Source organism: Kibdelosporangium banguiense (assembly GCF_017876405.1).
Taxonomy (GTDB): Bacteria; Actinomycetota; Actinomycetes; order Mycobacteriales; family Pseudonocardiaceae; genus Kibdelosporangium; species Kibdelosporangium banguiense.
Genome location: NZ_JAGINW010000001.1, coordinates 1 through 228,840, shown reverse-complemented (window position 1 = coordinate 228,840; position 228,840 = coordinate 1). Strand labels below are relative to the sequence as shown.

Below are 228,840 nucleotides of genomic sequence, written 5' to 3'. Positions count from 1 at the left end.
GCGCGGCTTGGTGCGGAGTTGGCGCTGGGGCGGCACGTTGAGACTGTTGATGAGCTTGCTCGTCTTGTTGAGGAGTATCCGCTTCGGGAGAAGTTGCGGTGCCACTTGATGCTGGCGATGTACCGGTGTGGCCGGCGGGCTGAGGCGTTGGATGTTTACCGCAACGGGCGGGCTGTGCTGGTGGCCGAGCTCGGGATGGAGCCTGGCCCGGAGCTGAGTGAGCTTGAGCGGGCGATTCTTGCCGACGACCGGACGCTGGCCGGTGGCGGCGTCGCTGTGCGGGTCACTCCGGCGCAGGTACCGGCCGGCGTCGCGGGTTTCACCGGGCGGCATGGGTTTCTGCGTCAGCTTGATGGGTTGCCGCCGGCCGTCGGGATCGTTGTGGTGGCCGGGACTCCTGGTGTCGGCAAGACCGCGCTCGCTGTGCATTGGGCGCATCGCGTGCGGGATCGGTTCAGCGACGGGCAGCTTTACGTGAATCTGCGTGGTTACGCTTCAGGCCCGCCGGTTGAACCGATCGACGCGCTGGCAAGGTTTCTGCACGCGCTCGGGGTGGCGGCTGAGCAGGTGCCGACAGATGTTGACGAGGCTGCTGCGTTGTATCGCAGCCTGTTGGCTGATCGGCGCATGCTTGTCCTGTTGGACAACGCGCATCACCCGGATCAGGTAAGGCCGCTGCTGCCGGGTGCGCCTGGCTGCATGGTGGTGGTGACCAGCCGCGACGCGTTGACTGGGCTCATTGCGAGAGACGGCGCACGCGGGCTCAGGCTTGACGTGCTGACCGTGGGCGAGGCGAAGACATTGCTTGCCTACCTGCTGGGGGAGCAGCGGGTGCACGCGGAAGCCTTGGCGGTGAGCGAGTTGGCCGAGTTGTGTGCGTATCTGCCGCTGGCGCTTCGCATCACGGCGGCCAACCTTGGAGCGCACACCGTCACCGAGTACTGCGAGCTGTTGCGCGCTGGCAATCGGTTGGCCAACCTCGAAGTCGAGGGTGACGAGCAGACGGCGGTACGAGCGGCGTTCGACTTGTCGTATGCCGTATTGCCTGAAGACGCGCGTCGGCTGTTCCGGCTGCTCGGCCTCGTGCCGGGTGCCGATGTGACGGTTGACGCGGCTGCCGCGCTCGCCGGTATCACCACGGATGCGGCGGCTCTGCTGTTGTCACGGCTCCATGCGGCACACTTGGTTGATCAGCACGCCGCCGATCGCTACGGCTGTCACGACTTGTTGCGCCTGTACGCGAGTGAGCGTGGAGAGCTGGAAGACTTGCCAGCAGCACGCCAAAATGCAGTGAATCGGTTGTACGACTGGTATCTGTACACCGTCGACGCCGCGGCAACACTGCTATATCCGCAAATGCGCCGACTTACGTTGCCGCCTGTCGATACCGAGCAGCTGTCAGGGACGTTCGCCGACAACACACAAGCGTTGGCGTGGCTGGACGCTGAGCGGCACAACCTCGTGGCAGCGATCCGCCACCAGTCGTTGCCGGTGATCGGACTGCTCGCTGACGCACTGCGTGGGTATTTCTGGCTGCGTATCTACATTGTGGACTGGCTCACCGTCGCGAGTGCGGGTCTCGCTGCGGCGGAGGCCTGTGACGATCTGACCGGGCAGACCGGTGCGTTGCTCAGCCTTGCCGACGTCAACTTCCGGCAGGGACAGTACCAACAGGCGATCGACTTCTCCGCTCGTGCGCTGACCACTGCCAAACGGGCGGGCTGGGCTGAGGGAGAGGCGGCTGCGCTCAACAATCTCGGCAATCTGCACAACATGTCGGGACGTCTGCGTGACGCCGTCGGCTTCTATCAGATCGCGCTGGCGCTCAACCAGCGATTGCAGCGGTTGCCCAACCAGGTCAACAACCTCACCAACCTTGGCATAGCCGCGCATCGTCTGGGCGACCTGCGCACAGCCCTGGCCAGGTACACCGATGCGCTGGAGATCAGCCGGAAGATCGGGTCCAGCCATGCCGAGGCCGTCAATCTCAGCAATTTCGGTGTGGCGCTGCGTGATCTCGGCCAGTACGACGAGGCACTCGACCATTTGCGGAACGCACGGGCCAAGCACCAGGAAGTCGGTGATCGCGGTTCGGAGGTCGAAACCGGCAACGAACTGGCCGCGTTGTTCCGTGACACAGGCGAATACAGTGCCGCGCTTGAGCACGCGCAGGCCGCGCTCACCATCGCCCGCGACGTCGTCTACCGGCATGGCGAGGTCGATGTGCTGAACACGTTGGGCTCCATTCATCTTCGCCTTGGACACCAGGCGATCGCGGTCGACCACCACAGGCAGGCGCTGGCTTTGGCTCGCGACACCGCACATCGGTACGGCGAAACCAGTGCGCTGATCGGGCTTGCGGTCACACAGCGAGATGCTGCACCGGCGCAGGAGGCCATCGAGCTGGCGAACACTGTTGGCTACCGGGTACTGGAGGGTCAGGCTCGTGTCGCGCTCGCGAGGATCCGTCTGGCCGAGGGCGTCGCGGATACCGATCTTGCTGAGCAAGCGCTTGCTTGTCATCGTGAGACCGGTTATCGATTGGGTGAGGCCGAGGCATTGCGTGTGCTTGGCGCGATCGCGGATCACGCTGGGAATGCTGATTTGGCCCGGGCCCTGCGGCGCGATGCGGGCGCGCTGTTGTCCGCTATCGGCGCCGCAGACCCGGACACCGCGTTCTCGTCAGGCCTAGGGGTGCCGTCGGCGAGTACCGCGTCGGTGTCACGTCATGGGGAGTAGTAGGCCAACGAGAACCAGTTGTCGGCCGGCGTGCCGTTTGCGTCGAAGCAGGTGATGTCGATCAGTCCGGCCGGTTGTGAACCCGGTTTCAGGGTCCAGCCGACGATGTTGCAGAACGCGCTCGTGTTGCCGTTCACCGTGAGGTGAACCGTGTTCGGTGCCTTCAGCGGACCGTAGATCTCCACCTGGTAGACGCCAGGGCCGGATCGGGTAATCCGGTGCAGGAGCCCGTTCGGAGCACGGTTGCGATCCGGATTCGGGGTGTAGGACGGCGATGTGGGCTGGTTTGCCTGCAGGTAGCCGAAGAAACCGTTCCGGTCGCCGACGATCGACCGCTCGTGCATGTACACGAGCGTCCATTGTGGAGGTCCAGCGGCCGCGGAGAGCGGATCGCAGCGCACCTGCGCGTCGGCACCCAACTCGTGCGGATACCACTGGAAGATCGCGCAGCGCGCCGGCGTCGGCCCGGCCGAGGACACCTGCACGCTGCCGGCGATGTTGATGAAGGCCTGGCCGAAGAACCGTGCGGTCCAGATACCCGCGGCCGGGTTGTAGTAGATCTCCACGTTCCCGCCGGTCGAGTTGTAGCGCAGCGGCGGATTCACGTAGGTCGTCAGCTTGGGCTCGTTGTTGTACACGTAGCCGTAGGCGCCGGGCGCCCCGCTGTCCGGCGGGGCCGAGTAGAAGAACGACAGTGTGAACTTGCTGTCCCTGGGCTGCATCCCGCTGTAGCAGTTGACCAGGACGTCTTCGGCAGTGCCGTTCTGGCCGAATCGAGTCAGCTGGCAGTGCACGCCGCTGCCGCCGACCGCGGTCACAATCGGCACACCAGGCGAGCCCGCGCCGGTGATGTTCACCCTGTAGGCGCCAGTGCTCGTCCTGGTCACGCTGGACCGGATGTCAGGCCTGCTGGCGGCCTGGTTGGCCGGCTGATAGGACGCTGTGGCCAGCCGGTCGGCATACAGGAAGGCCCACACCTGCGCCTCGACCGCCTTGGCGGGTAGGGCCGACATCAACGCCGTGGTCACGACCGTGATCACCATGACGACCAGAACTTGTGCCTTCACGTCCTCGCTCCCTTTGTCGCCTCCATGGCGCACCACTGTGGCGACACCCGCTGAGTTGGCGCTGAGTTGGCGGCGGCTCAACTGCGACTCAGAGATGACTCAGCGCCCGCACGGACGATGGGCACACCCGGACCAATCTCCACAGGGGGACAGCGCGCCGCCGCCTGGGGCGCAGCCGGCGGCGGCGCGCTGTTCGGCTACGGGTGGTTCAGCGTAATCGCGTGCTGACAGACAGGTGCGTCGAGCGCGATAACGAAGTTTCCTTTGCTGTGTATACCTGGCGTTCACTAACAGTTCATCAACCGATGCCCTGCCCGCTGCGTCAATTAAGTTGAACGAACTGCATGATCCAGGTGGGACATTCAGTGAGGGGAGGCGACCGCGCGTGAAGCGGCGGTTGTCGATCGTACTGGCGGCAGTGCTGCTCGTGGCGGTCGTCGTAGTGATCGTTCTTGACCGGCAAGGGGAGGACACGCCTGCGGGAAACGCCTTGGTGGTCCGTGGCGTGATCGGTTCGGAGAAGCTGGCGTTCTTCCATGACCAGCGCGTGGCCGACGCATTCGCCAAGCACGGTTTACGGGTCGAGGTCGACTCCGCGGGCTCGCGGCAGATCGCCACCACTGTCGATCTGAACAAATACGAGTTCGTTTTCCCGTCCAGTTCTCCGGCAGCGCAACGCGTCCAGCGTGATCGCAAGATCACGACCGGATACACGCCATTCCAGTCGCCGATGGCGGTGGCGACTTTCGACCCGATCGTGCAACTGCTGACCGTCAACGGGCTGGTACGCAAAGGGCCGGGCGGCGAGCCCGTCCTGGATGTCGGCAAATACCTCGAATCTGCCAAGGCCGGCACGCGCTGGGACCAGTTGCCCGGCAACACCGCTTTCCCGGCCCGCAAGAACATGCTGATCACCACGACCGATCCGCGGGATTCCAACTCCGCGTCGATGTACCTGGCGATCATGTCGTTCGTGGCCAACGGCAACGCGGTGGTGACCACCGAGGAGGCCGAGAACCGGCTGTTGCCGCAGTTGACGAAGCTGTTCCTGGATCAGGGATACACCCAGAACAGCACCGAGGGGCCGTTCGAGGACTACCTCGCCGCGGGGATGGGCAAGACACCGCTGGCGCTGATCTACGAATCGCAGTACCTCGACCGGCAGCTGCGCGGCGACGGCGGAATCCGCCCGGAAATGCGGATGCTCTACACCGCGCCGACCATTTTCTCCAAACACACCCTGGTCCCGTTGTCACCCAACGGAGATCGAGTCGGTCAGCTGCTGACCACCGATCCGGAACTGGGGCGGCTGGCGGCGACGTTCGGCTTCCGCACCAACGACGCCCGTTATTTCACCCAGGTCGTGACCGAGCACAAACTCGCTGTGCCAACCGACTTGGTCGACATCGTCGAACCACCGTCCTTCGAGACGCTGGAACGGCTGCTGGACGCGATAGGCAGGCAATACCGGTGACAGATGATCTGGTGCTGACTCCGCCCGACCCGGTCGAACCGATCCCGCCCGCGCGGGCCGCGGGGCTGATCACACTCGGCGAAGAGGTGATCGCGGATGTGAGTGGCCGCGCCGAGGAATTCACCGAACGGCTCACGGCTCTGGACCCGCGTTCTCCCGATTTCGGCAAAGTCCTGGACGAGCTGATGACCGTCGGTTCCGCTGACATGCGTGTCGCGGCAGGTATTGCCGGCGCGTTGCTGGACCGTTCGGCCAAGGCGCTGGCCGGGGCACGTGGCGAGAAAGCGTCGACACAGCAGGAGATCGCGTTGAGCCTGGCCGAATTACGCCGGACTGTGCGTGAACTCGATCCGACGAAGCTGCCGTTGACCGGACGCAAGATCCTGCGCCTGATCCCGGTGGCCAACGAGGCGAAGAAACTCTGGTCGCGTTACCAGGCTGCCAACGAACCGGTGAACGCGTTGGTAGTGCACCTCCGGATGCGTCAGGACCTGTTGCACCGCGACAACTCCGCCATCAAGGGCGAGCGCGAACGGTTGTGGCAGAACATGACCAAGCTGTCCGAGGCGGCGGCGTTCGCGGCTGCTGTCGACGAGGCGATCGACCGGCAGGCGAGCGTGCTGGATCTCGCCGATCCTGGCCTCGCCACAGCGTTACGCAGCGACGTGCTGCATCCGATTCGCCAGCGTCACCAGGACATCCTGACGCAGCTCGCGGTTTGCGCCCAGGGATATCTGGCGTTGGACCTGTTGCGGCGCAACAATGACGAGTTGATCAGGGGAGTGGAACGAGCCGTTTCCACGACTGTTTCCGCGTTGCGGATCGCCCTGGTGATCAGCGGCGCGCTGGCGCACCAACGGGACGTGCTCGAAGAGATCGACGCCTTGCAGTCCACAACAGAGGGCCTGATCAGGTCCAACGCGTCGTTGCTGATGTTGCAGTCCGAGGACATCCGCCGTGCCAGCAGCGATCCAGCGGTCGGTGTGCAGACCATCCAGGCTTCGTTCGACCAGATCTTCCAGGCGATCGACGCGATCGACGAGTTCAAGGCGGGGGCGGTGCACAACATGGCGTTGACCGTGAACGCGCTGTCCACCGAGCTGCACCGCGCGGAGGACTACCTCCGGCGTTCGCACACCGCGGAGAGGGCCGGATGAGAAAGCTCGTTGCTCTGGGGCTGGTTCTGGCGCTGGCGGGTTGCGACTCCAGCACCACTCCCGACCCGGCCCAGCCGCTCGGCCCGCCGAAACCAGGCACGTTACGCATCCTGGCGGGCAGCGAGCTGGCCGACATGAAACCGATCCTCGACCAGGCTGCCCAGGCGACCGGCGTGACGGCCACCTTCACCTTCAGCGGCACGCTCGAGGGTGCCGAACAGCTGGCCCGGGGTGACGCGGCCGGCAAGTTCGACGCGGTGTGGTTCTCCTCCAACCGGTATCTGCAGTCGTTGCCCGAGGCCAACAAGCGGCTGGGCAACCAAGTCAAGATCATGAACTCGCCGGTGCTGCTGGGCCTGTCGAGCACCGCGGTCCGTCGGCTCGGCTGGGAGAACAAGCGGGTCAGCTGGAGTGAGATCGCCGAAGCCGCAGGCAACAAGGCTTTCACATACGGCATGACAGACCCGTCTGCATCCAACTCCGGCTTCTCCGCGCTGGTCGGCGTCGCTTCGGCGTTGGCAGGCACCGGAAGCGCGGTCACGCCTGACCAGATCGCCAGTGTGTCCCCCGCTTTGACGAAGTTCTTCGCCGGCCAGGCGCTGTCCGCGGGCTCCTCGGGGTGGCTGTCGGAGGCGTACCAACGCCGTGCGACCGGCGCGGACGCCGGGCAGAAGGTCGACGGCCTGATCAACTACGAGTCGGTGCTGCTGTCGATGAACGCGGACGGCAAGCTGCCCGAACCGTTGTCGCTGGTCTATCCCAGCGACGGTGTCGTCAGTGCCGACTATCCGCTCACGCTGCTGTCCGACGCCAACAACGACGCCCGTGACGCACACCAGCGGCTATCGGACTATCTGCGCACTCCTGACGTGCAGCGCAAGATCATGGACACCACCCGGCGGCGCCCGGCGATCCCGGGAATTGGCGACTTCTCGCCGAAGGACCTTGTCGAACTGCCCTTCCCCGCGGGCAACGACGCGATCGACGCGCTGCTTTCGGCGTATTTCAACAAGATCAGGCGGCCGTCACGGACGCTGTACGTGCTGGACGTGTCCGGTTCGATGCAGGGTGAGCGGATCGAGTCGCTACGGTCGGCGCTGATCGCGTTGACCGGCGCGGACGGCTCACTCATAGGCAAATACCGGGGCTTCCGCGGCCGGGAGGAAGTCACGCTGCTGCCGTTCGCCAGCACTCCCGGCGCGCCGGAGACGTTCACTGTGCCGGAATCCGCGCCCCAGGCCGAGCTGGACAGAATCAAAGCCACGGCGAGCAATCTGAAGGCCAGCGGCGGCACGGCGATCTACGACAGCCTGCTGCGCGGCTACCAGCTGCTGGGGCAGCCCAGCCCGGACCGGTTCACCTCGATCGTGCTGATGACCGACGGCGAGAACCAGAATGGCTCCCCGCTCGGCGCCTTCGAGGCGGCTCAACCGCGGCTGGCGAAGATCCCTGTGTTCACCGTGCTGTTCGGCGAGGGCAGTCCGGACGAGATGAACCGGGTCGCGGCACTGACCGGCGGGCAGGTGTTCGACGCCCGCAACACCCCGCTGGCCAAGGTGTTCCAGGAAGTCCGTGGCTACCAATGATGAAGTACCTCGGGTCCACCAAGAACCTGGCCGGTTCGGCTTTGGGGCTGGTGGGCGTCCTGCTCTACGTGTTCGGCGGCGTCGGCGCGTACTGGCCTGTTGTGGTGATCGGCCTTTACGGCGTCGGCGCGTTGCTTGCGCCTGGTGAGCGGGTGCGGTTGATCGCGGCGAGCACGAGCACCGAGACCGAGCAGCTCCGCGCCGATCTGGCCGTCCTGGTCGAGCGGGCGGGCCAAGGGCGTTTGCCCGAGGGTGCGGGGGAGTTCGTGCACCGGATTCACCAGGTCCTCAGCGAGATGCTGGCGCGGCCCGCGGCGTTCAGCGCCGACCCGGACCTGCTTCACCGCGTGATCCGGGTGGCCAGAGTGGACCTGCCCACCTCGATCGAGGCGTACCTGAACATGCCGAAATGGCTGGCCCGCCGCGACGAGCTGCTCACCCAGCTCGACCTGATCGAGTTCGAGGCCCACCAGATCGCCGAACGCTTCTACGCCGACGACATCAACAGGCAGTCCGACCACACTCGCTACCTGCGTGAACGGGCGGGCCGTCCAGAGCACTGACACGGCCCGCACCAGCTCACCCCCGGGGTTTCTCGCCGGACTTTTCGGCGACTCCATATGTGAACACGTCGATGGATTTCTGGTTGTCGACGAAACGCCTGTACGCGATCAGCGAGCCGTCCTTGGGGTCGATGACGATGTCCTGCTGCGCGCCCCCGTTTGCTTTGGCGGGTAAGCCGACCGCGATCCCTGTGCGGCCGTCGATCGTGACCGACTCCTGTGTCACGGTGACGCCCGGCAGGTACTTCGTGGCGCGCAAGAGCGTGGCCCGCATGTCGGCAGGCAGCATAAAACCTCGGCTCACGAACAGGAGGAAGTTACCCAGTGAGGGGTTCGCCCGGGGGACGCTCGCGCTGAGCTTCCGGTACATGGCTTCCGGGTCGCGGGGCAGGCCGGCGGCGTGCTTCGGCTCGAGGATCTCCCACGCGGGTGGCGGGTTTGGGCGGGCCGTGGCGAACGCCCCGTGTTCGGCTGCCCGATCGGTTGTCCGGAAGTCGCACTTGACTTCGTCCCCGACCTTGCCACTGACCTGTCGTACTCCACTGAGTTGAAACCACTCGGCCGCCGGGTCGCGAGGGATCCAGGTCTGTTCGGCGTACATCGGCAAACTATCGCATTGCTTGGAAGAGGGCGGCGGCCTTTCGGAAGAGGGCGGCATTTCGTAATAGAGCGGCGGAGGGGAGGTGGACTCGAGACTCACGTAGCGAAACTGATTCTGCATGAGGTCCGGGTCCCGGACCAAGCTCGCCGCTCTGTCGAGAACCGATGCAGCGCTGGCGGTTTCCGCCAGTTCGGTGTCACTGGACGGAATGAACAGTGCCGTCGTCGCCACCAACGCGACACCTGCCGCCACGGAAGCGATTCTCAGCCACTGCCGGGGCTTGCGGCGTTGGGCGAGAACGCGTTCACGACCTGCCGCAAAACTTTCTTCGGTCATCCGCGGGGTGTCGGCGAGGACAGCCCGGACGATGCTGTCAACACCGTCAACCTCGGGATCGTCGACGTCAGGCATGGTTGTCCTCCTTCACGGTCAATGCCGTACGCAGTCGCGTACGGGCGCGATGCAGGCGTGAGCGCACCGTGGACACCGGCACATCGAGTACTGCTGAGATCTCGCTCGGGCTCAGGCCGGCCCACGCGACGAGCAGTAACGCGTCCCGTTCCTCGCTTCTGAGCTCGGCCAGGACAGCGGCTGCCTGTCCGGCGAGGATGCCCGCGTCGGCTGATTCGGCGACCCGTGCGCCGAAGTCGTCGACCGGCATGGCCCGGCCGCTTTCCCTGGCCCACGCGCGTAATCGCCGGTGTTCGCGCCGGACATGGTTACGCAGCAACGTTGTCGCGACGCCGTAGAGCCAGGCTTTCGGGCTCGCCCTGGCCGGGTCGTATCGGTCGCGGTGCTCCCATACGGCCAGGAACGCGTCCGCGACGAGGTCGTCCGCCGTCTGCGGGCCGACTCGCCTCGCGAGGTAGTAGTGCAGGTCGCGTGCGTGCGTGTCGTACAGCTCAGCGAGGTCGAGTGCGCTCACGGAACCTGTTTGGTCGCTAGAGCCAGCTGCGTCCCCCATGACGGATTCGATCGTAACCCCATCGCTTCTCTGAAGCGCTTCAGTTACCATCGGCGGGGAGACTCAGAGGGAGGTCACGTGCGTGCTGGAATAGCCGCTGTCCTGGGCGTTTTCGCCCTCAACGGCATTGTCTTCGGGTCATGGGCGCCGCGTGTGCCCGCGCTGGCTGCCCAGATCGGCGCGGCGGAAGGCACACTGGGGCTGTCCCTGCTCGGCGCCAGCACCGGCATGATCGCGGCCGCTCTGCTCAGCGGATCGCTGTGCGCGCGATATGGCGCCCGGATCATGGTCCTGATCACAGCGATCGCAGGATGCGCTGTCCTCCCTGTGCTGGGGATGACGCAATCGCCTCTGCAGCTTGGCTTGGTCCTCGTGGTGCTGGGAGTCGCGGTCGGTGGTCTGGACGTCGCGATGAACGTCGCCGCGGTGACGGCCATCCGGCAGTCCGGGCGCGCGATGATGCCCGTGTTCCACGCCGGTTTCAGTATCGGTGGTCTGCTTGGGGCGCTCGGTGCGGCCACAGCGGTGGCGTTCGAGCTGAGCCCGCTACGGCATTTGTCCATTGTGGCGGTTGCCGGTGCGGTGATCACGGTCTCGTTCTCCCGGTGGATTCCCGTTGAACAGCTGCGGCCTGAGGCGGAGAACATCGGTCCGAAGCGGTCGCTCGTCAAACGGCCGGTGCTGTGGTTACTCGGGTTCATCGCGTTGTGCTCGTCGGTCGCCGAGGGTGCGAGTGTCGACTGGTCGGCGTTCTTCGGCGTGCACCAGCGGGGGATAGGCGAAGCCGCGGCGGCGCTGGTCTACGCGGGGTTCTCCATCTCCATGGCCGTCGCGCGTTTGCTCGGCGAACGCATCGAGAGGCGTTGGGGCGCACAACGGATGCTCATCGGTGGCGCGACTCTTGGTGCGGCCGGTCTTTTCATCGCAGTGCTTGTGCCTGTGCCCGCGTTCACCTACATCGGTTTCGCGTTGGCAGGTATGGGGCTGGCTTACGGGTTCCCGGTCGCGCTGGAGTTGGCGGGTGCGGTCGGACGGCGTGAAGACGGCGGCGGCGGCGAACGCGAACTCGGATTTGTGACCACGATCGCGTACAGCGGATTCCTGCTTGGGCCGCCGCTGGTCGGTGGCATCGCGTCGGTCACGAATCTGGCCGTGGCGCTGGGCATCACCGGTGTGATCGCGTTGGCGATAGCGCCGCTGGCCCTGCTGGCGGCCCGCGCGCGGCGCCGTGAACAGCAAACCAGTCAACAGGCCGTCCAAGCGCTGCACACGAGGTGACTACTCTCAGGCCGTGACCTCCACAGAATCGCCCGCACAGCCGACCGGAACGGGGCGGGTCCGCGCTCGCATCGGCCCGCTGTTAGTGGTGGGCGGTGTGCTCGCGGTCGTCGTGGCCGCCGGGCTGTTCGGACTGCTCAGCGATCGGTACATCGAGGGCATTCCCAACCCAGGGGCGTTCACCGCGTACGGGATGATCACGCTGCGCGTGCTTGCCGAGGTGAGCAGCGTGCTGGTGATCGGTTCGCTGTTGTTCGCCGCGTTCATGACGCCGCCGCAGAAGTCCGGTGTGCTCGCGGCGGACGGTTACGCCGCTGTCCGTACGGCCGGCTGGGCTGCCATCGTCTGGTGCGTCTGTGCGCTTCTGTCCATTCCGTTCACTACGGCGGACACGTTCGGACGGCCTGTTGGCCAGCTGTTCGACATCCAGACACTCGTCGACCTGGCACCGAATTCGGAGCCCACGAACACCTGGCTGTTGACGGCAACGATCGCGTTCCTCGTCGCTGTCGGCACGCGGCTCGTACTGACGTGGGGCTGGACGACAGCACTGTTCTTTCTCGCGGTCGGTGGCCTGCTTCCGCTGGGTGTCAGCGGTCACTCGTCCAGCGGCGGACAGCACGATCTGGCGACCAACAGCCTGCTGCTGCACCTGATCGCGGCCGCGTTGTGGGTCGGTGGACTGGTCGCGCTGCTGGCGCACGGCCGTCGTAAAGGCGCTCACCTTGGGCTTGCCGCGAGCCGGTTCTCCAAAGTCGCGCTGGCCTGCTGGATCGTGATGGCGGCGTCCGGTGTGATCAACGCGCTGGTCCGGCTGCCGGTGGCGGACCTGTTCAGCACCAACTACGGGCTGCTGGCCCTCGCCAAGGTCGTCGCGCTGCTCACGCTCGGCGTTTTCGGGTACTTCCAGCGGGAACGCGGCGTCAAGACGGTGGTGGCGACCGGATCGGGCCGGGCTCTGGTGAAACTGGCCGGGCTCGAAGTGCTGATCATGATGATCACCATCGGCATCGCGGCCGCGCTGGCCCGGACGCCTCCGCCGCAGCAGTCGGTGACCGAGCCCGACAACGTCGAAGTGCGCATCGGCTATGCGCTCGACGGTGCGCCGACGTTCCTGAAGATGTTGGTGGACTGGCGGTTCGACCTGATCTACGGCACGTTGGCGATCGCGCTCGCCGTGCTGTATCTGCTTGGTGTGCGGCGGCTGCGGGCTCGTGGTGACGCGTGGCCGGTCGGCCGGACGATCGCATGGCTGTCGGGGTGCGCGGTCATCCTGCTCGCCACGTCGTCGGGAATCGGCCGGTACTCACCCGCGATGTTCAGCATTCACATGATCAGCCACATGATGCTGAATATGCTCGCGCCGATCTTGCTGGTGCTGGGCGGTGCCGTGACGCTGGCGCTGCGGGCGCTGCCCGCAGCAAGCAAGGACAACCCGCCTGGGCCACGGGAATGGCTCGTGGCATTCGTACATTCGCCGGTCGCGCGAGTGCTGACGCACCCGGTCGTCGCGCTGTTGCTGTTCGTCGGCTCCTACTACGTCCTGTACTTCTCGGGGCTGTTCGACAACGCGCTCGACCTGCACTGGGCGCACCTGGCGATGAACGCGCACTTCCTGCTGGCCGGATACGTCTTCTACTGGCCGGTGATCGGCATCGACCCGGCCCCGCGGCGGCTGCCGCCGGTCGGCAAGCTGGCGATGGTGTTCGCGTCCATGCCTTTCCACGCGTTCTTCGGCGTGGTGCTGATGGGCATGCAACAGATCATCGGCGACCGCTTCTACAGGTCGCTCTCGCTGCCGTGGGTCTCTGACGCCCTGTACGACCAGCGGCTCGGCGGCGGCATCGCGTGGGCGGCGGGAGAGGTCCCGTTGCTGGTCGTGGTGGTCGCCTTGCTCGTGCAATGGGCCAGGCAGGACGAGAAGGAAGCCCGCCGCCGGGACCGCCGTGCGGACTCCGACGGCGAGGCCGAACTGGCTGCCTACAACGCGATGCTGGGCCAGATGAACGGCAAGACGAACGCGGGACCTGAATCCACTCGCAAGCCCGACTAGCACACCCCACCGACACTTCCGAGCCGGGACAACCCCGTTTCAGCCGGGTTGTCCACATCCGGCGGTTGTCCACAGCCGAGCCCGTCCGCCCCTGCCGGACCCGCCCCGCCCGGCGGCAAGCTGGCAGCACGAACGCAACCGGCGTGGAGAACGAGGAGTGATCGTCATGGCGTGGAACGAGACCAGGATGACCCTGGTCGGCCGCATCTGCACCGACATCAGCACCCGCCTGACCAGTGACGGGCAGGCCATGGCCCTGTTCAGCGTGGCGGTCAACGAGCGCAAGTTCGACCGGGAGTTGGGCACGTGGGTCGCGGGCAACAGCCTCTTCATGAGGGTCACGTGCTTCAGCAAGCTGGCCGAGCAGGTGGCGGTCACATTCCGCAAAGGCGACCCGGTGATGGCGGCCGGGAAGATACATACCCACCGCTACGAGAAGGACGGCCAGCCCCGCTCCGAGATCGAGCTGACCGCCAACGCGATCGGCCCGGACCTCGCGCTATGCAGCATCGAGATGAACCGCGACGAGCTCGCCGACCGGCCGGTCGAGGCGGTCGCGGCATGACACGCATCGTCACACGTGCCCCATTCCCGGCAGTCGCGGTAATCGGCGTGTACCGGCCGCTCTACGATCGCGGGCATGGCGGAGTTCATCTACACCATGAAGAAGGTGCGCAAGGCGCACGGGGACAAGGTCATCCTGGACGACGCGACCATCCAGTTCTACCCAGGGGCCAAGATCGGCGTCGTCGGTCCGAACGGGGCCGGCAAGTCGACCGTCCTGCGGATCATGGCGGGGCTGGACCAGCCGAACAACGGCGAGGCGTTCCTGACGCCGGGCTACTCGGTGGGCATCCTGCAGCAGGAGCCCCCGCTCAACGAGGACAAGACCGTTCTCGGCAACGTCGAGGAGGGCCTCGGCGAGGTCAAGGTGCAGCTGGATCGCTTCAACCAGATCGCCGAGCAACTCGCCACGGACTACTCCGACGAGCTGATGGAGGAGATGGGCAAGCTGCAGGAGGCGCTGGACCACGCCGACGCGTGGGACCTCGACTCCCAGCTGGAGCAGGCGATGGACGCGCTGCGCTGCCCGCCGCCGGACGCGGACGTGAAGGTGCTGTCCGGTGGCGAGCGTCGCCGGGTCGCGCTCTGCAAGCTGCTGCTGTCCAAGCCCGACCTGCTGCTGCTCGACGAGCCCACCAACCACCTGGACGCCGAGAGCGTGCTCTGGCTCGAGCAGCACCTGTCCAGCTACGCGGGCGCTGTCCTGGCCGTGACCCACGACCGGTACTTCCTGGACAACGTGGCGCAGTGGATCCTCGAGCTGGACCGCGGCCGTACCCACCCCTATGAGGGCAACTACTCCACGTACCTGGAGAAGAAGGCCGAGCGCCTCGCGGTGCAGGGCAAGAAGGACCAGAAGCTGCAGAAGCGCCTGCGCGAGGAACTGGCGTGGGTCCGGTCCAACGCCAAGGCGCGGCAGACCAAGTCCAAGTCCAGGCTGGAACGCTACGAGCAGATGGCCGCCGAGGCCGAGAAGACCCGCAAGCTCGACTTCGAGGAGATCCAGATCCCGCCGGGCCCGCGTCTGGGCAACGTCGTGGTCCAGGTCGACAACCTGAAGAAGGGCTTCGGCGACCGTGTGCTGATCGACGGGCTCTCGTTCGACCTGCCGCGCAACGGCATCGTCGGCGTGATCGGCCCGAACGGCGTCGGCAAGACCACCCTGTTCAAGACCATCGTGGGCCTGGAGCAGGCCGACAGCGGTACCGTCAAGATCGGCGAGACCGTGAAACTGTCCTACGTGGACCAGAACCGCGCCGGTATCGACCCCAAGAAGAACGTCTGGGAGGTCGTTTCGGAGGGCCTGGACTACATCCACGTCGGCCAGGTGGAAATGCCGTCGCGCGCGTACGTCAGCGCCTTCGGGTTCAAGGGGGCAGACCAGCAGAAACCGGCCGGTGTGCTGTCCGGTGGCGAGCGCAACCGGCTCAACCTCGCCATGACCCTCAAGCAGGGTGGCAACCTGATCCTGCTCGACGAGCCGACGAACGACCTGGACGTGGAAACGCTGGGATCGCTGGAGAACGCGCTGGAGCAGTTCCCGGGCTGCGCCGTGGTCATCTCCCACGACCGGTGGTTCCTAGACCGCGTGGCCACCCACATCCTGGCGTGGGAGGGCACCGGCGACCAGCCCGCCAAGTGGTTCTGGTTCGAGGGCAACTTCGAGGGCTACGAGAAGAACAAGATCGACAGGCTGGGCGCCGAGGCGGCCCGGCCGCACCGGGTCACCTACCGCAAGCTGACCCGGGACTAGCCGCCGGTGACGGCGGGCACGAGGGGAACTTGGGCGGGCGGCGGTGAATCCGACGGCGAGCTACTCGTCGCGACCGCCGACCGGTTGAGATGGCGCGCTCCGGAGCTTGCCCTGGTATTCGCGCGGCACGCGGCAACGCGTGCCGACGCGGCCGGGGACCGGATGCTTGCGTTGCGCGCCAACGCCCTCGTGGTCGCCTCGTTGGTGCGGCTCGGCAAACACGCCGACGCCGTCGAACCGGCGGTGCTCACCTTGCGGGAGGCCGAATCGTCCGGCGAGCGCGAGCTCGCCGGGTCGGTCCGGGTCGACCTGGCCGCGAGCACACGTGCGATCGGCTTGGCCGGCAGTGCTTTTGTCCTGGTCCGCCCGATGCTGGAAGGCAGTGATGCGCGCCCCTCGGTGCGAGCGGGTGCCTTGGCGGAGATCGTGGCCGGCTTGGCCCAGGCCGGGCGGCGTGAGGTCATCGACGAGGTGCTCTCGGAAGCCGACCGGCTGTACGCCGCGGATGAGAGCCTTGCCGCAGATGTCCGGCGTGTGTTGCGGGCGCTGCTGTGTGCGCGGATCGCATCGTTCCGGCGGCGGTGGGGCAATCCCACTGGCGCGGTCGCGGCAGCCACAGAGGGCATGACCCTGCTCGACGGGCTCACCGAACCAGCGACGGACTCCGGGCAGGCCCGGGCCGAACTGGGTCTGGAGATGGTCAGCGCCCTGCTCGACGCAGGCGAGGACGCTGCGGCTCTCGGCCAGGCCGATCAGACGCTGACCCATCCGGTGCGCGCCACTTCGGCAGCGGCCATCGGCCGGCTGATGCTCATCCTGGCGACCCGGGTGCACATGCCTGCGGGCCGCGCCAAGCAGGCGCACACCATGCTGGCCGAGATCGTGCGAGTGGCCCGACGGCACGAGCTGGACGGCCTGCTGGCCGACGTCCTGACATCGCTGGCACACGCCCAGGAAACCGACGGCGATCTGACCGACGCACTGAACTCGCTGCGGTCCGCGCGGGCAGCCGAGCAACGCAGGCTGCGCGCCGACACCTTGGCGCGACTGATCGTGCTGGAGGAGTTGGGCGCAGGAACGAGGCTTCCCGACGACACCGAAGCATTGCTGCGGCGCGTTGTCCGGACTCCTGCCCGATCTCTTCCGGATACGTCAAGCCGAGAGAGCAATGGCCGTGAGGCGGCCAGCCGGGAGATGTCCGGCCGTGAACTCGGCGGGGAGGACATCGGCAGCCAGGACATCCTGGCCCGCGAGCTGACCGGCTGGGAGATGGTCGCCCGGGAACGCGCGGCGATGGAGGCAGGCACGAGCCGGGCTCTGTCCGAGCTGATCGAAGCCGACCACGCCGCTGTGGACTGGCCCTCGTCTGACCAGGTGGCATCGGCCTGGCCAAGTCACGACCGTGCCGAGGCGGCTGAGACCTCCTCGGACTGGTCCGCGGACACCGGTGTTGCCGCAGCCGCTTCGTCCGGTGGCGGGCGCCGCCGCGCACCTGTCGAGTGGTCCGCCGCCGACCGGGTGGCTGCCGACCGAGCCGTGTCCGAGCTGGCCTCTGCCAATACAGACAGCACAGCCGACGAGCCAGCCGTGTCGGCTGTGTCTGCGGACAGCTCGCAACCGCAATGGCCCGATCCGGGCGCGGCCGAGGAACGCGACGAGGAAACCGGCCTGCTCAACAGGCAGGGCCTGCGCCGCAGGCTGGCCGCAGCCCGTCGCCAAGCACGGCCGACCGCGCTCACTCTCGTCCGGCTCGAACAGAACGAGCCCGATCCACAACCAGAGCCGCGCAGAATCGAGTCCCGTGGCACCGACCCGGACAGCACCGACCGGTTCAGCGCCGCGTTGATCAAGGCCATCGACCGTGCCGGTCGCATGCCCGAGTTCGACCCGGACGTGCTCAACTCCCTGGCCGACCATGTCCGCGACATGGCCCCGGACGACGCCGAGCTGGTCCGTCCCGAGGAGGGTGAGCTGGCCGTGCTGCTGCCCGACACCACCCGCGACGAAGCCGAACAGTTCGCCGCCAGCCTGCGCGAAACAATGTCCACTTCAGACTGGGACCCCGCCGACCCGGCCAGGGGAGTCAGCGTGAGCACAGGCGTTGCCCAGTACCAGGAAGGCACCAGCGAGGACGCCCTGCTGACCGCCGCCCGTGAGGCCCTCACCGCCACCGAACAGGACAGCCACGACGAACAGCCGGACTGGCAGTCCATCGAGCCCGTCTACGACCTGCCCCCCGAGGACAGCGGCTACACCTACATGCAGGAGTACGCCCAGACCTCCCACGACGGCCCCGAACCGGCCGACCCCGAGATGGCCGAGTACCTGGCGGGATTCCCGTTACCCGAATACACCCAGTGGGCCCCCATCGAAGAGTCGCAGTGGCCGCCCACCGAAGAACCCGACATGCCACCGCACCACGACGCGGCCCCCGCATCCACCGACACATTGGCTGCCGTGTCGACCGACGCACCGACTGGCATGCCGGCTCCTGCGCCGACCGCATCGATGACAGACACCGCCGACACCGGCCGCTCAGTCCTGGACCGCCTGGACATAACCCGCGGCAGCGGCGGCCGCCGTCGCGCCCCGGATTCGTTCGCCCCAGATCAATCCACCGACTACACCCAACCCGGCCCAGCCACCCCGGACTCGCCCTACAACACGACATCAAGCGCGGGCTATGGCGAGCCTTCCAGGGGCGAGTCCGCGAGCTCGAAATACGCGAGCACAAGTGACGAAATCCTGGCCGCGGCCGAAGAGGCGTTGGCCCACCCGATCCCGCGCGCCTCGATCCCGCACATCCCGGACCCAGAAGAAATCCCAGTCCCCCCAGACACTCCCGACATCCCCCCGGTCCCCAACCCGGACACAGACCCCCAGCCGGGCCGCCGCCCAGACCCAGATCCGGACCCAGCCCCCAAACCGAGCCGCCGCGGCACCCCCGCACACCCGGACATCGACCCGCCGCCCAGCCACCCCGCATTCCCGACCAGCCCAGATCCGCAACGCGAGCCAGCCCGGCGTGATGTCCCAACGCACCCAGACATCGATCCGCCAGCCGGCTTTCTCGCCTTCCCAGCCGGCCCAGACCCAGACCGCGAGCCCAGCTTCCCCACGGACCTGGATCGTGATTTGGGTCGGCGGGATGTCTCGGCGTATTCGGATGTTGATCTGTCGGCCGGTTTTCCGGCCGGCCCGGATCGAGGCCATGAGCCTGTAGTCGCGGACGTCGGGCCGAGCGATCATGTCGACTTCGACAGCGATGCCGGCATTGAGTGGCCTGCGGCCCAGCCGGCTGCTGAGCCTGAGGCGAATCAGCGGCCGGGCCGTCGCCGGGCACTGGCGGATGATGATCTCGAGCCCTCGTCGGGTCCTGGCCGCGTCCCTGTTGAGCCGGTGAACGAGGCTGGGGAACGTGCCTGGCCTGCGGCTGAGGTGCCACAGGCTCCGGATTCCGCGCCTCCGACGGGACGTCGTCGCATGCCGGAGAACTTCGACGCCCCGGCTGCTGTCGACGGACAGCGACCCGGTCGCCGCCGCATGCCTGACCAGGATGAGCAGCCCGACGACTCCCAGCTCCCCACCGGCCGGCGCCGGATGCCGGAGCCCGAAGACTCGTCGGGCCGCCTGGAAGCTGAGCCGGTCCGCCGCGGTCCAGGGCGTCCGGATGTACCGGGTGAATCTTGGTCGGGGTGGGGCCGGGTGCTGCAGCCCGAAGGCCAGTCGGCCGGCTCGGACTCCGAAGGCGGCCGCCGCCGGATGCCGGAGCCGCCGGATGCACCGGCTGAATTTCCATCGAGGGCCAGCCGGGTACTGGAGCCTGAGCAGCCCAGCCCCGCGCCTGAACGGCGGCCGAGTCCCAGGCCGAGGCCCCAGCCCGAGTCACAGGCACAGCCCCAGCCCCAGCCTCAGCAACAGCAACAGCCCCAGCCGGAACCGAAGCCACAGGATCCGCAGGAGGCGCGGCGGCGGCGCTGGGCTTCGGTTCTTGATGGGCAGGAGCGGGCCGGGCTTCCGCCGGAGCCCGCTGAGCCGCGGGATCCGCCTGCCGGGCCGGAGAGTTCACCTGAAAGTGCGGGGCGGCCCAGCCGGATGCGGCGGCGGGAGAAGACCGACGTCAAGCTGGCCGATCTGCTCGCCGAGGCGCTTGTGGCTTACCAAGCGTCAACGTCGGAGCATCCGGATGAAGACGTTCTGTCGGCATACGACGACGCGGCCGGCCGGGTCGCCGACGAGAACCCCCGCCGTGAGGCGTGAGACAGGCTATTAAAGCCCCCTAAATGATTCTCAAGTCCCGCCGGTGGCTACTTGGCTGCTCCGTCCGCCCAACTAGGGTTAGGCCGCAGCTGGCACAGCAAACAGGCACAACGACGTGCCGTACAGGGTGCCGACGAGCGTGGAGCCTGGAGAACATGACCTCGACTGGAGTCCAGTCCCATCCGGAAGCGACCGCGGCGAAGGCCTCTGCGGCCACCCCTGAGCAACTCAGGGACGAGCTGGTGGCCACCGCCGCGGGATCGGCCCCGGAGATTGCCGACCTGATCCGCCTCTACTACCGGTATGTCCCGCCGGAGGAGGTCATCGATTTCGCGCCCGCCGATCTGGTCGGCGCCGTGCGCACGCACCTTGACCTGGCCGGGCAACGGGTGCCGGGCCGGCCCGTGGTGCGGCCGGTGAACCCGACTGCGGAGGTCGACGGTTGGACGACCTCGGCGACAGTCGTGCAGGTCGTGACCGATGACATGCCTTACCTGGTCGAATCGGTATCCGCCGAACTTGTCCGCAGCGGCGTTCAGGTCCAACGTGTGGTGCACCCCATCGTTGTGGTGCGCAGGGATGTGGCTGGTGCGCTCCGGGAGGTCCTGCCGACCGCCGATCCGGGCGACCCACCCGCGGACGCACTGGTGGAGTCCTGGATGTACATCGAGATCGACCTGATCACCGACCCGGACCGGGGCCGGGAGATCTCCACGGGTCTGTACTCGGTACTCAACGACGTCCGCGAGGTCGTCGAGGACGCGGCCAAGATGTGCAGCCAGGCCAACGCCCTGGCCGATGCGCTGGAAGCCACACCGCCTCCGCTGCCGGACACTGAGGTCGAGGACGGCGCCGCGCTGTTGCGCTGGCTTGCCGACGGGCACTTCACGTTCCTCGGATACCGGCAGTACGAACTGGTCGGCCAGAACGGCGACGACCCCGCGTTGAAGGCCGTGCTCGCGAGCGGCCTGGGTGTCCTGCGGCAGGACAGTCTCGCCGCGCGCAGCCTCACTGCCGGGCCGGACTCGGTAGTCGCGTCGGCGTTGGCGCCGAAGCTCCTTGTACTCACCGAAGCGAGCGCACCGTCCACTGTGCACCGTTCGGTGTACCCGTACTACGTCGGCGTGAAGACGTTCGACCAGGACGGCAACGTCACCGGCGAGCACAGGTTCCTCGGCGTGTTCACCACGACTGCGTTGCACGAGAACGTGCTGGACATCCCCGTCGTGGAACGCCGGGTGCGTGAGGTCATCCACGAGGCAGGATTCCCGCTGGAGTCGTACTCCGGCCAGCGGATGCTCGAGGTGATCCAGAACTGGCCGCGGGCCGAGCTGTTCTCGTCCACCGCGGAGTCGTTGTACGCCACCGCGACCGGCGTGATCGCGCTCGCCGACAGGCGCAGGCTGCGGCTGTTCCTTCGCCGCGACCCGTACGGCCGCTTCTACTCGTGCTTCGTGTTCCTGCCGCGTGACCGGTACACCACGACCACGCGCCTGGCGATGCAGGAAGTGCTGATCGACGAGCTGGGCGGCTCGAACCTGGAGTACAACGCCCGGATCGGCGAGTTCTCCCTGGCCCAGGTGTATTTCACCGTGCACACCGATCCGGCACAGCAGATCGAGCCGGACGTCGCCCGCATCCAGGAGCGGCTCGCCGCGGCCATCCGCAGCTGGGAAGACCGGATGGCCGAGGCCGTCGACGCCGAGCAGCGTGAGAAGGCCGCGGGCGGCGCGAGCATCGGTACCGAGTCCGCGACGCAGCAGGGCCAGCGCCTGGCCTACGTCTTCCCGGAGGCCTACAAGGAGGACTTCTCGGCTGTCGTGGCGTTGCAGGATCTGCGCCGCCTGCAGGCCCTGGGCAACGTCGGCGACATGGACATCCAGTTCTATGTCCCGGCCGACGCCGCGCCGGGGGAGCGCCGGTTCAAGCTGTTCCTGTGCGGCGACGGCATCACGCTTTCGCAGGTGCTACCGGTGCTGTCGCACATGGGCGTCGAGGTGATCGACGAGCGCCCGTACCAACTGCGCAACGAAGGTGGCGCCGACTGGTGGATCTACGACTTCGGCCTGCGGATCGACGCGAAGGTCCTCGAGCAGCGCTCGGACGAGGAACTGGCCCTGGTCCGCACCCAGTTCCAGGACGCGTTCACCGCCGCCTGGCGCGGTGACGCCGAGGTCGACCGGTTCAACGCCCTTGTCCTGCGCGCGGGCATCAGCTGGCGGCAGGCCACCATCCTGCGCGCGTACTCCCGGTACCTGCGTCAGGCGAGTACGCCGTTCAGTCAGGAGTACATCGAGGACACCGTGCTGCGGCACACCGTCGTGGCCACGGCGCTGGTGAAGCTGTTCGAGACGCGGTTCGACGTCAACAGCGACCAGGACACCCGGGAAGCTGCGATCAAGGCCCAGGTCGACGAGATCACGTTGATGATCGACGAGGTCACCAGCCTCGACCAGGACCGGATCCTGCGCAGCCTGCTCACGTTGATCAACGCGACGCTGCGCACGAACTACCGGGTCCGTGACGAGAACGGCAACCCGCGTCCGTACCTGGCGTTGAAGCTCAACCCGCAGGCGATCCCGGATCTGCCGCAGCCCCGGCCGCGGTTCGAGATCTTCGTGTACTCGCCGCGTGTGGAAGGCGTGCACTTGCGGTTCGGCTCGGTCGCACGTGGCGGGTTGCGCTGGTCCGACCGCCGCGAGGACTTCCGCACCGAGGTGCTCGGCCTGGTCAAGGCACAGGCGGTGAAGAACGCCGTGATCGTGCCGGTCGGCGCGAAGGGCGGCTTCGTGGTCAAGCGGCCCCCGGCGGTGACCGGTGACCCCGGCCTGGACCGTCAGGCGCAGATGAACGAGGGCATCGCCTGCTACCGCATGTTCATCTCGGGGTTGCTGGATGTGACCGACAACCTCGAAGCGGGCAAGACGATCCCGGCGCCGGACGTCGTGCGCTACGACGGTGACGACAGCTACCTCGTGGTCGCCGCGGACAAGGGCACCGCGACGTTCTCCGACATCGCCAACGAAGTCGCCAAGGGCTACGGCTTCTGGCTCGGTGACGCGTTCGCGTCGGGTGGCTCGGTCGGCTACGACCACAAGGCCATGGGCATCACCGCGAAGGGCGCGTGGGAGAGCGTCAAGCGCAACTTCCGCGAGCTCGGCGTGGACACCCAGACCCAGGACTTCACGGTCGTCGGCGTCGGTGACATGTCCGGTGACGTCTTCGGCAACGGAATGCTCCTCTCGGAGCACATCCGGCTGGTCGCCGCGTTCGACCACCGGCACATCTTCATCGATCCCAACCCGGACGCGGCGTCGTCGTTCGCCGAGCGCAGGCGGATGTTCGACCTGCCGCGGTCCTCGTGGGACGACTACGACCGCTCGCTGATCAGTGCGGGTGGCGGTGTCTGGCCGCGTTCGGCCAAGGCGATTCCGCTGAGCCCGGAGACCGTCGAGGTGCTGCGGCTGCCCGAGGGCACGGTGAAGCTGTCGCCATTCGAGCTGATGAAGGCGATCCTGCTGGCACCGGTCGACCTGCTGTGGAACGGCGGTATCGGCACGTACGTCAAGGCGTCCACCGAGTCGCACGCCGAAGTCGGTGACAAGGCCAACGACGCGATCCGTGTCAACGGCGAGGACCTGCGGGTCAAGGTGGTCGGCGAGGGCGGCAACCTCGGCCTGACCCAGCGCGGCCGGATGGAGTTCGCCCGGACCGGCGGCAAGGTGAACACCGACGCGCTGGACAACTCCGCGGGTGTGGACTGCTCCGACCACGAGGTCAACATCAAGATCCTGCTCGACCACCTGGTGGCCGCGGGCGATCTGACCGGGCAGCAGCGCAACGAGCTGCTGGCGGAGATGACCGACGAGGTCGGCGACCTGGTGCTGATGGACAACTACCGGCAGAACGCCGTGATGGGTGTCAGCCGGGCGCACGCCGGGCCGATGCTGTCGGTGCACGCGCGTCTCGTCACCGAGCTCGAGCAGAACAGCGGCCTCAACCGTGAGCTCGAGGCGTTGCCGTCGGTGCAGAAGTTCAAGGAGATGGAGAAGGCCGGCCAGGGCCTGACCTCGCCGGAGCTGGCGTCGCTGCTGGCGCACGTGAAGCTGGGCCTCAAGGAGGACCTGCTCGCCAGCGACCTGCCCAGCGCGAGCGTGTTCGCCGCCCGGCTGCCGGAGTACTTCCCCAGCCAGCTGCGGGACCGTTTCCCGGACGCCATCTCCGCGCACCCGCTCAGCCGCGAGATCACCACCACGTTGCTGGCCAACGAGGTGATCGACGGCGCCGGGATCACGTACCCGTTCCGGCTGGCCGAGGAGATCAACGCCTCGGCCACCGACTCGGTGCGTGCCTTCGCGATCGTGACCAGGGTGTACGACCTGCCGGAGATCTGGCGGCAGATCGACGAGCTGGACAACAAGGTGCCCACCGAGATCGCCGACAAGATGGTGCTGGAGACCCGGCGTCTGCTGGACCGGGCCTCGCGCTGGCTGCTGTCCAACCGGCCCCAGCCGCTGGCGGTCGGTGCGGAGATCAACCGGTTCTCCAAGGTGGTCAAGCAGATCGCGCCGACGGTCTCGGACCTGCTGCACGGCGAGGCCAAGCAAGCCGTCGTCCGCGACACGCAGGAACTGGTGTCCAACGGCGTGCCGGAGCAGCTGGCCACCCGGGTCAGCGGCCTGCTGGACGCCTATGGCCTGCTGGACGTGATCGAGGTGGCCGAGCTCGCCGATCGCGAGAACGGCGGCATGGACATGGAGCGCAGCCCGGTCGAGACCGCGGAGCTGTACTACGCCCTGGCCGACCACCTGAACGTCGACCAGGTGCTGACGTTCATCAGCGGGCTGGAGCGCGGCAACCGCTGGCACGCGCTGGCCCGGCTGGCGTTGCGGGACGACGTCTATTCGTCGCTGCGGTCGATCACGCTGGATGCCCTGCAGCACAGCGATCCGGGCCAGACGGCCAAGCAGAAGATCGAGAACTGGGAGAAGGCGAACGCGTCCCGGCTCGGCCGCGCGCGGGCGGCACTCGACGAGCTGGCCGGTGCGGCCAGCCGGATGGACCTCGCGATGCTGTCGGTCGCGGCACGCCAGATTCGCAGCATGATCCGCTGACATACGGAGGTACGCGTTGGGTGTCTACTACGCCTCGGTCTGGCCCCGCTGGTCCGATATGGACGCATACCGGCACGTCAACCACGCGCAAACGGTGACGCTGCTGGAGGAAGCCCGGTTGCAACTGATCTACGGCGAAGGCGCGCGGCACGGCGCCGGCATGGTCGACGGTGGCCTCGTCGTGGCAAAGCTGGAAGTGGTCTACAACGCGCCACTGTTCGTCAACGGCGAGCCGTTCCGGGTGGGTCTGACCATCACCCGGATGCGGGTCGCGGATTTCACCATCCACCAAGAGGTCCACTGTGGACCTTCAGAGAACGACAAGATCGGCGTGGTCGCGGATGTCACGCTGGCGCCCTACGATCTGGTGAACGAGCGGCCGCGCCGGCTGACCGAGGCGGAGCGCGACTTCCTGGCCGGGTGGCGCTCGGGGAGCGAAGAGAGTGTCTGAACTGACCTTTGCCGACCCGCACGAGCGGGACGACCTGGGCGCGTTCGTCGCCCGGGCCGTCCGGCTGGAGGGCGACTCTGTCGTCCGTCTGCGGGCCCGTCGTGGTTTGAACAACGACAGCACTGACCTGATCGACGCCTGGGTGGCCACGCCGTTCGACGTGCTGGCCACCCGGACCGTCCGTGGCTCTATGCGCCCGGACGACGTGACGGTCTCCGGCAACGAGCTGCTCGCCGCGCTCGCGATCGTGCGCGGCGAGACGGTCGATCCCGGTCTGCCACGGGATCTGATGTGGCGTTCCGCGTTGCCGCCGGGGCAGGGCTGGCAGGTGATCGACCAGCTGCCGGCCGAGGTCGTGTCGTCGCTGGCCGACAAGGGCCTGTCGGTGGCGCGGGAGAACGTCGGCCCGCACGGCACGCCGCCCGCGTCGTTGCTGGATCAGACCGTGCTGACGGTCAGCAGCGAGGGCATGGAGATCAAAGTGCCGTTGCGCTGCTTGTTCGCCATGTCGGGCATGGGGTTCATCGGCAACGAAGGCCCGGACGAGCGTGTGCGGGTGACAGCAACCGACTCGTGGCTACGCATCGACGCCCGGTTCGGCGCGGTCGTAAGGCGTAGGCACGCGCTGCTTCCTCTGCTCGTTTGACTCTTGTAGAGGTCATGAGGGCACCGGAGGGTGCATTGTGGGGGCATGAGCGACACACCTGCCAAGCCGGAGGAAGATCCGGCCAAGGACTGGCTCGCTGAGACGTTCCCCGAGCCTGAGCCATGGCCGGAGCCGCGCCCGCCCGCTCCTCAGCCGCAAGAGGTGCAGCAGCTGCGCCACACCCGTCTCGGTGACGGTCTGCGCGGCGCCGCCGCACTCGCTGCGGGCCTGTACGTCTATGACGCCGTCACAGATGACTCAGACACGGTCGACACCGGCGGGATGGACATGGGCTCAGGAAGCTCCTAGGCCGACGGCAGGTGCACGTCCAGGCGCAGACCTCCGTCCTCGCCAGGTTTCGCCGAGATCGCGCCCTGGTGGGCCGCGACGATGGACCGGACGATCGACAGGCCGAGCCCGGCGCCGTCGCGGTGGTTCGTGCGTTCCGCGGTCAGCCGCCGGAACGGCTCGAACAGCGAGGAGACCGCTTCGGCGGGCACGGCCTGGCCGCTGTTGTGCACCGAGATCGCCGGCTGCCCGGCCACCACGACCTCGATCCAGCCGCCGGGGTCGTTGTACTTGATCGCGTTGTGCAGCAGGTTGCTGATCATCCGTTCCAGGAGCACCGGATCGCCCTGCACGGTGCGTTCGACCATGCCCCGGCGAACGGTCAGCCCGCGTTCCGCGGCCAGTTCGCTGTAGGAGTCGAGCACCTCGCTCGCGAGCTGGTCGAGCCGGACGGGCACGGTCCCCGGCAGCCCTCGATCGCTTTCCGCGAGCACGAGCAGGCCTTCGATCAGGCGCTCGTTGCGTTCGTTGACCAGCAGCAGTTGCGCGCCGAGCCGGTTGATCTCCTGGTCGTCGCCACCGGTCACCATCGCCACCTCGACCAGTGTGCGCTGCACCGCCAGCGGCGTACGCAGCTCGTGGGAGGCGTTGGACGCGAACCGTCGCTGCCCCTCGAAACCGACGACCACCCGGTCGAGCATCTCGTCGACCGAATCGGAGAGGACACGCAACTCGTCGTTCGCGCCGCCCCGCCGGATCCGCTGGCCCAGGTTCTGCGGGCCCAGTTGCCGCACAGTGCTCGTCATCGTGTGCAGCGGACGCAGCGACCGGCTCGCGCAGAACCGCAGGAACCAGACGATCAGCGCGATCACTACGACAAAAGCGACGATCACCCACGTCCTGGCGGTCCCGTCATAGGGAATAGGGCATGGGTCCCAGTACTCCGGCGCCGAGCACTGACGCGTGAACGAGATCATCAGAGTGCGCAGGACAGTGAACCCGGGATGAGCCAGGACGCACCCGAGTACGAACGCGACGGCACACGCGATGGCGACGCGGCCACGCAACGAGATCGGGCCCCCGGTCAGGAACCGAAGCGGTATCCGGCGCTCTGCACGGTGTGGATCACCGGTGGCTCGCCGAGCTTGCGGCGCAGCGTCATGATGGTCACCCGCACCGTGTTCGTGAACGGATCCGCGTTCTCGTCCCATGCCTTCTCCAGGAGCTCTTCCGGGCTGACAACCGTTCCGTCGGCGGCACGCATGAGTACGTCGAGCACGGCGAATTCCTTGGGGGACAGCGACAACGGCCGGCCGTCGCGGGAGGCGTACCGGCGAGCCGGATCAAGCTGGACACCGGAGTGCTCCAGCACGGGCGGCAACGCGCGTTGGGTCCGCCGGCTCAGCGCCTGCACACGCGCGACGAGTTCGGCGAACGCGAACGGTTTGGTGAGGTAGTCGTCGGCGCCGAGCCCCAAACCGTCGACACGGTCACGAATGCTCGCCGCGGCGGTCAGCATCAGCACACGGGTCTCGCCACCAGTCGACACGATCTGCCGGCAGATCTCGTCACCGTGCACCTTCGGCAGATCGCGGTCGAGAACGACCACGTCGTAACGGTGCATGACGACGCGTTCCATGGCCGCGTCACCGTCGTAACAGACGTCGACGGCCATGTGCATGTGCCGGAGACCTGCGGCGATGGCGTCGGCGAGTATCTCCTCGTCCTCGACGACAAGCACCCGCATGGACGGGTCCCCCTTTCCCCATGCGACCAGTATGTACAGGCGGTGCGATAAATTCCACATAAAGGTCCCGCTTATCGCCGTGCTATCGTCGACCCGGTAGATATGGTCCATGCGAGTTCTCACGGCCGTGGCCGTCTTGTGCTGCGTGGCCTGGTTCGTGCTGGTGGCCGACATCTACCGGCTGGACCTGGACGTCTACCGAATCGGTATGCAGACGTGGCTGGCCGGCGGTGACCTGTACGGAGAACTCCCGGACACCGCGATCGGTGTTTCCCTGCCGTTCATTTATCCGCCGATAGCGGCGGTAATGATGACGCCTTTGGCAGTGGTTTCCTTTCCGGTGGCCAGTATCGCGCTGACAGTGCTGACAGTCGCACTGGTGGTGGTGACGCTCTCGATCGTGCTCGATTCCCTCGGGCTGTCCCGCCGCTGGCTCGCGCTCGTCCCGCTGGCGTTTGTGGCCGAGCCGGTGTGGTCCACCCTGGACTACGGCCAGATCAATGTCATTCTGATGGCATTGGTCGTCGCCGATTGCCTGGTTCCCAAGCCCCGCTGGCCCAGGGGTGTGCTGGTCGGACTGGCCGCGGCGGTGAAACTGACCCCGGCCGCCTTCGTGCTGTTCTTCCTGCTCAGGCGTGACAATCGAGCGGCGTTGACCGCCGCGGGGGCATTCCTGGCCGCCACGGTGCTCGGTTTTCTCGTGGCCCCCAAGGAGTCGATCGGCTTCTGGACGAACGAGGTGTTGCACACGGGGGAGAAAGTCGGCGTCGATTTCGTGGCGAATCAGTCGATCATGGGTGTGCTCACCCGAATGGACGGCGCTCAGTTATGGCCGCTGTTCGCGGCGATGGTCGTGGTGCTGGCGGTAATCGGAATGCGAGGTGAACCGGCGTTGGCGCTGGCGGTCAACTCCCTCGCAATGCTGTTGGTCTCGCCGATCTCATGGTCGCACCACTGGGTCTGGTGCGTACTGATCGTGCCGGCATTCGCCATGAACGGCATGCGCCTGCTCGCGGTGACCGGCGCTGCGCTGTTCGTGATCGCGCCCCACTGGTGGGCCTGGGAAGAAGCCTGGACGGTCAATGCATACGCCGTATATGCAGTGATCGCCTTGGCCGCCACCGCCGTGAAAAACCTCCGCACCACGTCACTCGACCCAGCCCCGGGGCGATACGCGTTGCGTCGCGCCTAGACGAGCCAGACGGCCGCGTCCGGTGGCAGCTGGCCGTCCACCAGCGGGTGGCTCGTGAGCAGGACCTCACCCGGCGGGATCGGAACCGGTGCCGCCGACGTGTTCAGCGCGCAGATCAGGCCACCGCCCTTGCGGCGGAAGGCGAAGCATCCGGCAGGCGCGCCGTACCACTCGACCTCGGTGCCGGAGAAAGCCGCGTGTGTCTTTCGCAGTTCGAGGGCGTGCCGGTAGAGCGAGAGCATCGAGTCCTCGTCCTCCAGCTGGGCCTCCACCGTGAAGCGCGCCCATTCCAGTGGCATCGGCAGCCATGTGCTCGATGTCCCGGAGAAGCCGTACGACGGCTCGTCGCCTTCCCAGGGAACAGGAATCCGGCTGCCGTCGCGGCCGCGCTCGGTGTGCCCTGAGCGTTCCCATATCGGGTCCTGCAGGGCCCATTCGGGCAGTTCGACCGTGGGCAGGCCTAACTCCTCGCCGTTGTACAGGTAGACCGTGCCCGGCAGGGCCAGCTCCACCAACGTCATCGCCCGCGCGCGTCGCTCGCCTAGTTCGCCGTCGCCGTAACGGGTCACGTGCCGGACCACGTCGTGGTTGGACAGCGTCCAAGTGGGCGTCCCGCCTGCCATGTTGACCGCGTGCAGGGAGCTGTCGATCGCCGTGCGTACCGCGTCGGCGTCGAAATCCGCCGCCACGAGCCGGAAGTTGAAGCCGAGGTGCAGCTCGTCGGGCCGGATGTACCGGGCGAACCGCTCGTCGTCCTTCACCCAGATCTCGCCGACCGCCATGGTCTCCGGGTAGGCGTCCAGGACCTTGCGGATCATCCGGTGGACTTCGTGGACCTCGTCGTTGTCGAAACGCGGGTCGATGGCGTTGTCGTGCAGGATGCCCGCGCCCTCGGGGACCGAAATGTCCATATCCGGCAAGGATTCGGGCTTGGCCATGCCGTGCGCCACGTCGATGCGGAACCCGTCCACACCGCGGTCGAGCCAGAACCGCAGGGTCCGTTCCAGATCCGCGACCACGTCCGGGTTCGCCCAGTTCAGATCCGGCTGCTCGGGCGCGAACAGGTGCAGATACCAGTCGCCGTCGGGCAGCTGGCTCCACGCGGAGCCGCCGAAGACGCTGGTCCAGTTGTTGGGCGGGTAGGCACCCGGACGGAAGAAGTACCGGTCGCGCTCCGGCGAGCCCGGCCCGGCCTCGATCGCGGCGGTGAACCACGGGTGCTGGTCGCTGGTGTGGTTGGGCACCAGGTCGATCGTCACCCGGATCCCGCGCTCGTGCGCCTCGGCCACGAGTTGGTCGAATGTGGCCAGATCGCCGAAAACCGGGTCCACGTCCCGCGGATCGGCCACGTCGTAGCCGTGGTCGGCCATCGGGGAGGTGAAGAACGGGGTCAGCCAGAGCGCGTCGATGCCGAGCAGTTCCAGATAGCCCAGCCGGGAACGGATTCCGTCGAGGTCACCGACACCGTCGGCATCCGAGTCGGCGAACGATCTGACGTAGACCTGATAGAAAACGGCGTGCTGCCACCATTTCCCGTCGGCATTTCTTTGCACGGTGGGACATCCTGCCATCGCGGAGGGCCGGTTTGGTGCTGGACGAGAAGAGAGTTCAGACCCAGCTGTTGACCAGGCTGTTGGCTGCCATCTCCAAGTAGTTCCACAGTTGCGCACGGTGCTCTTCGGACAGTCCCGCCTCGTCCACCGCGACGCGCATGCACCGCAGCCACGCGTCGCGCTGGATCGGGCCGACCTGGAACGGCGCGTGCCGCATCCGCAGCCGGGGGTGGCCGCGGTTGTCGGAGTAGGTGTGCGGCCCGCCCCAGTACTGGATCAGAAACAGCCGCAGCCGTTCCTCGGCGGGACCGAGGTCCTGTTCCGGGTACATCGGCCGGAGGATCTCGTCGGCCGCCACTTCGGCGTAGAACCGCGCGACGATCCGGCGGAAGGTCTCCTCGCCACCTACGGCCTGGTAGAAGCTCTGCGCCTGCGTCACGTCACCATTGTCCTACTTCTGGCCGTAGAGACGGCCTAGGGGCGGCTCGATACCGGCTTCCTCGAGCGCCGGGATGATCCGTGCGCGCAGGGCCCGCTGTACTGCCCACTGCCTGCCCGCACGGACTTTCACAGTCAGCCGGACGGTGATGCTCTCCGGTGTGACTTTGTCCACACCGAGGACCTCGGGTGGCTCCAGCACGTCCTCGGACACCGGCTCGGTACCGGTCTCGTCGGTCACGATCCGCTTGATGACCTCGGTCGCGGCCTCGATGTCGGCGCTGTAGCCCAGCGGGACGTCCACTACGGCCACGGCGAAGCCCTGGCTGGAGTTGCCCACACGCAGGATCTCGCCGTTGCGGACGTACCAGACCGTGCCGTTGACGTCACGCAGCGTGGTGACGCGTAAACCGACGGATTCGATCGTGCCGGTCGCCGGGCCGACGTCGACGATGTCACCGACGCCGTACTGGTCCTCAAGCATCATGAACACACCGGACAGGAAGTCCTTGACCAGGTTCTGCGCACCGAAACCCAGCGCCACACCCACGATGCCGGCCGAGGCGATGATCGGCCCCAGGTTGATCCCGATCTCGCCGAGGATCAGCATGAACGCCAGTCCCCACACCAGAAACGAGACCAGCGACTTCATCACCGAGCCGATGGTCTGGGCGCGCTGCTGACGGCGCTCGGAGACCAGCGCGCCGATCGTCTGCGGGGCCCGCTCCTTGAGCGGCCGCAGGATGCGCGGGGTCTTGCCGTTGCTCGCGCCACGGGCCAGCCGGTCGATCGTGCGGCGTACGACGAATCGCACCACGAACGCCACGACCAGGATGATCAGGATTCGTAACGGGGCGTTGGCCAGCCAGCCGACCGCTCCGGACAGCCAGGCGTTCCCGGTCATCTCGAACACCGTACGGCAGAGCGTGCCGATGTCGTTCACGCAGGTGGGAGGCTCAGACAGGAGGGGGTTCATCGATCCGATCTTCGGGCGGGGGACCAGGGCACCAGCCAGGCTAGGCCTGGGCGGTCAATCCGGCGTTCACCGGGGTTTCGTCAACCGGAGACGTGACACGTATGTCAACACACGTGCGCGAGAGGTGTGTTGTGTGGTCGACTATGCCTTGCACCCCGGTGGAGGTGGTCGCGTGCTCGACCGAAAACCGACTCCGATCAGCGGCGCGAAACTCGGTGCAACCGGCACCGGGAACGCGGCGCTGGCGGCGCTGTCTCCGCAACCGCCAATTGCGGACCAACGCCCGGCGTCGACTGGCCTGTCCGTGGTCCCTTGGGGCCGCCGCAGGGTCCTGTTACTCAACGCCACGTTCGAGCCGCTGACGGCGCTGCCGTTGCGGCGAGCTGTCGTTCTGGTGGTCTGCGGCAAGGCCGAGGTCGTGCACGGAGATCCGACTGGGATGGTCATGCATTCGGCCACGTCCAGTGTGGAGATTCCGTCGGTGATCAGGCTCAGCAGCTACGTACGCGTGCCGTACCGCGGCCGCGTGCCGTTGACGCGTGCTGGCTTGATGCACCGCGACCGCTACAGATGCGCTTACTGCGGCGGTCGTGCGGAGACTATCGATCATGTCGTGCCGCGCAGTCGTGGGGGTCCCCACACATGGCAGAACTGCGTCGCCAGCTGCGCGAGATGCAATCACAAGAAGGCGGACAAGCTGCTGTCCGAGCTGGGCTGGCGGCTGCGGGTGGTTCCCGCGGCGCCACGTGGCCCGCACTGGCGACTGCTCGCCGGTGTGGCCGACGCCGATCCGCTCTGGCTGCCTTACCTGGGCGAACCCGCGGCGTAGCTATCAGGTGACTCGGGTGCCCGCGGTGACACGCGTCCCGCGGGTGACTCGCGTACCGCGGGTGACTCGCGTACCGCGAGTGACGCGAGTGCCTGCCGTGACGCGGGTGCCTTCGCGAGTGACGCGAGTTCCACGGGTCACACGGGTGCCTGCCGTGACGCGAGTGCCCTCACGGGTCACACGAGTGCCCCGGGTCACGCGAGTGCCGGCAGTGACCCGAGTACCTTCACTGCATGCCGTGACGCGGGTACCCCGCGTGACACGAGTGCCGCGAGTGACTCGCGTGCCTGCGGTAACCCTGGTTCCCTCGGCTTGCCCATCACACAGAGCAGCTACTAGGGCCGTGAAGGTCGCCTGATCGGCGGTCGGCATCGTGGTCATGTCGGGGCCTCCTCGTGACTCAAACGTGAGAAGAGTGGTGTGAGCGGGTTTCGCAAGGTCCGTACAGGTGAATTGTGAAGAGGGTTGCGGGTAAGTCGCAAGCCGTCAAGTCGGTCCAACCGCCCGGTTGCCGGCCGATGGGGCCGTTCGCCACCTGGCGATGCGCCGCGCGCGGGACAACTGCGGCCAGCACATGGCGCATATGGGTTACCAAGACCGCAGGACATGCGACTGTCCGGGGTCGGAGCGCTCCCAGTGACTGGGACGACCGGAGGCTGGATGGGGTCAGCGCTCCGATGTGGAGTGGTGTCGGCTACCTTTAGCGGGTGAGCTTGGTCGAGACAGTTCTCGTCTTCGTGGTGATTCCGGGGGCCATCTATGGCCTTGTGGCGCTGCTGACGCTGCGCGAACGCGCGTCCAAGACGCCCCGCTACCGCCCGGGTCAGGACTGGGACTACCCGCCTGTCTGGTGGACCGCGAACCCGGCCGGCACGCAGCAGCCGGCTCCGGTGCAGGAAGGTTCCGCGCAGCATGCGCGGACCGCATGGGGAGGTGCCCGTGGCAGCTGGTGAGGTCGTCAAAGCCGGACCTGTGATCGACGAGTCGCAGTTGCCGGAAGGCACAGTCGTCACGTCGACCGGCCGCCTGTCGGTCGCCCGTCCCTACGAGCTGGCAACGCCCGCGCTGCCGTTCACCCCGGTGCAGCTGTCCCGGTTGGACGAAGCCCTGACGCTGGCGAGCCGGTCCGCGGGACTGTCCTTCAGCATCTATCTCGGCGAGCTCGGTTCGGACACCCACGGTGAAGCCCAGCAGCTGCACGCGGGTTCCGGCGGCGACGTGAGCCATTCCGTGCTGATCGCTGTCTCACCCGCACAGCGCGTGGTCGAGATCGTCACGGGCGAGGAGGCGGCGCGCCGTCTGCCCGACCGCGGCCTCAAGCTGGCCGTGATGAGCATGGTCGCGTCCTTCAAGGAGGGCGACCTGATCGGCGGCCTGGTGAGCGGTCTGCGCATGCTGTGCGACCAGGCAGGCACGCCGGCTCACTGACAGTACTGAAAAGAGACCCCGTGGGGAGTGGATCGCCACTCCCCACGGGGTTTTCTCATGCCTGCTGGTCGAATTCGCGTGCGGCCAAGGCACGCACGATCCCGGCACGGCCTTCGAGCACCAGACGCCGCAACGCCGGCGGACGCTCCTCGGCCAGCCACGTGTCCGACGCCTCGACGGTGCTGTGGTCCACACGCCACGCCGGGAACAGTCCGAACACGACGGACTGGGCGCGCTCGCTGGACCGCCGCTCCCACACCCCGGCGACGTCCTCGAAGTAGCGCTCCGCATAGGACGCGATCAGCTGCTTCTGGCCCGGGTGCGAGAAACCGGCGATGATCGACTCGTTGATGGCGTTCGGCAGATCGTCGTCGTGCACTGCCCGCTGCCACGCCTCGGCCTTGGCCTCCGCGGTCGGCCGCAGCGCCAGGGCCCGCTCCGCGTGCCGCTTGCCGGTCGCCGTCGAGTCGCGCTCAAGCTCCGCGGCGATCTCGTCCGCACCGGCCGCGCCGTGGGCGACCAAAGTGGTCAGCAGCCGCCACCGCTGGTCGGTGTCCACGACCAGGCCGGGCAACGGCGCCGAGCCGTCGAACCAGCCACGGACCAGCGCGACCTTGTCCTCGTCCAGCACCGACGATGCCAGTGAGGACACGAACGCGAGCTGGTGGTCCGAGCCGGGCTCGGCAGCCAGCACGAGCTCGACCAAGCGCTCGGTCAGCGTCCGCCAGCCCTCCGGCGCCCACGCCGGGTCCGCATAGGACGACAACGCGGTCTGCGCCTGCAGCAGAAGCCGCTGCACCACACCGAGTTCGGTCTCCGCCGCGACGCCGCTGATGACCAGTGCGACGAAGTCCCGCGCCTTCAGCTCGGCCTCACGCGTCATCTCCCACGCGGCCGACCAGCACAGCGTGCGTGGCAGCGGCTCGGCGATGTCGGCGATCCGGTCGATCAGGGTCTCCAGTGAGGTGGCGTCCAGCCGCATCGTGCAGTAGCTCAGGTCGTCGTCGTTGACCAGCACGAGCTTGCCGCGCGGGACACCGGCAAGCTCAGGGATCTCGGTGCGCTGACCGTCTACATCGACCTCGACCCGGTGCGTGCGGACGATCTTTCCGTCCACATCGTCGTACACACCGACCGCGACACGGTGGGTCCGCAGCTCGCCCGCGCCGGGCTTCGCACCGCCCTGCGTGACGGCGAACTCGGTGAACTTGCCGTCCGCACCGACCTTGAACGACGGGCTGAGCGAGTTCAGGCCGGTCGTCTCCAGCCACTGCGCGCTCCACCAGGACAGGTCCCGGCCGGACGCCTCCTCCAGCGCGCCGAGCAGATCGGCCAGCGTGGCGTTGCCCCAGGCGTGCTTGGCGAAGTAGACCCGCAGGCCGGAGAGGAAGTTGTCCTTGCCGACGTAGGCCACGAGCTGCTTGAGCACGCTCGCGCCCTTGGCGTACGTGATGCCGTCGAAGTTGACCTCGACCGCCTGCAGGTCGTCGATGTCGGCGGCGACCGGGTGGGTCGACGGCAGCTGGTCCTGGCGGTAGGCCCAGGACTTCTCGATGTTGGCGAAGCTGGTCCACGCGTGCTTGTACTCGGTCGCGTCGGCCTGCGCGAGCACGCTGGCGAACGTGGCGAACGACTCGTTCAGCCACAGGTCGTCCCACCAGCGCATGGTCACGAGGTCGCCGAACCACATGTGCGCCATCTCGTGCAGCAGCGTCTCGTTGCGACGCTCGTAGAGGTAGCGCGTGACACGGCTGCGGAAGACGTAGTCCTCAAGGAATGTGACGGCGCCCGCGTTCTCCATGGCACCGGCGTTGAACTCCGGCACGAACAGCTGGTCGTACTTGCCGAAGGGGTAGTGCACGCCGAAGTTCTTGTGGTAGAAGGCGAAACCCTGCTTGGTCTCGGTGAACAGGCGCTCGTGGTCGAGGTGCTCACCCAGTGACGCGCGGCAGTAGATGCCCAGCGGGATGTCGTCCTCGCCCGGTGCGCTGTAGGTGTCCTTCCACTCCGCGTACGGGCCCGCGATGAGCGCCACCAGGTAGGTCGACATCCGCTTGGTGGTCTCGAACACGTGCGTGACAGCGCCCTGGTCACCGGTGCTGCTGGATTCGATCGCCGAGTTGGAGACGACCTTCCAGCTCTGCGGCGCGGTCACTGTGAGCGTGTAGACGGCTTTGAGGTCGGGCTGGTCGAAGCACGTGAACACGCGCTTGGCGTCGGCGGTCTCGAACTGCGTGTAGAGGTACACGCTGTCGTCGACCGGGTCGACGAACCGGTGCAGGCCCTCGCCGGTGTTCATGTACCGGCACTGCGCCTCGACGACGAGTTCGTTGACGTCGGCCAGGCCGGTCAGCGTGATGCCGTCGTCCTCGCGGTAGTCCGACACGTCGAGCTCGACGCCGTTGAGCGTGGCCCGCTCGACCGACGCGGCGACGATGTCGATCCACGAGTCCGCGCCCGTCTCGTGGCTGCGGAACTTGACGGTCGTGCGGGAGGCGAACGTGCCCTCTCCTGGCCGGCCGGCACCGTCGGTCAGGTCCACGACTATGTCGTACGACTCGACTTCGAGCAGCTCGGCGCGCTGCTGGGCTTGGGCACGGGTCAGGTTGGGGGCGGCCACTGATCACCTCAGGTTCAGCTGGAAGTTGACAACGGTATCCAATCACGCCGGTCGGGAAGATGTTGACGGCCGATCCGGTTGTGCCTGGCATGAGCGCACCTGACAAGACAACAGTCGACTTCTATTTCGACCCCGCGTGCCCGTTCGCGTGGATCTCGTCCAGATGGATCCTCGAGGTGGAGAAGCATCGCGACATCGAACTGCGGTTCCGGGTGATGAGCCTCGCAGTTCTCAACGAAGGCCGGGACCTCCCGCCGGAGTACCGCGAGCTGCTCGACAAGGCCTGGGGGCCGGTCCGTGTGGCGATCGCCGCCGCGCAGGCCAAGGGCGAGGAAGTGCTGCGCGACCTGTACACCGCGTTGGGTACGAAGATCCACAACGAGGGTCGTAAGGACTACGACCAGGTCATTCTCGACGCGCTCGCCGAGGTCGGCCTGCCTGCCGAGCTCGCGGCGGCCGCGAACAGCACCGAGTACGACGAGGCGCTGCGCAAGAGCCACCACGAAGGCATGGACCCGGTTGGCATGGACGTGGGCACGCCCACCATCCACATCAACGGTGTGGCCTTCTTCGGCCCGGTGCTCACCAGCATCCCGCGTGGCCAGGACGCGCTCGACATCTTCGACGGCTCGCGCCTGCTGGCCGGGTACAAGGACTTCTTCGAGCTCAAGCGCACCCGCACAGGTGAGCTCAACTTCACCTGAGCCTGATCGGTCCAGTCGCTCTATCGTCGAGGGGTGGAGGTGCTCCCAGAGTGGCGTCGGACGCTCCCGACGCCACTCTGGGAGCCAATAGTCGAGCGTTGAGGGAGTACCAATGGCGGCCCCTGTCACTTCTCGTACCGGCCATGTGATCGACGGCCAGCAGATCGAGGGCGGGGGCGAGACCATTGACGTCGTCAACCCGGCCACGGACACGGTGATAGCCGCTGTCCCGGCCGGTACGGCGGCCGATGTCGAGGTGGCCGTGCGCGCGGCGAACAAGGCGTTCGTCTCGTGGTCGCAGACGTCAGTGGACGAGCGCGTCGCCGTGATCCGGCGGATCTCCGCCGAACTGGCGGCCCGGCGCGACGAGATGGCCGCGACGATCACCGCCGAGATGGGCTCGCCGATCTCGTTCTCGCTCAACGTTCAGGCGTCGCTGCCGGTCGCCGTCGCCAACGGCGTCGCCGACCTGCTGGAAGGCGAGTTCTCGTTCAGCGAGGAGATCGGCAACTCGCTCGTGCTGCGGGAGCCGATCGGTGTCGTCGGCTGCATCACGCCGTGGAACTACCCGCTGCACCAGATCGTGGCGAAGGTAGTGCCCGCGCTGGCCGCCGGTAACACCGTTGTGCTCAAGCCGAGCGAGATCAGCCCGTTGACGGCCGGGTTGTTCATGGCCGTGATCGAGGCAGCGGGTGTGCCCGCGGGTGTGGTGAACCTGGTACACGGCACGGGCCCGGTTGTCGGCGAGGCGTTGTCGGCGCATCCGGGCGTCGACATGGTCTCGTTCACGGGTTCGACGCGTGCGGGCAAGCTCGTGACCGCGTCCGCCGCGAACACCGTCAAGCGCGTCGCGTTGGAACTGGGCGGTAAGTCCGCCAACGTCATACTCGACGACGCCGACTTCACCGCAGCGGTGAAGAAGGGCGTCGCGAACACATACATCAACGGCGGCCAGACGTGCACCGCGTGGACACGCATGATCGTGCCCGCCGACAAGCACGACGAGATTGTCGAGATGGCAGCCGCAGCCGCTGCCAAGTACACGGTCGGCGACCCGACCGATGAGGCGACACGGATCGGTCCTATGTCCTCGTCGGCGCAACGCAACCGCGTCCTCGGCTACATCAACAAGGGCATCGACGAGGGCGCCACAGTCGCGTATGGCGGCGCCGACACCGCGGGGCTGCCCACGCCGGGCGCCTACGTGCAGCCGACAGTTTTCGCGAACGTCCGGCCGGAGATGACCATCGCCCAGGAGGAGATCTTCGGGCCGGTGCTGTCGATCTTGCCGTACCAGAACGAGGACGAGGCCGTGGAGATCGCCAACGCGACCATCTACGGCCTGTCCGGCTCGGTGTTCTCCGGCGACCCGGACCGCGGATTGGCTGTGGCCAAGCGGATGCGCACCGGTCAGGTCAGCATCAACGGCGGCTCGTTCAACCCGCTCGCGCCGTTCGGCGGCTACAAGCAGTCCGGCAACGGCCGTGAACTGGGCAAGTTCGGCATCGAGGAGTTCACCGAGGTGAAGTCCATCCAGCGATGAGGATCTCCCGTTGCGCGGCAACGAAATCCTTGTCCACCGGGGAGCCGTGACCGGGGACGACGACACGTGGATCCAGGGCCAGCAGCGCCTGCAGCGCGGCCGGCCACTGGGTCACGTCGCCGTCCCCGAACGACTCCGCGATGAACCCGGGCTCTTCGACAAGGTCCCCGGCGAATACCACCCGTGCATCCGGCACGTGCACAACCGTGTCGCTGAACGAGTGTGCCGGCCCGAAGTGTTGCAGCACAACGGTTCTCCTGCCGACTGAGAGCTCTTTTGTCTTGTCGAAGGTGTTCGTGGGCGCGACCAGTGCGGTGTCGCGGATGGCCTCGGCGATCTCCGGCTTGCCGTCCTCGCGGTATTTGGCCACCCACTTGGCTTGCTCATCGGCGTCGAAGCGGAACGCTTGGTGCGCCCATACATCGCACGGCATGAACGCGCTTGTGCCGTAGTAATGGTCGAAATGCGCGTGCGTGTAGACGACTTGCCACGGGTTGGACGTGATCTCCCGGATTGCCTTGGCGAGCGCGGAACCTTGGACATGGTCGCCCGCCGTATCGACCACCAGGCAGCTGTCTTCGCCCACGATGAGGCCGGTCGTGAGATCCAGTTCCTCGTGCCGGATGGCGTAGACGCCTGCGGCGACCTCGATCACCTTCACTGGAACACGCCGTCGGTCAGCAGCGGTGCGGCCTTGCTCACGTTCACCTGGCCCGCGATCGCGATGTCCTCCGACAGGCCTTTCGACCCCAGCTCGAGCCCCGACCCGCAACCGCCAAGCAGTTCGGCCAGATAGGGCTCAGCGGTGCGATACGAGGTGGCAGCCAGCGCGGCCTCGGGCGACGCCGGGCTGTACCCCTCAGCCAGCAGCGCCGAGATGATCGCGCCCGCGCCCAGGTAGTCCTCGATGGCGGGACGCAACCGGCCGGGCGTGCCCCGCTCGTTCAGGTTGACGCCCCATTGCTCACCTGCCGCGATGACGCCGATCGGCCCACGGTCGGCCACATCGATGGCCTTGTCCGCGACCGCGTTGGCGTTGCGCAGGCACCCGGCCATCACTCGGGTGACCTTGGCGGCCTGCCGAGCCAGTTCACCGCCGTTCGGCGAGCTCATCGCGATGTCCGTGCCTGCTTGGACGGACTTCAGCGCACTTGGACGTCGCGGTCCGTACTGCTCACCGGTCCACGGGTCCAGCTTGACGCGCGCACCCTGGCCGACGATCAGGTCGACCGAGGTGGAGAAGCTCAACACGTCGACAATGATCACCGCTGTGCAGTGCGGGGAGAGGGCGTCCAGGCCGTCCTTGCCCCACTCGAGCCGTACGCCGAAGCTGTCCTGAGTGAACATGCCTCCAGCCTGCCAGCCCCGTCCATGGCACACTTCGGCGCGTGCGTGTGTATCTGGGAAGTGACCATGCTGGTTACGAGCTGAAGAACGACCTCGCCGAGCACCTCAAGGGCGCCGGCCACGAAGTCATCGACGTGGGGCCGCACGTCTACGACGCGCTGGACGACTACCCGCCGTTCTGCATCGAGGCCGCGTCGCTCGTGGTCGCCAACGAGGGCAGCCGCGGTGTGGTCATCGGCGGCTCCGGCAACGGCGAGCAGATCTCCGCCAACAAGGTGCCTGGCTGCCGCGCCGCGCTCGCCTACAACGTCGAGACGGCCCAGCTGGCTCGTAAGCACAACAACGCCCAGGTCGTCGCCATCGGTGCGCGCATGCACACCTCCAAGGAGGCGGCCGAGATCGTGGACGCGTTCCTGGTGACGGAGTTCGAGGGCGGCCGGCACCAGCGGCGGATCGACCTGGTCTCCGAGTACGAGAAGACCGGGACACCGCCGCCACTGCCGGAGTAGACTGAACGGCAAATGCCTGAAGGTCACACGCTGCACCGGCATGCCCGGATGCACCACCGTCGTTACGCCGGTCACCCGGTCGCGGTCTCCAGCCCGCAAGGGCGGTTCGCCGCCCAAGCGTCCCTTTTGGACGGCCGGAAGCTGGCGCGTGCCGAAGCCCATGGAAAGCATCTCTTCCATGTCTACGGCCCGGACGCGATCGTGCACATCCACCTGGGCCTGGCCGGGATCTTCGACGAGCGCAAGCTGCCCCTGCTGGCCCCGGTCGGCCAGGTCCGGATGCGGGTGGCCGGTCGTACACATTGGACGGACCTGAGAGGTCCGAACGCCTGTGAGCTCTGGACCTCGGACGACGTGGCCAGGCTGCAGGCCCGCCTCGGTCCAGACCCGCTGCGCAAGGACGCCGACCCCGAAAAGGCCTGGACACGCATCTCCAAGTCCCGCGTGTCCCTGGCGGCTCTGCTGATGGACCAGGCAGTGTTGGCCGGGGTCGGCAACGTCTACCGGGCCGAGATCCTGTTCCGGCACGGCGTCGCGCCGATGACCACGGGCCGTGAGCTGGACCAGATCGTCTTCAAGGAGATGTGGGACGACCTGGTCGAGCTGATGAACTACGGCGTGAAAGCCGGTCAGATAGATACGGTCCGCCCGGAACACATGCCCGAGGTCATGGGCCGGGAACCCCGCAAGGACGCCCACGGCGGCGAGGTCTACGTCTACCGGCGCCACGGCCTGCCCTGCTACATCTGCGGAACAGAAGTGGCGAAGGCAGAACTGGCCGGCCGCAACCTCTTCTGGTGCCCAACCTGCCAACCGGAGTAACAAACTTGGGCTGATCAGCCTCGTTCGCCCGGTGTCGAACCGGGGTACCTGCTTTCCATGATCCGAGTGATCCTGGTCGCTCTCTTCCTGTTATCGGGCTGCGCGGGCTTCCCCGGAGGCTCAGGCCCAACCACAAGCCGCGCAGTGCCCGCGGTCGACCACGTCCCCACAGGAACCCCGGACGCGGCGACAGCCCGCACGAAGCTGGCGGCCCTCGTGGTCGCCGCCCCCGTCAAAGCCGACGGCTACGTCCGCGACTGCGACAAGGGCGCAGCCTGCGTCTTCGGCCAGCCATGGGCAGACGTCGACGGCGACGGCTGCGACCAACGCAGCCAAGTCCTGGCCCGGGACCTAACCGACGTGGTCAGAAAGAAAGGCCGCTGTGCGATCCAATCCGGCCGGCTCCAGGACCCCTACACCGGCGAAACGATCACCAACGTCTCCAAAATCCAGATAGACCACGTAGTCCCCCTCGCGGAGATGTGGCGATCCGGAGCCTCGACCTGGACCCTCGAACGCCGAACCCAGGCAGCCAACGACCTACGAAACCTGGTAGCCGTCAAAGGAACAGTAAACCAATCCAAAAGCGACAAAACCCCAGACGAATGGATGCCCCCCAACGCGGCCTACACATGCCCATACGCCCGCATCTACACAGGAATCAAAGCCGACTACGCCCTCACAGTAACCCCCGCCGAACAAGCAGCCCTGCAAAAAGCCCTCACCACTTGCGGATGACCACCAACCCAACGCCAACCCACCCGTGCGCAATCTGCCCAGCTGTGAGGGGGCCATCCCGGCTGTGACCAAACCCCCGGCCGCGAACAACCCGCCCCCAGCCCTGACCAGCCCCAATCAGTGCGAACGGCCCACTCACAAATCCAGTTGTCCACACCCCGCCGAAAACCCCCTTCCACCCCACTGACCTCGATAAACTGGACCAGGGACGCCCCCCCCGGAGGTGGGCGGGGCTGTCTTGTCCGGGAAGGAAGGGCGCCAGGAAGTCGGGGTGGCAGAGGTCGGGGCTTCTGGGGTGTTCGAACGCAAAACGGGTGGCCCGGAAACCGGACCACCCGCTGATGGGTGACGGGTCAGAAGTCGCCGAAGTCGCCGCCGCCGAAGTCGCCCCAGCCGCCGCCGTCTCCGCCCATGTCTCCGCCGAAGTCGCCGCCGGTGTCACCGCCTGCGTCGCCACCAGCATCGGCGTCGGCCATGGCGTCGGCTTGGCCGGCGTCGTAGCCGGATTCCCAGGCGGCTGCGTCCGGAATTCCGGCCATGCCGGAGAACATGGCGTCGAACAACAGGAATGTGCCGACGCCCCAGGCGCCTGCGACGAGTGCGGGCTTCCACCATGGTTCGCTGTACCAGCCCTGGGGGACTGGCCGGCCTGCGACGCGGCCGCCGGGATAGTAGTGCGGTGTGTTCGCGCCGGGGCGCGGGGATGCTTCGTAGTCGTGGCCCTCGACGCTGACGCGGCGGTCGTCGGTTACGCGGCCGGCTTCGCGCTGGTCGCGGTCCTCGGGCAGGTCGGGCCCGGGGTCCATGCCCATCGCCGAGCGGGCCGCACGGATGTAGTACAGCCCTTCGAGCGCCGTTTTGGTCACGAGTCTTGCCTGTTCGGCGGTCTGTACCTGATCCATCTGCGAGCCGGCCGCGGTGTAGCGCTCGGCCGCGTCGGCCAGTGCCTGCTTGGAGGCCTCGTCGGTGCCGGTCAGGCTCATGACCTGACCGCCAAGCCGCTCGACCCAGCGGCGAGCGTCCGCCTTGGCGTTCTCCAGCTCGTTGCGCCGGGCTGTGGCCCGCCTGTTGGCGGCGGCGAAGAACAGCCCGCCGAGCACGACAATCAGTACAACCACCACGACGAACGTGGTCACGACGCCTCCACTTGAGCGTTCGAAAGTCCTCGAATCGGACAACGTCGAACGCTACCTCCACAGTTCCCGGCGTGCGTCAGAACACTTCCGGGCAATAAGGCGCGTGATCGCCCGTAAACGCCCGCGAAGCGGGTATAAGCGCGCCTGGCGTCAGCTCGCGTACGCGCCCGGCGCCGGCGAGTTCGGTCAGCCGCGTGCCGCCGAGGAAAACCGCGCCGAGGTCGGTCGCGTCGAGTACGAGATCGGCGTCGCGGGTTGTGCGCTCGACCGTCGCAGTGCCGGACGAGTCCACGGTCAGACACCAACGTCCCTGATTCCACGGGCAGAACACGTCGGTCACTTCGAGCACGGTGTCCAGCGGCGCGGAGTACTTGCGTTGTACGAGCGCACGGTCGACGTCGACGAGCCGGATCCACAGCGCGTCGCTCTGTCGGCGCACGGCTTGGCGCGGGTCGTTGAGCATCATCGTGAGCGGAGCGTCGTGCGGTATCGGCACAACGATCTCAGCGACGTGGTCGTAGTCGAGCAGGTATCGGTACAGCGCGGCGGCACCGACAGGGCTCGTGGCTGCGAGCTCTTCGACGCTCAGTTCGGCTTCCGGCCCGCGGTCGCCCCACTTTCGCCTGGTCCGGTAAATCACGTACCCGTCCGGGTGAACCGCGAAGCGGAGCGCGGACGCGCCTTCCCGCCGGTCCGGGGTGTCCCACAGATGCAGGGTCCATGACTTCTCGCTACGGCTGAGCCAGCCGGTCCGCAGCGGCGCGAGCTGGTCATACATCGCCGTGATGATCGGCATCGCCTCGTCACGCGTCAGCTCGCGGACACGGTCTTTGCCGACAGCGACGCCAGACCGGAACGCCGTGCCCTTCGGGACGACAGCGCGGTAGTACTGCGAAGCGAGTCCATAACCGAACCGGCCGTAGATCCCGCCTTCTGACGCCCACAGCGCCGCGAACGGTTCACCACCTTGCTCGTGCAGGCCGTGCAACTGCGCGTGCATCATCCGCGTCATCGCGCCGCGCCTTCGGTGACCAGCCTTGACCGCGACGGACGTGACTCCGGCGAAGGGCACCTGTCCGGCGCCCGGCACCGTCATGTTCCTTGTCAGAATGGCCGCCGTACCGATGAGCTCGTCACCGTCGAAGACGCCGTGCATCCGTGCCGGGTCGAACTCGTTGCGGAACCAGTCGTGGTCGTGGTCGGCGATCTCGTTGAGGAACGCCGACATGAACAGGGTCAGGACGTCGGTGAACTCGTCCTCGGTCACATTGCGTACGGTCAGCTCTGACACGCGCTCTTCCTAACCGATGTCGCGGCGCGTTGCCACTGAGTTTCCTCTGGACGTATGGTGTGCCCACTTCTTCTGGCCCTGGGCGATTTGCTGGGAGGGGATCCATTGCGCGTGGACACCCTGACGCTGGTGCGCGAGGCGCACGCGGAAGACGCTGCGGCGATCGGCGAGGTGCACGCCGAGGCGTGGCGCGTGGCCTACCGCGACCTGTTCGAGTCGGCGTTCCTGTCCGGGCAACTGGGAACCCGTCGTGCGCAATGGACCGAAATGATGTCCGATTCGCAATTCCCGGGAACCGTACTGGTCGCTGAACGTGGTCACCGGATCGTGGCATTCGTGCATTTCGGCCCGGCTGAGGAAGGTGACCGGTACGGCGAGATCTTCTCCTGTTACGCCAGGCCGACCGCGTGGGGCACGGGCGTGTCGGCGACGTTGTTGCAACACGGGCTGGAGACGCTCGCGGACGCCCGGCACCGTGATGTCCGGGCGTGGACCCTGTCCGGTGCCAACCGGGCACGGCATTTCTACCGCAAGGTTGGTTTCCGTGAGTCCGGCAGGCGACGGGAATGGGACTACGGGGACGGCAGGCCGGTAGGAGAGCGTGAGTACGTCCGAAGCATCAGGCACCTGCACCGGTGGTCGTAAGGGTTTCGTTGCGGTGAGATCGCGGCGGCTGGGGTAGAATTAGTTCTCCGGTACTGGGGATTCTCTCGGGGGAGAGAGAAAGGGCCTGAAGTCCTTGGTGAGAGTCAGGACGTTCACCGATCGCCTGACGGTGTTCGACGGCGCGGATCAGATCGTCGAACTGGTGCGTGAGCTGGTGACCCGGCCGCGCTTCGGAGAGGCGCCGGATCGTAAACGGGACAAGGAGAAATGGCGTCGCGGCAGTCGTAAAGGCATCCCGATGGTGTGCCTTGTCCGCGATACACGTGAGCGGGAACTGCTGGCCGAGCTGGGAAAGCGCCTCGCACAGGCCCGGCCCCGGCCGATTCCGCACGCCCGGCATGTCTATGTCAACCGGACCGCGAGCTGGCCGGAGTCCGGCGAACGCGACCTGAAACCCGCGCACTCCAGCGATATCGAGCCGATCTGTGAGGTGCTGGCCGAACTGGCCACGGATTTGGCCAGCCGGGACAAGCACCTGCGATTCCCGCGATTCCGGCTCGTGCGGTGGCTGACGCAGCAGTCCTTGCAGGAGGCGGTGACCGACTCCGACATCGAGCTGCTCAGGCGCCTGCGCACGCGGGATCTGGCGCGGCGCCGTCGTTTCGAGACGCAGCAGGACGCGGAGGCCGATCTCAAGGACGCGGTACCGTCGTGGGCCCGCGCATTGTTGCTTTTTGTGCCGCCGCTCTGGTTTCGTGCGAGGATTTCCGGCCTGGGCGCGGAATACCGCTGGTTGTTGCGGCAGCCTTATCTGGCCCCGAGGGACCCTGGCACATTCGTCGGTTTCGCCGAGCGGCTGACTGCCGACAAACGCGACAAGGAAGATCCGGAACAGCTGCTTCGACTGCTGGTCAACGCTTTTCTGGCCGATTTGCGGCGGGAGTACCGGCGCCGGCTGTGGCGGCCCCGGGCCGCCCGGCGGACGGTGTATCCGGTCGTTCTGCTCGATGGAGTGACCCGGGCCAATGGCGGTTACCGTCTGTTGAACCTGATCAATGAGGTACGCAATGACACCGGCGCCTTCGACCCGGTGTTGTTCATCAGCGGCAGCGAGAAAGTCCCGCCATTCGCGATAAAATCAGAAGCCGGCACGACCGTGCCGGTCGCGCACAATGCCCTGGCGGCATACCGGAAATGGTCCGAAAGGTTCAATACCGCCAGTCGCGCACGTAATCCGACCGCCTGGTATTTGCCGATCAAAGTGCCGCCGGGGCCGACCGAGGAAAGCGACCGGTACGACGAGGCCCGGGAACAGCTGCTCGACACCCCGGCACTGGGAGTCGCGCCCCCGCCGCTGTGGTCGCGGCGATGGATCCTGGCTGTGGTCGCGTTCGCTCTCATCGGCGGCGTCGCGACGCTGGAGGAGGAGCAGCGGATCGGGCACTGCGGCAAGTTCTTCCTGGCCGCCGAGGCGTCCACCCTGGTCAGGGCCGGCACTGGGGAATGTATCGGTGTCACCGAGAAGGGATTTGCGTTTCAGCCTTCCGATACCGCGATGAGTGACGTTCAGGCGAAGGTCGGAGAACTCAACCAGCGGGCCGCGCAAGCCCATCGGGACAATCCGAATCGCCCGTACGTGTCACTGGTGTTCATCGCCGCGCTGACGTCGCCGAATCAGTCGCCGGTCCTGGCCTCGGAACGCGAAAGCCTGGCCGGGATCGCGGTGGTGCAGGACCGGCAATTGGCCAAGACCGGCAACAACGAACCATTGTTGCGAATTCTCATCGCCAACGCGGGTTCGGAGATGCGGTACGGCTCGCAGCTCGCGGGCCTGCTGCGGGACATGGTCGGCGCGGATCCCTCGATCGTCGGCGCGGTCGGCTTCGACCAGAGCCGCCAGCCGGCACTGGAGACGATCCTGGAGCTGTCCAAGATCGGCCTGCCGATGGTCGCGTCCACCCTGTCGGCCGACCAGATTCCCGGGAAAAGCCCGTTGTACTACCAGGTTTCGCCGCAGAACAAGCGTGAGGCGGCGGTCGCTGCGAAGTACGCCGAGTCCGTCCTCAACGGACCCCGCCGAGTACTGATCGTTTCCCCCGACGACCCCGGCGACACGTACAGCAACAACCTGCGTGAAGACGCGATCGCGACCTTCCGGGGCGTGGGATTCGAAGTCGAATCCGACGGTTATTACACATTGACGCCGGGTACGGCGAACACGCAACTGCCAGGTTCCCGTCAGCTCGGCCAGAAACGCGTCTGCGGATATCCGGGTGTGGTGTTCTTCACCGGCCGGATCGAGGACTTCGAACCGATGCTGGACGGCATAGACGGAACGTGCAAAGGGAGCGCGCCGAAGATCATCGGCGGCGACGACGTCTCCCGGTATGTGGCCGACCGCACGCTGCGCGGCCGTTATCCCTCGGTTCCGTTCGACTACCTGACCTTCGCGATAGGCGAAGGCGGCTGCGACGAGAAAAACGACCTCTACCACCGAATGCGCCGGCTTTTCCCGCAGGAATGCCAGAGCGACCGAGACATCGCACTGGACGAGTACGCCCCATTGGCCTACGACGCCACGCTCGCGTATGTCAAAGCCGTGGAACGAATCCGCGAGGAACCCGGCAACATCCCGCTGGACAGATCCTCGGTATGGCACCACCTGGCCAGAATCAGCGGCTCTGCCGTGATCGAAGGCGAAAGCGGCACCATCGATTTCGGCGGCCGCGCGGACCAGCAGGTGCCGTTGGACAAATTCATCGCCGTGATGCGTGTCGAAGGCCCAGGACCACCTCTGAAGCAGGGTTCCTGCGGCCGGCACCGGTCCCACCTGCCTAGCCCATGGTGCCCGCCAGCCGGCTGACCGGGAACGGCGTCTGCTTGGACTCCCGCATCAGCTGGATGTGGAACTCGTACAGCACGCTTGCGGCTTCGGCGTTCCGGTCGATGATCCCAGCGATCTCCGCCGGGACGTCGCCGGGCCGTTGCCCGGTCAGCCACGCACGAAGAAAGTCCTCGTGCTTTCCTTCAGCACCAATGCGATTCTGCAGGTGCCGCAAGAGATTGCTCATCGCGTGACACTGGTCGTAGCCGCGGTGGTCTGCCAGGAACCCGGATTCGGCCGGCGAAAGATCGAAGGCTGTACTCGACGCCAGCCCGAAGTCCGCGAAGAACAGCTGCTTCCCGTCGGTGAGGATGTTGTTGAAATGAGTGTCGAAGTGCACGAGCCCGCGTGCGCTCATGAACTCGGTGCCCTGCTTGAGTTGCTGCTCAACCCACCCCACGTTCGGGTGATCGCGGAGCCATCTGCCGAGTGTGCAGGGCACATACTCAAGGCAGATGACGAGGCTCGAAGTCGACCGGCCGATGGCTTCCAACCGGCGCCGCACCGCGGGTGAGCCTTCCCAATGGGCGACCGTGCCGTCGATTCCCCCGAAGTCGTCGGCGAATCCCACAGGCGGGGTGTCAGGCAGGACTCGCCAGTGGTACATCACCGGGAAGCCTCGATACTCGCCTGAACGCACCCATTTCGTGGTCATGAGGTGGGTCGCCAGTTCGCGCCACGCGCCGAACCCGGTCGAGCCCAGGCCGTACTGGTAGAACGTGGGCAGGTCGAAGAGATTCGCTGTCGAATGCGGATTGCTGAGCTCGATGTCGGTGATGGGTACTCGTTTGACGAAGACCCGCGTTCCGGCGATGTCGAGTTCGCCCTTCTTGCCCCCGATCCCGGTGCGCCGCACAGTCTCGGCGTCCACGAGGTCGCCCAATCGGCTGTCGCTCAGCTGCGAAAGGTAGGCCGAGACGCTCAACGGCTCAGCCCCGCGCGGACGTAGTCCGGGATCGGTTTCTTCTGGTGTGTGGCCGCGTCCACGAAAACATGCCGGATCTCACCCTCAGTGATGATCTCACCGTCGACCCTGAACACCGGCCGCACGATCATGCTCGTCGTACCGAGGCGGTGGATGTCCATCTCGATGTCGATCAGCTCGTCGAACCGGGCGGCCCTGAGGTAACGCAGTCGTGACTCGGCCACCATGACATCGTCGCCCTTGTCGGTCATTTCCTGGTACGAACACACCCGTGCGCGCCACAACTCAGTGATCGCGTCGTCGTAGTAGAACAGGTAATGCGCGTTGAACACGACGCCCTGTTGGTCGCACTCGCTGTATCTGACCCTGATCCGGTGGACGAACATGGCACATTGTCCCCCATGGCCGATCCGATTTCGCAGCTGCGCGCACTCTGCCTCGCCCTGCCCGAGACAACCGAACGCGTCAGCCACGGCGAACCGACCTGGTTCGTCCGCGACAAGAAGACCTTTGTTTCGTCCGCTGCCTACCATCACGACGACCGCCTCGCTTTCTGGTGCGCGGCCCCGCCCGGCGCCCAGGAGGCGTTCATCGCGGCCGATCCCGGCAAGTTCTTCCGGCCGCCCTATGTGGGGCACCGCGGCTGGCTGGGCGTGTACCTGGACGTGGAAGAGGTGGACTGGTCGGAAATCGAGGAGATCGTGATCGACGCCTACCGCATGGTCGCGCCCAAACGCCTGATCCAACTGCTGGAAGCGCAATGAGCATTCCGGACGGCTGATCGTCGAGCTGTCCCGGGCGATGGGCGCTCAGATGATCGCGTAAGCCCGTACTGGGAAGGTGGACATGCCTTCCACTTTCGGGGGAGCGGCGTGGAATCGGAAACCGTGCGGCGGCAGTTTGCCGAGCCCGGTCATGTGCTCCACCACAGGGATTCCCGCGCTCAGCAATGCGGTGTGTGCAGGCCTGGTCCCATCGGTTGTGTCGTCCACATTCATCGAGTCGATCCCGATCAGAGTGGCGCCCTGCTCGACAAGCCATTCCGCCGCGTCCTTGGTCAGGAACGGATGCTGTCCACTGATGTAGCCGTCAGTGCCCCAACGCTGGTCCCAATCCGTGTTGATGAGCACCGCCTTGCCCTGGACTTCGTATGCCAGCAACAACTTCCGGTCGATGCGGCGTTCGCCGGCCCGCACCACGACGCCGGCCAGATCCACCAGCTTGTCGAGGCCGACCTGGGAAGAGTCGTGCCCGTCCCGGAACCGGTGCCCCGGGCTGTCCACATAGGTCCCGGTATTGCCGACCGTGGAGATCTTCCCGATCTGGAACTCCGTGCCGGGCGCGTACTTCGATTCCTCGAACGACAGCCAGGTCCCGATCTCCGGGCCCGGCAGACCGGTATGCGTCGTCATCCCGTGCTTGATGACGTGACTCAGCTCGACAATCCGGCGCTGCCTTGGTCCACTCTCGACACCACGGGAGCCCTTATGGGGCTCCTCGATGAACGTCTTGTTGGCGATTCGCACCGAGCCGGCCATCAACAACCCGAGGTGCCGGACGAACAGCTCGCCGAGTTCTACGTCACCGATGTCGTCGCCCGGGATGTCCAGCCGGAACTCCTGCGCCTGCAGCGCACCCCCATTGCTGAAAGTCACCTCGGCATCGAACTGAACCCGCCACTCACTCATGGTTCATCCCTATCCTGACCCGATGACGGAGACAACAACCCGCGTCCGGTGTGTCCGAACAGGCGCCCCAGATGGCATTGCCGGGACTGCGGCGCAGTCCGTCCGTCTACCGGAACCGGCCGCCCGCGGCCTGATCTTCGCCGACTGAACAGGACAGGCACCGATGAGTACCGAGGCGATTTTCAGTTGCCGTCCGAACCTGCTGGTCGCCGACCTGCAGGCCAGCCTCCGGTTCTACGCGGAATCACTCGGCTTCCGCGTGGGCTGGCGATGGTCCGACCGGCAGAACCGTTTCCTGGCAGAGGAAGAACACCTCGACCCCGGCGAACCAGGCACAGCCCTGGTGGGACGCGACCGAGCCCAGATCATCCTCACCCAGGTCGCTGGTCCCCACTCGACCAGGCTCCACTTCGACGTCCACACGTCCATACAGGTGGACGCCCTCTTTGAGGAGTGGCGCGCCAACGGAGCGGCCATCGCCGAACCCCCGAAGCTCCGCCCATGGGGAATGTACGAAATGCGGCTGCACGACCCCGACGGGCACATGCTGCGCGTAAGCGCCCCACCGTGACCTTTTGGCGCGCGTCATCCGTACGCCCCCGCAGGAACTCTGTCGACCTGAACGGCCCACGGTCGCCCAGGCGTGGTGGGATGGCGGCCTTGTTCCGGGAACACCTTGGGGAGCGGGAATGCCAACCGAGCACTGGCCGCTGCGGCAGGATCCGGATTCGCCGGTCATCTTCGCCCGATCGTTGTTCGAGGACAGCACCAGGCTGGCCTTCGCGATGCTGGACGACGAAGACTGCTGGCTGATCAGCGACGGCTGTGAGTTCTCCGACGACATGGCTGCCGGTAACGCCATGTTCGCCTCGGTCTGCCTGCGGGACGCGCTCGGCATGGTCCCGGAGATCCAGGCACTCGCCGGCCTGCCGGCGGGAATGGCCGCGGACTGGGACCGTGAACAGCGAACCTGGCTGCTCAGCTCGCCGTCGGAGTCGGACGACGAGGAAGAGAACCAGGACATCGAAGCGGCTCGCCTCGCGGCCTGGAAACACCCCGGCTCTCCACTCGACGAAGTGGAAGTCAGCATCGAACTGGCCGAGATCTCCACCGACCCGTCGGCGCCCCGCTCCGCTGTGCGCCAAGCCGGCCGCGACGAGGGCGGAACCTGGCTGTTCGTCAGCTTCGACACACCCGAGACAGAAGAGTTCGAGACCACCGCACTGGACATGGACCACTTCATCGCCCTCTACCCAGATGTCGCACCGACTCTCACAGCAGCTCCGGGAGAAGTCTGGGATCGCGTGTCCGCCGACAGCGACTGGGAACGCATCGACGACGGCGCCTAGCCAGGAACGACAAAACCCCAGGCCTGCAGTAGAAGTACTGTGACCTGGGGTTTCGCTGGGAGAGCGGGTGACGGGAATCGAACCCGCATGACCAGCTTGGAAGGCTGGGGCTCTGCCATTGAGCTACACCCGCGTACTGCCCCGAGGGGGCGGTGCGGAATAAGAGTAGCGGGTACCGATAAGCTCATGTCCACCGGGATGTAGCGCAGCTTGGTAGCGCATCCGCTTTGGGAGCGGAGGGTCGCAGGTTCAAATCCTGTCATCCCGACTCGACTTGGGCATGCCCTGCCTGCGGAGAGCGCAGGCGGGGCGTCTCGAATCACTTTGGGGGCCGAGCCCCCAGACCCCCACGGTGCGAGCTTCCCGCCATCCAGCGCTGGGCGCGGCTCGCTTGACCAGCTTCAAAGAGCAATGTGTGGTGTCGGTCACTGGTAGGTGGTCTGGTTGGGGGTGGCTTCATCTTGGGGGTACTGACCCCGGCCCGTGGTCTGTGGGGCTGCCTCGCCTAGACTTCCCTGGTAACCCTGGTCTCTTGTTGGCCGGGTGTTCCCACATGCCATTTCGCACGAGGAGTCCTACGTTGAAGAGCACCGTCGAGCACCTGAGCCCCACGCGGGTCCGGATCAACGTCGAGGTGCCGTTCGACGAGCTCAAGCCGAACTTCGACCGCGCTTACCGCAAGCTGGCCTCGCAGGTGCGCATTCCTGGTTTCCGTCCGGGCAAGGCGCCCGCCCGGGTTCTGGAGAACCGGCTCGGTCGCGGTGTAGTGCTGGACGAGGTCGTCAACGAAGCCATCCCGGCCAAGTACATGGAGGCCGTCAACGCCGGTGAGGTCCGCACGCTGGGCCGCCCCGACATCGAGGTCACCAAGATCGAGGACGGTGACCACCTCGCTTTCACCGTCGAGGTCGATGTCCGCCCCGAGATCACTGTCCCCGCCTTCGGCGAACTGTCGGTGTCGGTCGACGACGTCGAGATCGCCGATGAGGAGGTCGACCGCCAGCTTGACGAGCTGCGCGCCCGGTTCGGCACCCTCGTGGGGGCCGGCCGTCCCGCTGAGGACGGCGACTTCGTCTCCATCGACCTGTCGGCCACCGTCGACGGCGAGGAGGTGGCTGAGGCCGCCACCACCGGGCTGTCCTACCAGGTCGGCTCCGGTGAGCTGATCGAGGGCATCGACGAGGCCATCATCGGGTCCGAAGCCGGCGAGTCGAAGACGTTCGTGTCCAAGCTGGTCGCCGGCGATTTCGCCGGCCGGGACGCCGACATCACCGTCACTGTCCAGTCGGTCAAGGTCCGGGAACTGCCCGAGCCCGACGACGACTTCGCCCAGATGGCCAGCGAGTTCGACACCATCGACGAGCTGCGCGACAGCCTGCGTGAGCGGGTCGGCATGGCCAAGAAGATGCAGCAGGGCGTCCAGGCCCGGGACAAGATCCTCGAGGCCCTCCTGGAGACCACCGAGGTCCCGCTGCCGTCGACCGTTGTCGACGCCGAGATCGAGATGCGTGCCCACGACGCGGTGCACGCGTTCGACCACGACGACGCCAAGTTCAACGAGTTTCTCGAGTCGCAGGGCCAGACCCGCGAGCAGTTCGACGCCGACGTGCGGACCGAGTCCGAGAAGGCCGTCAAGACTCAGCTTGTGCTCGACTCGATCGCCGACGCCGAGTCGGTCACGGTCTCCGACCAGGAGCTGACCGAGCGGATCATCTACCAGGCGCAGCGGTTCGGCGTCAGCCCTGACGAGTACGTCAAGCGGGCCCAGGAGTCCGGCCAGCTCGGTGCGATCTTCGCCGACGTGCGCCGCGGCAAGGCGCTGGCCTCGATTGTGCGCCAGGCCACTGTCACCGACGCCAGCGGCAACGCCATCGACTTCGACGCGCTGTTCGGGCCGGTCGCCCCGGCTGAGCAAGACGCACCGGAGGTCGTGGAGGGCGAGACGGCCGAGGTCAAGTAGTGACGCTCTGAGCGAACGTGGGCGGTGTCGGGCAGTCGGCGCCGCCCGCCTTCGTTAATGTCGTTTGCGAGAGAGTTTCTTTTCAAGAAGGCAGGCAGACGTGACGCAGCACCCCTTGCCCCAGATGCGGTCGGGGACCGCTGGGCTGACCTTGAACGACTCGGTGTACGAGCGGCTGCTCCGCGAGCGGATCGTCTTCCTCGGCTCCGAGGTGGACGACGAGATCGCCAACCGGATCACGGCGCAGCTGCTGCTGCTCGAGGCCGAGGACCCGAAGCGGGACATCGTCTTCTACATCAACTCGCCCGGTGGCTCGGTGACCGCCGGCATGGCGATCTACGACACGATGCAGCTCATCGAGCCGGACGTGCAGACCTGGGCGATGGGCCTGGCCGCCTCCATGGGCCAGTTCCTGCTGTCCTCCGGCACGCCTGGCAAGCGCTACGCGCTGCCCCACGCGCGCATCATGATGCACCAGCCGTCGGCCGGTGTCGGTGGTACGGCCTCCGACATCGCCATCCGGGCTGAGGTCTTCGGCAAGTGGAAGCGCGAGATGGCGCAGATCACCGCCGACCAGACCGGCCAGTCCGTCGAGAAGATCACTGCGGACGCCGACCGGGACCGCTGGTTCACGGCCGAGGAAGCCCGCGACTACGGCTTCGTCGACCAGGTTGCCACCCGCGGTTCGTCCGCGCGCAACTGACCGGCGACTTGAGAGAAAACCAGGAGTAGCAGTGAGTGACTTCCAGCTCCCACAGTCCCGGTATGTGTTGCCCTCCTTCGTGGAGCGCACCAGCTACGGGGTCAAGGAGTCCAACCCGTACAACAAGCTCTTCGAAGAGCGGATCATCTTCCTCGGCGTGCAGATCGACGACGCCTCGGCCAACGACGTGATGGCCCAGCTGCTGTACCTGGAGTCGGTGGACCCGGACCGGGACATCGAGATGTACATCAACTCGCCGGGTGGGTCGTTCACCTCGCTGATGGCCATCTACGACACGATGCAGTACGTGCGCCCGGACGTGCGCACCACCTGCCTCGGTCAGGCCGCCTCGGCCGCGGCCGTGCTGCTCGCCGCCGGTACGCCCGGCAAGCGGATGGCCCTGCCCAACGCACGGATCCTGATCCACCAGCCGTCGCTGGAAGGCGTCTACGGCCAGGTCTCCGACCTGGAGATCCAGGCCAACGAGATCCAGCGGCTGCGCCGCCAGATGGAGATCACGCTGGCGCACCACACCCGCAAGCAGCCCGATGACATCAAGGCCGACATCGAGCGCGACAAGATCCTGACCGCCGAGGACGCCAAGGCGTACGGGATCATCGACGAAGTTCTGCCGTACCGCAAACTTTCTGCGGTCAGTTGATACTCGGTGAATGAAGGGGATCCTGATTCGTCCATGCCGGATATCGCGACTTGTCCGACACGCGCGGGCCTTATGGCCTACGGTCGGTTGACGAGGGTTGTCAGCGGTATTCGGCAACGGACGGGTCAGGTTCTCCCGCTTTGCGGTACTTGGCACGTACAGTCGAGGGGTGTGCGGGCCCGGCCCGCCGCCCGGACACCCCGACTGGTGTTGAAGTCGAAACACCCGAACGGGCGAAACGCTCGAGACACAGCCAGGCGTACCCCCAGTACGCCGGAGGGGACAGAGGTCAGCGGTCATGGCACGTATCGGTGACGGCGGAGACCTGCTCAAGTGCTCCTTCTGCGGGAAGAGCCAGAAGCAGGTGAAGAAGCTAATCGCCGGTCCCGGCGTGTACATCTGCGACGAGTGCATCGACCTGTGCAACGAGATCATCGAAGAGGAGCTGGCCGAGGCCGGCGACGTCAAGCTCGACGAGCTGCCGAAGCCCGCCGAGATCCACGACTTCCTCGACCAGTACGTGATCGGGCAGGACGACGCGAAACGCAGCCTCGCCGTAGCGGTGTACAACCACTACAAGCGCATTCAGTCAGGTGACCGGGTCCGCGAGGGACGGGACTCCCGTGAGGAGACCGTCGAGCTGGCCAAGTCCAACATCCTGATGCTCGGCCCGACCGGTTGCGGCAAGACATACCTGGCGCAGACCCTGGCCAAGCTGCTCAACGTCCCGTTCGCCATCGCGGACGCCACGGCGTTGACCGAGGCGGGATATGTCGGCGAGGACGTCGAGAACATCCTGCTCAAGCTGATCCAGGCTGCCGACTACGACGTCAAGCGCGCCGAGACCGGCATCATCTACATCGACGAGGTGGACAAGATCGCTCGCAAGAGCGAGAACCCCTCGATCACCCGTGACGTTTCCGGTGAAGGTGTGCAGCAGGCGCTGCTGAAGATCCTGGAGGGCACTACCGCTTCGGTGCCGCCGCAGGGTGGCCGCAAGCACCCGCACCAGGAGTTCATCCAGATCGACACGACGAATGTGCTGTTCATCGTGGCCGGCGCGTTCGCCGGGCTGGAGAAGATCGTGCAGGACCGGGTCGGCCGCCGTGGCCTCGGCTTCGGTGCCGAGATCCGCACCGCCGCCGAGATCGACAAGAGCGACATCTTCGGTGACACCATGCCGGAGGACCTGATCAAGTTCGGTCTGATCCCGGAGTTCATCGGCCGGCTGCCGATCGTGGCGAGCGTGCGTAACCTGGACAAGAAGTCCCTGGTGACGATCCTGACCACGCCGCGCAACGCGCTGGTCAAGCAGTACCAGAAGCTGTTCGAGATGGACGGCGTGGAGCTGGAGTTCACCGACACCGCCCTGGAAGCCGTCGCCGACCAGGCGATTCTCCGTGGCACCGGTGCCCGTGGGCTGCGCGCGATCATGGAAGAGGTCCTGCAGCCGGTGATGTACGACATCCCCAGCCGCACCGACGTCGCCAAGGTCGTGATCACCGAGCAGACCGTGCGGGAGAACGTGAACCCGACGATCGTCGCCCGGCAGCCGACCCGCCGCGAGCGCCGCGAGAAGTCGGCCTGACGCAGTAGCCGAACCGCGGCCAACCGCGGTCGGACACACACTTGGACGCCCTTCGCTCCTGATATGGAGCGGAGGGCGTCAGGTGTTATGCGGCGCGTGCTTACCGAGAAACGCCAATACATCCGGCGCGATCCGGCGGTAGAACGAGTCGCCGTGAGTGCCCGGACCGGTGTACGCGACTTCCGGTTTGGCGAGTTTGATGAATTTCCGGGCGCCTTCGATGAAGTGGTCCTCGGTGCCGCACCAGATCCCGACCGGGACCTGGCCGAGTTTGTCCACGTTGCGCAGCGGGTCCAACGACGCCCATTCGGCGGTGTCCTTGAAGGCCTTTCGGGTGCTCATCTCACGCCAGGACGTGAGCAGTCCGGGGGAGATGGCCGCGATCGCCTGGGCTGGGTGGCCGCGTTCATTGCGGCGCCGCCCGTACAGCAGGGCCCCGAATCCGCCCATCGAGATGCCGGCGCAGGCGAACGGGACGCCGTTGGCGTCGCCCAGTCCGCGCTCCTTCATCCACCGCGGGACCTCGTCGAGCAGCATCGCCATGGAGTTGTCGCCGCGCTGGTTCTCGTGCCAGTAGTTGTCCCCGCCGTCCAGTGCGACGAACGCGAACGGCGGGAGCTGCTTGGCGCTGACGCTCTCGACAAGCGTGCGGGCCAGGCCGGTCGGCGCGCTTCGCCTGGCGTTGCCATGCAGGCCGTGCAACAACAGGCAGACGGGCAACTGCCTGATGCGGGCGCTGCTCGGCAGGATCGTGACCATGTCGACCTGGCGTTTGCGGCGCTCGGAGTAGACGCGCTCGTATCTGATGATCGTCCCGTCAGGACCGGGGGGCGGCGGTGGGGACGTGCCCAGGACGTTGCCGACCATGTCGGCCATCGGGAGGACACCGGTCGCGCTGGTGAGCACGAGGCCGGCTGTGGCCAGGCCGGCGGTGCCGGCCACGAGAACCGAGCGACGGCTCATCCGCCGCGGCTCTGTCTCCTCGCGCTCTGTTGCCACCCCATGATCCTTCCCCGACGGCGACACATGCTCTTTACCATTCAGACGCATCTGAGCGATCATGCGTTGCTTGCTGTAGCACCCATCGGGTGAAAGACGCCGGATGTTTCGCGGTAGGTAGTTACGTGGCGTACTCGACCAGTCGCTCGATTCCGGTGTAGACGTTCATCTCCTCGCCGCGCAGGAACCCGATGAGGGTCATCCCGCTCTCATCCGCCAGCTCCACGGCCAGAGACGACGGCGCGGAGACCGCAGCGAGCATCGGCACACCGGCCATGGCCGCCTTCTGGACCAGCTCGAAGGAGGCTCGTCCTGAGACCAACAACACTGTCCCGGTCAGCGGGACACGGCCTTCGAGCAAGGCCCAGCCCATGACCTTGTCGACCGCGTTGTGCCGGCCGATGTCCTCCCGGACGACGAGCATCGTGCCGTCCGCTTGGAACAGTCCGGCCGCGTGCAGGCCGCCGGTCGACTCGAATACGCGCTGCGCCTCCCGTAGCGCATCCGGCAGGGTCGTCAGGACGGTCGGAGAGACGCGGACTGGGTCGGCGGCAGGGGAGTAGCGGGTTCGCAGCCGTACGGCATCCAGAGCGGCCTTTCCGCACACGCCACACGACGATGTGGTGTAAAAGTTTCTCTCCACCCCGGTGTCGGGCGGTGGCACGCCCTCGGCGAGCGCGAGATCGAGGACGTTGTAGGTGTTGCGGCCGGTGTCGTCGACGCTGTCGCAGTAACGCGCCGTGGAAATGTCCTCTTTGTCACCGATGACGCCTTCGGTGAGCAGAAACCCATGTGCCAGTTCGACATCGTGGCCGGGCGTCCGCATGGTCACGGCCAGCGCCTTGCCGTTGACGCGAATCTCCAGCGGCTCCTCCGCCGCGAGCGCGTCCGGCCGGCGTCGTTGCCCGCTTGGCGAAAACTTGACTACCGGTCGGCGCACCGTTACCCGTCCCATGGCGACTCCTTCTTGCTGCCGTAGGTTCAGACCATTAGTTTGCCTACTCAACAACCCAGCGTACGGAGGTCAACAACGATGGCCCTCGGTTTCCTGGACCGCTCCCGTATCGTCGCGCCGGCAGGCTGGAGCCGCTGGCTGATCCCGCCTGCCGCCTTGTCGGTGCACCTGGCGATCGGGCAGGCCTATGCCTGGAGCGTGTTCAAGCCGCCGCTGGAGAAGTATCTCTCATTAAGCGGCACGCAGAGCGCTTTGCCCTTCCAGTTGGGCATTGTCATGCTCGGGTTGTCGGCGGCGCTGTTCGGTACGAGGGTCGAGCGCAACGGCCCGCGGTGGGCGATGTTCGTGTCGCTCTGCTGCTTCTGCGGTGGCTTCCTGATCGCCGCACTGGGCGTCTCGATGCAGCAGTACTGGCTCGTGGTGCTCGGGTACGGCGGTCTCGGCGGTATCGGACTCGGGATTGGCTACATCTCGCCGGTGTCGACTCTGATCAAGTGGTTCCCGGACCGGCCGGGGATGGCCACCGGCATCGCCATCATGGGTTTCGGTGGCGGCGCACTGATCGCGACGCCATGGTCCACCGCGATGCTCGACGCGTTCGGCGTCACCTACAACGCGACGGGCCAGGTGACCGCAGTCGGCGACGGTGCGATCGCGTTGGCATTCCTGGTGCACGGTCTGGCGTACGCGGTCTTCATGTCGCTGGGCGTGCTGATGATCCGTGTACCGGCCGACGACTGGAAACCCGCCGGGTATGACGCGGCGAACGACAAGGCGCACGCCTTGATCACCACGGCGAACGTCTCGGCGAAGAACGCCATCAGGACACCGCAGTTCTGGTGTCTGTGGATCGTGTTGTGCTTCAACGTGACCGCGGGTATCGGCATTCTGGAGAAGGCCGCTCCGATGATCGGCGACTTCTTCCGGCAGACGCCGATGCCGGTCACCGCGACCGCGGCGGCCGGGTTCGTGGCGTTGCTCTCGCTGTCCAACATGATCGGCCGGTTCGTCTGGTCGTCCACATCGGACATCATCGGCCGCAAGAACATCTACCGGCTCTACTTGGGACTCGGTGCGCTGCTGTACCTGACGATCGCGCTGTTCACCAACGAGTCGAAGACCCTGTTCGTGATCTGCGCGATGCTGATCCTGTCGTTCTACGGCGCCGGTTTCGCCACGATCCCGGCGTACCTGAAGGACCTGTTCGGCACCTACCAGGTCGGCGCGATCCATGGCCGGCTGCTGACCGCGTGGTCGGTCGCGGGTGTGCTGGGCCCACTGATCATCAACTGGATCGCCGACGCGCAGAAGGCCGCGGGCAAGAGCGGTCCGGCGCTGTACACGACCTCGCTGTTCATCGTGATCGGGCTGCTGGTGATCGGCTTCATCGCCAATGAGCTGGTCCGTCCGGTCAACGCGAGGTTCCACGAGCAGACCGAGCAGAAGGTGGCCTCGTCATGAACCGCAAACCGCTGCTGATTCTCATGTGGGCCTGGGTGGGCATCCCGTTCGCCTACGGCGTCTACGAGTTGTTCCTCAAGGTGACTCAGCTGTTCAAGGGCTGAGCGCCACGACGAGGGCCCTCGCCGATGTGTCCCCGGCGAGGGTCGGCTCACTCTGAATAATGTTGACATTCGGACATTGAGCGGTCAGGGTGGAGTCATGAAACCCGGATTCCACCTGGCCATACCCGTTGACGACCTCGCCAAGGCCCGCGCGTTCTACGGAGACGTGCTCAAGCTTGAAGAGGGCCGCTCCGCCGATGCCTGGGTCGACTGGAACTTCTACGGCCACCAGGTCGTCACCCACGTCGTTCCCGGCGCGCATGGTGACTCCGGTCGCAACCCGGTCGACGGTCACGACGTGCCCGTGCCGCACTTCGGTCTGATCCTGCCGATTCCGGAGTTCCACGTCCTGGCCGACCGGCTGCGGGCAGCCGGGACAGAGTTCGTGATCGAGCCCTACCTGCGGTTCGAAGGTGAGCCGGGCGAGCAGTGGACGATGTTCTTCCGGGATCCGGCCGGAAATGCCCTGGAGTTCAAGGCTTTCAAGGACGAGTCGCAGGTGTTCGCCAAGTGAGCCGTGGTGTTCTGGTCACCGGTGGCTCACGCGGGATCGGTGCGGCCATCGCCTCGGCCTTCCGTGAGCTCGGTGACAATGTGGTCGCGTTGTCCTCCTCGGATGCTGATCTCGCTGATCCGGCCGCGATCGCCTCAGCTGTCTCCTCGGCGATCGAAACCCTTGGCGCCATCGATGTCCTGGTGAACAACGCCGGGCTGGTCGAGCTGGGCTCGCTGCCGGAGAAGTCCTATGAGGACTGGCAGTCGCTCTGGCGCCGGACCTTCGAAGTCAACGTCTTCGGCGCCGCCAACATGTCCTACTGCGTTGCGCAGCACATGATGCAGCGAGGCTCCGGCCGGGTTGTCAACGTCGGCTCGCGAGGGGCGTTCCGTGGCGAGCCCGGCATGCCCGCGTACGGCGCGAGCAAGGCGGCGTTGCACTCGCTCGGCCAGTCCCTGGCTGTTTCCCTAGCGCCGTACGGAATCTCGGTGGCATCAGTGGCGCCAGGCTTTGTCGAGACCGACCGGGTCTCCGACATGGTGACCGACGAAGTCCTGGCCCAGAGCCCGTTCGGGCGGGTCGCCAAGCCAGAGGAGGTCGCGGCGGCTGTGGTCTACCTCGCCTCGCCGGCCGCGCAATGGGCCTCCGGGGCCGTACTGGATCTCAACGGCGCCTCCTATCTGCGGACCTGAGGGACTGTGCCAATACAGCGATACTGATCCACATGACGAGAGAGCCGCGCCTGGAGATCGAGTACTGCACGCAATGCCGATGGCTGCTCCGTGCCGGGTGGACCGCCCAGGAACTGCTGACCACATTCACCACCGAACTCGGTGAGGTCGCACTGATCCCGGGTACCGGCGGCGTGTTCGACATCCGGCTCGACGGTGAAACCATCTGGTCGCGCAAGCAGCAGGACGGCTTCCCGGACCTGTCGGCTCTCAAGCAGTTGGTCCGCGATCGCATCGCACCTGACCGCGACCTCGGTCACGTCGACCGCCGCCAGCGTCCCAGCTGAGCCGAACCTGCGGCAGGATCGCACAATCGCATGCGATGGTGCTGCGGGCTCTGCGCATGTTCCAGGATCATGATGTGGCGATTGCGGTGAGGATGTTGATGCGGGAGGCGCGGCGGGCGGGCCAGAGGGCGGCGAGGACGCCGACGATGAGCATGCCGATGAGGGCCGTGGCGATGACTGGGTAGGGCACGGAGATCTCCCAGAGGGACTGGCCGAACATGGCGTGTTGCATGACGGCGCCGAAGGCTATGCCGACGAGGATGCCGAGTAGGCCGCCGTAGGTGCAGATGACGACGCTTTCCAGGCGGATGGCGCGGCGGATCAAGGGTCTGCCGGCGCCGACGGCGCGCAGGACGCCGATCTCGCGGGTTCGTTCCATCACCGACAGGGCGAGGGTGTTGACCACACCGAAGGCCGCGATCACGATGGCGGCGCCGAATAAGGCGTACATCAGGGTAAGGATGAGCTGGAAGCTGGTTGTGGCCGACTCGATGACGCCCTCGCGGTCGGTCACGATGACGTCCGGCCGGTCGGCGAAGGCCGCTTCGATGCTGGAACGGACCGCAGAGGCATCAGGGCCGGTGGCGTAGACGGTGGTTACGCGAGTGTCGCGGTACTTGGCGGGAATGGCGGCCACGTCGATGTAGAACAGTGGCCTGCCCTCGGTTCCCCGGTGCAGTCCGACAACTGTTGTGGTGACTGAGGAGACGGGGTCCAGTTGCAGGGTGACCTGGTCGCCGATACCTACCCCGATCATGGCCGCCTCGTTCTCGCCCACGACAGCGCCCTGGCGCACATCCGCGGTGCCCGAGATGACTTCTGGCTTGATCACGCCGTCGGGTTCGATCGCCGAGAGGCTGGTCGACGAGGTCGAGCCGTTGTGGGTGACCTTGACGGACCCGTACCGATCGGCGGAAGCGTTGCCGACCCCCGGCAATGCCCGCACCTTGTCCAGGACGTCTGTGCCGAGCGGGGTTCCACTCGTCGGTGACTCGACTACCGTCGCCGACGCCGGAATGATGCCGCGGATTGCCGAACTGAGCATGGAGACGGTCGATTCGCCGAGTGTGGCGAACGCGCACACCAACGCGAGACCGACCATCAAGGCTGATGTTGTGGCTGCGGTACGCCGGGAGTCGCGGATGGAGTTGCGAACCCCCAGACGCATCGCAGCCCCGCCCCAGCGGCTGAGCAGCCGCCCCGCCGGGCGCAGGACGAGGTCCGCGAGTACTGGCGCGAGCAACAGAACACCGATCCAGGCAACGATGCCGCCACCCATGGCGACAAGCCGCTCCGTTGTGGACAGGTTATTGGCCAGCGTCAGGACGACCGCGAGGACGCCACCGGCCAACAATGTCAGGCCAAGGACCGTCCGTGTGACAAGAGACCGGCGTTCGAACGAAGCATCCGTGCGGAGCGCGGCCATCGGTGACACGGCAGCGGCCCGGCGCGCGGAGCTGTACGCGGCGACCATGGTGACCACCACGCCGACTGCGTACCCGACAAGAATGCTTGTGGGGGACACGGAGAACGAGGTGGGCTGGCCCTCGGGCCGCATGAGCCACAAACCGAGCAGACAGATCCCTATCCCGAGCGCGATCCCCAAGGTTGCCCCGATCAAGCCGAGCACCCCGGCCTCGATCAGCACCGCGCGGCGAACCTGGCGGCGACTGGCCCCGACGGCCCGCAGCAATGCCAGCTGCCGCGTCCGCTGCGTCACGAGCATCGAGAACGTGTTGGCGATGACGAATATCCCCGCGAGCAACGCCACGGCCACGAAGCCGAGCAGCGATTCCCGGACGGACTGGGCCGAGGCGTCGGCGCGTGTCTGTGCCTCTGCGACGAGCTGCGGCCCAGTGGCGACCTTCCGCAACGCGGGATCGACCAGGCCACGTGCTGCGGACGCGATCGCGTCGACGTTCGCCCCGGGTTTCGCGGTCAGCTCGACCCGCGTGAAGCGATCGCCGAGCACACCCGGATCGCCGAACGCCACACCCGGCGACGGCTCGTCGAACGGCCGGTACACGAACTCACCGGCCACGGTGGCCTCCAGCGATCGCCCGTCGGCGAGCAGGACCCGGGTCTTGTCGCCGACCTGGCGCCCGGCCTGCCGGGCCTGCTGCTCGCCCAGCGCCACCTCGCCCGGCACCGGCGCGCGGCCGTCCACCAGATCGAACCGGGCTGAGGAATCCCAGCCGGTGCCGGCCTGGTCGGGCCGGGACGAGATCAGCTTGCCGTCCGATCCGATCAGCCCCGCGTGGCCGAACACCACGCCGGAAGCGTTTGCCACCCCCGGGATGCGCCCCAACCGATCGAGGTCCGCCGGTGTCAGCTCGGGACCGCGGTCGGCGATCTGGACGGACACACCGACATCGTCGCGCAGGTCCGCTCCGGCCAGGCTCTTGGCGGTCGAGTCCGAGACCACCCACGTGGCCACCACGAACCCGACGCCGAGCACGATCGCGACGAGCGTCATCGCGATCCGGCCTTTGTGTGCGCGCAGATCCCGCAACATTGCGCGAAGCATCAGGCAGTCACTTTCTCGAGGTGCTTCATCTGGTCCAACACGCCGTCGGCGGTCGGCTCGGTCAGTTCGCCGACCACACGGCCATCGGCGAAGTACAACACGCGGTCGGCATACGCGGCCGCTGTCGGCTCATGCGTCACCATCACGACGGTCTGGCCTAATTCGTCGACACTGCGCCGGAGAAACCCGAGCACATCGGCAGACGACCGCGAATCCAGCGCGCCGGTCGGCTCGTCGGCGAAGACCACCTCAGGCTGGGTGATCAGCGCGCGGGCACACGCCACGCGCTGCTGCTGTCCGCCCGACAGCTGGCTGGGCCGGTGCCCGAGGCGGTGCCGCAGGCCGATGCCGTCGATGATCGCGTCGGCGAACGCCTGGTCCGGCCGCCGACCGGCCAGGTCCAGCGGCAGAACGATGTTCTCCCACGCGGTCAGCGTCGGCAGCAGGTTGAATGCCTGGAACACGAATCCGACACGGTCACGCCTTGACGCCGTCAGCTTCGCGTCGGACAACGACGACGTCTCAGTGCCGCCGAGCAGCACTGTGCCCGTGGTCGGCCGGTCGAGCCCGGCGAGGCAGTGCATGAGCGTGGACTTGCCGGAGCCGGACGGCCCCATGATCGCGGTGAACCGCTGTGGCGGGAGCTGGACAGTGACGTGGTCGAGTGCGACGACCTTGGCATCGCCCGATCCGTACACTTTGGACAGATCGGTGGCCTGGACTGCTGGCGGTGGATTCACGCGTCCAACGGTCCCGGATCCGGGGACGGAAAACGTCTGCCTGCAGACAGATCTTGCTTCTCTGTCTGCAGAGGGAGGCGGGCCGCGCGGGTCCGCCTCAGGGATGACGGAACTCAGTCACATGTGCTGCTGGCGGGCAGTTCGCTGCTCGGATCGAAGTACGCACCGCGGTTGCTCGGCGTGCTCGACGCGGCGTTCGCGCGACGCTCGCTGTACGCGGGCGCCAGGAAACCGGCGCGCAACGCCTCGCACCCCATCGAGTACGTGAATCCCTGCAGCCTGCTGGGCCAGAGTCCCTGGCTGCTCGGCGTGTACTTGCCGGTCAGCACCGAGTAGTCCACGTCCCACCGGTCGACCACGATGATGTCCATCGCGTCGGCGAGCTTGTCGGGAGAGTCGTAGTTGAACGCGTACGCGAACACGTAGTTGGTGCGTACCACCAGTTCGCCTGGCCGCGTGCCCTGCTCGACCCACATCTTGCCGTGCACCTTCGGTGCCGCGGGCAGCAATGTGAAGCCGTCGGCGAGCCGTGTGGCGTACACGTGCGCTTCGCTCGGGTCCTTGCTGAACAGCGGCCGGACGCTCTTCTGCGAGTCCTTGGCCAGCAGCGACACGTAGCGCTCGATGTCGTGCTTCTCGAGCACGTCCCGGTCCAGCCGGGAGGTGATGACCGCCTGGCGCACCTTGGTGAGCGCGTCGCCGACCTGCTGGGCGCTGAACGGGCCGATGGCCGTGGCCTGCGGGGCGACGATTCCCGTCTCGCCGTCCGGCCAGTCCGCGGCGGGTGTGCCGGTGAACGGCCGGGTGAGGTCTACTTGAACCGTCGGCGCCGCCGCAGTAACGTCGACAGTCCTTGGTTCGGCGGTACCGCGTACCTCGTTGAACGTCACGACTCCGGCCACGACCGCGACGCCCACGCCGAGCGTGGCGACCTTGGCGCGATAGCGCTTGAGGAACGAGCGTGGCGAAGTGGCTGTATCGTTCACTGGGTCCTCGGGCATGTCTCCCTCGCGCGCGTGATCGGCGAGCCCGGCAGCCCCGTGGTGTCGTTCCACACCGGACCGGCCGAGCCTAGCCTGACCACGTTGCGTAAAACCAGTGGTTACGCGTAGTGTGCCGGGTGCGCTGAGTCACAATGCGTGGTGATTGGGTGCGATGCCTTTCCGGATTACACCCGATCGTATGAGTAGGTAATGCGGGTGAAAGCGCTCCGGCGTAGTTCGTAAACTCTGTAACCGTGACAGAGACAGCCACCCCCCAGCCCACCGTTGATCTTCCGGCCGCATTCCAGCCGGAAGCGGTAGAGGGACGGCTGTACCGGCGCTGGGTAGAGGCAGGCTACTTCCAGGCCGACGCCTCCTCGGACAAGCCGCCGTTCACGATTGTGCTGCCGCCGCCGAACGTCACGGGCGACCTGCACATGGGCCATGCGCTCAACCACACCGTGATGGACGCGCTGACCAGGCGCCGCCGGATGCAGGGCTACGAGGTGCTCTGGCTGCCCGGTATGGACCACGCCGGTATCGCGACCCAGAACGTGGTGGAGCGTGCCCTGGCCGAGAAAGAAGGCCTTTCCCGGCACGACCTGGGCCGCGATGAGTTCGTCTCGCGCGTCTGGGAGTGGAAGGACGAGTACGGCGGCCGGATCCTCGGTCAGATGCGCCGCCTGGGTGACGGCGTCGACTGGAGCCGTGAGCGCTTCACCATGGACGAGGGCCTGTCCAAGGCGGTGCAGACGGTCTTCAAGAAGCTCTACGACGACGGCCTGATCTACCGCGCCGAGCGGATCATCAACTGGTGCCCGCGGTGCCGCACGGCGCTGTCGGACATCGAGGTGGAGCACTCCGAGGACGAGGGCGAGCTCGTCTCGATCTGTTATGGCGACGGCGACAGCTCGATCGTCGTGGCGACCACGCGCGCGGAGACCATGCTCGGCGACACCGCCGTGGCCGTGCACCCGGACGACGAGCGCTACAAGCACCTGGTCGGTAAGGAGATCCAGCTGCCGCTGACCGGCCGGACGATCCCGGTCGTGGCCGACGAGCACGTCGACCTGGAGTTCGGCACCGGCGCGGTCAAGGTGACGCCCGCGCACGACCCGAACGACTTCGAGATCGGCCAGCGGCACAACCTGCCGAACATCACGATGATGAACGAGCTCGCCGTGATCACGGTGAAGGGCCCGTTCGAGGGTCTCGACCGGTTCGAGGCCCGGCCCGCCGTGGTGGCCGCGCTGCGTGAGCAGGGCCGGATCGTGGCGGAGAAGCGCCCGTACCTGCACGCGGTCGGGCACTGCTCGCGTTGCGACACGGTCGTGGAGCCGCGCTTGTCGATGCAGTGGTGGGTGAAGGTCGAGCCGCTCGCACGGGCCGCGGGCGACGCCGTGCGCGACGGCCGCACCAAGATCCACCCGCCGGAGCTGGCCAAGCGCTACTTCGACTGGGTCGACAACATGCACGACTGGACCATCTCCCGCCAGCTGTGGTGGGGGCACCGGATTCCGGTCTACTACGGCCCCGACGGCGAGATCGTGTGCGTCGGCCCGGACGAGCAGCCGCCGGCCGGCGAGGGCTGGACGCAGGACCCGGACGTGCTCGACACGTGGTTCTCCTCGGGCCTGTGGCCGATCTCCACGCTGGGTTGGCCGGAGAACACCGCTGATCTGAAGAAGTTCTATCCGACCAGCGTGCTGTCCACCGGCTACGACATCCTGTTCTTCTGGGTCGCCCGGATGATGATGTTCGGCCTGTACGCGATGGACGGCGTCCAGCCGTTCGACCACGTGTACCTGCACGGCCTGATCCGGGACCAGTTCGGCAAGAAGATGTCCAAGTCCCGCGGCAACGTGATCGACCCGATCGTGTGGCTGGAGCGCTACGGCGCCGACGCGCTGCGGTTCACCCTGGCCCGTGGCGCGAACCCGGGCAACGACATGGCTTTGGCCGAGGAATGGGCCTCCGGCTCGCGTAGCTTCGTCACGAAGCTGTGGAATGCCAGCCGGTTCGCGCTGATGAACGGTGCCACGACCGCGCTGCCGGTGCCGCCGCGCGCCGAACTGACCGACGCCGACCGCTGGATCCTCGACCGCGCCGACGCACTCGTGTCCGAAGTGGACGGCCTGTTCGAGTCGTTCCAGTTCGCCAAGCTGTGCGACGCGCTGTACCACTTCACCTGGGACGAGTTCTGCGACTGGTACCTGGAGTTGGCCAAGGTGCAGATCGCCGAGGGCCGTGGGGACGCCACCCGCGCGGTGCTCGGCCATGTGCTCGACGTCGTGCTGCGCCTGCTGCACCCGGTGACGCCGTTCGTCACCGAGGAGCTGTGGAAGGCGTTGACCGGCGGTGAGTCGCTGGTGATCACCGACTGGCCGACGGCGACCGGTTCGGCCGTGGACACGGGCGCGGCGCAGCGCATCGAGGACGTGCAGAAGCTCATCACCGAGATCCGCCGGTTCCGGGACGGACAGGGCCTCAAGCCGGGCCAGAAGGTCAGCGCCCGGCTGTCCGGTGTGGACTCGGCGGGACTGTCGGCGCACTCCGGTGCGGTCGCCACCCTGGCCCGGCTGACCGAGCCGGACGAGTCGTTCTCGGCGAGTGCCTCGCTGGAGGTGTCGCTGGCCGGCTCGCACGTCATGGTCGAACTGGACCTTTCGGGCGCGGTGGACGTCGAGGCCGAGCGCAAGCGCCTGGCCAAGAACCTCGCCGCGGCGCAGAAGGAACTCGCGCAGTGCGAGGGCAAGCTCGGCAACCCGAAGTTCACCGAGAAGGCCCCGGCGGACGTGGTCGACAAGATCAAGGTCCGGCGGGACGCGGCCCTGGCGGATATCGACCGGATCAACGCCCGGATCGGCGCCTTGCCGAGTGCATGATGGATGTCACGCTGGCGGACGGCCGTCTGCTCCAGGTCAATGACACTGGTGGCGGCGGGCTGACGGTGCTCTGGCACCAAGGCTCGCCGCACACCGGGATCCTGTACACGCCGTTGGTCGAAGCAGCTCAGGAGCGCGGCATCCGGCTGGTGACGTATGCGCGGCCCAGCTATGGCGAGTCGAGCCCATATCGCGGCCGGGACGTGACCTCTGCCGCCGATGACGTCCGGCAGATCATGGACGAGCTGGGCATCGAGCAGTTCGCGACGATGGGTTATTCCGGCGGCGGACCGCACGCGCTCGCTTGTGCCGCGCTGTTGCCTGAACGTGTGACGAGCATGGTGACCTTGGCAAGCGTCGCGCCGTTCAACGACAGCTACGACTGGTACGCGGGTATGTTCGACGACAGTGGTCTTCGTGCAGCCGCTGAGGGCGTCGAGGCGCGGACACGGTTCGCCGAGACGGAAGAGTTCAAGCCCGAGAGTTTCACCGCGACCGACTGGGCTGCCTTGCAAAGTGACTGGTCCTCGGTAGGCGATGACGCGGTCCGCGCGACGCAGGCCGGGCCCGAGGGCAGCATCGACGACGACGTCGCGTTCGCCAAGCCCTGGGGCTTCGACCTCGCGCAGGTCGAAGCCCCAGTCCTGGTTGTGCAGGGCGGCGAGGACCGAGTGATCCCGCCGTCCCACGGTGACTGGCTCACCCGCCACTGCTCGATGTCAGAGCTCTGGCTGCGGCCCAGGGACGGTCACGTCTCGGTGCTCCGCGCCTGTCCGGTCGCGATGGACTGGCTGCGCGCGCTCTGATTCCGGGTTCAGCGAGATGATGAAGGTCGTCCGGCCGGGCTGACTGGACAGGTTCACCGTCCCGCCGTGCGCGGTGATGATCGAGTGCACGATCGACAGGCCCAGGCCGGTGCCGCCGATGTTGCGGCTGCGCGAGTCGTCGATCCGGTAGAACCGGTCGAAGATCCGGGCCTGGTGCTCGGGCGGGATACCCGGGCCGGTGTCGGTGACGATCATGACCGCGCCGCCCGTGACCTCCAGCTGGACGGAAGTCCCTCGCGGGGTGTGCCGGGCGATGTTGGTGAGCAGGTTGTCCAGTACCTGCCGCAACCGCATGGGATCGCCGTGCACGATGACGCGGCTGGGCGCCTCGAAGTCCAATGGGTACTGCGGATGGGCCGCGACAAACGCTTGCGCGGCCGCCGAGGCTACGTCGACCAGGTCGATCTCCTCCAGTCGCAGCGGGGTCTCCGAGTCGAGCCGGGCCAGCAGCAACAGGTCGTCGACGAGTACGCTCATCCGCTCGGTCTCCTCGCGGATCTTGGCTAGATGCGCCTCGCGTTCCGCGGGCTCGTTGGCGGCCGCGTACCGGAACAGGTCCGCGTAGCCACGGATCGACGTCAGCGGCGTACGCAACTCGTGCGACGCGTCAGCGATGAAGCGGCGTAGCCGTTGCTCGGCAGCGGTCCTGGCGGCCAGTGAGGAGTCGATATGGTCGAGCATCACGTTGAGCGCTGTGCGAAGCTCCTCGACCTCAGGTCCTCCGCCCTTGCCGTCGGCGCGGACCGGGAGGTTGCTGGAGTCGGTGAGGTCGTGCGACGCGATGTCGTGCGCTGTGTGGGCCATGTCGCTGAGTGGGCGGAGACCCCGGCGCAGCACCAGCCGGCCGGCGACCACCAGCACGACCAACGCGGCACCGAACGCCGAGATCGACACGATCAGCAGCCACCGCATCGTGCTGTTGAGATCGCCCAGCGGGGCCGCGCTGATCAGAACCACCTGCTGGTTGCCGATCTCGATCTGGCAGGCCCTTGCCTGGAACGTGCCCTCGCCGTGGATGGAGATCGTCCGGTATTCCTCCGGCTTGCCGGCCATGTCCTTGGCCAGGCGGGTGAGGTCCTCGACGCCGTCCTCTGAGGGCAGCGGGTTGCCCGGGATCGGTGAGACGGTGCCGGTCGCCGGGTCGTAGGTGATCTGTTTCCAGTCCTGCGGCGCCTTCCACTTGGACTGGTAGGCGGATATCTGCTTGTTGAGATACATCGCCTGGTCGTACTGGGTCTTGGTGATCTGCTGGTTGAGCTGGCGCTCCAGGAAGTCGCGGGTACTGGTGACCAGCACGGTCCCGACGATCCCGAACACCACCAACGACAAAACGCCCAGCGCGAGGGCCAGGCGGGTGCCGAGTGGGGTGCGCTGCCAGCGATTCATCCTTGTGGCCGCCGCACGACGTAGCCCACGCCGCGGACGGTGTGGATCAACGGTTCACGCCCGTCGTCGATCTTGCGGCGCAAATGTGACACGACCAATTCGACCACATTGGATCGGCCGCCGAAGTCGTACTCCCAGACGTGGTCCAGGATCTGTGCCTTGGTCAGCACCGCGGGGGAGCGGCGCATCAGGTAGCGCAACAGCTCGAACTCGGTCGGTGTCAGGCTGATCAGCTCGTCGGCGCGACGGACTTCGCGAGTGTCCTCGTCCATCGTCAGGTCCGAGACTTCGAGCACAGACCGTTTCCACGCGGGCCCGTTGCTGCGGCGCAGCACGGCACGCAGCCGGGCCATCAACTCCTCCACCGAGAACGGCTTGACCAGGTAGTCGTCACCGCCACGGGTCAGTCCGGCGATGCGGTCCGCGGTGCCGTCCTTCGCGGTGAGGAACACCACCGGCACCATCGCACCCGTCGCCCGCAGGCCGTCGAGCACCGTGAACCCGTCCACGTCCGGCAGCATCAGGTCCAGCACCACGATGTCCGGGCTGAAACTGCTCGCCTGGCGCAGCGCCTCCTCGCCGGTCCCGGCCGTGACCGCGTGCCAGCCTTCGTACCGGGCGACCGTCGCGACCAGGTCGGCGATGTGCGGCTCGTCGTCCACAACGAGCAGCCGCACCGGGCTTTTCTTGTTCACATCCTCATGGTGCGTCACACGCGCGCGAGGAGCGAGGCGGGCGGGCTGCCGATAGAAACTCGACAGGTTGGTGACAGGAACGGCACAGGTTCGGTCTACAGGCTCGTTGACATGACGACCCTGCAACTCACACGGCCGCGGGTACTGGCACGCGCCGGCCTGTACGTCGTACTGGGCGCCAACGTCGGCATCGTGACGGCGTTGTTCGCCGATGCCGGCCCGTCGGCGGACCCGTTGATCACGATCGCGCGGCTGATGGGGCTGTACGCGGCGCTGCTGATGGCGTTCCAGCTGTTGCTGGTCGCCCGGCTGCCCTGGCTGGACCGCAGACTCGGGATGGACCGGCTGACCAGCCTGCACCGCTGGACCGGGTTCGGTCTGCTGTGGATGTTGCTGGGGCACGTGGTGTTCGTGGTCTTCGGCTACGCCGGCCTGTCGGGCACCGGCCCGGTGGCCGAACTGGTCACGCTTGCCGAGACCACCGAGGGGATCCTGCGCGCGATCGCCGCCTTCGCGCTGATCCTGTTCGTGGGCGTGGCGTCAGCGCGGTTCGCACGGCGCCGGCTTGCTTACGAGACCTGGCACTTCATCCACCTGTACACCTATCTCGCGGTGGTCTTGGCGTTCACGCACGAGATCGCGGTCGGGGCGTCGTTCGTGGGCTCCGACTTCGCCCGCGCCTACTGGTGGACGTTGTGGGGCGTGGCGCTGGGCGCGGTGCTGCTTGGCCGTGTAATCCTGCCGCTGTGGCGTAACTTCCGGCACCAGTTGCGGGTCACCGCGGTCGTGCCCGAGTCGCCGAACGTCGTGTCGGTGTACATCACCGGCTGCAAGCTGGATCAGTTGCCCGCCAAGGCAGGGCAGTTCTTCATCTGGCGGTTTCTCACCAAGGGCCGGTGGTGGGCGGCGAACCCGTTCTCCCTGTCGGCCGCGCCGGACGGGAAGTCGTTGCGGCTCACGGCAAAAGCGCTTGGCGATGGCAGTGCTTCCTTGCGTGACATCAAGCCTGGTACGCGTGTGTTCGCCGAGGGGCCGTACGGCGCGTTCACCACGATGCACCAACGCAAGCAGAACGCGTTGTTGATCGCTGGAGGCGTCGGCATCACCCCGATCCGCGCTCTGCTTGAGGACATCCGTGGCCACGTCGTGGTGATTTACCGTGTCAACAAACAAGATGACGCTGTTCTTCTACACGAGTTGGCCGAGCTGGCACGTTCGCGTGGCGCGTTGCTGCATGTGCTGGCCGGGCCCGCGAACGCGGTGGATGAGAACGGCAGTCCGCTGCTAGGTGCGCAGAACCTGGCCGGGCTTGTCCGTGATGTGTGGGACCGGGACGTCTTCGTCTGCGGCCCGCCGCCGATGACCGACGTCGTTGTCAAAGGCCTGCGAGAACTGGGCGTTGCCCGTGATCAGATCCACGCCGAGCGTTTCAGCCTGGCGAGTTGAGAGGATTTCTTGATGCGTAAGGCGATTCCCGCCATCCTGCTGAGCGCCGCCGGTTTCGTGCTGGTGTGGCAGTACCAGCCGAGCGTCTCCTCGGAGCCGGTCGCGCTGCCCTCGCCGACCACGATCCCGAGCCTGCCCCAGACCAGTACGTCTTCCAGCGCCGGTACGACGACGGCCGAGACCAAGACCGTCGCCGGCTCCGCGGAACGAAACAGCCACGGCACCGTGCAGGTGCAGGTCACGTTCACCGGCAACCAGATCAGCAACGTGACGTTCCTGCAGCTGCCCAACACCGGTCCGTCCAAAATGGCCGGTCCGAAGCTGGTGCAGGAAACCCTGCAGGCGCAGAGCGCGACTGTGGACACGGTGTCCGGCGCGACCCAGACCAGCGAGTCCTACATCGCCTCCCTGCAGGCCGCGATCGACGCGAAGGGCGCCTGATGGCAGTCGTGCGGCAGCTGATGGGGCTGCCGATCTCGGTCGACATCCGGGACGGCGAACTCCGCCACGCCGAGCAGGTGTTCCAGTGGCTGCACGAGGTCGACCTGCGGTTCAGCCCGTTCCGGGAGGACAGCGAGGTCACCAGGCTCGGCCGCGGTGAGCTGCGTGCCAACGAGATCAGCGGCGACCTCCGGCACGTCCTCTCGCTGTGCGAGACGTACGAGCAACGGTCCGGCGGCGCGTTCAAAGCGCGGCTGCCGGGCCGTCATCTCGACCCGAACGCGATCGTGAAGGGCTGGGCCGTGCAACGAGCCTCCTCGATGCTGCGGGAGATGGGGCTGCGGCGGTTCTGCATCAACGCGGGCGGTGACGTGGTGACGGCCGGTGAACCGACTGACGGGCAACCGTGGCGGGTTGGCATCCGTCACCCCGACAACGGCACGCAGCTCACGGCTGTGCTCGGGGTCCGCGACGGCGCAGTCGCCACCTCAGCGGCGTATGAGCGTGGTCACCACATCATCGACGGCCGGACCGGTCTGCCCGCGCTCGGCCTGCTCAGCATGACCGTCTACGCGGCCGACCTGACCACGGCGGACGCGACGGCGACCGCGGCCTTCGCGATGGGCGCCGACGGACCCGAATGGGCCGCCGCCCAGCCCGGGTGCATGGTGCACGCGGTCGACTCCCGGTACCGCGTGTTCGTGTCCCCGGAGCTGCCGGTTCTCGGGTGACTAGACTCGGTTGGCGTGACCGATCCCGATGCGTTGCAGGCTCTCCGCGAAGTCGAGGCCGAGCTGGACACCCGCTGGCCGGAGACCCAGATCGCGCCGTCGCTCGATCGCATCCGGGCCCTGATGGACGTGCTGGGCAACCCCCAGAACTCCTTCCCGGTCCTGCACGTGACCGGCACGAACGGCAAGACCTCCACCACCCGCATGATCGACGCGCTGCTGACCAGGATCGGCCTGCGGGTCGGCCGGTTCACCAGCCCGCACCTGCAGCTGGTGACCGAGCGCATCGCACTGGACGGCGCGCCGATCAGCGCTGAGCGCTACGTGCAGACCTATCAGGAGATCGCGCCGTACGTGTCCATGGTGGACAACGCGAACGACATCCGGATGACCAAGTTCGAGGTGCTCGCCGGGATGGGGTACGCGGCGTTCGCCGAGGCCCCGGTCGAGGCCGCGGTGGTCGAGGTCGGCCTCGGTGGCGGCTGGGACGCCACCAACGTGGTGAACGCGGAGATCGCGGTGGTCGGCCCGGTCGCCATCGACCACGTCGACTACCTGGGTTCCGACATCACCGGGATCGCCCGGGAGAAGGCCGGGATCATCAAGCCGGAGTCGATCGCGCTGGTCGCCGAGCAGCGACCCGAGGTGATGCAGGTCATCCTCGAGCGCGTGGCCGAAGTGGACGCCATTGTGGCCCGGCAGGGCTCGGAGTTCACGGTCCTGGAGCGCAACGTCGCGGTCGGCGGCCAAGTTCTCACGCTGCAAGGGCTTGGCGGCGTGTACGACGAGATCTTCCTGCCGCTGCACGGTGCTCACCAGGCTGACAACGCCGTCCGCGCGCTGGCGGCCGTCGAGGCCTTCTTCGGCGCGGGCGCCGACCGCCAGCTCGACATCGAGGCGGTCCGGGAGGGCTTCGCCTCGGTTGTCGTACCCGGCCGGCTCGAGCGGATGCGGTCCGCGCCAAGCGTTTTCATCGACGCCGCGCACAATCCCCATGGCGCGAGCGCGTTGGCCGCCGCACTGGAGGAGGAATTCGCGTTCCGGCGCCTGATCCCGGTCGTCGGGATGATGGCCGACAAGGACGCCAAGGGCATCCTGGAGGCCCTCGAACCGGTGTCCACCGAGATCATCCTGACCCGCAACACCTCGCCACGCGCGATGGACGTGGAGGAGCTGGCGAGCATCGCGCAGGACATCTTCGGCGACGAGCGGATCGTGGTGGAGCCCCGGCTCGACTCGGCCATCGAAACCGCGGTGCGGCTCGTGGAAGAGGCAGGCGAAGCGAACGAACCCCTGGCCGGCGGCGGAATCGTGGTCACCGGGTCCGTCGTCACCGCGGGCGAGGCCCGCACACTGTTCGGGAAGGTGCCCGCATGACCGATCCGATGAAGGGCTTCCGCGGTGTGATGGCCGGGACCCTGCTGATCGAGGCGATCGTCGTCGCGCTTTCGCTGCTCGTGGTGCACAGGACCGAAGGCGGTCTGGGGTCCTGGAAAGGGCTGCTCGTCGGTGTGATCATCGTCGGCCTGATCGCCGCCTGCGGGCTGCTGCGGCACAAGTGGAGCATGTGGCTGGTGATCGCCTTGCAGGTCGCGCTGCTGGCGGGCGTGTTGGCGTTCGTCGAGCTCGGTGTGCTCGGGGCGATCTTCGGTCTGGTGTGGACGTACCTGTTCTGGCTGCGGCATGACGTGGCCAAACGCATGGCGGAAGGTCGGCTTCCCAGCCAGCAGGAGCGTTAACCCGGTCGCAAAGCTGTGTTCGTGTCGCCGGGGTAGAACGCCAGTCATGTCCCCGAACAGACGAACACTGCTGCGAGCCGGCGCGCTGGGTGCCGGTGCGCTTGTCGCAGGCGCTATGCCTGCTGGCGCCAACGTTCTGCGCCGAGACCGTCCTGTGCTCACCCACGGTGTGCAGACAGGCGACGTCACCACAGACGGCGCGCTTGTGTGGACAAGGGCCGACCGTCCATCGCGGATGCTCGTCGAGGTCTCTTCCGACCCTTCGTTCCGTCACGCGCGGCGACTCCGCGGCCCTGTGCTGACTCCCGCTACGGACGGCACCGGCAAGCTGCGTGTGTGTGGCCTGGCTCCCGATTGTGAGACCTACTACCGCGTACGCGCTGAGGACCTGGACGGTCGTACCACCAGCGAGCCGTTGACCGGCAGCTTCCGTACCGCGCCTCTTGGTTATTCGGATGTCCGGTTCGCGTGGTCCGGCGACGTGGCCGGCCAGGGCTGGGGCATCAACCCGGATATGGGCGGGATGACCGGATTCGCGGCCATCGCGGCTCGTAAACCGGACTTCTTCCTGCACAGTGGCGACACCGTGTACGCCGACGGGCCGCTTTCGGAAACCGTGACGCTGCCCGACGGGCGCATCTGGCGCAACATCGTGACCGCGGAGAAAAGCAAGGTCGCCGAGACGCTCGCGGAGTACCGCGGGCAGTTCGCGTACAACCTGCTGGACGCCAACGTCCGTTCGCTGGCCGCGTCGGTGCCTTCGATCGTGCAGTGGGACGACCACGAGGTGATCAACAACTGGTACCCGGGCGAGATCCTCGACCTGCCGCAGTACACCGAGAAGCGTGTCGACGTGCTCGCCCAGCGTGCGTTCCAGGCGTTCCACGAATGGCAGCCCGTCGACCCCGCGCGGGCCGTCGACGGCCGGGTCTACCGAAGCTTCTCCTTCGGCCGCCGGGTCGACCTGTTCGTACTCGACATGCGGACCTACAAGGACGCGAACACCTCACCCAAGGACGGCATCGGCCGGATCCTGGGCGCCAAGCAGGCGCGATGGCTGGTGGACTCCCTGGCGCGCTCGACAGCCACCTGGAAGATCATCGCCGCGGACCTGCCGATCGGCCTGATCGTGCCGGACGGCAACGACATCGAAGGCGTCGCCAACAGCCTGCCCGGCGCGCCCAGCGGCCGTGAGCACGAAATCGCGTGGGTGCTTCGCGAGCTGTCCCGGCGTCGGGTGCGCAACGTCGTATGGCTGACGGCGGACGTGCACTACACGGCTGCCCACCACTACTCACCGACCCGGGCAGCGGTGGGCGACTTCGACCCTTTCTGGGAATTCGTGTCCGGGCCACTGCACGCAGGCGCGTTCGGCCCGAACGTGCTGGACCCGACTTTCGGTCCGTCCGCGGAGTTCGTGCACGCCCCACCGGCCGCGAACACGTCACCACTGCTGGGTTTCCAGCATTTCGGTGAGGTCTCCGTGGACGGGCGTTCCGGCTCGTTGACCGTGTGGCTGCGCGACGGCCACGGCACTTCGCTGTGGTCCAAGACATTGGAGCCTGAGCGGTCCCGTTAGTCTCTTGCCGTATTTGCCATTCCCTACGAAGGAGTACGGACCGCCGTGAGCGAGCGCACTCTTGTCCTGGTCAAGCCCGACGGTGTGAGCCGCGGCCTGGTCGGCGAGGTCATCTCCCGCATCGAGCGCAAGGGCCTGTCCCTGGTCGCGTTGGAACTGAAGCACGTCTCGCGTGAGCTGGCCGAACAGCACTACGCCGAACACGCAGAGCGGCCCTTCTTCGGCTCGCTCGTCGAGTTCATCACCGGCGGTCCCGTCGTCGCCATCGTCGTCGAGGGCGTCCGCGCCATCGCTGCCTTCCGCCAGCTCGCTGGCGGCACCGACCCGGTCGAGAAGGCCGTCCCGGGCAGCATCCGCGGCGACTTCGGCACCGAGGTCCAGTACAACCTCGTGCACGGCTCGGACTCCCCCGACTCAGCCAAGCGCGAGATCGACCTCTGGTTCCCGAACCTCTGAGGTTTCCTGTTCCCCAATGTCCCGTTGGTTGCGTCACATGCAACCAACGGGACATCGGGGGAACCACCACCGCGAAAACCAGCGGCTTTTGTCGGTGGCGCCCGTTATGGTGCCGGGCGTGGCTGTTGATCCTCTGGTCCTGGCTGAAGGGCTGACCAAAAGGTTCGGGGACTTCGAGGCGGTCGGGGGCATCGATCTTGAGGTGCGCCGCGGCGAGGCCTTCGGGTTCCTGGGGCCTAATGGGGCCGGCAAGTCGTCGACGATGCGCATGATCGCGTGTGTTTCTCCGCGGTCGGGCGGCAAGCTGAGTGTCCTGGGGATGGATCCGGATGTCGATGGTCCGAAGGTCCGGGCGCGGCTTGGGGTTGTGCCGCAGCAGGACAATCTCGACAACGAGCTCACGGTTCGGCAGAACCTGCAGGTGTATGGGCGGTTCTTTGGGCTGAGCCGGGCTCATGTCCGGCAGAAGGCTGTTGAGCTGCTGGATTTCGCGCAGTTGGCGGACCGGGCTGATGACGATGTCGAGCCGCTCTCGGGCGGGATGAAGCGACGGCTCACGATCGCGCGCTCGCTGGTGAATGATCCGGAGCTGCTTCTGCTTGACGAGCCGACGACCGGGCTGGATCCGCAGGCGAGGCATCTGCTGTGGGACAGGTTGTTCCGGCTCAAGCAGCAGGGTGTCACGCTGATCATCACCACCCACTACATGGATGAGGCCGAGCAGCTTTGCGACCGGCTTGTCGTCATGGACGGCGGCAAGATCGCGGCCGAAGGGAGTCCCGCCCAGCTTATCGACCAGTACTCCACCAAGGAGGTTCTTGAGCTGCGGTTCCCGCCTGGCGAGCAGGACCCGGAGCCGGTCACGGATCTGGGCGAGCGGATCGAGGTGCTGCCGGACCGCATCCTGATCTACACCACCGATGGCGAGGCCGCGCTGGCCGCGGCGCACAACCGGGGTGTCATGCCCGTGTCGAGCCTGGTTCGCCGTTCCACCCTTGAGGACGTCTTCCTCAGGCTCACGGGCCGGACGTTGGTGGACTGATGCTCAGTCCGTTGCAGGCTCGGATGCTGGTGGTCGAGGCCAGCTGGACCTGGTATCGGCGCAACTGGCGCGCGAGTGTCGTGTCGACTGTCCTCAACCCGGTGTTCTTCCTGGTCGCGATGGGGTTCGGGCTTGGCTCCCAGATTCAGCCGGGAACAGTCACCAGCGGTCACAGTTACGCGGTCTATCTGATGCCGGCGTTGCTGGCGAGCGCCGCTGTGCAGAACGCGACGGGGGAGTCGACGTTCCCTGTTCTGTCCGGCTTCAAGTGGAGCCGCGTCTACTGGGCGATGACGGCCACGCCTATCACGCCTGGGCAGGTCGCGACCGGCCATCTGATGTGGGTGACGAGCAAGTTGACGTTCGCCGGCCTGGTGTTCACGGTCGTCGGGACCGTGTTGGGGGTGGTGACCGGTCCCGGCATCGTCCTGTCGTTGCTGTTCGCGGTGCTGACGGGGATGGCGTTCGCCGCGCCGGTCGTCGCGTTCGCGGCGACGGTGCAGGGGGAGGGCACGGCGTTCAACCCGCTGTTCCGGTTCATCCTGTTGCCGATGACGTTGCTTGCGGGCACGTTCTTCCCAGTCACCGAGCTTCCGGTCTATGTGCAGCCGTTGGCTTGGATCACGCCCTTGTGGCATGGCGTGGAGCTCACGCGCGGTGCGGCGTTCTGGAATCTCGAGTTCTGGCCCACGGTTGGGCACGTGGCGTATCTGCTGGCCATGTTCACGGTCGGCGCCTTGCTCGCGGCGAGGCATTTCCGGCGCAGGTTGGAGGTCTAGCGGTGAGTGTCGGACTGGTCTGGCGGGTTGTCCCGCCCGGGATGTACGCGCGCCGCGCACGTACGGTCGTGGAGCGCTCGTTCCTGGTGAACAGGCGCGCCTGGATGACGATTTTCTCCGGCTTCTTCGAGTCGTTCTTCTACCTGTTCGCCATGGGTGTCGGCTTCGGACGGCTCGTGGGCGAGGTGACGGGCCCAGGCGGGCAGCCGATGAGCTACGCCGCTTTCGTCGCGCCCGCGCTGCTTGCCGCGTCGGCGATGAACGGCGCGGTCTACGACGCCACGTTCAACATCTTCTTCAAGTTCAAGTACGCCAAGGTCTACGACGGCATGCTCGCCACTCCGCTCGGCCCGTTCGACGTGGCGATCGGCGAGATCTCGTGGGCGCTGATCCGGGGCGCCATCTACGCCACCGGCTTCCTGACCGTCATCTCGATTCTCGGGCTGGTCACGTCGCCGTGGACGATTCTGGCGCTGCCGGTCGTCCTGCTCGTGGCGCTGGCGTTCGCGGCCGTCGGCATGGCATGTACGACCTTCATGCGGTCCTGGCAGGACTTTGATCTCGTCCAGCTCGCGTTGATGCCGATGTTCCTGTTCTCGGCGACCTTCTACCCGCTCGAGGTGTACCCCGAGGGTCTGCAGGTCATTGTGCAGATCTCGCCGCTGTATCACGCCGTGGAGCTGATGCGCGGGCTCACGGCGGGCGTGCTGCAGTGGTCGATGCTCGGCAATCTGGCGTACTTCGTGGTCATGGCCGTGGCGGGGCTGATCGTCGCCGGTCGTCGCCTGGGCAAACTGCTGCTGAGCTAGTCTGGTTTGCTGTGAGCGTCGAGTCCGTTTTCCCCCGGTTGGAATCGCTGCTGCCCAAGGTCGCCAAGCCGGTGCAGTACGTCGGTGGCGAGCTCAACGCGACGGTGAAGGACTGGGACGCCACCACCGTGCGCTGGGCTTTGATGTACCCCGACGCGTACGAGGTCGGCCTGCCCAACCAGGGCGTCATGATCCTGTACGAGATCCTCAACGAGCAGCCCGACGTACTTGCCGAGCGCACGTACTCGGTGTGGCCGGATCTCGAGAAGCTGATGCGCGAGCACGATGTGCCGCAGTTCACAGTCGACGGTCACCGGCCGGTCGGCGCGTTCGACATGCTGGGCGTGAGCTTCGCGACCGAACTCGGCTACACGAACCTGCTCACCGCGCTGGACCTGGCCGGGATCCCGATCCACGCGGCCGACCGGACCGATGAGCACCCCGTCGTGCTCGCCGGCGGGCACTCGGCGTTCAACCCCGAGCCGATGGCGGACTTCATCGACGCCGTGGTGCTGGGGGACGGCGAGGAAGCCGTCCTGGAGATCACGGACATCATCCGCGCGTGGAAGGCCGAAGGGTCGCCGGGCGGCCGGATCGAGCTGCTGACTCGGATGGCCGAGACCGGCAACATCTACATTCCACGCTTCTACGACGTCGACTACACCGAAGACCGCGAACTCGCGTATGTGAAGCCCAACCGTGAGCGAGTGCCGGAGCGTGTGTCGAAGCGGACCACCATGGACCTCGACGCGTGGCCGTACCCCAAACAGCCGTTGGTGCCGCTCGCCGAGAGCGTGCACGAGCGGATGAGCGTGGAGATCTTCCGTGGCTGCACCCGTGGCTGCCGGTTCTGCCAGGCGGGCATGATCACCCGGCCGGTCCGGGAGCGCTCGATCGAGGGCATCGGCGATATGGTCCACAAAGGACTGGAAGCGAGCGGCTTCGAAGAGGTCGGCCTGCTGTCGTTGTCCAGCGCGGACCACTCGGAGATCGCGCAGATCACCAAGGGGCTCGCGGACCGCTACGAGGGGACCAACACCGGCCTTTCGCTGCCGAGCACGCGGGTCGACGCGTTCAACGTCGACCTCGCCAACGAGTTGTCCCGCAACGGAAGGCGCTCCGGCCTGACGTTCGCGCCGGAAGGCGGCAGTGAGCGGATCCGCCGTGTGATCAACAAGATGGTGTCCGAGGAGGACCTCATCCGCACGGTCTCCGCCGCGTTCGCCAACGGCTGGCGGCAGGTCAAGCTGTACTTCATGTGCGGCCTGCCGACCGAGACCGACGAGGACGTGCTGCAGATCGCCCACATGGCCAAGGAGGTCATCCGGGCCGGCCGGAAAGCCGCGGGCCGCAACGACATCCGTTGCACCATCTCGATCGGCGGGTTCGTTCCCAAGCCGCACACGCCGTTCCAGTGGGCCGCGCAGTGTGATCCGGACACTGTGGACAGCCGGCTGCGCAAGCTGCGTGCGGAGATCAACGCCGACCGCGGGCTGGCCAAGAACATCGGAATGCGTTACCACGACGGCAAACCGAGTCTGATCGAAGGACTTCTGTCGCGTGGTGACCGCCGTGTCGGCCGGGTCATCGAGCGGGTCTGGCGCGACGGCGGCCGGTTCGACGGCTGGGGCGAGCACTTCTCCTTCGACCGGTGGGTCAACGCCGCCGCGGCCGAGCTCGAGCCGCTGGGCGTGAGCCTGGACTGGTTCACCACGCGTGAGCGGGGCGAGCAGGAGGTCCTGCCCTGGGATCACCTGGATTCGGGCCTGGACCGGCAGTGGCTGTGGGACGACTGGCAGGACTCACTGGACGAGCAGGAGCTCGACGACTGCCGGTGGACGCCATGCTTCGACTGCGGTGTCTGCCCGACGATGGGCACCGCGATCGAGGTGGGCCCGACCGGCCGGAAACTCCTGCCGCTCAGCCCGGTCTAGTTTTCCACCGCCGCCAGGGCGTTGACCAGGCCGTGGCCGTAGAAGCCGTTGTAGGGCGCGTATCCGGAGCAATACGCGTCCTGCGTGCCGTTGCCACTGAGGTCGTAGTCGGCCGGGCACGGGACGCTCTCGGACTGGTTGTTCAGCAGACGGGTCAACGTCGCCGGTGACGCTTTCGGGTGCGTCGACGCGAGCAGCGCCAGCACGCCGGAAACATGCGGTGCGGCCATGGAAGTACCGCAGTACCGCGCGTATCCGCCTGGCACGGTGGACAAAACGCATCCGTTGTCAGGGTCGTCCTTGCCGCGCAAGCGTTCCCCGCCCGGAGCGGTCACGTCGACCACGCCGAGCCCGTACGCGCTGTACCCGGCTTTGACCTTGTCCTGCCCGACCGACGACACCGCGAGGACATCGCGTAGACCCGCCGGCAGCACACGGCAGCTCGGCTCGGGCGGATTCGCCATGTCGACGTTCTCGTTCGTAGCTGCGGCGACGTTCACGACCCCCTGCGCCGCCGCATACGCGACCGTGCGCATTAACGCCTCGCGTACGACCCGTTGGCCCGACTTCGAGCAGGTGAACAACCACGGGTCGACGAAGTAGCTGCTGTTGGTGATCGTCATGTGCTGCTGCGCGGCCCACATGAAGCCGCAGATCGCGTACTCGGGGTAGATGCGCCCCTCGTCGTCGACCACGCGCACTGACGCGAGCCGTACGCCCGGCGCGACACCCGTGATGCCCTTGCCGTCGTCAGCTGCGGCGATAGTGCCCGCGACGTGCGTCCCGTGCGGTGACGACTTCGGCGCCCAGGCTGCTGGGCTGGTGTCCGGGCTACCCGTCGTGCAGCCCGCGGAGAGTTTGGGGTCGACGGCGGCGCGCAGGTCCGGGTGGGTGGCGTCGATGCCGGAGTCCAGCACGCCGACGACCACGTCCCGGCTGCCGGTGGTGATCTCGTGGGCGGCCGGCGCGTCGATCATCGCCATGTCCCATTGCTCGGCGGTCCGGTCGGCCGCCGACACGGACCGGGTGGGGGACGCGGCCGTCTCTTCGGACTTGGACTTGCGCGGGGCGGCGGTCTGGGCGCTGAACGCGCGGTCGCGTCCTAGCCGGTCGTCGAATTTCGGATCGGCGGACGTGGCAACCGCGACGCCGGTCGGCGCGTAATAGATGGTAGTGACGCCGCAGGCCCCGGTGATCTCAGCCTGTGCCTCGGCTGGGGGCATGTTCCGGTCGAACAGCACGACGTAGCGCAACGCGGCGCCGGTCGTGACGCACGTGGCGTCGCTGGCGTCGGCTGCAGACGGCAGGGTGCACGTCGTCACGAGCACTGCCGTGAACACCGCTGCCGCCCTTGCGCGGCGGAGCAGAGGCACGGAAAGGACCTCCATCGCTGGGTCGGCCGGCTCGGGGGTACCGGCTGTCCACGTTGCGGGACGGTAGCCACGCCGCGTCGGACAGACAAGTTCATCGGGTGAATTGCGCCTCCCGGTACGGTGCCAGCCGACAGCAGGTGTGCACCAGCGGAGCCGCCGCAGTCCACCAGAAGGAGTAACGCTGAGCCGTCAAGACCAGCCCAATCCGTCGCCACCAGGGGTTCAGAAGCTCCGGCTGCGTTACGCCAAACGCGGCCGGCTGCGTTTCACATCACACCGCGACATCGCCAGGGCCTTCGAACGCGCCCTGCGCCGGGCCCACGTACCCATGGCGTTCTCCCAGGGCTTCAACCCGCACCCGAAGATCTCCTGGATCGGCGCGGCGCCCACCGGTGCGGCCAGCGAGGCCGAGTACGTGGAGATCCAGCTCATCGAGGTGGTCGACCCGGCTGGGCTGGTGGCGGAGCTGGATCGGGCCATGCCACCTGGCCTGGACCTGCTGGAAGCGGTGGCGGCCGAGTCCGGCTCGCTCGCCGACCGGATCGACGCCAGCCGCTGGCAGATCGAGGTGCCCGGAGTTGCGCCGGGTGACCTGGCCGCCGCGGTGGACGCGCTGATGGCCCTCGAAGTGGCCGAAGTGGAGCGGCTGACCAAGAACGGCATGCGGACAATCAATGTCCGACCTGCGGTTGTAGGGGCGCTGACCCGTGAAGTGTCAGCGGACGGCGAACCGTATGGGATACTTGACGTAGTTGTACGGCAGACGACACCTGCCGTACGGCCGGACGACGTGCTGAGCGCGCTCCGTGTCGTCGCCGCTCTGGAACCGCCGGTGCCCGCGAAGGCGACCCGGATGGCCCAGGGACGGCTCGACGATGGCGGTGGCATCGCCGACCCGCTGGCCCCTGACCGGGGCCCGGAGCCGCCGCGGGACGACGTCCACAGCTGACCTGTGCCACCCGCGGGTGGCGTGAGGCGAGGATTCCCGCCGTTCGCGCGGCGGACCAGCAGGACTGAATGAGACGGGCTGCGCCAGGGGAAGGCGGCGCACTCCGGGAGGACACAAACGTCCGCCGCCTCGCGCGGCGGAACCGAACACGAGAGGCCCCTGCGCGGCCGCGTCCCTCTATGGACGCGCCCGGGGGCGGAGGAGCTACATGTCGGACACGACTACGCCCGCCGGTGAGGACGCCACCGAGCGGGACCTGATCGACCTGCCGCCGAAGATCAGGGTGCACGCCCTGGCGAAGCTGCTCGGGGCGAGCAGCCGCGAGGTGCTCAACGCACTGGCGGACCTGAACCAGGAAGTGCGCAGCGCGCAGTCCAGCGTCAGCCGTGAGGTGGCGCAGCGCGTGGTCGACGCGCTGGCCCCGCAGGACGACGAGGCCGAGCTCGAGCCGGTCGGCGAACCCGAGCCGGAGGCCGAGGCAGTCGCCGAGCCTGAACCCGAGCGCCGGGCCCGGCCGCCCAAGCAGCCGCTGTTCGCCTCCGCGTCGCCGCTGTTCCTGCCCCCCGAGGCGACCAAGGCCCGGCCGGTCAAGCCGGAGCCGGTGGCCGTCGAGGAGCCGGTGACCGAGGTCACGGAGCCCGAAGACGCCGACGGAGCCGAAGACGCCGAGGCGGGCGACGAGGACGGCGCGACGCGTCGTCGTCGCCGCCGTGGTCGTCGCGGCCGTGGCCGTGGCAAGGGCGGCCAGGCTGAGGACGGCTCCGAGGACCAGGACGAAGAGGAGACCCCGGCAGCCGCCGCGGAGGAGCCCGAAGCCGCCGAGCCCGAGGGAGAGGAGCCGGAGGACGCTGCCGAGGACGGCGTGAGCCGTCGGCGCCGTCGGCGTCGTCGCCGCAAGGGCTCGGACGGCGAGGAGGCCTCGGCCAACGAGGACGACCCGCCGAACACCGTTGTGCACGTCCGGGAAGCGCGGGACGAAAAGCCTAAAGCGGATAAACCGGACCGTGACGAGGTTCGCAGCGTCCGGGGCTCGACCCGCCTGGAGGCCAAGCGCCAGCGCCGTCGTGACGGCCGTGAGGCCGGTCGCCGCCGCGCGCCGATCCTGTCCGAGGCGGAGTTCCTGACCCGGCGTGAGTCGGTCGACCGCAAGATGGTCGTGCGTGAGCAGACCGACCGCACCCAGATCGGCGTGCTCGAGGACGGCGTGCTCGTCGAGCACTTCGTCACCGCGTCCGGCTCGGGTTCGCTGGTCGGAAATGTCTACCTCGGCCGCGTGCAGAACGTGCTGCCCAGCATGGAGGCGGCGTTCGTCGACATCGGGCGTGGCCGCAACGCGGTGCTGTACGCCGGTGAGGTCGACTGGGACGCCGCCGGTCTGGAAGGCAAGGCCCGTCGTATCGAGCAGGCGCTGTCCACCGGTGACAGCGTGCTCGTGCAGGTCACCAAGGACCCGGTCGGCCACAAGGGCGCCCGGCTGACCACCCAGATCAGCCTGCCCGGCCGCTTCCTGGTCTACGTGCCCGGCGGCGGCGCCACCGGGATCAGCCGCAAGCTGCCGGAGAACGAGCGGCGCAGGCTCAAGGACATCCTCAAGCGGATCGTTCCCGAGGACGCCGGTGTGATCATCCGCACTGCCTCGGAAGGCATCGCCGAGGACGAGCTGGCTCGCGACGTACGCCGGCTGCAGGCGCAGTGGCAGGTCATCAAGGACAAGGCCGAAGGCACCGACGACGTCAAGAAGGCCACCGCGCCGACGCTGCTCTACGAGGAGCCGGACCTGCTGGTCAAGGTCGTGCGCGACCTGTTCACCGAGGACTTCTCCGCGCTGGTCGTGCAGGGCGACGACGCCTGGGACACCATCGACGCCTACGTCCGGCACGTCGCGCCCGACCTGCAGGACCGGCTGCAGCGGCACGTCGGCACGACGGACGTCTTCACCGAGTTCCGCATCGACGAGCAGCTGCTGAAGGCGCTGGACCGCAAGGTCTGGCTGCCCTCCGGCGGCTACCTGGTCATCGACCGCACCGAGGCGATGACCGTGATCGACGTGAACACCGGCAAGTTCACCGGATCGGGCGGCAACCTCGAGGAGACGGTCACCCGCAACAACCTGGAGTCGGCCGAGGAGATCGTCCGCCAGCTGCGGCTGCGCGACATCGGCGGCATCATCGTGATCGACTTCATCGACATGGTGCTGGAATCCAACCGGGATCTGGTGCTGCGCCGGCTGACGGAGTGCCTGGGCCGCGACCGCACCCGCCACCAGGTCGCCGAGGTCACCTCCCTGGGCCTCGTGCAGATGACGCGCAAGCGCGTCGGCACGGGCCTGCTGGAGGCGTTCAGCGCCACCTGTGAGCACTGCCGTGGGCGTGGCGTGATCGTGTCCACCGAGCCGGTCGTGAAGACCAACGGCTCGAACGGCGGCAACGGCCACCAGCACGCGCAGCCGGCCAAGCCCGCCAAGGTCGAGGAGAAGCAGCCGGAGCGGACGCGTGAGCGCCCGACCCGGGCGGAGCGCCGGGCCAAGGCCGAGCGCGCCCGCGCCGAGGCAGCAGAAGCCGCTGAGGCGGCTGAGGCAGTGGAGGCTGTCGAGTCTTCGGAGACGACGGCTGAAGCCGCCGAGGTCGCTGCGGAAGAGGTGCCGGAGGCTGTCGAGGCAGCTGCTGAGGCCGCGGACGTGGCTGAGGTTGCCGAGCAGGAGACTGCCGAGGTGTCTGAGCCGGCGGAGCCCGTCGCGACTGAGACTTCGGTCGCATCGCAGGAGCCTGTCGAGCAGGAGCCTGCAGCCGGGGAACCGGCTGAGCCCATCCACGAGCCGGGCAGCAACGGGCACGTGGCGGCTGTGACTGCTGCGCCTGCTGTGTCTTCGGAGGTGCCTCAGGGCGTGGACGACGACGTCGTGTTCGCCCCGCCGCGCCGTCAGCGGCGGCGTTCGGCGTCGCGGCCGGCCGGTCCGCCGGTCAACGCAGCTCAGGAGAGCTAGAGGTCCGGGCGCACCCCCTCTGGCCCTGCCGATCAGTCAGTGTTGTAACCTAGTACGTGGCCCACCGTCCAGTGGGTCACGTCGTGTGCAGCCCGGTCTGTGTGTCAAGGACAGATCAGGGCGCGCGTGGCCCCCATCACCAACGAGTAATGCAGGAGACTTCCGTGTCCGCGTACGCGATCGTCAAGACCGGCGGCAAGCAGTACAAGGTCGCCGTGGGCGACGTCGTCGAGGTCGAGAAGCTCGAGGGCGAGCCGGGCACCGAGCTCAGCTTCCCGGCAGTGCTCGTGGTCGATGGCAGCGACGTCACCACCGATGCCGACGCGCTGGCCAAGGTGTCGGTGACCGGCAAGGTCGTCGCCCAGACCAAGGGCCCCAAGATCCGCATCCACAAGTTCAAGAACAAGACCGGATACCACAAGCGCCAGGGTCACCGTCAGAAGCTGACCCGCGTCGAGGTCACCGGCATCACCAAGTAAGGACCTGACCAGCCATGGCACACAAAAAGGGCGCATCGAGCTCCCGCAACGGCCGTGACTCCAACCCGCAGTACCTGGGAGTCAAGCGGTTCGGCGGTCAGGTCGTGAAAGCCGGCGAGATCCTGATCCGCCAGCGCGGCACCAAGTTCCACCCCGGTGTGAACGTCGGCCGCGGCAAGGACGACACGCTGTTCGCACTGGCCCCGGGCGCGGTGCAGTTCGGCGCGAAGCGCGGCCGCAAGACCGTCAACATCGTTCCGGTCGAGGCCTCTGCCTGAGTAACCGGAGTTTTCTACAAGGGGCGGGCCTAGTCGGGCCCGCCCCTTCGTGCTTTCAAGAGAGGAAACCGCCGTGTCCCGATTCGTCGACCGTGTGGTGATCCATGTCGCCGCCGGTGACGGCGGCAACGGGGTTGCCTCCGTCCACCGCGAGAAGTTCAAGCCCCTCGGCGGCCCCGACGGTGGCAACGGTGGCAACGGCGGGGACGTCATCCTCGTCGTCGACCCCGGCGTGCATACCCTGCTCGACTTCCACTTCCGGCCGAACGCGACCGGGGGCAACGGCAAGCAGGGCGCGGGAGCCAACCGGGACGGCGCGAACGGTGCGCCGCTGGAGCTGAAGGTCCCGGACGGCACCGTCGTGATGACCGAGTCCGGTGAGGTGCTCGCCGACCTCGTCGGTGTCGGCACGCGCTTCGTGGCCGCTGCGGGTGGCCGTGGCGGGCTCGGCAACGCTGCCCTGGCATCAAGGGCCCGCCGGGCGCCGGGGTTCGCCCTGCTGGGCGAGCCGGGGGAGCGGCTTGACCTGGTGCTCGAGCTGCGGTCGGTCGCCGATGTCGGCCTGGTCGGGTTCCCCTCGGCTGGCAAGTCGTCGCTGATCGCCGTGCTGTCCGCGGCCCGCCCCAAGATCGCCGACTACCCGTTCACCACGCTGGTGCCGAACCTCGGTGTGATCACCAGCGGGGACCACGTCTTCACCATGGCCGACGTGCCGGGCCTCATCCCCGGTGCCAGCGAGGGCAAGGGTCTCGGCCTGGACTTCCTGCGGCACATCGAGCGGTGTGCGGTGCTCGTGCACGTCGTGGACTGCGCGACCTATGAGCCCGGCCGCGACCCGATGTCCGATGTGGACGCGCTGGAGGACGAACTGGCCCGCTACACCCCGGCGCTGGGCGGGGATCTGGCCGAGCGGCCCAGGGTCGTGGTGCTCAACAAGATCGACATCCCGGACGCACGCGACCTCGCCGAGATCGTCAAACCGGACTTCGAGGCACGCGGCTGGCCCGTCTTCGAGATCTCGACCGCGACCAGGGAAGGCCTGCGGGAGCTGACTTTCGCGCTGGCCGAAGTGGTCGAGCAGTACCGTGCGTCGCAGCCGGTGGTCGAGTCGACGCGGGTGATCCTGCGGCCGACCGCGGTGGACGACAAGGGCTTCGACATCATCCACGATCCCGAGGACGAGACCGGCTTCATCGTGACGGGTGAGCGCCCGCTGCGGTGGGTCCGGCAGACCAACTTCGACAACGACGAGGCCGTCGGCTACCTCGCCGACCGGCTGAACCGTCTCGGCGTCGAGGACAAGCTGGCATCCATGGGTGCGCAGCCCGGGTGCCCGGTCACCATCGGCGACTGGACCTTCAGCTGGGAGCCGTCCACGCCTGCCGGTATCGCCGCCGTGATGACGGGGCGTGGCACGGACATCCGGCTTGAGCAGACCGAACGCGTCGGTGCGGCGGAGCGCAAGCTGGCGCGCAAGCTGCGCCGTGGCCAGTCGATCGAGGATGAAGACGAGTGACGACGTCGCCGACCCGCAAGGCCCTGGTCGCCGCCAATCGGATCGTGGTCAAGGTCGGTTCGTCCTCGTTGACCACGGCCGAAGGCGGCCTCGACCCAGCCCGGTTGGACGCCTTGGTCGACGCTCTGGCCGCCCGGCGCGCTGCGGGCAGCCAGGTGGTGCTGGTGTCCTCGGGCGCTATTGCCGCGGGTCTTGCGCCGTTGGGTATCGCGCGTCGCCCTCGTGACCTGGCGACGCAGCAGGCCGCTGCTTCCGTTGGGCAGCTTGCGTTGGCGCACGCGTATGCGGCGTCTTTCGCGCGGTATTCGTTGACAGTCGGGCAGGTTCTGCTGACTGCCGACGATGTCGTGCGCCGCTCGCACTATCGCAACGCCCAGCGCACGTTCTCCAAGCTGCTCGCGCTGGACACTGTGCCTGTTGTGAACGAGAACGACACCGTTGCCACCGAGGAGATCCGCTTCGGTGACAACGATCGTCTCGCCGCCTTGGTCGCCCATCTCGTCGGCGCGGACGGGCTCTTCCTGCTGTCTGATGTAGACGGTCTCTACTCCGGTGATCCTCGGGTGGGCGCGGACGCCCGGCTGATCGAGGAAGTCACCGGTGATTCCGATGTGGACGGTGTCCGGGCGGGCGCCATCGGCGCCTCGGGCCTCGGCACCGGTGGGATGGCCTCGAAGCTGGCCGCCGCCAGACTTGCCTCCTCAGCGGGAATTCCCGTCCTGCTGGCCGCCGCTGCCCAAGTCCCACAAGCACTTGCTGGTGCGGACGTCGGCACAGCCTTTGCCGCCACCGGAACCCGGCTGTCGGCTCGTCGCTTCTGGCTCGGCCACGCGGCCGGTGCCACAGGCAAGCTGCGCCTCGACGACGGCGCCGTCGCGGCGGTCGTACACCGTCGCCGCTCCCTGCTCAGCGCCGGGATAACCGCGGTGGAAGGCGAATTCGACGCCGGAGACGTGGTCGAACTCGTCGATCTGGCCGGCAATGTCGTCGCGCGTGGTGTCGTGGCCTTCGACGCGGCCGAGCTTCCCGCTTTGATCGGCCGCTCGACCCACGAGTTGCCCGCCGAACAACGCCGTGAAGTCGTGCACGCCGATGATCTGGTGCCCATTCGTACCTTTTGAGCTGTCCTGCCCGGCATCCGGGACCCGGGGGTTGGCGTTCTGCGGGAGATGGCTCAAGATGTCGCGCGTGCAGAGTGCCGCCGCGTTCGGTGATGGTCGTGACGTTCCCGTAAGACGGGGCCGTGCGGCTGTGCGATCCACCGAAGACCATTCCCCGTCCAGGCCTGTCGAGGATTTGGCCATCGCCTTGACCGCGGCGCAGGGTGGCGACGAGGACGCTTTCCGGCTGCTTTACCGCTCGACCCAACCGGCGTTGCTGAGGTACTTACGGGTGCTGGTGGGCCGTGAGGAAGCCGAGGATGTGGCATCGGATGCATGGCTGCACATCGCTCGTGACCTGACGAAGTTCCGCGGCGATCTGGACGGTTTCCGTGGCTGGGCCACCACGATCGCCCGCAACCGGGCCATGGACCACCTGCGCCGCCAGCGTCGGCGACCAGTGGTGGACGCGCAGGTCGACGATCTGCCCGAGCAGCCGGCACCTGAGGACACCGCCGCGTCCGCAGTGGACGCGCTGGCCACCGACGCGGCGCTTGCGTTCATCGCGAAGCTGCCCCGGGACCAAGCCGAGGCGGTGATGCTGCGCGTGGTCATGGGCTTGGACGTGGCATCGGCCGCCCGGGTGCTCGGCAAGCGTCCCGGCGCTGTGCGAACCGCCGCCCACCGCGGTCTGCGCAAGCTCGCCGAACTCCTCGAGAACCCCGGATGACCAGCATGAACGCGGGCAGAGTGACAGAAATGAAGGCTTCGACGCTGAAGGACATGAGATGAGCGCGCACCGTTTCCGCCGGGTGAACCGGCGCACCGCCGAGCAGATGCTCGACGGTGCGCCGGATCGGGTGCGAACCGACGGATCGGACGCGCTCAACGGTCTCCTCGCGGCAGCGTCCGCCCCAGCGCGCCTGGGCGAACTCGCCGGTGAGGAAGCCGCGGTGGCCGCGTTCCGCGCCGCTCGTCTCGCCGATGCCGGTCAGCCACGGAGACAATCGATGCTCAAGGTCGCGCTAGCCAAAATGCTCACCGTGAAGATCGCTGCCACAGTCGTGGCGACCCTGGCCGTGGGCGGCGTCGCAGTTGCCGCCGTGACCGGCAGCCTGCCCAACCAGGACCCCACGCCCGCGCCCCCGGTCCCGCCGTCCACATGGACCGACACCGTGCCCGGAAACTCCTCGGGCGGTGTCCCTGGCGGCGCACCGAATGCGACCGGCAAGAACGACAAGGACAAGAACACCCAGCCTGACAAGCCGAACGGTGACCAGAACCCGGCGCCGTCGCCCTCGTTCGACGGACTGTGCAACGCGCTTACCGCGGGCAACAAGGCAGATCACGGCAAGGCACTGGAAAACCCGGCGTTCACCGAACTGATCAAGCAGGCAGGCGGCAAGGACAAGGTGCTCGCGTTCTGCGTCGATCTGAACGACAAGCAGCGTGGGAAGTCCGGCAACGCCCCTGGCAACGGTGGGGCCAATCCCGGCAACAACGGCAACGGGCCCGACAAGAACCCGAAAGAGCCCAACGGTAATCAGCCGGCTGAGCGACCCAACCGCTGACTCAGCCCCTCACACCAGTGGCGGCCGTTCATTCCCCGGAACGCTGTCGCCGCTCTAGGGCGGGTGGTGGTCTACCCCCGGGCCACCGCCCGCCCACCTAGGCTCAAGCGGAGGAAGCACGATGATCCATTCCTGCCCCTACACAGTCACCGCCGGCAGTTTCGTGCTCGGAGTCCTCAGCGCACGGGAAAGAAACCAGTTCCACCAGCACACCGAAGAGTGCCTCCACTGCCGCAGCGAGGTCCTCGAACTGGCCCCGGTGGCCGAGCTGCTGGCCCCGCTCAAGGCCGAGGCCCGGTTCCGGTTCACCGGGTAGTTATTTCAGCTGCATGCCTTTGGTCTCGGGCAGTGTCCAGATGGCGGCGAACGCGACAGCGGCGCCCGCGGCGACGTACCAGAAGAAGATGTTGGCGTTCCCGGCTTCCGACAGCGCGGTGTTCACAAGTGGCGCGGTGCCACCGAATGTCGCGACAGTCAGGTTGTACCAGGCGCCGATGCCGAGAGCGCGGACCTCGGTCGGGAACATCTCGCTCATGATCGCCGGTGCGATCGAGGTCATCGCCGTGTACAGGCCGAGGCCCACGCAGAACACCACGACCAGGTTCCACGGATTCGGTGTGATCAAAGTGGACAGCGGGACGATGAGCACGGCCGTGGCCGCCGCCCAGGCCAGCAGCTGGGGTTTTCGCCCATAACGGTCCGACAGCATGCCCATGGGGTACTGCAGGGCGATGAACAGCGCTGTGCCGATCGACAACGCCAGGAAGACGTCGTCCGCCGAAGCCTTCCGTGAGTTGATCGCGAACGGCGTCAGGGTGCTGAAGAACGTGTAGTAGCAGAGCGTGGACAGCATCGTGTAGCCGATCAGCTGGCCGACCGCCTTGGGGTGCCTGCGCAGCGTGAGCAGCAACGGGTTCTTGACGTGCCGCGCCTTGTCCTTGTTCTTCTCGAAATGCTCGGTCTCGTCGATGGTGCGGCGCAGCCACAACCCGACGATGCCCAGCACACCACCGACGATGAATGGGATCCGCCAGCCGAAACTGGCCATGTCGGCCTTGTCGAGGATCCGCACCAGGAAGTACCCGAGCAGCGACGCGATCAGCACCGCACCGCCTGTCGAGATGTAGAAGAACGCCGAATAACGGCCGCGATGCGGCGAAGGTGCGATCTCACCCAGATACGCCGACGCGTTCGACACCTCGCCACCCAGCGAGATGCCTTGCGCGATACGGGCGAGCAAAAGCAGAACCGGCGCGAGCCAGCCGACCGCGGCGAACGTCGGCAACAGGCCGTGTGATACACCCCTGAGCACCAAAGGACCCCCTCACAGGTACCACCGGTGAGGGGGTCTCATGGCAAGAACAGCCACGGCGTCCGCCGTTCCGATGCTGGACCACATGGTCACCTCCCTTGGTTCGAGGTGCACCACGCTGGCGGACGCCGAACGGGGCAATCAACAGGCAAGTGCTTGGGCTGTGGATAACCCGGGTACCTGTGGACAACCCTGCTGCGCGCACACATTCGCGACGGACTTACGGCCGGTCGTCTTTTCCTGTGCGACCATCCTTCTGAACTGACGAGGGCGCGGGTTTGTGTCGCTGCTGCTGGACCTGCTTTCGCTTCTGCGGCTTGGCCCGCCCACCGAGATCGATCTTCATCCCCAGGATTGAGATTTGCGCCTTCTCGCCTGGCTGTCTCTTGTTCAGGACGAGACGCGTGACCACGATCCAGGACACGGCTAACACGATCAGGATGATGATCAGCAGCCCAGGGTTAGGCGCCAATGCGGTGAGGAACCGCTCTATTGACTGTTGTGACACGGTGTACACACCCGTTCCGACGGCGCCGCCTCCGGGTGCGACACTGCCAGTAGGGGCCTGTACGCGGGTGGTGAGCTAGGGCTCCTCGGGTGACCGTCCCCCCGGAGGTGGACGAGTCTAAAATTTCGAAAGTCACAAAAATCAATTAATGTATTTTCGAAAACCCAGAGAGAGTTCTAGTTCAAAATTTACGTCTTTAGGTATTTACGTTTTAAGTATTTACGTCTTTAAGTCAAAAGTTTTAAATTAATCCACAAGCCGCGTATATGTCCCTATTCACCACCGCGCCCGTGAACGGCTGGGGTGAACACCAGTCCGTCGCACGCCTAGTGTCCCGAGTCGTTAATTCGTAGGCAGTAGGCTGCTAGTGTTTCGAGGATCTCGTCGGCGGTCTTGGTCCACACGAATGGTTTCGGGTCTTTGTTCCATTCGTTGATCCAGACGCGAACATCGCGTTCGAGCTCGACGACGCTGCGATGAGCGGAGCGGCGCAGCTTGCGCCTGGTCAGCTCGGCGAACCAGCGTTCCACCAAGTTCAGCCAGGACCCGCTGGTGGGGGTGAAGTGCAGTTGGAACCGTGGGTGGCGCAGCAGCCACTTCTGGACCTCAGGGGTCTTGTGGGTGCCGTAGTTGTCGCAGACCAGGTGCAGATCCAGCTCGGCCGGCACGGCTTTGTCGATCGTTTTCAGGAAGCGCAGGAACTCTTGGTGGCGATGGCGGCGGTGGTGCTCGGCGATCACCGAGCCGCTGTCCAGGTCCAGCGCGGCGAACAAGCTGGTAGTGCCGTGCCGGACATAGTCGTGGGTCATCCGCGCCGGGGTGGTGGGCATGATCGGCAGGATCGGTGCGGTGCGATCCAGCGCCTGCATCTGGGATTTCTCATCGACACAGAGCACCAGCGCGTTCGTCGGCGGGTCCAGATACAACCCGACGATATCCCGGACCTTCTCGATGAACTGCGGATCGGTGGACAGCTTCCACGTCTGCACCAGGTGCGGCTTCAAGCCGAAAGCCCGCCAGATCCGCGAGATCGCCGACTGCGACATGTCCGTGGCCGCCGCCATCGACCGCGTCGACCAATGCGTGTCATTGCGCGGTGGCTTCTGCTCCAGCGTCGCGGTGATCACCCGCTCGACCTGCTCGTCAGTGATCGTGCGCGGCGCCCCCGGCCGCGGCTCATCGGTCAACCCCTCCAACCGATCCCGCACAAACCGCGCCCGCCACTTACGGACCGTCTCCCGCGACACCCCCAGAATCTCGGCAATCTCGCTGTTCGACCGATCTTTCGCACACTCCAGCACAATCCGCGACCGCAACGCCAACGCCTGCGCGGTCATACGACGACGCGTCCAGCCCGTCAGAACCCGACGCTCCTCATCGGACAGTTCCAGCGGCACAGGCTTCGGACTCGGCATCCACCCAGTCTAGTCAACTGCCTAGAAACTTACGACTCGACACACTAGCGGGTGTCTGCCGTCAAGCATACAGGAAGCCGTCGCTGCGAAAGGCGCGCCCCTCGTGTGCCCCGCGTCTCCCCGCTCTGCTGCGGAGGGCAATCCACATGATCAGAGCGCGCCCGCATCCTTTGTGCCCGAACCGTTGGTGTGCGCACCACAAAACCGGTACTAGTCGCTGTCCTCTTTGGTACCGGCCGCATCTTGGGTGCGGGCAGGCTCGGCAGTACCACGGTCGGCAGATGGTACGGGGGTGCAGTGTCGGCACCCGGGACAACCGGAACCGGACACAGAGAACGTGCAACGAGGTAGATTAGTCACCGGTACTGCCCCCGCCGGTACCGCCGGTTCCTACGCCACAGGTACAGCCGTGTGCCCCAACGGGTCTCACGCAGTACCAAGCCCCCGATCGCGACCCACACCAGGACCGCGAACCCGCCAAGCCCCCACGTGAACCAAGGCATCACGCCACCCCCGTAGTCGGCGGTTGGTGACGCGGCGGAATGCGCATTGAGTACCGCTCGGCCGCGAACGGCTCGGCGAGGGCCGCAATCGTCGGTGGCATCGGATGCGCCCGGTTCGGCGCGTTGGGAGCGTCCGGCGAAAGCAACTCAACCGCCGAGCGGGTCACAAACCACGCCGCACCCTCTACCGACCAGAACAGCACCCCCGGGAGGAATGGGTTGCCGTGACGGCCGCACCGGACGCGGTACGCGGCGGCAATGTCCGCGTCTCGGATGATCACAACGTCGACCATCCCCGATGGCCACCGTCGAAGTCCGCCGAGGTATTCCGGCGCGGCACTGTCCGGCCAGTAGACGTACCTGAACCCTGCCGAGGGCATGGCCTTCAGCCAGTGGTCAAGGTGTCGTGTGGTGTCCACGGGAAGCCTCCAAACGGGTTACGCAGGCCAGCAGGCGAACCGGGGGAGAGGTCGACACCGCACCAGGCCGTCGGGGGCCGCCCCGGTGCAGGAAACCGGCCCGCCTGCTGGCTCTTTGAGAGTACGTCTGCGACGCAAATGGCGACGCGTCCAGTAGAGTGAATTTGCGACGCAAACAGCGACGCAGGGTGAGTAACCCGATCAGAGTCTGGCGGGGGGTGGGGCAGAATCACCGGTATGGATCACCCGGACCCCGGCCCTGTGGTGCAACGACTCATCCACGGCGCGCAAGCGCGCACCTACCGCCGAGCGGCGGGCCTGGACCTTGCCGACGCTGCCCGGGAACTCCAGATGACTAAGGACAAGCTCAGCAAGGTTGAGAACGGGCAGCTTGCGACCACGCCTAACGAGACAGAGCGCATGATCACCCGCTACGGCATCCTGGGTGAGGCGGCCGTGGAGTTCCGTAACCTCGGCAGGGACGCCCGACGCCGAGCGGCCCCGGAGCGGGTAGTTGAGCACGGACGGCAGTACGTTGCCCTTGAACGGGCCGCGACCGAATTGCGCATGGTCTACGCCGAGGTGCCCGGCGCGTTCCAAACCACCGAGTACGCCCTTGCCCAACTCAGGCGATCCCCGGTTGTCCTACCCTCGCACGCCGAGGGCATGGCAGAAGCCCGAGAAGAACGCGGGGACTACCTCAAAGCAAACCCGGACCGCCGTGTCTGGGCCATCCTCGGCGAGGAATCGCTACACCGTGAGGTGGGCGGCCGGGACGTCTTGCGGCGGCAACTCGAACGCGTCCATGCGTTCGCCGAGCTGGATCATGTGAGCGTCCGCGTGTTCCCATTCTCGGCCGGTGCGGCACCCGCGCTTTCGTGCCCGTTCACGCTGCTGTGGATCGAACCGGCAAACGCGAGAATCGCCTACGCCGAGACGCTCACCGGATCGGACTACTTCAAGACGACCGGTGCGTTTGTAGCCGCGTTCGAGCAAGCAGAAGGACGCGCGTTGTCCGAGGACGACACCCGTTCACTACTGGAAAGACGGATCAATGACCTCTAAGGAATTCACCGGCACGTGGCGTAAGCCCTCGCGGTCCGGTGGCGGCGGCGCACAGTGCGTAGAAGCGCGGTGCACCTCGGCGACCGCCCGTGAGGTCCGAGACAGCAAGGCTCCCTTGGCGGGGTCGCTAGCGTTCGGCGGCTCGGCGTGGGCCGCGTTCCTGACAGAAGTCCGACGCGGATAGCCCTCGCCAGCGAAACAGCCTCGTTCGGTACACACCGGGCGGGGCTGTTGTCTTATTCGGCCCTGATCGGCTTAGCGCTGGAGCAGATAGGCTGACTGGGTGAAGCTGTTGATATCCAGTCACGACGAGGATTTGCGCGTGATATTCGAGCCGGCGGGTACGGAGGTCATGCTTCCCGTGGGCAAGCACATCATCGTGGAGTTCACGGGCGATGACATGGGCGAGATCGGTCATGAACCCGGTTGCATGCTCATCTGGAGCGGTTTGGATGGCAATCTGCGCGCATGGTGGTCGGAGGGCCGGAAGCATCGTGGCGAGGAGATCATGACGTTCTGCTGATTCCCATCACGGCGTCCTGCTGGAGGGCGCCTGCGCTTTAGTGATGCCTTTTGCAAGCTCAAGCGTTGCCGTCCGTAGACGCGTGGGCAACGCGCCCTTGCGGATCTCGTCTGCGCTCAACCACATCAGTTCCGCTACCAAGTACGCGGTGTCCGGCGCTAAGACGGTGAGGTACCGGGCGGTTGTCGGCGCCCAAACTCCGGTCACGACCGCGATTTCCTCGGCGTTGCGTGCAAGGAGCCGGGTCGTGCCGTGTTCGCCCGGTACGGCGCTCCATATCCCTGGTGCTGCTTTGCGTGCCAACGCCCGGAAGTCGTCAGACGCGGTCTTGATGTAGTTGGCCGCCAGCCTGCTCTCATGCTCGAACACGCGTTCGAGCGTCGGCTGCTGACGAGGTGCTGGCAAGGGGGGCTACACCCGATCGAGCGCGTAGCAAAAATGTCCAGTCATACCACTTGATCGCGTTGCCAATGCTGGCCGCGACCAGCTTACGAACCGGCAACTGGTGCCCGATCACCTGTTCCGACATGCGAACGACATAACCACAGCGCGGCCCGGATTGGTAGATCTCCAACCAGATGAGAGTCCAGTCCGTGGTATGCCGGCAGCCTGTCGCTCGGCTGACTCTCTGTGACACCTCCTTCTAACTTGTTGTCGCCAAAGCGAACGGGAGTACTGAGTGTGCTCCCGCGTCGCGCAGTAGTTTGCTTGCCACAGCCATGGTCCAGCCGGTGTCGATCTGGTCGTCGACGACCAGCACGGGCCCGCCTGCCGACTGCAGCCTGCCTGTCAGCTCGGCGGGAATCTGCATGGCGTGCCACAGACCGGCCAGGCGTTGCGCGCTGTTGCCTCTGCGGTCTGTGCCGGGCCCGATCTCCACTTCGCCGAGGTACTCCAGCCGTCCGATACTCGCCAGCCGCTCGCCCAGACTGCGGATGAGCTTCGGCCGCCGGCTTGAGGAGAGCGTCACCACGGCGACTGGACGGTTCTCCCATTTCCACGTGGACAGCACTTTCACGCACGCGTCGAACACGTCGTCGGGCACGGGCTCGTCCGGTGCCGATGTGCCCAGCAGGACTCGCAAACGGTTGCCCCACCCGATGTCCGTCAACCGGCCGAGCGCTCGCCCGGGCTCGGACCGCTCGCCGGGCGCGATCTTGCCTGACAGCGGAACACCGAGCCCGGCCATGCCCGGCGGCCACTGCCTTCGCGGCATCACCTCGACACCCGGACGACGAAGGCGGTCGCGGGCCTGCGCTGCCGCCGCGTCGGACACCGAGGAATCCCACCTTTGCCCAGTGCAGTTGTCGCACCGTCCACACGCGGTCGCGTGTGGATCGTCCAGCTGACGCAGCAGGAACTCCATCCGGCACATGTCTGTGGCCTGGTAGTCGAGCATCGCCTGTTGCTCGGCCACACGTGCCTCGGCCACGTGCGCGTACCTGTCAGCGTCGTACGCCCAGCTGTCACTCACAAGCACCCAACCGCCGCGTTCCCGCCGCACAGCACCGTCCACATCGAGCACTTTGAGCACCACTTCGAGCCTCGACCGCGACAGATCCACCCGAGGTTCGAGCGCCGGCAACGACATTGGCCCGCCCGCGTCCGCCAACGCGTCGAGCACCTGCCGTACGACGGGCTCTGGCGGGAACGCCAACGACGCGAAGTACGCCCAGATGTCGCGGTCCTCCGGGCCCGGCAGCAGCAACACCTGGGCCTTGTCCACGCCACGCCCGGCACGGCCGATCTGCTGGTAGTACGCGATCGGTGACTGTGGCGCGCCCAGATGCACCACGAACCCGAGGTCCGGTTTGTCGAACCCCATACCGAGCGCGGACGTCGCCACCAACGCCTTGACCCGGTTGGCCAACAGATCTTCCTCAGCCCGCAACCGTTCGGCCTGTTCGGTCTTGCCCGAGTAGGACCGCGCCTCGAAACCACGTTCCCGCAGGTATGACGCGACTTCCTCAGCCGCGGCCACGGTCAGTGTGTAGATGATCCCGGAGCCCGGCAGTTGCGCGAGCCGCTCGGCCAGCCATGCCAGCCGCGTGGCCGCGTTGGGCATCCGCACCACCGCCAGGTGCAGACTTTCCCGGTCCAGCGCGCCACGCAGCACCAATGTGTCCATTGCGGACGGTCCCAGCCCCAGCTGCTGGGCGACGTCCCGCACCACCCGGTCGTTGGCGGTCGCAGTGGTCGCCAGCACCGGGACGCCTGCCGGCAACTCGGTGAGCAACGTGCGCAGCCGCCGGTAGTCGGGGCGGAAATCGTGACCCCAGTCGGAAATGCAGTGTGCCTCGTCCACGACGAGCATCCCTGCGGACGCCGTCAGAGATGGCAGCACTGTGTCGCGGAAATCCGGGTTGTTCAACCGTTCCGGGCTGACCAGCAGCACGTCCACCTCGCCCGCGGTGACCGCGCCCTGGACTTCCTGCCATTGCTCGAAATTGGCCGAGTTGATGGTGGCGGCGTGCACTCCTGCCCGCGCCGCTGCCTCAACCTGGTTACGCATCAACGCCAACAGCGGTGACACGATCACTGTCGGACCTGCACCCCGTGCCCGCAACAGGGCTGTCGCGACAAAGTAGACCGCCGACTTTCCCCAGCCAGTACGCTGGACCACAAGCGCACGCCGGTGCCCGGCGACCAGCGCCTCGATCGCGGTCCACTGGTCGTCCCGCAATCTGGCGCCGTCGCCGGCAAGCGCCCTCAGGTGGCATTCTGCCTCTTGGCGGAGGTCGTTCGGCGGCAGTTCGTTGTTCACACGTCCACGTCTACCGCATGCGCGTCCAGAGCACAGCAACGAGTCCGCGCGAACGGGACCGTTCGCACGGACTCGCGGAGCGTGCAGGGGACGTTTCGTCCGAATGGGACACAAAGCGCAACGGTTCGTTGACGGACTGTGATCACGTGAGTACGTTCGAAACTGTAAGCGGGCGCTTATGAACCGTGGAGGGGAGAAGTTCGGTGACCACCACACAGCAGCCGATCGACTACCCGTTCGGCGACTACGACCGGCTCAACCTGGCTGGCGAAACCGCTGGTCTCGCCGACGGGGAACCACTGGTCAGGGTGCGTCTGCCGTACGGCGGTGACGCGTGGCTGGCGCGCCGCTACGAGGACGCCAAGGTGGTACTTGCGGACCCGCGCTTCAGCCGCGAGGCGGCGTTCGGCAAGGACGTGCCCAGGCCGATGGAGTTCATCAACGACAAAAAGGGCCTGCTGGACATGGACCCGCCGGACCACACCCGGCTGCGCAGGCTGGCGGCCAAGGCGTTCACCGCCAAGCGCGTCGAACTGCTCAGGCCACGTGCCCAGGAGATCGTCGACGGACTGCTCGACGCGATGATCGCCGCCGGCCCCCCTGCCGACCTGATGGAATCGCTGTCCTGGCCGCTGCCGATCACCGTGATCTGCGAGATGCTCGGTGTTCCCTATGCCGACCGGGAGACGTTCCGCGGCTGGACCGACGCCTCGATGGCGCTCACCGCGTACGAGCCGGACGAGATCCAGCGGGCGCAGGAGAATCTGAGGGACTACATGGCCGGTCTGCTCGGCCAGCGCCGCGAGCACCCGGCCGACGACCTGCTCACCGCGTTGATACAGGCCAGGGACAACGACGACCGGCTCAACGAGGACGAGGTCGTTCAACTGGCCGTCGGCCTGCTGGTCGGCGGGCACGAGACGACCGCCAATCAGTTCGGCAACTTCGTCTACAACCTGTTCACACACCCGGATGAGCTGGCGAAACTCCGGGCCGACCACGATTTGGTCAAACCGGCGGTCGAGGAATTGATGCGGCACACTCCGCTGGGAGCCGCGACGAGCCTCGTCCGTATCGCCATGGAGGACGTCGAAGTCGGCGGCATGACGGTCCGCGCAGGTGAAGGCGTATTCATCGACGGGCATACGGCCAACCGTGACCCGCGAGTTTTCGACAACCCACACGAGTTACGCGTCGATCGTGCGGTCAGCCAGCACATCGGTTTCGGGCACGGCGTGCACCACTGCCTGGGCGCGCAACTGGCCAGGATGGAACTGCAGGTCGCCCTGGGTACGTTCATCCGGCGTCTGCCTGACATCCGGCTCGCCGTGGACGCCGCGCAGGTGCCGTGGAAACATGGCCGCCTGGTACGTGGCCTGCAGGAGTTGCCGGTCACCTGGTCGGAGGTACGCGCGTGAGCGATTCCCAGTGGCGGCTTGAGGTTGACCGGCACACATGCATCTCGTCGGGGATGTGCGCCGGCATCGCACCCGACCACTTCGAGCTCGAAGGCGACGGTTCGCACCCCCTGGCCGATGTGGTCGACCAGGACGAGAGCGTGATCGACGCCGCCGAGTCCTGCCCGGTCGAGGCGATCAAGGTGTTCGCCGTGGCCAACGGTGACCTTGTGGCTCCCAAGGACTGAGGTCAGGCCCGGACGATGACCTGGTCCAGCGATTTGCGGACCAGGTCGGGCACCATCGCGTCGGCCGCCGGGTAGCCGGTCGGGATCACGGCGAACGCCTTCTCGTTGCGAGGCCTGCCCAGCACCTCGGACAGGAACCTCATCGGGCTGGGCGTGTGCATGAGCGCGGCGAGCCCGGACAGGTGCAGGGCGGTCAGCAGCATGCCCACAGCGATTCCGACCGACTCGTCGACGTAGTAGTGCTTGTGGCTTTCACCCTGCTCATCGAGGTAGAAACGCTGCTCGAACACCACGATCAGGTAGGGCGCGTCGGTCAGGTGCGGCTTGGACGCGTCCGTGCCCAACGGCTCCAACGCCGAAAGCCACTCCTCGCCGAGCCTGCCGGTGTAGGACCGCTGCTCTTCCTGCTCGGCCGCGCACCTGATGGCGGCGCGGATCTCCGGATCGGTGACCAGTACGAAGGTCCACGGCTGCTGATGAGCGCCGGACGGCGCGGTGGCGGCCACCGCGATCGCGTCGAGCACCACCTGTTCGGGTACGGGATCTGCCGAGAACGCCCGGACTGTGCGCCGCTCGCCCATCCGTCGCCGCAGATCCGCGGCCACGGCCAGCGATGCCTTCGCCGACATTCGGCTGGGCCGGTAGGGCGTGGGCTGGTACGGCTGGCCGTGCATGGGTGTCCAAGTCCTCATGGACCTCATCCTGCCGTCTTGAGCAGCCACTATGTGGATCGGAGAAGCAAGAAGGCGAAGTTATGACCAGGCTGCGGGCGGCGTCGCCGCGTACGCTCTCGAGCTATGCCGGATCACTGTCGCATTGGGATCATGGGTGGCACCTTTGATCCCGTGCACCATGGGCACCTCGTCGCGGCCAGCGAGGTGCAGGCACGGTTCGACCTGGACGAGGTGATCTTCGTTCCGACCGGCGAGCCGTGGCAGAAAGGTGCGCGCGAGGTCAGCCCGGCAGAGGACCGGTACCTGATGACGGTCATCGCGACCGCGTCCAACCCGCGCTTCTCGGTGAGCCGGGCCGACATCGATCGCGACGGGCCGACGTACACCGTCGACACCCTGCAGGACCTGCGGGCTTCGCGGCCGGACGCGGAACTGTTCTTCATCACCGGAGCGGACGCCCTCGCCCAGATCCTGTCGTGGCGGGACGCGGAGAAACTGTTCGGCCTGGCGCACTTCATCGGCGTCACCAGGCCCGGTTACACGCTCGACGACCACCATCTGCCCGACGGCTCGGTCAGCCTCGTGGAGGTGCCCGCGCTGGCGATCTCGTCGACCGCCTGCCGCGACCGGGTCGCGCTGGGCGAGCCCGTCTGGTATCTCGTGCCCGACGGCGTTGTCCAGTACATCCAGAAGCGGAACCTGTACGCCGACCGGACGATCGGCTGCCGCTCGGAATAGGCGCGCGCCAGGGCGGCTGCTGCCGGGTACTCTCAGTACCTCATCTGCAAGGCCGTACCAAGGAGAGATGTGGCTGCTACGCCCGACGCACGCAGGTTGGCGCTGGTGGCGGCCAACGCGGCCGCCGACAAACTGGCCAGTGACGTGATCGTGCTCGACGTGTCCGCGCAACTGGTCATCACGGACTGCTTCGTGATCGCGTCGGCGCCCAACGAACGCCAGGTCGGCGCCATCGTGGACAACGTCGAAGAGAAGATGCGGGAGGCGGGCACCAAGCCGGTGCGCAGGGAGGGCGCCCGGGAGGGACGCTGGGTCCTGCTCGACTTCGTCGACGTGGTCGTGCACGTCCAGCACACCGAGGAACGCTCGTTCTACTCGCTCGAGCGGCTCTGGAAGGACTGCCCGCGGATCGAGTTCGACCCGAACGGGCCGGAGACGTGACGCTTCGCCGCCTCGTGCTGTGGCGGCACGGGGAGACGGACTACAACGCCTCCAGCCGGATGCAGGGCCATCTCGACTCGGCCCTGACCGAGGTCGGCTGGAACCAGGCACGCTTCGCCGTGCCGGCGCTCGCCCGGTTCTCCCCGGATCTGGTTGTCGCGTCCGACCTGCGCCGGGCGACCGACACCGCGACTGTGTTCGTGACTGCGACCGGGGTTCCCATGCGGATCGACAAGCGGTTGCGCGAAACGAACCTGGGCAACTGGCAGGGCATGACGGGCGCCGAGGTCGACGAGATCTCACCGGGCGCGCGTGCCGAGTGGCAGAACGACGCGACCTGGGCGCCGCCCGGTGGCGAATCACGTGTCGAGGTCGCCGCACGTGCCGCCGAGGTGGTCGCCGCGCTTGACGAAGGTGACGCGGAGACGGTCATCCTCGGCACGCACGGCGGTTTGATCACCGCGCTCACCGGGAAACTGCTTGGCCTGCCTGTGGACACGTGGCCGATGCTCGGTGGCATCGGCAACTGTCACTGGACGGTGCTCGCGCGGCGGCAGAGCACCGGTCTGGCCTGGCGTCTGATCGCGTACAACGCCGGCATCACCGGATGACAAAGCTGCTGTTCTTCGGCGATTCGCTGAGCTTTCACGGACCGGGCGGGCCGATGCCCGCCGACGACCCACGGCTGTGGCCCAACATCGCGGCGGCGCAGCTGGGCGGGCAGACCGAGCTGGTCGCCGGGTTCGGCTGGACGGCCCGGGACGCGTACTGGTCGCTGGTCGGCGACCCTCGCGTCTGGACGCTGCTGCCCAAGGCCGACGTGCTCGTGCTCGGTGTGGGCAGCATGGACACGCTTCCCTCGCCGTTGCCGACGTACCTGCGGCAAGGGCTGCGGTACCTGCGGCCGGACGGGCTTCGGCGCTGGGCTCGTACCCGGTATCTCGCTGCTCAGCCGTGGCTTGCTCGGGCGACCGGCGGGCGGCCTGTCGCTCTGCCGCCCGCGTTGACCGTGCACTATCTGGATCTGATCGTGACGTCCATCCGTGCGCTTCGTCCTACGCTGCCCGCGGTCGCCGTACTGCCACCTGTACACCGGTCTCCGCTGTACAGCAGCATGCACACAGGGCGTGTTCCTGGCGCCGCGGCGATCTCCCGGTGGGGTGCGTCGACGGGTGTTCCGCTGCTTGATCTGGCCGCCCTGGTCGGCGACCACGTGCTCGGCGGCCACGGCAACATCGACGGGATGCACTGGGGCTGGGACGGGCACAAAGTAGTCGGGCACGCATTGGCCGAGTTGATAACGTCGGCCGGCGCCGAACAGACGTAGGCTCGGCGATCATGGCGGTCGTCGTAGTCACAGACTCCACGGCGCACCTGCCGGAGGGATTCGCCGTCCGGCACTCGGTGCGCGTGGTGCCGCTGCACGTCGTCATGGACGACAAGACGGGGCTGGACGGTATCGACATCGGCCCGCTGCAGCTGGCGACCGCGCTGTCACAACGCCGGATCGTGACCACGTCCCGGCCTTCACCGCACGAGTTCGTCAAGGTCTTCCAGGCCGAACTGGACGCGGGCGCGTCCGCGGTCGTCTCGGTGCACCTGTCCCGGCATCTGTCGGGGACGTGGGACTCGGCCCGGCTCGCGGCCGAGGAAGTCGATCCTGACCGGGTCAAAGTCGTCGACTCGCGGACAACAGGCATGGGCCTCGGGTTCGCCGCACTGCGCGCCGCGGCCGCGGCTGCCGAAGGCGCGAGCGCTCTGGATGTCGAGGCCGCGGCAGTCACCGCCGCTGCTCGTACCACGACGTATTTCATGGTCGAGACGCTGGAGTACCTGCGCCGCGGCGGCCGGATCGGAGCGGCTGCCGCCCTGGTGGGGACGGCATTGGCGGTCAAGCCGGTGCTGCATGTGGCCGACGGGCGAATCGTGCCGCTGGAAAAAGTCCGGACGGCTGGCCGCGCGCTCGCCCGGCTGGTGGAACTGGGTGTCCAAGCGGCCGGCGACGGGCCGGTTTCCCTTGCGGTGCACCATCTTGCCGCGCCGGAGCGAGCCGCCGAGCTGGCCACCCGGCTGGAGGAGCGACTGCCGCGCTCATCGGGCTGCGTGGTGTCCGAACTGGGTGCGGTCATCGGCGCTCACACAGGTCCAGGCGTCCTCGGGGTCGTGGTGTTGCCGGACATGACCCGCTAGCACAACCCACCGACATTCCCGCCCGGTCCACCCACCCGCAACCCCGACTTGTCCACAGCGGCCAGTTGTCCACAACCGCCGCCCCGCAACCCGGACACCCACCCACCACCCGGCCTAACGTCGAAGACATGTTCGACTCCCTGCGGCGCCAATCCGCCGAACAACGCACTGCGAGCGCCCGGCTGAAGCAGCTCGCAGCCACCAGGCAACCCCAGGAGGAATGGATAGACGAGACCCCATCCGAACCCCAGAAGCCGGTCCGCCCACGTCTTCTCGGCCGCCGCGTGCCCGTCGTGGCGACAGCCGTCGTGGTCGTCGCTGCCATCACAGTCGTCGGACTTCTGGCTGCCCGCCCGGAGAAGGAGATGCCGCCGCCACTTCCGGCAGCGGCCGTGGCAGCCACAACATCCGCAGGAGCATCCGGCTCGATAGTGGTGAGCGTGGTCGGCAAAGTGGCCCGGCCAGGGCTCGTGACCTTACCCGAAGGCGCTCGTGTGGCCGACGCCGTCAAAGCGGCAGGCGGAGCGTCCGATGTGGACATGCTCGCCCTCAACGTCGCCCGCAGGCTGGCCGACGGCGAACAGGTCTACGTCGGCATCCCGCCCCAGGCCGACGCCGGCCCGATGGCCGCCAAACCAGCCAAACTCAACCTCAACACCGCGACCCTCGCCCAACTCGACGACCTGCCGGGCGTCGGCGCCGTCACAGCCCAGCGAATCCTCGACTACCGCGCCGAACGCGGCCACTTCACCGCCCTCGAACAACTCCGCCAGATAGACGGCATCGGCGAAACCCGCTACAGCAAACTGAAGGACCTGGTGACAATCCGATGAAAACCCTCATCCACCCTCAGCCCTGGCTCCTGTACTGGCTCCGCTCCCTGCTCGGAATCCCGCCCGTTGCGGATTCCGCTGGTTTCTGCTCCCGGTTCGGCTTCACCTGAACCGGGCCACGCCGAAGGCGTTTCTCTTTGCCCTGGCGGACTTTCATCTCCTGTGCCCGCCAGTCGGACTGATGCGTGTTCGTGGATGACTGCCAGGCTTGATCTCGTGACCGGTCTCCGCGGGTCAACCGGGACTCTGCCTTCGTCGCGGTAACCGGCTTGGGCTTGGTCGGTTCGGCTTCACGTCGGCGATTGCCGTTGGTTTCTGAGGACTGGGTGGACTTTGTGACTGTTCGCTTGCTTGATCCGACTCGCGCGCGGGATTGGCGGTTGGTGCCGGCGGCCGCGGCGGTGTGGAGTGCCGCCTTCCTCGGGTTGATGGTGACCTGGTGGTGCGCTGTCGTCGTCGGAGTGCTGGCCGGTGCTTTGGGCGTGATCGTCCTGAGGCGGCGGTTTCCCTCCTTAGACCTGGAAGGGGATACGCGTGGCCTGTGGATGCGGCGCGGTATCGGCTGGTCCTTGTTGGTGTGTGGGGCTTTCTCTGTTGCGCCGACCTCTTTTCGGTTGCGTGGCTGGGAAATCGACCCATTGAGGGTGCACGCTGCCCGAGGGGAGGAGGCAAGACTGACCGTTGTGTTGTCTGATCGGCCGAAAGCTGTTTTCTCTGCTGGGTTCGCAGGCAAGCAGGCTGGAGCGCACTCCGCGGTCGTCACTGGTGAGGTTCGGCATGCGAGGGCCGGCGGATCGCAGGTGTCGTCCACTGGTTCGGTTCTGCTTCTGGTCCCGGCCAACGGATGGGCGGATCTGTTGCCGGGTCAGGAAGTTCAGGCTGAAGGGCAGCTGGCGCCGGGAGACACCGCTGTTGCTGTGCTGCGGGTGCGTGGGCCGCCGGAGGGAGTGACGCCGGCGCCGGTGTGGCAGCAGGTGGCCGAGTCGATGCGGGCTGGTTTGCGTCGGGCTGCGGCTGACGTGCTGGGGCCGGAGTCTGCTGGACTGTTGCCGGCGTTGGTCGTCGGGGACACGAGTGCCTTGCCTCATCGTGTGGTCGAGGAGTTCCGCACGGCGGGCATGTCGCATCTGCTGGCTGTCAGTGGGGCGAACCTGGCGATTGTCGGTGTCGCGACCTTGCTTCTGTTGCGGGCCTTGCGGGTTGGGCCGAGGTGGTGCGCAGCAGGTTCGGGGGTGATGCTAGTCGGGTTCGTCGTTCTGGCAGGGCCTGAGCCGAGTGTGCTGCGGGCGGCCGTGATGGGCGGCGTCGGGTTGCTGGCGTTGATCATTGGGCGTGAGCGGTCAGCGCTGCCCGCGCTGGCGGCTTCGGTCATTGTGCTGGTGCTGCACGACCCGGCGATGTCGATGAACATCGGGTTCGTCCTGTCGGTGCTGGCGACAGGCGCGCTGGTCCTGGTCGCGGCGAAGTGGTCGCGTTGCTTGACCGGCAGGGGAATGCCGAGGCTGATTGCCGAGGCTCTCGCCGTGCCTGCGGCGGCACATCTCGCGACAGCTCCGGTTGTCGCTGGGATGAGTGGGAAGGTCAGCCTGGTCGCGATCGGTGCCAACTTGCTGGCCGCACCAGTGGTCGCTCCGGCCACTGTGCTCGGCCTGCTGGCGGCCTTGGCGGCAGGAGGCGTGCCCTGGCTGGCTGAATGGTTCGTGTGGTCGGCGGGGCCAGAGCTGTACTGGATGGTCACGGTCGGCCGGCATGCCGCGGCAATTCCGGGCGCGGCGATGGATTGGCCCGCGGGCTGGTGGGGAGGGATGCTGCTGGCGGTGGTCCTGGTGGCCGCTGTGCTCGTGCTGCGCCGGAGACGTTGGCGGGTGCTCGTTCTGGCGATGATCGCCGGACTGCTGGTTGTGCTCGTCCCGGTGAAGGTTCTGGCGCCGGGATGGCCGCCATCGGGCTGGTCCTCGGTGGCATGCGATGTCGGACAAGGTGACGCGGTCGTGCTGGCCACCGACGAGCCGGGGAGGGCGATCCTCGTGGACACCGGACCGGATCCCGGTGCCGTCGCCGGATGCCTGGACCGGCTCGGGGTGGACCGGATCCCACTGGTGATCCTGAGTCATCTGCACGCGGATCATGTCGGCGGACTGTCGGCTGTGCTGGCCGAACATTCGGTCGGCGCGGTGGCGGTCGGCTCAGGGCGACTGCCGGTATGGGCCTGGCGGCAGGTGAGATCGGAGGCGGAACGAACCCAGGTGCCGGTGCTCTGGCTGACCGTGGGCCAGCGGCTGGACTGGCCGGGGCTGACTGTGGAAGTCCTCGGCCCTGGTCACGTGGACACAAGACAGGAAGGTGAAGCAAGCGGAACAGAGATCAACAACGCGTCAGTCGTACTGCGCGCGACGACTCGCAGCGGCCGTGTACTGCTGACCGGCGACGTCGAAATCAGCGCCCAGACCGACCTGCTCGACGCCGGAGCCGACCTGAAGGCCGACATACTCAAGGTGCCGCACCACGGAAGCCGTTACATAGTCCCGGAATTCCTCGACGCAGTCCGGCCGCGCATCGCCCTGATCAGCGTGGGCGCCGGAAACCGTTACGGCCACCCAAACCCAGGCACCCTCAGCCGCCTGGCCTCGAAGGGAGCGACAGTACTACGCACCGACCAGGACGGCGATGTAGCCGTAGTCGGCGAGCTGCTGGTCGTCCGCCGCGGCGAACCGCGTGGGCCACCCAAGTGAACTGAGGCCTTCGCCGAACCTGAACAGGTCCGGCGAAGGGCCCGTCAGGCTTCAGAAGCCGAGTGCTTTGTGGACGGCCGCGGTCGTCGGCGGGACGGTGGCGCGTGGGCCGACGTGGTTCTCGATCGCGTCGAGGGTCTTCAGGCCGTCGCCGGTGATCAGCAGTACGGTCTCGGCCTCGGGGTCGAGCTTGCCGGTCTCGATCAGCTTCTTCGCCGTCGCGACCGTCACGCCGCCTGCGGTCTCGGTGAAGATGCCTTCGGTACGGGCGAGCAGGCGGATGCCTTCGACGACCTCTTCGTCGCTGACGTCCTCGATCGCGCCCTTGGTGCGGTTGACGACGTCGAGGACGTACGGGCCGTCAGCGGGGGCGCCGATGGCCAGCGAGCGGGCGATGGTGTCCGGGCGGACGGGCTGGACGACGTCGTGGCCGGCCTTGTACGCGGCCGACACCGGCGAGCAGCCGGTCGCCTGGGCGCCGAACACCCGGTACGGCGTCTGCTCGACCAGGCCGAGTTCACCGAGCTCGCGGAAACCCTTGTCCACCTTGGTCAACTGGGCGCCGGAGGCGATCGGCACGACCACCTGGTCCGGCACTCGCCAGCCGAGCTGCTCGGCGATCTCGTACGCCAGGGTCTTGGAGCCCTCGGCGTAATAAGGCCGGACGTTGACGTTCACGAACGCCCAGTCCTCGTGCTCGGCCGCGAGTTCGGTGGCCAGACGGTTGACGTCGTCGTAATTGCCTTCCACGGCAATGAGAGCACCGTCGTACACGGCTGTCGTGAGGATCTTCGCCCGTTCGAGCGACGAAGGGATCAGCACAACCGACTCCCAGCCCGCACGCGCCGCGGCTGCGGCTGTGGCGTTGGCCAGGTTGCCGGTGGAGGGGCAGGCCAGGACGCGGAAACCGAGCTGGCGCGCGGCGGCGAGCGCCACAGCGACCACACGGTCCTTGAACGAGTGCGTCGGGTTGCCGGTGTCGTCCTTGACCCACAGGCTTTTCACGCCGAGGGCGGCGGCCAGGCGGTCCGCCTTCACCAGCCTGGTCAGGCCCGGCTGGGTGTTCGGGTGGCTGTCCACATCGGACGGTACGGGCAACAGGTCCCGGTAGCGCCAGATCGACTTGGGACCCGCTTCGATGTCGGCTCGCCGGATCCGGCCGAACGAGTAGGCGACTTCGAGCGGGCCGAAACACTCCGCACAGGCGAATTCCGGGGCCAGCGGGATCTGGTGGCCGCACTCACGGCAGGACAGTGCGCGTGCGGGGCCGAGGTCGTAGGTGGTCGGCGCGCCGACTGTGGTTGTCATCTCGAGGTATCTCCTCATCTTTCCGGCTTTCGCCGGTCGGAATTGGCACCGTGATCGCCACCTGAACGGTGGTCGCCGGTTGCCGGGGCTTCTTCGGGCCGATCCCTCTGCCCCTCTGGATGAGCAATATTCAGTTGTGGGCCTATCGACAGGACACGTTACGGCACGCCGGTTACTCCATGCCACCCGTGGCGCCCACTATCCGGGAGCCGCGCGCGTGGCAGGATGCGGGGTGTGAACGCCCCGGCTGTGACGCCCGAGCCGCTGCAACTGGTAGTGGGCGAGGAAGAGCTACTGGTAGACCGTGCGGTCCGGGCCGCGTTGGAGGCCGCCCGGCTGGCGGACCCAACTGCGGACCTGACCAGGGTCCGCGTGGCTGATCTCACAACACCGCAGCTCACCGAACTGGTCTCGCCCTCGCTGTTCGCCGAGGCCCGCGTGGTCGTACTCGAGGCAGCGCACGAGGCCACCCAGGAGATCTCCGACGCGATCGTGGCGTACGGCAAGAATCCGGCCGACGGCGTCGTGCTCGTGGTGCTGCATTCCGGTGGCGGGCGAAGCAAAGTGGCCAAAGCCCTTCCGGCAGCACTGAAGAAGGCCGGTGCGAAGGTCGTCGAGTGCCCGAAGCTGACCAAACCGGCCGAACGCGAGGAGTTCGTCCGCCACGAGATCCGTGTCGCCGGCGGCCGGACCGACGCGGCCGCGGTCTCGGCATTGATCGAAACCGTCGGCTCGGACCTCCGGGAGCTCGCCTCAGCCGCCGCCCAACTGGTCGCTGACGCCGACGGCAAAGTCGACGAGAACGCCGTCCGCCGCTACCACAACGGCCGCGCCGAGGTGAACGGCTTCGCCGTCGCCGAGAAGGCCGTCGTCGGAGACCTGCCCGGCGCCCTCGAAGCACTCCGCTGGGCAATGCAGCTCGGCGTACCCCACGTCCTCGTCGCCGACGCGCTCGCCGACGCCGTCCGCACCGTCGCCCGCATCGCCCCACTCGGCCGGGTCGACCCCTTCAAATCAGCCGGCGAACTGGGCATGCCACCCTGGAAGATCCGCAAAGCCATGGGCCAGACCCGCGGCTGGCACCCCGCCGGCCTCGCAGACGCCATGCAGATAGTCGCCGAGTTGAACGCCGACGTGAAAGGCGTGGCCGCCGACGCGAGCTACGCCCTCGAACGCGCCATCATCCGCATCGCCCGAGCCCACCGCCGCGCCTGAGGCAGGCTGGACTTCGAAAAAGGGCTTGAGCAGCGAAAAGGCCCCCGCCGGCGGGCGGGGGCCTTTTCGGGGGCCTGAATCAGATGGCGTTGGCGCGCTTGGCCATGGCCGACTTCTTGTTGGCGGCCTGGTTGGCGTGGATGACGCCCTTGCTGGCGGCCTTGTCCAGCTGGCGGCTGGCGGCCTGCAGCAGCTCGATGGCCTTGTCCTTCTCACCGGCGTCCGCGGCCTCGCGGAACTTGCGGATCGCGGTCTTCACCGAGGACTTCACGGACTTGTTGCGCAGGCGAGCGGCCTCGTTGGTCTTGATGCGCTTGATCTGGGACTTGATGTTGGCCACGCGAGTACTCCTCAGTGTTCGCTATCCGGATTGCCGTATCGCGATACTCGATGGCCCCGCGAGTGCGGGTTTCCTCCAGGGCGGAACGCCACACGATACGACTCGCACAGGGTAACAACCCGTCACCTCGATCGGCGAATCCGCCCCCCGGGAAATTCGGTAACACCTGTTGACCTGCGTGTACCAGGGTGGGTCGGGTGAATCCTGTCGCGATCGGACTCGTGTTGGTGGCTGCGCTCGCTCACGCGGCGTGGAACTTCTCAGCGAAGCGTGCGAGCACCGGCGGGGCATTGTTCGTCTGGCTCTACCAGGCCACGTCGGCTGTCATCTGCCTGCCTGTCGCGGTGGGCGCGCTGGCCCTCAGCGGCGCGACTCCACAGTGGAGCTGGTTGCTTGCGGCGGGTGTGAGCGCGGTGCTGCATGTCGCGTACGGGTTGGTGCTGCAGCAGGGCTACGCGGTGGGCGACATGTCGGTCGTGTATCCAGTCGCGCGGGGGAGCGGTCCTCTTCTCTCGGTCATAGCGGCTGTCGCGTTTCTCGGTGAGCGTCCTGGGGCGTTGGCGCTTGTGGGTGCGGCCTGCGTTGTGGCGGGCGTGCTCGTGGTCGGGCTTGGAGGGAAAACGCTGCAGCTGGGGCCGAGCGTGTTCTACGGCGCACTGACCGGTCTGACGATCGCGGCCTACACCCTTTGGGACGCGCACTCGGTCAACGGGTTCGCCGTCCCGCCGCTCATCTATTTCTGCACCGGCGCCGTCATCCAGAGTCTGATCCTGGCGCCGCACGCTGTCCGCAGCCGGCGCCGAGTGGCCGTGCTGTGGCGGGAACACCGGGTAGATGTGCTGGTCATCGCCGTCTTGTCGCCGCTGGCGTACATCTGCGTTCTGTATGCGATGCGCATCGCGCCGGTCAGCATGGTCGCGCCTGCCCGGGAGCTCTCGATTGTGTTCGGCAGCGTGATCGCGTGGCGGTTCCTGCGCGAACCTGACCCGGTCCGGCGGCTCACCGGAGCGGTGATCGTGCTCGCCGGAGTGGCCGCGATCGCGGCCGCGTGACGTTTCCGGAACGTAACAGCGTGGGACATTGGCCGGACAGAGTAGTGCGCACAGGCGTTGACCTGGGTCAAGATGTCGACCATGAGCCGGCGAACCACATCACGGGCCAGGGCGGAGTCCAACGGGCACGCTGCGCTGTTCGACGGCTATCTCGATCCGGCCCGCCCGCACGCGGGCGCCTACGACGAGATGTTCGCCGAACCGGCCAGCGTCCGCTCGGCCTACCGTACGCTGTACGATTCGCTCGCGCCCTCCGAAGTCTCCGATCTTGCCGCGCGTGCGGAGGCGCTGGGCCGGGCGTTCGTCGACCAGGGCATCACGTTCTCGCTGTCCGGCCAGGAACGGCCGTTTCCGCTGGATCTGATTCCCCGCGTGATCACCGCGTCGGAGTGGTCCAAGCTCGAACGCGGCATCGTCCAGCGCGTCCGGGCCTTGGAGCTGTTCCTCGCCGACATCTACGGCGACGCGCAGATCGTCCGGGACGGCGTGCTGCCGCGCAGACTGATCACCTCGTGTGCGCACTTCCATCGTGAGGCGGCCGGGATCTCGCCGCCCAACGGCGTACGCATCCACGTCGCGGGTGTCGACCTAGTGCGTGACGAACAGGGCGTGTTCCGCGTTCTGGAGGACAACCTGCGCTGCCCATCCGGCGTTTCCTACGTGATGGAGAACCGCCGCTCGATGGCGCGTGTGTTCCCGGACCTGTTCGCGCGTCACCGCGTACGGGCGGTTGGCGACTACGCGGGCCATCTGTTGCGTGCATTGCGCGCGTCGGCCGCCGCGAACGTCGCGGATCCGAACGTCGTGGTGCTCACGCCAGGTGTGCACAACTCCGCGTACTTCGAGCATTCGTTGCTGGCTCGGCAGATGGGCGTCGAGCTCGTCGAAGGCCGTGACCTTTTCTGCCGTGACAACATCGTCTACATCCGCACGACCGAGGGCGAGCGGATGGTCGACGTGATCTACCGGCGGATCGACGACGACTTCCTCGATCCGGTGCAGTTCCACCCGGATTCCGTGCTCGGCGTCGCCGGCCTGGTCAACGCCGCCCGTGCGGGCAACGTCGTGATCGCCAACGCGGTCGGCAACGGCGTTGCCGACGACAAGCTCGTGTACACCTACCTGCCCGAGATCGTGCAGTACTACCTCGGCGAGAAGCCGTTGCTGCCCAACGTGGACACGTTCCGCTGCTGGCTCCCCGACGAGCGCACGCATGTCCTGGACAGCCTGGACGAGCTGGTGATCAAGCCGGTCGAGGGCTCCGGCGGCTACGGCATCGTGTTCGGTGCCGAGGCCAGCGCGCAGGAGCTGAACCGGTTGCGGCGCAAGATCAGGGGCAACCCGCGTGGCTGGATCGCCCAGCCAGTGGTGCAACTGTCGACCGTCCCGACGAAGGTCGGCGACAAGCTCGTGCCGCGGCACGTCGACCTGAGGCCGTTCGCGGTCAACGACGGCAACTTCGTCTTCGTCCTGCCCGGCGGGCTGACCAGGGTCGCGCTGCCGGAGGGCAGCCTGATCGTGAACTCGTCGCAGGGCGGCGGCTCCAAGGACACCTGGGTGCTCGCGGCCCGCTCGTCCACTGTGGAACGCGAGCTGGCCGAGCCGAGCCTGGCCACGGTGGCGCTGGACTCCACGGCCGCCGACCAGGGGCCTGAGCTGTCCACCTCCCAGCAACAACAGCAGCAACAACAGTGACAGTGACAGGGAGGCACGATGCTTGCGCGTAACGCCGAGTCGCTGTACTGGATCGGACGCTATGTGGAACGAGCCGACGACACGGCCCGGATCCTCGATGTGTCCGTGCATCAGCTGCTCGAGGACGCCACGGTCAACCCGGACGCGACCAGCCGTGAGCTGCTCGCGGTCCTGGGGATCCAGCCGCCGAACGGCGACACACTGGACGTGTGGTCGCTGACCGAGCTTGTCGCGTACTCCGAGGATCACGCGGGATCGATCGTCTCGTCGGTCACCAGCGCCCGCGAGAACACCCGAGGTGCGCGTGAAGTGGTCTCCACAGAGATGTGGGAGTGCCTCAACGCGATGTACAACGCGGTGCCGGAGCGGCAGCGTTACGCGCGTCAGGTCGGCCCGCACGCGTTCTTCTCGTTCGTCGAGGACCGCGCGGCGATGTTCGCCGGGCTCGCGGACTCCACGATGAGCCGTGACGACGGCTGGCGGTTCCTGGTGCTCGGCCGTTCGGTCGAGCGCGTGGACATGATCGTGCGGCTGCTGATGTCCCGTGTCGGTGACAAGGCTTCTTCTCCTGGGTGGGTGACCGTGCTGCGCTCAGCAGGCGCACACGACACGTACCTACGGACATACCGCGGCGCGCTCGACGCCGCGCGGGTCGTGCAGTTCATGCTGCTGGACAGGTTGTTCCCGCGTTCGGTGTTCTACTCGCTCCGGCAGGCCGAATCGTGTCTGGAGCAGCTCGACCACCAGCCGGACGTCCGGGTCGGTGCCCGTGCTGAGGCGCTGCGGCTGCTCGGCAAGGCCCGCAGCGACTTGGAGTTCCTGCGTCCGGCGGATCTGCTCGGGGACCTCCCGCGAATGCTGCGCCGCCTGCAGGAGACCGTTCGCGAGGTCGGTGAAGCCGTGTCCCAGCAGTACTTCCACACCGCGCCCTGGGTCGCGTGGACCAACGCGGAGGTGTCGTCGTGAGTTGGCGTGTACGGGTTGTCCACACGACGGGTTACCGATACCGGTCGCCGGTTGTCCAGTCCTACAACGAAGTCCGCGTGACCCCAAGGGCGGACCGCAAGCAAAGCGTTGTGGTCAGCCGAGTCGAGACCACACCGGCCACCCGGCAGTACCGGTACATGGACTACTGGGGGACCGCGGTCACCAGCTTCGACCTGCACGCCCCGCACACCCAGCTCAAGATCGTCGGCTCCTCGGTGGTGGAGACCAGCGGGGAGGTCTCGCCGATCCGCTCGGGCACCTGGGCCGACCTGCGCGAGGAGAACCTCGTCGACCGGTACACCGAGCTGCTGGAACCCACGGCCTACACGCCGAAGGACCGTGAACTGGCAGCCGTGGCGAGGACGTTGCGTAAGGGCAAGACCCCGGCCGAGGCCGTTCTCGACGCCTCGCAATGGGTCCATGACCAGCTGAAGTACCAGGCGGGTACGACCGGCGTGCACACCTCGGCGGTGGACGCCTACAAGGCCAAGGAAGGCGTCTGCCAGGACTTCGCGCATGTGACGCTGGTGTTGTTGCGCGCCATGGGTATCCCGGCGCGGTACGTATCCGGCTACCTGCACACCAAGCCGGACGGCGAGCCCAAGGAGACCGTCCGCGGCGAGAGCCACGCCTGGATCGAGGCGTGGACGGGCGGCTGGTGGGGTTACGACCCCACCAACGCGATCCCAGTCGGCCCACGGCACATCTGGGTGGCATTGGGCCGTGACTACGGCGATGTGGCCCCGCTCAAGGGGATCTACTCCGGCGGCGACGCCACGGCGCTAGAGGTCACCGTCGACATCACGCGGCTTGCTTAGTGCGAGTTCCTCGTACAGCTGGCGTTGCAACTCGGTCAGCGTGTGCTTCGGGTCGGTCAGCAGGTCCCACGCCGGACGGTCGTCCGTTGGCTGAGGGGCGTCCTCGGCCAATGTGTCCAGGGTGGCCAGCCGGACCCGGGTCGGCGGGTGGGTGTCGAACAGCGGCTTGGGCTGCTTGTCCAACAGCCGATCGCTGACCGTGGCCAACTGACGGCGGCCTTCCTCGCCAGCCAGGTACCGGTGGAACCGTTCGACGAGGTCCGGTGTGCGGTACTCGTACGACTGGGACGCGGACCGTTCGCGAAAACGTGCCCAGATGACCGACAACGCCAGCAGCTTCGCCAACGCGGATCGGGTCGCGTCCTTGCCTGCCGCACGGACCGAGGCCGCGTCGGCGTCGACTTCCCGCGCCCGGCTCTGCGCCCTCGTGACCAACAGATACAGCTGCGCGTACGGCACGAACACAGCGCGGAGCAGACCGTGACTGCGCTCAGCCGACGCGGTCGCGCGGCGTTCGAACGACGACGCCTGCGCATGTCCAGTGCTGAAGTGAGCAAGCTCATGGCCGACCACCGCACGTAGCTCGCTGACGGTCAGCCCGCCCAGCATCGGCAGCCCGATGATCAAGGTGCGGAACTTGGCCTGTTCCTGGACCACGGCGCTGAAGTCGGGGCCGATGCGGATCTCGTCGGGCGAGCGCGTGTCCGCCGTGGTGGCCAGCTCCTCCACGACCTGCCACAGCTGGGGGTGCCGTTTCCGGTTGATCCACGTTCCCGGCGGCTCCGTTTTGGCCCGGTGGGTGAACACCGCCCTGGCGAGCAGCAACAGCACGACGACGATGCCGGCCAGCACGGCCCATCCCGGGCCCACGGCGATGCCGAGGGCGGCGAGCAGCAGGCCGACGAGCACCATCGGCAGCACGAAGTATCCGATGAGCAGCAGCCGGCCCGCCATGGCTCAGCGCCTTGTGCGAGCGGCGATCGCGGTGGCGACCCGTTCGAACCGGTCCGGCTCGAGCACCGCGCCTTCCCGGCGGATGTCGTCCTCCTCCAGTTCGTACATCCGGGTCAGCAGGACGAACGACTCCCGGCCGTCCCGGTCCCACGAACCGCTGCCCAGCCCGACCCAGCCGCGCTGGCCCTCCCGGTCCTTGCTGGACAACATCACAGCGAGCAGACGGCGCCCGTTTCGTCCGATGACGAGCAACGGCCTATCCTTGCCACGGTCGGGGTCCTCTTCATAAGGCACCCAGGCCCAGACGATCTCGCCTGGATCGGCCAGGCCGTCCAGGTCGGGGGAGTAGTCCAGCACCGAGCCGGGCTCGATGACATGCACCTGCCGGACGACGCCGTGGGCAGGCTTGGGGTCTTCGCCGGGATCACGCACGCGGCGAGCGTACTGGTCATGGGACTATTGGGCAGTCAGGCATGCAAACAGCGAGGGAATCAGTGGCCACGTTCGCCGATACGACGTTCACGCCGCCGGAGCGCATCCGGAACTTCTGCATCATCGCGCACATCGACCACGGCAAGTCCACCCTGGCCGACCGGATGCTGCAGCTCACCGGCGTGGTCGAGGAACGCGCCATGCGGGCTCAGTATCTCGACCGGATGGACATCGAGCGCGAACGCGGCATCACGATCAAGGCGCAGAACGTCCGGCTGCCGTGGGTGGTCGACGGCGAGGAAATCGTCCTGCACATGATCGACACCCCCGGGCACGTCGACTTCACCTATGAGGTCTCGCGTGCGCTGGAGGCCTGTGAGGGCGCGATCCTGCTGGTCGACGCCGCACAGGGGATCGAGGCGCAGACGCTGGCCAACCTGTACCTGGCGCTGGAGAACAACCTGGCGATCATCCCGGTGCTCAACAAGATCGACCTGCCGGCCGCCGACCCGGAGAAGTACTCCCGCGAGCTCGCACACATCATCGGCTGCGAGCCGGAGGACGTGCTGAGGGTCTCCGCGAAGACCGGCGTGGGCGTGCGCGAGCTGCTCGACGAGGTCGTGAGCAAGGTGCCGCCGCCCGTCGGCAAGGACGACGCCCCGGCCCGGGCGATGATCTTCGACTCCGTCTACGACACCTACCGCGGTGTCGTGACCTACATCAGGGTCGTGGACGGCCGGATCACCCCGCGTGAACGCATCCGGATGATGTCCACCGGCGCGGTGCACGAGCTGCTCGAGGTCGGCATCATCTCCCCGGAGCCGAAGCCGAGCGCCGGTCTCGGCGTCGGCGAGGTGGGCTACCTGATCACCGGCGTGAAGGACGTCCGCCAGTCCAAGGTCGGCGACACCGTGACCTCGGAGCGCAAGGGCGCGACCGAGCCGCTGGCCGGCTACCGCGAACCGCGGCCGATGGTCTACTCAGGTCTGTACCCATTGGACGGCTCGGACTACCCGGACCTGCGTGAGGCCCTGGACAAGCTGCGCCTCAACGACGCCGCGCTGACCTACGAGCCGGAAACCTCGGCGGCGCTGGGCTTCGGCTTCCGCTGCGGCTTCCTCGGCCTGCTGCACCTGGAGATCACCCGCGACCGGCTGGAGCGCGAGTTCGGCCTCGAGCTGATCTCGACCGCGCCGAACGTGGTCTACCGCGTGGTGACCGACGACGGCACCGAGACGACCGTGACCAACCCGTCCGACTGGGTCGACGGCAAGATCATGGAGGTCTACGAGCCGATCGTGAAGACGACCGTGATCTGCCCCAGCGAGTTCATCGGCACGGTGATGGAGCTCTGCCAGGCCAGGCGCGGCCAGCTCGGCGGCATGGACTATCTCTCGGAGGACCGCGTCGAACTGCGCTACACCATGCCGTTGGCGGAGATCATCTTCGACTTCTTCGACTCCCTGAAGTCCAGGACCCGCGGCTACGCCTCCCTGGACTACGAGGAAGCCGGCGAGCAGACCGCGAACCTGGTCAAGGTCGACATCCTCCTGCAGGGCGAACCAGTCGACGCCTTCAGCGCCATCGTCCACCGCGACGCCGCCTACGGCTACGGCACCCGAATGGCGACAAAACTACGCGAGCTCATTCCCAGGCAACAGTTCGAGGTCCCCATCCAGGCCGCGATCGGCTCCCGCGTGATCGCCCGGGAAACAATCCGCGCCATGCGCAAGGACGTCCTCGCCAAATGCTACGGCGGCGACATCACCCGTAAACGCAAACTCCTGGAAAAGCAGAAGGAAGGCAAGAAACGAATGAAGATGGTGGGCCGCGTCGAGGTCCCTCAGGAAGCATTCGTGGCAGCATTGTCGACCGACGAAGCAGGCGACAAACCCAAGGGCAAGAAGTAAGTTCGCCCCATCGGGATGCGCTTGTGGACCGTGCTCGCGGATCTGCTCGTCAAACTGTGGCCTGGCTAGGCAGTCAGCTCGTTCAGGACTCGGATCGCCTCCGCGTATTTCTCGCGGAGGCGATTCTGTGTTTCCTGATCCAACGCCGCCATTCGGACCGGGTCTGAGTTGTCGGCGATATCGGCCCGTTTGACCATGATCGCGACCGAGTCCGCGGACACGCGCCGGAGATAGGAAAGCATCGCCTCGCCAGGCGCCTTGCTGAGCGCGACGACACTGACGATCACAGGCTCGGGGCAGCCCGCCGCCCGTAGATCCTCAGCCGTGACGTCCGTGTCCTCGATGACGTCATGCAGCACCGCGGCCATCTGCGCATGCGCACCTTTCACCCGGGCCATGACCCGCAACGGGTGGTAGATGTACAGGTTCCCGCTCTTGTCGACCTGGTCGCCGTGTGCCTCCCGGGCGATCCGGATGGCGTCCTCGAGTACGAACTCGCTCATGAGGCGATTGTGACCTCGTGGTCGGCGAAATCCACGACGATCTTCAACGCCCCGCCGAGTGCGGTGACATATCGGCGGATCGTGTCGACTTCGAGCTGGTGGGCGTCGCCGTGTTCGAGCTGGCTGATCCGTGCCTGGCTCACACCCATGATGCGTGCGATGTCCGTCTGCGTGAGCCCGGCTTGTTGGCGGAGTTCCGCAAGCCGGTAGCCGACCATGCGTTCCGCGGTGCGCCTGTGGGCTTCTGCGCGGGCGGCGGCAACGTCACGGCCGGCGGCACGGTCGATGACTTCCTTCTCGGCCTTGACTTCCTCCCATGACCGCACCATCACTCAGCCTCCTCGAGCGCCAGATCACGCAGGTACGCCTCGTAACGAGCCTCCGCGACCGGAATGTTCTTCTCGTACCAGCTTCGCCAGTTGCCTGCTTTGTCGCCGGCGACGAGCAGGATCGCGTGCCGGCCCAGTGCCGGTCCTGCTCCGGCGAGCAGATCGATGGCCGCTTCGACCTGGTCGGCCGACTCCGGTTCGTCCTTGGCCAGCTGGATGAATCAGGCCGCGACCGAGTCGTCCAGTTCGATCTCCCACACCCATTGAATATAACCCTAGCCTTTTACCCGGCTGCTGTCGAGGGTCGGTTTGGCGGCCGTGGGGGGTTGACAGGATCTATTGGTCTAGTCCACTTTAGTGGTGTAGACCACAAACCGGGCGCGGGTGTGGAGAAAAGAACATGGTCAGCAAGACCAGGCGGCTGTTCGCGGCCGCCGTCACTGCCATTGCCGCCCTCGCCCTGATGCCGGCCGGACAGGCCGTCGCCGCCAATATCGTGAGCAACCCGGGCTTCGAGACGGGTTCCACGAGCGGTTGGAACTGCACGGGCGCCACAGTCGTAAGCAGCCCAGTCCGCAGCGGTACCCGAGCTTTAGCCGGCACGCCTGCGGGGCAGGACTTCGCGCAGTGCACCCAGCAGATCGCGGTGCAGCCCAACACCGCCTACCGGCTCACGGCCTGGGTCAACGGCAGCTATGTGTACCTCGGTGCCAGTGGACCGGGCCTGCCTGACCGCAACACGTGGTCGCCGTCGACGGGCTGGAACCAGCTCGGCCTTGACTTCACGACCGCGGCCTCGACCACGAGCGTGACGATCTACATCCATGGCTGGTACGGCCAGCCGACGTACTACGCCGACGATGTCTCCCTCGACGGACCCGGTGGTACGCCAACGATTCCGGCCGCGCCGACCGGCCTCAACGGCAGCGCGGCGAGCCCGACATCCATAAATCTGTCCTGGAACGGCCCGTCCAACGCGACGAGCTTCCGTGTGTACCGCAACAACACGTTGATCGCGTCACCGACCGCGAGTTCCTACAGTGACACGGGTTTGACGGCGCAGACGACCTACAGCTACCAAGTCAGCGCGGTCAACTCCGTGGGCGAGTCACCAAGGACAACAGCGGTGTCCGTGACAACTCCGCCGACCGGTGGTAACCCAGGCGGGCCGCTGCCGAAGCACGTACTGACCGGCTATTGGCAGAACTTCTACAACGGTGCCCGCGCGCTGCGCCTGGCTGACGTGCCCACGACGTACGACATCATCGCCGTGTCCTTCGTGGACGCCGTAGCCGGACGCCCCGGCGGCGTCAGCTTCACGCTCGACTCAGGCCTGAGTGCACAACTAGGCGGGTACACCGACGCGCAGTTCCGTCAGGACATCAAGACCGTTCAAACACGCGGCCAGAAGGTGATCATCTCGGTCGGCGGTCAGAACGGCACTGTCACGGTCAATGACTCGACCTCGGCGAACAACTTCGCCAACGACATCAAGGGCCTGATCAACACCTACGGTTTCAACGGCGTGGACATCGACCTGGAGAACGGCATCAACGCCGGGCCGATGGCAACCGCGTTGCGCAGTATCCACGCCGGTGGCGGCACGATCATCACGATGGCGCCGCAGACCATCGACATGCAGAACACCGGCGCCGGGTACTTCCAGCTGGCCCTCAACATCAAGGACATCCTGACCATCGTCAACATGCAGTACTACAACTCCGGCACCATGCTGGGCTGTGACCAGGGTGTCCACGGTCAGGGCACGGTCAACTTCCTCACCGCGCTGGCCTGCATCCAACTGCAGAACGGCCTGCGGCCCGACCAGGTCGGACTCGGCCTGCCCGCGTCGCCGAGCGGTGCGGGTGGCGGCTACCAGTCGCCGGGCAACGTCAACAACGCCCTGAACTGCCTGGCGCGCGGGACCAACTGCGGCAGTTTCAAGCCTGCCACCACCTGGCCGGGCATCCGTGGCGCGATGACCTGGTCGATCAACTGGGACGCCGCCAACGGCTACCAGTTCGCGAACACTGTCGCACCGCACCTCGACACCCTGCCTTGAGGTGCGACCGGGAGTGGCTCTCGCCTCAGCTCACGGGTGAGAGCCACTCCCGAGTCTATTGTCGGACCTATGTTCCCCAGGCTCATCGTCGCGCCCATGGCCGGTGGTTTCAGCACGCCCGCTCTCGTCGCCGGTGCCGTGAACTCCGGTGCGTTCGGCTTCCTCGCGTCCGGCTACATCAAAGCCGCCGCGCTCGCCGGGCAGATCGCCGATACGCGGCGGCTCACCAGCGAACCGTTCGGGGTCAACGTGTTCGTGCCGGGCCCGGAATCCACAATGGATCTCACCGGATACCGTGAGATCGTCGCGCAAGAGGCCGCGAGGTACGGCGTCGAGCCCGGTGAGCCGAAGTGGACGGACGACGACTACCCGGCCAAGATCGACCTTCTGGTGGCCGATCCGGTCGACACCGTGTCCTTCACTTTCGGCCTGCCGTCGCAGCAGGACGTCCAGCGGCTCAAAGCCGCAGGCAGCAAGATCGTCATCACCGTCACGAACCCGGAAGAGGCAAGGCAGGCGGCTCCATTTGCCGATGCGTTGTGCGTCCAGGGTTTCGAAGCCGGAGCACATCGCGGGATCTTCGCGGACGACGGCTCACCGGCAGGTGGCCCGACATACGGCTTGCTGGCCGCGTTGAGGCTGGTCGGAGCGGAAGCGGATCTCCCGTTGATCGCCACCGGCGGCCTGGTGCACGGCGCGGACGTCGCCGCGGTCCTGACAGCGGGCGCGGTGGCCGCCCAGCTCGGCACCGCGTTCCTCGGCTGCCCGGAAGCCGGAACCCAGCCCGCACAACGGGAAGCGCTCACCCAGGACCGGCAGACCACGTTCACCAGGGCGTTCAGCGGCCGGCCCGCCCGGGGGATGGTCAACCGGTTCCTCGACGCCAACCCCCAGGCCCCCGCGGCTTATCCCCAGGTCAACGCCATGACAAGGCCGATGCGTACCGCCGCGGCCAAGGCCGGTGACCCCGAGGCGATGTCGCTGTGGGCAGGCCAGACCTACCCGCTCGCGCCCCAGGGACCGGTGGCCGAAGTGATCCACAGGCTGCAGGCCGAGCTCCGGCAGGCGATCACAGCCGCATCGACAGCACTTGGCCAGGCCAGTCCTGAATCGAGGTGAATGTCCCGGCTCGCTGGAAACCGTTGCGTTCGTAGTAACGGACCAGCTCGCCGGCGCCACCGGCGAAACAGTCCACCCGCATCAGCGACACGCCCTTGGCGACGGCCTCCGACCTGGCCTTGGCCAGCAGTTGCTCGCCGATGCGCTTGCCGGCGTGCCGCCGGGACGTCACCAGCATCCGCACGTACAGCTCGGGTTCGTCCACCGGCTTGACATACGGCATCGGCTGGTCGCTGACGATCATGGCGCCGACCGGGGCGCCGTCCAGCTCGGTGATCCACAGTTCACCCGTGGTGATCAGCTCACGGGTGCGGTCCACCTTCTTCGGCTGGTCCGACCACGGTTCGGTACCCCACTGCCTGGTGTTGCCGCGCGAGACCATCCACGCGGTCGCCTCGTCGAGCAGGGCCAGCACAGCCGTCAGGTCGGACTCGTCACCAGTGCGAATTCGCATGCGTCCTGTCTACCTCAACAGGCAGGATGGGGTCGTGATCATTCAGCTCGCCGACGAGTTGCTGGACGTCATCGCCCAAGAGGATCCGCTCAACGAATTCCTCGACGGCTATCCGGGCTTCGAGGACCGCCTGCCGGACCCGTCGCAAGACGCCGAAGCCGAGCTGGTGGGCCGGGCTCGGCGGATCGCGGAGCAGGCTCAGGACCTTGAGCCCGGCGTGACCAGGGGAGTGCTGCTGCAGCAGGCGGAAGCATTGGTCACGCGGGTGGAGTCGCGGCTGGTCGAGCACACGATGTGGGACTTCGTGGTGTCCCCGATCGCCAAGCTGTTCAGTGCTTTGCCCATCATCAGCGGTGACTACCTGGCCAGACTCGCGGCCATTCCGGAGTACCTGGCCAAGTCGGCGCAGCGGCACGAGATGGGAGCCGCGGCGGGCCGGCTGCCCGTCGCCTATCGGGCGAAAGCCGCGGTCGGCCGGATCGACGCCTACCTCGCCAACGAGAGTGAGCTGCGCAAGGGCCCGGAGACCGACGCACTTCTGGCCCGGATCCGTCCCGCGTTCATCGCCTACCGGGACGTCCTGGACGACCTGCCGGGACGGCCGGAGGACCAGCCGGGCCTGTGCTGGCTGCCCGACGGCGAAGCAACTTATGCGGCGCTGGCGCGGATGCACACCACGACCGCGCAGACTCCTGAGCAACTGCACCAGGCCGGTTTGGCCGCGATGGCCCGTCTGGACGAGGAATTCGCCGAGATCGGCAAGGCGCCCGCGGCCGAGATCCGTAGCCGGATCCGCAACGACCCCGCGATGCGATACCGCAGCGAAGACGAGGTCCTTGCGATTCCCCGGGCCGCGATCGCCCGTGCGGAACAGATCGCGCCGCAGTACTTCGGCCTCAGGCCTGCCAGGCAATGCGAGGTCCGGCCCACGCCTGCCGAGCTGGCCCCCAACCAGTCTGTGGCCTCGTATTCACCGATCGAGGCCGTCTACCACGCGAACACCTACCGCTGGGAACAGCGGGACAGGTGTATCGCCGAAGCAAACGCTTTCCATGAAGGCGTTCCAGGTCATCATTTCCAGATCAGCCTGGCCAAGGAGCTGACCGGCCTGCCGCGGCTGCGGCAGGCCGCGTGGATCAACGCCTACCTCGAAGGCTGGGGCCTGTACGCCGAGCGTCTGGCCGACGAGCTGGGGTTGTACTCCTCGGACGAGGCCCGGCTGGGCATGCTCGTGCTGGAGTCGGTCCGGGCCGCGCGGCTGGTCGTGGACACCGGGCTGCACGCGTTCGGCTGGACCCGCCAGCAGGTCGTGGACTACCTGAGGGCCGGCACCGCGATGAACGAAGTCGAGATCCAGCAGGAGACCGACCGCTACATCGAGCTGCCCGGACAGGGATTGTCGTACCTGTGTGGCAGGTTGGAACTCGACCGGATCCGGACCAAGGCCCAGACCGCGATGGGGCCGGGGTTCGACCTGAAGGCGTTCCATGATGTGGTGTTGGGCGCCGGCCCGGTGCCGATGGGCGTACTGGACGAGATTGTGACCGACTGGATGGGGGAGCGATGACCCGGATCGAACAGCTCGCGGACGAGGTGCTCGACCTGCTGATCGAGGAAGACCCGTTGGCCGAGACGATCCAGGGCCTGCCAGGGGTGGACAGCAGGCTGAGCGATCTCGACGAGGCGGCTGAGGCCGATCTGAGGTCACGCGCGCTTGCCGCTGCCAAGGCGGCCGAAGAACTGAGCACAGAGGACTGGGTCACCAAAGCCGTAGTGGTCAACCAGGCCGAAGCGATCGCGGCCCGGATCGAGTCGCGCCTGATCGAGCACGCGGTGGCGGACCTGATCATCTCGCCGATGACCAGGCTGCTGAACCTGTTGCCGCTGGTGCGTCCGAAGGGGACTGAGGCCGAGCAGAACTTCTTCACCCGTCTGCGCACGATTCCGGAGTACATCGACAAGGCCATCACGCGGCACCGCACGGGCACCGCGGCCGGACGGTCCCCGGTTGGGTCGCGCGTCGCGTATGCGGTCTCGTACCTCGACAACTACCTCGCCAACCCCGCGGACGACCCGTTGCGCCGCGTGTCTCTGAGCAACACGGCTGAGCGGGACCGTTTGCTGGACGAGTTGGTGCGCCCTGCGTTCGCGACGTACCGCCAGGTGCTCGCGGACGAGATCGCCCCACAGAGCCGTCCCGACGACAAGCCCGGGTTGTGCTGGTTGCCTGACGGTGAGGCCGCGTACGCCGCGCTCGCGCGTGTGCACACCACGACCGACCGGACGGCGAAAGACCTGCATCAGGTCGGGCTCGATCTGATCGCGGCACTGGCGGAGGAGTACGTCGAGATCGGCTCGAAGGTCTTCGGTGTGCACACCGTCGCCGAGGTGCACCACCGTTTACGCACCGACCCGGCGCTGAAGTGGGGCAGTGCCGAGGAGATGCTGGCCGGTGCGCGTGCGGCGATGGACCGTGCCGAGCAGGCGGCGCCACAGTGGTTCGGTGTGACGCCCTCGCAGGCATGTGAGCTGCAGGCCGTGCCGGAGGCCGACGCGCCGCACGAGGCTGGGGCGTACTACTACCCACCGGCGCTCGACGGCAGCAAGCCGGGCATCTACTACGCCAACACGTACAAGGCGACCGAGCGGGACCGGTACATCTCGGAGGCCATCGCCTTCCACGAAGCCGTGCCAGGGCACCACTTCCAGCTGACCATCGCGCAGGAGCTGACCGGGCTGCCGAAGCTGCGCCGGTACGCGCTGATCAACTCCTACAGCGAGGGCTGGGGCCTGTACTGCGAGCGGCTGGCCGACGAGATGGGGCTGTACTCCGACGACGTGTCCCGCCTGGGCATGCTCGCGACGGACTCGATGCGCGCGGCGCGGCTCGTCGTCGACACAGGGCTGCACGCCCTGGGCTGGTCGCGGCAGCGCACAGTGGACTACTTGCGGGAGAACACTGTGATGTCCGAGGTCGAGATCCAGTCGGAGACCGACCGGTACATCGAGATGCCCGGCCAGGCATTGTCCTATATGGTCGGCCGGCTGGAGATCCAGCGACTGCGCGCCAGGGCGGCCGAGCGGCTCGGCGCAGAGTTCGATGTCAAGGCGTTCCACGATCTGGTGCTGTCCAGCGGGCCGCTGCCGATGGCCGTGCTCGACGACGTCGTAGCCGAATGGACGAGTGCTCGCACATGACGATCAACGAAGTCGCCGACCGGCTGCTCGACCTGATCGGCACGGAGGATCCCCTGGAGGCCAGCCTGGCCGGGATCCCCGGGCACGACCATGAGCTGCGGGATCTCAGCCCGGACGCGGACGCCGAGTTCAAGTCCAGGGCGATCGCGATCGCGGCGGCGGCCGAGCTGGAAGAACCCTGCGTGACCCGCAGTGTCGTGCTGCAGCAGGCGGCCGCGTTGGTCGACAAGATCAACGCGGGCGTCGCCGACCATGTGCTCGCCGACTTCCTGAGCGCACCGGCGATCAGGCTGGCCACGTACATCCCGCGTGTCGTGCCGACCACTGAGGACGCCGAACGTGCCTTGCTGGAACGGCTTGCCAGGATTCCCGGCTACCTCGCGGCGGCCGCGGACCGCAACAGGGCGGCGATCGCGGCCGAACGTTTCCCGGTCGCCCGGATGGCCAGGACGGCGATCGCGCACATCGACCGATACCTCGGCGAGAACCCGGATGCGTTCGCCCAGAACGCGATGACCGATGGCCGGACCGCCGAGCGCGACCGGTTGCTGTCAGATGCCGTGCGGCCGGCGTTCGCGCAGTACCGTGACGTGCTCGACAAGGAGATCGCGCCGCATGGACGCCCGGACGAGAAGCCTGGTCTGTGTTGGCTGCCGGGAGGTGACGACGCGTACGACGCGATGGTCCGCGTGCACACGACCACGTCCCGTACACCCGAGCAGCTACACCAGGTCGGGCTGGATCTGATCGCCGGGCTGGCCGAGGAGTACGCCGAGATCGGCGGGCGCGTGTTCGGACTGAGCACCGCGGCGCAGGTGCAGGAGCGGCTACGCACCGACCCGGCGCTGAAGTGGAACAACGCGCAGGAAGTCATCTCGCATGCCCGAGCGACCATCGAACGTGCGGAAAGCGTTGCGCCGGAATGGTTCCTGCGCATGCCGGCCAAACGCTGTGTGGTGCAGCCAGTGCCGGACGCCGAGGCACCGAACGCCGCTGGCGCGTACTACACGGCGCCTGCGCTCGACGGTTCGCGCGACGGGACGTACTGGGCGAACACGTACAAGGCGAATGAACGCGACCGGTACAACTTCGAGTCGATCGCGTACCACGAAGCCGTGCCAGGGCACCATTTCCAGATCGCGCTCGCGCAGGAGCTGACCGAGCTGCACCTGTTGCGGCGGCTCGCGTCGATCACCGCGTACGCCGAGGGCTGGGCGCTGTACGCCGAGCGGCTGGCCGACGAGATGGGCCTGTTCACCGACGATCTGGCCAGGCTGGGCATGCTCGCCGAGGACTCCATGCGGGCCGCGCGCCTGGTGGTGGACACCGGCCTGCACGCGATGGGCTGGACGCGGGAGCAGACCGTGGACTACCTGCGGGCCAACACCGTGATGTCCGAAGTGGACATCCAGTCGGAGACCGACCGCTACATCGAGGTTCCCGGCCAGGCGCTGTCGTACATGGTCGGCCGTCTGGAGATCCAGCGGGTCCGGGCACGGGCCGAACACGACCTCTCCGACGCCTTCGACATCAAGGCGTTCCACGAGGTCGTGCTCGGTGGCGGGGCGTTGCCCATGCCGGTGCTCGACGAGGTCGTCGCCGAGTGGGTCAGGCGGGCTTTACCGGGCCGTCCTTGAACGTGACGGTGAAACCGAGCGCCTGCAGCATCCCGGTCAGCATCGACTTGGTGTTCTCCTTGGCGCGGTCGGGAAGGCCGGACTTGTGGGCGGCCTCGGCGATCTTCTGTTCGGCGGTGACGTAGAACTGTTGTTGCTGCTGAGGCTCGGCCACCAGGGCGCTGAGCTTGTCCAGCAGCCCGCGTTCCTGGCTGTAGACGTAGCTGCGTTCGTGGTTGAGGTTCGGCTTGGCCAGCTGTGCGTTGGGCAGCCAGATCTCCACGGACTTCCGGTCCTGCGACACGATCATGTTGTTCTCGGCGAAGTGGCCGAAGTCGATGTACGCGTCGACCGAACCGGCGGCGACGAACAGTGTTCGTTCCCCGGCGATGACCGACGGCACCCAGGACACGTCATGCTCGATGTCCACCACGACCTGGTAGTCGCCGGCCGCGGCGTGATACTGGCTCAGGTCGCGCACCGCCTGCAGCACCGCAGGCTGTGAGCGGTCTATTGTGGACGTACCGAATCGGGGGATCAGACCGGCGATCTGCAGCACGGCCGCGATGACCAAGGCCGCGGCCAGGCCAAGCGCGCCGTACCGGACCCAGCGAGTTTTCACTGTTCAGCACCGCCTCTCACGTCGCTGATATGGGGTACCCGCAACGTGAGAGGCTGATACTCGGCTATTCGGACGAGCGGTTGAGTACCGACTTGTGACGGCTGTACAGGAAGTAGATCAGCATGCCGACCACGAACCACGCGCCGAACCGCAGCCAGGTCTCCGGCTGCAGGAACGTGATCAGCCAGATCGAGAAGATCACACCGATCGCCGGCACCACCGGCATACCCGGCGTACGGAACGTACGTGGCAGGTCTGGCCTGCGGTAACGCAGCACGATCACGGCGATGCACACCACCACGAACGCCAGCAGGATGCCGATGTTCGTCAGCTCCGCGACCTCGATGATCGGCAACAGCCCGGCCAGCACAGCCGAGATGACACCCGCGATCCACGCCACCCGCACAGGCACCCTGCGCACCGGGTGCGTCTTGGCGAACCACTGCGGCAACAGACCGTCACGGCTCATCGCGAACCACACTCGGGTAACCCCGAGCATGAACGTGAACATGACGGTGAGAATCCCGATGATGGCGCCTGCCGCGATCACCGTGCCCAGCCCGCCGAGGCCGACCGACGCGAACGCCGTCGAGAACCCGCTCGCCGGGTCGATCTGTGTGTAGTCCTGCATTCCCGTCAGTACCAGACAAGCCAGTACATACAGGATCATCGAGATCAGCAGCGAGTACACAATCGCCTTGGGCATGTGCCGCTGCGCGTCTTTCGACTCCTCCGCCGCGGTCGACATGGCGTCGTAACCGAACACAGCGAAGAACACCAATGCGGCGCCACTCATCGCCCCGCCGAGCCCGTCCGGCGCGAACGGCGTCAGGTTGCCGGTCTCGATGTAGAAGAACCCGACCACGATCACCACGAGCACGACCGCCACCTTGATGGCGACCACGATCGTCTCGAACCGGGCGGCCGATCTGATACCCCGCGTCAGCAGGAACGCGATGAGCAGGCACAGAATCACCGCGATCAGGTTGATTTTGTAACTGCCCGGTGGCACTCCATCCGGTTCCGTGCCGGGCGCGCCGAGCATCCACGCCGGCAGGTCGATGCCGATCTGGTCGACCAGGAAGTTGAAGTACCCGGAAATACCGATCGCGACCACGGCCACAATCGCGGTGTACTCCAACAGGAGATCCCAGCCGATGAACCAGCCCACGATCTCGCCGAGCACCGCGTACCCGTAGGTGTAGGCCGACCCGGCCTTCGGAATCAGCCCTGCGAACTCCGCGTACGAGAACGCGGCAGCCGCACTGGCGATCCCCGCGATCAGAAACGAGATCAGAACAGCCGGACCGACCCCGGCCACCCCGTTGGCCGGGTCGCCGTGCGCCACACTGCCGGCCAGGCTGAAGATCCCGGCACCGATGATGCCGCCCACGCCGATGGCCGTGAGCTGCCACAGGCCCAGTGTCTTCTGCAGGCCTTCGCCACTGGAGGTGTCCTCGATCTGCTCGATGGGCTTGCGGCGGAAAATCCCCGACCCGCCACCGAGTCCACTGCGTACGTCAGACATCCACTGAACATAACCCCGCGCCCGGCACTCGGCTGGACGAAAAATTCCCAGTCGGCAGGCAGGCCCGCTCAGTGGGTGAAGACGATTTTTCCGGCGGTTTCACCGGCGAGCATGGCTTTGAAGCCTTCTTCGGCTTGCCTCATCGGGAGTTCCGTGCCGATTTTGGGGCGGACTCCGGTTATGGCACAGAATTTCAGGAGGTCGGCCAGTTCGTCGCGGGTGCCCATGGTCGAGCCGACCACTCGTAGTTGCAGGAAGAACAGGCGCTGCAGTTCGGCGTTCGCGTCGGGACCGCTTGTCGAACCGGAGACCACGATGACACCGCCCGGCTTGAGCGACTTCATCGAGTGGGACCAGGTTGCCTTGCCGACTGTTTCGAAGACGCCGTCGACCCGTTCGGGCAGACGTGCACCGGATTCGAATGTCGCGTGCGCGCCCAGCTCGCTTGCCAGCGCTCGCTTCTCTTCTGAGCGGCCGGTTGCCCAGACGCGGAAGCCGGCGGCACGGCCGAGTTGGATCAGGGCTGTGGCGACGCCGCCGGACGAGCCCTGCACCAGGATCGTCTGGCCGGGCCTGAGCTCGGACTTCACGAACAGCATCCGGTAGGCCGTCAGCCATGCGGTGCCCATGCAGGCGCCTTCGGCGAAGGACAGGCCTTCGGGTTTGGGCAGGGCGTTGCGGGCGGGAACGACCACTGTGTCGGCGAACGTGCCTTGGTGGCGTTCGGTCAGCAGGGTGCGCTTCGGGTCCAGGGTTTCGTCGCCGCTCCATGACGGGGCGCCGATCACCGAGTGCAGGACGACCTCGGTGCCGTCGTCGAGCACGCCCGCGCCGTCGCAGCCCAGGATCATCGGGAACTGGTCGGGTTTGATGCCGACGCCGCGCAACGTCCACAGGTCGTGCATGTTCAGGCTCGCGGCCTTCACCGACACGCGCACCCAGCCGTCCGGGACCGTGGGGTCCGGCCGGGTGCCGACGGTCAACGCGGCAAGCGGGTCATCCGGCTGAGGCGACGCTGCATAGACGGCGAACATGCCTTGCAACTTACCCATTGCCCCATTCGACTGCTTGTGGGCTCGGCCACGGCGTAGTGTCGCAGGTGTGTCGTGGTTGTCGGATTGGTGGAACGCCGTCGAGCTGTGGATCACCCAGCTGCCGTTCCCGGCCCAGTTCGCGGTGGTGATCGCCGTGCTGCTGCCGGTCTGCGCGGGCGGCGCGTGGCTGATCGACCGGACGGTCGATTTCGTCGCGAGCAAGGTGAGCCCGTCGCGGGCCCCGGAACCCCCGATCGGGGACTGCGATTAGGGTGCAAGCCCATGGGGTCGCGTAAACGCATCACGTTCGCCCTGATCGGACTGGTCGTGCTCGTTGTGGCCGGCTGGTTCGTCCGGGAGGCCGCCACGGACTCGGCCCTGCCAGGTGACGACTCGGGCCTGCAGGTCAAAGCGCTGTCGACGCTGCCGCGCGAGGCGACCGACACGTGGCGGCTGATCGAGAAGGGCGGCCCGTTCAAGTCCAACCGGGACGGTGTGGTCTTCGAGAACCGGGAGAAGCGCCTGCCGGCCAAACCGGGCAGCTACTACCGCGAGTACACCGTGCCGACACCTGGCAGCAATGACCGTGGCGCCCGCCGGTTGGTCTACGGCCAGGAACGCGAGCTGTACTACACCGGAGACCATTACGTCTCGTTCGTCCTAGTGGATCCGGGGAAGTAGCAGATGCGGCGCGTGCTGGACGGCAGCAAGATCGCGACCAAGGCGGCGATGCTCGACGCCCTGGCCAGGACCCTGGACTTCCCGGACTATTTCGGGCACAACCTGGACGCGCTCAACGATCTGGTGAACGACCTGCCGCCGGGTGAGCACATCCTCGTCTGGCAGTCCCCGGACGCGTTGCGCAACGGTGACCCGGATGCCTACGAACAGATCCTCGACATTCTCAGCAACGCCGACCGGCTGACGCTGGAACTTGCGTAAGCACGTCGTTTACTGGACCAATCAACGTTTTCCGCCGGCGTACCGGCTCGGGGCGTTGTTGGAGGGGGCTAATAGTCCTGCGGCGTGTTGTCGAATGCGCACCACCGCGCAGGCGAAGTCTTCCACTGTGGGTAGCTCTGTGAATACTCTGGGAAAGGTCGATCGTTGAAACGTGAGTTACCCTCGGGTATTAACTGCCTTGAGGGATTAGACCACACAGGAGGCATCGATGAAGCTGACTCCCCGCCGGTTGGCCACAGTCGCCGCGTTCGCACTCGTCCCGGTCCTCGCTCTCGGCCAGACGGCGTCGGCTGCCAACCAGACGATCAACTACAAGGTCCGCGCCTCGGCCTTCGGCCAGACCGCGGAGCTCGCACTCGCCCAGGACATCAGCGCGACCGGACCGGCGACCGTCGCGCCCGGTGGCGCGGTGCAAATCGTCATCGACCCAGCCGTCAACCAGGTACCCGCTGAGGGCGGCGGCTACACCGTCCGGGAGCTGAAGAATCTGGTCCTCAAGCTCCCCGTACCGGCGAACTCGACGTTCGTGTCGGCCACGACGGCAGGCGGTTCACACCCGTCGACCGTCGCCCTGGAAGGCAAAGACGTCGTACTGCGTGTCCCCGGCCCACTCGCCGGTGGCAAGTCCTTCGAACTGCCGACCGTGACGATCAACCTGACTGCCGGATCCTCCGGCACGATCGCGACCAAGCTCGGCGGAACGAGCTATAACGCCCCGGGCCTGACCTTCACCGTGGTGATCGTCGCGTTCGGCATCCCGATCGACGCGCCCGCGACCGCCTACCCAGACCCAAGCCCAGTCCTGACCAGCACAACCATCGGCTGACAGCGGACGTGTGTTGAGGGCCACCCGGCGCGGGGTGGCCCTCAAGGCATTATGGCCCCATGGCTGACGAACTGGTCCACATCGCGGTCGACCGTGGCGTCGCGACGATCACCCTCGACTCGCCGCACAACCGCAACGCACTGTCACGGCAGTTGCGCGGAGAACTCCGCGATCACCTGACCAAGGCGATCGACGACGACGATGTCCGAGTGATCGTGCTCGACCACACCGGCTCAGTCTTCTGCTCAGGCATGGACCTCAAGGAAGCCGCAGGAACCAACGCAGGCGCCCAGGGCGTGACCGAGTTCCCGCAGATCCTCGACCAGATCCGCACCAGCCCCAAGCCAGTAGTCGCCAAACTGGCCGGCCCAGCCCGCGCAGGCGGCGTCGGCATCGTCGCAGCCGCGGACATAGCCGTAGCCGCAACGACCGCGACCTTCGCTTTCACCGAAGTCCGCATCGGCGTCGTCCCCGCAGTCATCTCAGTGACCGTGCTGCCGCGACTGGCCCCTCGCGCCGCCCACGAACTCTTCCTGACCGGCGAAACATTCGACGCCACCCGCGCGGTGACCATCGGCCTCATCAACTCCGCGGTGGCCCCCGAATCCCTCGACGCCGAAGTCAACCGCTACACCGACATGCTGATCCTCGGCGGCCCAGTAGCTCTGGCCGCAACCAAGGCCCTGCTGCGCACCGAACCCAGGGACTTCCCGACAATGCTGGAGCTCTCAGCCAAATTCTTCGCCAGCGAAGAAGGCCAGGAAGGAATCGCGGCCTTCGCCCAGAAACGCAAGCCGAACTGGATCCCCTAGCAAGCCTTTGCCCACCATGAGAAAAAGCAGTCCCCCACCCAACCCAGGGGGGCGACCCCGCTGCCATTCTATCGGGAATGGGGGCGGGGCAAGGCTTTTCGGGGGATGAACCCGTGCGAATGGGCCGTTCGCACGGGATTCACCTGGTTGGGGTAACTGTCAGCCGGTGTGTTCCAGCGAGGCGCGGAGGGCTTCGTCGTAGCGGTGCAGGATCAGTTCGGCGACGTCTGGGTCTGGGCCCAGGGGGTCGGCGATGATGGCGTCTGGGTCCAGGGACTGGGCTGCGTCGTAGATGCGGTCGGGCAGTAGACCTGGGGCGAGGAACCAGGAGGCGACGGCGATCCGGGTGGCGCCGCGAGCCCGCAGGGTTGCGACAGCCTGGGGGACATCGGGTTTGGCGGCTGCGGCGAACGCTTCGACTGCGCCTGCCCAGCCTGCTTGGACGCGCCAGCGGCGGGCGATTGCGGCGACGGTGGCGTTGGCGCGGGCGTCGGAAGAGCCTGCCCCGGCAAGGATTACGCCCAGGGATGGGTCGTTGAACTGCGCGCCGGCCGTGGTCAGTCTGCGCAGGGCTGCGGACTCCAGGCGGGGGTCTGGGCCCAGGACGTCGGAGACTGTCACCGACAGCCGAGGCGAGCGCTGGCAGGCCTCATGGATCAGCGCTGGGACGTCGACCTTCGCGTGGTACGCCCGGCCTAGGAGCAACGGCACGACGACGACCTCGCCGCGCAGCCCGGCCAGGACGTCGCCCAGCCGGGGTGCCGAGAGGTCCAAAAAGGACACGCGGGCGTCCAGGCCTGGCCGCAGGGCCCGGACGACGTCGACCAGCGATGAGATTGTGGCGGCGGAGCGGGGGTCGCGGCTGCCGTGGGCGACAGCGACGAGTGGGATCACGTCAGGGCTCCAGTCAATCCCCGTGCCCTCAGCACGGCTCGTTCGATCGGCCGGAAGACGAGCAGTTCGATGCCTATCCCGACGAGCAGGATCAGGAAAATCGCCGCCAGCACGGTCGGCATGTCGTTGAAGCTGGAGCCTTCGTTCAGGTAGGCACCCAGACCCAGGCCCAAATCCGGGCTTTGGGCGATCAGTTCCGCGGCCATCAGTGAACGCCATGAGAATGCCCAGCCCTGTTTCAGGCCGGCGAGGTAGCCGGGCAGGGCCGCGGGCAACAGGATGTGCCGAGCCGCGGCGAGACGGCTTGCTCCGAGGGTTTTGCCGACGCGGGGCAGGATCGGGGGGATCTGGTCGATGCCGGCCACGAGTCCGTTGGCGATCGACGGCACGGAACCAAGCAGCACGACGAAGTAGATCGACGCGTCGTTCAGGCCGAACCACAGGATCGCCGCGGGAACCCAGGCCACGGACGGCAACGACTGCAGGCCGCTCAACAGCGGTCCGATGGCCGCACGGACCACGCGGACCTTCGCCACCAGCAGACCCAGCGGTGTCGCGATCACCAGGGCCGCGAGGAAACCCAGGACCGCGCGGTGGATCGAGGTCCACAGCACTTGGAAGATCCGGCCGGTTTCGAACAGTTCCTCGAAGCGGGACCACACCGCGAGCGGGGCGGGCAGCTGGAACTCCGGCCAGATGGCCGCCGCCCACAATGCCTGCCACAGCGCGACGAGCAGGACCAGGGCGACGACCGGCGGCAGGGCAGCGCGCAGGAAACGCCGCCAGCCTGCTTCGGCCTGCCCGGCGGCCGGTGTGTCCAGTGCGTCGAGGCCGGCCTCGACCTTTGACAGGTCCTGGACTTCAGGACTTGGCATGGGTGCTGATCACCTCTCGCAGCCGGGCCGTGATCTCCTCGGTGAGGGTCTCGGCGCCATCCTCTGCGGTGGACCATTCCTGCACGACCCGGCCGGGCCGGGACGACAGCAGGACCACACGTTGCCCGAGCCGGACTGCTTCACGGACATCGTGGGTGACGAACAGGACCGCGGTCGAAGTGCGTTCGTACACGCGCAGAAGCTCGCCCTGCAGAACGTCCCGAGTGATCGCGTCCAGAGCCGCGAACGGCTCGTCCATCAGCAGCAACGGCGGCGCGTCCGTGCCCTGGACCCGCTGGGTCGCGGCCAGCGAACGTGCCAAGGCGACGCGTTGGCGCATGCCGCCGGACAGCTCGTGCGGACGCTTGTGCCCGGCGCCGCCCAGCCGCACCAGATCCAGCAGCTCGCTTGCCTTCGCCTGCCGGTCGGCCTTGCCGAAACCGGCCAGCCGCAACGGAAGCTCGATGTTGCGGCTGGCGGTCAGCCACGGCATCAGCGCGGCCTCCTGGAACATCACCGCCGGGCGGGACGTGTTGAGCGTGATCTCGCCGGTGGTCGGCGCGTCCAGGCCCGCGACGAGGTTGAGCAGCGTGGTCTTGCCGCAGCCGGACGCGCCCAGCAGGCAGACGAACTCGCCGGGCGCGACCTTCAGGTCGACACCGTCCAACGCCGCCACAGCCTGCCGGCCCCGGCCGAAGACCTTGCTCACCCCCGCGAGCTGCACCGCGATGCCGGACTGCACGTGCTCGGAAGTGCTGAGTGTGGCGGTCATAACCCCTCGCTCCTACTTCTTGTCCAGCCCGGCGGCGTCCACCGCGGGTTTGCCGGTCGCCTTCAATGCCTCGTTGAGCGCGCTCAGGTCGGCGAAGCCCTTGAGGTCCGCCGTCTGCTTGACGATGCCCGCGGTGACGGAGTCCTTGGCCAGCTGGGGGAAGGTCGACGCGATCGGGTCGGTGGTCAGCTCGATCGCCTTGAACGCGCTGTCGAGCACCGGCTGGCTCAGCGAGCTGCCCGCCAGCTCCTTGAGCGTCGCGTTGACCACGGTCTTGGCCTCGGCCTCGTTGGACTTGGCCCACTCGATCGCGTTGACGTGGCCACGCAGGATCGCCTGCACGGTCTGCGGGTACTGCTGCAGGAACTGCTTGCGCACGATGATCACCGTGGTCGGGAACCGGCCGTCGGGCCACAGGGTCTTCTCGTCCAGCAGCACCTTCGCGCCCGCGTCGAGCACCAGCCGCGACGACCACGGCTCAGGCAGCCAGGCGCCGTCGAGCTCGCCCTTGCGGAACGCGTCCAGTGTCTTCGGGTTGTCCAGGTTGGTGATCTTGACGTCTTTGATGTTCTTGTCGTGGATCAGCTTCTTGAGCGCCACGTCCTGGGTGTTGCCCAGCGACGGGGTGGCGATGTTCTTGCCCGCCAGCTGATCCACCGACGTGATGTCCGCTTTGGTGACCAGCTGCGCACCGCCCGAGACCGCGCCGGAGATCAGCTGGATCTCGCCCTCGGACTTGGTGAACGCGTTGATCGCCGGGCCCGAGCCGATGAAGCCGATGTCCAGCGACTTGCCCAGCAGCGCGTTGACCTCCTCGGGACCGGCGTTGAAGTTGGTCACCGCGAGCTTGGTGGAGCCGAGTTCCTTGGCGTAGAACTCCTTTTTCTGGCCGATGATCGCCGGCGCGTGGGTGACGTTCGGGAAGTAACCGAGCCGCACTTCGGCCGGTCCCTGGGCCTGCGCCTGGACCGGTGTGTCGCTACCACTGCCGGCACGCGAGCACCCCGCTGCGAGGGCCAGCGCCGCGGTCACCGCGGCGAGTAAGCGAAGTGTGCGACTGGTGCTCACGATGGGTTCCTTTCGGGGCAGGAAAAGGGAAATCAGGGGCCAGGGGAAACAGCGTCTTTGACCGGCAACGGCGCGCCGACCAGACCGGCGGCCAGGGTGGTTCCGTCGCCCGCGTCGACGACCAGGAAGGCTCCGGTCCGGCGGTTGACTGTGTAGTCGTCGATCGGCAGCGGTTCGGCGGTGCGAAGCCTGACTTGGCCGATCTCGTTCAATCGCAAGGACTCTGGCAATTCCACACTGGACAGCTTCTGCTCGTCGAAACGCGAGACGAGCTCGCCGATGACGGCCTGCGTGGTCTTCGTCCCGTGCTTGACGAGAACCCGGGCGTTCGGCCGTAAATCCTTGTCCGCCAACCAGCACAGCGTCGCTTCGAACTCGTCGGCCAGTCGTGGGGGAGTGCTCGCCACGGAGATCAGGTCCCCGCGGGAGATGTCCAGATCATGGGACAAGATCAGCGTGACCGACTGGCCTGCCGTGGCCTCGGCCAGTTCACCGTCCGGTGTGTCGATCCGCGTGACCACACTGCGGGAGCCCGATGGCAGGACGACGATCTCCTCGCCGGGCGTGATGGTACCTGCGGCGACCTGTCCGGCGTAGCCGCGGTAGTCCGGGAACTCGGGTGTGCGCGGCCGGATCACGTACTGCACCGGGAACCGGAACGGAACGTGGTGCGGGTCGGGCTCGACCGGCACGGTCTCCAGGTAGTCCAGCAAAGTCGGGCCGGTGTACCAGGGCGTGTTCGCCGAGCGTTCCACAACGTTGTCACCGACGAGCGCCGAGACCGGGATGGTCTGGACGTCGGCCTCCGCGTAGCCGAGCGCGACGGCGTGGCTGGTGAACTCCTTGGCCGTCAACGCGAAGTTCGACTCGTCGTAACCGACCAGGTCGATCTTGTTGACGGCCAGGACGAGCCGGGGGACGCCGAGCAACGCGAGAACCGCGGCGTGCCGTCTGGTCTGCTCGATCACGCCCTTGCGCGCGTCCACAAGCAGGATGCCCAGCTGAGCTGTCGAGGCGCCGGTGACGGTGTTTCGGGTGTACTGAACGTGCCCTGGCGTGTCGGCGAGCACGAACGAGCGCTTGGGCGTGGCGAAGTACCGGTACGCCACATCGATGGTGATGCCCTGCTCGCGCTCCGAGCGCAAACCGTCCACCAGCAACGACAGGTCCGGTGTCGCCAGTCCGCGGTCCGCGCTGGCGCGGTGCACCGCGTCGAGCTGGTCGGCCAGGACCGACTTGGTGTCGTAGAGCAACCGGCCGACCAAAGTGGACTTCCCGTCGTCCACGCTGCCGGCGGTCGCCAGCCTGAGCAGATCGCTCATCAGAAGTATCCCTCCCGCTTGCGATCCTCCATGGCAGCCTCGGACAACCGGTCGTCGGCGCGGGTCGCGCCACGCTCGGTCAGCCGCGACGCGGCGACTTCGGCGATGACGTCCTCAATGGTCGCCGCGTCCGAGTCGACCGCTCCGGTGCACGACCCGTCACCGACTGTGCGATACCGAATCGTCCGACGTTCCAACGTTTCTCCGGCCCGAGGTCCGCCCCACGGGCCTTCCGCGAGCCACATCCCGTCACGCAGGTAGACCTCGCGCTCGTGGGCGTAGTAGATCGGCGGCAGCTCGATGTTCTCGCGCGCGATGTAGTTCCAGACGTCCAGCTCCGTCCAGTTCGACAAGGGGAACACGCGCACATGTTCTCCCGGACGGTGCCTTCCGTTGTAGAGGTTCCACAATTCGGGACGCTGCCGCTTGGGCTCCCACTGGCCGAAGGAGTTGCGCAGGCTGAAGATGCGCTCCTTGGCCCGGGCCCGCTCCTCGTCACGGCGTCCGCCGCCGAACACCGCGTCGAACTTGTGCTCGGTGATGGAGTCCAGCAACGGCACTGTCTGCAACGGGTTGCGGGTGCCGTCGGGACGCTCGGTGAGCCTGCCGTCGTCGATCCAGTCCTGCACGTGCGCGACCAGCAGACGCAGCCCGTGCTGGGCCACGACCTTCTCCCGGAAGTCGATGACCTCGGAGAAGTTGTGCCCGGTGTCCACATGCAACAGCGCGAACGGCACCGGTGCCGGCCAGAAGGCCTTCAGCGCCAGGTGCACCAGGACCGTCGAGTCCTTGCCGCCGGAGAACAGGATCACCGGCCGGTCGAACTCCCCGGCCACTTCCCGGAAGATGTGGATCGCCTCGGATTCCAGGGCGTCCAGGTTCCCGGTCTTGCGGTCGATGGCGAGCGTCACCGTTATTTCCCCCTTAACCGTGTAGTCCGCATTCGACTTTGTTCTTGCCGGCCCAGCGGCCGCTGCGCGGGTCGGCGCCGAGCTCGACCTTCGCGGTGCAGGGTGCGCAGCCGATGGACAGATATCCGTCGGCCACCAGGAGGTTCTCGAGGATCCCGTGCTGGTCGATGTACTCGCGGAACTGCTCGTCGGTCCACGGCGCGATCGGGTTGATCTTCACCAGGCCGTTGCGGTCGTCCCACTGCACGATCGGAGTGCCGGCCCGGGTCGGCGCGTCCACCCGGCGCACACCGGTGACCCATGCGTCGTAGTTGGCCAGGGTTCGCCTGAGCGGAACCACTTTGCGCATCGCGCAGCAGCGGTCCGGCTCACGCTCGTAGAGCCGCGGCCCTTCTTCGGCGTCCTGCTCGGCGACGGTCTTGTCCGGCAGGGCGTTGATGATGTTCAGGCCCGAGTAGGTCGCCGCGACCGCGTCCCGCAGGCCGATGGTCTCCGGGAAGTGGTACCCGGTTTCCAGGAACAACACGTCGAAGTCCGGCTTGGCCTTGACGGCCAGGTCGATCAGTACCGCGTCCTGCATGTTGGATGCGAGAATCCAGTTGTCGCCGAACGTCTTCGCCGTCCAGGCCAACGCCTCGGTCGCGGTCGCGTCGGCCAGTTGCGCCGACGCCGCTTCAGCGAGCTCCTTCAATTCCTGGGTTGCTGTTGTCACTTGCTGGACACCTGCCCCATAGAGATCCCAACGAACTTCACGGTGAACACGCGGCGGCATGCCGTGCACAGCCAGGCCGCGTGTGGCTCCTCCTGCGGGCGAAGGTCCTCGTCACCGCAGTAGGGGCAATAGAACGGAGTAGCCCTCTCACTCATTTGAGGTCGTCCTCGTCAGCGCGCTGTACCCACTGGGGGAACCGCTCGCCCTCGGACCGGCCCTTGACGTAGTTGCGCACGATCCGCTCGACGTAGCCGGAGAGCTCCGTGGCGGTCACCTTGTGGCCACGCAGTTTCCGGCCGAATCCGGCGTCCAGGCCGAGCCCGCCGCCGAGATGCACCTGGAAGCCCTCGACCTGGTTGCCGTCCGCGTCGGTGACGATCTGGCCCTTGAGGCCGATGTCCGCGGTCTGGATCCGGGCGCACGAGTTGGGGCAGCCGTTGATGTGCACGGTCACCGGGTGCTCGACGCCTGCCTGGATGTCGGCCAGACGTTCCTCCAGTACCGAGACCAGCTCGGCCGCACGGGCCTTGGTCTCGACGATGGCCAGCTTGCAGAACTCGATGCCGGTGCACGCCATCACCCCGCGACGCCACGGCGACGGGTTGGTCTGCAGGCCGAGCTTGGCCAGTTCCGCCGACAGCGCGGGAACTTCCGCCTCGGGCACGTCCAGCACCACGAGCTTCTGCAGCGGGGTGAACCGGACCCGGTTGGAGCCCGCCCGCTCGGCGGCCTTGGCGACCTCCATGAGAACGGAACCCGAGACACGGCCGGCGATCGGCGCGGCGCCGACGTAGAACTTGCCGTCCTTCTGCCTGTGCACGCCGACGTGGTCGACCGGGCGCTCCGGCACTTCGGGTGCCGGGCCGTCGATCATCTTGCGCCCCAGGTACTTCTCTTCCATGATCTCGCGGAATTTCTCGGGGCCCCAGTCGGCCACCAGGAACTTGATCCGCGCACGGTGGCGCAACCGGCGGTAGCCGTAGTCACGGAAGACACTGATGACCGCTTCCCAGACCGAGGGAACCTCGTCGAGCGGGACCCATGCGCCGAGCCGCTTGCCGATCATCGGGTTGGTCGACAGGCCGCCGCCGACCCAGACGTCGAAACCCGGGCCGTGCTCGGGGTGCATCACGCCGACGAACGCGACGTCGTGGATCTCGTGCGCGACGTCCTGCAGGCCGGAGATCGCGGTCTTGAACTTGCGCGGCAGGTTGGAGAACGCCTTGTCGCCGACGTAGGTGTTCTTGATCGCCTCGATCGCGGGCGTGCCGTCGATGATCTCGTCCTCGGAGATGCCCGCCACCGGCGAGCCGAGGATCACACGCGGGCTGTCGCCGCACGCCTCCATCGTGGTCATCCCGGCGGCCTCGAGCTTCTGCCAGATCACCGGCATGTCCTCGACGCGGATCCAGTGGTACTGGATGTTCTGCCGGTCGGTGATGTCGGCGGTGTCGCGTGCGTAGGTCTGCGAGATCTCACCGATGACGTTGAGCTGCTCGGTGGTCACCGCTCCGCCGTCGATACGGATCCGGAGCATGAAGTACTCGTCGTCGAGCTCCTCGGGCTCGAGCGTGGCCGTACGGCCGCCGTCGATGCCGGGCTTGCGCTGGGTGTACAGGCCGTACCAGCGGAAACGTCCACGCAGGTCGGCCGGGTCAATCGAGTCGAAGCCGCCGTGCGCGTAGATGTTCTCGATGCGGTCCCGGACGTTGAGCGGGTTGTCGTCTTTCTTGCTCCGCTCGTTGGGGTTGAGCGGTTCGCGATAGCCGAGTGCCCACTGTCCCTCGCCCCGGCGTTGCTTCGCCCGCTTGGGGGTGGTGGTTGGCGGAGCCATGTGGCGTCCTTCGGGAGTCTGGGCGCTCGCACACGCCAGCTCCGCCCGCCTCAGGGCATGGAAAACCGGCGTATCCGACGCCGGCGGAAGAAACAGCTATCCGGCGAACGGGTCAACGCCGGCACAAGTCACTGTTGACGCGCAGGAAATCGACGTGACGACGAGCCACGAGGATGACCTGCACGACAGCTGACATGACTTCAGCGTGCCACGCGTCCATCAGGTGGTCTACTGCCATCCGCATGCTGGGACGAGGGTCACGCGTACTGGACAAACCCGCGAAGTGCGAGAATTGAACCGTGGCCTCCACGCTCCCCCCTGGTGATCCCGCGCCTGCCGACGGCTCCCTGTCGCCCGGGGCGCTGACCGGGCTGGGCACGCGACCGTTCAGTGTGTACGTACACGTCCCGTTCTGCGCGACGCGTTGCGGTTACTGCGACTTCAACACCTACACAGCCGGTGAGCTGGGAACCTCAGCCTCGCCGGAGTCCTGGCTGGAGGGCCTGCGGCGTGAGCTGGATCTCGCCGCCCACGTTCTGGGAGACGCGCCACCCGCCGACACAGTGTTCGTAGGCGGCGGCACGCCCTCGTTGCTCGGTGCGTCCGGGCTTGCGGACGTGCTCGACGCCATCCGAGCGTCATTCGGCCTGGCCTCGGCGGCCGAGGTCACCACCGAGGCCAATCCGGAATCCACCTCGCCCGGGTTCTTCGCCGGGATCCTGCGAGCGGGCTACAACCGAGTGTCGCTGGGAGCCCAGTCGGTCGCCCCTCATGTGCTGCAGATCCTGGACCGCAAGCACACGCCCGGCCGTCCGGTCGCCGCGGCGGCTGAGGCCCGCGCCGCCGGGTTCGAACACCTCAACCTGGATCTGATCTACGGCACGCCGGGGGAGCGGCCGGACGATCTGCAGGCGTCCTTGGACGCGGTGCTGGACGCGGGCGTCGACCACGTCTCGGCGTACGCGTTGATCGTCGAGGAGGGCACGGCCCTGGCGCGGAGGATTCGCAGGGGAGAGCTGCCGCCGCCGGACGACGACGTGCTCGCCGAGCGGTACGAGCAGGTCGACTCGGTGCTCTCGACCAGTGGTTTCCGGTGGTACGAGGTGTCCAACTGGGCCGCGTCGGTGGCCGCGCGCTGCCAGCACAATCTCAACTACTGGCGCGGCGGCGACTGGTGGGGCGCCGGACCAGGCGCGCACAGCCATGTCGGCGGCGTGCGCTGGTGGAACGTCAAACACCCCGCCCGCTACGCCGCCGTTCTGTCGGAAGGCAAGTCGCCCGCCGCTGCTCGTGAGGTCCTTTCTGAGGAAGACCGGCGGATCGAGCGGGTGTTGCTGGAGTTGCGTCTGCTCGAAGGTGTGCCGCTGGCCATCCTCGACGAGCCGGGCGTGGCCGAGGCGAAGGTCGCGGTGTCGGACGGCCTGCTCAGCCAGGCCGCGTTCGACTCGGGCCGGGCGGTGCTGACCGACGAAGGCCGTCTGCTCGCCGACGGCATCGTCCGCCGCCTGCTGCCTTAGGACTTTTTCAACGCGTCCAGACCGGCGATGAACGTGTCGATGGCGAACTCGAATCGTTCGTGGGCAGTCTCGCCGGAGAACAGCGACCCGGCTGCCAGCAGGTTCGGAAACGTCCCGGCCGGAAGTGACTGCATGTACTCCGTCATCTGGCGGGCGCGTTCAGCCATTTCGCTCGGGTCGAGGTCGCCGGACTTCCAAGTGGACACTTCGGCCGCGTAAGCCTTGCCGTACAAACCAAGCGCGTCGAACGCCCACGCCGCCTGCCGGTCGTCCAGGCCGCCCGCGCGCAGGATTGCCAGCATGCCTTCGCCGTGCCGCAACGCGTTCGGCCCGATCGGGATCATGGCGTTCATGACGACTGTCGCGATCCCGGGATACGCGGTCATCGCCCTGACCTGAGCGAAACACAACTGCTTGAGCTGCTCCCGCCAGTGCGCGGGATCCGCATCCGGCACCTCGACTTCGCCGAGAATCCGGTCGAACATCAGCTCGCACAGCTCATCGCGGTTGCGCACATGCGCGTACAGCGAGGCAGGGCCGGTGCTCAGCGCCTGGGCGACCCGCCGCATCGACAACGCCTCCAGGCCTTCCTTCTCCAGCAGGCCAAGGGCGGTGTCCACGATCTTCTCCCGGCTCAGCGGCTGCCGCGCGGGCTTGCGGCCGGCTGAGCGCCACGGCGGTTCCGGTAGGTCCACGGGAGCACTCTACTTGACACGAACACCGTTCGTAAGTAGAACGGTGTTCGTCAATACGAACACCGTTCGAAACGGAGTCCTCATGCGAGTCCTGATTGCCGGCGCGGGTCTGTCCGGGCTGTCCACGGCGATGTTCCTCGGCCTGCACGGCGTGCCGTCGCTGGTCGTCGAACGGCACGCCACCACGTCGTTGCATCCGAAGGCCCGCGGCCAGTTCCCGCACACCATGGAGGCCTTACGGCTGGCCGGTGTCGATCGGCGCGTGCTGGCGGCCTCGCCACCGGATTTCCAGTTCCGGATCGTGATCGCGCGCAGTGCCGCGGGCCCGGTGTTCAACGAGATCCTGGTGGACGACGCCGGGCCGGATCTGACGGCGTTCTCCACCGCGGGCTGGGCCAATGCCAGCCAGGAACGGGTCGAGCCGATCCTGGCCGAGCGGGCCCGTGAACTCGGTGCGCGGATCAGGTTCTCGACCGAACTCGAGTCGTTCACGCAGGATGCCGACGGCGTCACAGCCGTGCTGCACGACCTGGCCACGGGGGAGAGGGAGACCGTCCGTGCCGACTACCTCGTCGGAGCGGACGGTCATCGAAGCCCGATCCGCGAGGCGCTGGGCATTGGTCAGGCCGGCCGAGGCGTGCTCGGCACCGGCTCAGGCGCGATCTTCGAAGCCGACCTGTCGGCCGTGCTGCCGCCCAATGCCTTGGTATACCTGCAGAATCCCGAGCTACCCGGTGGCAGTGGCGCGCTCGTGAGCACGGACGAACCCAGCCGGTACGCGATCGGGGTGGGCCTCGGCGAGTACTCCGACGAGCGCTGGATCGAGCTGGTCCGGATCGCGGCGGGCATCCCGGACCTCGCGGTGACGCTGCTGCAGACAGGCACCAGCACCGACACCAAGCACTGGGTCGCCGACACGTTCAGCTCAGGCCGTGTGCATCTCGTCGGTGACGCCGTGCGCGTGATGCCGCCGACCGGGGCGTTCGGCGGGAACACCGCGATCCTCGACGGCTTCTACCTGGCGTGGAAGCTGGCGATGGTGGTGAAAGGCGAGGCCGGTCCCGCGTTGCTGGACAGTCACACGCCTGAACGACGGCCTTATTCGGAGTTCATCGCCGAGCAGCAGTACACCTTCTTCGTCCAGCGGATGCGCCCGGATCTCGCCGACGCCGCGCTCACACCGCTGGTGGAGCCGTTCTCCATGCCCTTCTTCGGCTACCGGCATCTCAGCGACGCCGTCGTCCTGGAGCCGGGAGACGACCGGGCGCTCTTGGAACCTGAGCCCACCGGCAGGCCTGGATCCCGGGCGCCGCACGTGCTCGTGCGAGTCGACGGCCGTGAAGTCTCCACGATCGAACTGTTCGGCCGTGGCTTCGTGGTCCTGACCGGCGCGCAGCACTGGGTCGACGAGGCTTCGGCGTTGGGCCTGACCGCTCATCTGCTGGACGGCCCTGAGTGGGCCAAGGCCTACGGCATCACCGAGTCCGGCGCGGTGCTGGTCCGGCCGGACTTCTTCGTGGCGTGGCGGACCCCGGACGCGACTGGAGACCTGCCCGGCGCTTTGAAGTCGGTCACCGCGTCGGCCTCGTAGCGGTAGGTCGGGGCACTCGGCTGGCGAACTCGCACGGATCCGGCACGTCAGCGGACGCGTAGGTGCTCCTCAGCTCAGAGAGCACCGCGCTGCGGCTGAGCGACCCGTCCACCGAGAACATGATCGATGCCGGGAGTGTCTCCGGCTTGGCGAGCGCGACCAGCTCAGGCTGATCTTTGAAGATCTTTTTGAACCGCTCGTAGCCTTGGGCCTTGGTCTCCTGCACGGTGTTGTAGAACCGCCCGTCACCCTCCACGCGCGAGGCCGCCCGTGTCATGGCCTCGTCGGTCTTGAAGTACATCGTCACGATGTTCGGGCATTCCGGCCCGCTCATGGAGTCCTTGGGATAGCTCGAGTCGTACTGGGTCAGGGGTCTTTGCGGCGGCTGGTTGGCAGCCAGGACGATCACCGCCGCACCCGCGATGACCAGCGCGGCGACGGCGATCACCGTGAGCAGCAGGCGAGGTTTCACACCTCGACGGTATCCAGTTTCACCGCGTCGGGATCATCCAGGTCAGGACTTCGGCCTGGAGCAGGGAGATCACCCCGACCACGGCGGTCAGCACCAGCGACCACAGGAATGTCTGCCGCAGCAGCGTGGACTCCTCGCCGGACCTGTCGATCGCGGTGGCCCCGATCGACAGGTTCTGCGGCGAGATCATCTTGCCCATCACGCCGCCGGACGTGTTCGTGGCGCCGGCCAGCGTCGGATCGACACCCAGCTGCTGCGCCGAGATCACCTGCATCGGCCCGAACAGGCTGTTGGTCGACGCGTCCGACCCGGTCAGGAACACCCCGAGCCAGCCGATGTACGCGGAGAACAACGGGAACAGCACACCGGTCGTGGCCAGCGCGAGCCCCAGCGTCTGCGTGGCGCCGGAGTAGTTCATCACGAACGCGATGCCGAGGATCATCATGATCGTGGCCAGCGCCCACCGCATCTGCACGATCGTCCGCAGATAGACCTGGGCCAGCTTCTTCACACCCGCGCCCATGGTCAGGCCCGCGATGATCGCGGCGATCAACGCCATGCTGCCCGCGGAGTACAGCCAGTCGATCGTGAACGACGCCGGATACGGCTGGTTCTTCGTGGTGATGGGTGGCGTCTGGATGACCTGGTTGTGCAGGCCCGGCCACGTGAACATGATGTTGGGCTTCTGCAGCGCGGCCGTGAGGTTCAAGCCCGACGGCATGGACTTCCAGATCGTGCCGATCCGCGACAGCAGGATGACCACGATGAGAATGATGTACGGCGCCCAGCCGTAAAGCGCGCCATGAGGCCTGGCCGTGGTGCCGACTCCTTCCGCCTTCCGGACGGTCTCGCCGTCGAAACCCCAGAGCTGTTTCGGCTGCCAGAACCTCGTCAGCACCCAGAGCGCGACCATCGCGGCGAGCGCGGCGAGCACGTCCACCAGACTCGGGCTGACATAGTTGGACACCAGGAACTGGACCACAGCAAAGGAAAGCCCCGCGGTGAGCACGGCGGGCAACACCTGCGTCATCTTCTTCCACCCGGCCAGCACCACCACCAGGAACCCCGGAATGATCAGTGCCAGCAACGGAAGCTGCCGCCCGACCATGGCGGAGAACAGATTCGTGGCCTCCTCCTGGCTGATGCCCAGCATCGGCCCGGTCAGCCGGCCGAGAATGATCAGTGGATTGCCCAGCCCGCCGAACGCGACCGGAGCAGTGTTGGCCAGCAACGCCAGCACAACAGCCTTGACCGGCGGAAAACCCAGCGCGAACAGCATGGCCCCGGTGATGGCCACCGGAGCCCCGCCGCCCGCGATCCCCTCCAGCAACGCCCCGAACGCGAACGCGATCAGCAAAGCCTGCAGCCTGCGATCCGGACTGAACCCGGCCAGCACACTCTTGACAGTGTCGAACCGTCCGGTCGCGACAGTGACATTGTGAAAATAGACCGCGTGGAAAGCGATCCAGATGACGTTCCACACCCCGAACGCGATCCCCATGGCCGCCGCGTCGAACGCCAGCCCCACCGGCATAGGATAAACAAAGATCGCCACCAGCAAGGCCGTCGCCAGCGCCAGCGCCGCCGACAGATGCGCCGAACGGCGCGCCACCCCCAGAACCACAAGCAGCACAATGACCGGTAGCGCGGCCACAATCGCCGACAGCCACAGCGGACCCGCAGGCTGATAATCCTGGATCACGGCAAACCCCTTCGTCGATGAAGGTCCCTACACAATGGACACCCATAACCCATCGGAGTGAACCCCGACCGAACGGCCCACTCGCACCGTCCCACCCCCCAAATCCGCCCCAAACCCCTTTCCCCCCAACTAGAATTGAAGCCGGGGAGCCCCCTCCCCCTTAGGGAGGGTGGGGGCTGTCATTTTTGGGAAGGGGTGGGAGAAAAGGGTTTTGGGGTGGGTGGCGCGGGTTGTTGGGGTGGTTGATGGGCGCTGGGGTTTGCGGCGGCGCCTTGGGGCGGGGGTGCGTCCGCTCGGGGCGGAGGTTGACGAGCGCGGGTGGGAATCTCGGCGGGTGTGGCTAAGGCAGGTGGCCGAGTCGGCGGGACAGGGTGGACGCTGCGTCGGCGACCAGGGTGCCCAGTTCGTCGGTTCGCAGCAGGACTCGGCCGGCTGGGCCGGCGATGCTGATGGCGGCGACTGGTTGGCCTGTGCGGTCGCGGACCGCGGCGGCGACGCAGCCGACGTCTGGTTCGTTCTCGATGTTGTCGACGGCCCAGCCGCGTTTGCTGATTCGGTCCAGTTCTTCGAGCAGGTGGGATCGGTCGACGATTGTGTTGGGTGTCAGGCGGTCGAGTCGCATCCGGGTGACGCGTTCGACGCGTTCGGCCGGGGTGAGGGCGGCGAGCCATGCTTTGCCGAGGGAGGACGCGTGTTGTGGGCGTCGGGTTCCGAGTTGGCAATGCAGCGTCACCGCGTTCGCGCCGCGGTCTTTGCCGACGTAGACCATTGCGTCGCCGTCCGGTACGGCGAGAAAAATCGTTTCGCCGGTGCGGGTGGCCAGGCCGGAGAGGAACTGCGGTGAGGCTTTGTGCAAGTCGGTCGACGACATGGCCTGCACGCCGAGTTCGACCAGGCGTGCGCCCAGCCGGACACGGCCGGTCACGTGGTCGGCCTCGAGGTAGTCGAGTTCCTTGAGGGTGTGCACGATCCGGTAGACCGCGCTGCGCGACAGTCCTAACTGGGTGGCGATGGCGTTGGTCGAGATCTCCTGCCGCATGCCGACGTGTTCGAGCACTGCCAGGCCACGTTCCAGCGTGCCGGTCTGCGGCTTTCTGCCGGGCATCTCCTTGCGTGTGCCGTTGACCGTTGCCCCGTTGATGGGCACAACGTCCCGGTATGTGTTCTCAGCGAGCGAGCCAGCCACCATCCACCGCCAATACATGTCCGGTTACGTAGTCAGAGGCCGAACTGGCCAGGAACACCGCCGCGCCGGCGAGATCGCCGGGCGAGCCCCAGCGGCCAGCCGGGATGCGTCCGAGGATCTCGGCGTAGCGCTTCTCATCCGCGCGCAGCGCCGCGGTGTTGTCCGTCGCGAAATAGCCTGGGGCTATCGCGTTGACCTGCACATTGCCTGGCGCCCATTCGTTGGACAGCGTCCTGGTCAGCCCGGCCACCGCGTGTTTGCTCGCGGTGTACGCGGCCACCCTGATGCCGCCCTGGAAACTGAGCAGCGAGGCAATGTTGATGATCTTGCCGGTCCGGCGCCGGAGCATCGGGCCGGCAATCGTCTTGGTGAGTTCGAACATCGAGTCCAGGTTGACCGACATGACCGCACGCCAGTCCGCGAAGGAGTGCTCGTGCGCGTCCGATCGCCGGATGATTCCCGCGTTGTTGACCAGGATGTCGATCTGGTGTGTGCGCAGGATGTCCTCGGCCTGTGCGGCGACTTCTTGCGCAGCCGAGAGGTCCACTTTGACCACATGCGCGGCCCGGCCGTGCTGCCGGATCTCCTCCTGCACGGGACCGAAATCGCCACCGTGGCCAAGCAGGACGACATCAGCGCCGGCACCCGCCAGACCGACGGCGACTGCCCGGCCCAGGCCGGTTCGTGCGCCGGTCACCAGTGCTGTGCGGCCTTCCAGTGAGAAGAGTTCGCTGAGGTACCTCATCTCAGGTCCGCCATGGCGATGTGGTCCATGTCGTCGAACCGGTAGTTCTCACCGGCCATGAACCAGATGAACGAGTAGCTGCCGGTCGCCGCTCCGGAGTGGACAGACCAGGCCGGCGAGATCACGGCCTGCTCGTTGCGCACGATCAGATGCCGGGTCTCGTCCGGCTCACCGAGGATGTGCACGAGTCGCGCGTCCTCGTCGAGGTCGAAGTAGAAATAGCATTCGGTGCGGCGTAAGTGCGTGTGCGCGGGCATCGTGTTCCACACGCTTCCCGGTGCGAGCTGGGTCCAGCCCATCATCAGCTGACAGCTCTGGACGAGGGTTCCGTCGATGTACCGCCGGATCGTGCGCGCGTTGGCCGACTCGGTGGCACCGAGCTCGATCGGGGTCACGTCACCGGCTTTGACCAGCGTGGTCGGCAACTCCCGGTGCGCCGGCGCGGAAGCGAGGTAGAACCGGGCGCTGCCGTCGTCGCTATGGAAGCTGACTTCGCGCGTGCCACGCCCGACGTAAACAAGGTCTCCCCGTTCGACCGGATAGGCGTTACCGTCGCAGTTCACTGCTCCGCGACCGCCGACGCAGAAAGCCGCCAGCTCGCGACGTTCGCAGAAGTGGTCCGTACGCAGGGCGTCATCCGGCTCCAGGCGTAGCGGTCCGGCGCCAGGCATGGCGCCACCCAGTACGACCCGGTCCTCGTGGCTGTAGGTCAGGCGTAGTTCGCCCGGGACGAACACGTTCTCGACCAGGTAGTGCCGGCGCAGCTGTGCAGTGTCGTAGCCGCGTGCTTCCGCCGGATTGGTCGAGTACCTGACGTCCACGGTTGCTCCATGTACCGATGAAGGGGACATTGAACCGATAACCGGGAGGAACGTTAACACTCTTGCCGAACTCGGGGAAGGTTTAGACCACTGCGCCATCTGGGTGGTCATCACGACTGCTCAACGTAAGCGTCCGGCCGAAGTTGTTGCAGCGGGAACGACTATCCGGCACCGTGAATCAGTCGCAACCGTGGTCGTGCGTCGGCTGATCCGATCAGGGCACGCAGCCGGGGGAGTCCTATGTGGAGCCTTTCGGCGAGCCGCCGGAGCGGTAGACCACTGGCGGCCGCGAGGTCGACCGCGAGCCGCAGCAACTCGGGCTGTTCGCCGGGGTATCCAGAGTGGACGGGTTCGTGCGTGCGCCAGCCGAGGCGGGTCAGCGTCGCGATGGTCCGGCGTAGCGTGGATTCGCTGTAGGCGCCAAGGTCTTTGCCTCGGTAGGCCAACGCGGACGTGGAGACGCCGTACTTGTCCGCGAGCTGTTTGAGTGCCGGAATGTCCGCCGCGGACGGCAGCTGGTCGCGGATCTCCTTGGCCGGCATGAGGAATTCGGCCGCGAACACATTGGCTTCGCGTTCGTTGCCCGGATTGCCCGGCGCGGGCTCGGGGTGCAGCAGCAGATGGCCGAGCTCATGCGCGACCGAGAAACGTTGCCGCATCGGGTTTCCCTTGTGCGTCAACGCGATCATCGGGCGGCCGTGCAACGCGGACGAGAACGCGTCGATGGTCTCGCTGTCGACCGCGGGGATGTACGTGATCACGATCCCGCGGGCTTCCAGGTTGCGCACCAGGTGCACGGCCGGCCCGGTCGGCATGTTCCACGCCTTTCGCACCATCCGGGCAGTGTCGACCGGACCGCCGTGCGGGATGTCGAGCGGCAGGCCGAGTTCCACCGGGGGCAGCTCGATCACTTGGTCGAGATGCTCGGTGACCTCCCAGAGCAGTTCGACGTGCGCGAGCGCCTGTTCACGCTGGGCGGCCGTGGTGCTCCGCAGCGACCGGAAATGTGCGTGCGCCGTGTCCAGATGCAGTTGAGGGCGGCCGACCGTGAAGAACGAGACCGGCACCTCCAGTACGCGTGCGCACCGCGTCAACGTCTCCGCGCTCGGCCGTGACTGCCCCAGCTCGTACTGCGAGACCGCCGCGGCCGTGCGGTCGATCGCCTCGGCCAGCTCCCGCTTACGCAGGCCCGCGAGTTCGCGTGCCATGGTCAGCCGGGCGGGGGCGAATGCCTGCGCGGCGGCGGAGGCATCCGTAGTCACAGTTGAGCTCCTGTCGATCATGTACCGGCCGGATCACATCGTGGTCCAGCACGCAGAGTCGCGCGAATCCGGGGCACGCCCCCGGGGGAGATCCGGTCAGCCGGCCGAACCGCGCCTTCCGGCGCCGTGCTGCCCGGACCTGGGGCGCAGCGGAATCGGCGGCGGAAGCTGCTCGAACAACGTCGGCCCAGCCAGGAACGACACAGCCGCCGCAGACGCGGCCAGAGTCGGACGACTCTCCTCGGCGATGTCCTGCAGGCGCACGACCCACTCCCACACGATGTGGTTGTCGGCCAGGGTGCCCTGGCCTGTCCAGGCGTCGGTGAGCCCGCCCTCCTCCGTGCCCGCCCACGGCAACAGCAGTAACTCCCGCCCGTCCAGCCACGCGTCCCGACGGCCGAACAGTGATCCATCCTCGCCTGGCGCCAGCAGCTCACGCCGCAGATCACTGCTGTCGCCCAGCGATCCGTGTAAGCCCGCCGGTGCGTTGAACTGATAGATCCCGACCCGCTCCAGCTTCAGCAGTACCGACTGGAAGGCCGCGTCCGCCTCCAGGCCCGGCATGTCCACGTTCAGCGACTGAGCCGTGTTCAGCAGGAACTGGTACCGGTCGGTGCCGAAACTGGTGTTGTTGTTCCAGTTGCCCCGGTGGTTGTTCTTGCGCAACGGCTGCAGCTCGGCCGCGGCCTCGTGCGCCTCCTGCAGCCAGCGGCACACATGGGTCACGAAGTCGAGCAGTTCCACCGGCCGTAGCAAGGCGGCCAGCCGGTCGACGTGCCCAGGGTCGTTGCCGGTCACAGCACCCTCCTTACTTGAGATCCAGCCGGTCACACCGCGTCCGCACTTGATTTTTCCACACGAACATGTCGCCGGCCGGTAACGGGGTACCCGGCGTGTCGGGGCGGGTCCGGGCGCAGCGGGAATGCACTGGTACCAAGTGGTGGCATCGGGTTGCCGGAAGGCTCCGTAAACTTGACGGGGTACGGGTGAAACGTCCAGGCGGGGAGGGGTCGTGGTGAACGCCGACGAGCGTCGGTTCGAAGTGCTGCGCGCGATCGTCGCCGACTATGTGTCCAACCATGAGCCGGTGGCCTCGAAGGCCATCGTCGACCGGCACAACCTGGGCGTTTCCAGCGCGACGGTCCGCAACGACATGGCGTCGCTGGAAGAGGACGGCTACATCACGCAGCCGCACACCAGCGCGGGCCGGATCCCGACCGACAAGGGCTACCGCCTGTTCGTCGACCGGTTGTCCGAGGTCAAGCCGTTGTCGTCGGCCGAGCGCCGGGCGATCGGCACGTTCCTGGACGGCGCGGTCGACCTGGACGACGTACTGCGCCGCAGCGTCCGGCTGCTGGCCCAGCTGACCAGGCAGGTCGCGGTCGTGCAGTACCCGACGCTGGCCCGCTCCACGGTCCGGCACATCGAGCTGGTCCTGATCACGCCTGCGCGCGCGATGCTCGTGATGATCACCGACACCGGCCGGGTCGACCAGCGGATGATCGATCTCGGCGACGTGGTCACCGAGGACTGCCTGGCCCGGATCCGGTCGATGATCAACGCCGCGCTGGCCGGCCACCGGATGGTCGAGGCCGCCGCGAAGGTGGCCGAACTGGTCGAGGCCGCGCCGTCGGACCTGCGCGATCTGATGATCCGGATCGGCTCGGTGCTGGTCGAGTCGCTGGTCGAGCACCCCGAGGAGCGGCTCGTGCTCGGCGGCACGGCCAACCTGACCAGGAACGTCTCGGACTTCCCAGGCTCACTGCGCCAGGTGCTCGAAGCGCTTGAGGAACAGGTCGTCATCCTCAAGCTGCTCGCGTCCGCGCGTGACCCTGGCACGCTCACTGTGCACATCGGCGGCGAGAACGAGGCCGAAGAGATGCGCAGCACCTCTGTAGTCTCGATCGGTTACGGCGGCGCGGAGCTGCTCGGCGGCATGGGTGTCGTCGGACCGACGCGGATGGACTACCCGGGAACTATCGCGGCCGTCCGGGCGGTTGCGAACTATGTCGGAGAGATTCTGACGGCTCGATGAACCACAGCTCGACGAACTACGGGGCAGAGCCGGGTGCGGTGGCACACCGCGAACCGCACTGCGGCAGGAGGACATGACCAAGGTGGCCAGGGACTATTACGGCATCCTCGGCGTACGCCGGGACGCCGGCGCCGACGAGATCAAGCGCGCCTACCGCAAACTGGCGCGTGAGCTGCACCCGGACGTCAATCCGGATGAGGCGGCGCAGCAGCGGTTCAAGGAAGTGACGGCGGCCTACGAGGTGCTGTCGGACCCGCAGAAGCGCAAGATCGTCGACATGGGCGGCGACCCGCTGGAGAACGCCGCCTCAGGCGGCGGGATGCGCGACCCGTTCTCGGGGTTCGGCCTCGGCGACATCATGGACGCGTTCTTCGGCGCTGCCGCGGGTGGAGCGCGCGGGCCGCGTAGCCGCGTGCAGCCAGGCGCGGACGCGTTGATCCGGCTGCAGCTCTCGCTCGAAGAGTGCTTCTCCGGTGTGAGCCGTGAACTGACGGTCGACACCGCGATCCTGTGCGAGCTGTGCCGTGGTTCGGGTTGTGCTGACGGCACGTCGCCTGAGGTATGTGAGACCTGTGGCGGGCGTGGCGAGATCCAGGCCGTGCAGCGTTCGTTCCTCGGTCAGGTCGTCACCGCGCGGCCTTGCCCGGTATGCCGTGGGCTTGGCGAGGTCATTCCTGACCCGTGCCGGCAGTGCGCGGGCGATGGCCGTGTGCGTTCGCGGCGCACGATCGTCGCGAAGGTGCCGCCGGGCGTCGCGGACGGTATGCGCGTCCGGTTGTCCGGGCAGGGCGAGGTCGGTCCTGGCGGCGGCCCCGCAGGCGACCTGTACGTCGAGGTGGAGGAGCAGCCGCACGCCACGTTCGAACGTGCGGGTGCGGATCTGCACTGCACGCTTCGCGTCCCGATGACCACGGCCGCGCTCGGCGCGGTGCTGCCTCTCGAGACGCTCGACGGCGTGGAAGAGCTGGAACTTGAGGCCGGAACGCAGCACGGGACCGAGCTCGTGATGGGCGGCCGCGGCATGCCGAAGCTGCGTCAGTCCGGCCGCGTCGACGGCCGTGGCGACCTGCACGTGCACGTCGATGTCGAAGTACCGACCAGGCTCGATGCCCGGCAGACGGAACTGTTGCGAGAGCTGGCGACCCTGCGGGGGGAAGACGAGGGCGGCCTCGCCACGACAAACGGTAAGGGCGGCGGGCTGTTCTCCCGTCTCCGCTCGCACCGCCGGTGAGCACGCCCCCGCTCTTTCTCGTCGACGCACTACCGACCGGGCCGCAAACGATTCTCGACGGCCCGGAAGGCAGGCACGCGGCAACGGTCAAACGCCTGCGCGCCGGGGAAACGCTGACATTGTCCGACGGTGCCGGCGGCCTCGCGACCTGTGTCGTCGAAGCCCCGGTGGGCAAGGATTCCTTGCAACTGCGGGTGATCGAGCGAGCCGACGTGCCCGCGCCGCAGCCGCGGGTGATCGTCGCGCAGGCCTTGGTCAAAGGCGATCGCGGTGAACTCGCGGTCGAACTGGCGACCGAAGCCGGTGCCGACGCGATCGTCCCGTGGCGCGCCGCCCGGTGCGTGGTCAAGTGGGACGACGGTCCGCGCGCGGAAAAAGCCTTGGCACGCCTGCGGAACACCGTGCGTGAAGCCGCCAAACAAGCCCGCCGCGCGTGGGTGCCCGAGGTCCTGGAACCCGTGACCACCAAGGGTTTGCTCGACATCGTCGACGGGAAGACGGGGCTGGTGCTGGAGGGCTCGGCCGGACTCCGGCTGGCCGATGTCTCCCTGCCCAAGCAAGGGGACATCGTTCTCGTCGTCGGACCCGAAGGTGGCGTCAGCGACGAAGAGATTGCCGCGCTTGAAGGTGCGGGCGCGCAGGCCGTCCGATTGGGATCGACCGTCCTGCGCGCCTCCACCGCGGCCGCCGTGGCTCTGGGAGCCCTCGGCGCCCTCACTACTCGTTGGTGATCAGCCGAACGGGTTCGCGTCCAGCGTGCAGACCTTGCCCGGCGCCGGGAACGCCCCGGAGATCAGGTAGTCCCGCTTGACCTGCTCGGTGCACGTGCTCGGCGCGAGCATCGAGGAGTGGCCGTAGCCCTCGGTGACGAACACCCTGGCCCTGGCCAGTTCCGCCGCGCCGTCCCGGGCACCGTGCAACGGGGTCGACGGGTCGTACCGGTTGTTGATGATTAGGATCTCCGCGGAGGTACGGCGGTTCCACGGCCCGGTGTACCGGTCCTTGTCCTTCGGCTGCCAGAACGCGCAGCTCATCATGTCGAACACGCTCAGCCGTCCGAAGTACGGGATCCGCTTGTCCTCCGACACCGCGTACCGGCTGTAGGCCGCCGTGTCGGTAGGAAAGTTGCTGTCGGAGCACTGGATGGCGTTGAACGCGTCACTGCGGTTCGCCGTGTACGGCTCGCCCTTCACCGGGTTCACCGACCGAGCGGTGGAACGCTGGGCCGTGGTGTCGCGGGCGTCGTACAGGCGCTGGAACAACTTGGCGATGTCCGGCCACGAGCTGACCGACGCCAGATCCCAGGTGATGTTGAGAATGCCCGAATAGGTCCACGTCTCCGGACCCTTGTCACCCTGGATCGTGATCGGGCCCTGCTGCGCGCGGGTGGCGATCGCGGCCCACTTGGCCTTCAGGTCACCCGACGAGAACGCGCATTTCGGCCCGGACTGCGCGCACACCTTCAGGAACTGCTCGAAGGTCTCCGAGACACCCCGGGACACGTCCTGCCGGGTGTCCAGCGGGACCTTGAACCCGGTGTCGCCGTGCCCGGTGGCATTGCCCTTGAAGTCCATCGACCCGTCGAACACCATCGCCCGGATGTTGTTCGGGAACAGATTGGCGTAGACCGCACCGAGGTGTGTGCCGTACGAAATGCCGTGATAGGTCAGCTTGCTGTCACCGACCGCACGCCGCAGCACATCGAGGTCACGCGCGGTGTTCGCCGTGGACGCGTGCTCGAGGATGCGACCGGCCTTCTGCGCACAGCGGTCGGCGTACTCCTTCGACTTGGCGTAGAACGGTGCCTCACCGGCCGGATCCACTGGCATCTCCGGAATCGAGGCGAGGAACGCCTCCTGCTCGGCGAGCGAGTCGAAACAGTTCACCGGAGCGCTGTGCCCGATCCCTCGAGGATCCCATGAGACCAGATCGAACCGGGACCGAAGTTCATCGGAGAACAGATAAGGCCATTTGGCACGCTGCCGCAGCCGCTGCAGCCCGGACCCGCCCGGGCCGCCGAAGTTCACGAACAACGTGCCGATCTTGCGAGCCTGATCGGGCGCGGGCAGTTTGATCAACGCGAGGTCGATCTTGGTGCCGTTGGGCTGGTCGTAGTCCAGCGGCACCTTCGCGGTGCTGCACACGAACCCGTCCTGGCAATCGGCCCAGGTCAGCCTTGGTGTGGCCACTTCCGCAGCGGCCGCGCCCACTGCGGGAACCGCAGTGAACACCGTCGCGGCAGCCACCGTCAGAACGGTGAGCCTGGCCGCGACACCCCCAGATTTCACACGCACGTACGAGATCCTTCCATTTGGTGTGCAAGCCGGAGCGAACGCTCCAAAGGTGATGACGCGCGTACACTGAAGGAGGTTGCCGCCCATTGGGAAAGATCAATTTGCCCCACCTGGTGGCGCACCCGGTTATGGACGGTCTACGCTCTGCCTCGAAGGCCGAGGTCATTGCACTCACAAGAGTGCACCTGAACTTGGCGCCCTGAGAGGGCGTCAGTAAAGCCGCCGGACACCTCCCCCCTCGGTCCGGCGGAGCTCCGCTGCGGCGGGCCTATGCCCAGCCGCAGCGGAGCGTCCAAACCTTCGCGCTTCGCGCTTCTGTTTCTTGCTCCGCTGCGGTGCGGTGGGCCGGTCAGCTTCGCCAATTTTTGGGGGGCCGAGCCCCCAAACCCCCACGGTGCGTGCTCCTTTTGAACCAGCGCTGGGCGCTTTTCGCTTGGACCAGCGCCAGCGATTCGGTATACCAAGTTTCGGGGCTGGGAGTGTTCGTCGGTGGGTGCGTTCGGTTCAGCGGACTGCCATTAGTCTTCGCGCATGAGCTCTGAGTGCTTGTTCTGCCGGATCGTTGCCGGGGAACTGCCTTCGACTGTTGTGCACGAGACTGAGACCACGTTTGCGTTTCGGGACCTGCATCCGCAGGCTGCGACTCATATTTTGATTGTTCCGCGGGCCCACTACCGGGATGCGGTCGATCTGGCCGGCAACCAGCCGGAGTTGCTCGGGGATCTCACGCTGGCCGCTGGGCGGATCGCTGAGCAGGAGGGGCTCGCCGAGCCTGGGTACCGGCTGGTGTTCAACACCGGCGCGCATGCCGGGCAGACCGTGTTCCATGTGCACATGCACCTGCTCGGCGGGGAACAGTTGGGTCTCTTCGGGCGCCCCTGATCGGGTATTCGCTGCGACTTGCCGCCCGGTCCGGCTAGCATCAGAAGTGACAGTGACCAACAACGAGCAGGGCGCTTCAGCGCAGAAAGCAGGCCAGAGGCCTCGTGGCCGGTACCGCACAGGGTGGAGCCGCCCGACCATCCGAGACTCCCCTCAACGGGAAGAACGGCTCATCTCAGGTGGATCCGTCGGAGTCCGCCACTCAGTCCGCCTCCCAGGCAGCGCCCGCGCAGTCCAGGTTCTCCGTGCCCGACTCGGCCCTGCTGTCGCTGCTGGGTTCGCGTGACGAGAACCTCCGCATCGTCGAAGAGCTCATCGCCGCGGACGTGCATGTCCGTGGCAACGAGATCACGCTGTCGGGCACGCCCGCCGACGTGGCCTTCGCCGAGCGTGTCTTCGCTGAGCTGGCGACGCTCGCCGGCCGTGGCCAGCAGTTGGGCGCGGACGCCGTGCGGCGCACGATCGCGATGCTCTCGGCCGGCACGGCCGAGTCTCCCGCCGAGGTGCTGAGCCTCGACATCCTTTCGCGCCGTGGCCGTACGATCCGGCCGAAGACGCTCAACCAGAAGCACTACGTCGACGCGATCGACAAGCACACCGTCGTGTTCGGCATCGGCCCCGCCGGTACCGGCAAGACGTACCTGGCGATGGCCAAGGCCGTGCAGGCGTTGCAGGCCAAGCAGGTCAACCGGATCATCCTGACCCGGCCTGCGGTCGAGGCGGGCGAGCGGCTGGGCTACCTGCCGGGCACGCTGTACGAGAAGATCGACCCGTACCTGCGGCCGTTGTACGACGCGCTGCACGACATGGTCGACCCGGAGTCGATCCCGCGGCTCACGCAGGCGGGCACGATCGAGGTCGCACCACTGGCGTACATGCGTGGCCGCACGCTCAACGACGCGTTCATCATCCTCGACGAGGCGCAGAACACCACGCCGGAACAGATGAAGATGTTCCTGACCCGGCTGGGTTTCTCGTCCAAGATCGTGGTCACCGGTGACGTCACCCAGGTCGACCTGCCCGGCGGGCAGCGCAGCGGCCTCAAGGTGGTCCGGGAGATCCTCGACGGCGTGGAAGACGTCCACTTCTCGACGCTGACCAGTGCCGACGTCGTGCGGCACAAGCTCGTCGCGGACATCGTGGACGCGTACGAGCGCTGGCAGGCGACCGAGGACGAGGTCGAAGTACGCAAGCCTCGTACGGGCAGTGACCGCCGGGGCCGATGAGGATCTTCAGTTGAGCATCGAGATAGCAAATGAATCCGGGGTGGCGGTCGACGACGCCTCGATCGTCGCCGCCGCCCGGTTCGCCCTCGACCGGATGAGCGTCAGCCGGCTCGCCGAGCTGTCCGTGCTGCTCGTCGAGCTGGACGTGATGGCCGACCTGCACGAGCGGTGGATGGACCTGCCCGGTCCCACCGACGTGATGGCCTTCCCGATGGACGAGCTGGACTCCGCACGCCGTCCGGACGCCTCAGAGGCCGGTCCGGCCCTTCTGGGCGACATCGTGCTGTGTCCGGCCTTCGCCAAGGAACAGGCCCGCAAAGCCGGTCACAGCCTGCTGGACGAGCTGCATCTGCTGACCGTGCACGGCGTGCTGCACCTGCTGGGCTACGACCACGCCGAGCCGGCCGAGGAACGCGAGATGTTCTCGCTGCAGAACCGTATCCTCGCCGACTTCCGGGTCGCGCGGGCGGAAGCCAAACGTCTGGCGGTGCAGCGCAGCGCCGACGACAAGGTGCTGGGCGCCGTGGGACTCGACGAGCCGAAACGCCCTCAGGACTGAGCGAGGCCCGCGGTGACGAACTCCGCTACTTTGCTGGTGGTCGCGGTGCTGCTGGTGCTTGTCGCGGGATTGTTCGCCGCCGCGGACGCCGCGCTGAGCGCCGTATCCCGGGCCCGTGTCGAAGGCCTGGCACGGGCCGGCCGAGCCGGTGCGCGCCAGCTGCTTGTCGTTGTCGCCGACCGGCCGCGGCACGTGAACCTGTTGCTGCTGCTCAGGTTGACGTGTGAACTCGTGGCCACGGTGCTGTTCACCGTGGCGTGCCTGAACTTGATCCAGCCCGACGGTCTGGCCGTGCTCATCGCGGGCGTCGGCATGGTCGTCGTTTCGTACGTGCTGGTCGGTGTCGGTCCTCGAACGCTGGGCCGTCAGCACCCCTACGCCGTCGGCCTGGTCGCCGCTGGGCCGGTGCGTGTGCTGGGCATGGTGCTGGGGCCGTTGAGCCGGTTGCTGATCGTCATCGGTAACGCGATCACGCCCGGCCGTGGTTTCCGGGAAGGCCCGTTCTCTTCCGAGGTGGAGCTGCGCGAACTCGTCGACCTGGCGGGGGAGCGCGGTGTGGTGGACGAGGACGAGCGGGAGATGATCCACTCGGTCTTCGAGCTGCGGGCGACCATCGCGCGTGAGGTGATGGTGCCGCGTACCGAGATCATCTGGATCGAACAGTCCAAATCGGTCCGCCAGGCGCTTGCGCTTTCGTTGCGTACCGGGTTCACCCGGCTGCCGGTGATCGGTGAGAGCGTGGACGACATCGTCGGTGTGGTGAACCTCAAGGACCTGGTCCGGGGTGTGCTGGAGGACGCGGAGGTCAGCAGGCCGGTCACCGAGCTGATGCGGCCCGCGGAGTTCGTGCCCGACACCAAGCGGCTGGACGATCTGCTCAAGGAGATGCAGTTGTCCCGCAACCACATGGCGATCGCGGTCGACGAGTACGGCGGCACAGCCGGGCTGCTGACCATTGAGGACATCATCGAGGAGATCGTCGGCGAGATCACCGACGAGTCCGACACCGACGACCGGCCGCCGATCGAGCATCTCGACGACGACGCGGTCCGTGTCAGTTCCAGGTTGCCGGTGGAGGACCTGGGCGAGCTGTTCGGCGCCGAATTCGAGGACCTGGACGTCGAGACAGTGGGTGGCCTGCTCGCGCAGCGCCTCGGCCGCGTGCCGTTGCCCGGGGCCGAGGCGGAGATCGCCGGGCTCCGGTTGCGTGCGGAGGGCGGCAAGGACAGCCGCGGCCGGATGCGGATCACCACAGTCGTCGTCTGCCGCGCCGCCAAATCGCTGGACGAGGTACCCGTGACGGAAGGAAGTGCCGAGCGTGGCTGAGCTCGACCCGGAGGACAGCAAGATCATCACGTTGGCACGGTCGGCACGGGCCCGTACTGGCGCACCCGAGGGCGCCGCTGTACGCGACACCATGGGGCGTACGTACTCCGCCTGCACGGTCGCGTTGCCGTCGTTGAAACTGACCGCGTTGCAGGCAGCCGTGGCCGCTGCTGTGGCCAGCGGAGCGGACGGTCTGGAGGCCGCAGCAGTGGTCACGGACGCTGACGCCGTCGACGCTGATTCGCTGGCTGCCGTGCACGACCTGGCGCCCACGGCCCCAGTCTTGCGAGCCAACGCGGCAGGCGAGCTCGTATAGGCGAGAATGGGCAAGTGAACATCCCCGACGGCCACAGGTCAGGTTTCGCGTGCTTCGTGGGCAGGCCCAACGCGGGCAAATCCACACTGACCAATGCGCTGGTCGGTACCAAGGTCGCGATCACCTCCAGCAAACCGCAGACCACCCGGCACGCCATCCGCGGCATCGTGCACCGGCCGGACGCCCAGCTGGTCATTGTGGACACCCCCGGCCTGCACCGGCCCCGCACCCTGCTCGGCCAGCGCCTCAACGACCTGGTCATGTCCACCTGGTCCGAAGTGGACGTGATCGGCTTCTGCGTGCCCGCCGACCAGCGCACCGGGCCGGGTGACCGGTTCATCGCCCAGCAGCTGGCCAAGGTCTCCCGGCGCACGCCGGTGATCGCGGTGATCACCAAGACCGACCTGGCAACGCCCGCGCAGATCGCCGAGCAGCTGGTGGCGGTGCAGGGCCTGATGGAGTTCGCCGACATCATCCCGGTCTCGGCGGTCGACGGCTTCCAGGTCGGGCAGCTGTCGGACCTGCTGGTCGCCCAGTTGCCCGACGGGCCGCCGCTGTATCCCGAAGGGGAACTCACCGACGAGCCCGAGGTGACTCTCGTCGCGGAACTCGTGCGAGAGGCCGCGCTTGAGGGCGTACGGGACGAGCTGCCGCACTCGATCGCCGTGGTGGTCGAGGAAATGGAGTTCCGCGAAGGCCGCGACGACCTGATCGACGTGCGCGCCGAGTTGTATGTGGAGCGTCCCTCCCAGAAGGGAATCATCCTGGGGCACAAGGGCGAACGGCTCAAGAGCGTCGGCACCGCCGCGCGTACCCAGATCGAGGCGTTGCTGGGCACGAAGGTCTACCTGGATCTGCACGTGAAGGTCGCCAAGGACTGGCAGCGCGACCCGAAGCAGTTGCGCCGGCTGGGTTTCTGATGCCCGCCCGCCATCGGTCCGATCAGGAGTTCACGCGGGTCGGATCCTTGGGCACGGTGCCACTCGCGACACTGGGCAGCAGGCTGGCCGCCCGGCTGATCGACCTGCTCATCCTGTTCATACCGACCTATGTGGCAGTCGCGGTCGCCGTCGAGGGTGGCCTTTGGGGCACATTGTTGCTATCGCTACTCGAAATGGTGGTCTACGACGCACTATTGACGGCGAACACCGGTGCCACACCGGGAAAACGCATGCTTCGCATCAAGGTCGTCCGGGTCGGCACGGGCGCCCCGGCAGGTTGGACGGCTTCGTTTCTCCGGGCGCTGGCCATCGGTGTCCCCAGCTGGTTGGTGACTGCTGTGGTGGTGCTGCTCGACGAGCGCACTCACCGCGGACAGCATGACCTTCTGGCTGGCACCGTCGTCATCGCAGTGTGAGGGGACTCGTCATGTCACAGCCATATGGGCAGCCGCATGCCCAATACGCCCCGCAACAACAGGGGAACGTCACAGCGCCGCCCAACTATCTGGTGTGGTCGATCGTCTCGATCTTCTTGTTCTGGCCGTTGGCCATCGCGGCGATCATCAAGTCCACCTCGGTCGACCGGCTGTGGGCCGAGGGCCGGCCGGAGGAGGCCCAGCAGGCGTCCAAGACAGCCAAGACGCTCAACGTCGTCGCGCTCGTCCTCGGCATCTTGGCCATCGTGCTGGCCGTGGTGCTGGTGATCACGACCGCCGCGACTGTCTCGCAGCTGCCGAACGTGGACTTCGACGTCAAGTAGTCCGGCCTTCAAGAGGGTGCGCGCCGAAATCTCAATGCGGCGCGCACCCCTTTCTGTCATGCTGTTCCGTTGGGCTACGCGGTGAGGGGGAGTCATGACCGAGCAGCAACGACCGCAGGACCCGGTTCCACCGGATCCCGGGGCGCCGCCGTACCAGGCATATCAGCCCTATCCGGCCGGGTATCCGTCGTATCCGCCGCCTTACCCGGGTTATGCCGGCTATCCGGGATACCCGCCGCCAGGTCTGGCGCCGCCGAGCCACCTCGGCTGGGCGATCGCCGCGCTCGTGGTGTTCTGGCCGATCGGCATCCCCGCGATCATCAAGTCCACCCAGGTGGACCGCTACTGGATGACAGGCCAGCCTGTCCTGGCCGAGCAGGCCTCGCGGACCGCCAAGACGCTGGGCGTGGTCGCCGTGGCCGTCGCCGGGGCCTTGGTCGTGATCTGGCTGGTGATGTTCTTCGTCTTCTTCACCACGTTCGCCGACTACGTGCCGCCGCCGCGCTGACGAGTGGAAGAATGCCCTGGTGACTCTGTATCGCGACACCGGTGTTGTGTTGCGCGTGCAGAAACTCGGGGAAGCCGACCGCATCATCACCCTGATCACGCGCCGCAACGGCAAGCTGCGCGCGGTGGCCAAAGGCGTACGCCGGACGACCTCGCGATTCGGCGCGCGCCTTGAACCGTTCTGCCACGTCGACGTGCAGTGCTACACCGGCCGCACCCTGGACGTGATCACTCAGGTCGAGACGGTCGACGCGTTCGCGCCACGGCTCGTTGACGACTACCAGCGCTACACCGCCGGGTGCGCGGTGCTCGAAACAGCGGAACGCCTCTCCGCCGAGGAAGGCGAGCCGGTCATGCGGCTCTACATGCTCGTGGCGGGCTGTCTGCGGGCGTTGTCAGCCGGGGAACGTGACCCGTCGCTGCTGCTGGACGCGTTCCTTATGCGTGCGATGGCGTTTGCCGGCTGGGCGCCCGCGGTGTTCGAATGCGCGAAATGCGGTGTCCCCGGGCCGCACCAGTCGTTCAGCGTCCCGGCCGGTGGCGCGGTCTGCGGGACATGCCGCCCACCAGGCTCGGCCAGTCCGGCGCGCGACACGTTTGTGCTGATGGACGCCCTGATGCATGGCGTGTGGGAGACCGCGGACATCGCGTCGCCCGCCGCGCGCCGGGAGGCCAGCGGCCTGGTCGCGGCGCATCTGCAGTGGCATCTGGAGCGTCAGCTGAGATCGCTGCCGCTGGTGGAACGCCGTTCACAGTGACCACCGCCTGCAGTCGGCTCTGGCGAGGCACCCGGCCAGGGTTGAGTACGTTGTTGGGTGCCCGAGTAGTCCCCCGAGAAGGAGCAGTCGAAGGTGCTTCGCCGACGTCGTGATCGTGAGCGGCCCGAGTTCCGCCCACCGGACCCGCACCCGTCCGGCGCGCGGCCGCCCGTGCTCGACCAGGTGCCCAAGCACGTCGCCATCGTGATGGACGGCAACGGGCGCTGGGCCAACCAGCGTGGCCTGCCCCGCACCGAAGGCCACAAGCGTGGCGAGGAAGTCGTGCTCGACGTGGTCAAAGGCTGCATCGAGATCGGCGTGAAGTGGCTGTCGGTCTACGCGTTCTCCACCGAGAACTGGAAGCGCAGCCCCGATGAGGTGAAGTTCCTGATGAACTTCAACCGCGACGTCATCCACCGCCGAGTCCACGAGCTGGACGCGCTCGGTGTGCACGTCCGCTGGGCCGGCCGGCTGCCGAAGCTGTGGCGCAGCGTGGTGAACGAGCTCAAGATCGCCGACGAGCGCACCAAGGACAACGACGTGCTCAACCTCACCATGTGCGTCAACTACGGCGGCCGGGCCGAAGTCGCGGACGCGGCACGGGAGATCGCCCGGCTGGTCGCGGCCGGCAAGCTCAATCCCGAACGGGTGGACGAGCGCACCATCGCGAAGTTCCTCTACCAGCCCGAAATGCCCGACGTCGACCTGTTCATCCGGCCGTCCGGCGAGCAGCGCACCTCGAACTTCATGCTCTGGCAGGCCGCCTACGCGGAGATGGTCTTCCAGGACATCCTCTGGCCCGACTTCGACCGCCGGGACCTCTGGCGGGCCTGTGAGGCCTTCGCCAACCGCGACCGCCGCTTCGGCGGCGCCATCGACGCGGCGGGCGACAAGGAGACTGCTGTCAAGGAGAGCACGTGACCAGCGAGGCAGCCCGTACGGCCGCATTGATGAGCAAGGCGCGTGAAGCGCTTGAGATGTACCACGAGGTCTTCGTCGATGACGACGGCACGCTGACGTTCCGCCACGCCGAAGTGCCCTGCGCCGTGCAGGCCATGCAGCTCGCGGAAGGCCTCAACGTCCTGAGTGTGCAGTCCGTTGTGGCGTGGGACCTGCCTGATTCCCCGGAAACGGTGGCCGCGGTGGCGGATCGGGGCGGCGAGGCTCTGTTCGGGACGGCCGCGGTCGTGCACACTGACAACGGCATCGATGTGACTCTGCGCTACACGTTCCCGGCGGAGGGGCTCGACGCCAACGCGCTCGGCACCCTGTTCATGCTTGTGGTGTCCGGTGCGTCCCAGCTTCGCCTCGACCTACTGGCAGGTTCCCAGCGTTGACGACAGTCGTGGTCCGACCCGGGGCCACGACCTGTCCGGCCGGAACCTTGGCCACATTCGCATATGTCGATGGCTTAGGGCATCACGAGGCTGTGTGCCGCAGGTCAATCCGAAGGCAGGTGGTGGCTTTGGCCACCGGCATGTCTGATGGCTCGCGGATATTCGGTGTTTCCCGGTTTGGCCTGACGGTAGGAGTGTGGCGTTGACGGCTGTTGTCACTGAGCCCAAGCCGAAACCGAAGCGGCGGTTGCCGATCACCTCACTGGAGATCCTCTGCGCGCTGCTTGTGATCGCGGTGGTGTTCCAGGACTCGCTGGCGAGTCTGCTGAGTTCCGAGCAGATCCGTACCGGTGCGACGGTGTTCGTGGCCGTTTCGGCGCAGGCGATCCCCTTCCTGGTGCTCGGAGTTGTCCTCAGTGGTGCGATCGCGGCTTTTGTCCCGGCGAGTGCTTTGCGAAAGGCGTTGCCGCGCAAGGAAGTGCTGGCGGTTCCGGTCGCGGGTGTCGCCGGAGTCGCGCTGCCTGGCTGCGAATGTGCTTCCGTGCCTGTGTCCCGGCGGTTGATGCAGCAGGGCGTGGCGCCGTCGGTGGCGTTGGCGTTCCTGCTCGCCGCGCCCGCGGTGAATCCGATCGTTCTCGTGTCCACCGCGGTGGCCTTCCCGGGCAATCCGGAAATGGTGCTCGCACGGTTCATCGGGTCGCTGGCCACCGCGATCGGGATGGGCTGGTTGTGGGCGCGGTTCGGCAAGCTCGAATGGATGGCCGAGCGGGCCCTGCGCAAGCTGCCCGAGCAGACCGGCCGTTCGCGCTGGGTGACCTTTGTGGAGACCGCGCGGCACGATCTGGTTGATTCAGGCGGGTTCCTGGTGATCGGCGGTCTCACCGCGGCCGTGCTGAACGTGGTCGTGCCCGAGGAATGGCTGACCTCGCTGAGCGGTCAGGTCGTGCTCGGGGTGATCGTGATGGCGCTGCTCGCGGTGATCCTCGCCATCTGCAGTGAGGCCGACGCCTTCGTGGCCGCCTCGCTGTCGATGCTGCCGTTGCTGCCCCGCCTGGTGTTCCTGGTCGTCGGGCCCGCGGTGGACGTCAAGCTGGTCGCCCTGCAGGCCGGCACGTTCGGCAAGTCGTTCGCGTTCCGGTTCGCGCCCGCCACATTCCTGGTGGCGATCGTCTGCGGGGTCGCGGCCGGGCTACTGGTCCTCGGGGGTGCGCGGTGAAACGGGAGACCCAGAACATCCTGCTCGTCCTGCTGGGCGGGGCGTTGCTCAAGATCGCTCTCAACGGCACATATCTGCGTTACGTCAAGCCGGGCCAACAAGCCTGGCTGATCGGCGCGGGTGCGGTGATGGTGATCATCGCGTTCGTCTCGATCGGCCGCGACATCGTGGCTTCCCGCCGCCCCGAACCGGTCACCGGCGAGATCCACGACCACGACCACCGTTCACACAGCACATGGCTGTTGATCCTGCCTGTGCTGGCGGTGTTCCTGGCCCCGCCCGCGCTCGGCGAGGACGCGGTCAACCGTGCGTTCGGCCGTACCCCGGCGCCGCCGTCCAGTCAGGACTTCGGGTTCCCGCCGCTGCCCGCCGGTGATGTCATCGATCAACGGGTGAAGGATTTCGTCGAACGTGCGGCCTGGGACAAGTCGGGTTCACTCAACGACCGGACCGTGCGGCTCACCGGCTTCATCGTGCATCGCGACAACGAGACCTTCATGGCTCGGCTGGCGATCGGGTGTTGTGCGGCCGACGCGTTCCCGGTGAAGGTGAGACTCGTCGGCGATGGCCTGGACAGCCTGGTCGGCGACGCCTGGCATCGCGCGACCGTGCGCTACCAGGCAGGCTCTTCCACGAAGGAGTCCAGGTACGTCCCGACGGTGAAGATCACTGCCATCGAGCCGATCGCCGAACCACCGGACCCGTACGAGTACTAGCCGACCGGTGAGCGCTGGCGCCTGCCAGTGCTCACCGTTGGTCCCCAGCCTGATCATCCAGCCGGGGCCGAGAGCTACTGCTTGGGGCAGCTCGCGCAGGTGCCGAAGATCTCGACGGTGTGGCTGACCTCGGAGAACCCGTTCTCCTCGGCCACCCGGTCCGCCCACTTCTCGACAGCCGGGCCTTCGACCTCGACCGTTCGCCCGCACACCCGGCACACCAGGTGGTGATGGTGGTGACTGGAGCAACGGCGGTAGATCGCTTCGCCGCTGTCGGTACGCAGCACATCCACTTCGCCCGCGTCGGCCAGCGACTGCAGGGTCCGGTAGACCGTGGTCAGGCCGATGCCCTCGCCGCGCTTGCGGAGTTCCTCGTGCAGGTCCTGGGCCGACCGGAAGTCGTCAAGGTCGTTGAGCAGCTCCGCGACTGCCGCGCGCTGCTTGGTCGAACGCCTGGCAGTGGGGGATGGGGTCCGGTTGATGGTCATCAAGCGTGAGCCTCCTCCACATGCGTGACCGCGTCCACCACGATATGCGAGAGATGCTCGTCCACCAGGCGGTAAACGACCTCCCGGCCGTGCCGTTCGCCGTAGACGACGCCCGCCGACTTGAGCACCCGCAGGTGCTGGCTGATCAACGGCTGGGCGACACCCAGCGCGTCGACCAGTTCGTGCACACACCTGTCCGACTCACGCAGTTGCAGCACGATCGAGATCCGCACCGGCGCCGCCAGTGCTCGCAGCAGGTCACCCGCTGCGGTGAGTGTCGCGGGCGGCCGTGCCGGGGCTGGTTCGTTCCCCGTCCGGGCAGGCGAATGCTCCTGCTGGACCGCCGGGTCAGTCGCTGGATCCACGGCGGGATCAGTGCTCACGCCCGCTGCCGACTCTTCGAGCATCAGCCACCTCACTCGCTAGGTTCGCCTGCCGGACCCAAGTCTAGTCGCTAATGATTTCCGTAGTCGTGTTCACCGCAGCTGCAAGATCGCCACAGCGGCCAGAACAGCCAGGACAACCAGCCGGACCACCCGTTCGGTTGGTGCCAGAACCCGCCATGTCGTCGCCAGGAGAATCCCGACCCCCACCGCGAGCAGGCCGAGCAGCAGCGCGCCGATCACACCGCTGACCAGCACTCCGGTCAGGAACAGCCCGATCACCACGACGAACGCCACGATCGGCCGCGCCCTGGCCAGCGGACCGTCGCCGGGCAGCAGCTGCGCCCGCATGTTCCTTCTGCCTCCCACGGCGTGTCTCCTCGGCTCGGCGATACCGTGTCGTCGCATCGTAGTGTCGGCGAGAGAGGCGCAAGCGCGTGCTGCTGGTCTGCGGGTTCACCGTGCCCGATCCGGAGTCTTCCGAGTTCTCGGCCCTCGCCACCCGGGCGATCGAGTTGCTGACCGCCCAGCGGGGCTGTGTCCGTGCAGTCCTTGGGCGATCCGCCGACTCACCCACCCAGTGGTCGCTGACCGTCGAATTCACTGATGTCGTCGCCTACCGCCGTGCCATGTCTCCCTTCGAGGTCCGTGAACATGTGATCCCGTTCCTGTCGCGTGGCGAGGCCTCCGCCTACGAAATCCTCGCCACAGCCACCGACGGTCAAGCTGAACAACGTGTGAGCGTCGTCGCCGCCGACGCGGCGACCATTCGCCCCAGCGACGCCGCCGGACCCGCCTCACCGCGTACCTGATCAGGCGGGTCCACGCTCCGAGCTAGGCCGCGTGTTCGCAGGTCGGGCACGTGCAGTCATCGCACATGCAGTTCGCACACAAGTCGGCGCAGCCGGCACATGAACAGGTGGCGTGATTGCAGGTTGGGCAACTGCAGTCGGTGCACGAACAGACCGCGCATGAGTCTGAGCAGTGCGGGCACGTGCACGCGTCGCACTCGTCGTAGTGCACCCCGCTGTCTGTCACGTGTTCGCGGTGTACGTGGCCGCCGTGCAGGTAGTCGACGTGATCGGCATGCACGATCGCGTCGTGTCCGCAGCCCGGGCCATGGGTGTGGCGGTGGGTCTCGGCCTGGTGGTGCTGGACAGTGGTCATCGGTTGATCCCTTCGGCGGTATCCTCTCTGCTGAATGGTCGGATGCGTATCCGTGCATCACAACTCGGATCCGTGACGATCAAGCCAATGGGGTGATAGGGGAATCCCCTCGTGGTGGCTGGTGACTGGCGGCTACGCTGGCATCTCCCCGAGCTGTTCCCCGTGGACCGTATGGAGTGTTCGTGCCCGCCGATCGGATTGATACCGTCGTCAGCCTTTGTAAGCGCCGTGGCTTTGTCTACCCGTCGGGGGAGATCTACGGCGGTACACGGTCGGCTTGGGATTACGGGCCCCTCGGTGTCGAACTCAAGGACAACATCAAGCGCCAGTGGTGGAAGGCCGTGGTGCAGGGCCGTGAGGACGTCGTCGGCCTCGACTCCTCGGTGATCCTGCCCCGTGAGGTGTGGGTCGCCTCCGGCCACGAGAAGGTCTTCACCGACCCGCTGGTGGAGTGCCTGAGCTGCCACAAGCGGTTCCGTGCCGACCAGCTCGCCGAGGAGTACGAGCAGCGTTCCGGCAAGCCGACCGACGAGACGGATCTCTCGGACGTGCCGTGCCCGAACTGCGGCACCCGCGGCCAGTACACCGAGCCCCGCGCGTTCAACATGATGCTCAAGACCCACCTCGGCCCGGTGGAGACCGCCGAGGGCATGGCGTACCTGCGCCCCGAGACCGCGCAGGGCATCTTCGTCAACTACCTGAACGTGCAGACCACCTCCCGTCGTAAGCCGCCGTTCGGCATCGGCCAGATCGGCAAGTCGTTCCGCAACGAGATCACGCCGGGCAACTTCATCTTCCGCACCCGCGAGTTCGAGCAGATGGAGATGGAGTTCTTCGTCGAGCCCGGCACCGACGAGCAGTGGCACCAGACCTGGATCGACGAGCGCATGCGCTGGTACACCGACTTGGGTATCAATTCCGACAACCTCCGTCTCTACGAACACCCCAAGGAGAAGTTGTCGCACTACTCCAAGCGGACTGTGGACATCGAGTACCGCTACGGCCTGGCCAGTGGCGAGTGGGGCGAGCTGGAGGGCATCGCCAACCGCACCGACTTCGACCTGACCACCCACTCCAACCACTCCGGGGTGGACCTGTCCTACTTCGACCAGACCACGGACTCCCGCTACCGGCCGTACGTCATCGAGCCCGCCGCGGGTGTCGGCCGCTCGATGATGGCCTTCATGCTCGACGCCTACTACGAGGACGAAGCCCCCAACGCCAAGGGCGGCGTGGACAAGCGTGTGGTGCTTCGCTTCGACCGCAGGCTCGCGCCCATCAAGGTCGCAGTGCTTCCCCTTTCCCGTAACGCGGACCTCTCTCCGAAGGCCCGGGATGTCGCCGCGGCGTTGCGCCGCAACTGGAACACCGACTTCGACGACGCCGGCGCGATCGGCCGCCGGTACCGCCGCCAGGACGAGATCGGCACTCCCTTCTGTGTCACAGTCGACTTCGACTCGCTCAACGACCAGGCGGTCACGGTCCGCGAACGCGACACCATGACCCAGGAGCGGGTCTCGATCGACAAACTCGAGTCCTACCTCGCCGCCCAGCTGCCAGGCTGCTGACTCTGGGCTGCTGACCGGCATCGGTCTGGTTTTCCCGCCCCTCGTGAGTACTCCGGGGTCGTGTGAGTACTCACGAGGGGTGTGCGGGGAGGGCACGAGCCGGCTGCGCATTCGGCTCGTCAAACCTCACCCTCGGTGATGGAGGCCTGCAGTGCCTCAGGTTCTTGGGCATCAAGGGTTTCTTGGGCATCACGGTGTGCGGCGGTTGTTGTCCGGCGATGCCGGGGTGTCAGGCGGTCCGGGCGAGGGCCTGGTCGAGCATTGCTCGCAGCTCGGCGATCACCCCTTTCGGGTTGGACTGGATCTGGGTGGCCGGTGTGTGCAGGACGAGGTGCCCGCTGGCCGCGAGCCGGGAGCCTCGTTTCAACGCGATCGGATAGCTGGCCGGGGCCGGATCGAAGTCGAAGGCGTGCACGTCCCAGGCCACTTTGATGTCTTCCCAGCTGCCGGTGACGGTGCCAAGGGGGTTGCCCATGGCGTCGTCGACCGGCACGTTCCACCGCGGCGGGGGTAAACCGGCGCGGACGATGAGCTCACGGGCGGAAGTCGCGACCGCCGCCCGGATCCGGGTACCGATCTCATGCAGCACCTGCCTGGGCAGGCCCGCCCCACGCCGCCCGCCGACGACGATCTCGGCGTTCAGTTCGTCGAGCCGGACACCGCCCTGGAACACGACTTCGGAGAACAACGCGCTCACCATTGCGCGCGTCTGCATCCGCCTGGCCGAGTCGACGGCTGCCCGGGCGAGCGGGGCCGTCAGCAATCCGTGCCTGAGCACGGGACGAGGCGGAGCCGGCGTCCGTTCCACGAGGATGTCCGCTCCACTCCGGATGGTCTGGGAGCCGGGGACCAGCAGGTGTACGCGTCCACGCGGGTATGCCGCGAGGACACCGTGAAGTGCGAGCGCGTCCTGGCCGGTGACAACGGCGTCTTTGCCGGCGTACCGCAGCGCGGCCTGCACCAACTGCCGACGCGTCGGGGCTGTGTCGGTCAGCAGCACCACGCCGGGCAGGAGGGTGCGCCATGGCCCGCCCGGCGAGCATCTTCGTTTCACAGAGGCGCCTGTGAGGCCTAGGTCTATCAAGTCGGCCGTGCGGGCGACCTGGTGCGGGAAGAGGGCGGACAGTGCGTTGAGTTCGATGTGGTCGTTTGCCATGCGTCCAGCTTCGCCGGGCTGCCAGGCCGCGGGGAGAGGGCTTCCGGTCCGCCTGTGGACAACTGCCCTTTGTGGATAACCACCGCCCGGATGATCTTCAACGGCATGGATTGTCGGGTTCGTGGTGTATAGGCCACGACAGATGTCATGGACCGAAGGGTGACGGGCGACCTGCGCAGGTCAGGGCCGCAAAAGGCACCGTTGACAGGGTGAGAGAACAAGGAGCCGCGGTCTTCACCGCGGGACTGACGAAGCACTACGGCGAGGTTCGAGCCGTCAACGGCATCGATCTGGTGATCGCGCCGGGCGAGGTGGTCGCCTTGCTCGGCCCGAACGGTGCCGGAAAGTCCACCACCGTGGACATGCTGATCGGGCTGACCAAACCGGACGCCGGCGAGGTGCGGGTGTTCGGGCGCGAGCCGCGCAAGGCGGTCGAGGAAGGCGCGATCGGCGCGATGCTGCAGAACGGCACCCTCCTGGACGACGCGACTGTGGCCGAGACCGTCGGCATGATCGCGTCCCTGCATCGCAAACCCATGCCGGTCGCCGAGGCGATGCGCCGGGCAGGCGTCGAGGATCTCAAGGATCGCCGCTGTACCAAGCTTTCCGGCGGGCAGAAGCAGCGCGTCAGGTTCGCCGTCGCGCTTGTCGCGAACCCGGATCTGCTCGTGCTCGACGAACCGACTGCCGCGATGGACGTGGGCACGCGCCGCGAGTTCTGGGGTTCGATGCGCGAGTTCACCGACGCCGGCCGGACTGTTCTGTTCGCCACCCACTACCTCGACGAGGCCGAGGAGTTCGCCGACCGGGTGGTTCTCATGCGAGAAGGGCGGATCGTCGCCGACGGCAGCGTCGCCAAGGTCCGGGAGATGGCGTCCGGCCGCACCATCAGCGCCGTTCTTGCGCATGTCTCGACCGACGAACTGAGCCTGCTGCCCGGTGTGCTCACCGCGACCCGCCGTGCCGACCGGATCCAGCTGGCCTGCGCGGATTCGGACTCGGCGCTGCGGGCCCTGCTGAAGTACCCGGACGTGCACGATATCGAGATCAGCGCGGCCGGCCTCGAAGAAGCCTTCCTCACCTTGACCGCCAAGGAGAACGCCTGATGAGCACCGGTTATCTGCTGCTGGAGATCAAACGCGCGCTGCGCGCGGGCCGGTTTCTGATCTTCACTGTCGCCTTCCCGATCCTGATGTTCGTCTTCCTGGCCGGTGTGTACGGCGAGAACGGGCAGGTACGCACCGCGCTGATGATCAACATGATCACCTGGGGAGCGTTCGCCGCGGCACTGTTCGCGGGCGCCCGAGTGGCCATCGAGCGGGACGCCGGCTGGCAGCGGCAGCTTCGCCTGACCCCGCTGACCGGCTCCGGTTATCTGGCCGGCAAGGCGATCGTCGGCATGGTCGTCGCGCTGCCCGCGGTCATTCTCGTGCCGCTCGTCGGCATGCTGGGCGAGGGCGTGCGGCTGGACACCGGGCAATGGCTGCACGTCACGCTCGGGGTGTGGCTGGCCGCGATTCCGTTCGCCCTGCTGGGCCTGTTGCTCGGTCAGTACGGCACCGCGGACAGCATGCAGTCGATCACCGGTGTGCTGATGATGCTGCTGGCCATGTTCGGCGGGCTCTGGGTGCCGCTGGACAGCCTGCCCAGCCTGTTCAGCGGGATCGCCAAGGTACTGCCGAGCTACTGGATGAACCAGGTCGGCAACACGGCGATCGGATCCGGTGAGAGCCTGACGACCTGTGTGCTGGTGCTCGCCGGCTGGGGCGTGGTGCTGGCGGGGCTGGTGATCCGTCGCTACCGTTTGGACAGTGCGCGCAGTTGACCACACATTCCGGGGACGCGTCGTACGGTGATGCTGTGAACGCACTTGGGGAATGGCCTGAATCGCAGGGACGTGGGCGCAGACCACTGATGATGGCGCTGTTCCCTTCGGTGTTCCTGTTCTTCCTGACCCAGGTGGTCGTGGATGCGTTCAGCGAAACGCACTCCATGTGGGTACGGGTGAGCGTGATCGTCACCGTGACGCTGTACGCCGTGACATATGTCGTCGCCTTGTGGCGCGGCCCATGCTCATCGCGCCGCGTTCGCGTCATCTATGTCTTGGTATGCACGGTTTATCCCATCGTGCTCGCGCTGATCATGGACGCGGACGAGCTCACATATCTGACGTATGCGGTCGTGGTCTCGCTGATCCTCCTGCCGGCATTGGTCGGCCTGGCCTACGGCATAGCCAGCACCGCGGCGGTGCTGATCGCCACCGCGGTCCAGCACGGCCTGCCGGACTTCCAGTCCGGCGCGATCCTGATGGTGCTGACCGTCGCGATCTTCGCTTCGCGGGGGTTCGCTCGCAAAACGGACGAGCTGGAACTGGCCCGTGACGAGATCCGGACCCTCGCGGTGGCCGAGGAACGCGCCAGGGTCGCCCGTGACCTGCACGACGTCCTCGGGCACAGCCTCACCACGATCACCCTGAAGGCCGGTCTGGCGCGGCGGATCCTGGAGAGCTCACCGGACGTGGACCGGGCCATCGCCGAGGTCCACGACGTGGAGCGGCTGTCGCGGCTGGCGCTGACCGAGATCAGGGCGACCGTCTCGGGCTACCGCAAGATGTCGCTGCCCGCGGAGATCGCGAACGCCAGGGCGGCGCTGCTGGCCGCCGGGATCGACGCGGACCTGCCGCAGGCGGTCGACGACGTGCCCGGCGAGTTGCAGGAGCCATTCGGTTACGTGCTCAGGGAAGCGGTGACGAACGTGATCCGGCACAGTGGTGCGAGCCGGTGTGAGATCCGGCTCGGCGACTCGTGGATCGAGGTGGCCGACAACGGGGCTGGACTGTCGGCAGTGGACAGTAGGGACGGCAACGGGCTGGCCGGGCTGCGGGAGCGGCTGGCCAAGGTCGACGGCAGCCTGACGGCCGAGCCACGTGGAGAGGGCGGGTTCCTGGTGCGGGCGGATGTGGCGACATGATCAGGGTTCTGCTGGCCGACGATCAGTCGCTTGTGCGTGGCGCGCTCGCGGCGATGCTCGGTCTGGAAGCCGACATCGAAGTGGTCGCCGAAGTGGGGACAGGCGATGACGTGCTGCCTGCGGCGCGGCGTACGAACCCCGACATCGCGCTGTTGGACGTGCAGATGCCGGGCAAGGACGGGCTGACCGCCGCGGCGGAGCTCAGGGCTGCGTTGCCCGCTTGCAAGGTGGTCATGTGCACGACCTTTGGCCGTCCCGGATATCTGAGCAGGGCCCTGGCCGCTGGTGCCGCGGGATTCGTGGTCAAGGACGCGCCTCCCGAACAGCTCGTGGACGCGGTCCGCCGGGTGCACGCGGGATTGCGTGTGGTCGATCCGTCGCTGGCAGCGGAGTCGCTGGCCACCGGGCAGAGCCCGCTGACCATCCGGGAACGTGAGGTGCTCGCGGAGTCCAGCGACGGCGGCACGATCGCCGACATCGCCAAGTCCCTGCACCTGTCAGAAGGCACCGTACGCAATCACCTGTCGGCCGCGATCGGCAAGACCGGGGCCCGGACCAGGGCCGAAGCAGCGCGCCTGGCCGAGGAAAGAGGCTGGCTGTAGCGGCTGCGGAGAATTGTCGGAGGGGTCTGCCATGATGCTGGGGTGAACGCCGACCCCCGGATTCCTGCACCTAGGCCACAGCTCAGGCACTGGCTCAGGCGTGGTCTGATCGGCCTCGTCCTGATGCTGGCGCTGGTCGTCGGCGGGACCGGGTTCCGGGTCTGGCAGGAGGCCCGGCAGGACGACCGCGCGAAGGCGGACGCGGTGGTCGTGCTGGGGGCGGCGCAGTACGCGGGCCGCCCGTCGCCCATCCTGCTGGCCAGGCTGCAGCACGCGAAGAACTTGTACGACAAGGGCGTGGCCGGGTACATCATCACCGGCGGTGGCCGCCGGGCCGGCGACCAGTACACCGAGGCTGAGGCCGGTGAGCGGTGGCTGACCACGCATGGCGTGCCGGACGACAAGGTGATCGCCGTCGGCGAGGGCAACGACACCTTGGGCACCATCAACGCCGTGGCCGAGACGGCACTGCAGCGAGGCTGGAGCTCCGCAGTGATCGTCAGCGACCCATGGCACTCATTACGCGCCCGCACGATGGCGCATGACGCCGGCCTGTCGGCGTGGACATCGCCGACGCACACCGGCCCGGTCGTGCAGACCAGGGAGATCCAGGCGAAGTACATCCTCAGGGAAACGGGCGCCCTGCTGTACTACCGGATCTTCAACGCCCCGGCCGACGACATCGGTGTGGATCTCGGGTGAGCTACACCGGGCACGACACCGCGCGCATGCTCGCGGAGCCACAGAAAGGAGGTGTGCTGCCAGGTTCGTCGCGACCGAGACGCAGCCCGTTCTCACGGGACCGCGCCCGGGTGTTGCATTCGGCGGCGCTACGACGGCTGGCGGGCAAGACTCAGGTTGTGGGGCCTGGTGAGGGCACTGAGGTCTACGGTGTGCCGCGCACCCGGCTGACACATTCGCTGGAGGTCGCCCAGATCGGCCGTGAGATCGCCGAGGAGCTGGGGTGTGACCCGGATGTGGTGGACACCGCTGGTCTGGCACACGACATCGGCCACCCGCCGTTCGGGCACAACGGTGAGACCGCACTGGACATGGCCGCCCGTGCACACGGCGGTTTCGAGGGCAACGCACAGACTTTGCGGATCCTGACCAGGCTCGAGCCGAAGGCGGACGGCGTCGGGCTGAACCTGACCAGGGCGGTGCTGGACGCTTCGGTCAAGTACCCGTGGCCGCGCAGGCCGGGTAAGCGCAAGTTCGGCGTGTATGAGGACGACCGGCCGGTGTTCGACTGGATCCGTCAGGGGGCACCGGATCGGCGGTGCTGCCTGGAGGCCCAGGTGATGGACTGGTCCGACGACGTGGCGTACTCGGTGCATGACGTCGAGGACGGCGTCCGGGCCGGCCGGATCTCACTGGCGGTACTGGCCGGCTCGCAGGAGCGTGCGGCCATCGCGGAGCTGGCGGCCAAGCACTTCTCCGACGAACCGCTGTCGGAGCTGGAGGCGGCAGCCGCGCATCTGCTGGATCTGCCCGCCCTGGCCGCGGCGGTGGGGTACGACGGATCAGTGGGCGCGCAGGTCGCGTTGAAGCGTCTGACCAGTGAGCTGGTCGGCCGGTTCGCGTCGGCTGCGGTCACCGAGACCAGGCGGGTGCACGGCGAGGGTGCCCTGACCCGGTACAGCGCAGATCTTGTGGTGCCGCGTCAGGCCGCGGTGGAGGTCGCGTTGCTGAAGTCGTTGGCGTTGCGATACGTGATGAGCGATCCGGCGCGGTTGGCGATGCAGGAGTACCAGCGACAACTGCTGACCGAATTGCTTGGGGCGTTGGGCGAGCGCGCGCCTGACGCGCTGGAGCCTGCCTTCCAGCCTGCGTGGCGAGACGCGGGTGATGACGGGCAGCGCTTCCGGGTCCTGATCGACCAGGTCGCGTCGTTGACCGACGCACAGGCCGTGGCCTGGCACGAGCGGCTCGTTCGCTCGAAGTGAACTGCCCTGCCGGGTGACCGGTGGCACACTCGGGGTATGGCCAACGCACTTACGCGCACGATTCGCTCGGTGCTCCGGCGGCTGCTGCGCCGCCGGGTGCCTGCCGGCGCCGGACGGGGACGTCCAGGCGAGACCGGTGGTTCGGCCGGAGTCCGGGAACCGCGCCGGCCGAAACCGAACGGCCCGCGATCGGCCGCGGGCGCCAAACCCGATCCCCAGGAGGGCCAGACGATCACGCTTGAGGACCCGCGCCGGTGACCGTACGAGAACATCTCGAGTTCACCCTCACGCTGCAGGACACGTTGGCACCACAGGGAAATGTGGTCTGGTCGCCGTTCTCGGTGGCCAGTGCGCTGGCGTTGCTGGCCCGTGGCGCCGGCGGCACGACCAAGGACGAGCTCGTCTCGCTTCTGCTGGGAGACAAAGGCGCTCAGGTCGAAGCCCTGATCGGGTTGCTGGACCGCGCCGAGCGTCTGGCCGAGCCGCGTGAGGACCAGGACCCGCCGGTGATCGAGGTGGCCAACACGCTCTGGTCGGACGAACGGATCACCATCCGGCCCGAATTCGCCGACGCGCTGGCGAAGATGCCGAGCGGATCGGTGCGACCGGCACCGTTCCGCAAGGACCCCGACGGCGCCCGGCAGTCGATCAACAGCGACGTCGCCGAGACCACGCACAACCTGATCCCCGAGCTGCTACCGGTCGGCACGATCAAGCAGGACACCGTTGCCGCACTGGTCAACGCGCTGTACCTGAAGGTCGGCTGGCGGCACGAGTTCGAGGAGTCCGCGACCGAACCGAGGCCGTTCCACACGCCGGCCGGTGTGGTGCGGGTACCGACCATGTGGCTCAGCGAAAGCCTTGGCTACGCGCACATTTCCGGCTGGCAGGTGGTGAGTCTGCCGGCGATCGGTGGTGTGCGGGCGGTTGTGCTGCTGCCGGACGGCGAGCTGTCCGAGGTCGACGCGAGCACACTGCACCAGTTTGTGGACGCGCCGAAGCGGCAGAAGGTGTCCCTGCGGATGCCGAAGCTGCACCTCAAACTGCAGGCCGAGCTGACCAGCGTGCTTACCAGACTGGGTGTGCGCACGGTCTTCACCGACGACGCGGACCTCAGCGGCATCAGCGAAGACCCGCTGGCAGTCCAGGCGGTGATCCACGAAACGGTTCTGAAGATCGACGAGCAGGGATTGGAGGGCGCCGCGGCGACCGCGGTGATGATGCGGGCGCTGTCGATGGACATGACGCCACCGGTCGAGGTCACCGTCGACCGGCCGTTCTTGTTGCTGGTGCAGCACGAAGCCAGTGGCGCGGTGTACTTCTCGGCAAGGGTGACCGACCCGTCATAGGCTGGCGCGATGCCAACAGTGCGAGTCGAGCGGTCGGGTCCAGTGTGGACGGTTGTGTTGTCGAGGCCGGAGGCGCGTAACGCGGTCAACGGACCGACAGCGCAAGCGTTGGCGGATGCTTTCCGTGAGTTCGATGCCGCCGAAGACGCCGCTGTCGCGGTGCTTTGGGGTGAGGGCGGGACGTTCTGCGCGGGTGCGGACCTGAAGGCCCTCGGCACGCCCGACAGCAACAGTGTCACCGAGGACGGCGACGGCCCGATGGGGCCGACCCGGATGCGCCTGGGCAAGCCGGTGATCGCGGCGGTGTCGGGATACGCCGTGGCCGGCGGGCTGGAGCTCGCCGTCTGGTGTGACCTGCGGGTCGCCGCCGAGGACGCGGTCTTCGGCGTGTTCTGCCGGCGCTGGGGCGTGCCGCTGATCGACGGCGGCACGATCAGGCTGCCCCGGTTGATCGGTCAGAGCCGGGCGATGGACATGATCCTCACCGGCCGCCCCGTCGGTGCCGAGGAAGCTCTGCAGATGGGCCTGGTGAACAGGATCGTTCCGGCTGGTGAGGAGCGTGCCGCGGCCGAGCAGCTCGCGGCGGAACTCGCCCGGCTTCCACAGACCTGCATGCGTCAGGACCGGCTTTCCGCACTTGAACAGTGGGGCCTGGACGAAGGCGCCGCGCTGGCAGTCGAACTCCAGCACGGCTACAAGTCGCTGGCCGACGCCGACGGCACGCTGGCTGGCGCGGCACGGTTCGCCGCGGGTGCCGGGCGTCACGGCGAGCAGTTGTCACAAGCCCGGGAGGCGCCTCGTCTGGACGGGTGATCAGGCCGGCAGCCGGGTGAGCTTCGCCGGGTTGGCGATGTCGTAGACACCGATGATCTTGCCGTCCCGCACGGCGAACGCGGACACCCGGCGAGTGAGGTCGAAGTGCCCCTTGTCGCCGGGCATGTCCGGCAGCAGCAGTCCAAGATCGCCGTTGACCAGCACTGGCACGCCGACCTCGGCGAGCTGCACGTAGCCGTAGCGCTCCATCAGGCCGACGATGAAACGGCCGACCTTGTCCTGGCCCGCGATGACCCTGCGGGTCGTACGGGCCTTGCCGTCCGCGTCGCCGATCAGGGCGACGTCCGGATGCAACAGCTCCACGACCGCCTGCAGGTCGCCGGTGGCCAGCGCACCGACGAAGCGCTCAAGAACGCCCCGCTGCTCCTCGAGAGACGCACGCGGCGGGGGATCAGCGTCCGCCAGGGCCTTCCGCCCGCGTGACGCGTGCTGGCGCGCTGAGGCCTGCGAACAGCCGAGGGTGTCGGCTATCTCACCGAACGGCACGCTGAACGCGTCGTGCAGCACGAACGCGACGCGCTGCTCAGGCGTGAGTTTGTCGAGTACGACGAGCGCGGCCATCCGTACGCCGTCGTCACGCACGATGGCGTCCAACGGGTCTTCATTCTGGGTGCCGAACGGCGTCACGACCGGCTCAGGCAGCCATGACCCGGTGTAGCGCTCCCGTTGCACGGCGGCGGATCGCAGCCGGTCCAGGCAGATCCGGCCGACCACCGTGGTCAGCCAGGCCTTGAGGTCGCGGATCTCCGCCCGCCCCGGCTCCTCCAAAGTGGACAGTCGTAGCCAGGCCTCCTGGACGGCGTCCTCGGCGTCGGCCAAGGTGCTCGTGAGCCGGTAGGCAACCCCGAGCAGATGGGTCCGGTACTCCGAGAAGTCCGCAGCTAGGGCGTCCAGGCTGACCGTCACGAAATCCATGCTAGGCCGCACCGCATAGACTTGCTCTCGTGGCAGGACGGATCCGGGAGAGCGACATCGCCCTCGTGCGTGAGCGCAACCAGATCGACGACGTGATCGGCGAGTACGTGGCCTTGCGCCAGGTCGGTGGGGGAGCGGTCAAGGGCCTGTGCCCGTTCCACGACGAGAAGACACCGTCGTTCAACGTGCGCCCGACCCATGGCACATTCCACTGCTTCGGCTGTGGTGAGGGCGGCGACGTGATCGCCTTCCTGTGCAAGATCGATCACCTGAGCTTTGTCGAGGCCGTCGAACGGCTGGCCGAGCGGGTCGGCATCACGCTGACCTACGAAGGCGGCGGGACCAGCGTCCAGCGTGACCGCGGCACCCGCAGCAGGCTTGTCGACGCCCATCGTGCGGCGGCCGAGTTCTACGCCGAGCAGCTGCGTACCCCCGAGGCGCAGCCTGCCCGGGAATTTCTCGCCCAGCGCGGGTTCGACCAGGCCGCGGCGGCGATGTTCGGCTGCGGGTTCGCCCCCGGCGGCTGGGACGTGCTGACAAAGCACCTGCTCGGCCGCGGGTTCGAGCTGCCGGAGCTGGAGAAGGCGGGGCTGTCCAAGAAGGGCAACCGCGGCCCGATCGACCAGTTCCACCGGCGCCTGCTGTGGCCGATCAAGGACCTCGGCGGCGACGTCGTGGGCTTCGGTGCCCGCCGGATCTTCGACGACGACAAGATCCAGGCCAAGTACCTCAACACCCGCGACAGCCCGATCTACCACAAGTCCCAGGTGCTGTTCGGCCTGGACATGGCCAAGCGCGAGATCTCCAAGCGGCACCAGGTCGTCGTGGTCGAGGGCTACACCGACGTGATGGCGATGCACCTGTCCGGTGTGCCGACCGCGGTCGCGTCCTGTGGCACGGCGTTCGGCACCGAGCACATCTCGGTGCTGCGACGACTGCTGATGGACGACAAGTACTTCCGTGGCGAGGTCATCTACACCTTCGACGGTGACGAGGCCGGCAAGAAGGCCGCGATGAAGGCGTTCGACGAGGACCAGCGGTTCGCCGCACAGACGTTCATCGCGGTCGCGCCGGACGGCATGGATCCGTGCGAACTTCGCCAGGCCAAGGGCGATACGGCAGTACGTGACCTGGTCGCCCGCAGGCAGCGGCTGATCGAGTTCTGGATCCGGGCCGAGCTCGCCGACTACGACCTCGACTCGGCTGAGGGCCGGGTCCAGGCGTTGCGCCGGACCGTGCCGCTGGCGGCCCAGATCAAGGACATGTCGTTGCGGGACGAGTACGCCCGTCAGCTGGCCGGCTGGGTCGGCTGGGACGACATCCAGAGCGTGGTGCGCCGGGTCCGCGAGACCTCCAACGGCAAGGCGGCGCCCGCTCGTAAGGCCCCGCCTGTCAACCAGAACCAAGGCTCGTTGGCCATCGAGGTCGAAGGCCCGCGACGGCCCAAACCCAACGACCCCGAGCTGCACCTGCAGCGTGAGGCGCTCAAGGCCGCCTTGCAGGCTCCGCACCTGGCCGGGCCACATTTCGACAGCCTGCCCGGTGACGCGTTCACCGAGCCCGCGTATCTCGAGCTGCACCAAGGCCTGCAGGAGGCGGGCGGCGCGTCGTGCGGGCTCGCCGGCCCCGGGCTCGTGGACGCGGTCAAGCAGAACTGCAAGCACCAGGTCGTCCAGTCGCTGGTCACGGAGTTGTCCGTCGAGCCCATGCACGCCCGTACCGAGCCCGACCTGCGTTACGTGGAAAGCCTGATCGCCGCGCTGAACAAGAGCGTGGTCGCGCGGCAGATCGCGGACATCAAGTCGAGGCTGCAGCGGCTGAGCCCACTGGAGAACGCCGACGACTACCGGGCGCTGTTCGGTGACCTCGTGGCGATGGAGCAGTACCACAAAGCGTTGGGGGAGCAGGCTTCCGGGAGCCTAGCGTGAGCCTTCGCAAGATGATCGGACGGCTCACCGGCCGTGGCGATCTGCCGGACGATTTCGAGGGCACGCTGGAGGAAGGCGAATACGTCCTGGCGTCCTCGCCGGTGAAGTCCGGCGGGCACCTGGTGGCGACGTCGCACGGCCTATGGCTGCCCGGGTCCCGCCGGGTCGGCTGGCACCTGATCAGCAAGGCGACCTGGGGCGGCGGTGCCTTGGTGCTGATCGAGGCCACCGAAGCGGCGCATGCCGGTGACGCCGTTGTCCTCAACGACATGCCGCCCGTCAAGTTCGTGCTCACCGGCGTGGGCAAACTGCCGGACATCGTGCACACCCGGGTGACGAAGTCGATCAGCTCCCGGCACCGCCAGGAGCTGCCGGGCGGCGGCGCGTGGTTCGTCCAGCGCAGAATCCCTGGTCAGGACGGAATCACACTGCAGGTCCGGCCTGATCCGGGAACCGACGAGCAAGCCGTGCACCGGGTCGCGTCCGAAGTCGCCGCGAAGTTGCGGGCGGCCTCGCCGGACTCGGAGCAGCCGGACTGACAGTCACGCTTTGTCGCGTAGCACTGGAACTCCGTCGCCTTCGAGTTCGTCGCAGTACGCCTTGCGGCCGGTCATCGCCATTGTCAGCGCCAAAGTCGTGCCGGACACGAGTGCGCCGTCGCCGGTCGCGAAGGGGCCGTCGGTCGCTTTGAGCCGTAGGCCACCGATTCGGCCCTTCGCCAGGACGACCATGTCCGAGCTCGCGTAGTACCCGGCCAGCCGCGTGATCGTCTCAAGTGGATAGTCGCGGCGAATTCCCAAGGGGCGCCGGATGTCCTCTCCATGCACGATCGTCTCCCCGAGCATCGCCACGACCGGAAGAGGCGGTTTGGTCGTGCTCGTGACGACATCGCGGAACCTTGCGAGGGTCCCGGCCGGACTCGTGCCCAGGTGCTCGGCCAGCCGCATGGCGACCTGCTTGTCGAAGTCGAACCGGCAACGGATCACTCCCACCATCCACCGCACAGGATTGAGAGTCGCCGCCGCGGTGATGTGCGCCAGAACTTCACGCACCGAGAATTCGGTACACAGCGACGTCGTGGCCCACTGTTCGTCGGTCAGGTCCTTGAGGTCGGCTGCCAGGGCGGCTCGCTCGGCATGGACAGGCTGCCAGAGTGCGTCAGTCATGCCAGTGAGACTCCCGGGGCACCGCGGAATCGTCGCGGAACCAGCAACCCTTCGAGAATGGTTGTGCGCGGCCCGTCGAAGCCATACAATCCGTACGTACGGTTTGCTGGAGGTGGCTATGTGGGATCCCGACAAGTACCTGACGTTCGCCGATCACCGGGCGCGGCCGTTCTACGAGCTGATCGGCCGTATCCAGGCGAAATCACCCCGTCGTGTGGTCGACCTGGGCTGCGGTCCCGGCAACCTCACCACGGTCCTGGCATCCCGCTGGCCGGACGCGGCGCTCGAAGCCTTCGACTCCTCCCCGGAGATGGTCGAAGCCGCCCGCGACCGCGGAATCGACGCCCATGTGGGTGACGTCGCGACCTGGCGGCCACAACCGGACACAGACGTGATCGTCACCAACGCCGTCCTGCAATGGGTGCCGGACCATGCGGAGATCCTGCGCCGATGGGTGACCGAACTGCCCTCCGGAGCCTGGATCGCCCTGCAGGTCCCAGGCAACTTCGACGGGCCGTCCCACCGTCTGGTCCGCGAACTGGCCGCCGGCGCCTGGAAATCGCGGCTCGCCGACGTCGACCTACGCCCCGAGGACGCGGTGCTCACCCCAACGGGCTACGCGGAGCTCTTCGACGGCTGCGCGACCGACACCTGGGAAACGACCTACACACAGGTCCTGACCGGCGAAGACCCAGTCCTCGAATGGATCACCGGCACAGCCCTGCGACCGGTCAAAGCCACCCTGTCGGATGAAGAATGGGCAGCCTTCCGCGCCGACCTCGCACCCAAACTCCGCGAGGCCTACCCGCGCCGGGCGGACGGCCGTACCTGGTTCCCGTTCCGCCGCGTCTTCGCCGTCGCCCAGCTCAGCTGACAGTCTGCTTGGCCTTGCCCAGCTTCTCGCCGATCTTCGCCCTGGCCACCCCGGCCGCACTCTGCACAGCCGGGTGCTCAAGCAGCGTGTGGTACGCCCGCATGATCTGGTCGTACCGCTCACGGCCCGCCTTCGCCCCCAGCACGTAGCCAATGGCAACCCCAGCCAGGAACACCTTCATGGTCTCTGCCTCCCGTGCCTCGACTACGTCCGTCCATCTTCCCTCAGGATCGACCCCCCTGCCGCCCGCCCCAGGGGCCGTACGCTAGAGTTACCCCCTGTCAGGCAAGCACAACCCAGCCTGGCGCCAAGCAGTCCTCCATAGCTCAATTGGCAGAGCATTCGACTGTTAATCGAAGGGTTGCTGGTTCGAGTCCAGCTGGAGGAGCAAAACCCCAGGTAGCTTTACCTGGGGTTCATTCGTTTCCAGGGGCCGGTAGCTCAGTTGGTCAGAGCAGGGGACTCATAATCCCTTGGCCGTGGGTTCGAGCCCCACCCGGCCCACGTCGTCAGGGGACCTGTGTCCGCGGAAAGCGCGGACCGGGTCCTCCGTCATTATTTTGGGGGGCCGAGCCCTCCAAGCCCCTGCGGTGCGGTTGGTGCTGAACCAGCGCTGGGCGCGTTTGCTTTCTCTGGGGCGGGCTTCGTCCTGGAGCTCAAGAGGTGGTTGCTGTCTGCGGTGGGGTCAGGTGGGTTAGGTAGGCGCGGAGCATGGTTTTGAGGTTGTCGAGGAGGGTGGGGTCGCCGGTTGGGGCTGTGCGGAATGCTTCCTGGATGATGGCGTCGGCTGCGAGGAATGCGGTGCGACAGGCGGTTGCGGCTGAGTCGTCGTCGGGGAGCAGGTGCTGGTTGACGAGGATTCGGTGTACGCCGGTGACCATTGTGTGCTTGTGGGCGCGGTCGGCTTCTTGTGTTGCTTCGGTGAGGCCTCGGCCGAACCAGAGGGCGCGGAAGCCGGGTTCGGTGCGGTAGAGGCCGGCGAAGGCGTCGACGAGCAGGCCGACTGGGTCTGGCCAGGTTTCCTGGGCCGCGCGGGTGGCGAATGAGTCCATGAGGTCTTCCAGGCGGGCGAGGTATACGTCGGCCAGGGCCTCAGTGATGGCGTCCCGGTCCGGCAGGTACTGGTAGAGCGCGCCCACGGAGACTCCGGCCTCGGCAGCGACACGGGTGGTGGTCAGTGCCTCGACGCCTTCGGCCGTGAGCAGGCGGTCCGCGGCCGCGAGTACCTGGGCGAGCTTCTGCTTCGACCGTGCCTGACGCGGTACCCGGCGCAGGGTCATGTCGCTCCCAAAACCTGAACGTGACTTTGGTTCAGGTTTATTCTAGCCTCGGCCCATGGATTCCGACGAGGCGCGGCGGGCAGTGGCCCAGGCCTGTCATGGTCTTGCCCGTGAGGGGCTGCTGATCGGCACGGCGGGCAACGTGAGCGTCCGGGTTGGCGAGCATGTGGCGGTTACCGCGACTGGGGTTGTGCTGGGGCGGGCCACGCCGGAGCAGGTGACGGTCGCCGATCTGGATGGTGGCGTGGTCGCCGGGGAGTTTGCTCCGACGTCGGAGTTGGAGCTGCATCTGGGGATCTACCGGGACTTTCATGCGGGTGCGGTGGTGCACACCCACTCGCCGCAGGCCACTGCGGTTTCCCTGGTGCTCGACGAGCTTCCCTGCGTGCACTACCAAATGCTTGCGCTGGGCGGCTCGATTCGTGTCGCGCCGTTCGCTGTGTTCGGTTCCGCGGAACTGGCTGTGGGGACTCTTGCGGCGCTTGAAGGTAAATCGGCGGCGCTGCTGGCCAACCATGGCGCGATCGCTTACGGCTCGACGCTGGAGGCCGCGGTGGACAACGCCCTCCTGCTCGAGTGGGCCTGCGGCTTGTATTTGCGCGCCGCGACGCTTGGTGTGCCGCGGGTGCTGGATCCGGAACAACAGGCCGCTGTCGTGGCCGCAGCCGTGCGGCGCGGTTACGGCCGTCCCCGGCGGATCGAGGAGGAACGATGACGCAGACGGTTGTCACGCTGGGTGCGCACGTTTTCGACGTGCAGGTCCGGCCGGTCGAGGCCATCCCGGAAGGCCAGGGCGCGGTCCTGGTGGAGCAGATCCGGTTCGGGCCGGCGGGCACGGCCGCGGGCACGTCGGTCACTCTGGCCAAGCTTGGCGCGACGGTCCGTACTGCGGGCGCGGTCGGCGCCGACCCGGTGGGCGACATGCTGCTGACGATGCTCGCCGGTTACGGCGTGGACACTTCCCTGGTGCTGCGCCGTGACGGAGTGCAGACCTCGGCGTCGGTGCTGCCGATCAGGCCGGACGGCAGCCGGCCTGCTTTTCACGTGCCGGGCGCGAACCTCACCTACGGACCCGAGGACGCCCCACACGGCGAGATCGCCCGCGCGACCCACCTGCACCTGGGCGGGCCGGAGTTGATGGGCGGCGAGAATGCAGCGAAGATCCTTGCCCCGGCAAGATCGGCCGGCGTCGTGACGTCTGCCGACCTGCTCGCGCCAGGCGATCCCGGCGTGCTCGCGTGGCTCGCGCCCGCCCTGCCGCACCTGGATTACTTGCTGCCCAACGAAGAACAGGTACTTGGGCTGACAGGCGCCGCCACGCTCGAGGACGGCGCCCGCGCGCTGCTCAGCCAGGGCGTCGGCTGCGTCGCGGTCACGAGAGAAGCCCGCGGTGCCCTGGTGGTGACGGCGGACGAGATGATCGCTGTGCCCGCGTTCGCCGTCACGGTGGTTGACACCACCGGTTGTGGCGACGCGTTCTCGGCCGGATTCCTGCGCGGTATCGGCCTCGGTCGTCCACTGCGGGAGGCTGCCGTGCTCGGCTGCGCGGCCGCGGCTCTTGTGGCTCAAGGACTCGGCAGCGATCATGGCGCCTTCGACCTCGCCACGGCCGACGCCTTCGCCGTCGCCACGCCGGTCCTTGACGGGCGAACGCACATGGAGGGCTTTCACGGATGATGGGATAGGAGGAGACTTGTGACATGCAGCCGCCACTTGTCCGGTATGAACTGACCGACGGGATCGCGTCGATCACCATGGACGATGGCGCGCGGAACACGTTGTCGCCGCAGATGATCGGCAGTCTGAACGCCGCGCTGGACCAGGCGCAGGCAGACAGGGCCGTCGTTCTGCTGACTGGGCGTGATGGGCTGTTCTCCGACGGTTTTGATTCCGCGATCCTGCGTGAGGGTGGGCCGCGGTCGGTCGCTTTGGTGCGGTCCGGGTTCAAACTCGCTGCGCGGCTGCTCGCGTTTCCCCGGCCGGTGGTCGTCAAGTGCACTGGGCATGCCGCCGAGATGGGGGCGTTGCTGGTGCTGTCCGGGGATTTCCGGGTCGGTGCGGCCGGCTATCAGATCTCCGCGGACGGCCTGCAGATGTGGCTCACCGCCACGGAGATCATCCGCCGGTCGGTGGTCTTCCTCGATCTTGTGGTGCCTGAGGCCCGGCTGGCGCATGCCGCACGCGACATGGCCATCGCCGCCATCGGTATGGACATGCACAAACTTCGGGCCAGGCAAGGGATTCTGGCCGCGATCCGCAACGCCATCGACGTGGATTTCACCGAAGGGCAGCCCGTGGCCTCCGGGTGCGGTTGACCAGCCCGGCGCCCGGCCGGCGACAGGACTACGGTGGATCGGGTGCGGATCGCGACCTGGAATGTGAACTCGGTCAAGCAGCGGGTGCCGCGGTTGCTGCCGTGGCTGGACCAGCGGAAACCCGATGTGGTGTGCCTGCAGGAGACCAAGCTGGCCGACGAGGCGTTCACGAAACTGCTGGAATCCGAGCTGACCAGCCGTGGCTACGAGTTCGCCCTGAACGGCGAGGTGCAGTGGAACGGCGTCGCGATCCTGTCGCGCGTCGGTCTCGAGGACGTCGAAGCAGGCTTGCCCGGTGCGCCCGGCTTCCCGCACGCCGAGGCCCGTGCGGTGTCCGCGACCTGCGACGGCGTGCGCGTCCATTCGGTTTACGTGCCCAACGGCCGGACCCCGGATTCCGACCACTACCAGTACAAACTCGCGTGGCTGGCGGCCTTGCGGGCGGTGGTCGAGGCCGGCCCCGAGGCGGTGGTGGTCTGCGGTGACATGAACATCGCGCCCGCCGACGCTGACCTGTTCGACCCGGACGCCTACGTCGGCCAGACCCATGTGACCCCGCCGGAGCGGGCCGCTTTGGCCGCGCTGCAGGATCTCGGGCTGCGTGACGTGATGCGGGACCGGTGGCCCGGCAACCGGATCTTCACGTACTGGGACTACCGGGCCGGCATGTTCCACCAGGACCTCGGCATGCGGATCGACCTCATTCTCGCCAGTGCCCCAGTCGCCGTCCGCGCGCAGGCGTCCTGGGTGGATCGCCAGGCCCGCAAGGGAACGGGCCCCAGCGACCACGCCCCGGTCATGCTCGACCTCGACACCGCACCGGACGGCGACATCGGTCCGGTTGTGCCCCCGCCGTCGGCTCCTGCGGTCAAACGCGGATCAAAGAAGCTGCCCCAGGCGAAGTGACGTGACGGTCCCGTGTGCGAGCAGGCCCGCACACGGGATCACATTTCACAGGGCCAGCAGGGCGCGTTCCGGCAGCCGGTTGTCGAACGGACGCAACGCGATCCGCAGCAGTACCAAGGCGTTGTCGTCGCCCGCGACGCGGTTGGCGCTGAGCTCGTCACAGGCCAGACAGCTGTGGATGATCATCCACTCGCCGTCCGGCCGGACCGACAGGCTCAGCGGCACCATCCGGCCGTGGCAGCCGGCCCGCCGGTCGCCGGGGATCCGGCTGTCGACGTGCAGGCTGGTGAGACAGTTCGGGCAATGGTTGCGGTGGGCCGTGCCAGGCGCCACGAAGGACACGTCGAGCCGGCATCCGGCACACCGGAACGACTCGCCCGGGTTGTCCCGCCGTTTCTGCTTGGTGCGTTGTGGCCTGCCCTGACGAGGGTTGTGCCGTCTGGGCATGTCACATCCCGCCGAAGGCTTCGAGCGGGAACGGCGGCTGGGCCAGCGGCCGGACCGCCATCCGCACCAGGATCAGCTGGTTGTCGTCGGTGCTGATCGGATTGGAGGTGAGCTCGTCGCAGCGCGTGCAGCGGTGGATGATCATCCAGTCGCTGTTGCGCAGCACCGCGATCGAGATCGGGATCATCCGCGCCTGGCACTCCGGATCGGCTGTGTGCCGCGAATGCAGACAGCTCGGGCAGTGGTTGCGCAGCCGTTCACCAGGCGCTTGCGTGAGTTTGGAAACTGTCAGTCCACACCGGATGCAGGTGAACGTGTCAGTGCTGAGATAAGGGTTCTTGATGGACACCTATGGGCTCCTAGCCGGGAATACCGATGATTTCCGGGAGGAGGGCGCCGAAGGACCTGGCTCAGCGCGGGGTGGCTCCGCGGCCGGATGGGCAGGAGCTACCAAGGCGCGAGCGGGCGCCCTCGGCGCGGCGGGTCATAGGTCAACTACTTTCTAGGGCTGTGCTGGCCCGGGTCGGGGTGGCTCGCAACCTAGCAAGGGCCGCAACGGCCTCGCCACCGAATTTCCGGCACGCAAGACGATCGCCTGGGTACGGTTGATGGATGTCGATCAATCGGTTGGGCGCTGACCGGCTGGCGGACTGCCTGGCGCTTGCGGAGAGCCGCGAGTGGCTGCGGCAGGAACACCTGTGGCGGCTGCTGTTCGAAATCGGTGACGTTTACGGCATCGACGATGCGGACGGCGGCCTGGCTGGAGTTGTCGTGTCCACGCAGTACGGCAATGAGGTCGCGGCTATCGGCATGATGCTTGTCGCCCCGTCGTACGCACGGCAGGGCCTCGGTACCCGCCTGATGACCCATGCCTTGCAAGCAGCCGGAACGGCGTCGGCCTGGCTGGTCGCGACCGAGTACGGCAGGCCGGTCTACGAGCGTCTCGCCTTCCGGGCCGTCGGCGAGAAATCCCAGTTCATCGGCGACTTCGGCACATCCGCCAGCGGTGTGTCCCGGCCTGCGTCCACAGAGGACATGCCGGAGATCGCCCGGCTGGACGCGGAGATCTTCGGCATGTCCAGGCCGAAGGTGCTGGCACAGCTGCCCACGTTCTGCACGAGCCTGCGTGTGATCGACGGCCCCGCAGGCCTGCGCGGCTACGCGGGCAGCTGGCCGAACGTGGGCAACACGGTGATCGGTCCCGTGCTGGCCGAGAACCCACAGCTCGCCCAAGCGCTCATCGAGGACCTGGCCGCGGAGATCGACGGCCCGATTCGCCTCGATCTCACCCTGGAGCAGCAGGGGCTGGTCGATTGGGTGGAGAGCCTCGGCGTGCAGCGCGGTGCGACGACCACTGTCATGGTGCGCGGCGAGCCGTTGCCTGGCGACCGGAAACGCCTGTTCACGGGGCTTACGTCCGCGTCGGGCTAGGCGGCCGTGTGCAAAGAGTGTTCTTGCTCTTGCCAAGAGTAGTGTGCCTCACATGGCCAGCGGCACGCGCGAACGAATCATGGACGTGGCGTTGCAGCTTTTTGCCGAACGTGGTGTGGCTGCGACGCCGGTCACCGCGATCGAGGCCGCCGCGGGACTGTCGGCAGGCAGTGGAAGTTTCTACCGGCACTTCAAGGACAAGCAGGCGTTGCTCGCGGCCGTTGTGGAACGTGAGATCGCGTTGGTACGCAAGGATCCTGCCGTGCCGGCCGCTGGAACGCTGGCCGGGCAGCTGTTATCCGACCTGGACTTTCTCGGCCGGCTTCGTCCGCTGATGACAATCCTGATGTGGGAACGCAATCGTGCTCCCGAGGTCGCCGAGCACGTCCAGCAGGTGATGGCCGACCGGGGTGTCGAGCTGGGGACGGCCGAGGAGCTGGCGGTGGCGCCGGTCGAGGCCGTGCGGGCCGATCCGCAGGCCGCGGCCGCCGTGATGATGTCGGCGATGACCGGGTACTTTCTGACGACCGAGTACTTCGGTCGCCGGCCGGCCGGTATCGATCCGCAGCGGTTCGCATCCACGCTTGCCAGGCTGCTGACCGGGTAATCCTCCGGGCACAACCAGCCACGGAGCCCGACTCGAGCCCCAGTATTCGAACAGATGTCGGAGGTTGCAGATACCCTTCGGTACCGTGGCGCAGATTTGCCGCCGCAAGCTTGTGTGAGCCAGTACCGATTTGGGGAGAGAGACCCTGTGACAGCCGAGACCATCTACGGGGCTGACGACCTAACGCACCTCGAAGGGCTCGAGGCCGTCCGCAAACGACCCGGCATGTACATCGGGTCCACCGACAGCCGTGGCATCAATCACCTGTTCACCGAGATCGTCGACAACTCGACCGACGAGGGCATAGCCGGGCTGGCCACCCGGGTCGTTGTGACTTTGCACGCAGACGGCAGCGTCCAGGTGGACGACGACGGCCGCGGCATTCCGACCGGTGTGCACGCGAAGTCCGGTCTGTCCGGTGTCGAGCTCGTGCTCACCCGGCTGCACGCGGGTGGAAAGTTCGGTGGCTCGGGCTACAAGACCTCAGGTGGCCTGCACGGTGTGGGTGCCTCCGCGGTGAACGCGTTGTCCCACCGTTTCGACGTCACGGTGAAACGTGAGGGCAAGGTCCACCAGATGTCGTTCGCCCAGGGCACGCCCGCGGTGTTCGACGGGCCGGGCCCGAAGGCGAAGTTCGTCAAGCAGTCCGGCCTGCAGGTCATGGGCAAGATGAAGCGTGGCGAACCAACCGGCACCTCGATCCGCTACTGGTACGACTCGCGGTACTTCGAGAACGGCGCCGCGCTGGACGTCGAGGCCGTGCGCGCCAAGCTGCGTAACACCGCCTTCCTCGTTCCGGGCGTCACATATGTATTGCGTGACGCCACCCAAGGGGCGATCGAAGAGGAGACGTTCCACTTCCCCAACGGGCTGTCGGACATGGTCGACTTCCTGTCCCCGGATGGTGAGAAAGCGGTCACCGGAACGCTGTTGATCAACGGCACCGGTACGTACACCGAGAACGCCGCCGACGAGAACGGCGTCATGCGGTCCAAAGTAGAGCGTCAGGTCGAGGTCGAGGTCGCGTTCCGCTGGGGCACCGGGTACGACCGGATCGTGGAGTGCTTCACCAACACCATCCGCAACGTGCACGGCGGCACGCACCGCAAGGGCTTCGAGCGGGCCGCGCTGAAGTCGTTGCAGGAGGCCATTTCCAAGACCCGCGGGCTGCTCAAGCCCAAAGAGGACCCGCCGCAGCTCGACGACGTGCTCGAAGGCATGACCGCGGTGATCCACGTGCGCGTGCCAGAGCCGCAGTTCACCTCGCAGACCAAGGACGAGCTGTCCACCGCGGGCGTCACCAAGGTGATCCAGGGCATCGTCGAACGCAACGTCAAGGCGTGGACCGAGGACCGCAAGACCAAGGCCGAGGCCAAGATCGTCCTGCAGAAGGTCGTCGACGCGGCGCGCGTGCGGCTGACCCAGAAGCAGCAGAAGGACGCCGCCCGCCGCAAGACCGCCCTCGAAGGCGCGGCCATGCCGCCCAAGCTGGTGGACTGCCGCACGACAGGCGTGGCCCGCAGCGAGCTGTTCCTCGTGGAGGGTGACAGCGCCCTCGGTTCGGCGCGTATGGCGCGGGTTTCGGAGTACCAGGCCCTGCTGCCGTTGCGCGGCAAGATCCTCAACGTCCAGAAGGCAAGCCTGGCCGACACCCTGCGCAACGCCGAGATCGCCTCGATCGTGCAGGTCCTGGGCGCAGGTTCGGGCCGTACGTTCGACCTGGCCACGATGCGTTACGGCCGTGTGATCCTGATGGCCGACGCCGACGTCGACGGCTCGCACATCCGGACCCTGCTGATCACCTTGTTCGCCAAGTACATGCGGCCCGTGATCGAGGACGGTCGGCTCTACGCGGCCATGCCGCCGCTGCACAAGGTCGTCACCAAGGGCCGCAACTCCGAGACTCGCTTCACCTTCACCCAGCGCGAGATGGAGACGACTGTCGCCGCGCTGCAGAAGGCCGGCAAACAGATCGTCATGCCGGTGCCCCGGTTCAAGGGTCTCGGCGAGATGGACGCGGACGAACTGTGGGAGACCACGATGAACCCGGTGACCCGCTCGGTGCGCCGGATCACCCTCGACGACGCCGACGCCGCCGAGGAGGCCCTCGAACTGCTGATGGGCGAGAAAGTCGAGCCGCGGCGCAACTGGCTGGTCGAGTCGTCCAGCCGGGTGGACCGCGAGGCGATCGACGTCTGACGGGTTTTCGAAGGACAGAGAGAGTACTGATCAATGGCACGCCGCAAGGGCACCACGACCACCCGGGTTGATCCCAGCGCGTTCGACAGCGCGGGCGCCAACGTCATCGACAACTCGTTGAAGACCGAGATCGAGGACTCCTACCTGGAGTACGCCTACTCGGTCATCCACTCCCGCGCCCTGCCCGACGCGCGTGACGGCCTCAAGCCCGTACACCGCCGCATCCTGTTCTCGATGCAGCAGAATGGTCAGCGTCCAGATTCTCCGTATGTGAAGTCGTCACGCGTCGTCGGTGACGTGATGGGCCGCTACCACCCGCACGGTGACTCGGCGATTTACGACTCCATGGTCCGGATGGCGCAGGACTTTTCGCTGAACTCGCCGTTGATCGACGGGCATGGCAACTTCGGCTCGCCGGATGACGGGCCGGCCGCGTCCAGGTACACCGAGGCACGGATGTCGCCGGAGGCCATGCTTCTGGTCGGGGAACTGGGCGAGGACACGGTCGACTTCCGGCCGAACTATGACGGTTCGCTTCAGGAGCCGACGGTTCTGCCTGCGGCTTTCCCGAACCTGTTGGTGAACGGGACTTCGGGGATCGCGGTCGGTATGGCCACGAACATGATTCCGCACAATCTCGGTGAGGTTGTGGCGGCCGCGCGGTGGTTGATCAGTCACCCGGATGCGACGCTCGACAAGCTGATGGAGTTTGTGCCGGGGCCGGATCTGCCTACCGGCGGGATGTTGCTGGGGCTGGATGAGGTTCGTAAGGCCTACGAGACGGGCCGTGGTGTGGTCCGGATGCGGGCGCGCGCCGAGACCGGTCCGCTGGAGGGCAGCCGTGGGCGGCAGGCGATCACTGTCACCGAGTTGCCCTACGGCGTCGGTACTGAGCGGATCATCGAGAAGATCACCGATGAGGTGAACAAGTCCAAGCGGCTCACCGGGATCGCGGACGTCAAGGACCTCACCGACCGGGAGAACGGCACCCGCCTGGTCATCGAGTGCAAGGTCGGTGTCAACCCGCAGGCCCTGCTCGCCGACCTGTACCGGCTGACGCCGATGGAGCAGTCGTTCGGCATCAACAACCTGGTGCTTGTGGACGGTCAGCCGCAGACGCTGGGGCTCAAGGCTTTGCTGGAGGTCTTCCTCAAGCACCGCGCCGAGGTCGTCACCCGGCGCACGCGGTATCGCCGCCGCAAGCGGGAAGAGCGCCTGCACCTGGTCGAGGGCCTGCTCAAGGCCCTGATCAACATCGACAAGGTGATCCGGCTGATCCGCAACAGCGAGAACGCCGCGGCGGCCAAAGACGGCCTGATGACGCAGTTCAAGCTCTCCGAGATCCAGGCGCAGTACATTTTGGACACCCCGCTGCGCAGGCTGACCAAGTTCGACCGCATCGAGCTGGAGTCCGAGCAGGACCAGCTCAACGCCGAGATCGCCGAGCTGTCCAAGATCCTGGACGATCCGGCCGTGCTGCGTAAGGTGGTCTCCTCCGAGCTGGCCAAGGTCGCCAAGGACCTGGCAGGGGAGCGCCGGACCGCGCTGATCGACGGTGACCTCAAGGAGGTGCTGGCCGCGTCCAAGCCGGCCGGTCCGCTGGAGGTCGCCGACGATCCGTGCCAGGTGATCCTGTCCGCGACCGGCCTGGTCGCCCGGACTGCCGCCGAGTCCGAGGAATCGAGCGAGGCCCGGCGCCGAAACGGCCGTGCGAAACACGACACGGTCGCGGCAGTCGTGCATTCGACCGCACGCGGCCAGATTCTGCTGGTCACCAACCAGGGGCGGGCGTTCAAGACCGACGTGCTGCCGCTCCCGGTGCTGCCTGACCAGAGCGGGACTGTCTCGCTCGGCGGCGGGATGGCCGCGCGTGAGCTGGTTGCATTGGAGAAGGGCGAAAAGGTCGTCGGCATAGCGCCGCTCGGTGAGCAGGGAGCCGGATCACCAGGCCTCGCGCTGGGTACGCGTCAGGGCGTGGTGAAGATCTGTGCGCCGGAGTGGCCGGTCCGGTCGGACGAGTTCGAAGTGATCAGTCTCAAGGACGGCGACGAGATCATCGGCGCGACCTGGCTGACCGACGGAACCGAGACCATGACGTTCCTGTCGTCGGATTCCTCGCTGCTGCGCTTCGCTGCTTCCCTTGTCCGCCCGCAAGGTCTGAAGGGTGGCGGCATGGCAGGTATCAACCTCGGCAAAGAAGCCCATGCGGTGTTCTTCGGTGCGGTCCGCACTGATGACGACGAACACGGCGAGCCGATGGTCGTGACGTCGACAGGCTTGAGCGTGAAGGTAACGCCGTTCTCGCAGTACCCGGCCAAGGGCCGGGCCACCGGCGGTGTGCGGACGCATCGCTTCCTCAAGGGCGAGACCCAGCTGGTGCTGGCCTGGGTCGGCCCACGACCGGCGGGTGCGTCCAGCACCGGCTCGGCCGTGGAACTGCCCGAGGTGGACATGCGCCGGGACGGTTCCGGCCACGCCCACCCAGGCCCGGACGTGGTCGGTCACATCATCGAACGTGACTAGCAGACTTGCTGCTGCAACTCGGTGACCCAGCGGTCGAACTCGCCCGGCGGGCACTCCAGGTTGACCTCACGGGGGTAGCCCATCGGGCGGTAGCCGTTCTGCTCGATCCAGGCGGCCAGCGCCTGCTCGGCCGGAAGCATGTCCGACATGGCGCCGTGGTGCACGATCGTCGCGGCCTTCTCCAGAGGCTTCAGGTCGACGACCGTGAACCCGGCGTCGTCGGTGCCGAGCGGGCGGTCCACCGGCACTGTCGCGTGCACGACGACCTTGCCGCCGCTGTTCGGCACCTCCTCGTACCAGGCCACCCCGGGCGCCACTCCTGTCACGCCGGCCCTGTCCATCCGCTCGCACAGATCCTGGTACAGCGGTCCGATGACTGGTCCGATGTCTTCCTGTTCCCAGCTCGCCGCGACCGCGGTCAGCTCGGCGACCCGTTGCGCCGCAACTTCCTTGAGCACGACATCCGCGACTGCCATGTGACCCTCACTTTCGATCAGCCGGAGCCTCGCCTCGACCTGCCGGAGCCGGTCGGTCTCCGCAGCGATCCGCGCCTGCACCTCGGCGTGCCTGAGCTGCAGCATTCCCCGCATCCGTTCGCCGCTGACCTGCTCGTCGAGCAGCCCGGCGACCTGCCCGAGGGTGAACCCCAGGCCTTTGAGGGCGATGATCCGGTTGAGCCGGGCCAGCTGGGTGGCGTGGTAGAAGCGATAGCCGGTGGCCGGGTCGACATGCGCGGGCCGCAGGAGGCCGAGTGCGTCGTAGTGGCGCAGCATCCGCACCGACACCTGGCCGTACCTGGCGAAATCTCCGATGGTGAACATGATGGGTCAGTTCTATGAGCTGACACGGTGTCAGAGTCAACACGGGGTCAGGGGGCGAGTGGCCCCACGTCGGTCTTGGCGAGCGGTTTGCGGGAGCCGCCGAGTTCGTCGGCGCCGACGTCGAGCTTGCCCGACCGGGCCTGCGGCGGGTCGAGGTCGGTGGTGACGTAGGAGTACGTGCCGGCTGACGAGTCGATGGCCGGGCTGCTGTCCGACAGCCGGGACAGGCCGTTGGCGTCGCGGACCAGCTTGGGATCGACGGACCGGTAACCGCCGGACGGCATGCCGGCCGAGCCGCCCCAGGCGATGTTGCCCTCGTAACGCACGGTGGAACCACTGACCATGTCGACGAGGGTGCCAGACGTGCCGACGATGATGTTGTTGGCCAGTACGCAGTCCTTGGGTTTGAAATCGCCGCCGTCGCTGTCGATCACCGCGTTGGTGCCCTGCACGGTGTTGAAGGCGACGGTCACCCGGTCTGGCCGGTCGTGCCCGGTGCTGGTCGGGCCGCTGTCGGCCTCGGAGCCGCTGCCGAAGACGATGGCACGGCCGCCCGACGCGGCCACGTAGTTGTTGATGATCTTGTGGTCGTTGCCGTGGAACCGGATACCGGACGCACCGAAGATCAGGTTGCCGTCCACCACACTCCGGTTGCCGTGCCGCAACACGATGTAACCGCGACTGTCGCGGATCGTGTTGTAGCGCACGATGTTGTCCGACGACTTCACCGAGATCGCCTCGGAATCGCCGTTGGCCTTCTCGAACAGGTTGTACTCCACGACCGCGTTGGCCGAATAGGACTGTTTGTGGCTGTAGCCAAGACGGATCGACTCACCGCCGTTGGATCCGCTGAAAGTGTGGTTGTAGAAATAGTTGTGATGGATCCGGGTCCGTTTGGCGACATTGTCGCCCGGCCCGGAGATCTGCAGGAAAACCCCTTCGGAACTGCGGTTCTGGAAGGAGTTGCGGTCGATTTCGACGTCGTTGCCGTTCACCGTGACCCAGTTGCCGCCGCCGCTGAGCTGCACGGTGTTGCGGGAGATCCGGATGTGGTGGGCGTTGGCCGGCACCGACAGCGAACCGCCGTGACGCAGGTTGAAGCCTTGCAGCACAACGTTGTTCACGCCGCTGGCGAACGAGAAACCCGTGGAGCCGCGGATCTCGGCCTTGCCCACGTTCGCCGCGGTCACGGTGATCGGCGCGGAGGATGTGCCGGAACGCCGGATCGTGATCGCGCCACTCGCGGTGTACGTGCCGTCGGCCAGTTCGATCCGGTCACCGGTGTTCGCCGAATCGAGCGCGTTCTGCAGCGCGGACAAGCTGGTCACCCGGACTGTTGCCGCGGATGCCTGGCCCGGCACAACCACCAGGCCGGCGAGCAGGGAAAGAAACACGGCACTGTGTCGTATCATCGCCAACTCTCCAATGTCGTTGGCGGCGGACACAAAACACGTTAGCGGATCAGGTCAAGAATGGGCCCCCGGTCCCAGCGAGCGGAACAAGGGGCCGGTGAGAACGTTCTTCACTACGAGCAGCTCGAGCAACAACCACAGCCCGGACCGCTGCAGGAGCCGCAACATCCGCATGTACCCTTCATCGCTCCTCCTTTTCGAGGCCGCACCCGGGTTTCACGGTAGCCACGGCATTTTCACGCACGTACCGCTACGTGAGTGACGTGCTGCTCAGGGCGCACGCCACCGCAGCGATTCGCCCCGGCCGCTTTTTGTGCACACCAGCGGCTGACCCGTTCGGGTTATTCCGATCGCGCCTTCGGGGGAACACCTTCCGCCTTCTTTGGCAAACGGGACGCCCGGCAGCGTCGGGATGGTGACGATCGGAGGTCTGGTCGGCGGCGGTGTTCTCGTGGCAGGCGGGGGCTTGGGCGGCGTGGTGCCGCTGGGCTTGATCACCGGGGCGACTGTGGGCAGGCTCGCCTCCCACGTCGGCGTCCACTCCGGGGTGGGCGGCGTCGTGGGCGGCGCCGTGACGTCCGGAGTGTCCTCGAATGTGGGGATTCTGACGGTCTTACCCTCGGTCGGCGCCTGTGTGCAGGCGGTCAACGCGAACGCGGCCAGTAGGCCACACCCTCCGACCTTTACCCGGCGGGAGGCTAGACCTAGCACTGATGAAAGCGTATACATCGGATGTCTGGTCCGTTCTGGTGCCTTGGGGAGTGCAACGATGCCAACTCCGGCGACACGCTGGGCTGTCACCATTTCCGCGCTCGTGGCAGGCCTGGTCACGGTCTTGCCGGCGAACGCGGACGATCGGAGTGGGTACCGCGGCCCGGTCGCCGACGTCACACTCGACGGCGACGGCCGGATCTCCTTAGCGGTGAGCAAGGCCGGGCAGTCGATCCTGTTACCCAGCCCGGTGGGGATCACCACTGAGCAGATGGACTTGTCAAAGGGGTTGAAGCTGCTCCGGCGGTCGGGCAAACCGGTGTTCGAACACTACAACACCAAGTCCGGCAAGCAAGGTTCTCGGACAGTGGCGCAAATGGAGCAGCGTTACACGTTCGAAGCCGCTGGTGGCGCGCGGTTTGATCTGCTTGTGCGGACCTCGCATGACGGGGTCGCGTACCGCTATTCGCTGCCGCGCTCGTATGGCGCGATCCTTAATGAGGCGTCCGCATACAAAGTTCCCCCGGGCAGTGCCGCCTGGCTGGCGAAATACCGGCGGGACTACGAGAACCCGTTCCTGCAGACCACGTCGGACGGTGCCGAGGCGACGGAGTACATGCATCCGGCACTGTTCGACGTCGGCGGCACGTACCTGCACATCACGGAATCCGATGTGGACGGACGGCATTCCGGTGCGCGCCTGGTGCATGAGGGCGGCGGGCTGTACCGGATCAAGTACTGGGACGAGAAGGTCGAGACCGGCGGCCCGGTGCAGACCGCCTGGCGCACGATGATCATCGGCGACCTCGCCACCGTGGCGCAGTCGACTCTGGTCGACGACCTGGCGACGCCGTCGAAACTGCGGGACACGTCGTGGATCAAGCCCGGCAAGGTGTTCTGGAGCTGGCTGGCCGGCGGGCGTGAGGCCGGGCAGAGCTTGTCGATGCAGAAGGCGTACGTCGACTACGCCGCAGCGCACGGCTGGCCATATGTGCTGGTGGATGCGGGTTGGTACTTCGATCCGAACTGGGATTACGACCCGTCGTGGGAGACCACGAGCTGGATTCCGCAGCTGGTGGACTACGCCAGGGCGCGCGGTGTGCAGATCCAGACGTGGGTGCACTACGACGAGCTGGACACGGTCGAGGAGCAGACCCGCAGGCTGGCGTTGTTCGAGCGCTGGGGTGTGGCCGGGCTGAAGATCGACTTCATGGACTCCGACTCGCAGCAGCGGTTTCGCTGGTACGACCAGATCCTGCCTGCCGCCGCCCGGCACCACCTGATGATCAATTTCCATGGATCGACACTGCCGCACGGCATCCAGCGCACCTGGCCGAACGTGATGACCATGGAAGCGGTGCACGGCGGGGAGAAGTCCAGCAACCTCAACACGACTCATTTGACCGCTTTGCCCTTTACGCGCAACGTATCCGGTTCGATGGACTACACACCGATGGCCTGGCACCGGCCCAGCCGTCCCACATCCGACGCCCACGAACTGGCACTGGCGGTGGTGTTCGAGTCGGGATTCCAGAACTTCGCCGGTCAGATCGAGGGCTACCAGGCCCGGCCGGAGGCGGAGCGATTCCTCGACCAGGTCCCCACGGCCTGGGACGAAACCCGGTTGCTGGCCGGGCGGCCTGCCGAGAGTGCCGTGTTCGCGCGCCGGAGCGGTGAGAGATGGTTCATCGGCGGCGGTTTCTCGGGCGCAGCGCGGACAGTCAGCGTGCCGTTGAACATTCCGGCGGGTAAGTGGCTCGTCGACATGGTGCGGGACGGTCTGGTGCGTGAACAGCGCGTGCTGCGGTCAGGTGAGAACCTCACGGTCGATGTCGTCAAGGACGGTGGATTCGCTGCCATCGCGTGCCGTTGGCGGCCAGGTATCCGTACATGCGACGAGCCGGTTCGTACGGTTCCGGACACGACGGTCACCGCGACCAGCAACGGATTCGAGGTATCCGGCAAGTTCAGCGCCACGACAGTGGTCAACGACGTGACCTTCGCGCCACGGGTACCGGCCGGGTGGACGGTCACCGGTCCGGCGATCAAGGCGGACCGGCTGCGCCCAGGCCAGGAAATATCCGGAAAGTGGACGCTCAAGCCGCCTGCCGAGTACGGCTACTTCGACATTCCCGTTGTCGCCGCGTTCCGTTCCGGTGCCAGGCGGTTGGAGGACGAGCAGACCACGCGGATACACGTCTGGAAACCGTTGCCGGCGGGCTGGTCGTACCTCAGCGACCTGGCGTTCACCGGATCCAGCGGCGACGGCCCGGTTGAGCTCGACCTGGCCAACGGCGGCCCGGCGGCGCGCGACGGCCGGCCGATCGCGATCCGGCGGCAGAACTACGGCAAAGGCCTGGGAACGCACGCCAACGCCGCGATCAGTTTCGCGTTGGACGGCCGGTGCACGCAATTCGTGGCCGATGTCGGTGTGGACGACGAAGCCGGGCTGGACGTCGCACGGCAACGCGTTGGCGGGACAGTGAGTTTCGGTGTCTCCGGTGACGGTTCTTCCCTTGTGGATACTGAGGTGCTGGGTGTCCGGTCGCCGGTGAAGTCGTTGCAGATCAACGTCACCGGTGTCCGGACGTTGACACTGCGCGTGGCCGACGGCGGTGACGGGACCCAGAACGACCACGCGTCGTGGGCGGATGCCCGGGTGCGGTGCTCGTGATTATTCGCCTTGCTTGACCACCCCCGAGTGGGGTACTCACTGTCCATGGCCGAATCGGTAGACGCGGTGGTGATCGGGTCCGGCCCGAACGGCCTGGTCGCGGCGAACGTGCTGGCGGACGCGGGCTGGTCGGTGCTGGTCCTGGAGAACGCGGACGAACCCGGCGGCGCGGTCCGCACAGCGGAGATCACCGCGCCCGGTTTCCGCAACGACCTGTGCAGCGCGTTCTACCCGCTCGGCATCGCGTCGCCCGTGATCGCCGAGCTTGGGCTGGAGCAGTACGGACTGCGTTGGCGACACGCGCCTGAGGTGCTGGCGCACGTGTTCCCGGACGACCGGGCGGTGCTGTTGTCGCGTGATCTCGACACGACCGTGCGTTCACTGGAGACGTTCGCCCCCGAGGACGGCGACGCGTGGCGCGCGGAATACGCGAAGTGGCAACGTATCCGCGACCATTTGCTGAACGCAGTGACACGGCCGTTCCCGCCCGTCCGTGCCGCTACAGGGCTCGTGCGAACTTTGGGGACCGCGGAAATGCTGCGGTTCGTGCGGATGGCCACGCTGCCTGTGCGCAGGCTCGGGGTTGAGACGTTCGCCGGGGAAGGCGCTCGAGTGTTGCTCGCGGGCAATGCGATGCACACAGATCTGGGCCCGGATTCGTCCGGGAGCGCGGTGTTCGGCTGGTTGCTGTCCATGCTCGGCCAGGATGTCGGTTTTCCGGTGCCGGAAGGCGGCGCGAGCAGCCTGATCGACGCGCTGATCGCCCGTCTGAAGGCTCGCGGCGGTCACGTGGAGTGCGGCAGGCTCGTGACGAAAGTGCTTCTCGCCGATGGCCGGGCGATGGGCGTGCAGGACAGACAGGGCGGGCGTGTCAGGGCCACCCGCGCGGTACTTGCCAGCGTTCCTGCTCCTATGCTGTACCGGGAACTCGTTGGCGTAGAGCATCTTCCCGCCCGGCTTGTGTCTGATTTGGACAAGTTCGAATGGGACGACGCGACGGTCAAAGTGGACTGGGCGTTGTCCGGCCCGATCCCGTGGACCGCGCCGGAGGCCAGGCAGGCCGGCACCGTCCACCTCGGCGCCGACGTCGACGGGCTGGCCGGAATCAGCAACGACCTCGCGTGCGGACGTGTGCCGCGTAACCCGTTCCTCCTACTGGGCCAGATGACCACCGCGGATCCTTCCCGATCACCGGCAGGCACTGAGGCCGCGTGGGCGTACACGCATGTTCCCCGCGGCAAGCTGCTGACCGACGGCAGTCTGCGCCGCCGGGCCGACCGGATAGAGCAGGCAATCGAGAAACACGCGCCCGGATTCACCAGCCTGATCCAGGCACGGGCCATCACCGGCCCGCACGACCTGGCAGAACTCAACTTCAGCCTGAACGGCGGCGCCATCAACCAGGGCACGGCGGCCATCCACCAGGAGCTGATCTTCCGGCCGATTCCCGGAATGGCCCGCGCCGACACCCCGATCGACAGGCTGTTCCTGGCAGGAGCGTCCGCCCATCCCGGCGGCGCCGTACACGGAGCCGCCGGCGCGAACGCGGCACGAGCGGCGTTGGCTCGGGAAAAGTGGACCGGCGGCGCCTACCGTGCGATGACACACTCGATCAACCGCCTGCTGTACGGCTCCGATTAGTCCGGTGGTTCCTGTTTGTCATCGTCCACCTCGGCCTCGGCCCTGCGCTGGATCTTCTTGACATCGACATCGAGATCCGGCGGATCCGGAGTCCCCGGTGGCTGCGGCGGGTCGGGAGTTATCGGTTCGTTCTCCTGGCTGGTCATGGCATCCGGGTAGCCGTGACCGCATGCCGTGAAACCGGTGCAGCGTTTGCGCCTGGTGTGACGGAGGCTTACGGTTGAAGGACTATCCCCCGAAGTGGGTGCGGTTTGGGTTGAAAGGGCAGCCTCGGCTCATCTGCCTCGTGCGCTGAGAGGAAGCGCCGATGGTCCCGTCGATGCTAGACCCGAACGAACACATCACCGTAACGCGCAGTGACCTCGGCCCAGTGGCCGTCGTGCACGTATCCGGCGAGGTGGACATCTCCACCATCGACACAATGTCCGAGTACGTACTCGACCACCTCGCCCAAACGCCGCCCGCCCTGGTGATCGACCTGTCCGGAGTCGTCTTCATGGGCTCAGCCGGCCTCGGCCTGCTGATAGAGGCCCACCAACAAGCGGACCGGACCGCCACAACGCTGCGCATCGTCGCAACATCCCCGCCAGTCCTGCGACCGTTGGAGATCAGCGGCCTGCTGGACCTGCTCCCAGTTCGCCGCACCCTGACCGAAGCCCTCGAGGGCCTGCCAAAGGGCTCATCTCTTCCCCGGTGAGAGCTTCGGCAAGGCCGTGGACTTCCGGCCACGGTGGGGCGTGGTGCCGGGGTGGGCGGGCGGAGGGAGCAATCAGTTCAGTAGGTAAACGAATTCTGGCGCCGGGCGGTTAGGATGGCCGAATGGCGTTGGTCGCGGGCGTGGATTCGTCTACCCAGTCCACAAAAGTGGTTGTGTGTGACGCGGAGACCGGGCAGGTCCTGCGGGAGGGCCGCGCGGCTCATCCGGACGGTACTGAGGTTCACCCGGATGAGTGGTGGCGGGCGTTTCAGGAGGCCACGGCCGATGGGTTGCTTGACGGTGTCGCGTCGATCGGGGTTGGTGGCCAGCAGCATGGGCTGGTGACGCTCGACGCTGATGGTGAGGTTGTCCGGCCTGCTTTGCTGTGGAATGACACGCGGTCGGCGGGTGCTGCTGAGGACCTGATCAAGGAGCTGGGTGGGCCGCAGGAGTGGGCCAACGCTGTCGGCTCTGTGCCGGTTGCCAGTTTCACGGTCACCAAGCTGCGGTGGATGGCCGAACATGAGCCTGAGCTCGCCCAAAAAGTCGCGACTGTTCTGCTGCCGCATGACTGGCTGACGTGGAAGCTGACCGGGGCGTTGGTCACCGACCGTGGCGACGCGTCGGGTACTGGTTATTTCTCCGCGGCTGACGGCAAGTATCGCGAGGATCTGCTGGTCAAGGCGTTCGGGCGGGTGCCTGAGCTGCCGCGGGTGCTCAGTCCGGATGACTCCGCGGGCCGCACGCCGGACGGCATTCTTGTGTCGGCTGGGACTGGTGACAACATGGCTGCCGCGTTGGGGCTTGGGCTTGAGGCCGGTGATGTTGTCGTATCCATCGGGACCAGTGGCACTGTGTTCGGGGTTGCCGACAAGATCACGCCTGACAGCACGGGTGCTGTTGCCGGTTTTGCCGATGCCACCGGTCGGTTCCTGCCGTTGGTGTGCACGTTGAATGCGGCGCGGGTGCTTACTGCCACCGCGACGATGCTTGGTGTGCAGCTGTCGGAGTTGGACGAACTCGCGTTGTCGGTCGCCGACTCCGGTGGGCTGCAGTTCGTGCCCTATCTGGACGGCGAACGCACTCCGAACCTGCCTGATGCGACTGGGTCGTTGCTTGGCATGCGCCGGGACAACATGACTCCGGCGAACGTGGCGCGGGCGGCCGTGGCGGGAATGCTCGGAGGACTCAGCGCTGGGCTTGAGGCGTTGCGTGCGGTCGGGCTTGTGGAGCGGCGGATTCTGCTGATCGGGGGCGGTGCCCGGTCTGCCGCGGTGCAGGCCATCGCGCGTGAGCTTTTCGCTGTGCCTGTGGAGGTTCCGGCTGCCGCGGAGTATGTGGCGCTCGGTGCCGCCCGGCAGGCCGCGTGGACTCTCACGGGACAACCTCCGGTCTGGTGACTTGATGTCCGATTTTCGCCAGCCGGTGGACACTGCCTGCGCCAGACTATGAGCTGTGTACGAGAAGAACTGTCATACGGTGATGGACAGCCCGTGCGGTCCGCTCACTCTGGTGGCGACTGACGGTGTGCTCAGCGGTCTGTACATGGATCTGCAGCGGTACCGTCCGGCGGACGAGTTGTTCGGCGTGCCGGATCCCGAGCCGTTCCCTGAGGTGATCCGGCAGCTCGACGAGTACTTCGCCGGCGGGCGGACCGACTTCGATCTGCCGATTCACCTCGGCGGCACGCAGTTCCAGCGCTCGGTGTGGACTGCGCTGTGCGAAATCCCTTACGGCGAAACGGTTACCTACGGCCAGCTTGCGGAACAGCTCGGCCGGCCCACCGCGTCCCGGGCGGTCGGACTGGCCAACGGCAAGAATCCGATCAGCGTCATCGTGCCGTGCCACCGCGTGATCGGCTCCACCGGCGACCTCACCGGTTACGGCGGAGGCATTGAGCGCAAACGGTTCCTGCTCGACTTCGAGAGTGGTGCACTGGTCCTCAGCTGAACAGGGCCGCTGAGCCGAAAGCGACGTTGAATCGGTCGCACCAGATCACCGCGCTGCGCAGGCCGTCGAGCGAAGTGCCCGCAGGTATGGCGTAGTTCTGGTTGCCGTGCGTGGCCTTGAGTTTGCCGAGTTTCACCTGGCGGCCGTCGTCGTACTTGAACCAGTCGCCGCCCGCGGTGGCGTCGGTGAGCCAGACATGCAGGTCCGGACCGTCCGAAGAGGCCAGTCCGGTCAGCCGGAGCACCCGGGAGCCGTCTGGCAGTTCGAGCACGGCGGCCCGGCCGGATGTCTTGTGCTCCTGGGAAACGAAGTCACCCGCGGCCAGCTCCTTCGGCACCGCGGGAGCGGCCGAAGTGGACGGAGCGGGCGCGGTACTGGCCGGAGTGCTGGACACAGGCGTTTCGACGGCGACGGGCTGAGCGAGGGGGAGCGCCTCGTCGAGTGTGCTGCTGGTGAACAGGCGCCAAGGCTGGAACGCCCACATGGCGAACGCTCCCGCGACGGCGAGAACGGCCAGGACTGCCCAGGTGACTTTCCTCCGCAACAGTGCACGCATGGCAGTTATTACACACGCTGTCCGGGCAAAAATGCGGCGAACCGCCCTTACCGGATCCTTACGACTGATGGCGGTGGCCTGCTCGCAGCGCATCGGGTAGCTTCCGCCAGCATGAGGTGGATCGGTGCGTTATCGGCAATTGCCCTGCTCATGGCGGGTGCGACACCCGCGGTCGCGGACCAGGACAGGGGCGGCGGCCCGTCGTGGCAGCTGACCCCGACCGGCAGCGAGGCCCGGCTGCGTGGACTGTCTGTTGTGGACGGCCGGACGGCGTGGGCGAGCGGCAGCCTCGGCACGGTGCTGCGGACCACCAACGGCGGCCGGACGTGGGACAGCGTCGGCCCGCCGGACACCGCGGCCCTGCAGTTCCGCGACATCGAGGCGTTCGACGCGGACAACGCTGTGGCGATGTCGATCGGCAACGGCCCGGACTCCCGGATCTACATCACTTCCAATGGTGGAAAGACCTGGACCGAGACTTTCCGCAATCCGGACCAACCGGCCTTCTACGACTGCATGTCGTTCTTCGACCGCCGCAACGGCCTGGCGCTGAGTGACCCGGTCGACGGCAAGTTCCGCATCCTGTCCACCAGTGACGGCGGCAAGAGCTGGAAGGTGCTGCCGAACACGGGCATGCCCGCCGCACAGCCCGCCGAGTTCGCGTTCGCCGCGAGCGGCCAGTGCCTGGTCACCGCCGGCCACAAGGACGCATGGATCGCCTCCGGCGGCGACGCCAAAGCCCGCGTCTACCACTCGAAGGACCGCGGCCTGACCTGGACGGTCAGCGACACCCCGATCCAGAGCGGACCGAGTGCGGGCGTGTTCACGGTCGCGATGCGGGACACAAGGACCGGTGTCGCGATCGGCGGCGACTTCGACGCGACGAAACCGACCAAGGACGCCGTGGCCAAGACCCGGGACGGCGGCAAGAGCTGGGTCAAGCCACCGCAGGCGCCCAAGGATTACCGCTCGGGCGCGACCTACATCCCGTACCTGCCGATCGGGATCCTGGCCGTCGGGCCGACCGGCAGCGACATCAGCCTGGACGGCGGCAACCATTGGCGCCAGTTCGACTCCGGCAGCTTCGACACCGTCGACTGTGGCTGGGACGGCGCGTGCTGGGCCGCCGGCGAGAAGGGACGCGTCGCCAAGTTCCGCTGGTAGTAAATACATTTGGAGAGGGACTGTGGCCGCGCTACAGTCCCTCTCGTGTTCCGGATGCGCGACTTGGCGACGCTCGCAGGCCTGTGCCTGCTGAGCGTGCTGTCGGCATCGCTGGATAGCTGACCCTCTCCCTTTCCGCCTCCTCTCGCGGAACCCACGGGGGAGGGTCGTGCAGCTGCGGGTTCCGCATGTCCAGCTTCGCAGAGAGAACACACGAAATGAGCAAGCAGCAGTACGTGCGCACCAAGCCGCACGTCAACATCGGCACGATGGGCCACGTCGACCACGGCAAGACCACCCTCACCGCGGCGATCACCAAAGTCCTTGCCGCGCAGGGCAACGGCACGAAGTTCACGGCGTTCGACAAGATCGACCGCGCGCCCGAGGAGATCGAGCGCGGCATCACGATCAACATCTCGCACGTCGAGTACGAGACGCCGACCAGGCACTACGCCCACGTCGACATGCCTGGCCACGCCGACTACGTCAAGAACATGATCACCGGCGCGGCTCAGCTCGACGGCGCGATCCTCGTTGTGTCCGCTGAGGACGGTTCGATGCCGCAGACGCGGGAACACGTTGTGCTCGCGCGCCGAATAGGTGTCGAGCACATCGTTGTCGCACTGAACAAGGTGGACATGGTGGCCGACGGCGACCTGCTCGACCTCGTCGAGCTGGAGATCCGGGAGCTGCTGTCGCGCTACGGGTTCGACGGCGACACCGTTGCGGTCGTGCGCGTGTCCGGGCTGAAGGCGATCGAGGGCGACCCGGTCTGGGAGCAGAAGATCGTGGAGCTGCTCGCTGCCGTGGACGAGCACGTGCCGGTTCCGGTGCGGCGGCTCGACCTGCCGTTCCTGATGCCGGTGGAGAACACCATGACCATCACCGGCCGTGGCACGGTGGTCACCGGCGCGGTGGAGCAGGGCTCGATCAAGCTCGGCGACACCGTGGAGATCGTCGGCCTGGAGCCGACTTTCACCAGTGTGGTCACCGGGCTGGAGATGTTCGGCAAGTCGCTGGAGCGGGCCGAGGCGGGTGACAACGCCGCGATTCTGCTGCGTGGCGTGAAGCGTGACCAGATCAGGCGGGGCCAGGTGCTCAGCCTGCCTGGCAGCGTCATGCCGCACCGGCGGTTCCGTGCGGACGTGTACGTGCTCAAGGCGGAGGAAGGCGGACGGCGGACGCCGATTCACGACAACTACCGCCCGCAGTTCCACTTCCGGACCAGTGACGTGCCGGGTTCGCTGACACTCGAGTCCGCGATGGTGCTGCCGGGTGACAGCACCGAGTTCGTCGTGGAACTCGGCAAGCCGATCGCGATGACCAAGGGCCAGGGTTTCGCCATCCGTGAGGGCCGCCTGACCGTGGCCGCCGGCACGGTCGCCGAAGTGCTGGACTGAACCTTGCAGGTCACCTTTGGGGCATGAAGCGCCCCAAAGGTGACCTCAAGAGCAGTCACTGACCGATCTGAGCTCCGGCGGCGTCCAGCGCCTCGGTCACCGGCTGGAAGAACGTCACGCCACCGGTCCGGCAGTCGCCGGAACCGCCTGAGGTCAGGCCGAGCGCGGAGCCGTCCTGTGTGAACAGCGGTCCGCCGCTGTCACCGCCTTCGGCGCACACCGTGGTCTGGATGAGCCCGGTGACCCTGCCCTCCGGATAGTTCACTGTGGCGTTCAGCGCGGTCACCCGCCCGTTGCGCAGCCCAGTTGTGCTGCCCATCCGTTGGACGTTCTGGTTCACACGCGCGTCCGCGGCCTGCCTTATCTGGACCGTCCTGCCGTTGCCTGTGTCCACAACGCTTGGTGCTTGGGTGTTGCGGTCGTTGTAGGACAACACGGCGAAGTCGCCGTTGCCGGGGAACGTCGACTGCTGCACGGTGGCGACAGGCCGACCGCCTTGGTTGACCGACCACTGCTGTGCGGCCGCCGTGCAGTGACCGGCGGTGAGCAGGCCGGGGTCGCCGTTGTTCAACTTGATGTTGAATCCCAGCGAGCACCGGGCCCCGCCACCGAAGATCGCGTCGCCGCCCTCGGCGAACAAGGTGAACCGGCCAGGCGCCCGTTCCAACCGCACTTTGTCCCCGCCCGCGGCCTGCAGGCTGTTCCACTGGTCGTCGGTGACGGTGCTGTCGGCGGTGATCAGGGTCTGATCGGTGTCCGGGTCGACCGCCCACGCCGTGCCGGGGATGGTCCGTAACGCCTCCAGCGACGGTCCGGCGGCCGGCTGCGAATCTGTGGCGCTGGCCTGGGGAATCGCGAACGCCGCCGTGGCGGCGACAGCGATCCCCGCGGCCGTGAGGACGACCTTCTTCCTGGTGATCTTCTTGTGTGCGCTACGCAATGGCGATGCCTCCCAATAGTTAGGCTCAATACCCATACGGGCGAACAGCGCGTGGCGGTTCAGATCGTTTCCGTCACCGCCTTCTGATCACGAGGTGCGCGGAGTCCACGCGAGGGGCGGGACGAAAGCAGTTCGCCGGTATCCGCCTCGCCACTCGCATCTCGTATTTCCGGGCCCATGCGGCGGTCTCTTTGGACTGTGCGGCAACAACTCGCCGCGCGAAGCCCCACTCGACCACGATGTCCGCGCCGACGAGAGCGCGTCGTGGCCTGGAAAGCAGCCGTCGCAGGAGCACTGTGGACAGTGCGTAGGGAATGCTTGCGACAACAGAGAAATCCCTACTGGGCAAGGGAACTGTCCGCAGGTCCGCGTGGACGACCTTGACCAGTGGCTGGTCGGCGAACCGGCGGCTGAGTTTGCGGACGAAGGCCTCGTCGCGTTCGACCGCCAGGACGCGTGCGCCCGTCGCGGCCAGTGGAGCGGTGAGTGTGCCCGGGCCGGCGCCGAAGTCGATCACCAGATCGCCGGGACCGGCCCCGGACGAACGGATCAACTGGCGGATGACGGCGTGCGCGGACAGGAAATGGACACCAGAGGAGGTGTGGGGAAGCAAGGTCGTCTCCAGCACGGAACAAGAGCGGGATGAGAGTGCTGTTGTTCTGAGGCGACAACGACCCGCCGAGCCCGAAGAACCGGGCTCAGCTGAAGATCAGCAGGTCAAGGGGGTCGCGCGCCTCAGCGGCGGCGCAACCTGATCAAAGTGAAGAAACATCCCACGCCGTCGACGTTAGCAACCGGGCACAACCGGTTTTTCCGCCGAAGCACTAGAGTTACCGGCGGGTATGAAGGGAGCGTCCATGACGGACATCAAGACGACGCTGTCTGACGTCGTCGGTGCTGAGCATCTGCTCACTGGGGACGCGATCGGCGAGGACTATGCCCATGACGAGGCGTTGAGCCGGGAGCCCGTGAAGCCGGCCTACGTGGCCCGGCCGGAGAACGCCGAACAGGTGGCGCTGCTGCTCAAGGCCGCCGCCGAGCAGGGGATTCCGGTGACCGCGCGAGGTTCTGGCTCAGGTTTGTCCGGTGCTTCGGCGCCGCGGGAGAACGGCCTGCTGATCTCGTTCGAGCGGATGAACGCCATCCTGGAGATCGACACCGAGAACCACGTCGCCGTGGTGCAGCCGGGCGTCACGCTGCAGGAACTGGACGACAAACTGGCCGAAGCGGGCCTGGTCTATCCCGTGTACCCGGGTGAGCTCAGCGCGAGCATCGGCGGCAACGTCGGCACGAACGCGGGCGGCATGCGTGCCATCAAGTACGGCGTGACCAGGCACAACGTCCTGGGGCTGGAGGCCGCGCTGCCGACCGGCGAAGTGATCCGGACCGGTGGCAAGTTCGTCAAGGCGAGCACGGGTTACGACCTCACCCAGCTGATCATCGGCTCCGAAGGCACGCTCGCGCTCGTCACCGAGGCAGTGTTGAAGGTGCAGCCGCGGCTACAGCACCAGGGCACGGTGCTCGCGCCGTTCGTCGATCTCGACGAGGTCGCCCGTGCGGTCCCGAAGGTGGTCGGCAGCGGCCTCGGCCCGCTGATCCTGGAGTACATCGACGGCCTGACCATGGGCGCGATCACCTACAGCGCGCAGTTGCAGCTCGGCATCCCCGACGAGGTCCGGGAGACCTCGCAGGCGTATCTCGTGGTGATGCTGGAGAACCGCAGCGCCGACCGGCTTGACGAGGACATCGAGGAGCTCGGCGAACTGCTGTCCGGTCTGGGTGCCAAGGACGTCTACGTCTTGCCCGGACCGTCGGCCCGCAAACTGATCGACGCGCGCGAGAAGGCGTTCTTCACAGCCAAAGCCGCGGGTGCCGACGACATCATCGACACCGTGATCCCGCGTGCCGCGCTGCCCCAGTTCATGGCGCGCGTCCGCGAGATCGCGCAGGAGAACAACACGTTCGTGATCGGCTGCGGGCACGCCGGCGACGGAAACGTGCACCTGGCGGTGCTGCAGAAGGACGCCGAGGTCCGCGAGCGGGTGCTGCGCGGGCTGTTCGAGGCGGGTATCGATCTCGGCGGCGCGATCTCCGGCGAGCACGGCATCGGCCAGAAGCACGTCAAGAGCTTCCTGGCGCTGACCGATCCGGCCAAAGTGGACCTCATGCGGCGGATCAAGGTCGCGTTCGACCCGGCCGGTGTCCTCAACCCCGGCGTTCTTTTCGACTGAGTGGGAGCATTTCGACGATGAACGGCGCACAGGCCCTGATCCGCACGCTCGTCGACGCGGGCGTGAACGTCTGCTTCGGCAACCCGGGCACCTCGGAGATGCATTTCGTCGCCGCACTGGATTCGGTGCCGGAGATGCGGGGCATCCTCGGGCTCTACGAGGGTGTGGTGACCGGCGCGGCCGACGGCTACGCACGGATGGCCGACAAGCCGGCGGCGACGCTGCTGCACCTCGGCCCGGGTCTGGCCAACGGCTTGGCGAACCTGCACAACGCGCGCCGCGCGCGGACCGGGATCGTGAACGTCGTCGGCGACCACGCGACGTACCACAAGCAGTACGACGCGCCGCTCGAGTCGGACATCGAGGCGCTGTCAGGCACCGTCGGCTGGTCCAGGACAAGCACCTCGACCGAGTCGCTTGCCGCGGATGCCGCCGAAGCCGTCGCGATCGCGCAGTCCGGGCAGGTCGCAACGCTGATCCTGCCCGCCGACGTGTCGTGGACCGAAGGTGGCGTGCCGTCCGCGTCGCTCGCACAGCCGGTGCGTGCGACCGTCTCTGAGAACGTCGTGCAGGCAGTCGTCGACGTGTTGCGCTCAGGCGAATCGACGGTCATTTTGCTGGGCAACGTCGGTACGCGTGAGCGCGCGCTGCGTGCGGCGAGCCGGATTTCGCAGGCCACGGGCGTGAAGCTGTTCGCCGAGACGTTTCCGACGCGGATGGAGCGCGGTGCGGGCGTGCCTGCCGTCGAGCGGCTCGGCTACCTGGCCGAGCAGGTCACGTACCAGCTGACGGACGTGCGCAACATCGTCCTCGCGGGCGCGAAGTCGCCTGTGTCGTTCTTCGCCTACCCAGGCAAGGCAAGCGACCTCGTGCCGGACGGCTGCAAGGTCCACGCCCTGGCCGAGCCCGGTGACGACATCGCGGCCGCCTTGGAGGCGATCGCCGACATCGTCGCCGCGGACGTGGAACCGTTGCTGCAGGAGGCAAGGCGGCCCAGCCTGCCGACCGGCGACCTGACCCCGCAGAACTGGGTCGACGTCATCGGCGCGCTGCTGCCGGAGAACGCGATCATCGTCGACGAGTCGAACACGTCCGGCCTGTTGCTGCCGATGGCGACGGCAGGCGCACCCAAGCACGACGTGCTCACGTTGACCGGTGGCTCGATCGGCTACGGCATGCCCGCCGCGACCGGCGCCGCAGTCGCGTGCCCCGACCGCCCGGTGATCAACCTGCAGGCCGACGGCAGCGCGATGTACACAGCCTCGGCGTTGTGGACGCAGGCTCGCGAAGAGCTGAACGTCACCACAGTCGTGCTCTCGAACCGTTCGTACGCGATCCTGAAGCTGGAGCTGCAGCGAGTCGGCGCGGAGAGCACCGGGCCGAAGGCACTGGATCTGCTCGACCTGTCCCGCCCGGACCTCGACTTCGTCGCGCTGGCCAAGGCCATGGGCGTACCCGGGACCCGGGCAGGCACAGCGGAGGAACTGGCCGAGCAGTTCCGCGAGGCCCAGTCCAAGCCAGGCCCGCACGTGATCGAGGCCATGGTCCCGACCCTTTTCTAGACGATTGATGCGGTAAAGATCATGTGAAGCCGGGCTAGTGTCCGGGCATAGGAGGAGGTGTGACTGAGCGCTTCATTTGGCCAGTTGAGCGTGCCAGTTTGCCGCTTGAGCACCAGAATCAGCCACAGCCTTGCGCCCAGCGGCTACTTGAGTCGAGCGGGATCGCCGGTGTGTGAGGGGCGATACCGCTGCTGATCGTCTGGTGGTTGTGGGTGGTGGGTGATCCGTGCGGCGAGTTGGGTGCGGTCGGTGAGGTCGAGTTTGGCCTGATGCGGTGGTGGCTGTCGGCGGCGCGTGGGGCGATGGCCGGGAGGGCGGTGATGTCCTGGGTGGCCAGGATCCGCAGCCCCGGCGCGGCGGCCAACAGATCACCGGCCAGCACCGCGCACGCGTCCACCAGATGCTCGCAGTTGTCCACCACCAGCAGCGACTGTTTGTCGGCCAGGTGGTCCGCCAGCATCTCCGTGGCGGCCGCGGCCCCTGCTGATCGTGGACGCCCAGGACATCGGCGACCGTTTGGGCCAGCAGCTTCTCGTCGGTCAGCGCGGCCAGCTCGACCAGCCACACCCCGCCCGGGAACGGCCCGCGCACCTGGGCGGCCACTCGCAGGGCCAGTCGGGTCTCGCCGACCCCGGCCACCCCGGTCAGCGTGACCAGCCGCACCCGCCGCAGCAGCCGCGCGGCAAGGGTGATCTCCCGCCGGCGACCGACAAAACTGGTCACCTCGCCCGGCAGATTCCCCACCGGTCGAGGTGATCCCACGCCGGCCATCACCGGTCCCGGCCTTCGCGTTGTTCGATGACCCACGCGGCCAGCTGGGTACGCTTGGTAAAACCGAGTTTGGTCAGGATGTGCTCGACGTGGCCTTCGGCGGTGCGCTGGGCGATCACCAACCGCGCCCCGATGTCCTTGTTGGACAGCCCCTCGGCCACCAGGTCGGCGACCTGCCGCTCCCGGCGGGTCAACGACGTGCCCGCGGTATCGGTCGCGGTGGTGGCCGGGGCGGCGGGCGCGGGTTTCTCCCCGAGGGCGTAGGCGACGGCTTGGTCGAGGTCGAGTGCTGCGCCGTGGCCGAACGCGGTCTGGAACGCGCGGTCACCCAGGGCGCGGCGGGCCTGCCGCTCGCACGCCTCATGCGCGGCAAGGTGATGCGGGGCGCCCAACAGAGGCTGGCCACCGAGCAGGGGCCAGATCGTGCTGGCCGCGCCGAGCAGCACCGCGGCCGGCTCATCCTCGCCGGCCGCCCCAACGATCCACGCCAGATGCTCGACCAGCAACGCCATGCCAAAGGCGTCGTGGAGGGCGCGCATGACCCGCAGACCCTCCCGGGCGTGCGCGCTCGCCAGCGCCACCTCGCCCCGGGCCCATTCGGCGAGGGTGAGAGTGCAGAGCGTGTAGGCCCGCGCCCATTGCTCGCCGTGCCGCTCACCGAGCGCAAGGCCCTGCTGGCAGAGCTCGCCGGCGCGGGCGAGATCATCCTGGAGCAGGGCCACCGCGGCCAGCACGGCATAGGCGATGATCACGATGTCGTTCAGTTCACCGAGGGCCTCGAAGCGCGCCAGGACATCCTCAAACAGGGCCTGCGCGCGCCGGAGGTCGCCGCTGAGCCATGCGACGGTTCCCAGGATGAACAGGGCATATGCCAGCAGGTTGTCCGCGCCGCGCGGCAGGGCCCAATCTCGACACTGCTCCGCCATGGCCGCGGCGGCGGAGGCATCCCCCTGCAGGACAGCGAGGTGGGCGTTGATCCACAGGGCGGTGGCCCGCGCCCTGCTCGGCTCGGTGTCCTGGGCCAGTGCCCGGTCCAGCCAGTGCCGGCCCTCGGACAGGAAGCCGCAGTGCCAGTAGAAGCGCAGGGCCGTGGCCAGCCGCAACCCGGTCTCGGATTCGCCGGGCATGGCCAGGCAGAACTCCAGCGCGAGGCGCAGGTTAGCGTGCTCACACCGGGTGCGGGCGAGCACCTCCAGCTGGGTGGGGCCGAACCACTCAGTGTTGCCTCGTTCGGCCAGCCCCAGGTAGTAGTCCCGATGCCGTCGGAGCAGCACCGCCTCCTGCCCGGCCGCCTTCAAGGCGTCGAGCCCATAGTGGGCGATGATGTCCAGCAACCGGTACCGCACCCGGGGGCCGTGATCCTGGTCCTCCCGGATGAGGATCGACTTGTCCACCAACTCCGCCACCAGATCCAGCACCCGATCCCGGGCGATGCCCTCCCCAGCACACACCGCCTCGGCCGCCTCCAGGTCGAACCCGCCGGCGAACACCGACACCCGCGCCCACAGCATCTGCTCCAGCGGCGAGCACAGCTGGTAGCTCCAGTCGACCACTGCCCGCAGCGTCCGGTGACGGGGCAGCACCGTCCGGCTGCCTGCGCGTAGGAGGCGGAAGCGGTCGTCCAGCCGAGCCAGGATCTGCTCCGGCGAGAGCACCCGCAGCCGCGCCGCGGCCAGCTCGATCGCCAGCGGCAGCCCGTCCAGCCGGTGGCAGATCCGGGCAATCGTCGTGTGATTGCCGGCGGTGATCGCGAAGTCGGGCCGCACCGCCGTCGCGCGCTCCGTGAACAGGCGGATCGCCTCGTTGTGGAGCAGTTTTCCAGGCTGCGGTGGGCGTTCGGGGTCCGGCACCGGCAGGGGCGGCACCGCCAGGATATGTTCGCCCGGTGTGGACAGCGCGTGCCGGCTGGTGGCCAGGATCCGCAGCGCCGGCGCCGCCGTAAGCAGGTCGGTCGCCAGCCCCGCGCAGCGGTCCGCCAGATGTTCGCAGTTGTCCAACACCAACAGCAGCTGTTTGTCCCGCAGGTAGTCCACCACGACCTCCCGCGGCGACCGCGCGGACCGATCACGAATCCCCACCGCGTCCGCGACCGTCTGCTCCAGCAGCGTCCGGTCCTGCAGCGCGGCCAGCTCCACCAGCCGCGCCCCGTCGGCGAACGCCCGCCGCACCCCGGCCGCCACCCGCAACGCCAGCCGGGTCTTGCCCACCCCGCCGACCCCGGTCAACGTCAACAGCCGGCCGGCGGACAGCAGCCGTTTCGCCTCGGAGACCTCCCTGCGCCGGCCCACGAAACTGGTGACCTCGGCGGGAAGATTGCCCCCATGCTGCCGCGACCTGGTGCCCGACATCACGGGTCGCACGTTCGGTGGTCTCATCCCGGTCGCGTGCCGGACTCGTTCAGCGAGGCCCCCAGCAGCCGTGATGCCTTCACTGCGACGTTCCGCAGGGCACTTCACAAACCTCCGCACCGAAAGAAGCGCACCGAAAGAAGACCCGGCACAGCCGACAACTCCAGCGGCAAGAATGCGGCAGCAACCCGGCATGGTGGAACGGCAGGAGTAGACGCAGTCTCGACAATGGCCACCAAACGCCAGTGAGCCTCTCTGTGTCACCGGAGGGTGAGGCTGGGCAGCGGTGACTCAGGTAGCCGATGACCTAGACCGTCATCCAAATCCAAGCCGCCTGAGCGCCCCGGTGGCCAACTACCGGACAGCGCTCAGTCACAGGAGGGCGTCCAAGATCAATGTGTGACGAAAAACCTGAACACCCTCCTGACCGCACTCTACGTGCTGGTCGATGACCACGTCGTCCCAGCCCGCACCGGCCGTGGCCACCGGCCCGACCTCACCGACAGTGAACTGATCTGCCTCGCGGTGGCCCAGATCATGCTGGGCTACCGCAACGAACGCCGCTGGGTCCGCCACGTCCACGCCACCCCCGAACTGATCGGCATGTTCCCCTACATGCTGTCCCAATCCGGCTACCACCGACGCCTCAAGACCGCGCAACCCTTGCTGTGCAAGACGATCATCACCCTGGCCGCCTGCTGCCCGTCCTGGTTTGACGATATGTGGATCACCGACGCCACCCCGGTGCCCTGCGGCATGTCCCGCGAGACGGTGAAACGGTCTGACCTGGCCGGACACGCCAACTACGGTTACTGCGCGTCACACTCCCGGTGGTACTGGGGTCTGAAGCTGTACCTGGTCTGTGCCGGGGACGGGATGCCGATCATGTGGTGCCTGGCCGACCCCAAGATCGGCGAACGGGAGGTGCTGGCGGCCTTGCTCGACAACAATCACCACCTCATCCGCGAGAGTCAGATCCTGGTGGCCGACAAGGGTTTCTCCGGTAAGCCCTTCAAGAAACTCACCGAGTCGATGGGCATACGGCTGCTGCGTCCGGACCGCAAGGACGAGACCTACCGCAATGGCAGCCTCGGCGGTGTCCGCCAACGGATCGAATCAGTCAATCAGACCCTCAAAGGGCAGCTCGACCTGGAACGGCACGGTGGACGCACCCCGCTGGGGGTCTTCACCCGTGTCGCCCAGCGCCTGCTGGCCATGGCCGCCGGCATCTGGCACAACTGGATGACCGGCCTGACCAGCAAAAGGTCGCTCACAGCCTTCGATCACTAACATCAACTTCACCGCATCAATCGTCTAGATGGTGGGACCTGTCTGACACGTCAAGTAGCGTCGATGGCATGTCCAGCCTGGAAGTCCGGCATGTCGCCATGACCGATCCGGTCGTGCGGCCGCTGCTTGAAGACCTCGTGCAGGAGTACGCCAGCCGCTACGGCTCGGTGTACGAAGACCTGATCGCCTACCCGGCAGCCAGGTTCGCCCCACCGGACGGCGCCTTCCTTGTTCTCATCGAGAACGAGCAGGCGATCGCCGGTGGGGCGTTCCAGCGCTATGACCCGGACACCGCGGAGGTCAAACGGGTCTGGACCCACCGTGACCACCGGCGTCGTGGTCTCGCCGCCCGCATCATGGCCGAACTGGAAAAGGAAGCCGCCGGCCGCGGCTACACCCGGATATATCTGATGACCGGCCCGAACCAGCCCGAAGCCGTCAACCTCTACCTGGCCAACGGTTACACCGCGCTGTTCGACCTGGCATCCCCGCCCACCTCCGGCCCGCTGCCCTTCGAAAAGGCACTGATCGGCGCGTAACGTTGAGGAGTGACCTCGCTACCGGTTCAGGCGACCACGGATGACCCGGCTGTGCTTGCGGCATATCGCACCGACCGGGCCTCGTTCTGTCCCAGTGGAACGCCGAAAGCGCTGGTCCGGGCGAGGTCGCTGCAGGATGTCGTGCAAACCCTCCAGTGGGCCAGCGAAAACAACGTCCCGGTAGTGCCGCAGGGTGCGCGTACCGGGCTTTCCGGCGGAGCGAACGCACTCGATGGATGCGTTCTGCTCAACGTCGAGAAACTCGACCGGATTCTGGACATCGACGTCGAAGAGCAGATAGCCGTGGTCGAGCCGGGCGTCATCAACGCCACACTCGCCGCCGCGGTGGCCGAGAAGGGGCTCTACTACCCGCCTGATCCGGGTTCCAAGGACATCTCGTCGATCGGCGGCAATGTGGCGACCAACGCTGGCGGCATGTGCTGCCTGAAATACGGCGTCACCGGTGATTTCGTCCGGGCCTTGCAGGTCGTCCTGGCCGATGGTCGCGTCATGCGGACCGGCCGCCGCACTGCCAAGGGAGTCGCGGGTTACGACCTGACCCGGTTGTTCGTCGGCTCAGAAGGAACGCTCGGCGTCGTGACCGAGGTGACCGTCGCGCTCAGGCCCGCTGCCGCGAGGCCGCTGGCGGCAGTCGCGTTCTTCGACACAACGGCGGACGCGTGCCGTGCGGTCGCCGACCACCTGGGCGGCGGGTTCCGGCCTGCGGCGTTGGAGCTCATGGACGCCGCGACGATCGAAGCCGTCGCCAAACTGCAGGACCTCGGGTTCCCGCCTGGGGTCGGCGCCGTACTCATCGCGCAGTCAGACGCGGGCACCAAGGCGCCGGAGGAACTGGCTGCTTTCGAGTTGTCGGCACGCAAGTGCGCCGCGACCGAAGTGATCGTCTCCGAGGACCCGGCCGAAGCCGACCTGCTCATGCAGGGCCGCAGGCTGGTCGGCCTGGCATTCGAGGAGTACCCGGCCTCCCTGGTCGACGACGTGTGCGTGCCCCGCAGGCACCTGGCCGAACTTGTCGACGGCATCGAACGGATCGCCAAGCAGTACGACGTCTTCATCGCCACATGCGGTCACGCGGGCGACGGCAACATGCACCCCGCGGTGCTGTTCGACCACGCCCAGGCTGAGGCAGCGCAGCAGGCGTTCGACGCGGTCATGCAGCTGGGCCTCGATCTCGGCGGAACCATCACCGGCGAGCACGGCGTGGGCTTGCTCAAACGTGACTGGCTGGCGCGGGAGCTGGACGAAGCCGCGCTGTGGTCGCACCAGCAGATCAAGAACGCACTGGATCCGCGCGGGATCCTCAACCCCGGTCGAGTGATCGACTCGCGGGCGACTGGACGCGCGGCAGTCGATCAAAGATCATCTTAAGCGGGAGAGGTGCCGGCGAGGGAGTGTTCGAATGCGTACCTTGCGGCGGGAGTTGGCCAGGATCTGGGCCTGTGTGACCGACCGGTCACGCGGGCAGCTGGTACTGGCGTGTGTGGTCTCGGTATGGACGTTCGCGTGGGTGCTCGGGCAGGCGGTGGCTCCGCCGATGGCACCCCTGGACGTTCCCCGGGGCTTGCTCGGCTGGGCGGGCGTGCCGGTCGGGTGGCTGGACGCGGTCTCGCAGTGGGCGCGTGACCCGTCCAGAGGCTGGGTGTTCGCCGTGGTGGCCGTGGCCGGCGGCCTGCTCTGGGCTGCCACGACCGAACGTGCCCAGCTCACGGCCGTGTCCGGCTGGCTGGCCGTGCTGGTTGCCGCGGAGGGGATCGGCTATCACCCCGCTGTGTTCCGTGCGGTCATCGCGATGGTCGGCTTCATCGCGGTTCTCGTGCTGCTGGCGTTGCCGGGCAAGGTCTCGGTGATGAACAGCCGCGTGACCCTGATTCCCAGGGACGTGGCGCGCGCGGGGGCGACCGCCGCGGCGATGGCGGCGATGGTCCCGTTACTGGCAGCGGGTCTGGCGATCATCCGCCTGGTCCGGCCCTACGTAACCCGGCCGCCCAAGGTGGTCGTGCCGCGCGCCCGTGACGCGGAGGACCACAAGACCCTCGTTCGTGACTGATTGCCACAAAGCCGTCGTTGGAGGGTGTGGTGCGGACCACACCGGTGGTACAACAGAAGACGTACGTTCTGTTTCCATGGGGAGGGTCTCCAATGGCGGATACCCAGAACATCGCGGTCGGTGTGCCGCGCGAGTCGGTCCCTGGAGAACGACGGGTCGCACTTGTCCCGAAGGTTGTGGGACGCCTGCGGTCCGCGGGGCTGAACATCGTGGTCGAGCCCGGCGCCGGTGGTGGGGCGTTGATGTCGGACTGGCTCTACGAGGAGGCCGGGGCGACCCTCGGCGATCCGTGGGCCTGCGACGTGGTCGTGAAGGTGGCGGCCCCGACCGACGAGGAGATCGGACGTCTGAAACCCGGCAGCGTGCTGATCGGGTTCCTCGGCACCGATCAGGCGCAGGCGCTGGCCACGGCGGACGTGCACGGCCTGGCCATGGAGGCCATCCCGCGGATCTCCCGCGCACAGTCGATGGACGCCCTCTCCTCGCAGAGCAGCGTCGCCGGGTATCTTGCTGCTTTGCTTGGCGCACAACACTTGACGCGTTTCTACCCGATGCTGACCACGGCCGCGGGAACCGTTCCGCCCGCCAAGACCCTGGTCCTCGGCGCGGGTGTCGCCGGGCTGCAGGCGCTGGCCACGGCACGGCGGTTAGGCGCGCAGACCACGGGTTACGACGTCCGGCCTGAAGTCGCCGAGCAGGTGCGTTCGGTCGGCGCCAAGTGGCTCGACCTCGGCATCGAGGCTCGCGGCGAGGGTGGTTACGCGCGGGCGCTCACCGATGAGGAACGCGCCGAACAGCTGAAGCGGCTCAACGAAGCCGTGATCGGGTACGACGTCGTGATCACCACGGCCCAGGTGCCCGGCAGGCGGGCGCCGGTCCTGGTCACCGAGGACTCCGTGACCGCGATGCGCGCGGGCAGTGTGGTCGTCGACCTGGCCGGCGAATCCGGCGGGAACTGTGAGCTGAGCGTGCCCGGTGAGGTCGTGGTCCGCCATGACGTGACGATCGTGGCCCCGCTCAACCTGCCGGCGAGCATGCCGGAGTCGGCCAGCGAGCTGTACGCCCGCAATGTCCAGGCCCTGCTGGAACTGCTGGTCACCGACGGCCGGCTGAACCTGGACTTCGACGACGAGATCGTCGCGTCCGCGTGCGTCACCAGGAAGGAGTCCTGATGCTGGTACAGAACCTGGCCATCCTGGTGCTCGCGGGCTTCGTCGGTTTCGCGGTGATCTCCAAGGTGCCCAACACGTTGCACACGCCGTTGATGTCCGGCACCAACGCCATCCACGGCATCGTCCTGCTCGGCGCGCTCATCGTGCTGGGTCTCGGCGCGACCGGCACGCTCGACCAGATCCTGCTCGTGGTCGCGATCGCCTTCGGCACGATCAACGTCGTCGGCGGTTTCCTTGTGACAGACCGAATGCTGGGGATGTTCAAGAGCAAGGGGCCGCGGGAATGAGCTGGCTCCAGGATCCCGTCACGATCCAGTGCCTCTACATCGTGGCGTTCGCGCTCTTCATCTACGGCCTGATGGGCCTGACAGGCCCCCGGACTGCCGTGCGCGGCAACATGTTGGCCGCTGTCGGCATGGCGATCGCCGTACTGGCAACGGCTTTGACGCCGGGCATGGGCAACTGGTGGCTCATCCTGCTGGGCGTCGCGATCGGTACCGCGGTCGGCATTCCGGCTGCGCGCAAGGTGAAGATGACCGCGATGCCACAGATGGTCGCGCTGTTCAACGGCGTCGGCGGTGGCGCGGTCGCCATCGTCGCCTGGGTCGAGTTCCGCCAGTCACACGGCTTCGCGGAGGAGCCTGCGCACGTCGCGATCGCGACATTGTTCGCAGCCCTGATCGGTTCGATCTCGTTCTGGGGCTCGAACGTGGCCTTCGGCAAACTCCAGGAGATCCTGCCGGGCAGGCCCATCTCGGTGGGCAGGCTCCAGCAGCCGCTGAACCTCCTGCTCCTGCTCATCGGCGTGGCCTGCGGCGTCGCAGTGGTGGCAGGCGCCACCTCGGAGTGGCTGATGATCGGGGTACTCCTGTCGTCGGCCCTGCTCGGACTGATGGTCGTGCTCCCGATCGGCGGCGCCGACATGCCCGTCGTGATCTCCCTGCTGAACGCACTGACCGGCCTGAGCGCGGCGGCGACGGGGATCGCGCTCGACAACACCGCCCTGATCGTGGCGGGAATGATCGTCGGCGCGTCCGGCACCATCCTGACGAACCTGATGGCCAAGGCCATGAACAGGTCGATCCCGGCCATCGTCGCCGGCGGCTTCGGCGGCGAGGCGATATCCGGCGGCTCAGGTCCGGCCGACAAGACAGTCCGCCGGACCAGCGCCTCCGACGCGGCCATCCAGATGAGCTACGCCCGCCAGGTGGTCGTCGTGCCCGGATACGGCATGGCCGTGGCCCAGGCCCAGCACGCCGTCCGGGAGATGGCCAAGGAGTTGGAGAGCAAGGGCGTGTCGGTCTACTACGCGATCCACCCGGTCGCCGGCCGCATGCCAGGACACATGAACGTCCTGCTCGCGGAGGCCGACGTCCCCTACGAGCACCTCAAGGAGATGGAGGAGATCAACGGCGAGTTCGCCAGAACGGACGTCGCCCTGGTCATCGGCGCGAACGACGTGACCAACCCCGCCGCCGACACCGACCCGGGCTCACCCATCTACGGGATGCCGATCCTCAAGGTCAACGAGAGCCGCTCAGTCATCGTCCTGAAGCGTTCGATGAGCCCAGGCTTCGCCGGAGTCGACAACGACCTCTACTACGACCCCCGCACCGCCATGCTCTTCGGCGACGCCAAGAAGTCCGTCAGCGAGGTGGTGGAGGAGCTACGAGCCCTCTAGAGGGCCTCTGACCTGCGGCGATGCAGTTAAGGGGACCCCCCTGAAACGGCCCGTTTGGCA

The 228,840-nt window shown here is 67.0% G+C and carries 226 protein-coding genes, 4 tRNA genes and 1 riboswitch (1 of these 231 only partly in view); of the genes, 150 read left to right on the top strand and 80 right to left on the bottom strand.

The window, feature by feature from the left end; translation table 11 throughout:
- Positions 1–2,739 carry the 3' portion of an AfsR/SARP family transcriptional regulator gene (locus JOF56_RS01130; RefSeq protein ID WP_209633495.1) on the top strand. 486 nt of this gene lie to the left of the window's left edge, so the window shows 2,739 of its 3,225 coding nt (coding positions 487–3,225); its start codon lies beyond the left edge, outside the window; its stop codon occupies positions 2,737–2,739.
- Here the strand turns inward: JOF56_RS01130 and JOF56_RS01125 are convergent.
- A complete protein-coding gene (locus tag JOF56_RS01125) occupies positions 2,727–3,806 on the bottom strand; it encodes a hypothetical protein (RefSeq protein ID WP_209633494.1) in 1,080 nt (359 codons plus the stop codon). The genes JOF56_RS01130 and JOF56_RS01125 overlap by 13 nt on opposite strands.
- 385 nt (positions 3,807–4,191) lie before the next feature.
- Here JOF56_RS01125 and JOF56_RS01120 point away from each other — a divergent pair, with 385 nt between their 5' ends.
- The 4 genes from JOF56_RS01120 to JOF56_RS01105 are packed head-to-tail and all read left to right on the top strand — an operon-like array spanning position 4,192 to position 8,586.
- A complete protein-coding gene (locus JOF56_RS01120) occupies positions 4,192–5,280 on the top strand; it encodes a hypothetical protein (protein WP_209633492.1) in 1,089 nt (362 codons plus the stop codon).
- A complete protein-coding gene (locus tag JOF56_RS01115; RefSeq protein WP_209633490.1) occupies positions 5,277–6,437 on the top strand; it encodes a toxic anion resistance protein in 1,161 nt (386 codons plus the stop codon). The genes JOF56_RS01120 and JOF56_RS01115 overlap by 4 nt, the downstream gene beginning before the upstream one ends.
- Positions 6,434–8,023 (top strand): VWA domain-containing protein, encoded by a 1,590-nt coding sequence (locus tag JOF56_RS01110; RefSeq protein ID WP_209633488.1) that lies wholly within the window; start codon positions 6,434–6,436, stop codon positions 8,021–8,023. The genes JOF56_RS01115 and JOF56_RS01110 overlap by 4 nt, the downstream gene beginning before the upstream one ends.
- Positions 8,023–8,586 (top strand): hypothetical protein, encoded by a 564-nt coding sequence (locus JOF56_RS01105; RefSeq protein ID WP_307854863.1) that lies wholly within the window; start codon positions 8,023–8,025, stop codon positions 8,584–8,586. Before JOF56_RS01110 ends, JOF56_RS01105 begins: the two co-directional genes overlap by 1 nt.
- A gap of 16 nt (positions 8,587–8,602) precedes the next feature.
- On the opposite strand, the gene JOF56_RS01100 is transcribed toward JOF56_RS01105, so the two are convergent.
- Both JOF56_RS01100 and JOF56_RS01095 read right to left on the bottom strand, forming a co-directional pair.
- A complete protein-coding gene (locus JOF56_RS01100) occupies positions 8,603–9,598 on the bottom strand; it encodes a hypothetical protein (RefSeq protein ID WP_209633484.1) in 996 nt (331 codons plus the stop codon).
- Positions 9,591–10,112: an RNA polymerase sigma factor gene (locus tag JOF56_RS01095; RefSeq protein WP_209633482.1), complete on the bottom strand. Its 522-nt coding sequence runs from the start codon at positions 10,110–10,112 to the stop codon at positions 9,591–9,593. The genes JOF56_RS01100 and JOF56_RS01095 overlap by 8 nt, the downstream gene beginning before the upstream one ends.
- A gap of 117 nt (positions 10,113–10,229) precedes the next feature.
- Between JOF56_RS01095 and JOF56_RS01090 the strand changes: the two genes are divergently transcribed.
- The 9 genes from JOF56_RS01090 to JOF56_RS01050 all read left to right on the top strand — a co-directional run bounded on the left by JOF56_RS01090 (position 10,230) and on the right by JOF56_RS01050 (position 26,579).
- Positions 10,230–11,429 carry an MFS transporter gene (locus JOF56_RS01090; protein WP_209633480.1) on the top strand — a complete coding sequence of 400 codons (1,200 nt, stop codon included), beginning with the start codon at positions 10,230–10,232 and terminating at the stop codon, positions 11,427–11,429.
- A gap of 13 nt (positions 11,430–11,442) precedes the next feature.
- Positions 11,443–13,482 carry a bifunctional copper resistance protein CopD/cytochrome c oxidase assembly protein gene (locus tag JOF56_RS01085; RefSeq protein ID WP_307854862.1) on the top strand — a complete coding sequence of 680 codons (2,040 nt, stop codon included), beginning with the start codon at positions 11,443–11,445 and terminating at the stop codon, positions 13,480–13,482.
- A 166-nt stretch (positions 13,483–13,648) separates the two neighbouring features.
- Positions 13,649–14,047 carry a single-stranded DNA-binding protein gene (locus JOF56_RS01080; protein WP_209633478.1) on the top strand — a complete coding sequence of 133 codons (399 nt, stop codon included), beginning with the start codon at positions 13,649–13,651 and terminating at the stop codon, positions 14,045–14,047.
- Positions 14,048–14,122: 75 nt separating this feature from the next.
- Complete coding sequence (ettA, locus tag JOF56_RS01075; protein ID WP_209633476.1) at positions 14,123–15,799, top strand: energy-dependent translational throttle protein EttA; 1,677 nt, start codon at positions 14,123–14,125, stop codon at positions 15,797–15,799.
- 6 nt (positions 15,800–15,805) lie between these two features.
- A complete protein-coding gene (locus JOF56_RS59950) occupies positions 15,806–20,059 on the top strand; it encodes a diguanylate cyclase domain-containing protein (RefSeq protein WP_209633474.1) in 4,254 nt (1,417 codons plus the stop codon).
- Positions 20,060–20,214: 155 nt separating this feature from the next.
- The gene (locus JOF56_RS01065; protein WP_209633466.1) at positions 20,215–25,173 is read left to right on the top strand and encodes an NAD-glutamate dehydrogenase; all 4,959 of its coding nucleotides are present in this window, start codon (positions 20,215–20,217) and stop codon (positions 25,171–25,173) included.
- 16 nt (positions 25,174–25,189) lie between these two features.
- Positions 25,190–25,624 carry an acyl-CoA thioesterase gene (locus JOF56_RS01060; protein ID WP_245378106.1) on the top strand — a complete coding sequence of 145 codons (435 nt, stop codon included), beginning with the start codon at positions 25,190–25,192 and terminating at the stop codon, positions 25,622–25,624.
- Positions 25,617–26,270, top strand: coding sequence for a DUF8185 domain-containing protein (locus JOF56_RS01055; protein WP_209633464.1), 654 nt, complete (start codon positions 25,617–25,619; stop codon positions 26,268–26,270). Before JOF56_RS01060 ends, JOF56_RS01055 begins: the two co-directional genes overlap by 8 nt.
- Positions 26,271–26,315: 45 nt before the next feature.
- Entirely contained in the window at positions 26,316–26,579 is a 264-nt protein-coding gene (locus JOF56_RS01050) for a hypothetical protein (protein WP_209633463.1), read from the top strand.
- On the opposite strand, the gene JOF56_RS01045 is transcribed toward JOF56_RS01050, so the two are convergent.
- Together JOF56_RS01045 and JOF56_RS01040 are read right to left on the bottom strand one after the other, a co-directional pair.
- Positions 26,576–27,625: a sensor histidine kinase gene (locus JOF56_RS01045; RefSeq protein WP_245378105.1), complete on the bottom strand. Its 1,050-nt coding sequence runs from the start codon at positions 27,623–27,625 to the stop codon at positions 26,576–26,578. The genes JOF56_RS01050 and JOF56_RS01045 overlap by 4 nt on opposite strands.
- Before the next feature lie 17 nt (positions 27,626–27,642).
- Positions 27,643–28,305, bottom strand: coding sequence for a response regulator transcription factor (locus JOF56_RS01040; RefSeq protein ID WP_209633461.1), 663 nt, complete (start codon positions 28,303–28,305; stop codon positions 27,643–27,645).
- A gap of 109 nt (positions 28,306–28,414) precedes the next feature.
- Here JOF56_RS01040 and JOF56_RS01035 point away from each other — a divergent pair, with 109 nt between their 5' ends.
- Positions 28,415–29,497, top strand: a complete 1,083-nt coding sequence (locus tag JOF56_RS01035) for a glycosyltransferase 87 family protein (RefSeq protein ID WP_209633458.1) — start codon at positions 28,415–28,417, stop codon at positions 29,495–29,497.
- Here the strand turns inward: JOF56_RS01035 and JOF56_RS01030 are convergent.
- Genes JOF56_RS01030 through JOF56_RS01020 form a run of 3 tightly spaced genes read right to left on the bottom strand, consistent with a single transcriptional unit; the run spans position 29,494 to position 32,464 of the window.
- Positions 29,494–31,068, bottom strand: a complete 1,575-nt coding sequence (locus tag JOF56_RS01030; protein ID WP_209633456.1) for a glycoside hydrolase family 13 protein — start codon at positions 31,066–31,068, stop codon at positions 29,494–29,496. The two genes, JOF56_RS01035 and JOF56_RS01030, sit on opposite strands and share 4 nt — an antisense overlap.
- Before the next feature lie 37 nt (positions 31,069–31,105).
- Positions 31,106–31,489, bottom strand: a complete 384-nt coding sequence (locus tag JOF56_RS01025) for a globin (RefSeq protein ID WP_209633454.1) — start codon at positions 31,487–31,489, stop codon at positions 31,106–31,108.
- A 12-nt stretch (positions 31,490–31,501) separates the two neighbouring features.
- Entirely contained in the window at positions 31,502–32,464 is a 963-nt protein-coding gene (locus JOF56_RS01020; protein ID WP_209633451.1) for a mechanosensitive ion channel family protein, read from the bottom strand.
- A gap of 268 nt (positions 32,465–32,732) precedes the next feature.
- Here JOF56_RS01020 and JOF56_RS01015 point away from each other — a divergent pair, with 268 nt between their 5' ends.
- Positions 32,733–33,293 carry an HNH endonuclease gene (locus JOF56_RS01015; protein WP_307855764.1) on the top strand — a complete coding sequence of 187 codons (561 nt, stop codon included), beginning with the start codon at positions 32,733–32,735 and terminating at the stop codon, positions 33,291–33,293.
- Positions 33,294–33,296: 3 nt separating this feature from the next.
- Here JOF56_RS01015 and JOF56_RS57540 read toward each other — a convergent pair whose 3' ends face one another.
- Positions 33,297–33,674, bottom strand: a complete 378-nt coding sequence (locus tag JOF56_RS57540) for a hypothetical protein (protein WP_245378104.1) — start codon at positions 33,672–33,674, stop codon at positions 33,297–33,299.
- 326 nt (positions 33,675–34,000) lie between these two features.
- Between JOF56_RS57540 and ctaJ the strand changes: the two genes are divergently transcribed.
- Both ctaJ and JOF56_RS01005 read left to right on the top strand, forming a co-directional pair.
- A complete protein-coding gene (ctaJ, locus tag JOF56_RS01010; RefSeq protein ID WP_209633449.1) occupies positions 34,001–34,246 on the top strand; it encodes an aa3-type cytochrome oxidase subunit CtaJ in 246 nt (81 codons plus the stop codon).
- Positions 34,233–34,721, top strand: coding sequence for a DUF5130 family protein (locus JOF56_RS01005; RefSeq protein ID WP_209633447.1), 489 nt, complete (start codon positions 34,233–34,235; stop codon positions 34,719–34,721). The genes ctaJ and JOF56_RS01005 overlap by 14 nt, the downstream gene beginning before the upstream one ends.
- Before the next feature lie 55 nt (positions 34,722–34,776).
- Here JOF56_RS01005 and pepN read toward each other — a convergent pair whose 3' ends face one another.
- Entirely contained in the window at positions 34,777–37,341 is a 2,565-nt protein-coding gene (gene pepN, locus JOF56_RS01000; RefSeq protein WP_209633445.1) for an aminopeptidase N, read from the bottom strand.
- 89 nt (positions 37,342–37,430) lie between these two features.
- Here pepN and JOF56_RS00995 point away from each other — a divergent pair, with 89 nt between their 5' ends.
- Positions 37,431–38,045, top strand: a complete 615-nt coding sequence (locus JOF56_RS00995; protein WP_209633443.1) for a mycothiol-dependent nitroreductase Rv2466c family protein — start codon at positions 37,431–37,433, stop codon at positions 38,043–38,045.
- Between the two features lie 112 nt (positions 38,046–38,157).
- On the top strand, positions 38,158–39,588 hold the full coding sequence (locus tag JOF56_RS00990) for an aldehyde dehydrogenase family protein (RefSeq protein ID WP_209633441.1): 1,431 nt from the start codon (positions 38,158–38,160) through the stop codon (positions 39,586–39,588).
- Here the strand turns inward: JOF56_RS00990 and JOF56_RS00985 are convergent.
- Together JOF56_RS00985 and JOF56_RS00980 are read right to left on the bottom strand one after the other, a co-directional pair.
- Complete coding sequence (locus JOF56_RS00985) at positions 39,560–40,249, bottom strand: MBL fold metallo-hydrolase (protein WP_209633439.1); 690 nt, start codon at positions 40,247–40,249, stop codon at positions 39,560–39,562. The two genes, JOF56_RS00990 and JOF56_RS00985, sit on opposite strands and share 29 nt — an antisense overlap.
- Complete coding sequence (locus JOF56_RS00980; protein WP_209633437.1) at positions 40,246–40,935, bottom strand: 2-phosphosulfolactate phosphatase; 690 nt, start codon at positions 40,933–40,935, stop codon at positions 40,246–40,248. The genes JOF56_RS00985 and JOF56_RS00980 overlap by 4 nt, the downstream gene beginning before the upstream one ends.
- A 41-nt stretch (positions 40,936–40,976) precedes the next feature.
- Between JOF56_RS00980 and JOF56_RS00975 the strand changes: the two genes are divergently transcribed.
- The 3 genes from JOF56_RS00975 to JOF56_RS00965 are packed head-to-tail and all read left to right on the top strand — an operon-like array spanning position 40,977 to position 43,004.
- Complete coding sequence (locus tag JOF56_RS00975) at positions 40,977–41,444, top strand: ribose-5-phosphate isomerase (protein WP_209633435.1); 468 nt, start codon at positions 40,977–40,979, stop codon at positions 41,442–41,444.
- A gap of 12 nt (positions 41,445–41,456) precedes the next feature.
- Positions 41,457–42,266: an Fpg/Nei family DNA glycosylase gene (locus tag JOF56_RS00970; RefSeq protein ID WP_209633433.1), complete on the top strand. Its 810-nt coding sequence runs from the start codon at positions 41,457–41,459 to the stop codon at positions 42,264–42,266.
- Between the two features lie 57 nt (positions 42,267–42,323).
- Positions 42,324–43,004: an HNH endonuclease family protein gene (locus JOF56_RS00965; RefSeq protein WP_209633431.1), complete on the top strand. Its 681-nt coding sequence runs from the start codon at positions 42,324–42,326 to the stop codon at positions 43,002–43,004.
- Between the two features lie 353 nt (positions 43,005–43,357).
- On the opposite strand, the gene JOF56_RS00960 is transcribed toward JOF56_RS00965, so the two are convergent.
- Together JOF56_RS00960 and JOF56_RS00955 are read right to left on the bottom strand one after the other, a co-directional pair.
- Complete coding sequence (locus JOF56_RS00960; RefSeq protein ID WP_209633429.1) at positions 43,358–44,140, bottom strand: hypothetical protein; 783 nt, start codon at positions 44,138–44,140, stop codon at positions 43,358–43,360.
- Positions 44,141–44,216: 76 nt separating this feature from the next.
- Positions 44,217–45,431 carry a GNAT family N-acetyltransferase gene (locus tag JOF56_RS00955; RefSeq protein ID WP_209633427.1) on the bottom strand — a complete coding sequence of 405 codons (1,215 nt, stop codon included), beginning with the start codon at positions 45,429–45,431 and terminating at the stop codon, positions 44,217–44,219.
- 111 nt (positions 45,432–45,542) lie between these two features.
- Between JOF56_RS00955 and JOF56_RS00950 the strand changes: the two genes are divergently transcribed.
- Together JOF56_RS00950 and JOF56_RS00945 are read left to right on the top strand one after the other, a co-directional pair.
- The gene (locus JOF56_RS00950) at positions 45,543–46,076 is read left to right on the top strand and encodes a GNAT family N-acetyltransferase (RefSeq protein WP_209633424.1); all 534 of its coding nucleotides are present in this window, start codon (positions 45,543–45,545) and stop codon (positions 46,074–46,076) included.
- A gap of 97 nt (positions 46,077–46,173) precedes the next feature.
- Positions 46,174–48,900: an ABC transporter substrate-binding protein gene (locus JOF56_RS00945; protein ID WP_209633422.1), complete on the top strand. Its 2,727-nt coding sequence runs from the start codon at positions 46,174–46,176 to the stop codon at positions 48,898–48,900.
- Here the strand turns inward: JOF56_RS00945 and JOF56_RS00940 are convergent.
- Together JOF56_RS00940 and JOF56_RS00935 are read right to left on the bottom strand one after the other, a co-directional pair.
- Complete coding sequence (locus tag JOF56_RS00940) at positions 48,872–49,846, bottom strand: protein kinase family protein (RefSeq protein WP_209633420.1); 975 nt, start codon at positions 49,844–49,846, stop codon at positions 48,872–48,874. The genes JOF56_RS00945 and JOF56_RS00940 overlap by 29 nt on opposite strands.
- Complete coding sequence (locus JOF56_RS00935; RefSeq protein WP_209633419.1) at positions 49,843–50,232, bottom strand: acyl-CoA thioesterase; 390 nt, start codon at positions 50,230–50,232, stop codon at positions 49,843–49,845. The genes JOF56_RS00940 and JOF56_RS00935 overlap by 4 nt, the downstream gene beginning before the upstream one ends.
- A gap of 15 nt (positions 50,233–50,247) precedes the next feature.
- Between JOF56_RS00935 and JOF56_RS00930 the strand changes: the two genes are divergently transcribed.
- Positions 50,248–50,610: an MmcQ/YjbR family DNA-binding protein gene (locus JOF56_RS00930; RefSeq protein WP_209633416.1), complete on the top strand. Its 363-nt coding sequence runs from the start codon at positions 50,248–50,250 to the stop codon at positions 50,608–50,610.
- A gap of 45 nt (positions 50,611–50,655) precedes the next feature.
- Here JOF56_RS00930 and JOF56_RS00925 read toward each other — a convergent pair whose 3' ends face one another.
- Positions 50,656–51,534, bottom strand: a complete 879-nt coding sequence (locus JOF56_RS00925) for a cyclase family protein (protein WP_209633414.1) — start codon at positions 51,532–51,534, stop codon at positions 50,656–50,658.
- 22 nt (positions 51,535–51,556) lie between these two features.
- Here JOF56_RS00925 and JOF56_RS59360 point away from each other — a divergent pair, with 22 nt between their 5' ends.
- The 3 genes from JOF56_RS59360 to JOF56_RS00915 all read left to right on the top strand — a co-directional run bounded on the left by JOF56_RS59360 (position 51,557) and on the right by JOF56_RS00915 (position 52,883).
- Positions 51,557–51,682 carry a hypothetical protein gene (locus JOF56_RS59360; protein ID WP_281065412.1) on the top strand — a complete coding sequence of 42 codons (126 nt, stop codon included), beginning with the start codon at positions 51,557–51,559 and terminating at the stop codon, positions 51,680–51,682.
- A gap of 15 nt (positions 51,683–51,697) precedes the next feature.
- Positions 51,698–52,105, top strand: a complete 408-nt coding sequence (locus JOF56_RS00920) for a VOC family protein (RefSeq protein WP_209633412.1) — start codon at positions 51,698–51,700, stop codon at positions 52,103–52,105.
- Positions 52,106–52,223: 118 nt separating this feature from the next.
- Positions 52,224–52,883 (top strand): hypothetical protein, encoded by a 660-nt coding sequence (locus JOF56_RS00915; protein WP_209633410.1) that lies wholly within the window; start codon positions 52,224–52,226, stop codon positions 52,881–52,883.
- Between the two features lie 62 nt (positions 52,884–52,945).
- Here JOF56_RS00915 and JOF56_RS00910 read toward each other — a convergent pair.
- A tRNA-Gly gene (locus tag JOF56_RS00910) sits at positions 52,946–53,016 on the bottom strand.
- Positions 53,017–53,077: 61 nt separating this feature from the next.
- Between JOF56_RS00910 and JOF56_RS00905 the strand changes: the two genes are divergently transcribed.
- The 5 genes from JOF56_RS00905 (at position 53,078) to clpX (ending at position 57,795) form a co-directional block, all read left to right on the top strand.
- Positions 53,078–53,151 (top strand) — tRNA-Pro (locus JOF56_RS00905).
- Positions 53,152–53,463: 312 nt separating this feature from the next.
- Complete coding sequence (tig, locus tag JOF56_RS00900) at positions 53,464–54,843, top strand: trigger factor (protein ID WP_209633408.1); 1,380 nt, start codon at positions 53,464–53,466, stop codon at positions 54,841–54,843.
- A 100-nt stretch (positions 54,844–54,943) separates the two neighbouring features.
- A complete protein-coding gene (locus tag JOF56_RS00895) occupies positions 54,944–55,546 on the top strand; it encodes an ATP-dependent Clp protease proteolytic subunit (protein ID WP_209633406.1) in 603 nt (200 codons plus the stop codon).
- Positions 55,547–55,577: 31 nt separating this feature from the next.
- The gene (locus JOF56_RS00890; RefSeq protein ID WP_209633404.1) at positions 55,578–56,207 is read left to right on the top strand and encodes an ATP-dependent Clp protease proteolytic subunit; all 630 of its coding nucleotides are present in this window, start codon (positions 55,578–55,580) and stop codon (positions 56,205–56,207) included.
- 298 nt (positions 56,208–56,505) lie between these two features.
- Positions 56,506–57,795: an ATP-dependent Clp protease ATP-binding subunit ClpX gene (clpX, locus tag JOF56_RS00885; RefSeq protein WP_209633402.1), complete on the top strand. Its 1,290-nt coding sequence runs from the start codon at positions 56,506–56,508 to the stop codon at positions 57,793–57,795.
- Positions 57,796–57,873: 78 nt separating this feature from the next.
- Here clpX and JOF56_RS00880 read toward each other — a convergent pair whose 3' ends face one another.
- Both JOF56_RS00880 and fdhD read right to left on the bottom strand, forming a co-directional pair.
- Positions 57,874–58,758: an alpha/beta hydrolase gene (locus tag JOF56_RS00880; protein ID WP_245378880.1), complete on the bottom strand. Its 885-nt coding sequence runs from the start codon at positions 58,756–58,758 to the stop codon at positions 57,874–57,876.
- A 157-nt stretch (positions 58,759–58,915) separates the two neighbouring features.
- On the bottom strand, positions 58,916–59,749 hold the full coding sequence (fdhD, locus tag JOF56_RS00875; RefSeq protein WP_209633398.1) for a formate dehydrogenase accessory sulfurtransferase FdhD: 834 nt from the start codon (positions 59,747–59,749) through the stop codon (positions 58,916–58,918).
- A 78-nt stretch (positions 59,750–59,827) separates the two neighbouring features.
- Between fdhD and JOF56_RS00870 the strand changes: the two genes are divergently transcribed.
- The 5 genes from JOF56_RS00870 to JOF56_RS00855 all read left to right on the top strand — a co-directional run bounded on the left by JOF56_RS00870 (position 59,828) and on the right by JOF56_RS00855 (position 62,828).
- Positions 59,828–61,210, top strand: coding sequence for an OFA family MFS transporter (locus tag JOF56_RS00870; RefSeq protein WP_209633397.1), 1,383 nt, complete (start codon positions 59,828–59,830; stop codon positions 61,208–61,210).
- Positions 61,207–61,314, top strand: a complete 108-nt coding sequence (locus JOF56_RS61095; protein WP_443667615.1) for an MFS transporter small subunit — start codon at positions 61,207–61,209, stop codon at positions 61,312–61,314. The genes JOF56_RS00870 and JOF56_RS61095 overlap by 4 nt, the downstream gene beginning before the upstream one ends.
- A gap of 97 nt (positions 61,315–61,411) precedes the next feature.
- Positions 61,412–61,828, top strand: coding sequence for a VOC family protein (locus tag JOF56_RS00865; protein ID WP_209633395.1), 417 nt, complete (start codon positions 61,412–61,414; stop codon positions 61,826–61,828).
- Positions 61,825–62,502: an SDR family NAD(P)-dependent oxidoreductase gene (locus JOF56_RS00860; RefSeq protein WP_209633393.1), complete on the top strand. Its 678-nt coding sequence runs from the start codon at positions 61,825–61,827 to the stop codon at positions 62,500–62,502. The genes JOF56_RS00865 and JOF56_RS00860 overlap by 4 nt, the downstream gene beginning before the upstream one ends.
- Before the next feature lie 32 nt (positions 62,503–62,534).
- Positions 62,535–62,828 (top strand): Rdx family protein, encoded by a 294-nt coding sequence (locus JOF56_RS00855; protein WP_209633391.1) that lies wholly within the window; start codon positions 62,535–62,537, stop codon positions 62,826–62,828.
- Positions 62,829–62,895: 67 nt separating this feature from the next.
- Here JOF56_RS00855 and JOF56_RS00850 read toward each other — a convergent pair whose 3' ends face one another.
- The 3 genes from JOF56_RS00850 to JOF56_RS00840 form a co-directional block, all read right to left on the bottom strand.
- Positions 62,896–65,355: an ABC transporter permease gene (locus JOF56_RS00850; RefSeq protein ID WP_209633388.1), complete on the bottom strand. Its 2,460-nt coding sequence runs from the start codon at positions 65,353–65,355 to the stop codon at positions 62,896–62,898.
- Positions 65,355–66,095, bottom strand: a complete 741-nt coding sequence (locus tag JOF56_RS00845; RefSeq protein ID WP_209633387.1) for an ABC transporter ATP-binding protein — start codon at positions 66,093–66,095, stop codon at positions 65,355–65,357. Before JOF56_RS00845 ends, JOF56_RS00850 begins: the two co-directional genes overlap by 1 nt.
- 113 nt (positions 66,096–66,208) lie before the next feature.
- Complete coding sequence (locus JOF56_RS00840) at positions 66,209–67,096, bottom strand: hypothetical protein (RefSeq protein ID WP_209633385.1); 888 nt, start codon at positions 67,094–67,096, stop codon at positions 66,209–66,211.
- Between the two features lie 236 nt (positions 67,097–67,332).
- Here JOF56_RS00840 and JOF56_RS00835 point away from each other — a divergent pair, with 236 nt between their 5' ends.
- Entirely contained in the window at positions 67,333–69,963 is a 2,631-nt protein-coding gene (locus JOF56_RS00835) for a valine--tRNA ligase (RefSeq protein ID WP_209633383.1), read from the top strand.
- Positions 69,963–70,769 (top strand): alpha/beta fold hydrolase, encoded by an 807-nt coding sequence (locus JOF56_RS00830; RefSeq protein WP_307854859.1) that lies wholly within the window; start codon positions 69,963–69,965, stop codon positions 70,767–70,769. Before JOF56_RS00835 ends, JOF56_RS00830 begins: the two co-directional genes overlap by 1 nt.
- Here JOF56_RS00830 and JOF56_RS00825 read toward each other — a convergent pair.
- Together JOF56_RS00825 and JOF56_RS00820 are read right to left on the bottom strand one after the other, a co-directional pair.
- Entirely contained in the window at positions 70,683–72,176 is a 1,494-nt protein-coding gene (locus JOF56_RS00825; protein ID WP_209633379.1) for a sensor histidine kinase, read from the bottom strand. The two genes, JOF56_RS00830 and JOF56_RS00825, sit on opposite strands and share 87 nt — an antisense overlap.
- Positions 72,173–72,871: a response regulator transcription factor gene (locus JOF56_RS00820; protein WP_209633377.1), complete on the bottom strand. Its 699-nt coding sequence runs from the start codon at positions 72,869–72,871 to the stop codon at positions 72,173–72,175. The genes JOF56_RS00825 and JOF56_RS00820 overlap by 4 nt, the downstream gene beginning before the upstream one ends.
- Before the next feature lie 111 nt (positions 72,872–72,982).
- Here JOF56_RS00820 and JOF56_RS00815 point away from each other — a divergent pair, with 111 nt between their 5' ends.
- The 11 genes from JOF56_RS00815 to JOF56_RS00765 all read left to right on the top strand — a co-directional run bounded on the left by JOF56_RS00815 (position 72,983) and on the right by JOF56_RS00765 (position 83,827).
- Positions 72,983–74,317: a ferredoxin reductase family protein gene (locus JOF56_RS00815; protein ID WP_209633375.1), complete on the top strand. Its 1,335-nt coding sequence runs from the start codon at positions 72,983–72,985 to the stop codon at positions 74,315–74,317.
- Between the two features lie 12 nt (positions 74,318–74,329).
- Entirely contained in the window at positions 74,330–74,758 is a 429-nt protein-coding gene (locus tag JOF56_RS00810; RefSeq protein ID WP_209633374.1) for an FMN-binding protein, read from the top strand.
- Entirely contained in the window at positions 74,758–75,489 is a 732-nt protein-coding gene (locus JOF56_RS00805; protein WP_209633372.1) for an FAD:protein FMN transferase, read from the top strand. The genes JOF56_RS00810 and JOF56_RS00805 overlap by 1 nt, the downstream gene beginning before the upstream one ends.
- Positions 75,490–75,504: 15 nt before the next feature.
- On the top strand, positions 75,505–76,866 hold the full coding sequence (gene folC, locus JOF56_RS00800; RefSeq protein ID WP_209633370.1) for a bifunctional tetrahydrofolate synthase/dihydrofolate synthase: 1,362 nt from the start codon (positions 75,505–75,507) through the stop codon (positions 76,864–76,866).
- Positions 76,863–77,228, top strand: a complete 366-nt coding sequence (locus tag JOF56_RS00795; protein WP_209633368.1) for a DUF4233 domain-containing protein — start codon at positions 76,863–76,865, stop codon at positions 77,226–77,228. The genes folC and JOF56_RS00795 overlap by 4 nt, the downstream gene beginning before the upstream one ends.
- Before the next feature lie 46 nt (positions 77,229–77,274).
- Positions 77,275–78,807, top strand: a complete 1,533-nt coding sequence (locus tag JOF56_RS00790; RefSeq protein ID WP_209633366.1) for an alkaline phosphatase D family protein — start codon at positions 77,275–77,277, stop codon at positions 78,805–78,807.
- A gap of 45 nt (positions 78,808–78,852) precedes the next feature.
- Positions 78,853–79,263: a nucleoside-diphosphate kinase gene (ndk, locus tag JOF56_RS00785; protein ID WP_209633364.1), complete on the top strand. Its 411-nt coding sequence runs from the start codon at positions 78,853–78,855 to the stop codon at positions 79,261–79,263.
- A 118-nt stretch (positions 79,264–79,381) separates the two neighbouring features.
- Positions 79,382–80,305 carry an ABC transporter ATP-binding protein gene (locus tag JOF56_RS00780; RefSeq protein WP_307854858.1) on the top strand — a complete coding sequence of 308 codons (924 nt, stop codon included), beginning with the start codon at positions 79,382–79,384 and terminating at the stop codon, positions 80,303–80,305.
- Entirely contained in the window at positions 80,305–81,084 is a 780-nt protein-coding gene (locus JOF56_RS00775; protein ID WP_209633362.1) for an ABC transporter permease, read from the top strand. The genes JOF56_RS00780 and JOF56_RS00775 overlap by 1 nt, the downstream gene beginning before the upstream one ends.
- Before the next feature lie 41 nt (positions 81,085–81,125).
- Positions 81,126–81,893 (top strand): ABC transporter permease, encoded by a 768-nt coding sequence (locus JOF56_RS00770; RefSeq protein WP_209647926.1) that lies wholly within the window; start codon positions 81,126–81,128, stop codon positions 81,891–81,893.
- Positions 81,894–81,904: 11 nt separating this feature from the next.
- A complete protein-coding gene (locus JOF56_RS00765) occupies positions 81,905–83,827 on the top strand; it encodes a TIGR03960 family B12-binding radical SAM protein (RefSeq protein ID WP_209633360.1) in 1,923 nt (640 codons plus the stop codon).
- Here the strand turns inward: JOF56_RS00765 and JOF56_RS00760 are convergent.
- A complete protein-coding gene (locus JOF56_RS00760; protein ID WP_209633358.1) occupies positions 83,824–85,215 on the bottom strand; it encodes a S8 family peptidase in 1,392 nt (463 codons plus the stop codon). The genes JOF56_RS00765 and JOF56_RS00760 overlap by 4 nt on opposite strands.
- 220 nt (positions 85,216–85,435) lie before the next feature.
- Between JOF56_RS00760 and JOF56_RS00755 the strand changes: the two genes are divergently transcribed.
- The 9 genes from JOF56_RS00755 (at position 85,436) to JOF56_RS00715 (ending at position 94,392) form a co-directional block, all read left to right on the top strand.
- The gene (locus tag JOF56_RS00755; RefSeq protein WP_209647925.1) at positions 85,436–86,149 is read left to right on the top strand and encodes a TIGR03936 family radical SAM-associated protein; all 714 of its coding nucleotides are present in this window, start codon (positions 85,436–85,438) and stop codon (positions 86,147–86,149) included.
- A 208-nt stretch (positions 86,150–86,357) separates the two neighbouring features.
- A complete protein-coding gene (locus JOF56_RS00750; RefSeq protein ID WP_209633356.1) occupies positions 86,358–89,132 on the top strand; it encodes a translation initiation factor IF-2 N-terminal domain-containing protein in 2,775 nt (924 codons plus the stop codon).
- Between the two features lie 164 nt (positions 89,133–89,296).
- Positions 89,297–89,611: a 50S ribosomal protein L21 gene (gene rplU / locus JOF56_RS00745; RefSeq protein WP_209633354.1), complete on the top strand. Its 315-nt coding sequence runs from the start codon at positions 89,297–89,299 to the stop codon at positions 89,609–89,611.
- A gap of 14 nt (positions 89,612–89,625) precedes the next feature.
- On the top strand, positions 89,626–89,889 hold the full coding sequence (gene rpmA / locus JOF56_RS00740; RefSeq protein ID WP_209633352.1) for a 50S ribosomal protein L27: 264 nt from the start codon (positions 89,626–89,628) through the stop codon (positions 89,887–89,889).
- Positions 89,890–89,962: 73 nt separating this feature from the next.
- Positions 89,963–91,405, top strand: coding sequence for a GTPase ObgE (gene obgE, locus JOF56_RS00735; RefSeq protein ID WP_209633350.1), 1,443 nt, complete (start codon positions 89,963–89,965; stop codon positions 91,403–91,405).
- The gene (proB, locus tag JOF56_RS00730; protein WP_209633348.1) at positions 91,402–92,526 is read left to right on the top strand and encodes a glutamate 5-kinase; all 1,125 of its coding nucleotides are present in this window, start codon (positions 91,402–91,404) and stop codon (positions 92,524–92,526) included. The genes obgE and proB overlap by 4 nt, the downstream gene beginning before the upstream one ends.
- 130 nt (positions 92,527–92,656) lie before the next feature.
- A complete protein-coding gene (locus tag JOF56_RS00725; RefSeq protein ID WP_209633346.1) occupies positions 92,657–93,235 on the top strand; it encodes an RNA polymerase sigma factor in 579 nt (192 codons plus the stop codon).
- A 58-nt stretch (positions 93,236–93,293) separates the two neighbouring features.
- Positions 93,294–94,076 carry a hypothetical protein gene (locus tag JOF56_RS00720; protein WP_209633344.1) on the top strand — a complete coding sequence of 261 codons (783 nt, stop codon included), beginning with the start codon at positions 93,294–93,296 and terminating at the stop codon, positions 94,074–94,076.
- Between the two features lie 121 nt (positions 94,077–94,197).
- On the top strand, positions 94,198–94,392 hold the full coding sequence (locus tag JOF56_RS00715) for a hypothetical protein (RefSeq protein ID WP_209633342.1): 195 nt from the start codon (positions 94,198–94,200) through the stop codon (positions 94,390–94,392).
- On the opposite strand, the gene JOF56_RS00710 is transcribed toward JOF56_RS00715, so the two are convergent.
- From JOF56_RS00710 to JOF56_RS00695, 4 genes are all read right to left on the bottom strand, one after another.
- Complete coding sequence (locus tag JOF56_RS00710) at positions 94,393–95,388, bottom strand: MFS transporter (protein ID WP_307854857.1); 996 nt, start codon at positions 95,386–95,388, stop codon at positions 94,393–94,395.
- Between the two features lie 220 nt (positions 95,389–95,608).
- Positions 95,609–95,905, bottom strand: a complete 297-nt coding sequence (locus tag JOF56_RS00705; protein ID WP_209633338.1) for a hypothetical protein — start codon at positions 95,903–95,905, stop codon at positions 95,609–95,611.
- A 317-nt stretch (positions 95,906–96,222) separates the two neighbouring features.
- Positions 96,223–97,311: an IS630 family transposase gene (locus JOF56_RS00700; protein WP_209633336.1), complete on the bottom strand. Its 1,089-nt coding sequence runs from the start codon at positions 97,309–97,311 to the stop codon at positions 96,223–96,225.
- Positions 97,312–97,813: 502 nt separating this feature from the next.
- A complete protein-coding gene (locus JOF56_RS00695; RefSeq protein ID WP_209633335.1) occupies positions 97,814–98,233 on the bottom strand; it encodes a hypothetical protein in 420 nt (139 codons plus the stop codon).
- A gap of 237 nt (positions 98,234–98,470) precedes the next feature.
- Between JOF56_RS00695 and JOF56_RS00690 the strand changes: the two genes are divergently transcribed.
- From JOF56_RS00690 to JOF56_RS00680, 3 genes are all read left to right on the top strand, one after another.
- Positions 98,471–99,298, top strand: a complete 828-nt coding sequence (locus JOF56_RS00690) for a DUF5753 domain-containing protein (RefSeq protein ID WP_209633333.1) — start codon at positions 98,471–98,473, stop codon at positions 99,296–99,298.
- Complete coding sequence (locus tag JOF56_RS00685; protein ID WP_209633331.1) at positions 99,288–99,482, top strand: DUF397 domain-containing protein; 195 nt, start codon at positions 99,288–99,290, stop codon at positions 99,480–99,482. The genes JOF56_RS00690 and JOF56_RS00685 overlap by 11 nt, the downstream gene beginning before the upstream one ends.
- Positions 99,483–99,581: 99 nt before the next feature.
- Complete coding sequence (locus tag JOF56_RS00680; protein ID WP_209633329.1) at positions 99,582–99,821, top strand: hypothetical protein; 240 nt, start codon at positions 99,582–99,584, stop codon at positions 99,819–99,821.
- Positions 99,822–99,827: 6 nt separating this feature from the next.
- Here the strand turns inward: JOF56_RS00680 and JOF56_RS00675 are convergent, their stop codons facing one another.
- Both JOF56_RS00675 and JOF56_RS00670 read right to left on the bottom strand, forming a co-directional pair.
- Entirely contained in the window at positions 99,828–100,190 is a 363-nt protein-coding gene (locus tag JOF56_RS00675) for a hypothetical protein (protein WP_209633327.1), read from the bottom strand.
- 274 nt (positions 100,191–100,464) lie between these two features.
- Positions 100,465–102,573 carry a RecQ family ATP-dependent DNA helicase gene (locus tag JOF56_RS00670; RefSeq protein ID WP_209647924.1) on the bottom strand — a complete coding sequence of 703 codons (2,109 nt, stop codon included), beginning with the start codon at positions 102,571–102,573 and terminating at the stop codon, positions 100,465–100,467.
- Between the two features lie 215 nt (positions 102,574–102,788).
- Between JOF56_RS00670 and JOF56_RS00665 the strand changes: the two genes are divergently transcribed.
- A complete protein-coding gene (locus tag JOF56_RS00665) occupies positions 102,789–104,003 on the top strand; it encodes a cytochrome P450 (RefSeq protein WP_209633325.1) in 1,215 nt (404 codons plus the stop codon).
- Positions 104,000–104,230 (top strand): ferredoxin, encoded by a 231-nt coding sequence (locus JOF56_RS00660; protein WP_307854856.1) that lies wholly within the window; start codon positions 104,000–104,002, stop codon positions 104,228–104,230. Before JOF56_RS00665 ends, JOF56_RS00660 begins: the two co-directional genes overlap by 4 nt.
- A gap of 2 nt (positions 104,231–104,232) precedes the next feature.
- Here JOF56_RS00660 and JOF56_RS00655 read toward each other — a convergent pair whose 3' ends face one another.
- A complete protein-coding gene (locus tag JOF56_RS00655) occupies positions 104,233–104,922 on the bottom strand; it encodes a nitroreductase family protein (protein WP_209633323.1) in 690 nt (229 codons plus the stop codon).
- 105 nt (positions 104,923–105,027) lie between these two features.
- Here JOF56_RS00655 and nadD point away from each other — a divergent pair, with 105 nt between their 5' ends.
- From nadD to JOF56_RS00620, 7 genes are all read left to right on the top strand, one after another.
- Positions 105,028–105,642, top strand: coding sequence for a nicotinate-nucleotide adenylyltransferase (gene nadD, locus JOF56_RS00650; protein ID WP_209633322.1), 615 nt, complete (start codon positions 105,028–105,030; stop codon positions 105,640–105,642).
- A gap of 69 nt (positions 105,643–105,711) precedes the next feature.
- Entirely contained in the window at positions 105,712–106,083 is a 372-nt protein-coding gene (gene rsfS, locus JOF56_RS00645; protein ID WP_209633320.1) for a ribosome silencing factor, read from the top strand.
- Positions 106,080–106,694 carry a histidine phosphatase family protein gene (locus JOF56_RS00640; RefSeq protein WP_209633318.1) on the top strand — a complete coding sequence of 205 codons (615 nt, stop codon included), beginning with the start codon at positions 106,080–106,082 and terminating at the stop codon, positions 106,692–106,694. The genes rsfS and JOF56_RS00640 overlap by 4 nt, the downstream gene beginning before the upstream one ends.
- A complete protein-coding gene (gene octT, locus JOF56_RS00635; protein ID WP_209633316.1) occupies positions 106,691–107,410 on the top strand; it encodes a diglucosylglycerate octanoyltransferase in 720 nt (239 codons plus the stop codon). Before JOF56_RS00640 ends, octT begins: the two co-directional genes overlap by 4 nt.
- 11 nt (positions 107,411–107,421) lie before the next feature.
- Positions 107,422–108,273, top strand: a complete 852-nt coding sequence (locus JOF56_RS00630; protein ID WP_209633314.1) for a DegV family protein — start codon at positions 107,422–107,424, stop codon at positions 108,271–108,273.
- A gap of 128 nt (positions 108,274–108,401) precedes the next feature.
- Positions 108,402–109,106, top strand: coding sequence for a ComEA family DNA-binding protein (locus JOF56_RS00625; RefSeq protein ID WP_209633312.1), 705 nt, complete (start codon positions 108,402–108,404; stop codon positions 109,104–109,106).
- 428 nt (positions 109,107–109,534) lie between these two features.
- Positions 109,535–111,838, top strand: a complete 2,304-nt coding sequence (locus tag JOF56_RS00620; RefSeq protein WP_209647922.1) for a DNA internalization-related competence protein ComEC/Rec2 — start codon at positions 109,535–109,537, stop codon at positions 111,836–111,838.
- 51 nt (positions 111,839–111,889) lie between these two features.
- Here the strand turns inward: JOF56_RS00620 and thrC are convergent, their stop codons facing one another.
- Positions 111,890–113,146 carry a threonine synthase gene (gene thrC, locus JOF56_RS00615; RefSeq protein ID WP_209633310.1) on the bottom strand — a complete coding sequence of 419 codons (1,257 nt, stop codon included), beginning with the start codon at positions 113,144–113,146 and terminating at the stop codon, positions 111,890–111,892.
- A gap of 11 nt (positions 113,147–113,157) precedes the next feature.
- Positions 113,158–113,272: riboswitch (SAM riboswitch) on the bottom strand.
- A 108-nt stretch (positions 113,273–113,380) separates the two neighbouring features.
- On the opposite strand from thrC, the gene holA reads away from it, so the two are divergent.
- Positions 113,381–114,361, top strand: a complete 981-nt coding sequence (gene holA / locus JOF56_RS00610; protein ID WP_307854855.1) for a DNA polymerase III subunit delta — start codon at positions 113,381–113,383, stop codon at positions 114,359–114,361.
- A 79-nt stretch (positions 114,362–114,440) separates the two neighbouring features.
- Here the strand turns inward: holA and rpsT are convergent, their stop codons facing one another.
- On the bottom strand, positions 114,441–114,701 hold the full coding sequence (gene rpsT / locus JOF56_RS00605; RefSeq protein ID WP_209633305.1) for a 30S ribosomal protein S20: 261 nt from the start codon (positions 114,699–114,701) through the stop codon (positions 114,441–114,443).
- Between the two features lie 197 nt (positions 114,702–114,898).
- Between rpsT and JOF56_RS00600 the strand changes: the two genes are divergently transcribed.
- The 4 genes from JOF56_RS00600 (at position 114,899) to JOF56_RS00585 (ending at position 119,253) form a co-directional block, all read left to right on the top strand.
- Positions 114,899–115,753, top strand: a complete 855-nt coding sequence (locus tag JOF56_RS00600; RefSeq protein WP_209633303.1) for an EamA family transporter — start codon at positions 114,899–114,901, stop codon at positions 115,751–115,753.
- An 81-nt stretch (positions 115,754–115,834) separates the two neighbouring features.
- On the top strand, positions 115,835–117,448 hold the full coding sequence (locus tag JOF56_RS00595) for a circularly permuted type 2 ATP-grasp protein (RefSeq protein ID WP_245378099.1): 1,614 nt from the start codon (positions 115,835–115,837) through the stop codon (positions 117,446–117,448).
- An 18-nt stretch (positions 117,449–117,466) separates the two neighbouring features.
- Positions 117,467–118,414: an alpha-E domain-containing protein gene (locus JOF56_RS00590; RefSeq protein WP_209633299.1), complete on the top strand. Its 948-nt coding sequence runs from the start codon at positions 117,467–117,469 to the stop codon at positions 118,412–118,414.
- Positions 118,411–119,253, top strand: a complete 843-nt coding sequence (locus tag JOF56_RS00585; protein WP_209633297.1) for a transglutaminase family protein — start codon at positions 118,411–118,413, stop codon at positions 119,251–119,253. The genes JOF56_RS00590 and JOF56_RS00585 overlap by 4 nt, the downstream gene beginning before the upstream one ends.
- On the opposite strand, the gene JOF56_RS00580 is transcribed toward JOF56_RS00585, so the two are convergent.
- Both JOF56_RS00580 and JOF56_RS00575 read right to left on the bottom strand, forming a co-directional pair.
- Complete coding sequence (locus JOF56_RS00580; protein ID WP_209633295.1) at positions 119,218–120,207, bottom strand: M48 family metallopeptidase; 990 nt, start codon at positions 120,205–120,207, stop codon at positions 119,218–119,220. The two genes, JOF56_RS00585 and JOF56_RS00580, sit on opposite strands and share 36 nt — an antisense overlap.
- A gap of 3 nt (positions 120,208–120,210) precedes the next feature.
- Positions 120,211–120,639: a type II toxin-antitoxin system PemK/MazF family toxin gene (locus tag JOF56_RS00575; protein WP_209633294.1), complete on the bottom strand. Its 429-nt coding sequence runs from the start codon at positions 120,637–120,639 to the stop codon at positions 120,211–120,213.
- 62 nt (positions 120,640–120,701) lie between these two features.
- On the opposite strand from JOF56_RS00575, the gene lepA reads away from it, so the two are divergent.
- Entirely contained in the window at positions 120,702–122,549 is a 1,848-nt protein-coding gene (gene lepA, locus JOF56_RS00570; protein WP_307855763.1) for a translation elongation factor 4, read from the top strand.
- A 65-nt stretch (positions 122,550–122,614) separates the two neighbouring features.
- Here the strand turns inward: lepA and JOF56_RS00565 are convergent, their stop codons facing one another.
- Both JOF56_RS00565 and JOF56_RS00560 read right to left on the bottom strand, forming a co-directional pair.
- Positions 122,615–123,052 (bottom strand): bifunctional (p)ppGpp synthetase/guanosine-3',5'-bis(diphosphate) 3'-pyrophosphohydrolase, encoded by a 438-nt coding sequence (locus JOF56_RS00565; protein WP_209633290.1) that lies wholly within the window; start codon positions 123,050–123,052, stop codon positions 122,615–122,617.
- Positions 123,049–123,381 carry an XRE family transcriptional regulator gene (locus tag JOF56_RS00560; protein WP_209633288.1) on the bottom strand — a complete coding sequence of 111 codons (333 nt, stop codon included), beginning with the start codon at positions 123,379–123,381 and terminating at the stop codon, positions 123,049–123,051. Before JOF56_RS00560 ends, JOF56_RS00565 begins: the two co-directional genes overlap by 4 nt.
- A gap of 400 nt (positions 123,382–123,781) precedes the next feature.
- Here JOF56_RS00560 and JOF56_RS00555 point away from each other — a divergent pair, with 400 nt between their 5' ends.
- Positions 123,782–125,443, top strand: coding sequence for a chitinase (locus tag JOF56_RS00555; protein ID WP_245378098.1), 1,662 nt, complete (start codon positions 123,782–123,784; stop codon positions 125,441–125,443).
- 69 nt (positions 125,444–125,512) lie between these two features.
- Positions 125,513–126,562, top strand: a complete 1,050-nt coding sequence (locus JOF56_RS00550; protein WP_209633286.1) for a nitronate monooxygenase — start codon at positions 125,513–125,515, stop codon at positions 126,560–126,562.
- Here the strand turns inward: JOF56_RS00550 and JOF56_RS00545 are convergent.
- Positions 126,513–127,016: a GNAT family N-acetyltransferase gene (locus tag JOF56_RS00545; RefSeq protein ID WP_209633283.1), complete on the bottom strand. Its 504-nt coding sequence runs from the start codon at positions 127,014–127,016 to the stop codon at positions 126,513–126,515. The two genes, JOF56_RS00550 and JOF56_RS00545, sit on opposite strands and share 50 nt — an antisense overlap.
- A gap of 34 nt (positions 127,017–127,050) precedes the next feature.
- On the opposite strand from JOF56_RS00545, the gene JOF56_RS00540 reads away from it, so the two are divergent.
- Genes JOF56_RS00540 through JOF56_RS00530 form a run of 3 tightly spaced genes read left to right on the top strand, consistent with a single transcriptional unit; the run spans position 127,051 to position 131,851 of the window.
- On the top strand, positions 127,051–128,583 hold the full coding sequence (locus JOF56_RS00540) for a DUF885 domain-containing protein (protein WP_307854854.1): 1,533 nt from the start codon (positions 127,051–127,053) through the stop codon (positions 128,581–128,583).
- Positions 128,580–130,214, top strand: coding sequence for a DUF885 domain-containing protein (locus tag JOF56_RS00535; RefSeq protein ID WP_209633279.1), 1,635 nt, complete (start codon positions 128,580–128,582; stop codon positions 130,212–130,214). Before JOF56_RS00540 ends, JOF56_RS00535 begins: the two co-directional genes overlap by 4 nt.
- On the top strand, positions 130,211–131,851 hold the full coding sequence (locus tag JOF56_RS00530) for a DUF885 domain-containing protein (protein ID WP_209633277.1): 1,641 nt from the start codon (positions 130,211–130,213) through the stop codon (positions 131,849–131,851). The genes JOF56_RS00535 and JOF56_RS00530 overlap by 4 nt, the downstream gene beginning before the upstream one ends.
- On the opposite strand, the gene JOF56_RS00525 is transcribed toward JOF56_RS00530, so the two are convergent.
- From JOF56_RS00525 to JOF56_RS00515, 3 genes are all read right to left on the bottom strand, one after another.
- Positions 131,823–132,452 carry a DUF4230 domain-containing protein gene (locus JOF56_RS00525; protein ID WP_209633275.1) on the bottom strand — a complete coding sequence of 210 codons (630 nt, stop codon included), beginning with the start codon at positions 132,450–132,452 and terminating at the stop codon, positions 131,823–131,825. The genes JOF56_RS00530 and JOF56_RS00525 overlap by 29 nt on opposite strands.
- Before the next feature lie 64 nt (positions 132,453–132,516).
- Positions 132,517–133,980 (bottom strand): amino acid permease, encoded by a 1,464-nt coding sequence (locus JOF56_RS00520; protein WP_209633273.1) that lies wholly within the window; start codon positions 133,978–133,980, stop codon positions 132,517–132,519.
- A gap of 68 nt (positions 133,981–134,048) precedes the next feature.
- Positions 134,049–135,014, bottom strand: coding sequence for a zinc-binding dehydrogenase (locus JOF56_RS00515; protein WP_209633271.1), 966 nt, complete (start codon positions 135,012–135,014; stop codon positions 134,049–134,051).
- A gap of 67 nt (positions 135,015–135,081) precedes the next feature.
- Here JOF56_RS00515 and JOF56_RS00510 point away from each other — a divergent pair, with 67 nt between their 5' ends.
- From JOF56_RS00510 to JOF56_RS00490, 5 genes are all read left to right on the top strand, one after another.
- Positions 135,082–135,285 carry a hypothetical protein gene (locus JOF56_RS00510; RefSeq protein WP_209633270.1) on the top strand — a complete coding sequence of 68 codons (204 nt, stop codon included), beginning with the start codon at positions 135,082–135,084 and terminating at the stop codon, positions 135,283–135,285.
- 11 nt (positions 135,286–135,296) lie between these two features.
- Positions 135,297–135,695: a guanyl-specific ribonuclease gene (locus JOF56_RS00505; protein ID WP_209633268.1), complete on the top strand. Its 399-nt coding sequence runs from the start codon at positions 135,297–135,299 to the stop codon at positions 135,693–135,695.
- Between the two features lie 3 nt (positions 135,696–135,698).
- The gene (locus JOF56_RS00500; protein WP_209633266.1) at positions 135,699–135,956 is read left to right on the top strand and encodes a barstar family protein; all 258 of its coding nucleotides are present in this window, start codon (positions 135,699–135,701) and stop codon (positions 135,954–135,956) included.
- Positions 135,957–136,185: 229 nt separating this feature from the next.
- Positions 136,186–136,803: a cyclase gene (locus JOF56_RS00495; RefSeq protein ID WP_209633265.1), complete on the top strand. Its 618-nt coding sequence runs from the start codon at positions 136,186–136,188 to the stop codon at positions 136,801–136,803.
- A 59-nt stretch (positions 136,804–136,862) separates the two neighbouring features.
- Positions 136,863–137,615, top strand: coding sequence for an enoyl-CoA hydratase-related protein (locus JOF56_RS00490; RefSeq protein WP_209633263.1), 753 nt, complete (start codon positions 136,863–136,865; stop codon positions 137,613–137,615).
- Positions 137,616–137,774: 159 nt separating this feature from the next.
- Here JOF56_RS00490 and JOF56_RS00485 read toward each other — a convergent pair whose 3' ends face one another.
- From JOF56_RS00485 to JOF56_RS00450, 9 genes are read right to left on the bottom strand one after another with little or no spacing between them, the layout of a single operon-like run.
- Entirely contained in the window at positions 137,775–138,509 is a 735-nt protein-coding gene (locus tag JOF56_RS00485) for a sirohydrochlorin chelatase (protein WP_209633261.1), read from the bottom strand.
- Positions 138,506–139,384 (bottom strand): ABC transporter permease, encoded by an 879-nt coding sequence (locus JOF56_RS00480; protein ID WP_209633259.1) that lies wholly within the window; start codon positions 139,382–139,384, stop codon positions 138,506–138,508. Before JOF56_RS00480 ends, JOF56_RS00485 begins: the two co-directional genes overlap by 4 nt.
- On the bottom strand, positions 139,371–140,156 hold the full coding sequence (locus JOF56_RS00475; RefSeq protein WP_209633257.1) for an ABC transporter ATP-binding protein: 786 nt from the start codon (positions 140,154–140,156) through the stop codon (positions 139,371–139,373). Before JOF56_RS00475 ends, JOF56_RS00480 begins: the two co-directional genes overlap by 14 nt.
- A gap of 12 nt (positions 140,157–140,168) precedes the next feature.
- The gene (locus tag JOF56_RS00470; RefSeq protein WP_372448357.1) at positions 140,169–141,227 is read right to left on the bottom strand and encodes an ABC transporter substrate-binding protein; all 1,059 of its coding nucleotides are present in this window, start codon (positions 141,225–141,227) and stop codon (positions 140,169–140,171) included.
- 29 nt (positions 141,228–141,256) lie between these two features.
- Positions 141,257–142,546 carry a sulfate adenylyltransferase subunit 1 gene (locus JOF56_RS00465; RefSeq protein ID WP_209633252.1) on the bottom strand — a complete coding sequence of 430 codons (1,290 nt, stop codon included), beginning with the start codon at positions 142,544–142,546 and terminating at the stop codon, positions 141,257–141,259.
- A complete protein-coding gene (gene cysD / locus JOF56_RS00460; RefSeq protein WP_209633251.1) occupies positions 142,546–143,457 on the bottom strand; it encodes a sulfate adenylyltransferase subunit CysD in 912 nt (303 codons plus the stop codon). The genes JOF56_RS00465 and cysD overlap by 1 nt, the downstream gene beginning before the upstream one ends.
- Before the next feature lie 13 nt (positions 143,458–143,470).
- Positions 143,471–144,169: a phosphoadenylyl-sulfate reductase gene (locus tag JOF56_RS00455; protein WP_307854853.1), complete on the bottom strand. Its 699-nt coding sequence runs from the start codon at positions 144,167–144,169 to the stop codon at positions 143,471–143,473.
- Positions 144,166–144,324, bottom strand: coding sequence for an Insertion element protein (locus JOF56_RS57535; RefSeq protein WP_245378097.1), 159 nt, complete (start codon positions 144,322–144,324; stop codon positions 144,166–144,168). Before JOF56_RS57535 ends, JOF56_RS00455 begins: the two co-directional genes overlap by 4 nt.
- Positions 144,321–146,003 carry a nitrite/sulfite reductase gene (locus JOF56_RS00450; protein WP_209633247.1) on the bottom strand — a complete coding sequence of 561 codons (1,683 nt, stop codon included), beginning with the start codon at positions 146,001–146,003 and terminating at the stop codon, positions 144,321–144,323. Before JOF56_RS00450 ends, JOF56_RS57535 begins: the two co-directional genes overlap by 4 nt.
- 299 nt (positions 146,004–146,302) lie before the next feature.
- On the opposite strand from JOF56_RS00450, the gene hemW reads away from it, so the two are divergent.
- Positions 146,303–147,520 (top strand): radical SAM family heme chaperone HemW, encoded by a 1,218-nt coding sequence (gene hemW, locus JOF56_RS00445; RefSeq protein WP_209633245.1) that lies wholly within the window; start codon positions 146,303–146,305, stop codon positions 147,518–147,520.
- On the opposite strand, the gene JOF56_RS00440 is transcribed toward hemW, so the two are convergent.
- Positions 147,517–148,215, bottom strand: a complete 699-nt coding sequence (locus JOF56_RS00440; protein ID WP_209633243.1) for a TetR/AcrR family transcriptional regulator — start codon at positions 148,213–148,215, stop codon at positions 147,517–147,519. The genes hemW and JOF56_RS00440 overlap by 4 nt on opposite strands.
- A gap of 82 nt (positions 148,216–148,297) precedes the next feature.
- Between JOF56_RS00440 and JOF56_RS00435 the strand changes: the two genes are divergently transcribed.
- Positions 148,298–149,806 (top strand): FAD-dependent monooxygenase, encoded by a 1,509-nt coding sequence (locus JOF56_RS00435; RefSeq protein WP_209633241.1) that lies wholly within the window; start codon positions 148,298–148,300, stop codon positions 149,804–149,806.
- Here the strand turns inward: JOF56_RS00435 and JOF56_RS00430 are convergent.
- From JOF56_RS00430 to JOF56_RS00400, 7 genes are all read right to left on the bottom strand, one after another.
- Entirely contained in the window at positions 149,787–150,278 is a 492-nt protein-coding gene (locus JOF56_RS00430) for a permease-like cell division protein FtsX (RefSeq protein ID WP_209633239.1), read from the bottom strand. The two genes, JOF56_RS00435 and JOF56_RS00430, sit on opposite strands and share 20 nt — an antisense overlap.
- 19 nt (positions 150,279–150,297) lie before the next feature.
- The gene (locus tag JOF56_RS00425) at positions 150,298–151,980 is read right to left on the bottom strand and encodes an L-lactate permease (RefSeq protein ID WP_209633237.1); all 1,683 of its coding nucleotides are present in this window, start codon (positions 151,978–151,980) and stop codon (positions 150,298–150,300) included.
- A gap of 340 nt (positions 151,981–152,320) precedes the next feature.
- Positions 152,321–153,169 (bottom strand): IclR family transcriptional regulator, encoded by an 849-nt coding sequence (locus JOF56_RS00420; RefSeq protein ID WP_245378096.1) that lies wholly within the window; start codon positions 153,167–153,169, stop codon positions 152,321–152,323.
- Entirely contained in the window at positions 153,147–153,911 is a 765-nt protein-coding gene (gene kduD, locus JOF56_RS00415; protein WP_209633235.1) for a 2-dehydro-3-deoxy-D-gluconate 5-dehydrogenase KduD, read from the bottom strand. The genes JOF56_RS00420 and kduD overlap by 23 nt, the downstream gene beginning before the upstream one ends.
- Complete coding sequence (gene kduI / locus JOF56_RS00410) at positions 153,908–154,732, bottom strand: 5-dehydro-4-deoxy-D-glucuronate isomerase (RefSeq protein WP_209633232.1); 825 nt, start codon at positions 154,730–154,732, stop codon at positions 153,908–153,910. The genes kduD and kduI overlap by 4 nt, the downstream gene beginning before the upstream one ends.
- A 161-nt stretch (positions 154,733–154,893) precedes the next feature.
- Positions 154,894–155,994 (bottom strand): helix-turn-helix domain-containing protein, encoded by a 1,101-nt coding sequence (locus tag JOF56_RS00405; protein ID WP_209633230.1) that lies wholly within the window; start codon positions 155,992–155,994, stop codon positions 154,894–154,896.
- Between the two features lie 96 nt (positions 155,995–156,090).
- The gene (locus tag JOF56_RS00400) at positions 156,091–156,792 is read right to left on the bottom strand and encodes a hypothetical protein (protein WP_209633228.1); all 702 of its coding nucleotides are present in this window, start codon (positions 156,790–156,792) and stop codon (positions 156,091–156,093) included.
- 214 nt (positions 156,793–157,006) lie between these two features.
- Here JOF56_RS00400 and hrcA point away from each other — a divergent pair, with 214 nt between their 5' ends.
- The 3 genes from hrcA (at position 157,007) to JOF56_RS00385 (ending at position 159,991) form a co-directional block, all read left to right on the top strand.
- Positions 157,007–158,029, top strand: a complete 1,023-nt coding sequence (gene hrcA / locus JOF56_RS00395; protein WP_209633226.1) for a heat-inducible transcriptional repressor HrcA — start codon at positions 157,007–157,009, stop codon at positions 158,027–158,029.
- Between the two features lie 82 nt (positions 158,030–158,111).
- A complete protein-coding gene (gene dnaJ, locus JOF56_RS00390; RefSeq protein WP_209647919.1) occupies positions 158,112–159,260 on the top strand; it encodes a molecular chaperone DnaJ in 1,149 nt (382 codons plus the stop codon).
- Positions 159,257–159,991 carry a 16S rRNA (uracil(1498)-N(3))-methyltransferase gene (locus JOF56_RS00385; protein WP_209633224.1) on the top strand — a complete coding sequence of 245 codons (735 nt, stop codon included), beginning with the start codon at positions 159,257–159,259 and terminating at the stop codon, positions 159,989–159,991. The genes dnaJ and JOF56_RS00385 overlap by 4 nt, the downstream gene beginning before the upstream one ends.
- Here the strand turns inward: JOF56_RS00385 and JOF56_RS00380 are convergent, their stop codons facing one another.
- Positions 159,992–161,554 carry an alpha/beta fold hydrolase gene (locus JOF56_RS00380; RefSeq protein ID WP_307854852.1) on the bottom strand — a complete coding sequence of 521 codons (1,563 nt, stop codon included), beginning with the start codon at positions 161,552–161,554 and terminating at the stop codon, positions 159,992–159,994.
- Between the two features lie 531 nt (positions 161,555–162,085).
- Here JOF56_RS00380 and JOF56_RS00375 point away from each other — a divergent pair.
- From JOF56_RS00375 to JOF56_RS00310, 14 genes are all read left to right on the top strand, one after another.
- Positions 162,086–162,436: a histidine triad nucleotide-binding protein gene (locus JOF56_RS00375; protein WP_209633220.1), complete on the top strand. Its 351-nt coding sequence runs from the start codon at positions 162,086–162,088 to the stop codon at positions 162,434–162,436.
- Between the two features lie 179 nt (positions 162,437–162,615).
- Positions 162,616–163,662 (top strand): PhoH family protein, encoded by a 1,047-nt coding sequence (locus JOF56_RS00370; RefSeq protein WP_307854851.1) that lies wholly within the window; start codon positions 162,616–162,618, stop codon positions 163,660–163,662.
- Between the two features lie 10 nt (positions 163,663–163,672).
- On the top strand, positions 163,673–164,221 hold the full coding sequence (gene ybeY / locus JOF56_RS00365) for an rRNA maturation RNase YbeY (protein ID WP_209633216.1): 549 nt from the start codon (positions 163,673–163,675) through the stop codon (positions 164,219–164,221).
- A gap of 12 nt (positions 164,222–164,233) precedes the next feature.
- Positions 164,234–165,547: a hemolysin family protein gene (locus JOF56_RS00360; RefSeq protein ID WP_209633214.1), complete on the top strand. Its 1,314-nt coding sequence runs from the start codon at positions 164,234–164,236 to the stop codon at positions 165,545–165,547.
- Entirely contained in the window at positions 165,540–165,863 is a 324-nt protein-coding gene (locus JOF56_RS00355) for a cytidine deaminase-like protein (RefSeq protein ID WP_209633212.1), read from the top strand. Before JOF56_RS00360 ends, JOF56_RS00355 begins: the two co-directional genes overlap by 8 nt.
- A gap of 20 nt (positions 165,864–165,883) precedes the next feature.
- Entirely contained in the window at positions 165,884–166,783 is a 900-nt protein-coding gene (gene era / locus JOF56_RS00350) for a GTPase Era (protein WP_209647918.1), read from the top strand.
- A gap of 56 nt (positions 166,784–166,839) precedes the next feature.
- Positions 166,840–167,220 (top strand): RDD family protein, encoded by a 381-nt coding sequence (locus JOF56_RS00345; protein WP_209633210.1) that lies wholly within the window; start codon positions 166,840–166,842, stop codon positions 167,218–167,220.
- Positions 167,221–167,231: 11 nt separating this feature from the next.
- The gene (locus tag JOF56_RS00340) at positions 167,232–167,564 is read left to right on the top strand and encodes a CD225/dispanin family protein (protein ID WP_209633208.1); all 333 of its coding nucleotides are present in this window, start codon (positions 167,232–167,234) and stop codon (positions 167,562–167,564) included.
- A 94-nt stretch (positions 167,565–167,658) separates the two neighbouring features.
- On the top strand, positions 167,659–168,072 hold the full coding sequence (locus JOF56_RS00335) for a CD225/dispanin family protein (protein ID WP_209633206.1): 414 nt from the start codon (positions 167,659–167,661) through the stop codon (positions 168,070–168,072).
- Positions 168,073–168,091: 19 nt separating this feature from the next.
- A complete protein-coding gene (gene recO / locus JOF56_RS00330; protein ID WP_307854850.1) occupies positions 168,092–168,829 on the top strand; it encodes a DNA repair protein RecO in 738 nt (245 codons plus the stop codon).
- A 93-nt stretch (positions 168,830–168,922) separates the two neighbouring features.
- Positions 168,923–169,750, top strand: a complete 828-nt coding sequence (locus JOF56_RS00325) for an isoprenyl transferase (protein ID WP_209633204.1) — start codon at positions 168,923–168,925, stop codon at positions 169,748–169,750.
- Positions 169,747–170,166: a YbjN domain-containing protein gene (locus JOF56_RS00320; RefSeq protein WP_209633202.1), complete on the top strand. Its 420-nt coding sequence runs from the start codon at positions 169,747–169,749 to the stop codon at positions 170,164–170,166. The genes JOF56_RS00325 and JOF56_RS00320 overlap by 4 nt, the downstream gene beginning before the upstream one ends.
- A 202-nt stretch (positions 170,167–170,368) precedes the next feature.
- Positions 170,369–171,382, top strand: a complete 1,014-nt coding sequence (locus JOF56_RS00315; protein ID WP_209633200.1) for a permease — start codon at positions 170,369–170,371, stop codon at positions 171,380–171,382.
- A complete protein-coding gene (locus JOF56_RS00310) occupies positions 171,379–172,098 on the top strand; it encodes a TIGR03943 family putative permease subunit (protein WP_209633198.1) in 720 nt (239 codons plus the stop codon). The genes JOF56_RS00315 and JOF56_RS00310 overlap by 4 nt, the downstream gene beginning before the upstream one ends.
- A 74-nt stretch (positions 172,099–172,172) precedes the next feature.
- Here the strand turns inward: JOF56_RS00310 and JOF56_RS00305 are convergent, their stop codons facing one another.
- The 3 genes from JOF56_RS00305 to JOF56_RS00295 form a co-directional block, all read right to left on the bottom strand.
- Positions 172,173–172,586: a Fur family transcriptional regulator gene (locus JOF56_RS00305; RefSeq protein WP_209633196.1), complete on the bottom strand. Its 414-nt coding sequence runs from the start codon at positions 172,584–172,586 to the stop codon at positions 172,173–172,175.
- Positions 172,586–172,993: an ArsR/SmtB family transcription factor gene (locus tag JOF56_RS00300; RefSeq protein WP_209633195.1), complete on the bottom strand. Its 408-nt coding sequence runs from the start codon at positions 172,991–172,993 to the stop codon at positions 172,586–172,588. Before JOF56_RS00300 ends, JOF56_RS00305 begins: the two co-directional genes overlap by 1 nt.
- A gap of 69 nt (positions 172,994–173,062) precedes the next feature.
- The gene (locus JOF56_RS00295) at positions 173,063–173,338 is read right to left on the bottom strand and encodes a hypothetical protein (protein ID WP_307854849.1); all 276 of its coding nucleotides are present in this window, start codon (positions 173,336–173,338) and stop codon (positions 173,063–173,065) included.
- 68 nt (positions 173,339–173,406) lie between these two features.
- Here JOF56_RS00295 and JOF56_RS00290 point away from each other — a divergent pair, with 68 nt between their 5' ends.
- The 3 genes from JOF56_RS00290 to JOF56_RS00280 all read left to right on the top strand — a co-directional run bounded on the left by JOF56_RS00290 (position 173,407) and on the right by JOF56_RS00280 (position 175,704).
- Complete coding sequence (locus tag JOF56_RS00290) at positions 173,407–173,781, top strand: antibiotic biosynthesis monooxygenase (RefSeq protein WP_209633193.1); 375 nt, start codon at positions 173,407–173,409, stop codon at positions 173,779–173,781.
- Positions 173,782–174,007: 226 nt separating this feature from the next.
- Entirely contained in the window at positions 174,008–174,232 is a 225-nt protein-coding gene (locus JOF56_RS59945) for a hypothetical protein (protein ID WP_209633191.1), read from the top strand.
- An 86-nt stretch (positions 174,233–174,318) separates the two neighbouring features.
- The gene (locus JOF56_RS00280) at positions 174,319–175,704 is read left to right on the top strand and encodes a glycine--tRNA ligase (protein WP_209633189.1); all 1,386 of its coding nucleotides are present in this window, start codon (positions 174,319–174,321) and stop codon (positions 175,702–175,704) included.
- Between the two features lie 229 nt (positions 175,705–175,933).
- Here the strand turns inward: JOF56_RS00280 and JOF56_RS00275 are convergent, their stop codons facing one another.
- Complete coding sequence (locus JOF56_RS00275; protein WP_209633187.1) at positions 175,934–176,860, bottom strand: hypothetical protein; 927 nt, start codon at positions 176,858–176,860, stop codon at positions 175,934–175,936.
- 209 nt (positions 176,861–177,069) lie between these two features.
- Between JOF56_RS00275 and JOF56_RS00270 the strand changes: the two genes are divergently transcribed.
- The 9 genes from JOF56_RS00270 (at position 177,070) to JOF56_RS00230 (ending at position 184,540) form a co-directional block, all read left to right on the top strand.
- On the top strand, positions 177,070–177,966 hold the full coding sequence (locus JOF56_RS00270; RefSeq protein ID WP_209633185.1) for an ABC transporter ATP-binding protein: 897 nt from the start codon (positions 177,070–177,072) through the stop codon (positions 177,964–177,966).
- The gene (locus JOF56_RS00265) at positions 177,966–178,685 is read left to right on the top strand and encodes an ABC transporter permease (protein WP_209633183.1); all 720 of its coding nucleotides are present in this window, start codon (positions 177,966–177,968) and stop codon (positions 178,683–178,685) included. Before JOF56_RS00270 ends, JOF56_RS00265 begins: the two co-directional genes overlap by 1 nt.
- Positions 178,686–178,720: 35 nt before the next feature.
- The gene (locus JOF56_RS00260; RefSeq protein ID WP_307854848.1) at positions 178,721–179,830 is read left to right on the top strand and encodes a sensor histidine kinase; all 1,110 of its coding nucleotides are present in this window, start codon (positions 178,721–178,723) and stop codon (positions 179,828–179,830) included.
- Positions 179,827–180,432, top strand: a complete 606-nt coding sequence (locus JOF56_RS00255; protein ID WP_209633181.1) for a response regulator transcription factor — start codon at positions 179,827–179,829, stop codon at positions 180,430–180,432. The genes JOF56_RS00260 and JOF56_RS00255 overlap by 4 nt, the downstream gene beginning before the upstream one ends.
- Before the next feature lie 123 nt (positions 180,433–180,555).
- Complete coding sequence (locus JOF56_RS00250) at positions 180,556–181,134, top strand: YdcF family protein (RefSeq protein WP_209647914.1); 579 nt, start codon at positions 180,556–180,558, stop codon at positions 181,132–181,134.
- Positions 181,131–182,378 carry a deoxyguanosinetriphosphate triphosphohydrolase gene (locus tag JOF56_RS00245; RefSeq protein WP_209633179.1) on the top strand — a complete coding sequence of 416 codons (1,248 nt, stop codon included), beginning with the start codon at positions 181,131–181,133 and terminating at the stop codon, positions 182,376–182,378. Before JOF56_RS00250 ends, JOF56_RS00245 begins: the two co-directional genes overlap by 4 nt.
- 36 nt (positions 182,379–182,414) lie before the next feature.
- The gene (locus JOF56_RS00240) at positions 182,415–182,636 is read left to right on the top strand and encodes a hypothetical protein (RefSeq protein WP_209633178.1); all 222 of its coding nucleotides are present in this window, start codon (positions 182,415–182,417) and stop codon (positions 182,634–182,636) included.
- Positions 182,633–183,727, top strand: coding sequence for a serpin family protein (locus tag JOF56_RS00235; protein ID WP_209633176.1), 1,095 nt, complete (start codon positions 182,633–182,635; stop codon positions 183,725–183,727). Before JOF56_RS00240 ends, JOF56_RS00235 begins: the two co-directional genes overlap by 4 nt.
- Before the next feature lie 9 nt (positions 183,728–183,736).
- Positions 183,737–184,540 carry a crotonase/enoyl-CoA hydratase family protein gene (locus JOF56_RS00230; protein ID WP_209633174.1) on the top strand — a complete coding sequence of 268 codons (804 nt, stop codon included), beginning with the start codon at positions 183,737–183,739 and terminating at the stop codon, positions 184,538–184,540.
- On the opposite strand, the gene JOF56_RS00225 is transcribed toward JOF56_RS00230, so the two are convergent.
- A complete protein-coding gene (locus JOF56_RS00225; RefSeq protein ID WP_372447807.1) occupies positions 184,541–185,467 on the bottom strand; it encodes a sigma-70 family RNA polymerase sigma factor in 927 nt (308 codons plus the stop codon). It lies immediately after the preceding gene.
- A gap of 38 nt (positions 185,468–185,505) precedes the next feature.
- On the opposite strand from JOF56_RS00225, the gene dnaG reads away from it, so the two are divergent.
- Entirely contained in the window at positions 185,506–187,404 is a 1,899-nt protein-coding gene (gene dnaG / locus JOF56_RS00220; RefSeq protein WP_209633169.1) for a DNA primase, read from the top strand.
- 11 nt (positions 187,405–187,415) lie between these two features.
- Positions 187,416–187,943 (top strand): hypothetical protein, encoded by a 528-nt coding sequence (locus JOF56_RS00215; protein WP_209647913.1) that lies wholly within the window; start codon positions 187,416–187,418, stop codon positions 187,941–187,943.
- Between the two features lie 3 nt (positions 187,944–187,946).
- Here JOF56_RS00215 and JOF56_RS00210 read toward each other — a convergent pair whose 3' ends face one another.
- Positions 187,947–188,570, bottom strand: coding sequence for a maleylpyruvate isomerase family mycothiol-dependent enzyme (locus JOF56_RS00210; protein ID WP_209633167.1), 624 nt, complete (start codon positions 188,568–188,570; stop codon positions 187,947–187,949).
- Between the two features lie 118 nt (positions 188,571–188,688).
- On the opposite strand from JOF56_RS00210, the gene JOF56_RS00205 reads away from it, so the two are divergent.
- Positions 188,689–189,444: a trans-aconitate 2-methyltransferase gene (locus JOF56_RS00205; protein ID WP_209633166.1), complete on the top strand. Its 756-nt coding sequence runs from the start codon at positions 188,689–188,691 to the stop codon at positions 189,442–189,444.
- Here JOF56_RS00205 and JOF56_RS00200 read toward each other — a convergent pair.
- Entirely contained in the window at positions 189,437–189,625 is a 189-nt protein-coding gene (locus JOF56_RS00200) for a hypothetical protein (RefSeq protein WP_209633164.1), read from the bottom strand. The genes JOF56_RS00205 and JOF56_RS00200 overlap by 8 nt on opposite strands.
- Positions 189,626–189,759: 134 nt before the next feature.
- Between JOF56_RS00200 and JOF56_RS00195 the strand changes: the two genes are divergently transcribed.
- Positions 189,760–189,832, top strand: a tRNA-Asn gene (locus JOF56_RS00195).
- A 42-nt stretch (positions 189,833–189,874) separates the two neighbouring features.
- A tRNA-Ile gene (locus JOF56_RS00190) sits at positions 189,875–189,948 on the top strand.
- Positions 189,949–190,100: 152 nt separating this feature from the next.
- Here JOF56_RS00190 and JOF56_RS00185 read toward each other — a convergent pair.
- A complete protein-coding gene (locus tag JOF56_RS00185; RefSeq protein ID WP_209633162.1) occupies positions 190,101–190,724 on the bottom strand; it encodes a TetR/AcrR family transcriptional regulator in 624 nt (207 codons plus the stop codon).
- A 55-nt stretch (positions 190,725–190,779) separates the two neighbouring features.
- Here JOF56_RS00185 and JOF56_RS00180 point away from each other — a divergent pair, with 55 nt between their 5' ends.
- The 4 genes from JOF56_RS00180 to JOF56_RS00165 are packed head-to-tail and all read left to right on the top strand — an operon-like array spanning position 190,780 to position 193,945.
- A complete protein-coding gene (locus JOF56_RS00180) occupies positions 190,780–191,439 on the top strand; it encodes a class II aldolase/adducin family protein (RefSeq protein ID WP_209633160.1) in 660 nt (219 codons plus the stop codon).
- The gene (locus JOF56_RS00175) at positions 191,436–192,401 is read left to right on the top strand and encodes a carbohydrate kinase family protein (protein ID WP_209633159.1); all 966 of its coding nucleotides are present in this window, start codon (positions 191,436–191,438) and stop codon (positions 192,399–192,401) included. Before JOF56_RS00180 ends, JOF56_RS00175 begins: the two co-directional genes overlap by 4 nt.
- A gap of 23 nt (positions 192,402–192,424) precedes the next feature.
- Positions 192,425–193,039, top strand: coding sequence for an enoyl-CoA hydratase-related protein (locus JOF56_RS00170; RefSeq protein WP_209633157.1), 615 nt, complete (start codon positions 192,425–192,427; stop codon positions 193,037–193,039).
- Between the two features lie 33 nt (positions 193,040–193,072).
- The gene (locus JOF56_RS00165) at positions 193,073–193,945 is read left to right on the top strand and encodes an exodeoxyribonuclease III (RefSeq protein WP_209633155.1); all 873 of its coding nucleotides are present in this window, start codon (positions 193,073–193,075) and stop codon (positions 193,943–193,945) included.
- Between the two features lie 45 nt (positions 193,946–193,990).
- Here the strand turns inward: JOF56_RS00165 and JOF56_RS00160 are convergent, their stop codons facing one another.
- Together JOF56_RS00160 and JOF56_RS00155 are read right to left on the bottom strand one after the other, a co-directional pair.
- Positions 193,991–194,392 carry an RNHCP domain-containing protein gene (locus JOF56_RS00160; RefSeq protein WP_209633153.1) on the bottom strand — a complete coding sequence of 134 codons (402 nt, stop codon included), beginning with the start codon at positions 194,390–194,392 and terminating at the stop codon, positions 193,991–193,993.
- Between the two features lies 1 nt (position 194,393).
- Complete coding sequence (locus JOF56_RS00155) at positions 194,394–194,741, bottom strand: RNHCP domain-containing protein (RefSeq protein WP_209633151.1); 348 nt, start codon at positions 194,739–194,741, stop codon at positions 194,394–194,396.
- A gap of 263 nt (positions 194,742–195,004) precedes the next feature.
- On the opposite strand from JOF56_RS00155, the gene JOF56_RS00150 reads away from it, so the two are divergent.
- The 4 genes from JOF56_RS00150 to JOF56_RS00135 all read left to right on the top strand — a co-directional run bounded on the left by JOF56_RS00150 (position 195,005) and on the right by JOF56_RS00135 (position 201,152).
- The gene (locus tag JOF56_RS00150) at positions 195,005–195,823 is read left to right on the top strand and encodes a GNAT family N-acetyltransferase (RefSeq protein ID WP_209633149.1); all 819 of its coding nucleotides are present in this window, start codon (positions 195,005–195,007) and stop codon (positions 195,821–195,823) included.
- 52 nt (positions 195,824–195,875) lie between these two features.
- Positions 195,876–196,430: a TetR/AcrR family transcriptional regulator gene (locus tag JOF56_RS00145; RefSeq protein ID WP_209633147.1), complete on the top strand. Its 555-nt coding sequence runs from the start codon at positions 195,876–195,878 to the stop codon at positions 196,428–196,430.
- Between the two features lie 147 nt (positions 196,431–196,577).
- The gene (locus tag JOF56_RS00140) at positions 196,578–198,629 is read left to right on the top strand and encodes a DNA gyrase/topoisomerase IV subunit B (RefSeq protein ID WP_209633144.1); all 2,052 of its coding nucleotides are present in this window, start codon (positions 196,578–196,580) and stop codon (positions 198,627–198,629) included.
- A 33-nt stretch (positions 198,630–198,662) separates the two neighbouring features.
- Positions 198,663–201,152 (top strand): DNA gyrase/topoisomerase IV subunit A, encoded by a 2,490-nt coding sequence (locus tag JOF56_RS00135; protein ID WP_209633142.1) that lies wholly within the window; start codon positions 198,663–198,665, stop codon positions 201,150–201,152.
- On the opposite strand, the gene JOF56_RS00130 is transcribed toward JOF56_RS00135, so the two are convergent.
- The 3 genes from JOF56_RS00130 to JOF56_RS00120 form a co-directional block, all read right to left on the bottom strand.
- The gene (locus JOF56_RS00130) at positions 201,149–201,973 is read right to left on the bottom strand and encodes a MerR family transcriptional regulator (protein ID WP_209633140.1); all 825 of its coding nucleotides are present in this window, start codon (positions 201,971–201,973) and stop codon (positions 201,149–201,151) included. The two genes, JOF56_RS00135 and JOF56_RS00130, sit on opposite strands and share 4 nt — an antisense overlap.
- 47 nt (positions 201,974–202,020) lie before the next feature.
- Positions 202,021–203,385 (bottom strand): polysaccharide lyase 6 family protein, encoded by a 1,365-nt coding sequence (locus JOF56_RS00125; protein ID WP_209633138.1) that lies wholly within the window; start codon positions 203,383–203,385, stop codon positions 202,021–202,023.
- 270 nt (positions 203,386–203,655) lie between these two features.
- Positions 203,656–204,096 carry a hypothetical protein gene (locus tag JOF56_RS00120; protein ID WP_209633135.1) on the bottom strand — a complete coding sequence of 147 codons (441 nt, stop codon included), beginning with the start codon at positions 204,094–204,096 and terminating at the stop codon, positions 203,656–203,658.
- A 58-nt stretch (positions 204,097–204,154) separates the two neighbouring features.
- Here JOF56_RS00120 and JOF56_RS00115 point away from each other — a divergent pair, with 58 nt between their 5' ends.
- Both JOF56_RS00115 and JOF56_RS00110 read left to right on the top strand, forming a co-directional pair.
- A complete protein-coding gene (locus tag JOF56_RS00115) occupies positions 204,155–206,770 on the top strand; it encodes a glycoside hydrolase family 97 catalytic domain-containing protein (protein WP_209633133.1) in 2,616 nt (871 codons plus the stop codon).
- Between the two features lie 45 nt (positions 206,771–206,815).
- The gene (locus JOF56_RS00110) at positions 206,816–208,411 is read left to right on the top strand and encodes a phytoene desaturase family protein (RefSeq protein WP_209633131.1); all 1,596 of its coding nucleotides are present in this window, start codon (positions 206,816–206,818) and stop codon (positions 208,409–208,411) included.
- On the opposite strand, the gene JOF56_RS00105 is transcribed toward JOF56_RS00110, so the two are convergent.
- Complete coding sequence (locus JOF56_RS00105; protein WP_209633129.1) at positions 208,408–208,557, bottom strand: hypothetical protein; 150 nt, start codon at positions 208,555–208,557, stop codon at positions 208,408–208,410. The genes JOF56_RS00110 and JOF56_RS00105 overlap by 4 nt on opposite strands.
- A gap of 173 nt (positions 208,558–208,730) precedes the next feature.
- Between JOF56_RS00105 and JOF56_RS00100 the strand changes: the two genes are divergently transcribed.
- The 3 genes from JOF56_RS00100 (at position 208,731) to JOF56_RS00090 (ending at position 211,058) form a co-directional block, all read left to right on the top strand.
- A complete protein-coding gene (locus JOF56_RS00100) occupies positions 208,731–209,108 on the top strand; it encodes an STAS domain-containing protein (protein WP_209633127.1) in 378 nt (125 codons plus the stop codon).
- Positions 209,109–209,230: 122 nt separating this feature from the next.
- Positions 209,231–210,508 (top strand): xylulokinase, encoded by a 1,278-nt coding sequence (xylB, locus tag JOF56_RS00095; protein ID WP_209633124.1) that lies wholly within the window; start codon positions 209,231–209,233, stop codon positions 210,506–210,508.
- A gap of 82 nt (positions 210,509–210,590) precedes the next feature.
- Complete coding sequence (locus tag JOF56_RS00090; RefSeq protein WP_209647912.1) at positions 210,591–211,058, top strand: methylated-DNA--[protein]-cysteine S-methyltransferase; 468 nt, start codon at positions 210,591–210,593, stop codon at positions 211,056–211,058.
- Here JOF56_RS00090 and JOF56_RS00085 read toward each other — a convergent pair.
- Positions 211,051–211,614 (bottom strand): DM13 domain-containing protein, encoded by a 564-nt coding sequence (locus JOF56_RS00085; RefSeq protein WP_209633122.1) that lies wholly within the window; start codon positions 211,612–211,614, stop codon positions 211,051–211,053. The two genes, JOF56_RS00090 and JOF56_RS00085, sit on opposite strands and share 8 nt — an antisense overlap.
- Before the next feature lie 111 nt (positions 211,615–211,725).
- Here JOF56_RS00085 and JOF56_RS00080 point away from each other — a divergent pair, with 111 nt between their 5' ends.
- Both JOF56_RS00080 and tuf read left to right on the top strand, forming a co-directional pair.
- The gene (locus JOF56_RS00080) at positions 211,726–212,778 is read left to right on the top strand and encodes a WD40/YVTN/BNR-like repeat-containing protein (RefSeq protein ID WP_209633120.1); all 1,053 of its coding nucleotides are present in this window, start codon (positions 211,726–211,728) and stop codon (positions 212,776–212,778) included.
- Between the two features lie 218 nt (positions 212,779–212,996).
- A complete protein-coding gene (gene tuf / locus JOF56_RS00075; protein WP_209633118.1) occupies positions 212,997–214,178 on the top strand; it encodes an elongation factor Tu in 1,182 nt (393 codons plus the stop codon).
- Positions 214,179–214,233: 55 nt separating this feature from the next.
- Here the strand turns inward: tuf and JOF56_RS00070 are convergent, their stop codons facing one another.
- Positions 214,234–215,118 carry a S1 family peptidase gene (locus JOF56_RS00070; RefSeq protein WP_209633115.1) on the bottom strand — a complete coding sequence of 295 codons (885 nt, stop codon included), beginning with the start codon at positions 215,116–215,118 and terminating at the stop codon, positions 214,234–214,236.
- A 73-nt stretch (positions 215,119–215,191) separates the two neighbouring features.
- A complete protein-coding gene (locus JOF56_RS00065; protein WP_209633113.1) occupies positions 215,192–215,746 on the bottom strand; it encodes a 23S rRNA (adenine(2058)-N(6))-methyltransferase Erm(C) in 555 nt (184 codons plus the stop codon).
- A 229-nt stretch (positions 215,747–215,975) separates the two neighbouring features.
- Here JOF56_RS00065 and JOF56_RS00060 point away from each other — a divergent pair, with 229 nt between their 5' ends.
- Complete coding sequence (locus JOF56_RS00060; RefSeq protein WP_209633110.1) at positions 215,976–217,349, top strand: FAD-binding oxidoreductase; 1,374 nt, start codon at positions 215,976–215,978, stop codon at positions 217,347–217,349.
- Positions 217,350–217,366: 17 nt separating this feature from the next.
- Complete coding sequence (locus JOF56_RS00055; protein ID WP_209633108.1) at positions 217,367–218,911, top strand: acetolactate synthase large subunit; 1,545 nt, start codon at positions 217,367–217,369, stop codon at positions 218,909–218,911.
- A 118-nt stretch (positions 218,912–219,029) separates the two neighbouring features.
- On the opposite strand, the gene JOF56_RS00050 is transcribed toward JOF56_RS00055, so the two are convergent.
- Positions 219,030–219,371: a hypothetical protein gene (locus JOF56_RS00050; protein ID WP_209633106.1), complete on the bottom strand. Its 342-nt coding sequence runs from the start codon at positions 219,369–219,371 to the stop codon at positions 219,030–219,032.
- Between the two features lie 29 nt (positions 219,372–219,400).
- Between JOF56_RS00050 and JOF56_RS00045 the strand changes: the two genes are divergently transcribed.
- Entirely contained in the window at positions 219,401–219,667 is a 267-nt protein-coding gene (locus JOF56_RS00045) for a hypothetical protein (RefSeq protein ID WP_209633104.1), read from the top strand.
- 14 nt (positions 219,668–219,681) lie between these two features.
- Here JOF56_RS00045 and JOF56_RS00040 read toward each other — a convergent pair whose 3' ends face one another.
- A complete protein-coding gene (locus tag JOF56_RS00040; protein WP_209633102.1) occupies positions 219,682–222,030 on the bottom strand; it encodes an ATP-binding protein in 2,349 nt (782 codons plus the stop codon).
- A gap of 399 nt (positions 222,031–222,429) precedes the next feature.
- On the opposite strand from JOF56_RS00040, the gene JOF56_RS00035 reads away from it, so the two are divergent.
- The 7 genes from JOF56_RS00035 to JOF56_RS00005 all read left to right on the top strand — a co-directional run bounded on the left by JOF56_RS00035 (position 222,430) and on the right by JOF56_RS00005 (position 228,780).
- Positions 222,430–223,320 (top strand): IS982 family transposase, encoded by an 891-nt coding sequence (locus JOF56_RS00035; protein WP_209633100.1) that lies wholly within the window; start codon positions 222,430–222,432, stop codon positions 223,318–223,320.
- 68 nt (positions 223,321–223,388) lie between these two features.
- Positions 223,389–223,859: a GNAT family N-acetyltransferase gene (locus JOF56_RS00030; protein WP_209633098.1), complete on the top strand. Its 471-nt coding sequence runs from the start codon at positions 223,389–223,391 to the stop codon at positions 223,857–223,859.
- Between the two features lie 9 nt (positions 223,860–223,868).
- A complete protein-coding gene (locus tag JOF56_RS00025; RefSeq protein ID WP_209633097.1) occupies positions 223,869–225,248 on the top strand; it encodes an FAD-binding oxidoreductase in 1,380 nt (459 codons plus the stop codon).
- A gap of 31 nt (positions 225,249–225,279) precedes the next feature.
- Positions 225,280–225,927: a hypothetical protein gene (locus tag JOF56_RS00020; protein ID WP_209633095.1), complete on the top strand. Its 648-nt coding sequence runs from the start codon at positions 225,280–225,282 to the stop codon at positions 225,925–225,927.
- 92 nt (positions 225,928–226,019) lie between these two features.
- Positions 226,020–227,099: an NAD(P) transhydrogenase subunit alpha gene (locus JOF56_RS00015; RefSeq protein ID WP_209633093.1), complete on the top strand. Its 1,080-nt coding sequence runs from the start codon at positions 226,020–226,022 to the stop codon at positions 227,097–227,099.
- Positions 227,099–227,386, top strand: coding sequence for an NAD(P) transhydrogenase subunit alpha part 2 (locus tag JOF56_RS00010; RefSeq protein WP_209633091.1), 288 nt, complete (start codon positions 227,099–227,101; stop codon positions 227,384–227,386). Before JOF56_RS00015 ends, JOF56_RS00010 begins: the two co-directional genes overlap by 1 nt.
- A complete protein-coding gene (locus JOF56_RS00005) occupies positions 227,383–228,780 on the top strand; it encodes an NAD(P)(+) transhydrogenase (Re/Si-specific) subunit beta (protein WP_209633089.1) in 1,398 nt (465 codons plus the stop codon). The genes JOF56_RS00010 and JOF56_RS00005 overlap by 4 nt, the downstream gene beginning before the upstream one ends.
- Positions 228,781–228,840: the final 60 nt, after the last annotated feature.

Coding starts and splice junctions, on each gene's coding strand:
- JOF56_RS00935 (WP_209633419.1), bottom strand. CDS start 50,232: ATGTTCGTCCACCGGATCAGGGTCAGATACAGCGAGTGCGACCAACAG.
- nadD (WP_209633322.1), top strand. CDS start 105,028: ATGCCGGATCACTGTCGCATTGGGATCATGGGTGGCACCTTTGATCCC.
- JOF56_RS00715 (WP_209633342.1), top strand. CDS start 94,198: ATGATCCATTCCTGCCCCTACACAGTCACCGCCGGCAGTTTCGTGCTC.
- JOF56_RS00490 (WP_209633263.1), top strand. CDS start 136,863: ATGGCTGACGAACTGGTCCACATCGCGGTCGACCGTGGCGTCGCGACG.
- JOF56_RS00015 (WP_209633093.1), top strand. CDS start 226,020: ATGGCGGATACCCAGAACATCGCGGTCGGTGTGCCGCGCGAGTCGGTC.
- JOF56_RS00580 (WP_209633295.1), bottom strand. CDS start 120,207: ATGGCGGGCCGGCTGCTGCTCATCGGATACTTCGTGCTGCCGATGGTG.
- JOF56_RS00170 (WP_209633157.1), top strand. CDS start 192,425: ATGCAGCCGCCACTTGTCCGGTATGAACTGACCGACGGGATCGCGTCG.
- JOF56_RS00790 (WP_209633366.1), top strand. CDS start 77,275: ATGTCCCCGAACAGACGAACACTGCTGCGAGCCGGCGCGCTGGGTGCC.
- JOF56_RS01035 (WP_209633458.1), top strand. CDS start 28,415: ATGCGAGTTCTCACGGCCGTGGCCGTCTTGTGCTGCGTGGCCTGGTTC.
- JOF56_RS01030 (WP_209633456.1), bottom strand. CDS start 31,068: ATGGCAGGATGTCCCACCGTGCAAAGAAATGCCGACGGGAAATGGTGG.
- JOF56_RS00210 (WP_209633167.1), bottom strand. CDS start 188,570: ATGACTGACGCACTCTGGCAGCCTGTCCATGCCGAGCGAGCCGCCCTG.
- JOF56_RS00550 (WP_209633286.1), top strand. CDS start 125,513: ATGTTCCCCAGGCTCATCGTCGCGCCCATGGCCGGTGGTTTCAGCACG.
- JOF56_RS00830 (WP_307854859.1), top strand. CDS start 69,963: ATGGATGTCACGCTGGCGGACGGCCGTCTGCTCCAGGTCAATGACACT.
- JOF56_RS00080 (WP_209633120.1), top strand. CDS start 211,726: ATGAGGTGGATCGGTGCGTTATCGGCAATTGCCCTGCTCATGGCGGGT.
- JOF56_RS00020 (WP_209633095.1), top strand. CDS start 225,280: ATGCGTACCTTGCGGCGGGAGTTGGCCAGGATCTGGGCCTGTGTGACC.
- JOF56_RS00050 (WP_209633106.1), bottom strand. CDS start 219,371: ATGCTGGCGGACCACCTGGCCGACAAACAGTCGCTGCTGGTGGTGGAC.
- JOF56_RS01080 (WP_209633478.1), top strand. CDS start 13,649: ATGGCGTGGAACGAGACCAGGATGACCCTGGTCGGCCGCATCTGCACC.
- JOF56_RS00215 (WP_209647913.1), top strand. CDS start 187,416: ATGATCGGACGGCTCACCGGCCGTGGCGATCTGCCGGACGATTTCGAG.
- JOF56_RS00030 (WP_209633098.1), top strand. CDS start 223,389: ATGTCCAGCCTGGAAGTCCGGCATGTCGCCATGACCGATCCGGTCGTG.
- JOF56_RS00450 (WP_209633247.1), bottom strand. CDS start 146,003: ATGGCTCCGCCAACCACCACCCCCAAGCGGGCGAAGCAACGCCGGGGC.
- JOF56_RS00480 (WP_209633259.1), bottom strand. CDS start 139,384: ATGCCAAGTCCTGAAGTCCAGGACCTGTCAAAGGTCGAGGCCGGCCTC.
- JOF56_RS00520 (WP_209633273.1), bottom strand. CDS start 133,980: ATGTCTGACGTACGCAGTGGACTCGGTGGCGGGTCGGGGATTTTCCGC.
- JOF56_RS00590 (WP_209633299.1), top strand. CDS start 117,467: ATGCTTGCGCGTAACGCCGAGTCGCTGTACTGGATCGGACGCTATGTG.
- JOF56_RS57540 (WP_245378104.1), bottom strand. CDS start 33,674: ATGACCACGATGCCGACCGCCGATCAGGCGACCTTCACGGCCCTAGTA.
- JOF56_RS00630 (WP_209633314.1), top strand. CDS start 107,422: ATGGCGGTCGTCGTAGTCACAGACTCCACGGCGCACCTGCCGGAGGGA.
- JOF56_RS00655 (WP_209633323.1), bottom strand. CDS start 104,922: ATGAGGACTTGGACACCCATGCACGGCCAGCCGTACCAGCCCACGCCC.
- JOF56_RS00760 (WP_209633358.1), bottom strand. CDS start 85,215: ATGGAGGTCCTTTCCGTGCCTCTGCTCCGCCGCGCAAGGGCGGCAGCG.
- JOF56_RS01110 (WP_209633488.1), top strand. CDS start 6,434: ATGAGAAAGCTCGTTGCTCTGGGGCTGGTTCTGGCGCTGGCGGGTTGC.
- JOF56_RS00275 (WP_209633187.1), bottom strand. CDS start 176,860: ATGGCAAACGACCACATCGAACTCAACGCACTGTCCGCCCTCTTCCCG.
- JOF56_RS00205 (WP_209633166.1), top strand. CDS start 188,689: ATGTGGGATCCCGACAAGTACCTGACGTTCGCCGATCACCGGGCGCGG.
- JOF56_RS00185 (WP_209633162.1), bottom strand. CDS start 190,724: ATGACCCTGCGCCGGGTACCGCGTCAGGCACGGTCGAAGCAGAAGCTC.
- JOF56_RS01100 (WP_209633484.1), bottom strand. CDS start 9,598: ATGCCTGACGTCGACGATCCCGAGGTTGACGGTGTTGACAGCATCGTC.
- JOF56_RS00685 (WP_209633331.1), top strand. CDS start 99,288: ATGACCTCTAAGGAATTCACCGGCACGTGGCGTAAGCCCTCGCGGTCC.
- JOF56_RS00595 (WP_245378099.1), top strand. CDS start 115,835: ATGAGCCGGCGAACCACATCACGGGCCAGGGCGGAGTCCAACGGGCAC.
- JOF56_RS00435 (WP_209633241.1), top strand. CDS start 148,298: ATGCGAGTCCTGATTGCCGGCGCGGGTCTGTCCGGGCTGTCCACGGCG.
- JOF56_RS00055 (WP_209633108.1), top strand. CDS start 217,367: ATGAACGGCGCACAGGCCCTGATCCGCACGCTCGTCGACGCGGGCGTG.
- JOF56_RS57535 (WP_245378097.1), bottom strand. CDS start 144,324: ATGAGTGAGAGGGCTACTCCGTTCTATTGCCCCTACTGCGGTGACGAG.
- JOF56_RS00150 (WP_209633149.1), top strand. CDS start 195,005: ATGTCGATCAATCGGTTGGGCGCTGACCGGCTGGCGGACTGCCTGGCG.
- JOF56_RS00250 (WP_209647914.1), top strand. CDS start 180,556: ATGCTGGCGCTGGTCGTCGGCGGGACCGGGTTCCGGGTCTGGCAGGAG.
- thrC (WP_209633310.1), bottom strand. CDS start 113,146: ATGACAACCACAGTCGGCGCGCCGACCACCTACGACCTCGGCCCCGCA.
- fdhD (WP_209633398.1), bottom strand. CDS start 59,749: ATGGGACGGGTAACGGTGCGCCGACCGGTAGTCAAGTTTTCGCCAAGC.
- JOF56_RS00870 (WP_209633397.1), top strand. CDS start 59,828: ATGGCCCTCGGTTTCCTGGACCGCTCCCGTATCGTCGCGCCGGCAGGC.
- clpX (WP_209633402.1), top strand. CDS start 56,506: ATGGCACGTATCGGTGACGGCGGAGACCTGCTCAAGTGCTCCTTCTGC.
- JOF56_RS00850 (WP_209633388.1), bottom strand. CDS start 65,355: ATGCTTCGCGCAATGTTGCGGGATCTGCGCGCACACAAAGGCCGGATC.
- JOF56_RS00240 (WP_209633178.1), top strand. CDS start 182,415: ATGGCCAACGCACTTACGCGCACGATTCGCTCGGTGCTCCGGCGGCTG.
- JOF56_RS59360 (WP_281065412.1), top strand. CDS start 51,557: ATGACGGAGACAACAACCCGCGTCCGGTGTGTCCGAACAGGCGCCCCA.
- JOF56_RS00930 (WP_209633416.1), top strand. CDS start 50,248: ATGGCCGATCCGATTTCGCAGCTGCGCGCACTCTGCCTCGCCCTGCCC.
- JOF56_RS00980 (WP_209633437.1), bottom strand. CDS start 40,935: ATGTTCACTCAGGACAGCTTCGGCGTACGGCTCGAGTGGGGCAAGGAC.
- octT (WP_209633316.1), top strand. CDS start 106,691: ATGACAAAGCTGCTGTTCTTCGGCGATTCGCTGAGCTTTCACGGACCG.
- JOF56_RS00495 (WP_209633265.1), top strand. CDS start 136,186: ATGAAGCTGACTCCCCGCCGGTTGGCCACAGTCGCCGCGTTCGCACTC.
- JOF56_RS00810 (WP_209633374.1), top strand. CDS start 74,330: ATGCGTAAGGCGATTCCCGCCATCCTGCTGAGCGCCGCCGGTTTCGTG.
- JOF56_RS00925 (WP_209633414.1), bottom strand. CDS start 51,534: ATGAGTGAGTGGCGGGTTCAGTTCGATGCCGAGGTGACTTTCAGCAAT.
- kduD (WP_209633235.1), bottom strand. CDS start 153,911: ATGAGGTACCTCAGCGAACTCTTCTCACTGGAAGGCCGCACAGCACTG.
- JOF56_RS01105 (WP_307854863.1), top strand. CDS start 8,023: ATGAAGTACCTCGGGTCCACCAAGAACCTGGCCGGTTCGGCTTTGGGG.
- JOF56_RS00825 (WP_209633379.1), bottom strand. CDS start 72,176: ATGAATCGCTGGCAGCGCACCCCACTCGGCACCCGCCTGGCCCTCGCG.
- JOF56_RS00475 (WP_209633257.1), bottom strand. CDS start 140,156: ATGACCGCCACACTCAGCACTTCCGAGCACGTGCAGTCCGGCATCGCG.
- JOF56_RS00560 (WP_209633288.1), bottom strand. CDS start 123,381: ATGGTGCGGTCATGGGAGGAAGTCAAGGCCGAGAAGGAAGTCATCGAC.
- JOF56_RS00535 (WP_209633279.1), top strand. CDS start 128,580: ATGACCCGGATCGAACAGCTCGCGGACGAGGTGCTCGACCTGCTGATC.
- JOF56_RS00005 (WP_209633089.1), top strand. CDS start 227,383: ATGAGCTGGCTCCAGGATCCCGTCACGATCCAGTGCCTCTACATCGTG.
- JOF56_RS01040 (WP_209633461.1), bottom strand. CDS start 28,305: ATGCGGGTGCTTGTCGTCGAGGACGAGGAGATACTCGCCGACGCCATC.
- JOF56_RS00500 (WP_209633266.1), top strand. CDS start 135,699: ATGCGGCGCGTGCTGGACGGCAGCAAGATCGCGACCAAGGCGGCGATG.
- JOF56_RS00305 (WP_209633196.1), bottom strand. CDS start 172,586: ATGACCATCAACCGGACCCCATCCCCCACTGCCAGGCGTTCGACCAAG.
- JOF56_RS00100 (WP_209633127.1), top strand. CDS start 208,731: ATGCTAGACCCGAACGAACACATCACCGTAACGCGCAGTGACCTCGGC.
- JOF56_RS00720 (WP_209633344.1), top strand. CDS start 93,294: ATGAGCGCGCACCGTTTCCGCCGGGTGAACCGGCGCACCGCCGAGCAG.
- JOF56_RS00200 (WP_209633164.1), bottom strand. CDS start 189,625: ATGAAGGTGTTCCTGGCTGGGGTTGCCATTGGCTACGTGCTGGGGGCG.
- JOF56_RS00505 (WP_209633268.1), top strand. CDS start 135,297: ATGGGGTCGCGTAAACGCATCACGTTCGCCCTGATCGGACTGGTCGTG.
- JOF56_RS00995 (WP_209633443.1), top strand. CDS start 37,431: ATGAGCGCACCTGACAAGACAACAGTCGACTTCTATTTCGACCCCGCG.
- JOF56_RS00770 (WP_209647926.1), top strand. CDS start 81,126: ATGTACGCGCGCCGCGCACGTACGGTCGTGGAGCGCTCGTTCCTGGTG.
- JOF56_RS00865 (WP_209633395.1), top strand. CDS start 61,412: ATGAAACCCGGATTCCACCTGGCCATACCCGTTGACGACCTCGCCAAG.
- JOF56_RS00160 (WP_209633153.1), bottom strand. CDS start 194,392: ATGCCCAGACGGCACAACCCTCGTCAGGGCAGGCCACAACGCACCAAG.
- JOF56_RS00230 (WP_209633174.1), top strand. CDS start 183,737: ATGCCAACAGTGCGAGTCGAGCGGTCGGGTCCAGTGTGGACGGTTGTG.
- JOF56_RS61095 (WP_443667615.1), top strand. CDS start 61,207: ATGAACCGCAAACCGCTGCTGATTCTCATGTGGGCCTGGGTGGGCATC.
- JOF56_RS00805 (WP_209633372.1), top strand. CDS start 74,758: ATGGCAGTCGTGCGGCAGCTGATGGGGCTGCCGATCTCGGTCGACATC.
- JOF56_RS00420 (WP_245378096.1), bottom strand. CDS start 153,169: ATGGTGGCTGGCTCGCTCGCTGAGAACACATACCGGGACGTTGTGCCC.
- JOF56_RS00700 (WP_209633336.1), bottom strand. CDS start 97,311: ATGCCGAGTCCGAAGCCTGTGCCGCTGGAACTGTCCGATGAGGAGCGT.
- JOF56_RS01020 (WP_209633451.1), bottom strand. CDS start 32,464: ATGAACCCCCTCCTGTCTGAGCCTCCCACCTGCGTGAACGACATCGGC.
- JOF56_RS00545 (WP_209633283.1), bottom strand. CDS start 127,016: ATGCGAATTCGCACTGGTGACGAGTCCGACCTGACGGCTGTGCTGGCC.
- JOF56_RS00565 (WP_209633290.1), bottom strand. CDS start 123,052: ATGAGCGAGTTCGTACTCGAGGACGCCATCCGGATCGCCCGGGAGGCA.
- JOF56_RS00010 (WP_209633091.1), top strand. CDS start 227,099: ATGCTGGTACAGAACCTGGCCATCCTGGTGCTCGCGGGCTTCGTCGGT.
- JOF56_RS00105 (WP_209633129.1), bottom strand. CDS start 208,557: ATGACCAGCCAGGAGAACGAACCGATAACTCCCGACCCGCCGCAGCCA.
- JOF56_RS00970 (WP_209633433.1), top strand. CDS start 41,457: ATGCCTGAAGGTCACACGCTGCACCGGCATGCCCGGATGCACCACCGT.
- JOF56_RS00180 (WP_209633160.1), top strand. CDS start 190,780: ATGGATTCCGACGAGGCGCGGCGGGCAGTGGCCCAGGCCTGTCATGGT.
- JOF56_RS00920 (WP_209633412.1), top strand. CDS start 51,698: ATGAGTACCGAGGCGATTTTCAGTTGCCGTCCGAACCTGCTGGTCGCC.
- JOF56_RS00965 (WP_209633431.1), top strand. CDS start 42,324: ATGATCCGAGTGATCCTGGTCGCTCTCTTCCTGTTATCGGGCTGCGCG.
- JOF56_RS00115 (WP_209633133.1), top strand. CDS start 204,155: ATGCCAACTCCGGCGACACGCTGGGCTGTCACCATTTCCGCGCTCGTG.
- JOF56_RS00690 (WP_209633333.1), top strand. CDS start 98,471: ATGGATCACCCGGACCCCGGCCCTGTGGTGCAACGACTCATCCACGGC.
- JOF56_RS00915 (WP_209633410.1), top strand. CDS start 52,224: ATGCCAACCGAGCACTGGCCGCTGCGGCAGGATCCGGATTCGCCGGTC.
- JOF56_RS00125 (WP_209633138.1), bottom strand. CDS start 203,385: ATGATACGACACAGTGCCGTGTTTCTTTCCCTGCTCGCCGGCCTGGTG.
- JOF56_RS00840 (WP_209633385.1), bottom strand. CDS start 67,096: ATGCCCGAGGACCCAGTGAACGATACAGCCACTTCGCCACGCTCGTTC.
- JOF56_RS00625 (WP_209633312.1), top strand. CDS start 108,402: ATGTTCGACTCCCTGCGGCGCCAATCCGCCGAACAACGCACTGCGAGC.
- JOF56_RS00135 (WP_209633142.1), top strand. CDS start 198,663: ATGGCACGCCGCAAGGGCACCACGACCACCCGGGTTGATCCCAGCGCG.
- ettA (WP_209633476.1), top strand. CDS start 14,123: ATGGCGGAGTTCATCTACACCATGAAGAAGGTGCGCAAGGCGCACGGG.
- JOF56_RS00855 (WP_209633391.1), top strand. CDS start 62,535: ATGACGAGAGAGCCGCGCCTGGAGATCGAGTACTGCACGCAATGCCGA.
- JOF56_RS00265 (WP_209633183.1), top strand. CDS start 177,966: ATGAGCACCGGTTATCTGCTGCTGGAGATCAAACGCGCGCTGCGCGCG.
- JOF56_RS00775 (WP_209633362.1), top strand. CDS start 80,305: ATGCTCAGTCCGTTGCAGGCTCGGATGCTGGTGGTCGAGGCCAGCTGG.
- JOF56_RS00515 (WP_209633271.1), bottom strand. CDS start 135,014: ATGTTCGCCGTCTATGCAGCGTCGCCTCAGCCGGATGACCCGCTTGCC.
- JOF56_RS00085 (WP_209633122.1), bottom strand. CDS start 211,614: ATGCGTGCACTGTTGCGGAGGAAAGTCACCTGGGCAGTCCTGGCCGTT.
- JOF56_RS00795 (WP_209633368.1), top strand. CDS start 76,863: ATGACCGATCCGATGAAGGGCTTCCGCGGTGTGATGGCCGGGACCCTG.
- JOF56_RS00530 (WP_209633277.1), top strand. CDS start 130,211: ATGACGATCAACGAAGTCGCCGACCGGCTGCTCGACCTGATCGGCACG.
- rpmA (WP_209633352.1), top strand. CDS start 89,626: ATGGCACACAAAAAGGGCGCATCGAGCTCCCGCAACGGCCGTGACTCC.
- JOF56_RS01065 (WP_209633466.1), top strand. CDS start 20,215: ATGACCTCGACTGGAGTCCAGTCCCATCCGGAAGCGACCGCGGCGAAG.
- JOF56_RS00815 (WP_209633375.1), top strand. CDS start 72,983: ATGACGACCCTGCAACTCACACGGCCGCGGGTACTGGCACGCGCCGGC.
- JOF56_RS00130 (WP_209633140.1), bottom strand. CDS start 201,973: ATGTTCACCATCGGAGATTTCGCCAGGTACGGCCAGGTGTCGGTGCGG.
- JOF56_RS00300 (WP_209633195.1), bottom strand. CDS start 172,993: ATGCTCGAAGAGTCGGCAGCGGGCGTGAGCACTGATCCCGCCGTGGAT.
- JOF56_RS01050 (WP_209633463.1), top strand. CDS start 26,316: ATGAGCGACACACCTGCCAAGCCGGAGGAAGATCCGGCCAAGGACTGG.
- JOF56_RS00040 (WP_209633102.1), bottom strand. CDS start 222,030: ATGTCGGGCACCAGGTCGCGGCAGCATGGGGGCAATCTTCCCGCCGAG.
- xylB (WP_209633124.1), top strand. CDS start 209,231: ATGGCGTTGGTCGCGGGCGTGGATTCGTCTACCCAGTCCACAAAAGTG.
- JOF56_RS00465 (WP_209633252.1), bottom strand. CDS start 142,546: ATGAGCGATCTGCTCAGGCTGGCGACCGCCGGCAGCGTGGACGACGGG.
- JOF56_RS00620 (WP_209647922.1), top strand. CDS start 109,535: ATGGTGACCTGGTGGTGCGCTGTCGTCGTCGGAGTGCTGGCCGGTGCT.
- JOF56_RS00255 (WP_209633181.1), top strand. CDS start 179,827: ATGATCAGGGTTCTGCTGGCCGACGATCAGTCGCTTGTGCGTGGCGCG.
- JOF56_RS00375 (WP_209633220.1), top strand. CDS start 162,086: ATGAGCTCTGAGTGCTTGTTCTGCCGGATCGTTGCCGGGGAACTGCCT.
- JOF56_RS00060 (WP_209633110.1), top strand. CDS start 215,976: ATGACGGACATCAAGACGACGCTGTCTGACGTCGTCGGTGCTGAGCAT.
- JOF56_RS00110 (WP_209633131.1), top strand. CDS start 206,816: ATGGCCGAATCGGTAGACGCGGTGGTGATCGGGTCCGGCCCGAACGGC.
- JOF56_RS00750 (WP_209633356.1), top strand. CDS start 86,358: ATGTCGGACACGACTACGCCCGCCGGTGAGGACGCCACCGAGCGGGAC.
- JOF56_RS00555 (WP_245378098.1), top strand. CDS start 123,782: ATGGTCAGCAAGACCAGGCGGCTGTTCGCGGCCGCCGTCACTGCCATT.
- JOF56_RS00175 (WP_209633159.1), top strand. CDS start 191,436: ATGACGCAGACGGTTGTCACGCTGGGTGCGCACGTTTTCGACGTGCAG.
- tuf (WP_209633118.1), top strand. CDS start 212,997: ATGAGCAAGCAGCAGTACGTGCGCACCAAGCCGCACGTCAACATCGGC.
- JOF56_RS00335 (WP_209633206.1), top strand. CDS start 167,659: ATGACCGAGCAGCAACGACCGCAGGACCCGGTTCCACCGGATCCCGGG.
- JOF56_RS00340 (WP_209633208.1), top strand. CDS start 167,232: ATGTCACAGCCATATGGGCAGCCGCATGCCCAATACGCCCCGCAACAA.
- JOF56_RS00880 (WP_245378880.1), bottom strand. CDS start 58,758: ATGAGCCGTCGCTCGGTTCTCGTGGCCGGCACCGCCGGCCTGGCCACA.
- JOF56_RS00990 (WP_209633441.1), top strand. CDS start 38,158: ATGGCGGCCCCTGTCACTTCTCGTACCGGCCATGTGATCGACGGCCAG.
- JOF56_RS00090 (WP_209647912.1), top strand. CDS start 210,591: ATGGACAGCCCGTGCGGTCCGCTCACTCTGGTGGCGACTGACGGTGTG.
- JOF56_RS00145 (WP_209633147.1), top strand. CDS start 195,876: ATGGCCAGCGGCACGCGCGAACGAATCATGGACGTGGCGTTGCAGCTT.